General features: G+C 48.9%; 204 protein-coding genes, 1 other RNA gene, 5 pseudogenes, 3 riboswitches and 2 other annotated features (2 of these 215 cut by a window edge). Of the genes and pseudogenes, 141 read left to right on the top strand and 69 right to left on the bottom strand.

Translation table 11 applies throughout. From position 1 onward, the window contains the following. The 3 genes from zwf to C8J48_RS11405 all read left to right on the top strand — a co-directional run. Positions 1 to 156 carry the final stretch of a glucose-6-phosphate dehydrogenase gene (gene zwf / locus C8J48_RS11415; RefSeq protein ID WP_342748246.1) on the top strand. It extends 1,389 nt beyond the left edge of the window, so 156 of the gene's 1,545 nt are visible here — the last part of the coding sequence; the start codon falls outside the window, past its left edge; it ends in the stop codon at positions 154 to 156. A 17-nt stretch (positions 157 to 173) separates the two neighbouring features. Beyond that, positions 174 to 806, top strand: a complete 633-nt coding sequence (locus C8J48_RS11410) for a cyclase family protein (RefSeq protein ID WP_107726894.1) — start codon at positions 174 to 176, stop codon at positions 804 to 806. Positions 807 to 1,048: 242 nt separating this feature from the next. Next, positions 1,049 to 1,390: a hypothetical protein gene (locus tag C8J48_RS11405; protein WP_107726892.1), complete on the top strand. Its 342-nt coding sequence runs from the start codon at positions 1,049 to 1,051 to the stop codon at positions 1,388 to 1,390. A gap of 47 nt (positions 1,391 to 1,437) precedes the next feature. On the opposite strand, the gene C8J48_RS18755 is transcribed toward C8J48_RS11405, so the two are convergent. Then, positions 1,438 to 1,770, bottom strand: a complete 333-nt coding sequence (locus tag C8J48_RS18755) for a hypothetical protein (RefSeq protein ID WP_170105399.1) — start codon at positions 1,768 to 1,770, stop codon at positions 1,438 to 1,440. Between the two features lie 284 nt (positions 1,771 to 2,054). Here C8J48_RS18755 and C8J48_RS11395 point away from each other — a divergent pair, with 284 nt between their 5' ends. Continuing rightward, on the top strand, positions 2,055 to 3,185 hold the full coding sequence (locus tag C8J48_RS11395) for a S8 family peptidase (protein WP_107726889.1): 1,131 nt from the start codon (positions 2,055 to 2,057) through the stop codon (positions 3,183 to 3,185). Here the strand turns inward: C8J48_RS11395 and C8J48_RS11390 are convergent. Further along, positions 3,175 to 4,473: a S8 family peptidase gene (locus C8J48_RS11390; RefSeq protein ID WP_107726887.1), complete on the bottom strand. Its 1,299-nt coding sequence runs from the start codon at positions 4,471 to 4,473 to the stop codon at positions 3,175 to 3,177. The two genes, C8J48_RS11395 and C8J48_RS11390, sit on opposite strands and share 11 nt — an antisense overlap. A 179-nt stretch (positions 4,474 to 4,652) precedes the next feature. Between C8J48_RS11390 and C8J48_RS11385 the strand changes: the two genes are divergently transcribed. Further along, positions 4,653 to 6,635 carry a peptidoglycan D,D-transpeptidase FtsI family protein gene (locus tag C8J48_RS11385; protein WP_170105397.1) on the top strand — a complete coding sequence of 661 codons (1,983 nt, stop codon included), beginning with the start codon at positions 4,653 to 4,655 and terminating at the stop codon, positions 6,633 to 6,635. A gap of 58 nt (positions 6,636 to 6,693) precedes the next feature. Here the strand turns inward: C8J48_RS11385 and C8J48_RS11380 are convergent, their stop codons facing one another. Continuing rightward, entirely contained in the window at positions 6,694 to 6,987 is a 294-nt protein-coding gene (locus C8J48_RS11380) for a gamma-type small acid-soluble spore protein (protein ID WP_107726883.1), read from the bottom strand. Between the two features lie 91 nt (positions 6,988 to 7,078). Between C8J48_RS11380 and asd the strand changes: the two genes are divergently transcribed. The 6 genes from asd (at position 7,079) to C8J48_RS11350 (ending at position 15,055) form a co-directional block, all read left to right on the top strand. Then, positions 7,079 to 7,930 (top strand): archaetidylserine decarboxylase, encoded by an 852-nt coding sequence (gene asd, locus C8J48_RS11375; RefSeq protein WP_107726881.1) that lies wholly within the window; start codon positions 7,079 to 7,081, stop codon positions 7,928 to 7,930. Between the two features lie 12 nt (positions 7,931 to 7,942). After that, positions 7,943 to 8,542, top strand: coding sequence for a rhomboid family intramembrane serine protease (locus C8J48_RS11370; protein ID WP_107726879.1), 600 nt, complete (start codon positions 7,943 to 7,945; stop codon positions 8,540 to 8,542). A 55-nt stretch (positions 8,543 to 8,597) separates the two neighbouring features. Further along, complete coding sequence (locus tag C8J48_RS11365; RefSeq protein WP_170105396.1) at positions 8,598 to 9,812, top strand: MFS transporter; 1,215 nt, start codon at positions 8,598 to 8,600, stop codon at positions 9,810 to 9,812. Between the two features lie 530 nt (positions 9,813 to 10,342). Further along, positions 10,343 to 10,822 carry a transcription elongation factor GreA gene (greA, locus tag C8J48_RS11360; protein WP_107726875.1) on the top strand — a complete coding sequence of 160 codons (480 nt, stop codon included), beginning with the start codon at positions 10,343 to 10,345 and terminating at the stop codon, positions 10,820 to 10,822. Positions 10,823 to 10,991: 169 nt separating this feature from the next. Further along, entirely contained in the window at positions 10,992 to 12,128 is a 1,137-nt protein-coding gene (locus C8J48_RS11355; RefSeq protein WP_107726873.1) for a metallophosphoesterase family protein, read from the top strand. After that, entirely contained in the window at positions 12,125 to 15,055 is a 2,931-nt protein-coding gene (locus C8J48_RS11350; RefSeq protein WP_107726871.1) for an AAA family ATPase, read from the top strand. The genes C8J48_RS11355 and C8J48_RS11350 overlap by 4 nt, the downstream gene beginning before the upstream one ends. Positions 15,056 to 15,312: 257 nt before the next feature. Here the strand turns inward: C8J48_RS11350 and C8J48_RS11345 are convergent, their stop codons facing one another. Then, the gene (locus tag C8J48_RS11345) at positions 15,313 to 15,678 is read right to left on the bottom strand and encodes a group I truncated hemoglobin (RefSeq protein WP_170105394.1); all 366 of its coding nucleotides are present in this window, start codon (positions 15,676 to 15,678) and stop codon (positions 15,313 to 15,315) included. 171 nt (positions 15,679 to 15,849) lie between these two features. Continuing rightward, a complete protein-coding gene (locus tag C8J48_RS11340; RefSeq protein WP_146160483.1) occupies positions 15,850 to 16,029 on the bottom strand; it encodes a hypothetical protein in 180 nt (59 codons plus the stop codon). A 127-nt stretch (positions 16,030 to 16,156) separates the two neighbouring features. Here C8J48_RS11340 and C8J48_RS11335 point away from each other — a divergent pair, with 127 nt between their 5' ends. The 7 genes from C8J48_RS11335 to C8J48_RS11305 all read left to right on the top strand — a co-directional run bounded on the left by C8J48_RS11335 (position 16,157) and on the right by C8J48_RS11305 (position 29,494). Further along, positions 16,157 to 19,378 carry a PD-(D/E)XK nuclease family protein gene (locus C8J48_RS11335; protein ID WP_107726865.1) on the top strand — a complete coding sequence of 1,074 codons (3,222 nt, stop codon included), beginning with the start codon at positions 16,157 to 16,159 and terminating at the stop codon, positions 19,376 to 19,378. Continuing rightward, the gene (locus C8J48_RS11330) at positions 19,344 to 22,811 is read left to right on the top strand and encodes a UvrD-helicase domain-containing protein (RefSeq protein ID WP_107726863.1); all 3,468 of its coding nucleotides are present in this window, start codon (positions 19,344 to 19,346) and stop codon (positions 22,809 to 22,811) included. Before C8J48_RS11335 ends, C8J48_RS11330 begins: the two co-directional genes overlap by 35 nt. 159 nt (positions 22,812 to 22,970) lie before the next feature. After that, the gene (locus C8J48_RS11325) at positions 22,971 to 23,339 is read left to right on the top strand and encodes a hypothetical protein (RefSeq protein ID WP_107726861.1); all 369 of its coding nucleotides are present in this window, start codon (positions 22,971 to 22,973) and stop codon (positions 23,337 to 23,339) included. Between the two features lie 171 nt (positions 23,340 to 23,510). Beyond that, complete coding sequence (locus tag C8J48_RS11320; RefSeq protein ID WP_107726859.1) at positions 23,511 to 25,667, top strand: RelA/SpoT family protein; 2,157 nt, start codon at positions 23,511 to 23,513, stop codon at positions 25,665 to 25,667. 24 nt (positions 25,668 to 25,691) lie between these two features. After that, complete coding sequence (gene dtd / locus C8J48_RS11315) at positions 25,692 to 26,129, top strand: D-aminoacyl-tRNA deacylase (protein WP_107726857.1); 438 nt, start codon at positions 25,692 to 25,694, stop codon at positions 26,127 to 26,129. A gap of 105 nt (positions 26,130 to 26,234) precedes the next feature. Further along, positions 26,235 to 28,253, top strand: a complete 2,019-nt coding sequence (gene tkt / locus C8J48_RS11310; RefSeq protein ID WP_107726855.1) for a transketolase — start codon at positions 26,235 to 26,237, stop codon at positions 28,251 to 28,253. A 515-nt stretch (positions 28,254 to 28,768) separates the two neighbouring features. Then, the gene (locus C8J48_RS11305; protein WP_107726853.1) at positions 28,769 to 29,494 is read left to right on the top strand and encodes a YqcI/YcgG family protein; all 726 of its coding nucleotides are present in this window, start codon (positions 28,769 to 28,771) and stop codon (positions 29,492 to 29,494) included. Between the two features lie 52 nt (positions 29,495 to 29,546). Here the strand turns inward: C8J48_RS11305 and C8J48_RS11300 are convergent, their stop codons facing one another. Beyond that, entirely contained in the window at positions 29,547 to 30,818 is a 1,272-nt protein-coding gene (locus C8J48_RS11300) for a YjiH family protein (RefSeq protein ID WP_107727721.1), read from the bottom strand. A gap of 289 nt (positions 30,819 to 31,107) precedes the next feature. Beyond that, positions 31,108 to 31,851 (bottom strand): class I SAM-dependent DNA methyltransferase, encoded by a 744-nt coding sequence (locus C8J48_RS11295; protein WP_107726851.1) that lies wholly within the window; start codon positions 31,849 to 31,851, stop codon positions 31,108 to 31,110. A 234-nt stretch (positions 31,852 to 32,085) separates the two neighbouring features. On the opposite strand from C8J48_RS11295, the gene C8J48_RS11290 reads away from it, so the two are divergent. Then, positions 32,086 to 33,597 (top strand): coproporphyrinogen III oxidase, encoded by a 1,512-nt coding sequence (locus C8J48_RS11290; protein ID WP_107726849.1) that lies wholly within the window; start codon positions 32,086 to 32,088, stop codon positions 33,595 to 33,597. Between the two features lie 367 nt (positions 33,598 to 33,964). Then, positions 33,965 to 35,134 (top strand): cation:proton antiporter, encoded by a 1,170-nt coding sequence (locus tag C8J48_RS11285; protein ID WP_107726847.1) that lies wholly within the window; start codon positions 33,965 to 33,967, stop codon positions 35,132 to 35,134. Positions 35,135 to 35,408: 274 nt separating this feature from the next. On the opposite strand, the gene C8J48_RS11280 is transcribed toward C8J48_RS11285, so the two are convergent. Beyond that, positions 35,409 to 36,242 carry a glycerophosphodiester phosphodiesterase gene (locus C8J48_RS11280; RefSeq protein ID WP_107726846.1) on the bottom strand — a complete coding sequence of 278 codons (834 nt, stop codon included), beginning with the start codon at positions 36,240 to 36,242 and terminating at the stop codon, positions 35,409 to 35,411. Positions 36,243 to 36,435: 193 nt separating this feature from the next. Between C8J48_RS11280 and C8J48_RS11275 the strand changes: the two genes are divergently transcribed. Continuing rightward, a complete protein-coding gene (locus tag C8J48_RS11275) occupies positions 36,436 to 37,221 on the top strand; it encodes a hypothetical protein (RefSeq protein ID WP_107726844.1) in 786 nt (261 codons plus the stop codon). Between the two features lie 26 nt (positions 37,222 to 37,247). Here the strand turns inward: C8J48_RS11275 and C8J48_RS19220 are convergent, their stop codons facing one another. Beyond that, positions 37,248 to 37,382, bottom strand: a complete 135-nt coding sequence (locus tag C8J48_RS19220) for a hypothetical protein (protein WP_281261207.1) — start codon at positions 37,380 to 37,382, stop codon at positions 37,248 to 37,250. Positions 37,383 to 37,884: 502 nt separating this feature from the next. Here C8J48_RS19220 and hisS point away from each other — a divergent pair. The 4 genes from hisS (at position 37,885) to C8J48_RS11255 (ending at position 41,983) form a co-directional block, all read left to right on the top strand. Further along, positions 37,885 to 39,147 carry a histidine--tRNA ligase gene (hisS, locus tag C8J48_RS11270; RefSeq protein ID WP_107726842.1) on the top strand — a complete coding sequence of 421 codons (1,263 nt, stop codon included), beginning with the start codon at positions 37,885 to 37,887 and terminating at the stop codon, positions 39,145 to 39,147. Between the two features lie 23 nt (positions 39,148 to 39,170). Further along, complete coding sequence (gene aspS, locus C8J48_RS11265; RefSeq protein WP_425430479.1) at positions 39,171 to 40,946, top strand: aspartate--tRNA ligase; 1,776 nt, start codon at positions 39,171 to 39,173, stop codon at positions 40,944 to 40,946. A gap of 122 nt (positions 40,947 to 41,068) precedes the next feature. After that, a non-coding RNA gene (ssrS, locus tag C8J48_RS11260) (6S RNA) lies at positions 41,069 to 41,244 on the top strand. 154 nt (positions 41,245 to 41,398) lie between these two features. Further along, positions 41,399 to 41,983 carry a 5' nucleotidase, NT5C type gene (locus C8J48_RS11255; protein ID WP_107726838.1) on the top strand — a complete coding sequence of 195 codons (585 nt, stop codon included), beginning with the start codon at positions 41,399 to 41,401 and terminating at the stop codon, positions 41,981 to 41,983. Here the strand turns inward: C8J48_RS11255 and C8J48_RS11250 are convergent. Next, entirely contained in the window at positions 41,975 to 42,253 is a 279-nt protein-coding gene (locus tag C8J48_RS11250; protein ID WP_107726836.1) for a hypothetical protein, read from the bottom strand. The two genes, C8J48_RS11255 and C8J48_RS11250, sit on opposite strands and share 9 nt — an antisense overlap. A 300-nt stretch (positions 42,254 to 42,553) precedes the next feature. Between C8J48_RS11250 and C8J48_RS11245 the strand changes: the two genes are divergently transcribed. The 7 genes and pseudogenes from C8J48_RS11245 to C8J48_RS19110 form a co-directional block, all read left to right on the top strand. Continuing rightward, a complete protein-coding gene (locus tag C8J48_RS11245) occupies positions 42,554 to 43,072 on the top strand; it encodes a DUF2269 family protein (RefSeq protein ID WP_107726834.1) in 519 nt (172 codons plus the stop codon). A 405-nt stretch (positions 43,073 to 43,477) separates the two neighbouring features. Further along, positions 43,478 to 44,368, top strand: a complete 891-nt coding sequence (locus C8J48_RS11240; RefSeq protein ID WP_107726832.1) for a hypothetical protein — start codon at positions 43,478 to 43,480, stop codon at positions 44,366 to 44,368. A 272-nt stretch (positions 44,369 to 44,640) separates the two neighbouring features. After that, positions 44,641 to 45,402: an ABC transporter ATP-binding protein gene (locus C8J48_RS11235; protein ID WP_107726830.1), complete on the top strand. Its 762-nt coding sequence runs from the start codon at positions 44,641 to 44,643 to the stop codon at positions 45,400 to 45,402. Next, the gene (locus C8J48_RS11230) at positions 45,371 to 46,120 is read left to right on the top strand and encodes an ABC transporter permease (protein ID WP_107726828.1); all 750 of its coding nucleotides are present in this window, start codon (positions 45,371 to 45,373) and stop codon (positions 46,118 to 46,120) included. Before C8J48_RS11235 ends, C8J48_RS11230 begins: the two co-directional genes overlap by 32 nt. A 20-nt stretch (positions 46,121 to 46,140) precedes the next feature. Continuing rightward, positions 46,141 to 47,628 carry a sensor histidine kinase gene (locus C8J48_RS11225; protein ID WP_107726826.1) on the top strand — a complete coding sequence of 496 codons (1,488 nt, stop codon included), beginning with the start codon at positions 46,141 to 46,143 and terminating at the stop codon, positions 47,626 to 47,628. After that, entirely contained in the window at positions 47,628 to 48,317 is a 690-nt protein-coding gene (locus C8J48_RS11220; RefSeq protein WP_107726824.1) for a response regulator transcription factor, read from the top strand. The genes C8J48_RS11225 and C8J48_RS11220 overlap by 1 nt, the downstream gene beginning before the upstream one ends. Before the next feature lie 98 nt (positions 48,318 to 48,415). Continuing rightward, positions 48,416 to 48,553: pseudogene (locus C8J48_RS19110) on the top strand (cobalamin/Fe(3+)-siderophore ABC transporter ATP-binding protein); the annotation flags it as partial. 1 nt (position 48,554) lies between these two features. Here C8J48_RS19110 and C8J48_RS11215 read toward each other — a convergent pair. Continuing rightward, positions 48,555 to 49,232 (bottom strand): lysoplasmalogenase, encoded by a 678-nt coding sequence (locus C8J48_RS11215; protein WP_107726821.1) that lies wholly within the window; start codon positions 49,230 to 49,232, stop codon positions 48,555 to 48,557. A 467-nt stretch (positions 49,233 to 49,699) separates the two neighbouring features. Here C8J48_RS11215 and C8J48_RS11210 point away from each other — a divergent pair, with 467 nt between their 5' ends. From C8J48_RS11210 to C8J48_RS11195, 4 genes are all read left to right on the top strand, one after another. Beyond that, entirely contained in the window at positions 49,700 to 50,053 is a 354-nt protein-coding gene (locus C8J48_RS11210; RefSeq protein ID WP_107726819.1) for a DUF485 domain-containing protein, read from the top strand. Further along, complete coding sequence (locus tag C8J48_RS11205) at positions 50,050 to 51,582, top strand: solute symporter family protein (protein ID WP_107726817.1); 1,533 nt, start codon at positions 50,050 to 50,052, stop codon at positions 51,580 to 51,582. The genes C8J48_RS11210 and C8J48_RS11205 overlap by 4 nt, the downstream gene beginning before the upstream one ends. A 223-nt stretch (positions 51,583 to 51,805) precedes the next feature. Beyond that, positions 51,806 to 53,131 (top strand): phytoene desaturase family protein, encoded by a 1,326-nt coding sequence (locus tag C8J48_RS11200; RefSeq protein WP_245891134.1) that lies wholly within the window; start codon positions 51,806 to 51,808, stop codon positions 53,129 to 53,131. Further along, the gene (locus tag C8J48_RS11195; RefSeq protein ID WP_211316618.1) at positions 53,100 to 53,960 is read left to right on the top strand and encodes an RNA polymerase sigma-70 factor; all 861 of its coding nucleotides are present in this window, start codon (positions 53,100 to 53,102) and stop codon (positions 53,958 to 53,960) included. Before C8J48_RS11200 ends, C8J48_RS11195 begins: the two co-directional genes overlap by 32 nt. Positions 53,961 to 54,116: 156 nt before the next feature. Here the strand turns inward: C8J48_RS11195 and C8J48_RS11190 are convergent, their stop codons facing one another. Continuing rightward, positions 54,117 to 55,454 (bottom strand): AAA family ATPase, encoded by a 1,338-nt coding sequence (locus C8J48_RS11190; protein ID WP_107726810.1) that lies wholly within the window; start codon positions 55,452 to 55,454, stop codon positions 54,117 to 54,119. 235 nt (positions 55,455 to 55,689) lie between these two features. Here C8J48_RS11190 and C8J48_RS11185 point away from each other — a divergent pair, with 235 nt between their 5' ends. From C8J48_RS11185 to C8J48_RS11175, 3 genes are read left to right on the top strand one after another with little or no spacing between them, the layout of a single operon-like run. Next, positions 55,690 to 56,346 carry a YczE/YyaS/YitT family protein gene (locus C8J48_RS11185; RefSeq protein ID WP_107726808.1) on the top strand — a complete coding sequence of 219 codons (657 nt, stop codon included), beginning with the start codon at positions 55,690 to 55,692 and terminating at the stop codon, positions 56,344 to 56,346. Continuing rightward, positions 56,330 to 56,749 carry a cysteine metabolism transcriptional regulator CymR gene (gene cymR, locus C8J48_RS11180; protein WP_107726806.1) on the top strand — a complete coding sequence of 140 codons (420 nt, stop codon included), beginning with the start codon at positions 56,330 to 56,332 and terminating at the stop codon, positions 56,747 to 56,749. The genes C8J48_RS11185 and cymR overlap by 17 nt, the downstream gene beginning before the upstream one ends. Before the next feature lie 23 nt (positions 56,750 to 56,772). Next, entirely contained in the window at positions 56,773 to 57,912 is a 1,140-nt protein-coding gene (locus tag C8J48_RS11175) for a cysteine desulfurase family protein (protein ID WP_107726804.1), read from the top strand. Positions 57,913 to 58,101: 189 nt separating this feature from the next. Here C8J48_RS11175 and C8J48_RS11170 read toward each other — a convergent pair whose 3' ends face one another. The 6 genes from C8J48_RS11170 to maa all read right to left on the bottom strand — a co-directional run bounded on the left by C8J48_RS11170 (position 58,102) and on the right by maa (position 62,769). After that, positions 58,102 to 58,596, bottom strand: a complete 495-nt coding sequence (locus tag C8J48_RS11170; protein WP_107726802.1) for a DinB family protein — start codon at positions 58,594 to 58,596, stop codon at positions 58,102 to 58,104. 27 nt (positions 58,597 to 58,623) lie between these two features. Continuing rightward, positions 58,624 to 60,027 carry an MFS transporter gene (locus tag C8J48_RS11165; RefSeq protein ID WP_107727720.1) on the bottom strand — a complete coding sequence of 468 codons (1,404 nt, stop codon included), beginning with the start codon at positions 60,025 to 60,027 and terminating at the stop codon, positions 58,624 to 58,626. Between the two features lie 110 nt (positions 60,028 to 60,137). Continuing rightward, entirely contained in the window at positions 60,138 to 60,554 is a 417-nt protein-coding gene (locus tag C8J48_RS11160) for a VOC family protein (RefSeq protein WP_107726800.1), read from the bottom strand. Positions 60,555 to 60,584: 30 nt separating this feature from the next. Further along, positions 60,585 to 60,998: a VOC family protein gene (locus C8J48_RS11155; protein WP_107726798.1), complete on the bottom strand. Its 414-nt coding sequence runs from the start codon at positions 60,996 to 60,998 to the stop codon at positions 60,585 to 60,587. Between the two features lie 108 nt (positions 60,999 to 61,106). Beyond that, entirely contained in the window at positions 61,107 to 61,937 is an 831-nt protein-coding gene (locus C8J48_RS11150; protein WP_107726796.1) for a helix-turn-helix domain-containing protein, read from the bottom strand. A 271-nt stretch (positions 61,938 to 62,208) separates the two neighbouring features. Continuing rightward, positions 62,209 to 62,769 carry a maltose O-acetyltransferase gene (maa, locus tag C8J48_RS11145; protein WP_107726794.1) on the bottom strand — a complete coding sequence of 187 codons (561 nt, stop codon included), beginning with the start codon at positions 62,767 to 62,769 and terminating at the stop codon, positions 62,209 to 62,211. A gap of 378 nt (positions 62,770 to 63,147) precedes the next feature. Here maa and C8J48_RS11140 point away from each other — a divergent pair, with 378 nt between their 5' ends. The 7 genes from C8J48_RS11140 to C8J48_RS11110 all read left to right on the top strand — a co-directional run bounded on the left by C8J48_RS11140 (position 63,148) and on the right by C8J48_RS11110 (position 71,876). Further along, on the top strand, positions 63,148 to 64,149 hold the full coding sequence (locus C8J48_RS11140; RefSeq protein ID WP_107726792.1) for a LacI family DNA-binding transcriptional regulator: 1,002 nt from the start codon (positions 63,148 to 63,150) through the stop codon (positions 64,147 to 64,149). Between the two features lie 14 nt (positions 64,150 to 64,163). Next, positions 64,164 to 65,501, top strand: coding sequence for an extracellular solute-binding protein (locus tag C8J48_RS11135; protein WP_107726790.1), 1,338 nt, complete (start codon positions 64,164 to 64,166; stop codon positions 65,499 to 65,501). A 193-nt stretch (positions 65,502 to 65,694) separates the two neighbouring features. Continuing rightward, positions 65,695 to 66,594: a carbohydrate ABC transporter permease gene (locus tag C8J48_RS11130; protein ID WP_107726788.1), complete on the top strand. Its 900-nt coding sequence runs from the start codon at positions 65,695 to 65,697 to the stop codon at positions 66,592 to 66,594. A gap of 5 nt (positions 66,595 to 66,599) precedes the next feature. Continuing rightward, a complete protein-coding gene (locus C8J48_RS11125; protein WP_211316617.1) occupies positions 66,600 to 67,445 on the top strand; it encodes a carbohydrate ABC transporter permease in 846 nt (281 codons plus the stop codon). A 16-nt stretch (positions 67,446 to 67,461) separates the two neighbouring features. Continuing rightward, entirely contained in the window at positions 67,462 to 67,995 is a 534-nt protein-coding gene (locus C8J48_RS11120; RefSeq protein ID WP_107726786.1) for a hypothetical protein, read from the top strand. A 24-nt stretch (positions 67,996 to 68,019) separates the two neighbouring features. Then, positions 68,020 to 70,395, top strand: coding sequence for a beta-galactosidase (locus C8J48_RS11115; RefSeq protein ID WP_245891217.1), 2,376 nt, complete (start codon positions 68,020 to 68,022; stop codon positions 70,393 to 70,395). 131 nt (positions 70,396 to 70,526) lie between these two features. After that, a complete protein-coding gene (locus tag C8J48_RS11110; RefSeq protein WP_245891133.1) occupies positions 70,527 to 71,876 on the top strand; it encodes a glucoamylase family protein in 1,350 nt (449 codons plus the stop codon). Between the two features lie 84 nt (positions 71,877 to 71,960). On the opposite strand, the gene C8J48_RS11105 is transcribed toward C8J48_RS11110, so the two are convergent. The 4 genes from C8J48_RS11105 to C8J48_RS11090 form a co-directional block, all read right to left on the bottom strand. Beyond that, the gene (locus C8J48_RS11105) at positions 71,961 to 72,950 is read right to left on the bottom strand and encodes a Rossmann-fold NAD(P)-binding domain-containing protein (protein WP_245891216.1); all 990 of its coding nucleotides are present in this window, start codon (positions 72,948 to 72,950) and stop codon (positions 71,961 to 71,963) included. A 372-nt stretch (positions 72,951 to 73,322) separates the two neighbouring features. Next, the gene (clpP, locus tag C8J48_RS11100; RefSeq protein WP_107726781.1) at positions 73,323 to 73,910 is read right to left on the bottom strand and encodes an ATP-dependent Clp endopeptidase proteolytic subunit ClpP; all 588 of its coding nucleotides are present in this window, start codon (positions 73,908 to 73,910) and stop codon (positions 73,323 to 73,325) included. 28 nt (positions 73,911 to 73,938) lie between these two features. Then, positions 73,939 to 74,178, bottom strand: a complete 240-nt coding sequence (locus C8J48_RS11095; RefSeq protein WP_107726779.1) for a hypothetical protein — start codon at positions 74,176 to 74,178, stop codon at positions 73,939 to 73,941. Then, entirely contained in the window at positions 74,165 to 74,764 is a 600-nt protein-coding gene (locus tag C8J48_RS11090) for a winged helix-turn-helix domain-containing protein (RefSeq protein ID WP_245891132.1), read from the bottom strand. Before C8J48_RS11090 ends, C8J48_RS11095 begins: the two co-directional genes overlap by 14 nt. Before the next feature lie 275 nt (positions 74,765 to 75,039). Here C8J48_RS11090 and recD2 point away from each other — a divergent pair, with 275 nt between their 5' ends. From recD2 to mltG (C8J48_RS11030), 13 genes are all read left to right on the top strand, one after another. Continuing rightward, complete coding sequence (gene recD2 / locus C8J48_RS11085; protein ID WP_107726777.1) at positions 75,040 to 77,295, top strand: SF1B family DNA helicase RecD2; 2,256 nt, start codon at positions 75,040 to 75,042, stop codon at positions 77,293 to 77,295. Positions 77,296 to 77,361: 66 nt separating this feature from the next. After that, on the top strand, positions 77,362 to 77,853 hold the full coding sequence (locus tag C8J48_RS11080) for a PRC-barrel domain-containing protein (protein ID WP_107726775.1): 492 nt from the start codon (positions 77,362 to 77,364) through the stop codon (positions 77,851 to 77,853). A gap of 15 nt (positions 77,854 to 77,868) precedes the next feature. Further along, positions 77,869 to 78,066, top strand: a complete 198-nt coding sequence (locus tag C8J48_RS19105; RefSeq protein WP_107726773.1) for a hypothetical protein — start codon at positions 77,869 to 77,871, stop codon at positions 78,064 to 78,066. 28 nt (positions 78,067 to 78,094) lie between these two features. Then, positions 78,095 to 78,301 carry a hypothetical protein gene (locus C8J48_RS11070; protein ID WP_107726771.1) on the top strand — a complete coding sequence of 69 codons (207 nt, stop codon included), beginning with the start codon at positions 78,095 to 78,097 and terminating at the stop codon, positions 78,299 to 78,301. 142 nt (positions 78,302 to 78,443) lie between these two features. Next, entirely contained in the window at positions 78,444 to 79,535 is a 1,092-nt protein-coding gene (locus tag C8J48_RS11065; protein WP_107726769.1) for an AI-2E family transporter, read from the top strand. 151 nt (positions 79,536 to 79,686) lie between these two features. Beyond that, positions 79,687 to 79,845: a hypothetical protein gene (locus tag C8J48_RS18750; RefSeq protein ID WP_170105392.1), complete on the top strand. Its 159-nt coding sequence runs from the start codon at positions 79,687 to 79,689 to the stop codon at positions 79,843 to 79,845. A gap of 18 nt (positions 79,846 to 79,863) precedes the next feature. Further along, complete coding sequence (alaS, locus tag C8J48_RS11060) at positions 79,864 to 82,491, top strand: alanine--tRNA ligase (RefSeq protein ID WP_107726767.1); 2,628 nt, start codon at positions 79,864 to 79,866, stop codon at positions 82,489 to 82,491. Between the two features lie 106 nt (positions 82,492 to 82,597). Continuing rightward, a complete protein-coding gene (locus tag C8J48_RS11055) occupies positions 82,598 to 82,852 on the top strand; it encodes an IreB family regulatory phosphoprotein (protein ID WP_107727715.1) in 255 nt (84 codons plus the stop codon). A gap of 242 nt (positions 82,853 to 83,094) precedes the next feature. Next, complete coding sequence (ruvX, locus tag C8J48_RS11050) at positions 83,095 to 83,526, top strand: Holliday junction resolvase RuvX (protein ID WP_281261206.1); 432 nt, start codon at positions 83,095 to 83,097, stop codon at positions 83,524 to 83,526. Then, positions 83,519 to 83,839, top strand: coding sequence for a DUF1292 domain-containing protein (locus C8J48_RS11045; RefSeq protein WP_107726763.1), 321 nt, complete (start codon positions 83,519 to 83,521; stop codon positions 83,837 to 83,839). The genes ruvX and C8J48_RS11045 overlap by 8 nt, the downstream gene beginning before the upstream one ends. 25 nt (positions 83,840 to 83,864) lie before the next feature. Further along, a complete protein-coding gene (locus C8J48_RS11040; protein WP_107726761.1) occupies positions 83,865 to 84,173 on the top strand; it encodes a DUF1292 domain-containing protein in 309 nt (102 codons plus the stop codon). A 91-nt stretch (positions 84,174 to 84,264) separates the two neighbouring features. Then, complete coding sequence (gene mltG / locus C8J48_RS11035) at positions 84,265 to 85,305, top strand: endolytic transglycosylase MltG (RefSeq protein ID WP_107726758.1); 1,041 nt, start codon at positions 84,265 to 84,267, stop codon at positions 85,303 to 85,305. A 278-nt stretch (positions 85,306 to 85,583) separates the two neighbouring features. Continuing rightward, positions 85,584 to 86,606 carry an endolytic transglycosylase MltG gene (gene mltG, locus C8J48_RS11030; protein ID WP_107726755.1) on the top strand — a complete coding sequence of 341 codons (1,023 nt, stop codon included), beginning with the start codon at positions 85,584 to 85,586 and terminating at the stop codon, positions 86,604 to 86,606. 198 nt (positions 86,607 to 86,804) lie between these two features. Here mltG (C8J48_RS11030) and C8J48_RS11025 read toward each other — a convergent pair whose 3' ends face one another. Next, the gene (locus tag C8J48_RS11025; RefSeq protein WP_245891131.1) at positions 86,805 to 87,551 is read right to left on the bottom strand and encodes a pyridoxamine 5'-phosphate oxidase family protein; all 747 of its coding nucleotides are present in this window, start codon (positions 87,549 to 87,551) and stop codon (positions 86,805 to 86,807) included. A 218-nt stretch (positions 87,552 to 87,769) separates the two neighbouring features. On the opposite strand from C8J48_RS11025, the gene C8J48_RS11020 reads away from it, so the two are divergent. Both C8J48_RS11020 and C8J48_RS11015 read left to right on the top strand, forming a co-directional pair. Continuing rightward, positions 87,770 to 89,572: a peptidoglycan D,D-transpeptidase FtsI family protein gene (locus C8J48_RS11020; protein ID WP_107726753.1), complete on the top strand. Its 1,803-nt coding sequence runs from the start codon at positions 87,770 to 87,772 to the stop codon at positions 89,570 to 89,572. Positions 89,573 to 89,710: 138 nt separating this feature from the next. Then, positions 89,711 to 89,850, top strand: a riboswitch (FMN riboswitch). Positions 89,851 to 90,010: 160 nt separating this feature from the next. Then, positions 90,011 to 90,595, top strand: a complete 585-nt coding sequence (locus C8J48_RS11015) for an ECF transporter S component (protein ID WP_107726750.1) — start codon at positions 90,011 to 90,013, stop codon at positions 90,593 to 90,595. 55 nt (positions 90,596 to 90,650) lie between these two features. Here the strand turns inward: C8J48_RS11015 and C8J48_RS11010 are convergent, their stop codons facing one another. The 3 genes from C8J48_RS11010 to ectA are packed head-to-tail and all read right to left on the bottom strand — an operon-like array spanning position 90,651 to position 93,001. Then, complete coding sequence (locus tag C8J48_RS11010; RefSeq protein WP_107726748.1) at positions 90,651 to 91,037, bottom strand: ectoine synthase; 387 nt, start codon at positions 91,035 to 91,037, stop codon at positions 90,651 to 90,653. Between the two features lie 52 nt (positions 91,038 to 91,089). Next, positions 91,090 to 92,370 carry a diaminobutyrate--2-oxoglutarate transaminase gene (gene ectB / locus C8J48_RS11005; RefSeq protein WP_425430459.1) on the bottom strand — a complete coding sequence of 427 codons (1,281 nt, stop codon included), beginning with the start codon at positions 92,368 to 92,370 and terminating at the stop codon, positions 91,090 to 91,092. A gap of 4 nt (positions 92,371 to 92,374) precedes the next feature. Then, on the bottom strand, positions 92,375 to 93,001 hold the full coding sequence (gene ectA / locus C8J48_RS11000; RefSeq protein ID WP_245891130.1) for a diaminobutyrate acetyltransferase: 627 nt from the start codon (positions 92,999 to 93,001) through the stop codon (positions 92,375 to 92,377). A gap of 270 nt (positions 93,002 to 93,271) precedes the next feature. Between ectA and C8J48_RS10995 the strand changes: the two genes are divergently transcribed. Together C8J48_RS10995 and C8J48_RS10990 are read left to right on the top strand one after the other, a co-directional pair. Further along, entirely contained in the window at positions 93,272 to 94,495 is a 1,224-nt protein-coding gene (locus C8J48_RS10995; protein ID WP_245891129.1) for a M20 metallopeptidase family protein, read from the top strand. 71 nt (positions 94,496 to 94,566) lie between these two features. Beyond that, positions 94,567 to 94,752 carry a hypothetical protein gene (locus tag C8J48_RS10990; protein ID WP_107726744.1) on the top strand — a complete coding sequence of 62 codons (186 nt, stop codon included), beginning with the start codon at positions 94,567 to 94,569 and terminating at the stop codon, positions 94,750 to 94,752. Between the two features lie 139 nt (positions 94,753 to 94,891). Here the strand turns inward: C8J48_RS10990 and C8J48_RS10985 are convergent, their stop codons facing one another. Continuing rightward, positions 94,892 to 95,773 carry an ion transporter gene (locus C8J48_RS10985; RefSeq protein ID WP_107726742.1) on the bottom strand — a complete coding sequence of 294 codons (882 nt, stop codon included), beginning with the start codon at positions 95,771 to 95,773 and terminating at the stop codon, positions 94,892 to 94,894. A 258-nt stretch (positions 95,774 to 96,031) separates the two neighbouring features. Between C8J48_RS10985 and C8J48_RS10980 the strand changes: the two genes are divergently transcribed. The 4 genes from C8J48_RS10980 (at position 96,032) to C8J48_RS10965 (ending at position 102,707) form a co-directional block, all read left to right on the top strand. Beyond that, positions 96,032 to 96,484 (top strand): PTS sugar transporter subunit IIA, encoded by a 453-nt coding sequence (locus C8J48_RS10980; RefSeq protein WP_107726740.1) that lies wholly within the window; start codon positions 96,032 to 96,034, stop codon positions 96,482 to 96,484. 158 nt (positions 96,485 to 96,642) lie between these two features. After that, positions 96,643 to 98,133, top strand: a complete 1,491-nt coding sequence (locus C8J48_RS10975) for a type I restriction-modification system subunit M (protein WP_107726738.1) — start codon at positions 96,643 to 96,645, stop codon at positions 98,131 to 98,133. After that, the gene (locus tag C8J48_RS10970; RefSeq protein ID WP_107726736.1) at positions 98,126 to 99,415 is read left to right on the top strand and encodes a restriction endonuclease subunit S; all 1,290 of its coding nucleotides are present in this window, start codon (positions 98,126 to 98,128) and stop codon (positions 99,413 to 99,415) included. Before C8J48_RS10975 ends, C8J48_RS10970 begins: the two co-directional genes overlap by 8 nt. Beyond that, the gene (locus C8J48_RS10965; RefSeq protein WP_107726734.1) at positions 99,360 to 102,707 is read left to right on the top strand and encodes a DEAD/DEAH box helicase family protein; all 3,348 of its coding nucleotides are present in this window, start codon (positions 99,360 to 99,362) and stop codon (positions 102,705 to 102,707) included. The genes C8J48_RS10970 and C8J48_RS10965 overlap by 56 nt, the downstream gene beginning before the upstream one ends. A gap of 139 nt (positions 102,708 to 102,846) precedes the next feature. On the opposite strand, the gene C8J48_RS10960 is transcribed toward C8J48_RS10965, so the two are convergent. Continuing rightward, positions 102,847 to 103,476 carry a cadmium resistance transporter gene (locus C8J48_RS10960; RefSeq protein ID WP_107726732.1) on the bottom strand — a complete coding sequence of 210 codons (630 nt, stop codon included), beginning with the start codon at positions 103,474 to 103,476 and terminating at the stop codon, positions 102,847 to 102,849. Between the two features lie 84 nt (positions 103,477 to 103,560). On the opposite strand from C8J48_RS10960, the gene C8J48_RS10955 reads away from it, so the two are divergent. Continuing rightward, positions 103,561 to 104,148 (top strand): manganese efflux pump, encoded by a 588-nt coding sequence (locus C8J48_RS10955; protein WP_107726730.1) that lies wholly within the window; start codon positions 103,561 to 103,563, stop codon positions 104,146 to 104,148. 205 nt (positions 104,149 to 104,353) lie between these two features. On the opposite strand, the gene C8J48_RS10950 is transcribed toward C8J48_RS10955, so the two are convergent. Together C8J48_RS10950 and C8J48_RS10945 are read right to left on the bottom strand one after the other, a co-directional pair. Beyond that, the gene (locus C8J48_RS10950) at positions 104,354 to 105,532 is read right to left on the bottom strand and encodes an LL-diaminopimelate aminotransferase (protein WP_107726729.1); all 1,179 of its coding nucleotides are present in this window, start codon (positions 105,530 to 105,532) and stop codon (positions 104,354 to 104,356) included. 123 nt (positions 105,533 to 105,655) lie between these two features. Further along, the gene (locus C8J48_RS10945) at positions 105,656 to 107,122 is read right to left on the bottom strand and encodes a lipopolysaccharide biosynthesis protein (RefSeq protein WP_170105388.1); all 1,467 of its coding nucleotides are present in this window, start codon (positions 107,120 to 107,122) and stop codon (positions 105,656 to 105,658) included. Positions 107,123 to 107,504: 382 nt separating this feature from the next. Here C8J48_RS10945 and C8J48_RS10940 point away from each other — a divergent pair, with 382 nt between their 5' ends. Further along, positions 107,505 to 107,924, top strand: a complete 420-nt coding sequence (locus tag C8J48_RS10940; protein ID WP_107726725.1) for a NucA/NucB deoxyribonuclease domain-containing protein — start codon at positions 107,505 to 107,507, stop codon at positions 107,922 to 107,924. A 302-nt stretch (positions 107,925 to 108,226) separates the two neighbouring features. Here the strand turns inward: C8J48_RS10940 and C8J48_RS10935 are convergent, their stop codons facing one another. Then, positions 108,227 to 108,736: an SgrR family transcriptional regulator gene (locus C8J48_RS10935; RefSeq protein WP_107726723.1), complete on the bottom strand. Its 510-nt coding sequence runs from the start codon at positions 108,734 to 108,736 to the stop codon at positions 108,227 to 108,229. 170 nt (positions 108,737 to 108,906) lie between these two features. Between C8J48_RS10935 and C8J48_RS10930 the strand changes: the two genes are divergently transcribed. Beyond that, positions 108,907 to 109,827: an ABC transporter ATP-binding protein gene (locus C8J48_RS10930; RefSeq protein ID WP_107726721.1), complete on the top strand. Its 921-nt coding sequence runs from the start codon at positions 108,907 to 108,909 to the stop codon at positions 109,825 to 109,827. Next, positions 109,820 to 110,599 (top strand): ABC transporter permease, encoded by a 780-nt coding sequence (locus tag C8J48_RS10925; RefSeq protein ID WP_107726719.1) that lies wholly within the window; start codon positions 109,820 to 109,822, stop codon positions 110,597 to 110,599. Before C8J48_RS10930 ends, C8J48_RS10925 begins: the two co-directional genes overlap by 8 nt. Positions 110,600 to 111,041: 442 nt before the next feature. Here C8J48_RS10925 and metE read toward each other — a convergent pair whose 3' ends face one another. The 4 genes from metE to C8J48_RS10905 form a co-directional block, all read right to left on the bottom strand. After that, positions 111,042 to 113,345, bottom strand: a complete 2,304-nt coding sequence (metE, locus tag C8J48_RS10920; protein WP_107726717.1) for a 5-methyltetrahydropteroyltriglutamate--homocysteine S-methyltransferase — start codon at positions 113,343 to 113,345, stop codon at positions 111,042 to 111,044. A 154-nt stretch (positions 113,346 to 113,499) separates the two neighbouring features. Beyond that, positions 113,500 to 113,701, bottom strand: a riboswitch (cobalamin riboswitch). Between the two features lie 131 nt (positions 113,702 to 113,832). Further along, positions 113,833 to 115,095, bottom strand: a complete 1,263-nt coding sequence (locus tag C8J48_RS10915) for an Nramp family divalent metal transporter (protein ID WP_107726715.1) — start codon at positions 115,093 to 115,095, stop codon at positions 113,833 to 113,835. Positions 115,096 to 115,921: 826 nt separating this feature from the next. Further along, positions 115,922 to 116,707 carry an SDR family oxidoreductase gene (locus C8J48_RS10910; protein WP_107726713.1) on the bottom strand — a complete coding sequence of 262 codons (786 nt, stop codon included), beginning with the start codon at positions 116,705 to 116,707 and terminating at the stop codon, positions 115,922 to 115,924. Positions 116,708 to 116,723: 16 nt separating this feature from the next. Continuing rightward, the gene (locus C8J48_RS10905) at positions 116,724 to 117,605 is read right to left on the bottom strand and encodes a fumarylacetoacetate hydrolase family protein (protein WP_107727711.1); all 882 of its coding nucleotides are present in this window, start codon (positions 117,603 to 117,605) and stop codon (positions 116,724 to 116,726) included. Positions 117,606 to 117,926: 321 nt separating this feature from the next. On the opposite strand from C8J48_RS10905, the gene C8J48_RS10900 reads away from it, so the two are divergent. The 3 genes from C8J48_RS10900 (at position 117,927) to C8J48_RS10890 (ending at position 119,689) form a co-directional block, all read left to right on the top strand. After that, entirely contained in the window at positions 117,927 to 118,199 is a 273-nt protein-coding gene (locus C8J48_RS10900) for a hypothetical protein (protein ID WP_107726710.1), read from the top strand. Between the two features lie 43 nt (positions 118,200 to 118,242). After that, positions 118,243 to 119,013, top strand: a complete 771-nt coding sequence (locus C8J48_RS10895; RefSeq protein ID WP_107726708.1) for a nucleotidyltransferase domain-containing protein — start codon at positions 118,243 to 118,245, stop codon at positions 119,011 to 119,013. Positions 119,014 to 119,137: 124 nt separating this feature from the next. After that, a complete protein-coding gene (locus tag C8J48_RS10890) occupies positions 119,138 to 119,689 on the top strand; it encodes a GNAT family N-acetyltransferase (protein ID WP_107727710.1) in 552 nt (183 codons plus the stop codon). Positions 119,690 to 119,757: 68 nt separating this feature from the next. On the opposite strand, the gene C8J48_RS10885 is transcribed toward C8J48_RS10890, so the two are convergent. Further along, on the bottom strand, positions 119,758 to 120,387 hold the full coding sequence (locus C8J48_RS10885) for a TetR/AcrR family transcriptional regulator (RefSeq protein WP_170105386.1): 630 nt from the start codon (positions 120,385 to 120,387) through the stop codon (positions 119,758 to 119,760). A 266-nt stretch (positions 120,388 to 120,653) separates the two neighbouring features. On the opposite strand from C8J48_RS10885, the gene C8J48_RS10880 reads away from it, so the two are divergent. Together C8J48_RS10880 and C8J48_RS10875 are read left to right on the top strand one after the other, a co-directional pair. Further along, entirely contained in the window at positions 120,654 to 123,278 is a 2,625-nt protein-coding gene (locus tag C8J48_RS10880; protein ID WP_107726704.1) for a phosphoenolpyruvate synthase, read from the top strand. 535 nt (positions 123,279 to 123,813) lie between these two features. Continuing rightward, positions 123,814 to 123,942 (top strand): annotated as a pseudogene (locus C8J48_RS10875) (NPP1 family protein); the annotation flags it as partial. 84 nt (positions 123,943 to 124,026) lie between these two features. On the opposite strand, the gene C8J48_RS10870 reads toward C8J48_RS10875, so the two are convergent. The 3 genes from C8J48_RS10870 to C8J48_RS10860 form a co-directional block, all read right to left on the bottom strand. Beyond that, positions 124,027 to 125,154: a Gfo/Idh/MocA family protein gene (locus C8J48_RS10870; RefSeq protein ID WP_107726702.1), complete on the bottom strand. Its 1,128-nt coding sequence runs from the start codon at positions 125,152 to 125,154 to the stop codon at positions 124,027 to 124,029. A gap of 102 nt (positions 125,155 to 125,256) precedes the next feature. Further along, the gene (locus tag C8J48_RS10865) at positions 125,257 to 125,673 is read right to left on the bottom strand and encodes a MarR family winged helix-turn-helix transcriptional regulator (RefSeq protein ID WP_342748245.1); all 417 of its coding nucleotides are present in this window, start codon (positions 125,671 to 125,673) and stop codon (positions 125,257 to 125,259) included. A 179-nt stretch (positions 125,674 to 125,852) separates the two neighbouring features. Beyond that, the gene (locus C8J48_RS10860) at positions 125,853 to 126,209 is read right to left on the bottom strand and encodes a winged helix-turn-helix transcriptional regulator (RefSeq protein WP_107726700.1); all 357 of its coding nucleotides are present in this window, start codon (positions 126,207 to 126,209) and stop codon (positions 125,853 to 125,855) included. Between the two features lie 205 nt (positions 126,210 to 126,414). Between C8J48_RS10860 and C8J48_RS10855 the strand changes: the two genes are divergently transcribed. Both C8J48_RS10855 and C8J48_RS10850 read left to right on the top strand, forming a co-directional pair. Further along, complete coding sequence (locus C8J48_RS10855; protein WP_107726698.1) at positions 126,415 to 127,089, top strand: nitroreductase; 675 nt, start codon at positions 126,415 to 126,417, stop codon at positions 127,087 to 127,089. Between the two features lie 406 nt (positions 127,090 to 127,495). Next, positions 127,496 to 127,900 (top strand): annotated as a pseudogene (locus C8J48_RS10850) (sigma-70 family RNA polymerase sigma factor); the annotation flags it as partial. 26 nt (positions 127,901 to 127,926) lie between these two features. Here C8J48_RS10850 and C8J48_RS10845 read toward each other — a convergent pair. Then, positions 127,927 to 129,471, bottom strand: a complete 1,545-nt coding sequence (locus tag C8J48_RS10845) for a recombinase family protein (RefSeq protein WP_107726693.1) — start codon at positions 129,469 to 129,471, stop codon at positions 127,927 to 127,929. A gap of 74 nt (positions 129,472 to 129,545) precedes the next feature. On the opposite strand from C8J48_RS10845, the gene C8J48_RS18745 reads away from it, so the two are divergent. After that, complete coding sequence (locus C8J48_RS18745; protein WP_170105384.1) at positions 129,546 to 129,692, top strand: hypothetical protein; 147 nt, start codon at positions 129,546 to 129,548, stop codon at positions 129,690 to 129,692. A gap of 178 nt (positions 129,693 to 129,870) precedes the next feature. On the opposite strand, the gene C8J48_RS10835 is transcribed toward C8J48_RS18745, so the two are convergent. The 3 genes from C8J48_RS10835 to C8J48_RS10825 all read right to left on the bottom strand — a co-directional run bounded on the left by C8J48_RS10835 (position 129,871) and on the right by C8J48_RS10825 (position 131,145). Further along, positions 129,871 to 130,308 carry an ImmA/IrrE family metallo-endopeptidase gene (locus C8J48_RS10835; protein ID WP_146160481.1) on the bottom strand — a complete coding sequence of 146 codons (438 nt, stop codon included), beginning with the start codon at positions 130,306 to 130,308 and terminating at the stop codon, positions 129,871 to 129,873. Between the two features lie 191 nt (positions 130,309 to 130,499). After that, positions 130,500 to 130,688 (bottom strand): hypothetical protein, encoded by a 189-nt coding sequence (locus tag C8J48_RS10830; RefSeq protein ID WP_146160480.1) that lies wholly within the window; start codon positions 130,686 to 130,688, stop codon positions 130,500 to 130,502. Between the two features lie 16 nt (positions 130,689 to 130,704). After that, positions 130,705 to 131,145: a helix-turn-helix domain-containing protein gene (locus tag C8J48_RS10825; protein ID WP_107726685.1), complete on the bottom strand. Its 441-nt coding sequence runs from the start codon at positions 131,143 to 131,145 to the stop codon at positions 130,705 to 130,707. Positions 131,146 to 131,291: 146 nt separating this feature from the next. Between C8J48_RS10825 and C8J48_RS10820 the strand changes: the two genes are divergently transcribed. The 7 genes from C8J48_RS10820 (at position 131,292) to C8J48_RS10790 (ending at position 136,688) form a co-directional block, all read left to right on the top strand. Next, positions 131,292 to 131,474 carry a helix-turn-helix transcriptional regulator gene (locus C8J48_RS10820; RefSeq protein ID WP_245891128.1) on the top strand — a complete coding sequence of 61 codons (183 nt, stop codon included), beginning with the start codon at positions 131,292 to 131,294 and terminating at the stop codon, positions 131,472 to 131,474. Between the two features lie 63 nt (positions 131,475 to 131,537). Beyond that, a complete protein-coding gene (locus tag C8J48_RS10815) occupies positions 131,538 to 131,744 on the top strand; it encodes a hypothetical protein (protein WP_107726683.1) in 207 nt (68 codons plus the stop codon). Between the two features lie 106 nt (positions 131,745 to 131,850). Then, positions 131,851 to 132,489 (top strand): BRO-N domain-containing protein, encoded by a 639-nt coding sequence (locus C8J48_RS10810; protein WP_245891127.1) that lies wholly within the window; start codon positions 131,851 to 131,853, stop codon positions 132,487 to 132,489. A 187-nt stretch (positions 132,490 to 132,676) separates the two neighbouring features. Next, complete coding sequence (locus tag C8J48_RS19215; RefSeq protein ID WP_281261203.1) at positions 132,677 to 132,808, top strand: hypothetical protein; 132 nt, start codon at positions 132,677 to 132,679, stop codon at positions 132,806 to 132,808. A 72-nt stretch (positions 132,809 to 132,880) separates the two neighbouring features. Beyond that, positions 132,881 to 134,986 carry a PGAP1-like alpha/beta domain-containing protein gene (locus tag C8J48_RS10805; protein WP_107726680.1) on the top strand — a complete coding sequence of 702 codons (2,106 nt, stop codon included), beginning with the start codon at positions 132,881 to 132,883 and terminating at the stop codon, positions 134,984 to 134,986. A gap of 114 nt (positions 134,987 to 135,100) precedes the next feature. Then, positions 135,101 to 135,358: a hypothetical protein gene (locus C8J48_RS10800; RefSeq protein ID WP_107726678.1), complete on the top strand. Its 258-nt coding sequence runs from the start codon at positions 135,101 to 135,103 to the stop codon at positions 135,356 to 135,358. Between the two features lie 856 nt (positions 135,359 to 136,214). Continuing rightward, the gene (locus C8J48_RS10790; protein WP_107726674.1) at positions 136,215 to 136,688 is read left to right on the top strand and encodes a hypothetical protein; all 474 of its coding nucleotides are present in this window, start codon (positions 136,215 to 136,217) and stop codon (positions 136,686 to 136,688) included. 381 nt (positions 136,689 to 137,069) lie between these two features. On the opposite strand, the gene C8J48_RS10785 is transcribed toward C8J48_RS10790, so the two are convergent. Beyond that, positions 137,070 to 137,252: a helix-turn-helix domain-containing protein gene (locus C8J48_RS10785; protein WP_107726672.1), complete on the bottom strand. Its 183-nt coding sequence runs from the start codon at positions 137,250 to 137,252 to the stop codon at positions 137,070 to 137,072. A gap of 244 nt (positions 137,253 to 137,496) precedes the next feature. On the opposite strand from C8J48_RS10785, the pseudogene C8J48_RS10780 reads away from it, so the two are divergent. Then, positions 137,497 to 137,778, top strand: a pseudogene (locus C8J48_RS10780) (sigma-70 family RNA polymerase sigma factor); the annotation flags it as partial. A 328-nt stretch (positions 137,779 to 138,106) separates the two neighbouring features. Here C8J48_RS10780 and C8J48_RS10775 read toward each other — a convergent pair. After that, entirely contained in the window at positions 138,107 to 138,466 is a 360-nt protein-coding gene (locus tag C8J48_RS10775; RefSeq protein WP_107726670.1) for a hypothetical protein, read from the bottom strand. A 112-nt stretch (positions 138,467 to 138,578) separates the two neighbouring features. Between C8J48_RS10775 and C8J48_RS10770 the strand changes: the two genes are divergently transcribed. Beyond that, positions 138,579 to 139,106: a PH domain-containing protein gene (locus C8J48_RS10770; RefSeq protein ID WP_107727705.1), complete on the top strand. Its 528-nt coding sequence runs from the start codon at positions 138,579 to 138,581 to the stop codon at positions 139,104 to 139,106. 144 nt (positions 139,107 to 139,250) lie between these two features. Next, positions 139,251 to 139,385, top strand: coding sequence for a hypothetical protein (locus C8J48_RS19210; RefSeq protein ID WP_281261202.1), 135 nt, complete (start codon positions 139,251 to 139,253; stop codon positions 139,383 to 139,385). A 122-nt stretch (positions 139,386 to 139,507) separates the two neighbouring features. Here the strand turns inward: C8J48_RS19210 and C8J48_RS10765 are convergent, their stop codons facing one another. From C8J48_RS10765 to C8J48_RS10755, 3 genes are read right to left on the bottom strand one after another with little or no spacing between them, the layout of a single operon-like run. Next, complete coding sequence (locus C8J48_RS10765) at positions 139,508 to 140,674, bottom strand: Ger(x)C family spore germination protein (protein ID WP_170105382.1); 1,167 nt, start codon at positions 140,672 to 140,674, stop codon at positions 139,508 to 139,510. After that, positions 140,671 to 142,197: a spore germination protein gene (locus C8J48_RS10760; RefSeq protein ID WP_107726666.1), complete on the bottom strand. Its 1,527-nt coding sequence runs from the start codon at positions 142,195 to 142,197 to the stop codon at positions 140,671 to 140,673. The genes C8J48_RS10765 and C8J48_RS10760 overlap by 4 nt, the downstream gene beginning before the upstream one ends. Next, positions 142,194 to 143,306, bottom strand: coding sequence for an endospore germination permease (locus tag C8J48_RS10755; RefSeq protein WP_107726665.1), 1,113 nt, complete (start codon positions 143,304 to 143,306; stop codon positions 142,194 to 142,196). The genes C8J48_RS10760 and C8J48_RS10755 overlap by 4 nt, the downstream gene beginning before the upstream one ends. Before the next feature lie 483 nt (positions 143,307 to 143,789). On the opposite strand from C8J48_RS10755, the gene C8J48_RS10750 reads away from it, so the two are divergent. Further along, positions 143,790 to 144,920, top strand: a complete 1,131-nt coding sequence (locus tag C8J48_RS10750) for a hypothetical protein (protein WP_107727704.1) — start codon at positions 143,790 to 143,792, stop codon at positions 144,918 to 144,920. A 466-nt stretch (positions 144,921 to 145,386) separates the two neighbouring features. Here the strand turns inward: C8J48_RS10750 and C8J48_RS10745 are convergent, their stop codons facing one another. Then, positions 145,387 to 146,049 (bottom strand): LysE family translocator, encoded by a 663-nt coding sequence (locus C8J48_RS10745; protein ID WP_107726663.1) that lies wholly within the window; start codon positions 146,047 to 146,049, stop codon positions 145,387 to 145,389. 178 nt (positions 146,050 to 146,227) lie between these two features. Between C8J48_RS10745 and C8J48_RS10740 the strand changes: the two genes are divergently transcribed. Then, entirely contained in the window at positions 146,228 to 146,500 is a 273-nt protein-coding gene (locus tag C8J48_RS10740; RefSeq protein WP_107726661.1) for a winged-helix domain-containing protein, read from the top strand. A 602-nt stretch (positions 146,501 to 147,102) separates the two neighbouring features. Here C8J48_RS10740 and C8J48_RS10735 read toward each other — a convergent pair. Next, the gene (locus C8J48_RS10735; RefSeq protein ID WP_170105380.1) at positions 147,103 to 147,882 is read right to left on the bottom strand and encodes a YheC/YheD family protein; all 780 of its coding nucleotides are present in this window, start codon (positions 147,880 to 147,882) and stop codon (positions 147,103 to 147,105) included. 185 nt (positions 147,883 to 148,067) lie between these two features. On the opposite strand from C8J48_RS10735, the gene C8J48_RS10730 reads away from it, so the two are divergent. The 3 genes from C8J48_RS10730 to C8J48_RS10720 all read left to right on the top strand — a co-directional run bounded on the left by C8J48_RS10730 (position 148,068) and on the right by C8J48_RS10720 (position 150,717). Then, positions 148,068 to 149,039: an arsenic resistance protein gene (locus tag C8J48_RS10730; RefSeq protein WP_107727703.1), complete on the top strand. Its 972-nt coding sequence runs from the start codon at positions 148,068 to 148,070 to the stop codon at positions 149,037 to 149,039. Between the two features lie 132 nt (positions 149,040 to 149,171). Then, positions 149,172 to 149,933, top strand: coding sequence for a DeoR/GlpR family DNA-binding transcription regulator (locus C8J48_RS10725; protein ID WP_107726656.1), 762 nt, complete (start codon positions 149,172 to 149,174; stop codon positions 149,931 to 149,933). Next, entirely contained in the window at positions 149,926 to 150,717 is a 792-nt protein-coding gene (locus C8J48_RS10720; RefSeq protein ID WP_107726655.1) for an HAD family hydrolase, read from the top strand. Before C8J48_RS10725 ends, C8J48_RS10720 begins: the two co-directional genes overlap by 8 nt. A gap of 271 nt (positions 150,718 to 150,988) precedes the next feature. Here C8J48_RS10720 and C8J48_RS10710 read toward each other — a convergent pair whose 3' ends face one another. Further along, positions 150,989 to 152,113, bottom strand: coding sequence for a S8 family peptidase (locus tag C8J48_RS10710; protein ID WP_107726653.1), 1,125 nt, complete (start codon positions 152,111 to 152,113; stop codon positions 150,989 to 150,991). A gap of 416 nt (positions 152,114 to 152,529) precedes the next feature. Between C8J48_RS10710 and C8J48_RS10705 the strand changes: the two genes are divergently transcribed. Then, positions 152,530 to 154,251, top strand: coding sequence for a serine hydrolase domain-containing protein (locus C8J48_RS10705; RefSeq protein ID WP_107726651.1), 1,722 nt, complete (start codon positions 152,530 to 152,532; stop codon positions 154,249 to 154,251). A 243-nt stretch (positions 154,252 to 154,494) separates the two neighbouring features. Here the strand turns inward: C8J48_RS10705 and C8J48_RS10700 are convergent, their stop codons facing one another. Beyond that, positions 154,495 to 155,655, bottom strand: coding sequence for an ROK family transcriptional regulator (locus tag C8J48_RS10700; RefSeq protein WP_107726649.1), 1,161 nt, complete (start codon positions 155,653 to 155,655; stop codon positions 154,495 to 154,497). 127 nt (positions 155,656 to 155,782) lie between these two features. Here C8J48_RS10700 and C8J48_RS10695 point away from each other — a divergent pair, with 127 nt between their 5' ends. From C8J48_RS10695 to rsfS, 11 genes are all read left to right on the top strand, one after another. Next, complete coding sequence (locus C8J48_RS10695; protein WP_170105378.1) at positions 155,783 to 156,793, top strand: TRAP transporter substrate-binding protein; 1,011 nt, start codon at positions 155,783 to 155,785, stop codon at positions 156,791 to 156,793. Then, on the top strand, positions 156,790 to 157,263 hold the full coding sequence (locus C8J48_RS10690; RefSeq protein WP_107726645.1) for a TRAP transporter small permease: 474 nt from the start codon (positions 156,790 to 156,792) through the stop codon (positions 157,261 to 157,263). Before C8J48_RS10695 ends, C8J48_RS10690 begins: the two co-directional genes overlap by 4 nt. A gap of 18 nt (positions 157,264 to 157,281) precedes the next feature. Then, entirely contained in the window at positions 157,282 to 158,586 is a 1,305-nt protein-coding gene (locus tag C8J48_RS10685; RefSeq protein ID WP_107726643.1) for a TRAP transporter large permease, read from the top strand. Between the two features lie 15 nt (positions 158,587 to 158,601). Next, positions 158,602 to 161,001: a glycoside hydrolase family 31 protein gene (locus C8J48_RS10680; protein WP_107726640.1), complete on the top strand. Its 2,400-nt coding sequence runs from the start codon at positions 158,602 to 158,604 to the stop codon at positions 160,999 to 161,001. Positions 161,002 to 161,004: 3 nt separating this feature from the next. Further along, the gene (gene uxaC / locus C8J48_RS10675) at positions 161,005 to 162,426 is read left to right on the top strand and encodes a glucuronate isomerase (protein WP_107726638.1); all 1,422 of its coding nucleotides are present in this window, start codon (positions 161,005 to 161,007) and stop codon (positions 162,424 to 162,426) included. A 294-nt stretch (positions 162,427 to 162,720) separates the two neighbouring features. Then, entirely contained in the window at positions 162,721 to 163,242 is a 522-nt protein-coding gene (locus tag C8J48_RS10670) for a YqeG family HAD IIIA-type phosphatase (RefSeq protein ID WP_245891126.1), read from the top strand. After that, complete coding sequence (gene yqeH / locus C8J48_RS10665; RefSeq protein WP_245891125.1) at positions 163,239 to 164,354, top strand: ribosome biogenesis GTPase YqeH; 1,116 nt, start codon at positions 163,239 to 163,241, stop codon at positions 164,352 to 164,354. Before C8J48_RS10670 ends, yqeH begins: the two co-directional genes overlap by 4 nt. A gap of 98 nt (positions 164,355 to 164,452) precedes the next feature. Further along, on the top strand, positions 164,453 to 165,328 hold the full coding sequence (gene aroE / locus C8J48_RS10660; RefSeq protein WP_107726634.1) for a shikimate dehydrogenase: 876 nt from the start codon (positions 164,453 to 164,455) through the stop codon (positions 165,326 to 165,328). Between the two features lie 12 nt (positions 165,329 to 165,340). Further along, positions 165,341 to 165,931: a nicotinate-nucleotide adenylyltransferase gene (locus tag C8J48_RS10655; protein WP_107726632.1), complete on the top strand. Its 591-nt coding sequence runs from the start codon at positions 165,341 to 165,343 to the stop codon at positions 165,929 to 165,931. Next, positions 165,918 to 166,511 (top strand): bis(5'-nucleosyl)-tetraphosphatase (symmetrical) YqeK, encoded by a 594-nt coding sequence (gene yqeK / locus C8J48_RS10650; RefSeq protein WP_107726630.1) that lies wholly within the window; start codon positions 165,918 to 165,920, stop codon positions 166,509 to 166,511. Before C8J48_RS10655 ends, yqeK begins: the two co-directional genes overlap by 14 nt. Further along, positions 166,502 to 166,849 (top strand): ribosome silencing factor, encoded by a 348-nt coding sequence (gene rsfS / locus C8J48_RS10645; RefSeq protein ID WP_107726627.1) that lies wholly within the window; start codon positions 166,502 to 166,504, stop codon positions 166,847 to 166,849. Before yqeK ends, rsfS begins: the two co-directional genes overlap by 10 nt. A gap of 68 nt (positions 166,850 to 166,917) precedes the next feature. On the opposite strand, the gene C8J48_RS19200 is transcribed toward rsfS, so the two are convergent. Then, positions 166,918 to 167,052, bottom strand: coding sequence for a hypothetical protein (locus C8J48_RS19200; protein WP_281261201.1), 135 nt, complete (start codon positions 167,050 to 167,052; stop codon positions 166,918 to 166,920). A gap of 108 nt (positions 167,053 to 167,160) precedes the next feature. Then, positions 167,161 to 167,395: a binding site (T-box leader), on the top strand. A gap of 124 nt (positions 167,396 to 167,519) precedes the next feature. Between C8J48_RS19200 and leuS the strand changes: the two genes are divergently transcribed. Beyond that, a complete protein-coding gene (gene leuS, locus C8J48_RS10635) occupies positions 167,520 to 169,976 on the top strand; it encodes a leucine--tRNA ligase (RefSeq protein WP_107726624.1) in 2,457 nt (818 codons plus the stop codon). 259 nt (positions 169,977 to 170,235) lie between these two features. Here leuS and comER read toward each other — a convergent pair whose 3' ends face one another. Then, positions 170,236 to 171,063 (bottom strand): late competence protein ComER, encoded by an 828-nt coding sequence (comER, locus tag C8J48_RS10630; protein ID WP_107726622.1) that lies wholly within the window; start codon positions 171,061 to 171,063, stop codon positions 170,236 to 170,238. Positions 171,064 to 171,168: 105 nt separating this feature from the next. Here comER and C8J48_RS10625 point away from each other — a divergent pair, with 105 nt between their 5' ends. After that, positions 171,169 to 171,813, top strand: coding sequence for a helix-hairpin-helix domain-containing protein (locus tag C8J48_RS10625; protein ID WP_170105376.1), 645 nt, complete (start codon positions 171,169 to 171,171; stop codon positions 171,811 to 171,813). A gap of 60 nt (positions 171,814 to 171,873) precedes the next feature. On the opposite strand, the gene C8J48_RS10620 is transcribed toward C8J48_RS10625, so the two are convergent. After that, the gene (locus tag C8J48_RS10620) at positions 171,874 to 172,965 is read right to left on the bottom strand and encodes an LCP family glycopolymer transferase (RefSeq protein WP_107726618.1); all 1,092 of its coding nucleotides are present in this window, start codon (positions 172,963 to 172,965) and stop codon (positions 171,874 to 171,876) included. Positions 172,966 to 173,361: 396 nt separating this feature from the next. Next, positions 173,362 to 174,549 (bottom strand): ornithine--oxo-acid transaminase, encoded by a 1,188-nt coding sequence (locus C8J48_RS10615; protein ID WP_107726616.1) that lies wholly within the window; start codon positions 174,547 to 174,549, stop codon positions 173,362 to 173,364. A gap of 253 nt (positions 174,550 to 174,802) precedes the next feature. Continuing rightward, a riboswitch (SAM riboswitch) is annotated at positions 174,803 to 174,914 on the top strand. Between the two features lie 76 nt (positions 174,915 to 174,990). On the opposite strand from C8J48_RS10615, the gene C8J48_RS10610 reads away from it, so the two are divergent. The 4 genes from C8J48_RS10610 (at position 174,991) to C8J48_RS10595 (ending at position 178,642) form a co-directional block, all read left to right on the top strand. Further along, the gene (locus tag C8J48_RS10610; protein ID WP_107726614.1) at positions 174,991 to 176,193 is read left to right on the top strand and encodes an aminotransferase class I/II-fold pyridoxal phosphate-dependent enzyme; all 1,203 of its coding nucleotides are present in this window, start codon (positions 174,991 to 174,993) and stop codon (positions 176,191 to 176,193) included. Positions 176,194 to 176,197: 4 nt separating this feature from the next. After that, entirely contained in the window at positions 176,198 to 177,379 is a 1,182-nt protein-coding gene (locus tag C8J48_RS10605) for an aminotransferase class I/II-fold pyridoxal phosphate-dependent enzyme (RefSeq protein ID WP_107726612.1), read from the top strand. 245 nt (positions 177,380 to 177,624) lie between these two features. Further along, the gene (dcd, locus tag C8J48_RS10600; RefSeq protein ID WP_107726610.1) at positions 177,625 to 178,182 is read left to right on the top strand and encodes a dCTP deaminase; all 558 of its coding nucleotides are present in this window, start codon (positions 177,625 to 177,627) and stop codon (positions 178,180 to 178,182) included. Between the two features lie 196 nt (positions 178,183 to 178,378). Next, on the top strand, positions 178,379 to 178,642 hold the full coding sequence (locus C8J48_RS10595) for a hypothetical protein (protein WP_107726608.1): 264 nt from the start codon (positions 178,379 to 178,381) through the stop codon (positions 178,640 to 178,642). Between the two features lie 70 nt (positions 178,643 to 178,712). Here C8J48_RS10595 and C8J48_RS10590 read toward each other — a convergent pair whose 3' ends face one another. Further along, positions 178,713 to 178,967, bottom strand: a complete 255-nt coding sequence (locus C8J48_RS10590; protein WP_107726606.1) for a YciI family protein — start codon at positions 178,965 to 178,967, stop codon at positions 178,713 to 178,715. 16 nt (positions 178,968 to 178,983) lie between these two features. Continuing rightward, positions 178,984 to 179,805 (bottom strand): YitT family protein, encoded by an 822-nt coding sequence (locus C8J48_RS10585; RefSeq protein WP_281261200.1) that lies wholly within the window; start codon positions 179,803 to 179,805, stop codon positions 178,984 to 178,986. Between the two features lie 347 nt (positions 179,806 to 180,152). On the opposite strand from C8J48_RS10585, the gene C8J48_RS10580 reads away from it, so the two are divergent. Continuing rightward, positions 180,153 to 182,480 (top strand): transglycosylase domain-containing protein, encoded by a 2,328-nt coding sequence (locus C8J48_RS10580; RefSeq protein WP_170105374.1) that lies wholly within the window; start codon positions 180,153 to 180,155, stop codon positions 182,478 to 182,480. Positions 182,481 to 182,680: 200 nt separating this feature from the next. Here the strand turns inward: C8J48_RS10580 and C8J48_RS10575 are convergent, their stop codons facing one another. Then, positions 182,681 to 183,493 (bottom strand): M23 family metallopeptidase, encoded by an 813-nt coding sequence (locus tag C8J48_RS10575; protein ID WP_245891124.1) that lies wholly within the window; start codon positions 183,491 to 183,493, stop codon positions 182,681 to 182,683. Between the two features lie 235 nt (positions 183,494 to 183,728). On the opposite strand from C8J48_RS10575, the gene C8J48_RS10570 reads away from it, so the two are divergent. Next, on the top strand, positions 183,729 to 186,131 hold the full coding sequence (locus C8J48_RS10570; protein ID WP_170105372.1) for a DNA internalization-related competence protein ComEC/Rec2: 2,403 nt from the start codon (positions 183,729 to 183,731) through the stop codon (positions 186,129 to 186,131). A gap of 101 nt (positions 186,132 to 186,232) precedes the next feature. On the opposite strand, the gene erm is transcribed toward C8J48_RS10570, so the two are convergent. After that, positions 186,233 to 187,090 carry a 23S ribosomal RNA methyltransferase Erm gene (gene erm, locus C8J48_RS10565; protein ID WP_107726600.1) on the bottom strand — a complete coding sequence of 286 codons (858 nt, stop codon included), beginning with the start codon at positions 187,088 to 187,090 and terminating at the stop codon, positions 186,233 to 186,235. 674 nt (positions 187,091 to 187,764) lie between these two features. Between erm and C8J48_RS10560 the strand changes: the two genes are divergently transcribed. The 6 genes from C8J48_RS10560 (at position 187,765) to C8J48_RS10535 (ending at position 194,090) form a co-directional block, all read left to right on the top strand. Next, the gene (locus tag C8J48_RS10560) at positions 187,765 to 188,301 is read left to right on the top strand and encodes an RNA polymerase sigma factor (protein WP_107726598.1); all 537 of its coding nucleotides are present in this window, start codon (positions 187,765 to 187,767) and stop codon (positions 188,299 to 188,301) included. Beyond that, a complete protein-coding gene (locus C8J48_RS10555; RefSeq protein ID WP_107726596.1) occupies positions 188,291 to 188,995 on the top strand; it encodes an anti-sigma factor family protein in 705 nt (234 codons plus the stop codon). Before C8J48_RS10560 ends, C8J48_RS10555 begins: the two co-directional genes overlap by 11 nt. A 1-nt stretch (position 188,996) precedes the next feature. After that, positions 188,997 to 190,043, top strand: a complete 1,047-nt coding sequence (gene holA, locus C8J48_RS10550) for a DNA polymerase III subunit delta (RefSeq protein WP_107726595.1) — start codon at positions 188,997 to 188,999, stop codon at positions 190,041 to 190,043. Positions 190,044 to 190,238: 195 nt separating this feature from the next. Next, positions 190,239 to 192,374, top strand: a complete 2,136-nt coding sequence (locus C8J48_RS10545; RefSeq protein ID WP_107726593.1) for a BglG family transcription antiterminator — start codon at positions 190,239 to 190,241, stop codon at positions 192,372 to 192,374. Between the two features lie 15 nt (positions 192,375 to 192,389). After that, positions 192,390 to 192,662, top strand: coding sequence for a PTS sugar transporter subunit IIB (locus tag C8J48_RS10540; protein WP_170105370.1), 273 nt, complete (start codon positions 192,390 to 192,392; stop codon positions 192,660 to 192,662). A 162-nt stretch (positions 192,663 to 192,824) separates the two neighbouring features. After that, a complete protein-coding gene (locus C8J48_RS10535; protein ID WP_107726589.1) occupies positions 192,825 to 194,090 on the top strand; it encodes a PTS ascorbate transporter subunit IIC in 1,266 nt (421 codons plus the stop codon). A 119-nt stretch (positions 194,091 to 194,209) separates the two neighbouring features. On the opposite strand, the gene C8J48_RS10530 is transcribed toward C8J48_RS10535, so the two are convergent. From C8J48_RS10530 to C8J48_RS10515, 4 genes are all read right to left on the bottom strand, one after another. Further along, positions 194,210 to 195,082 (bottom strand): tagatose bisphosphate family class II aldolase, encoded by an 873-nt coding sequence (locus C8J48_RS10530; protein WP_107726588.1) that lies wholly within the window; start codon positions 195,080 to 195,082, stop codon positions 194,210 to 194,212. A gap of 24 nt (positions 195,083 to 195,106) precedes the next feature. Next, complete coding sequence (locus C8J48_RS10525; protein ID WP_107726586.1) at positions 195,107 to 196,534, bottom strand: PTS fructose transporter subunit IIC; 1,428 nt, start codon at positions 196,532 to 196,534, stop codon at positions 195,107 to 195,109. Continuing rightward, positions 196,531 to 197,466 (bottom strand): 1-phosphofructokinase, encoded by a 936-nt coding sequence (gene pfkB, locus C8J48_RS10520; RefSeq protein WP_107726584.1) that lies wholly within the window; start codon positions 197,464 to 197,466, stop codon positions 196,531 to 196,533. Before pfkB ends, C8J48_RS10525 begins: the two co-directional genes overlap by 4 nt. Before the next feature lie 88 nt (positions 197,467 to 197,554). Then, positions 197,555 to 198,349 carry a MurR/RpiR family transcriptional regulator gene (locus C8J48_RS10515; RefSeq protein WP_107726582.1) on the bottom strand — a complete coding sequence of 265 codons (795 nt, stop codon included), beginning with the start codon at positions 198,347 to 198,349 and terminating at the stop codon, positions 197,555 to 197,557. A 297-nt stretch (positions 198,350 to 198,646) separates the two neighbouring features. Here C8J48_RS10515 and C8J48_RS10510 point away from each other — a divergent pair, with 297 nt between their 5' ends. Continuing rightward, positions 198,647 to 199,114, top strand: coding sequence for a 2-thiouracil desulfurase family protein (locus C8J48_RS10510; protein ID WP_107727700.1), 468 nt, complete (start codon positions 198,647 to 198,649; stop codon positions 199,112 to 199,114). 279 nt (positions 199,115 to 199,393) lie between these two features. On the opposite strand, the gene C8J48_RS10505 is transcribed toward C8J48_RS10510, so the two are convergent. Then, on the bottom strand, positions 199,394 to 199,897 hold the full coding sequence (locus C8J48_RS10505) for a CcdC family protein (protein ID WP_107726581.1): 504 nt from the start codon (positions 199,895 to 199,897) through the stop codon (positions 199,394 to 199,396). Positions 199,898 to 200,036: 139 nt separating this feature from the next. Then, positions 200,037 to 200,266, top strand: a binding site (T-box leader). A gap of 46 nt (positions 200,267 to 200,312) precedes the next feature. Between C8J48_RS10505 and trpS the strand changes: the two genes are divergently transcribed. Then, entirely contained in the window at positions 200,313 to 201,293 is a 981-nt protein-coding gene (gene trpS, locus C8J48_RS10500; protein WP_107727699.1) for a tryptophan--tRNA ligase, read from the top strand. A gap of 180 nt (positions 201,294 to 201,473) precedes the next feature. Here trpS and C8J48_RS10495 read toward each other — a convergent pair whose 3' ends face one another. Beyond that, entirely contained in the window at positions 201,474 to 202,661 is a 1,188-nt protein-coding gene (locus C8J48_RS10495; RefSeq protein WP_107726579.1) for a MalY/PatB family protein, read from the bottom strand. Between the two features lie 142 nt (positions 202,662 to 202,803). After that, the gene (gene rpsT / locus C8J48_RS10490) at positions 202,804 to 203,070 is read right to left on the bottom strand and encodes a 30S ribosomal protein S20 (RefSeq protein WP_107726576.1); all 267 of its coding nucleotides are present in this window, start codon (positions 203,068 to 203,070) and stop codon (positions 202,804 to 202,806) included. A 364-nt stretch (positions 203,071 to 203,434) separates the two neighbouring features. Here rpsT and gpr point away from each other — a divergent pair, with 364 nt between their 5' ends. From gpr to C8J48_RS10475, 3 genes are all read left to right on the top strand, one after another. Next, positions 203,435 to 204,559: a GPR endopeptidase gene (gpr, locus tag C8J48_RS10485; protein ID WP_107726574.1), complete on the top strand. Its 1,125-nt coding sequence runs from the start codon at positions 203,435 to 203,437 to the stop codon at positions 204,557 to 204,559. 286 nt (positions 204,560 to 204,845) lie between these two features. Then, positions 204,846 to 205,988, top strand: coding sequence for a stage II sporulation protein P (gene spoIIP / locus C8J48_RS10480; RefSeq protein WP_170105368.1), 1,143 nt, complete (start codon positions 204,846 to 204,848; stop codon positions 205,986 to 205,988). A gap of 23 nt (positions 205,989 to 206,011) precedes the next feature. After that, positions 206,012 to 206,386, top strand: a complete 375-nt coding sequence (locus C8J48_RS10475; RefSeq protein WP_107726570.1) for a DUF3679 domain-containing protein — start codon at positions 206,012 to 206,014, stop codon at positions 206,384 to 206,386. Between the two features lie 148 nt (positions 206,387 to 206,534). On the opposite strand, the pseudogene C8J48_RS10470 reads toward C8J48_RS10475, so the two are convergent. Next, positions 206,535 to 206,693 (bottom strand): annotated as a pseudogene (locus C8J48_RS10470) (phosphotransferase enzyme family protein); the annotation flags it as partial. A 31-nt stretch (positions 206,694 to 206,724) separates the two neighbouring features. Beyond that, positions 206,725 to 207,669 carry a type I pantothenate kinase gene (gene coaA / locus C8J48_RS10465; RefSeq protein WP_107726565.1) on the bottom strand — a complete coding sequence of 315 codons (945 nt, stop codon included), beginning with the start codon at positions 207,667 to 207,669 and terminating at the stop codon, positions 206,725 to 206,727. 127 nt (positions 207,670 to 207,796) lie between these two features. On the opposite strand from coaA, the gene C8J48_RS18740 reads away from it, so the two are divergent. The 16 genes from C8J48_RS18740 to dnaJ all read left to right on the top strand — a co-directional run. Beyond that, a complete protein-coding gene (locus C8J48_RS18740) occupies positions 207,797 to 207,946 on the top strand; it encodes a hypothetical protein (RefSeq protein WP_170105366.1) in 150 nt (49 codons plus the stop codon). A gap of 167 nt (positions 207,947 to 208,113) precedes the next feature. Continuing rightward, the gene (locus tag C8J48_RS10455; RefSeq protein WP_107726561.1) at positions 208,114 to 209,904 is read left to right on the top strand and encodes a sensor histidine kinase; all 1,791 of its coding nucleotides are present in this window, start codon (positions 208,114 to 208,116) and stop codon (positions 209,902 to 209,904) included. Further along, positions 209,889 to 211,442, top strand: a complete 1,554-nt coding sequence (locus C8J48_RS10450; RefSeq protein ID WP_107726559.1) for a response regulator — start codon at positions 209,889 to 209,891, stop codon at positions 211,440 to 211,442. Before C8J48_RS10455 ends, C8J48_RS10450 begins: the two co-directional genes overlap by 16 nt. Before the next feature lie 12 nt (positions 211,443 to 211,454). Continuing rightward, positions 211,455 to 213,149 (top strand): glycoside hydrolase family 2 protein, encoded by a 1,695-nt coding sequence (locus C8J48_RS10445; RefSeq protein WP_107726557.1) that lies wholly within the window; start codon positions 211,455 to 211,457, stop codon positions 213,147 to 213,149. A 148-nt stretch (positions 213,150 to 213,297) separates the two neighbouring features. After that, positions 213,298 to 214,275 (top strand): ABC transporter permease, encoded by a 978-nt coding sequence (locus C8J48_RS10440; RefSeq protein ID WP_107726555.1) that lies wholly within the window; start codon positions 213,298 to 213,300, stop codon positions 214,273 to 214,275. A 14-nt stretch (positions 214,276 to 214,289) separates the two neighbouring features. Then, entirely contained in the window at positions 214,290 to 215,195 is a 906-nt protein-coding gene (locus tag C8J48_RS10435; protein WP_107726553.1) for a carbohydrate ABC transporter permease, read from the top strand. A 16-nt stretch (positions 215,196 to 215,211) separates the two neighbouring features. Further along, on the top strand, positions 215,212 to 216,888 hold the full coding sequence (locus C8J48_RS10430) for an ABC transporter substrate-binding protein (protein ID WP_425430458.1): 1,677 nt from the start codon (positions 215,212 to 215,214) through the stop codon (positions 216,886 to 216,888). 65 nt (positions 216,889 to 216,953) lie between these two features. Beyond that, positions 216,954 to 218,624: a cellulase family glycosylhydrolase gene (locus tag C8J48_RS10425; RefSeq protein WP_245891123.1), complete on the top strand. Its 1,671-nt coding sequence runs from the start codon at positions 216,954 to 216,956 to the stop codon at positions 218,622 to 218,624. Positions 218,625 to 218,649: 25 nt separating this feature from the next. Then, positions 218,650 to 220,965, top strand: coding sequence for an alpha-xylosidase (yicI, locus tag C8J48_RS10420; RefSeq protein ID WP_107726549.1), 2,316 nt, complete (start codon positions 218,650 to 218,652; stop codon positions 220,963 to 220,965). Between the two features lie 241 nt (positions 220,966 to 221,206). After that, entirely contained in the window at positions 221,207 to 223,030 is a 1,824-nt protein-coding gene (gene lepA / locus C8J48_RS10415; protein WP_107726547.1) for a translation elongation factor 4, read from the top strand. Between the two features lie 202 nt (positions 223,031 to 223,232). Then, complete coding sequence (gene hemW / locus C8J48_RS10410) at positions 223,233 to 224,378, top strand: radical SAM family heme chaperone HemW (RefSeq protein WP_107726545.1); 1,146 nt, start codon at positions 223,233 to 223,235, stop codon at positions 224,376 to 224,378. A 97-nt stretch (positions 224,379 to 224,475) separates the two neighbouring features. Further along, the gene (gene hrcA / locus C8J48_RS10405; protein ID WP_107726543.1) at positions 224,476 to 225,501 is read left to right on the top strand and encodes a heat-inducible transcriptional repressor HrcA; all 1,026 of its coding nucleotides are present in this window, start codon (positions 224,476 to 224,478) and stop codon (positions 225,499 to 225,501) included. A gap of 70 nt (positions 225,502 to 225,571) precedes the next feature. Then, positions 225,572 to 227,113 carry a TCP-1/cpn60 chaperonin family protein gene (locus C8J48_RS10400; protein ID WP_107726540.1) on the top strand — a complete coding sequence of 514 codons (1,542 nt, stop codon included), beginning with the start codon at positions 225,572 to 225,574 and terminating at the stop codon, positions 227,111 to 227,113. Between the two features lie 15 nt (positions 227,114 to 227,128). Then, positions 227,129 to 227,848 (top strand): nucleotide exchange factor GrpE, encoded by a 720-nt coding sequence (grpE, locus tag C8J48_RS10395; protein ID WP_107726539.1) that lies wholly within the window; start codon positions 227,129 to 227,131, stop codon positions 227,846 to 227,848. Positions 227,849 to 227,897: 49 nt separating this feature from the next. After that, positions 227,898 to 229,751, top strand: a complete 1,854-nt coding sequence (gene dnaK, locus C8J48_RS10390) for a molecular chaperone DnaK (protein ID WP_107726538.1) — start codon at positions 227,898 to 227,900, stop codon at positions 229,749 to 229,751. A gap of 90 nt (positions 229,752 to 229,841) precedes the next feature. Beyond that, on the top strand, positions 229,842 to 230,686 hold the 5' portion of the coding sequence (gene dnaJ, locus C8J48_RS10385; protein WP_107726537.1) for a molecular chaperone DnaJ. It continues 289 nt past the right edge of the window; the window shows 845 of its 1,134 coding nt (coding positions 1-845); its start codon is at positions 229,842 to 229,844; the stop codon falls past the right edge of the window.

The raw sequence follows: 230,686 nt of genomic DNA, 5'->3' as shown, positions 1-230,686 counted from the left end.
CAAAACGATGATAGCCTTTGCTTTTATGAGGCGGGTAAATCCGGTCCACAGGAAGCGGATGACCTTCTTTTCAAAGATGGATTCAGCTGGAATACCCCCCAGCGTTTGCGTAGTCATTCGGTTGTACAAGGTAGTGAGATCAATTCAAAACCGTGACAAGGGAGAGGGTTTTCATGTATCAGGTTTATGATGTATCGATGACGATCGAGGGAAACATGGCTGTCTATAAAAATAAAGAGGAGAAAAAACCGCAGATTCGGGTGGTGCAGGATTTTGATACCAGTCCGACGCGTGAATCCCGTGTCGATATGGATGTTCATACCGGCACTCATGTCGATTCCCCCTTACATATGTTGCCGGACGGGGGAACGATGGAGACGATTTCGGTGGAGAAATTGGTCGGCCCTTGTCGTGTGTTGGATCTTACCACAGTAGAAGGTGGAATCAGTCGCTCCGATCTGGAACGCTTTGATATTGGTGCTGGGGAGTTTCTCCTGTTAAAAACACGTAACTCCTTCCGTGAGGATTTTGACTTTGAATTTGTATTTCTGGCGGAAGACGGGGCTTCATACTTAGCCTCAATCGGTGTTCAAGGAGTGGGTATCGACGGTCTGGGAGTGGAACGAAGCCAGCCGGGTCACCCTACGCATAAAACCTTGTTCCGTGCTGGGGTAATCATTATGGAAGGGTTACGCCTGCGGGAAGTGGAGCAAGGGTCATACTTTATGGTGGCGGCTCCAATCAAACTGCGTGAGACCGAGGCTGCTCCCGCCCGCGTTTTGCTATTTTCAGGCTTATCCTATTAAAAGCGAGAAATACCCGTCTGAATAGACGGGGAGGCTGCGACAAACCTTGATAACGAAAATCGGGACCCGGACCTGCTTTGTCATCAATCTGACCTGTCTACTAGACGGGTATTTTTTTGCCCTTTTTCAAGTGGGTATTGGCCTTTTTTTCGGGCTCTGGGTGGGTGACATGTGCATTCCCCCAAGGCTCTCATACAGTGTTGGTGTGAGGGACGAGAGTTTTTTAACAAGGGGGAGACATCATGTCCCAATCGGGGCCATCTAAAAAGGATTTTGCTGATTTAATCAACCAAGTGCTGGGGCGCAATGTGATGAATGAGCAAGTGATGGATCGCTTATTGCAAAATGCCCGCAAAAATTATCAGCAACAGGGGATGAATGGCATTTTTGAGATGGTGCGACAAATGACACAAGCCCCTATCGACAACAAAGAGATGAAAGCAATGATGGATACAATCCTGGGTTCATCATCACCTGGTGATGCTTTGGATCGTCTCGGTGGGCAGAATTGGCTTTCAGAGGGAAAAGCGCGCCAATTGAAACGCCATCTGGAAACACCGACGAAAAGGAAAAAAGGCGGTTGAAGAATGGGCTCAACGAAAATGGGCTACTGAGTAGCCCATTTTGCAGATTATTTTTTCTTTCCCCGTCTGCTTTGACGATTTTTCATCACATGATCCACGATTTTATTCATTCCTGGAGCGTTGATCAAATCGTAGAGGCTATCGCCGTCGTTGGAATGCGGTTTGGGAAATGCGGATGATCCTTTGTCATCGTTGTTGTCATTGTTTACAAAGACCGTGGAGCCAGGCGAGTCGGAAATGGATTTCCCGCTGCTTCCTCCCGTTGAACGGGAAGATGAATTGTTTTTCTTTTGGGAGAGGGCAGCGATCAAGTCATTTAACGCTTTTCGGTCTTGGGTGGCGTGGGAGAGATGGGCGAAAGAGTTTAACCATTTCTCCATCTGAGAAGTCACTTTTGTGAGTTGTTGGGACAGATTCTGGACTTGATCCATGCGGCTGAACTGGGCGCTTTCATTTGTTAGCCAGGGATGGGAGGATAACGATTTCTGGTCAGAAGGCGGTGGGGAAGGGCGTGACTGTCTTGATGGAGGGGACGATTTTACGGTGGGGGGACGTGATGTGTAGAGTTTGGGTTTCTTCAAGATAAATCCTCCTTTTACTGTTTTAAATTCCTTTCCAATCTATTCAGTCACGGGTGAACAGTGAGAACAAGGAGTTGAAAGCGATGCTACCGGACTGGTTTCCTGTGCCTCCCATGTACAATCGCCGTCCCAAGGTGCGTAAGATTATCCACCTTCGCCAAAAAAGAAATCCTCAAGATTGCATCCAGCAGATCAGTCGGTGGGGGGGACGGCCGTTACGCATACTCCCTCACCTGGGGGTGGTGATCGGGGAGTTTATGCAGTCGGGAAATTCCTACAGTTTGGATGGCCATCCCGATATAGCCCATTGGGAGCCAGATATTCAAGTAACACTTTCATACCCGTATGTCGGTGAGATCTCTCAATCGAACGCTTCGATTCCTTGGGGGATCCAAACGGTGGAGGCTCCTAAGGCATGGCGATATACAAAAGGACGTGGGGTAAAAGTGGCGGTCATCGATACGGGGATTGCCAATGACCATGCGGCTGTTCAGCGTAACTACAAAGGGGGAGTCAACATCATCTCCCCGATGTTTACTCCCTATGACTATAATGGACACGGTACCCATGTCGCCGGGATCATTGCCGGACGGAGCCAGGAACTGGGTATTATCGGTGTTGCACCGCGGGTGCATCTATATGCGGTGAAGGCTTTTAATCGACGAGGGAGTGCAAGTTTATCCGATCTATTAAGCGCCATCAACTGGTGTATTGAAAACCGCATGGATATGATCAATATGAGCTTTGGCATGGTGAAAGTGAGCGATTCCCTGCAACAGGCCATTCAGACCGCTCATCGCAGGAAGATTGTGATGGTGGCGGCGTCCGGCAATCAAGGGTCCAATGGGAGCGTCGATTTTCCTGCCCGTTTCAATGAAACGATCGGAGTGACGGCTACAGGGAAGGACGGTAAGTTAGCCAGTTTTAGCAATACTGGTCAAGGGGTCGATTTGGCGGCACCGGGGGATAAAATTAAATCGGCTTGGCTCAATGGAGCGACACGGGAGATGAGCGGTACTTCAATGGCAGTTCCTCATGTGACGGGTACGGCTGCACTTCTTTTTTATCTGCGACAGGATCTCTCACCCGATCAAATAAGGCAATTGCTGGTTCAAAGCGGGATGACGGTCAACGGTAATGATCAGTACCGCCGTCTAAACTCTTATCGATCGGTTCAGATGTTGGCCCGTTATATGGGACGCTTTATTCCTTGAACCATTTCTGTAAGACCTGAACTTGGCCTGCCCCCTGATCGTTTGGCGGCGAGTTCAGGCTTTCAGCGGATTGGACGAGCGTTTCTTTTACCTGGTCGGGTGTCCAGTCGGGTTGCTCTGTCAATAACACAGCGGCGATTCCGGCTACAATCGGAGTAGCCATGGAGGTGCCGGATAGGGTGCTGTAGTCTTGGCTGACACGGGTGTCAGGAGATAATTTATCAATATAGGAGCGTTTCACTCGTAGTGAAGTGATTCCTGTTCCCGGTGCAACGAGGTCGGGCTTGGTCACGTGGCTGGCAGTAGGTCCACGGCTGGAAAAGGAGGCGATTTCATCGTCTGAACGATCCAGGGTACCCATGTCATCGGTTGCTCCCACTGTAATGATGCTGGGATGAATACCGGGTGAGGAAATCGTGCCGGATTCTGGCCCGTCGTTGCCCGCCGCCGCGACGACCACAAGTCCCTTTTTCCACGCTTGTGCGGCTGCTTGGGCGACAGGGTCATTTTGATGGGGAGAGGTACTACGGCTTCCCAGGGAGAGGGACAATACACGAATGTTGTATTTTTCTCGATTGGCGATGCACCATTCGATTCCCGCAATCACATTGGACAGTTTACCGGAGCCCCATTTGTCCAGCACTTTTACTCCAATCAAAGGGGCTGCCGGTGCCGGTCCGACATAGGTTCCTTCCGACGCAAACCCGTTGCCGGCGGCATCTCCGGCACAGTGTGTGCCGTGGCCGTTATCGTCGTATGGGTTTGTTTTTCCTTTGACAAAATCCTTAAAGGCGATAATGCGGTTTTCCGGTTTTGTCAGATCGGCATGGGGATGAATACCAGTGTCAAGTACAGCGATGGTGGCTTTTTCCCCGCGATTATTTGCTTCCCAGGCGAGGGGAGCACGGGTGACTGCTGTGGCGATATCCAGACAAGTCGTAACCTGCCGATCCAGGATGACGCGTTTCACTTCTGCGCGTTCCATGATGGAGCGCAGCTCATGGAGGGATAGTTTGGTATGGCAGGTGTGGATGGTGGGATAATAATCCATTCTCTTTTTACTCTTGCTCACAATGCCTTGCATCGCTTGGCTGCTAAAAACAAGTTCAGGCTCCAACTGGATCAATACGGGAACACGGGTGAAGCGCTGTAAAAAAAATAAAACGAATCGATGTAAAAAACATGGAATCCAACGGAGCAAGTGAAGCCGTTTAATCAACACCTTGCGCAAATCGGAGTCCATCCGTTGACCGTGGTTACGAATCCATTGATAATTCGCTTGAAACATCATTTTCTCTCCTATCAATGAATCTTGTGGTTTCTGGTAATCTATGAATATGACAGGAGAGCGGTTGCGGTCACGTCACTAACCTATGATGATAGCGATCGGGCATTTTTTATAAAGAGAACTGTGGTACACTGTAGATGATAGAACGGTACTTGAGGAGAGAGGTTGAAACATTCGGCATGTTTAAATCAAAAAAACCATCTCCAGCAACATCAGACGAGATGATCTTCCATCGATTTCATTTGTTGTGGCTGATCGTCTTTTTATTGTTTGTCGCCTTAATTCTGCGTTTGAGCTGGGTGCAACTGGGTGGAGGAGAAAAGTATCAACAGTTGGCTGCTGAAAATAATTTTAAGCAGATTCCTGTTGTAGCCCCTCGTGGCAAAATCTTTGATGCCGGTGGGGAGTTGGTCGTGGATAACGAATCCCTATTTGCAGCGATGTATTTGGAAACGGATCAATCAAAAGAGGAAAAGTTGGAAACGGCCCGAAATGTGGCTAAAGCGTTGGATCTTTCCGTTGCCGATGTTTTAAAAAGCATGGATGTTGGTTTGGATCAAGAGGGCAATACGGTTCCGCGTAAACAGCCTCCGTACTATCCTAAAAAAATCAAAGATCGTCTGACGGAAGCAGAGGTGGTGCAACTGTCGGAACACCCCTCCGACTATCAGGGGGTTAATGTATTCCTGGAACCGTTACGCCAATATCGGGACGATACTTTTGCTGTTCAGACCCTGGGTTACGTCCGTCCTTTTGCCGGTGCCAAATCTTCCATGCAAAAATACATACAAGCGGCGGAAGAGGATAACGAAGGCGGTTATCTTGATTGGGAACAGGTGGGCATGGATGGTGTGGAATACAGCTACCAAGATGAACTGAGAGGAAAACACGGCTATCGGCTGGTGCGGGTCAATTCCAGTGGAAGAGTCGAGGATGTGATCAAAGAAGTAAAACCGGAGCCGGGGAACGATCTTACCCTCACACTGGACGAAACGATGCAATTGGAGACGGAAGCCTTTGCCGAAAAACAACTGAAGTGGTTACAGACAGAGGCTCCCGGACGCAATCGTGCACCAGACGCCAAAAATGTTTATGCGGTCGCGATGGAAGTAAAAACGGGAAAAGTACGAACAATGGTAAGCCTTCCCGATTACGACCCGAATATTTGGAACGGTCCTGTCACCGCTGAGGATTATCAAGATCTCACCTATACCCTAAGAAACGGCACGATTATAGAAGCTCCCTATGATGCCAGAGATGCAGACGATCCGGAGCAGGAATATCAACGGCATCCAATGTCGATCCTACCTCCGGGGTCCACTTTTAAACCTTTGACTACCCTGGTCGGTTTAAATGAAGGTCTGATCAGTCCCTATACCACCTTCCGCGATCCCGGCACTTTTTACTATGCACCGGCCACGCCGCCTGTGGGCAATTCCGGCGGCAATAACTACGGTGTGTTAAATGCCAAAAAAGCCCTTGCCAAATCGGCCAATACGTATTATGCTTGGATGTTTAGCCGTTGGTACCGCAGTGAAGGAAAAGAGAGCATTGATCGGTTCAATGAATATACTCATCAATTCGGCTTAGGTGTTCCAACCGGTATTCCGCTAAAAGGAGAACAGACGGGCACCGAGGATTATCTGGTCATCGCTGAGCGCAACTCCGGCTTGGGAGCGATGGTGTTGGCTTCCTTTGGTCAGGCACAACGTTATTCCACCATGCAGTTGGCGCAATTTACCGCGACATTGGCCAACGACGGAAAACGGATGCGCCCACAATTGGTAGAAAAAATCACCGCTCCCGATGGTAAATTGATAAAAACGATCCAACCAGAAGCTTTAAATGAGACGGATATTGATCCAAAGCATTTTCAAACGGTAAAAGAAGGTATGACGGCCGTGACACAACCCGGAGGAACCGCATCCCATCTTTTTCAGGATCTCCCCTTCTCCGTAGCCGCCAAAACAGGGACTTCGGAACAGGATATACCAAAGCGCGGACGAGTGCAAAATTCCGTCTTTATCGCCTATGCACCCGCCGACGACCCGGAGATCGCAGTCGCTGTGGTCGTACCGGAAGGTGGATATGGTGGAATTGCAGCCGGCCCTATCGCTGAAAAAATGATTACCACATACTATGAACGGTATATGCAAGAGTAAGATCACCCGAGAAAAGATCCCATCCTGCATAGCAGGATGGGATCGATTATAATGGAGATTACTGTTGGTTTTGGCCTTTCTTAGCTTGAGATTGTTGGTTTTTTTGACGAATCTGTTGCGCGTTCGTCTCGGCAGCAAACTCGCTTTGGTACTGTTGCTGAGCTCCCTGCTGGTATTGTTGCTGAGCACCTTTTGCAGACTGTTGGTTTTGCTGACGAATTTGTTGTGCATTCGTCTCAGTAGCAAATTCAGCTTGGTACTGAGCACCTTGTTGTTGCTTTCCAGCAGCTTGCTGATTCTGTTGACGGACTTGTTGGGCGTTGGTTTTCGCCCCTTTAGGTTGGAATGCCATTTTTGTATCACCTCCGTTATGAAGTATTGTGTCCGGATATGGATCTTTCACTCGTTGGATTTAGAACTATTTATTGCCTGAGGAGGCACCTATGAAAGAGAAATTGTTACTGTCAGGTCTTTATTTATTACCAACACGTCTGCTCTCCCGCTGGGTGGGACGATTTGCACGAACTCCTTTTAGCCGACGTGTCATCCCGTATTTTATTCGCCGTTTTGATGTGGATTTAGCCCAAGTGGAAAAACCGGTTACACAATATGAAACGTTAATGGATTTTTTTGTTCGAGGATTAAAGGAAGGCTCACGCCCGGTTGATCGTGATCCCGTTTCCGTAGTATGTCCAGTGGATGGAACGGTATCCCAGGTGGGTACGATACAAGGGGATAACCTGATACAAGCCAAAGGGGTTGATTATTCGCTGGAAGCGTTACTGGGTGGCGACAAAAACGATGTCAATGCTTTCCGGGGCGGTACGTTTCTGACGCTTTATCTCAGTCCGCGGGATTATCACCGCATTCATACGCCAGTGGCGGGTCGTGTCACCCATTTGACCTGGATTCCTGGAACCCTTTTTCCCGTCAATCAGCTTGGGGTAAAACGGATTCCTGGGTTGTTTACCAAAAACGAGCGTTTAATTACGTATATGGAAACCACGGCGGGAAGGATGGCACTAATCAAGGTGGGGGCCACCAATGTCGGCAGTATTCGCGTTACGTATGATGCCGAGATCGGTACCAACCGATCGGGACAAAAAAGAATGCTCCGACGGGAATACAAAGTGCCGCCAAAGGAAAAAGGAGAAGAGATCGGCCGCTTTGAATTTGGCTCGACTGTGATCCTGTTATTTCCGGCTCAGCGAGTGGAATGGCTGGATGAAATAAAGCCGGGCAGTAACGTTTTGATGGGACAGCGGATAGGACGGTTACAGGTATCCCAAGTTTAAGGGGTGAGTCGATTGTTTAACCATACACAATTGCCCTTTCGCCGGTTTCGCTCTTATTTTCCGGTTGTGACGGGTATTTTGTTCTTACAAACCTTGTTGTTTTTATTGATGACGCTTAGCGGTGGGTCTACCAATACCGCCGTTCTGCTTCGGTTTGGAGCATTGGAGGAGACGTTGTTAACACAGGGTGAATGGTGGCGCTTGATCACCCCAATTTTTTTGCATATCGGGTTGATGCATTTTTTGTTTAACAGCTTTGCCCTGTATTTGTTGGGCCCACAGCTGGAATGGTTGTTTGGCCGCCTTTATTTTATGGCACTGTATCTGTTAACGGGAATCATGGGGAATTTGGCCACAGTTTATGTGGGCGATTCTTACATCAGTGCTGGGGCTTCTGGGTCGATTTACGGCTTATTCGGTGTCTATCTGTATCTTTTTCTGTTTCGCCGCGGATCGATGGATCCCGACACAGGCAAAGGATTGTTGGCTTTGGTGGGGATCAATATCTTATTTAGTCTGATTGTGCCCAATATTAACTTGGTAGCCCATCTGGGCGGCTTATTCGCCGGTATGATGCTGGCGGGTCCATTGTTGAGGATGAAACAACGCTGATTGATTTTTCCTCATGTTTCTCGCGCCAATGGGCAAGATAGGCGTGGTGAGGGCGATGAGTTTATTAGGAAAAACGGATCAATTGGACCGTTCGGCATGGTTATTGCTCATAATTAGCGGGCTCTTTGCCATATCAACGGCTTTGTCCAATACATTTGTCAATGTTTATCTGTGGAAAATAAAAGAAGACTACATGATGATCGGCCGATACAACTTAGCGAGCTATCTCGCAATGGCCGTCACTTTTATTTTTGCCGGACGTCTGGCTAAACAGGTGGATCGGGTAATCGCCATCCGCATCGGAGTAGCATTGCAGGCAATTTTTTATTTGGCTGTATTGGCGTTAGGCAAAAATACGGTTCAGTATGTCGATTGGCTCGGTTTGTTTTTGGGTTTGGGATTGGGCTTTTTTTGGTTATCGTTTAATGTGTTGTACTTTGAAATCACCGAGCGGCACAATCGTGATATCTTTAACGGTGTTAACGGGTTGCTCACCTCGGCGGCGGGTATTATGGCCCCGTTGATTTCTGGCTTTATTATCACCCGTATCGATCAATTTACCGGTTATCGCATTATTTTTTCATTGTCCTTAGCCATCTTTGTCGTGGCGGTGATCATCAGCTTTTTGCTGAAGCGGCGCAGTGCCCACGGTGTGTTTCGGCTAAAGGAGACCTTGGAAGAGTCGTTACAAAGAGGCCGTCACTGGTTTTGGGTTAACTTGGCGATGGTGGCCCAAGGGGTGCGTGAAGGATTATTCTCTTTTTTGCTCAGCCTTTTGATTTTTGTCGCTACCAAAAATGAGATGGCCTTGGGGTGGTATCTAACAACCACATCGGCAGTGTCATTGCTCTCTTATTTTTTGGTGGGAAGGTACTTACGACGCCGATGGCGCGATGAGGGAATGTTGTTGGGAACAGCGATGATGGGAATCATGGCTCTTCCTCTCCTTTGGGAAGTGAATGCCTTTACCCTGTATTTGCTGGGGGTGGGGGCCTCCCTCTTTTTCCCCATCTATATGGTCCCGCTTACATCTGCGGTGTTTGATGTGATCGGTGAGAACAATAACACCGCCAAGCGACGGGTGGAGTATGTGGTGGCGCGGGAGTTAGCTTTAAATGTAGGCCGTATTCTCAGTGTGGCTGTATTTTTATGGTGGGCCAGTACCGAACCGGACCTGATACAGATCAAATGGTTACTCATACCGGTCGCATTTGTGCAGTTGTTTTCCTGGTTAACCATCCGGCAAGTTCCCTTATTGGAGCAGCCATGAAAGGCGACTCCTCCCGGCTTTTTGATGCCTAATATTCCGAATATTATTGAGGGAGGGGGGTGGGAGGAGGAGAGACGGGACTTTCCGGCGAATGCTTCGTATCAGGAAAAAATTCCGCTCATGAGAATGCCTCCTTTAGGGGTATCCTGTTTTTGGACGGATTCCGGGAGTATACAAAAGTGGTTTGCCGTCTCTCTTTTCCGGTGGAAGTTTTTGTGATAAGATATCACTCTGAAACCAAGATGAAGTCAAATTCGGTTTCAGAGGATGGGCACTTCCTTTTTTCTTCCCTTCCCCATCCCGGCAGAAACAAGAGTGGGATGCAGGGATGGGAGATGGCATACACTCCATTGAGTGGAGCAAGATTGTTCATACCCTATAACGGCTAAACAGGGAGGGTGGTGGAGCGAATCAGATCCTTTGCTTGCAAGAGATCGAAGATGCTCTACCATCCCGACCATCTGTGATGGGGTTTATCAACAATGATGGAAAGCAGCACGCTTATTGGTTCTTGCGAAGGAGGAATCGGTATGTCGCAACAAAATAAAGAAGTTCTATTGACAGAAGAGGGTTTGGCTAAGGTTAAAGAGGAGCTGGAACTGTTTCGTACGAAAAAACGGCAAGAAGTGGCACAACGGCTAAAAGAAGCCATTGCTCAGGGAGATCTGAGTGAGAACGCCGAATACGATGCAGCGAAGGAAGAGCAGGCGTTTATAGAATCGCGGATTGTCACATTGGCCAATATGATTCGCAATGCCAAAATCATTAATCAAGATGCCCAAAATAAAAACTTTGTCAGCGTCGGGGCTAAAGTGACGATCCAGGAAGTTCCCGACGGTGAGCAGGAGACTTACACGATTGTCGGAAGTGCGGAATCAGATCCGGTGTCCGGAAAGATCTCCAATGAATCCCCCATCGGAGCGGAATTGATCGGCAAGCGGGAAGGAGAAATGATTAAGGTTCCCGCCCCTTCCGGTACGATTGAATTTAAAATTGTATCCATCCATTGATGGCTCCAGTGAGACATTTGATAAACCCCGTTCCCCACATAGTTGGGGAGCGGGCTTTTTTTGGCTTATAAAATGTTAACTCAATGAGATTCTTTCAATCGGTATACGGATAACGGTATAATATGGTACAGAGTAGGATTAAAGTATTTTTAGTAAAGGTGATAAACTGATGAAGCCTTTTACCTTTATACATACGGCAGATCTCCATCTGGATCTTCCCTTTCAAGGCTGGCGTGGAAGCGATGAAGTAATGTTGCAGTGGCGGGATGAACATCGCCGCACCTTTGCCGCCATTATTGATACCGTAATCGAAAAGCAAGTTGACTTTCTTCTGATTGCTGGAGATTGGCTGGAATACGATACAGCCAGCCGTTCGACGGCACAGTGGCTGATGGAGCAGTTGGAGCGCATTCCCAATACGATTGTGTTGATCGCTCCCGGCAACCATGATCCCTATCGTTTGGATTCTTATTATCATTCGTTGGACTGGCCGAAGCATGTATGGATCTTTGCGGAGGATTGGCAGGAGTACCAATTCCCACAATACGGTTTAACCGTAGTTGGACGGGGTTTTCGTCAGTTTGAGGAACCGAATGGCAGCTTGCCGTCCGTCTCCGTACAGGAAGGAGAGCGTTTGATCCTTTTGTTTCACGGCACCTTGCTAAATGGAGTAAGCAGCTCCCCTTATTTCCCTGTGACAAAAGAGGAGCTGGCAGCGCTTGAGGCGGATTATATTGCGATGGGACATATCCATCAGCCGTTTTCGTTGCGTCTCAACAACCGCAAACAAACCTGGGTCCGTTATCCCGGCTCTCCCCATGCGCTTCGGTGGCGGGAGACGGGAGAACGAACGGTAACTTGGGGGCGAATAGATGGCGAGGGTTGTCATTGGGAAACCGTCCCGGTACAGACCCGCCGCTTTGAAGTGGATACAATTGCGGTGGATGGGTGTCAAACCGATGGAGAAGCGCTGGCACGCATCCAGGTGGCGGTGCCGGAGGGAGAAGAGCGAAACGTTTGCCGCCGGTTGGTGTTAACAGGACGAAAAGAGTCCGAGTGGCGCTTACAACCGGACTGGTTAAGCTTACAACTGAAGCAATCCGGTTTTCATTATGTGGAGATCGTGGATGAAACGGTTCCCGATTATGACCTCGAACACCTCCGCAACCGCGAGGGGCTTGTGGGTACGTTTGTGCGAAAGATGGAACAACGAATCGAACAAGCGGCGGATGAGGAACGAGAGCATTGGCATAAAGCACTCTTAAAAGGTTTGGATGCCCTGCTGACGCCGGAGGTGAAAAAATGAAGTTCCAACGCTTGACATTTCACGGTTTTGGCCGTTGGGTTGATCGCTCTTTCTCCTTCCAGCCTGGTATCAACTTAATTGAGGCTCCCAATGAAGCCGGTAAATCAACCTTGATCAATGGGTTGCTAGCGATGATGTACGGCGGCAAGCGGGAAGGGGTGGCCCGACGGCAGCGAACAGAGTGGTTAGAAGCGTATGAACCATGGCAAAGCAGCCGCTATGGGGGTGAGCTTGATTTTATCCTCCAAGGAAAATCGTACCGGTTGATTCGCTCCCTGCACTGGGAAGAAGAGCGAGAGCAATTGATCGATCTGGCCACCGGACGCGACTTGACCGATACATTTCCAATGGATCGACGCAAAGATCACAATATCCTGGAGCAGATGGCGGGTGTTCCGAGGAGTTTATTTACGCAAGTATCAATGATGACCGCACAAACCTTAGCCGGGGATCAACAAGTGGTGGAACGAATCCGGCAATTGGTCAGCCAGGGCGAAGAGCTTAATTTAAAGCCCGCCTTGGAACAGTTGGAACGGGAACTAGCGGAAATCGGAAAAACATCACTAGCCCGAACCCGTCCGTATGGAGCCGCTTGTCAGCTAGCTGAGAAGCTGGAACAGGAAGTGATCGAACTGCGGGCACAAACCCGTAGCCTGCGGGAAGGACAAGCCCGTTTGACCCGTATGCGCTCGGAGGGTGAAGCGCTTAGAGAGAAGCTGGAGCGAATGCACCAGGAAGCGGAGCAATGGAAATTACGCCTTCAGCGGGAAGAGTATCGAAAAAGAATGGCTGAAAAAGAAAAGAATCTCAGCTACAAAATGGATCGCTGGCGCTCCCTCCGCGATAAACGGGACCGACTAGAAAGGGAGCGCGTGCAAGCGATGCCTGCCACCCTGCTCACTCCCGCTGAGGCGGATCAGCTTAGAGCGGTGTTGGCAGAGCGCAATTTCCCCCAAAGCCGTGTCAAAGAGATTGAAGAGCGGTTGGAACAGTTGGGAAGAGAATTGGTAGCATGGGAAGCGGAAAAAGCGGAATGGCTCTCCATAGATGATGGAGAGGTGCAGCGCCATCTTCACCGTTTGGAGGAATATCAACGGCTGGAAGGCCAGTTGCTCCCTGCGGATACCAAGGGCACAATGGATGATCGCATCAAAGGTATTGAATTACAAAAAGATCATCAGCGCCTGCTGGAGTTGCGGGAACAGGAAGAACGTTGTCGCGATCGTCGGCGTGAGTTGGAGGACCGTTTGTCATCCTTACACAGACGGGTGGATCGGTTGGAGCGGGAACAATTTTTGGCCAGAGTCGTCGACTCACAAATTCCGCCCTCGCGCTCCAGTTCTTCCTGGCTGTGGTTGGGGGTGGCGGGAGGAATACTGTCGTTGTTGGCCCTCTCTTCTCCTTTCCCCGGCATTGGATTGCTGCCGTTTTTCTTTAGCGTGTTCGCCTTTTTTCGTTTCTCCCGCCTGCGCAGTGTCGATCGTCAAGTAAGACGGGAGTGGGAAGAGCGCCAACGTAAACTGTATGAAGATTGGCAGGCGCTAAAACAGGAGCGAGAAGAGGCGGAAGCAAAAGGGGAGCCGATGTTGACGCTTACCGATTTACAGCGGCAGATCAAGGAGCAGAAAAGCGAATTGCAGACTGTCTATAATGAATTGGCATCCCTCATGCAAGAACAGGAGACGATTTTGGACCGTTGGCAGGTGGGAGCCGCTTCTGAACTGCAACGGTTGGCGGATCAACAAAGCCAGCGGATTCAAGAAAGGGAAGGGGCCCGCTTGCAAGATCGGCAAAATCGTGAACGGATGAAGCAGATTCAGCAGGAAATGGAAAGTTGGGCAACCGTAAAAAATCAAAACCTGGGGGTTTTCGATGGGGAGTTATGGAGAGAAAAACTGGAGGAAATGGCTGAGGAAGCCCGTCGGGCCAGGGATACACAGCAACGTCTGCGGCTGGAGATCGCCTCGTTGGAAAAAGAGTTGGTTCGCTCTCGTGAACGGTTAAATCGGATACAAGAACAGACGACCTACTGGCGTTCACGCTTGGGAGTGGAAGATCCTGAGAGTTGGTCGGAGACCATCCTCATGAGTGATCATGTTCGCCGTTTGGATGAGCAGTTGGCTGAGGTGAGAGAAGAACTGTCTGAACAGGAGGCATTAAAGCAAGAAGAGCAGTGGGAGGAAGAGCTGAAAGAGATTCAGGAGTCACTCAAACAGACGGTGGATTGGCCAGAAGAGACGCTGGATCTTTATTTACTCCAACAAAGGTTGAAAGAAGCGGAATTGGCTTGCTCAAAAGCAGAGTGGGCGAGTCAGCAACAGGATACAGAAACGTTGAAATTGGAAGAGCGCTTGCAAACGCAATCCGACCAATTGCCGTCCCTGTCGGAGCGGGAAGCGTTATGGCGTCGCGCCCGTGAAAAGGTGAAGGAGTTGGAAGGAGAGAAACGGGTGATCCAAGCGGCGTTGGATGTGTTGGAGGAAGCAGCGAGAGAAGTACAGGAGGATATTGTTCCCCGCATTCGACCCCATGCCACCAATTGGGTGGAAGAGGTGACGGGGGGGCGTTACCGCGATCTTCTAATCGATCCCACTGATGGAATTCAGATCAGCGTCTTTGTCCCGGAAACAAGAGAGCGTCAACCGGTGGAACAGCTGAGTCAAGGAACGATCGATCAGATGTATTTCGGACTTCGTCTGGCGTTGGTGCAGTTCTTTTCGCAAAATGGGAAGAGCCCCCTTCCCATTTTGTTGGATGACAGCTTGGTTCACTTTGACGGTGAACGGCTGCGGGAAGCGATTCGCATCTTAGGCAAGGTAGCGGAGCAACACCAAATCATTCTCTGTACTTGTCATGGCCGGGAGCGTCAAGTCTTGGAACAAGAAGGCATTCCCTTTACGGATCATTCCTTGGGCTCGGTCCAATAATGATGATCTCTCAAAAAAGGCGGGGCTTCTACCGTAACGACAGTGCCCTCGCCTGTTTAGGGGATTGGAAGGGATTTTTGAAAGCGAAGTGCCTTTGCTCCACTCAGCGAAAGACGCCGAGAGTGGGAAAAAGCGGGTTACTTGTTTAAGCGACAACGAGTTTTGCCCGCTCCCGCTCTCGGTGGCTGGAGCGGACATTTACCTTTTTCTTTGCAAACAGCAAGAGCACGCAGATTCAAAAATCCCTCCCACTTCGTTCACTTTTCAATAATGTGGGGTTTAACGGTGCGCAGAAACGCCTCAATCTGGATGCGAATATCAATGGGAACATCATACTTGCGCAGAGCAGCATTAAAGTGATGAATGGCGATTTCATAATCCTCCGATGAAATATTGAGTCCTTTGTGAACCATGCTTAAGGCGCTTCCTTTGTAATCGTCGCTGCCTCCCAGAACATACCGGAGGAAAAAATTGAGTTGGTGGGTGCGAAGCGAATCAACATCGGCCTCTCGGAAGTAATGGTTGACACGGTCATCGATGATCATACGATCGTAAAAGTCGTTTACTACTGCGGCGACTGCTTCTTTGCCGCCCAGTTTTTCATAAAGATTTTCGCTAGTCATACGTGCCTCCTGTTTCTTATGAAAAAAATTGATCGATCTTGTGAAAGATGGATACATACCATTCTACGTAAACGAAAGAGCCTTTCTTATTGTAACGTCTCCTCGTATCTAAGGACAAAAGTATTGATCAATCAGAAACCGCCCCCTGGCGAGGACGGTTTCTGATTGATTTTATCGGCGCGGTTTGCGGAGTTCTGCATTCCGGTCCGATTCTTCATCGTACGGGGTGGGTCCCCACATCTCCTGGATCGATTGCAACACGTTCGTTCCTGGGTCATCTTCATCAGGAAAGTCGATCAGCTTTTTTGGATCCATCTCCGGATTCAACCACGGATCCTCAGGATAACTCAAGATGGTTCCCCCTTTCACGATGAAGTCCCTCCGCTGTTGCGGGGGATGAACATGGTTTAACCCGAGGTCTCAATCCTCATGCACCATATGGCAGGGAATCGTTTCCGCCGAAAAGGAGGAGTGCAACATGGCCGGATGGCTGGTGCTTCATCCCGTATCACAGGCACATCTGGGAATGGGATTGTTTAACATTCGTCCACATGATCAAAAGAAGACGGTTTATCTTATCCCCTCCGGTGATATGGTAGGGGAAGTCCATCGCCAGTTGGAACGAGCGGGAATGGATCAACAGGCGGTTTCCGTCCATACTTTTGACCGCTTTGTTCGACTAATGGCCTCTGCTCATCCCCGAACGCTGATGACGCCGGTGGAACAAGAGTGGTTGGTCCGTCAAGCTGTCTCCCGCGTGGAAGCGGATGGAAAGCTGCACCATCACCGGCATATGGTCAATAAGAGCGGTTGGCTGACCAAAGTGGAAGGGCGCATCGGTGAAGTGAAACGAACGGGAATTCGGCCAGGGCGGTTGTTGCAGATCTGGAATCAGCGCGGCTTGCATCTGATGGAGTTGGGGTTGATTTATCAAGCTTATCAAGAGTTGTTGCAAGAACGGCGGTTATGGGATCATGAGGAACCTTACCTGGAAGGGATGGAACGGATGCGGCGGGGGGAAGCGCCGTTGCCGCAGCGAATTGTGGTGGAACATGTGCCGGATTTGTCGGTACTACAGGAACAATGGTTGATCCAGGCGGTTACCCAAGGAGTGGAAGTATCCCTTCATCTGCCGTGGGATCATCGGCGTCTGCGGTTGTTTCGCGAAACGGCGCGAACGGTGGAGCGATTTCGTCGCCGCGGTTTTCGTGTAATAAAGCAACAGGACGCGATGTCGGCTTCGGCTAAAACCCCACTCCTTCATCATGTGGAAGAGCAATTGTTTTTAGAGCGGCCGCAAATCCAGGAAGGAGATCCGTCGATCCAGGTGGTGGCTGCTGCTGGAGTGGAAGAAGAAGTGGATCGAATGGTGGCACGGCTAAAGGAATGGTTGTATCATTCCAATCGCCCCCTGTCTGAGGTAGCGATTTTGACGCAGCAACCGGAGCGGTACCATCCGCTCTTATTCCCGCGTTTGCAAAGAGCGGGCCTTCCCATCCATACATCTTATCGTATGCCACTCGCTTCCCATCCCATGGCCAAAACGGTTGCGCTGGCTCTTCGTTTAAAAGGTGGATACAAAGATGCCTGGCGTCATTTGCTGGATTCTCCCTATCTGCCGGGAAGTCCGAGTTATCGGATGCGTGCACAATGGAGACGCCTTTTTCTCGATGGGGAGGTTCCTTCAAAGTGGGAGGATCAGTTGGAGGACGCGGAGCACCCGAACGGGGTTGAGTCCTTTCGTGCTTTCTTGTCGTGGTTGCAATCCGCTCCGGTAGAACAGACATGGGCGGGATGGCTTCACTGGTTTGAGGAATGGCTTCGCCCTTTGCGACCACAAGCGAAAACGGGCACTTTCCCGATGGAGGAGTGGCAAGCGATGGCCGCCGACTGCCGGGCGTGGGAAGGGTTGATGGAGATCCGGTCCGAGTGGGGGCGGATTTTTGAGCATGGAAGATGGGGCACACTTTCCTGTGATTGGACTTCGTTTGTGGCTGCCTTGGAGGGGGCGCTGGAGAAAAGCCCGCTGACGGTAACACCGGGTAGGCGCGGCGGGATTCGCATATTGGAACCCAATCAGGTGAGAGGACGCCGATTTGCCGCCGTCTTTCTGTTAGGATGCGCGGAAGGGTGCTGGCCTCGTCCGATTGCGCCGGATTGGCTTGTGCCCGATGAGGAGCGGCTGCGATTGCGGGGGGAAGGAGTGGAGTTGGCTACAGCGGAGGAGCAGCGCAACCGGCAATGGGTTCCTTTTTTTCAATCGATGCAAGCGGCGGAGGAAACCCTTATCCTCTCTTTTCCTGCCGCTGACGAAGCTGCCAATCCGATCTTGCCGTCGCCGTTTCTGCAGGAATTGACCCGGGTAGTGCCATCTTTGCAGAAGCAACTGGACCCCGCTCCCATGACATGGCGGGATTGTGCCACCGCTGAACAGGGGCTGTCTCAGGCCTTGTCCCAAGTGAATAGGGAGGCGTTGCACTTATCCCCGAATTGGGAGGGATGGCGGCAGGTGCTGCCGTGGAATTCGAATGCTGCAAAGGTAAGGATATGGGCGGCGCGGGTACAGACGGAGCAATTCCGGTGGGGACCGTTATACACCGCTTTTGACGGCGTATTGGCATCCTCTATCCAAGCGAAAGCAATTCGGTCGGAAATGGAAGATACCGTCTGGAGTGCTACTTCCCTCAACCAGGCGATGCAATGCCCTTTTCACTATTTTGCCGCTCGTCTGTTACGGCTCACTCCTGTCGAAGGGCGCCAAACGGGGTTAACCCCGATGGAACGGGGAGAGATCATGCACCGGATCTTGTGCCGCTTTTGGGATCGGTATCGGGATCAACCGGACAAGCTTTTGCAGAAAGAAGAGCCGATGAGCCATCTCAAACGAGTATCGGAGCAAGTATGGCGGGAGGAAGCGGAGCGTAAGGGTTGGGCGCATATGCCGGTATGGGTTCGATTGGAAGCGCGCCGTTTGTTGCTGCGGTTGGAGGCGATGGTAGAGCATGAGCAACTGTGGCGTGGGAAGGAAGGAGCAACGGCTTCTTTCCGCCCGCGGTGGCTGGAATGGGGATTTGGTCTCGGGCGGGATGAGGCGGCACTACGTCGGGGCGAAGCGGACCCGGACAGCTTGACCTCTCCCGTTGCGTTGAGGCTGAACGAAGCCGTTTCCATCCGGATACGGGGAAAGGTGGACCGAGTAGATATGGATGAAGCGGGCCGTTATATCTTGTACGATTATAAATCAGGCGCTGCTCCCTCGGCCCGAGACGTGATCGCAGGCTATCATCTCCAACTTCCGCTCTATCTGTGGATATTGGAACAGGAGCAAGGATTAAACCCAGAACAAGCGGTTGGAGCCGCTTTTTATACATCAGGCACTCGCAAGGGGGACGGGCTGCCGGGGGATAACCGCAACCAGGGGTTATGGCGGAAAGAGGAGGCACAACAAGTCGGTATTTCCTCCCGGGTAGGAGGATTGCTGGAAAAGGACGCATGGGAACAGGTACAGCAAGCGTTGCGGCAAAAAATTCTGCAGCGGTTGCAGGAGTTAAAAAGCGGCCGATTTGCAGTCGCGCCTATGCGCGCCTGCCCCTCAACCTGCCCCCATCGTACCATCTGTCGGATCGATCGCCTGCGCATGTCCGGCAAAGAAGGAGGGAAGTCGGATGAAACTGACGTTGGATCAACGGGCGGCTGTTGAAAGCCTCGATCAAAACTGTGTAGTTTCAGCAGGAGCCGGTTCCGGTAAGACACGAGTATTGGTGGAGCGGTACTTGCGGATTTTGGAACGGGAAAGAGAGGTTGTAAACCCATTTCCTTGCGTATTGGCGATTACCTTTACAGATAAGGCTGCGGCTGAGATGAAGGATCGCATTCGCCAGGGCATCCGTAAACGGGCAGAGCGGCAACAGGGGTCCCGTTCAGACTTGGAACCGCCTTGGAGCGAGTGGTTGGTACAGGTGGAAGGAGCGCAGGTGATGACTTTTCACGCTTTCTGCGCTGCTTTGTTGCGGGAATTTCCGGTGGAAGCGGATGTGGATCCTCAGTTTGCGGTTGCCGATGAACAAGAGTGCGGGGAGTGGCTGACACAGGTGGTGGAAGAAGGGTTAACTCGTGCCCTTGAAAAGAAGAATACAGCCCTGGAATCGTTGTTGCTCGCCTGGGGATTCCATGGTGCGGTGACAGGACTGGAACGTTTATACGGACAGATGGTTGCCCTCGGCTGGAGCGCAGAGGAGCTGGCTGACCGTACCCACACACACTTGCAAGAGATGACGAGTACACGGGAACGAGAAGAGCAGAAACACCGTTTGCAATTTCGTGTTGCTGCTGAAGCGCTGGTTTCACTGAAAGGCGGAAAACTGCTGCAACGCTTTCAACAAGCATGGCCGAATCTGGTAGCGCGCCTTCACTCTCAGGATCATAGGGAGCGCTTGTGGGTGGCACAAACTAGCCTATCTTTGTTAAAAGGAAATTGGGGTCGGGATTCCACCTTGTTGCAGTGGCGGGAGCAGGCGCGCACAGCGGTTCAATCCTGGGCGATGGTGTTAAAGGGAATGATCGCGGCTCCACAAGAAGTGGAGCTGGCCGCGATAGTCTCTGATTTGTTGCGGGATGTAGAAAAGGCGTATCAGCAGCGAAAAAGCGAGCGGCAAGCACTGGACTTTGACGATTTGCAGATGCGGGCGATCCGGTTGTTGCAGGAGCATACACCAGTGGCGGAAACGTTACGCCGCCGTATCCGTTATGTGATGGTGGATGAATTTCAAGACACCAACCCGGTGCAAAAGGAACTCTTCCAACTGTTATTGCCAGGGCCGGCGGGTGAACAGGTGCCGGGCAAAGGTTTTGTAGTGGGCGATCCCAAACAATCGATCTATCGCTTTCGGGGGGCGGATGTTGGGCTGTTTGCCCAGACACGGGAAGAATTTTTAGCAGTGGGTGGGAGTGAGGTACTTCTGCTGGATAATTTCCGCTCCGGCAAAGGGGTGATAGCGGCGATTGACCGCTTGTTTACCCCTCTTTTTTCCGATTACCGCCATGCTCGTTCCTATCATGAGGACGGGGAGGATGCGCCGGTAGAGGTGTTGCTTGATCGAGGGGAGGAGAAGACCGACCCCCTGGAAGCGGAAGCAAATGCAGTGTCGAAACGGATTGAAGCCCTGTTGCAACAGGGGACACAACCGGGGGAGATCGCGGTTTTGTTTCAGGCGATGACCCATGTGAAGGTGTTTGCAGAAGCACTGACGAAATTGGCGATCCCTTTTCATGTGGTAAAGGGAAGAGGTTTTTTCCAACAGCAAGAGGTATGGGATCTTATCCATATTCTGCGCCTGTTGGCGGACCCGGAGGATCGGCTGTCATTGGTGGGGTGCCTACGTTCTCCCCTGTGCGGGGTGTCTGATGAGACACTCTATCGTCTCTCGCGAAGGGAGGAGTGGTATCGACAGCCACAACATTGGGCCGCTTGGATCGAGGATCTCCCTTATGAACAGCTGAAACTGTCCCGGTTTGTAGCCGATTGGAATCGCTGGCGTCGGTGGGTGGGTAGAATTCCGGTTGCCGATTTGTTGGAGCGAATCATTCGTGAGACGGAGCTGAGGGAGATTTGGGCAACGACTCCCCACGGCAAGCAGGCGATCGCCAATGTGAATAAGTTGGTGCGGATGGCCCGGCAATGGGGGGAAGGGATGACATACTCCCTCTCCGCTTGGTTGGAGCGCTTGCAAGGGACCCTAGCCCGGCAAATCCCGGAAACGGAAGCGCCTCTCGCTCCTTCTGAACAAAACAGGGTCGCTTTAATGACGATCCATCAATCCAAGGGCTTAGAGTTTCCAGTGGTATTTGTGCCGGAATTGGCGAAAAAGCCACAAGTGAAGTGGGGGGAGATGCAGCTGGATCGCCAATGGGGGCTGGTGATGAAAATACCGGACGCTGTTGGTGGCTGGGAGGAAACGGATCGGTGGGTCCAGTGGCGTGAACGGGAAACGGAACGGGCGCGGGAGGAGTCGGTTCGACTTTTTTATGTGGCCGCTACCCGGGCGATTCGCAAGCTGATTCTGTCCGGTGCTCCTCAGGAACATAAAGGAGCGGCCACCGGTAAACCGCTGCTGTCGGCGGATACGTGGGCCAAGTGGCTGGATGGCATTCTCGGCTATGATCGTATTGATTGGGAGCGAGGGAGGTGGACATTTCCAGGTGAGGAAGATGGGCCGACTTTAACGGTACGCACCTTTACCGGTGAAGCGGAGAGCGAAGGTGATGTTAAAAAGAAATCCGCACGGATGTCAAACTCTCTTTCCACTCCCATCGATACCGCTTGGCGCTGGTGGGAACCCCGTGGATGGACGGCTGTGGATCGCTTAGAAGTGAGCGTGACGGATCTAACCGTCTTAGCCAACTGTCCCCGACGCTATTTTTTTGCTGAGATCTTACAAATGCCGGAGTGGGAAGGGGAAACAAAGTTCGGGAGTCACTCTTCCACTGGACCGCTTGCACCGCGGGTACGGGGGGAGCTGATCCACCGCCTGTTGGAAACGATGGATGATATTCCACAATCGGATGCGGATTGGATGCCCACCGTTCAACGCTTGCTGGCAGAATCGGAGATCCACCCCGCCAACCATGAGCGGGCCTTGCGTCAATTTCAACCGCTGGTGCGCGCCTATGTACAGAGTCGCTATTGTCAGGAGATGCACACCATGGCTGGTCAGCTGCGGGAAGCCCCTTTTACATTGGAAAGAGATGGGTTGCGTGTGACTGGAACCATCGATCGCCTTCATTGTACCCGGGACGGGCATTGGGAATTGGTCGATTGGAAAACAAACGATGTGGAAGCGGATGAGGTGGAGGAACTGGCACAAGAGTACCTGCCGCAATTACAACTGTATAGCTTGGCCATCCGCCAGGTGTGGGGAATTGAGCTGGATCGGGCGGTGCTGTATTTTTTAAAGCCTAATCGTGAAATCGCTTTTACGGTCGATCACCGCTGGATGAATGCGGCTGAAGAAACATTAACGCGCTGGACCGACCGGTTGCAGGGGGAGGATTCCTCTTCTTTTCCACCGCAGCCGGGAAAACGATGCCAGTATTGCCCCTATGCCGCTTGGTGTGATGCTGTGCAGATGAGTTAAATGCTGATCGGTTGATTCTCTCAGCTAAATAAATTTTTTAATCGAAAAGGGGCAAACACCATCCTTTTGACGCGGACCATTCACTCCATATCTGTGGTATTATAAGATCGATTGACACGTGATCATGGAATGGAATGAAGAAGGAGAGGTTTGTCAAAAATGCTTGACTTTATTCAAACCTTTTTTAGAGAATTGGTTGCCGCTTTTGCTTTATTAGTGGTATCTGGATTTGTCTTATGGATGGTGTTTGTCGTTATCGCCCTTTTCCGGGAATTGTTTAACCCTGGCGATATCCAGATTCGATCTTATCTGTACCGCATTTGGCGGTTGCTTTTGCTCTCATTTGAATTGGTAGCCTATGGCGGAATTTTTGTTGCGATGTTTTTGCTGAAGTCGGCGGAGGAAGAAAAACTGCGTTTCACACTGATGATGATCCAAGCGATTCTGTTTTCTGTCCTGTTCCTCTATATTCGTTGGAAAACTGGCGGTTTCTTTTTTCAGCAAAAACAGAGCCGTCGTTCACGGTGATAGGCAGTACAACCCGGCTATGCCGGGTTTTTTGGTTGGAGTACAGCGATGGATGATGCGGCAGTTTGGGCGGATGCCGGTAGTGTTATACCTTCCTCTTTACTTACTCGCTGATTTTATAGATAATATAAGGAAAAACTCTTTTCAAATAAGCATCTAGGTGAGTGGGATATGTCCATAGAGGAATTGCTGAAGTTAGCGGAACGCTATCTAAAAAAAGAAGAGTTGGCCCAAGTGAAGGAAGCGTATCTCTTTGCTGAGAAAGCCCACGAAGGCCAGGTTCGCAAATCCGGGGAGGAGTATATCCGTCATCCGGTGGCAGTGGCGGGGATCCTGGCCAACCTGCAGATGGACGCCACCACTTTGACTGCTGCCATTCTGCACGATGTGGTAGAGGATACCGGAGTTACCCTGGAAATGGTGGAGGAAACCTTTGGTGAGACGGTCGCCCAGATCGTAGACGGGCTAACCAAGCTGAAAAAAAGGATGAAGTATAAATCCAACGCGGAACATCAAGCGGAAAACCACCGCAAGATGTTTGTGGCGATGGCCCAAGATATACGCGTCATCCTCATCAAGCTGGCGGACCGCCTCCATAACATGCGCACCTTGAAATATTTGCCGGAAGCCAAACGGCGACGGATCGCTCAGGAAACCCTGGAGATCTTTGCCCCGCTGGCCCACCGCCTGGGTATATCCACGATCAAATGGGAGTTGGAGGATAGTGCCCTTCGTACCATTAACCCGCAGCAGTATTACCGCATTGTGAATCTGATGAAGAAAAAGCGGGCGGAGCGGGAGCAGTATCTGGATGAAGTGATCGCCACGTTGCTGGAGCGATTGCAACAGATGATCATCACTGCGGACATCTCGGGACGGCCCAAGCACATTTACAGCATTTATCGCAAAATGGTAAAAGACCACAAACAATTCAATGAAATCTACGACCTGCTGGCGGTGCGGGTGATTGTCGATTCTGTGCGGGACTGTTATGCGGTTCTGGGGATTATCCACACGATCTGGAAGCCGATGCCGGGGCGGTTTAAAGATTATATCGCCATGCCCAAGGCCAATTTATATCAATCGCTACACACGACGGTGATCGGCCCTAAGGGAGAACCGATCGAAGTGCAGATCCGGACAAAAGAGATGCATCGCATCGCCGAATACGGGATCGCTGCTCACTGGGCTTATAAGGAAGGCAACCAAAACGACGGCAGCACCTTCAATGAAAAACTGAAGTTTTTCCGCGAGATCCTGGAGTTGCAACAGGAGACCAACGATGCGCAGGAATTCGTGGAAAACCTGAAGATGGATTGGTTTTCGGACGCTGTCTTTGTATTTACCCCCAAAGGGGATGTGTTGGAGCTACCGGTGGGTTCCGTCCCGATCGACTTTGCCTATCGCATTCATACCGAGGTCGGTAACCGCTGTATCGGCGCCAAGGTGAATAATAAAATCGTTCCCCTTGATCACCAGTTAAAAACCGGCGATATCGTCGAAATTCTCACTTCCAAACACAGTTATGGACCCAGCCGCGATTGGTTGAAACTGGTTAAATCATCCCAAGCCCGCAATAAGATCCGCAATTGGTTTAAAAAAGAGCGGCGGGAAGAGAGTGTAGCCAAGGGGCAGGAGATGTTGGATGCTGCCTTGAAAAAGCAAGACGTCGACGGAGCCGGTTTGTTGAGCGGGGAGCGGGCGAAAGAAGTAGCCCAACAGTTTAACTTCCCGGAAGTGGAGGATATGTTTGCTGCTGTCGGTTATGGCGGCATTTCCCCGGCACAGGTGGTCAACCGGCTGACGGAAGGGTTACAGACGGAAGAGGAGAAGCCGTTTGTACTCCCAGATGTAAAGGCGATGCCTTCCCGTCATCGCAATCGGAATGGGTTTGGTGTCAAGGTAAAAGGCGTGGATAACCTGTTGGTGCGCCTTTCCCGCTGCTGTAATCCGGTACCGGGAGACGATATTCAAGGTTTCGTCACACAGGGGCGAGGGGTATCGGTTCATCGAGTGGGTTGTCCCAACTTAACACAAGTGGAGGAAGCCCGGATGGTCCCGGTGGAATGGGAAGGGTTGGCCGATTACTTTTACAATGTGGATTTGGAAGCGACAGGACTGGATCGGCAAGGGCTGCTCAATGAGGTGCTGCAAGCGGTTTCAGGAACCGGCGTCAACCTGACCGCTGTTAGCGGCCGCGCGGATCGCCGTGGGATGGCCACGATCAATCTCTCTATCTCCATTCACAATCTGGGACACTTACGGTCAGTGGTAGAAAAAATCAAACGGGTGCGCGATATTTATAGTGTGCAACGCATTATGCAATGACGAAAGCGTCGAAGGAGGATGGGTGTGCGTATCGTTGTCCAGCGGGCAAAAGATGCCCATGTCTCGGTGGATGGGAAAACAACGGGAGCGATCGCACACGGGCTGGTCTGTCTGGTCGGCTTTAGCGACGGTGACGGAGAAGCAGAAATCGGCTGGTGTGCGGAAAAGCTCGTCCACTTACGTATTTTTGAAGATGAAGCAGGAAAGATGAACCGCTCGCTACTGGATGTGGGGGGCAGCATATTATCTGTCTCCCAGTTTACGCTGTACGGGGACTGTCGCAAAGGAAGACGCCCCAACTTTATGGCAGCCGCCCACCCGGATGAGGCGACACGCTTGTATGACCGTTTCAACGAACGGCTGCGTCAATGGGGTGTTCCGGTGGAGACCGGGGTATTTGGAGCGATGATGCAGGTATCTCTTACCAATGACGGCCCGGTCACCTTGATTTTGGAAAAGTAAACAAACAGCAACAACACCTGGACATTAAAATCTCACTCGCCTTAAAATATAGCGAAGCAACAAGCTTAAACGATTGTCGAATTTAACAAGGAGGCGTTTAACTCCATGCCACAAAATCACCGATCAACGGAGCAACTCGCTGTCAACACCATTCGTATCCTCTCCATCGATGGGGTGGAAAAAGCCAATTCCGGTCATCCTGGTATGCCCATGGGAGCGGCACCGATGGCATACACATTGTGGGCACGTCATATGAGACACAATCCGGTCAATCCGGACTGGTTCAACCGCGACCGCTTTATTTTGTCGGCGGGACATGGCTCGATGTTGCTCTACAGTTTACTACATTTGTTTGGCTATGATTTGTCCTTGGATGAACTAAAAAACTTTCGCCAATGGGGCAGTAAAACCCCAGGTCACCCAGAAGCCAACCACGGTACGCCTGGAGTGGAAGCGACCACGGGTCCGCTGGGGCAAGGAATCTCCAACGCCGTCGGTATGGCGATGGCGGAAGCCCATCTAGCCGCCACATACAACCGCGAAGGGTTTCCTGTGATCGATCATTTTACGTATTCCATCTGTTCCGATGGCGACTTGATGGAAGGGATTGCCGCAGAAGCCGCTTCTTTGGCCGGTCACTTAAAGCTGGGTAAATTAATTGCCCTCTACGATTCCAACGATATCTCCCTGGACGGGCAGACGGCTCACGCCTTTACGGAAGATGTGCAACAGCGTTTTGAGGCATATGGTTGGCAAGTGGTACGGGTGGAGGATGAAAACGACCTCGATGCCATCAGTCGAGCGATTGAGCAAGCGCAAGCGGAAACGACTAAACCTACGCTGATCGAGGTGAAAACAACGATCGGCTTTGGCAGCCCCAGCTTAGCGGGAACACATAAAATCCACGGTGCCCCAATCGGTGCGGAAGAAGCGGCCAAAGTGCGGGAAGCCTACGGTTGGGAGTGGGATGAGCCTTTCTTTGTTCCGGAGGAGGCACAGCAACACTTCGCCGCGTTACAGGAAAAAGGCGCCGGATTTGAACAGGAGTGGCAAACGCTGCTGCAATCCTACCGCCAAAAATATCCGGAACTGGCCCAGCAGCTGGAGCGTGTGATCGAGGGAGAGCTTCCCGCTGATTGGGATGCAGAGCTGCCGACCTATTCACCGGATGCGAAGGGAATGGCGACCCGTGCCGCTTCCGGAGAAGCGTTGAATGCTTTGGCCCGGCGAGTACCGGAACTGTTTGGGGGATCGGCAGATCTGGCCTCTTCCAACAAAACCGATCTAAAAGGGGAAGCCGTTTATCACGTTGATGATTACTCTGGGCGCAATGTATGGTTTGGCGTACGAGAACACGCCATGGGTGCCGCCCTCAACGGAATGGCCCTCCACGGTGGGGTGCGTCCCTTTGGCGCTACCTTCCTGGTCTTCTCCGATTACCTGCGCCCTTCTGTCCGCTTGGCGGCATTGAGCAAGCTGCCGGTGCTGTATGTATTTACTCATGACAGCATCTCCGTCGGTGAAGATGGTCCTACCCATGAGCCGGTAGAGCAGTTGCCGTCCTTGCGCCTGATCCCTAACTTAACATCCTTCCGCCCTGCCGATGGCAATGAAACGGTAGCGGCTTATCGCTTTGCCATGGAACACCGGGAGGGGCCTGTCGCCCTCGCCCTGTCCCGCCAAGGACTTCCCATCCTGGAAGGGTCGGCGGAAAAAGCGACCGCCGGCGTGGCCAAAGGTGGATATATCTTAGCCGATGCTGAACACGGCCAACCCGATGTGATTCTGGTGGCGACGGGCTCTGAGGTTAGCCTAGCGGTACAGGCACGCTTACGCTTGGCTGAACGGGGTGTGCAAGCACGGGTGGTCAGCATGCCCAGCCGTGAGCTGTTCTTTAAACAGGATGAGGCTTACCGCGAAACCGTTCTACCTGCCGCTATTAAAGCTCGTGTTGTCGTCGAAGCGGCTCATCCCTCCGGCTGGGATAGAGTAGCTGGCGATGGTGGCAGTATTATCGGCATTGACACCTTCGGTGCTTCCGCTCCTGGTGGGGTGGTGCTGGAACGATACGGCTTTACCGTAGATAATGTAATCGCACATGTGGAGCGGGTACTTCAGTCTTAATAAAACAGATTGGAACGTTGTAAAAAAAGAAACCCAACAGAGATATAGAGCTCTCTGTTGGGTTTCTTTTTTTGCGGCCTATGTGTTTCTTTTTTTGTCAGAGGAAGTTTGCTCGGTAGGATCGTTTCCCTGTTTCGACTTTGTCTCATAAGGTGAGAGGTTGGATTCGGATTGGTTACCGATTGGCTTTTCCACGGTTCGGTCCCCTTTTTTCGGCATATGCATACCCTCCATCAATCGTTTCTATTTATCATGCTCCATCTTTCTGTGATTACCCTTTTCAAATGGAACGGTATCATCATTTTTTGCTTTCATTGTCGTAACTCTTCCCATAAGATAGAAGTTGGAAAATGGATGATGATAATCCATAAAGAATCAACAGGAAAGGGTTGATCGAAAAGCGGAGACGTTTCGCGATATATTTTTGTGGAATCAGATAAAACAATAAAAGTCAAAAGGGAAGAATCATTATTGAATTTTTGGATTATATGAAATTATAGTGGGAGGAGTTAAAAATGCATTTGCTCTCACCGCAGGATTTTGATCAAAACGCCGACACAACTCCAAATTGGGTGAAACGATCATACCAACAATTTACCGCCAAAGTATCAAGGCCGGATTTTCCTTGTTACTTTGGCACTCAAGCCTTGAGTAAAAACGAAGTGTTATTCGCTTATGCCGATCACCATCGAAGTGAAGATATGGTATCAGCATTGGCTACCTTTGTTGAGCGAACGCGTCAGGCGAACGGATTGCTAACGCTGGCCATCTTGATCGCACCACCAGAACAGCAATTGAACCATGACGAATACCGGCAAATGTTTTGGGACAGCTTACATTTTCTCCACGAACAAGATGAGGAACCGTGGCCCTCGGATAAGCCACTATCACCGCAAGAACCGGAGTGGAATTTTTGCTTTCACGGTGAGCAAATGTTTGTGTTTGGCTGTGCACCTTCCTATCAATTAAAAAAGAGCCGCAACTTAGGGGATGGACTGGTTTTGATGTTTCAGTCTATCACCATCTTTGATGGCTTGAAGCCGGGAGAGAAAGGCGGTGTAAACGCTCGTAAAACGATCCGCAAACGACTTGAAGCCTTTGATGCAATCGGCCCGCATCCTGACCTCGGCCCGATCACCAGCAGCGAGCTTATACCGTGGAAGATGTACTTCTTCCCGGACGATAATACCCCCCAGAAAGAGGGAGAATGTCCGTTTCACGCTTCTAAGGTTAGCCGTTAAATGCCAATAAACGATAAAAAGCCCTGGATCAGATTCCAGGGCTTTTTCATTGTCAAAAGATGAGATGAGCCATTAATACGATAACCGGCAATGTGATCAGGGTACGCAGGAGGAAGATTAACACCAAGTCGATAAAATTGACGGGAACCTTGGAGCCGAGCAGCAACCCTCCGACTTCCGATAGATAGATCAACTGCGTCACTGAGACACAGGCAATCACAAAGCGAGTAAACTCGCTTTCAATGCCGCTGCCGATGATGGCGGGTAGGAGCATATCGGCAAAGCCGATCACCATCGTTTGCGCCGCTTGGGCCGCTTCCGGCACCTGCAACAGCGTCAAGATCGGGACAAACGGAGCCCCCAGCCATTGAAAAAGCGGGGTGTATTCGGCGATGATGAGGGCGATAGTGCCGATGCACATCACGATCGGGATAACACCTACCCACATATCGAGCACATTTTTTAAACCGTTTACGATAACGGATGAAAACTGCTTTGTACTTGCGCGACGGGCGGCTAGCTCCACTCCCCATGAAAACGGGTTTCGATGGGCGGGAATCGATTGATCCGGTCGAGGATCCGCACTGGGTGCATAGTCGTCCTTTTTACGGGAGAGCGGAGGGATGCGCGGCATCACCACCGCGGCGACAAGACCGGCCAGCACGATTGTCAGGTAGTAGGGCAGGAACAGATGAGTTAAATTCAGTTGATCCAAAACCACAATGGTAAAAGTGATCGAAACGACAGAAAAAGTGGTACCGATGACGGCAGCTTCCCGCTTGGTGTAATATCCTTCTGTATACTGTTTGTTGGTGAGCAACACCCCGATCGTCCCGTCTCCCATCCAGGAAGCGACACAATCGATCGAAGAACGACCGGGCAAAGTAAAGATGGGACGCATGATTTTGGTCAACAGCGCACCACACAACTCCAACAGCCCAAAGTCAAGCAGCAGTGGCAGCAGCAATCCCGCAAACAGAAAGACGGACAACAAAACCGCTACCAGATCAAATAGAATTAGGCCTCCAGTATCCTCTGAGGTGATAAAGGCGGGACCTGCCTGAAAAAAGACCATGACGGCAAAAGCACAAGCGAGCAGACGGGCGATTAACCACAACGGTGATACATGGAGCAAAGCGGTTAAAAAGGGAGAACGTCGAATAAAACCGGGCTGGAGCCATTTGGTTACAAGCGATCCGATTGCGGTTAAAAATAAAATCATCGTCGCCACAGCCGGCAGCCACTGCTCAAACTGCTCTTGCACCCATCCAGCCAACAGGGCGACAGGAATGGTGGCTTCCCCATCAACAGAGATTGGAATCATAAACAGAAAGATACCGAGCAAAGAAGGGATAATAAATTTGACATAATCCTGAAGGGATAAGGTTGATGTTTTCAAAACGATTGTCACCTCAAATATGGGATGAAAAGGAGTAGAGGATTTCCTTATATGTGTGTTTTGCCGGCAGGTAAACTTTACCTACCCAAGAATCCCACTGCTTTAGCCATGTGGAGTGGTCAAAGGGCTGTCTTTTTTGTACCAGTCTCCACGCTTTTTCATCCGACCATCTTTTCCATCATAGCGATGAATAATAAATAGATCAAATGCATTATTATCCACTTACTCCTTCCGATGATTTGCGAGCATAGAAAAAGGAACGACCAGTTTGATCCCAACCAAAAAGGGCGGCATCATGTACCTTTACATCGGAGAAGCCGGCTTCCTGCAATTCGCGGGTTACTTCCTCTTCCTCATAACAACGCTGTGTCAAGGTGAAATTAGTGCGATGCCAGTCATCTTGTTCCAAGGTAAACAGTGTAAAATCCATCTCAGCCAGGCGTTGCTCGTCGTAGCGGGATGTAACCATCACTGCGTGGTTCGTATGCACAATATGAAATTGACCCTGCCAGCGACGGTGGTATCCTTCCTGCATATTGAGATCAAAAAAGAAGACTCCTCCGGGCAATAGAGTGTGGTAAACATTCGTAAATGTTTGTTTTAATCCCTCCCACTCTAGGATGTGGTTTAAGCTGTCAAAAGTGGAGAGAGCGGCATGAAATTTCGTTTCCAAGTGAAACTCCCGTGCATCGGAGTGGAGGAAGTGGGCATGTGGTGCTTCCCGGCGGGCGATTTCCAGCATTGAAACGGATCCGTCCACCCCGGTTACATCCCACCCGGCTTCTGTCAGCTTTTTAGCCAATCCACCAGTGCCACAACACAAATCGAGGATGGAGGCGTCTGCTGGAAGATGACTTAGAATACGCTCTTCCAGGATGGGCCAGAATCGATCGGGAAAATAGCCCCAATGTTGATGATAGATTACGGCGAAGGGATCATATGCGTCAGGTTGACTCATACTTTTTCCTCCTTTTGGATGAGGGTTGAAAATATCTCTTCTACAAGACAGGAAAAGATCCTTTTCATTTGACAGATCCTGTTGAAAGAAACTGCGTCTCTACTAGGGGAAGAATTTATCCTTTACCGCTCCCGCGTTGATTTCCCGCTGCCGGTGGGATAGACTGGGGAAAGGTGAATTCGGGTTATCAAAGGGGGAAGACACCTTGCACCGGATGGGTGTCAGGTGAGACGGATGAAGCGATTACATGTATCCGGCATTGCTACGGCTTTTTATCGTGATCTGGAACTGATCGCCGGGTTGTTTTTTCCTGGAGTAAAAGTGGTGGAAAACCAAGAGGGGACGGATGCCATCGTCCATTTTACCGTGGATGAAGGCGATGAGGTAAAAGTGGCTGTCACCTTGAGCGATCCTGCCCACGATCAAGCTTGGCATGGCTCCCATCGTCGGGAGCATGTGTCGGCACAGGATGAACGGACCCGGCGCAAACGGGTAAAACAAGTGGTGAATCACGCCTTTCTGCAAGTATTGGAAGAAGCGTGTGGAATGCGGCAACCCTGGGGAATTCTAACCGGTGTGCGCCCGACCAAGTTGTTGCACAATCTGTTACTGGAAGGGATGTCCACAGCTGAGGCGAGGGCGATTCTGGAGCGGGATTACCGTTTGGCACCGAATAAGCTAGATCTATTGGATGAGATTGTGGAGCGGCAGACAACGGTGTTACCCGATCTGTATCGATTAGACCGGGAAGTTAGTTTATATGTCGGTATTCCCTTTTGTCCGACCAAATGCGCTTACTGTACGTTTCCCGCTTATGCCATCCAAGGGCGGAACGGATCAGTAGAAGATTTTCTGGAAGGGCTTCACTGGGAGATTGAAGCGACGGGAGAGTGGCTAAAAAATCGCGGCCTTCCGGTTACGACCATCTATTTTGGCGGAGGGACGCCCACCTCGATTACGGCGGAACAGTTGGAAGCTTTGTTTGAACGGATGAAAGCGTGTATTCCCAATTTTGATCGTGTACGGGAGTTGACGGTGGAGGCAGGTCGTCCCGATACGCTGGAGCGAGAAAAGTTGGATTTGTTGAAGCGATGGCAGGTGGATCGGATCAGTATCAATCCTCAAAGCTTCAAGGAGGATACGCTTAAACTGATCGGTCGCCACCACACGGTGAAAGAAACACTGGAAAAGTACGCGCTTGCCCGGGAAATGGGCTTAAACAATATCAATATGGATTTGATCATCGGTTTGCCTGGGGAAGGATTGGATACGTTTCGGCAGTCGCTGACAATGATGGAAGAGCTGATGCCGGAATCGCTAACGGTTCACACCCTTTCTTTTAAACGAGGGTCGCATATGACGCGAAACCCGGAAAAATATCCAGTGGCTCCCGGAGAAGTGATTGCGCGCATGGTGGCGGAGGCACGGGATTGGACGGGCAAACACGGCTATGTTCCCTACTACCTATACCGGCAAAAAAATATTCTCGGCAACCAGGAAAACGTCGGCTATGCACTTCCCGGTGAGGAGAGTCTCTACAACATCATCATCATGGAAGAGCGACAAACCATTATCGGTTTAGGATGTGGAGCGGTCAGTAAGATCATTTCCCCCACTAGCGGAAAAATCAATCGCTGGCCCAATCCCAAGGAACCTCAAGCTTATATCGATACTTACCGGACGCAGACGGAAAAAAAGCTGAAGACGTTAGATCAAGCTTATTGGGAATCAACCAAGGGGATATAAACGACAAATGCAAAGACGGCAAACAACTCGTCTGTAATGGACGGGTTGTTTTTTATTGCGCAAGTGAAAGCGATTGACGGGAATTCTTATGAAAATCGGTTTTTTCTTTTGCTTGAAAGGGTAACAGATAAAGGGTGACTGATTTTTGGGTCTCCTCTTTTTATGCTTCCATATCGAGGACAGCCTATAAATTGGGATATGTATAGGATGTGGAAGGTTGAGGAAACTGATGGAAGAGCTTTCTTTAACAAAATCCTCACTTATGGCAGAAACATTTAATGGTATCATGAACGGAGCTGAACCTAAGCCAAAGGTCCGTTCTTAAGGTTAAAAGTATGACAAAATTCTTATGACTGGTGGTGTTGTGATGCTATTTATAGCCACAATTTTAATCATCATTCTCAGCACAAAACTGGCCGGTGATCTCAGTGTAAGATTAGGCCAACCGTCGGTGCTGGGCAAGTTGCTCGTTGGAATTATCATCGGCCCTGCAGTGCTGGGTTGGGTTGATAATGATAATCTGATTGAGACGATGGCCGAGATCGGTGTGCTTCTGCTGATGTTTATCGCCGGTTTGGAAACGGATATCAAAGAGCTGAACCGGACTCGCAATTCCTCTGTTGCTGTGGGGGTAGGCGGAATTATTCTGCCATTGTTGGGTGGGTACTTCGCTGGTTTGGCATTTGGCTTGGATTCTCAACAATCCCTGTTTATCGGTCTGTTGTTGTCTGCCACTTCAGTCAGCATCACGGTGCAAACCTTAAAAGATCTCGGGCGTTTAGGTTCCCGCGAAAGTACTACCATCCTGGGTGCTGCGGTAGTAGATGATGTGTTGGTTGTGATTATGCTGGCGTTTATGATGAGTTTTGCCGGTGGGGAGGATGCGATCGCTTTGGTGATCGGCAAGAAATTCCTCTTCTTTGCAGCGATCGCTCTCTTGGGATGGAAAGTGGTTCCTTGGGTGATGAAGAAGCTGTCTCCTCTGAAAGTGAGCGAATCCCTCATCAGTGCAGCACTGATCGTTTGTTTCTTTTTCTCTTACCTGGCTGAAGAAATGGGAGTTGCCGGCATTATTGGAGCGTTTGCTGCCGGTGTAGCACTGTCTACCACTAAATACAAAGAAGAAGTGGAGCATAAGGTGGAACCGATTGCATATGCCATCTTTGTGCCTGTCTTTTTCGTCAGCATCGGTTTAAATGTCTCCTTTGCTGGACTTGCCGATCAAATCTGGTTGATCGTTGTGATGACGGTAATCGCTGTAATCACCAAATTGGTGGGCGGCACTGTCGGAGCGCGCTTAACCGGATTTGATAAAAAAAGTGCCCTTGGAATCGGTTCTGGGATGGTATCCCGGGGGGAAGTGGCGCTGATTATCGCGAGCACGGGTCTCACCGCAGAGCTTTTGAGTCAAGAGTATTTTACCGCGATGGTCTTGGTTATCATCTTGACCACTCTGATTGCACCGGTTCTCTTAAAGGTCTTCTTTGGAGATGCCAACGCGGAGTCAGAGAAAAAGGAAGAGACCGCTTCTTCTTGATCGATTCTTCGGTAAAAAATGCTCAGATACATGAAAAACGTCGGTATTTATGCCGACGTTTTTTAATGGATGGATTTTATAGTGACAATGATTGGTGTTCAATCATGTTCCAGCCCATTCTTTCGAGGCGTCGGGTAAAAATCCCCTTTTTTTCGATCGATTCAAGAAGTTCCTATCTCCTCTGTTGGAGGCTGATCAACAAACGACTATTTTTATCATAGGAAAACAAAAAAGAAAATCCTGGTATTCACCAGGATCAGGATTAGTGTTTTCTTCAGCGCAATCGGCCTAATTCGGGGAAATCCGTAATGACGCCGTCAACGCCGGCGGCCATCATTTGCCGGGCTTCGCTTTCGGCGCGGATGGTGTAGGGAGTGATTTTCATGCCGTTCGCATGGACGCGTTGCACCAGATCGTGATTCACCAAGCGTTGATTGGGATTGACATAGTCGGCATAGGTTGAAAACTGCCGCAGTTGCTCATCAGAGACGCCTTCAGGGGTGTAGCTGACCAAAACACCGACGGGGATGGTGGGTTGCAACCGATGGTAGTTTTTCATCACATCATGGTTGAACGATTGAACGATAATCTTGTCCGTCCGTTTATCCAGTTTTTTTTGTGCCAGAAGGAGGGCGACTTCCGCCTCAATGCCGGGATACAGTTCAGGGCTTTTTAACTCGATCAAAATGCCGATGTTTTTGCTGCGATAGCGATCCAGCACTTCGTTTAAGGTGGGAATCGGCTCCCCAGCAAATTCTTCTCCAAACCAACTGCCTGCATCCAGTTGTTTGATTTCCTCCAATGTAAGGTCGCCGATATACCCGGTTCCATCAGTAGTTCGATCAACCGTATTGTCGTGAAGAATGACAAGATGACCGTCTTTACTGCGTTGCACATCCACTTCAAAATAATCGGCTTTCATCGTTACGGCCTTGTCAAAAGCGGCGATGGTGTTTTCCGGCGCATAACCAGATGCTCCCCGGTGGGCGATGTTTAAAAATTGGGATTTAGTAGCGGTTGTTTCCGCTCCTGCTCCATGGGGCAGCAAAATTCCGCTGAATAAAAGGACACCCGCTATCCCAGCCAACAATGTTTTGATCTTGGGCATGAGTCACACTCCTTAGTGGATAAGTCGTGCACTAGTATAGTTATTATTTGTAAAAGCACTTTAAAAGAAGTGAAAAAATTGGATAAATGTTGTTGGCTGATTATTAAGTTTGATTGTGACAAATGGATTGGACAAAAAGTCGTCATTGTCCAACAATAGAAAGGGAGAACGAAAATGGAAAGGGTGAGGGCATATGGGAGCACCGTTAGAGGATTTTGGACCGGATTGGTTGGTAAAACGGCTGCAGAAGGAGAGCGGAAAGGATTATATGTTGCTTCTTCCATTTAGTCTTGCTTATCAGGATGGATCGTATTATATAACAATCGTTCCCAACACCGATCACGTAGGCATTGACCGTAGGGGGGGAGGTGATCAACCTCAGGCCCGTGTAGACCAAGAGTCGGGAAAAGCGATTCCACAGAAAATCCGGCGTGAGCTTTTGCGAGAGGCGATGAAATTAGAGTGGTGGGAGCATTTTTTGCTTGAATACAATGATTTGGAGGAGACATCCTTGGTCGGGGAGTGGAAGGAGGTTGGTAATGCGTTAAAAGGATTGGAAAAGTCAGCTGATCGTCTAACCCCTGCACAGCGGAAAACGCTTGCTTCGCTGATCAATGGATTTGATGCGTTGGCAGAGAAAGATCCGACACAACAGGTTGGAAAATTGATTCAGGAACATGAGGAATATATCACCCGTCTGGTTGGAAATCACGCGGAGGAAAAAGAATGGCAGCGGTTGCTCAATGGTTATGATAAAGCCTGTAAGATTCTAACAGAGCATCAACGTGAGGCGGAGCCGGTGCTACAAGCGTGTCAGGAGTGGTTGGGCGAGGTAAAGGATCATTTTCCCGCCCGTCGCTGGTGGTCTTTTTTGCGCTATCAACGTTGTGTAAAAGAAGTGGAGAGTTCCGCAAATTGGCTTTCCTTCACATTGGAGCAACTGTTGTTTGAGGAGCTGTATACGCTGGTTGAAAAATAAAAAAAGCCCCAAGGGGCGGAAGGGGATTAAAAATAGCAGTTATCGATTTGCTGTTTAATCCATTGGTCGGAGCAGCATTCCTTGAGAACGGATTCGCGATTTTTCTCAATCTTCTTGCCGCAGACGGGACATATTTCCTCTTGGACCGGCTTGGTTTGCATCGGGCTTTCCTCCCGTTCCAGGTTGAAGTAATTATACTATAACAGTTTATGAATATCAATAACTGTTACGCAACAATAAATACAGATTTAGGCAGCCTTGTTTTTGGGGGTACGATCAAACTTTTTCCCCCAATGTCTTGACTTTTTCCCTCCCTTCCCGTAGACTTCTGTATCAACAGCATTTTACTTCAATCGACAGATCAACGCTGATGATGGGAGAGTAACCGTGCCATGGGCAACCAGAGAGGAGGCGCCATCAGGCTGCAAGCGCCACTATGCCACACCACGGCGAAAGACACCCGGAGGTTTCGGAGCGAACCCCTTCTATGGGGGCAGTAGACCCGAACGTTTGCCGGACGATACCCGGCCTGAAAGTGGGAGGCGTAGGATGCGTCTTCAACCAAGGGTGGTACCGCGGGAGCTAATCTCTCGTCCCTGACAACAAGGTCAGTGGCGGGGGATTTTTTAATACAGAAAAACAAGGAAAAAGGAGGCGAAAGGGATGAATTTTCGCGTACCGCGCGGCACGGTTGACCTGATGCCCGGCGAAGTGGAGAAATGGCAGTATATCGAGGAAAAAGCCCGAGAATGGTGTCGGCGCTATCATTTCTCTGAGGTGCGGACGCCGCTGTTTGAACAGACAGAGCTGTTCCGCCGGGGTGTGGGCGAGACGACGGACATTGTGGAGAAGGAGATGTATACGTTTGAAGACCGAGGTGGGCGCAGTTTGACACTGCGGCCGGAGGGAACGGCTGGGGTGGTTCGCTCCTTTGTGGAGAAAAAAGTATATGGCGATCCCCAACCCACCAAATGGTACTACATCGGGCCAATGTACCGCTATGAACGGCCACAAGCGGGCAGACAACGACAGTTCCACCAATTTGGCGTCGAAGTGTTTGGAACGGAGGACCCGTTGACGGATGCGGAAGTAATCGATCTTGGGTTTCAATTTTACCGTTCCCTCGGATTGGATGGGGTGCAGGTAGAGTTGAATAGTGTCGGTTGCCACCGTTGTCGCCCGCTGTTTCGGGAAAAGCTGGTTGCCTACCTTACGCCTCGCCGGGAGGAATTGTGTAAAGATTGTCAGTCTCGCATGGAACGGAATCCGATGCGCATCCTGGATTGTAAAAATGAGACCTGCCAAGCGATCACTGCGGAAGCGCCACGGATGGTGGATCATCTTTGTGATGATTGTGAGTCCCATTTTGCTGCGGTTAAAAAAGGATTGGATGAACTTCAGGTGCCGTTTGTTCTTAATACACGGCTGGTACGCGGCTTGGATTATTACACCCAAACCGCTTTTGAATATATCGTCGAGGGGGTTTCCGGCTCTCTCGGTGGCGGCGGTCGCTATAACGGTCTCGTGCAGGACGTGGGCGGACCCGATATGCCGGGCATCGGGTTTGGGATCGGGTTAGAGCGGGTGCTGCTCGCTTTGGAGCTCCAAGAAGTGGAGCTGCCGCTCTCGATAGAAGTGGACTGCTTTTTGGCCACCATCGGTGAGGAGGCACAGCAGCGGTCGTTATCGTTATTACAAGCCCTACGTCAAGCCGGTTGCTCGGTGGAACGGGATGCGTTGGGGCGCAAAATGAAGGGACAGCTAAAAGCGGCGGATCGGATGAATGCCCGTTTGGTGGCGATTCTGGGAGATGAGGAGCTTCAGAATAACCAAGTTGTCGTCAAGGAATTGGCCACCGGTGTCCAGGAGACGATCCAACTGGATAAGCTGGTGGAATATGTACGGGATAAACGGATGCATGGATAAGGGAGGAAACGCTGTTGGAATCGATTTATCGGACCCATCCTTGTGGCGAGCTTACCACTGCTGAAGTGGGGCAGGGAGTGATTTTAAATGGATGGGTACAGAAGCGACGTAACTTCGGGGATTTAATCTTTATCGATCTGCGTGATCGCTCTGGAACGGTACAAGTGGTGTGCAATCAAGCGGTTTCGGAGGAAGCGGCCCATGTGGCGGATCAAGTGCGTGGTCAATATGTGCTGGCGGTGCGGGGGGAAGTGATTGCCCGCTCAGAGGAGACCATCAACCCCAAAATGAAGACGGGGAGAATCGAGGTGCAGGCAGAAGAAATCACGATTCTCAACGCCTCCAAAACACCGCCGTTTGCGGTGGAGGATGAGGTGGAGGTAGATGAGTCCATCCGGCTCAAATACCGTTACCTCGATCTAAGACGGCCAATGATGCAACAAACGCTACTGTTGCGTCATCAAGCGATGCAAGCGACTCGCCGCTTTTTATCGGAAAAGGGCTTTATCGAAGTAGAAACGCCGATGCTGACCAAAAGCACACCGGAAGGGGCTCGGGACTACTTGGTACCCAGCCGTGTGCATGAAGGCCAGTTTTATGCTTTGCCGCAGTCGCCGCAAATTTTTAAGCAATTGTTGATGATCTCGGGGATGGAACGCTACTTTCAGATTGTACGTTGTTTTCGGGATGAGGATTTACGGGCAGACCGGCAACCGGAATTTACCCAGATCGATATTGAAGCTTCTTTTCTAGATCCGGATGTGTTCCAATCCATGATGGAAGAGCTGGTCGCCTCCATTTTCCGTGAAACGATCGCAGTAGAAGTGCCGCGGCCGTTTCCCCGCCTCACCTATCAGGAAGCGATGGAGCGGTTTGGTTCCGACCGCCCGGATTTGCGATTTGGAATGGAGTTGGTTGATCTCTCCCCCATTTTGAAGGAGACTTCCTTTAAAGTGTTTGCATCCACCATCGCCGCCGGTGGCGCGGTGAAGGCGATCAATGTAAAAGGGCAAGGCGGATGGAGCCGTAAGGAGATCGATCAGTGGGGGGCAGTCGCTCAGGAATTGGGTGCCAAAGGCTTGGCGTGGGTGGCGTTAAAAGCGGAAGGGCCCAAAGGGCCGGTAGCTAAGTTCCTGTCGGAGCAGGAGTTGGCGGATGTGATGGAAGCGGCACAAGCGGAATCTGGCGACCTCTTATTCTTTATGGCCGACACGCGCAAGGTGACGGCAGAGGTGCTGGGGGAATTACGGGTACGCTTGGCCAAAGCATTGGACCTGATTCCAGAAGGAGAATTCCGGTTTACCTGGGTGACGGACTTTCCGCTCCTCTCCTACGATGAGGAGGAGGGACGCTGGTATGCGGAACATCATCCCTTCACCAACCCACGGGAAGAGGATATTCCGTTGTTAAAAACCGATCCCGGCAAAGTGCGGGCCAAGGCGTACGATATGGTGCTAAACGGCTTTGAAATCGGAGGCGGGAGTCAGCGCATCCATCGCCGCGAAGTGCAGGAAGCGATGTTTGAAGCACTCGGCTTTACCATGGATGAGGCGAGAGAACAATTTGGGTTCTTGATGGAGGCATTTGAATATGGGGCTCCCCCTCATGGCGGAATCGCCTTTGGTTTTGACCGGATTGTGATGTTGTTGGCGGGCCGGTCCAATCTGCGGGAAACAATTGCTTTCCCCAAGACCGCCAGCGCCAGCTGTTTGATGACACAAGCCCCTGCCCCGGTGGATGATCGTCAGTTGCAGGAATTGCATATTATGCGACGTAAGCAAAGCTCAACCGAGGAGTAAAATCCGTTCACACTATCCTTAAACTCGACTGTGTTGAAGAGTGAGGATGCCACTAGACGGAATCCTGAAGACACGTTTTCCGGTTGCTAAAGGAAATTGGCTGTGTTAACATAGGAATACAAAGAGCCCTGCGATGTCCGTGGTTGGCCGACAGTTTTGAGCCAACACCTTACCAACGGGAGCCTGAAGTCAACCATGCGCGCGAATGCCCTAGACGGGACTCGTAACCATGGTTGCAGGGCACCCACCTGCCGAGAGCAGGTTCAAAACTCAGGTGACACGGCATAATGGGGCTCGCATTTTTTGATCTTTAAATGATAAAACAAGTAAGTCCGCCAGATGGCGGGCTTTTCTTTTTATGTGCTTGTTTTGATAATGCTTCTTCAGCGTGAGATAATAAAGAGGGTCGATTCTGTGGTTAGAATTTTGCAAGGGATGAAAGGGGTTTGTCCATGATCATCGGAGTGGATATTGATGGAACGATTAAAAATACGCATCAAGCCGCCGTACATATCTTCAATGAAGAATTAAACCGCTCAGTCAAAGAAGAAGAGGTAACGGACTTTTATCTGGATAAAGCTTACGGATTGAGCAAACGGGAGAGCACCCGCCTGTGGCGCAAGCTGGAAGCGCGCATCTATTCCCTGGGAGTTCCCTTGCCCCATGCATCGCAAACACTCAGCCGCCTCGCGCAGGAAGGTCACCGCATCTACTTTATCACGGCGCGTCCCGGGATGAAAAAAGTGGTGCAGGTAACGGAAAAGTGGCTGACGGAGCACGGCTTCCCCTTCGATGGAAACAATCTGAAGATGGGGTGCCAAGACAAAGCGGCAGTGGCTCGGGATTTAGGCGTTGAACTCTTTTTTGAAGATGCGCCCCATCATCTAGATAAGTTGGTGGCAGCCAGGGTGCCCACCGTGATTGTCGATGCCGTCTACAATCGGGATTATCCCCACAACCTGCCGCGCATCGAAAGCTGGGATGAAGCGGAGGCGTGGGTGAAGAATCCGCCACAGATGAATAAAATCTTAAAATAGATCCATTGATTGTATCGATTGTTTTCGCAATGGGGTGGGTGGGTTATAACGGATCAACTGCGCTTCTTTTTCCACTTGGCTTTCATATTCGGGCCGAATGCGAGACGCCCTCCAATAATGGGTGTGGTAAGGACCGTGGATGGAGCAAACAATCCATAGACCCGTTTGGGCTTCAGCAAACCTTTCCACATCCTGCTGATAGGTGAAAATAAAGCTGTGACGAGAATCCGTATACTTCTTCCAACGATTTTGCGGATCACGTAATAACACCGAATCCCTCCAAAAAGAGTGCCTTTATCTTCTTTATTCGAATGGTAAATTGATTTTTTGTCCACAAAAGGTGGATACATGAAAAAAATATTTGCTTCACCTTTGAAAAACCTTTTTGTTGTGCAGGCGACGGTATTTGCATGACTAACAAGGTTTTATTTTGTTTGGCCTTTGTTTTATCCTTTTTTAATTATTGTTTTGGAGTTATTTGAGAAAGTGAGGATACCATACTGTCTGTAGCGGTGGTGCGAGGGAAGAGTGAAGCTGATAGGCCGATCGGATGAAGGGAGTGAAAATCAAATGGGGAAATTAACGGTAAAGCAACGAAAGTGGCTATTATCGCTTCATCTTTTATTTGCTGCCATTCTGTTTGGAGTGACAGTCGCTTTTCTCATTTTAACTTTGACAGCTGCCAATACTCGTGATCCTGAAGTGTTACAAGCGTGCTATACCAGCATGCATATTCTGGCCAAGACAAGTGTGCGCGCTTCTACCATCGGTACGGTTGTAACCGGAATCTTACTCTCCGTTTTAACCCGTTGGGGATTGTTTCGATTTTATTGGATTATCGCCAAAGAAGTGTTGACGCTATTTTCGATTGGTTTAGGCGTTGTTGGTATGGTTGTTTGGACCTTGCAGGGGATTACCATGACGACGGCCACCGACTTTCATGCATCCAACCCGGCTTTTATCGTTAATCAACAACAGCTACTAGTGGGAATTATCCTGCAAATCATCTTTTTGATAGCGATGTTTCTGTTGTCCGTTTTTAAACCCTGTGGGAAACGAAAACGCTCCATCAAAACGACAACGGCTTAAGCAAGAATGCGGATCGGATCCAAGGACTATTTCAGGAGAGGGTAAAAAGCAGGATGGGGCCGACATTGACGGTTCTGTTCTGCTGTTTTTAAATCAGCACAACGGAAACCATCCATCCTGCGCGCTCACTACGACCTCTCTTTCAATCCCGTCTTTGCAATTACCCTTGTGATTGGGTTATTCATAACGTCCGAAGAGATCGACGCAAACACAGAGTAGGGCCAATATCGACGGCCGCTGCTCTGTTTTTTTATGAATCCTTCGTTTTATTCTTTTTTAAGATTTCCTTTAGAGTCGATAGAGAGACAGTGGCTATGATGAAAATCGAAAGCACCACCCCATGTAAATAGGGAGAAGGAATCTGCCAAGGGTGGGCTTCATTTTAAATCGATGGGGGAGAAGATGATGAGGAAAAAGTGGATCACGATGGGGGTTTGTGCGGGGATCGGTGCCGTGCTGTTGATTGGTAGCGGTTTTGCCAATGCAGCGAACACTTCCGGCTATGATGCGTACAAATCTGCACTAAAAAACACCAAAGCGGTCAACAGCGTGACTGGTGAGTTTACCGTCGCTGTTTCGGATCAAGAGAAGAAAATCTTTGCGGTGGATGCGACCGTTAAAAAGAATCAAACAGAGCAAACGGCAAGCTCTGCTGTAACCCTCGACAACGGAACAAAAACCCATTCTTTCAATGTCTTTCATCAAGATGAGAAAACAATTATCAAACGAGAGGATCGCGATGGTTATCAGGTGATTCAAACTGAAGGGGGCAAAAGGGAGCATCAGCGTGAAAACGCGGAAATCGCCCCTGAGATGGAAAATGTAGTGGATGCCTTGGTTGGCAATCTGCGCCAACAGATGGCATTGGAGGAGCGAGCGAACGGTAGTCGACAAGTATCGATGCAGCTGAGCGGAAGCCAGGTGCCTGCCGTTGCTGATGCAGTGGGGGCAATGGTAATCAAGAATGCCGCCAACCATCACGGATCAGGGAAGCAGCAGGATAAAAATCCGTTTGTTCCTGCTGATGTCAAACCGCAACTTCCACCATTGACGAAAAATATCAAGGTAGAGGGTATCAACCTGGATGCGACGATTAACCCGAAGGATACTCTTGAACGGCAAACCGTGACACTCAATATTAGCGGTAAAGATGACGCCGGAAGAGATCATCACGTGACAATCAAAATCGACGCTGTCTTCTCTGATTTTAACCAAACCACCGCTGACTCGGTCAATTTAAAGGGAAAGAAAGTGGAAACAGTAAAGCGCGACGAATGGAAACACCGTTCCCATTGATCGACTACTCAGCGGAGTCTCCAAAGACCCCAACCGTCTAGCGGCCACACATGTTTTTCTTTTGGTCGCTGGTGGGGGGTGGAGAAGACGGAGTGGTCATCCTTTCATCGTTGAAAGGGAAAGAGGCGTGAAGACGGAGATCGGGACCCGGGCTCACTTTGTCATCAAGCTGGCAAGACTTGTATCTTAACTGTTCTGTAACGGAGAGGTCTCAACCGGACAGAGATGAGTGCTGTCCGGTTGAACCAATCCAAAGAAAGGAGTGATCACCGATGGAAAAAGTATTACACGTACAAGCATTAACCAAACAATATCGTAACGGGCGCGGGGTTGAGGATGTCTGTTTCGATGTTTATAAAGGGGATGTATATGGGCTTTTCGGTCCCAATGGAGCGGGAAAAACGACGGTTTTAAAAGTGATTACGGGTTTATGTATCGCTGATAAAGGAACGGTTCAGCTATTTGGACACCGAATCCGTGATCAGTTTGAGACGGCGATGGAGCGGGTTAGTGCGGTGATTGAGACAGCGATTGCCTATGATTATATGAGCGGTGCGGAAAATTTACGATTGGTTAGTCGTTTTTATCCGGATCTGCCGAAGGGGCGGATCGATGAAGTGTTGGAGCAGGTAGGGCTTACTTCTTATCAATACGAAAAAGTGAGCCAGTATTCTTTAGGAATGAAACAACGGCTGGCACTGGCAGCTTCTCTTTTATCCCATCCGCGGTTGTTGATCTGGGATGAACCCACCAACGGTCTGGATATTGAGGGTATGGTGGAGGTGCGAAGGCTGATTCAGCGTCTGGCCAGGGAGCAAGAAATTACCTTTTTAATCTCGAGTCACATGATTCATGAGATGGAGCAAATATGCAATCGCGTCGGTTTCATCTACAAGGGCAAGCTGTTTCGCCAGGGGAATCTTAAAGAACTGTTAAATGATCACCAAACGCTAGAACAGATTTATCTAAACGAGATTCAAGGGATCAAGGAGGGGAATCCCGATGCATCGTATTTACGCCAATCTGTTGAATGAGGTGCAAAAGCTGTGGCTACAGCGAAGAACAAAACTGTTTTTGGTACTGACTGCCTTTATTCCTATTGTGACGGCAATTGTATTGACCGCTTTTCAGAGCAGTACTAGTTTCTCCATCGGTCTTGGTTCTGATTTTCCACTGTTGATGCTGGGTTTGTTTACTTCTGTCTTTTTGCCGCTGTTTATTTTTATGGCCGCAGCCGATTCCTTTTCCGGTGAAGAGGAGGCAGGCACTCTTAAAATCGTACTGGTTCGTCCCATTGCCCGCTCTAAAATATTTGCATCCAAAATATTGGCGATTGCTGTTGCGATCGTGGTATATCTGACAACTCTATGGTTGATGTCCACTTTTACAGGACTTTTCCTAGGTGGTGGCGAATGGTTTTCCGGATTGATTGACAGTGTGAAAGCTTATCTAGCTACAGGTGTCTCGATGATGGCGGTGGCGTTGGTGGCTGTCGCAATTGCCCAATGGGTAAAAAGCAGTACCACGACACTAGTTTTGACTATTTTCATCTATGCGATTGCGAAGTTGCTCCCGTTTTTATTTCCACAAGCTGATCATTGGTCCGTTTTTGCCTATACGGATTGGTATACGCTCTGGATAGGGAGCACCGCTGCTTGGGGTACACTAATCAATGGATTTTTGTTTTTACTTTCCAGCAGTATGCTGCTATACACGCTCGGATGGTACCGGTTTGAGCAGAAACAATTTTAGGGAAGTTAGGAGATCCACCGATGTCGATCCGGATGAAATTGTTGTTTTCGTTTATCGCGATGATTTTAATCCCGTTGGTTTTGTTTTGTCTGGTGGTGACTGTGCTGTTAGCTGTTTTTTCGCAGGAGATTGTCGATGTTAACGAATACTACGGTGTAGGTGATGGCAGGGAGTCGGTTCAAAACGTCAAACAGTTCTTTGATCAACGGAATGATCTGTTTGCTGGAATCAAATTTATCTCCCGCTATGAACCGGATCGATTAGTCGATGCAGCGTTTTTAAAAGAAGTGGATGGTCAATTTCGGCAGGTGCGGTCGGGATTGGTGATTCAAACAGACAATCAGATCCTATATCAGTCCCCCTTTCTAGAGGAGAGCAATATTCTCGCTCAATTACAGAGGCCAGGGGCTCATCAGAAAGGCAATCATATGGTAAAATCCGATGGTCGTCTGTTTGTGGTGGAAAAGCATTCATTTACATTTGCGGATGGCCGGACAGGCACGATGATTCTCGTTAGCGATTCAAGCCAGTTGATTGAGTTTGTGCGTAAGTTTTTACCGCTGTTGATTCTCTCCTTGTTACTGGTGATCGGCTTAACCAATGGTGTGTTAACCTTTTTGCTTTCCCGCAGTATCATTAAACCTCTCTTTACGCTGAAACATGCGGCGGAGCATATCAAAGAGGGCAACCTCGACCATGAGGTACGCCTAAACAGAAAAGATGAGATTGGGCAATTGGGAGCCACCTTTGAGGAGATGCGCTCCCGTTTAAAAGAATCGATCCAGACTCAGCTCCAATATGAAGAGAACCGCAAAGAACTGATCTCCAATATCTCACACGACTTAAAAACGCCGATTACCGCGATCAAGGGGTGTGCCGAAGGCATTCGTGACGGAATCGCCGACACTGATGAAAAGCGAGATAAATATATCGATATGATCTATAAAAAAGCGGTCGATATGGACCACTTAATCGATGAGTTGTTTTTGTTTTCCAAACTGGATCTAAAGCGAGTGCCCTTTCACTTTGAGCATGTGGATATCGTCGCCTTTTTGCAGGAATATGTAGAGGAACTTCATCATAGTCCGCAAATGAACGGAATCCAGGTTGAATTTCAAGCTGCCAACCATAGGATTGATGTGATTGCCGACCGCGAAAAGCTAGGACGGGTCATTTCAAACATTGTCGATAACAGTGTCAAGTATATGGACAAAGCGGAAAAACAGATTCGCTTTGGATTAGTTGAAGCCGAAGACAAGGTAACGGTTACGATTGAGGATAATGGACAGGGGATTGCGCCGGAGGCTTTGCCGCATATTTTTGATCGGTTTTACCGAGCGGAAGAATCACGAAATACATCCACCGGTGGCAGCGGTCTCGGACTGGCAATCGTCAAGCATATTGTAAATGAACACGGTGGTCACATTTGGGCGGAAAGCGAACTGGGAGTGGGAACACACATCTATTTTGCATTGCCAAAACCGAATGGAATAAGTGGTGACGAGTGATGAAAAGGATCTTAATCATTGAAGACGAAACGGTGATTGCCGAAGTGGAGAAGGATTATCTGGAGGCGAATGGATTTGCGGTGGAGGTCGCAGCGAGTGGTGACATCGGTTTGCAAAAGGCGATGGATGAACCCTACGATCTGATTATTCTCGATTTGATGTTGCCCAAAGTAGACGGCTTTGAAATTTGCAAACAGCTGCGTCAATCGAAAGAGATCCCGATTTTGATGGTTTCCGCCAAAAAAGAAGACATCGATAAAATTAGAGGTCTGGGGTTAGGGGCAGACGACTATATCATCAAGCCATTTAGTTTAAGCGAACTGACTGCCCGGGTAAAGGCTCATCTCGCCCGTTATGATCGCTTGATCGGAAGCCGCGAACAAAAACAAAACGAAATTCGCATCCGTGGCATTCGTATCGACCAGTTATCCCGAAGAGTGTTTGTCAATGAACGAGAAGTTTTTTTTACCTCCAAGGAATACGATCTGTTACAGTTTTTGATGACACGTCCCAACCAGGTATTTAGCAAGGATCATCTGTTTGAACGGATTTGGGGATTGGATTCCCTTGGTGATACCGCAGCGGTTACCGTCTATATCAGCAAACTGCGGGAAAAAATCGAACTCAACCCATCCAAGCCGCAGTATATTGAAACAATCTGGGGTGTGGGGTACCGGTTTAATTTATAACGGGGAACTGATTATGTAGCAGTTTTCGGATACACTCAGAAAATAGGTCAAACCTTCCCACTTCGGTGCTTATAGCACCGGGGTCCACGGCCGGACATGTGATTAATTGCGTATTGGTAAAAATGTATTTGTGCATAAACTGTGAAGTCACGATTGATCCATTATTCGGCACGCCGCAGTGTAATCCATACGGTGAAGGAAGATGCATGATGAAAGGGAAGGGGATGCCAAGATGATTCAGCTTATTGAGGATGATATTTGTTCATTTTTATTTGTTTCATAATCGGTTGATTCAGATTTTTTCAGACTGTAAGCGATTAAAAATTGCGCGTTATAATAGGTGATCATAATTAACTCCCCGGCAAAAGGCAGACTCGCGACAAATTTATTCCAAGCGAGAATCGAGTCTGAAATGACAAATAACCCGCTTCCAAACATGGCGGCAATCTTCCCGCTCATGATCGCTGTCCAAAACATGATCGAGATTACACATACATAAGCAATGATAGGAATGATTAAGCTTGTTTGTCCGCTCGACTGTAGCGCTTTCACTAATTCTCCAGCTATAATATAGCTATATAAGCCAATCGGTAAAGCCATTGATGCCCGCAGCCACGAAAAATGCCGGCTAGTCAGGAAGCTTGCAGTATAAAATAGATGGCCAATTAAAAATGCGGTTAAACCAACAACAAACCAAATTAATAATCCATCTCCAAGCATACAAAAAAACAAACCGATAAGGAGCAAGATTGACTGTTTATTATCGGTTTGTTTAATAACAAAAGCAAAATAAATGATTAGTAGCATCGGAATGATTTTGAAAAATATTTTTACTCCTTGAGGCTCTGCGGGTATGAAAAAAATATAAAGAATTGCCATGAATAAAACGAGATAAGGTATCACTTTTACTTTCATTCACTGTCAACTCCTTTTTCAATAATATTAACGTTTACTCTTGACGATTCCTACAATGGCTTTTACTTTTTTTGTGATCAGTTGAAACGATCTGGTGTGTGGGATACCGGTTTAATTTATAATGGGGAACTGATTCTTTAGCAGTTTTCGGATACACCCTGCAAATAGATCGGACCTTCCCCTTGATCGTCGTGAATACAGCGGATACCGCCGGCATCATCAAACAATCATTTCCCACTTTGAGCCGTAGGAGGGCGTAATATTTCGATATCGGCATCAGATTCCTCCTTAATCCGGTTGTATATCCATATTCACTTCTCGTTGCGCAGCTCCTATCTAAAATATAGCAACTTAATCAATCGAATTACCTTTACTTTATTCTTTATTATCGGTATAATTCAGAAAAAGAAGTACATCTTTTGGTGTATTTCTAATTATGAGCATGCATTTGTGAGGAGTGAGTAAAAATGCAAACGCTTTCGAAGGAAGAAGAGGGAAAAAACGGTCATTCTCTTGATTATGAAGCTGTTGCAGGAAGCAATAAATTTAAGAGTCTTATGAAAGATAAAAAGAAATTTTTGATTTCACTCACAGTTTTTTTCCTAGTGATTTATTTTTCTCTTCCGGTCCTAAGTGCCTATTCCACCGTTTTGAACCAACCGTTTATCGGTGATATCACCTGGGCATGGGTGTTGGCTTTTGTACAATTTGTTATGACATGGGCGCTTTGCACGATCTATGTACGAAAAGCGGCTCATTTCGATGGAGCAGCGGATGAGATTTTGGCGGAGCATTTGAACGAAAGTGGGAAGAATCAATGAATATGACCGTCATCGTATTATTTTTAGCCATTGTAATCAGCACCCTTGTGATTACGTATTTTGCTGCCAAAAAAACCCGTACCGCCAGTGAGTTTTATACGGCGGGAGGCGGATTGACCGGATGGCAAAATGGCTTGGCCATCGCTGGTGACTATTTGTCCGCTGCCTCCTTTCTCGGTATTGCAGGCGCTATCGCATTAAATGGGTTTGATGGCTTCCTCTACAGCATCGGTTATCTAGTCGCTTATCTGGTTGTATTGTTTATTGTGGCGGAACCACTGCGAAACCTTGGAAAATATACCTTGGCTGATATGGTAAGTGCCCGCTTTGACGCTAAAAAGGTGCGTGGGGTTGCCGCTTTTAGTACCATTACGATTGTGATCTTTTATATGATCGCACAATTGGTGGGCGCCGGTGCCCTGATTCAACTTCTCTTTGGAATCGAATACTGGTTGGCTGTTCTTCTGGTTGGGGTGATGATGACCACCTATGTTTTATTTGGTGGCATGACCGCAACCAGCTGGGTTCAGATCATCAAAGCGGTATTGTTAATGGTGGGAACGTTGCTCATTTCCTTGATTGTGTTGTTCAAATTTAACTTTAACATCATGCAGATGTTTACCGAAGTAAAAACGGCAACTCCCCATGGTGCGGATTATTTAAATCCGGGCATTCAATCCAAATTGCCTCTCGACTCCATCTCTTTAATGCTGGCACTGGTGTTGGGAACAGCTGGATTGCCGCATATTTTAATGCGCTTTTTTACGGTGAAGGACGCCAAAACTGCACGTAGCTCCGTAGTAACAGCCACCTGGATTGTGGGTATCTTCTACATTTTAACGATTTTCCTTGGGTTTGGAGCCGCCATCTTTGTGGGATATGATCGGATCATTGAAGCCAATCCGGCAGGTAATATGGCCGCTCCACTGTTGGCGGATGCACTTGGTGGCGATCTTCTGATGTCGTTTGTCGCTGCCGTCGCGTTTGCTACGATTTTGGCGGTGGTAGCCGGTCTCGTTTTATCGGGTGCTTCTGCGTTTGCCCATGATATCTACGGCCAGATCATCAAAAAAGGGAAAGTCACTGAAAAAGAGCAAGTTTTGGCCGCTCGCTTCGCTTCGATCGGTGTTGCCTTTTTCTCGATTGTACTCGCCTTATTTGCGCAAAACTTAAATGTCGCGTTTTTGGTGGCACTTGCCTTTTGTGTCGCTGCCAGTGCTAACTTGCCTATCATTGTCTACACGATCTATTGGAAGCGCTTTAATACAACAGGAGCGATCACGGGTGTATTGTCCGGTTTACTGTCGGCAATTATCTTAGTTGTAGTCAGCCCCAACGTATTGTCGCCGGAAGGGACGGCCATTTTCGTTGGTGAGCCGTTGTTCCCCCTCTCAAACCCCGCGATTGTTTCCGTCCCGCTCGGGTTTATCGGAGGCTATCTGGGAACGATTTTCTCACGGGAACGGGATTTGAAACGATATACCGAGGTGAAAGTGAAGGCCAATACGGGTTACCGTGAATCGAATTAAATGATGTAAAGGTACAAAAAGGCTTGGAATGCTTTGTATTAGTGCTGGAATGGGGATGGCTACATCACTCTACCCGGCCGATATATGATTGTACAAAAATGCCTGAAATAAGGTCCTTTTGATCGGTGATCAAGGGGCCCTTTTTTATCCTACTGCTGTCAGTTTTGTCACAAATCGTTGTCCCTCTTCGTCTTAGGAGTAAACAGACGAAGGGGGATTGAAGATGCAAACGAGTGATGTGGCGATCATCGGTGGCGGGCTTTCCGGGTTGACGGCGGCGGTCTATCTGGCACAAGCGGGTTTCAAAGTAACGGTGTTGGAAAAGTCAAAGCAATGGGGAGGGCGCGCTCAGACTGTGGTAAAACAAGGAGCGATGTTAAACCTGGGCGGGCATGCGTTGTATCGAGGAGGGGAGGCGGATACGATTTTAACGGAACTGGGGGTGGAGCTACAAGGAGGGAGTCCGCTTGCAAAGGGTTTCTCGATGGTATGGAAAAACGAACTTTTTTCTTTTTCCACCAATCCGATTGGGTTGATTTCATCCAAGCTCCTGTCCGCATCCGGTAAAATCGATTTCATCAAGCTTATGATAAAGTTGATGAAGGCCGATTTGAATGCTTTCGCTACTCTTTCTTTGCGTGAGTGGGCAGAACAGGAAATTGGCGATCCCATGGTCCGTCACATCTTTTATGCCTTTTGCCGCACAGCCACCTTTATGCATGATCCAGACCGACAATCGGCGCAATCCGCGATATCACAACTTCGACTTGGGATGAAAAAGGGAGTTCTCTACATTGACGGCGGTTGGCAAACCATCGTCGATCAATTGCGCGAAAAGGCGATCCATGCCGGTGCCACCGTTATTAACAATAAAACGGTGACCAAAGTGGAACCGCGTGACCGCATCCATCGCCTTCACTTTGCTGATGATGAATATTTGGATTGCGCTTTTGCCATTATGGCGACTAGCCCAACAGCAGCGTATCGTCTTCTGCAAAATGCTGAACAAACTTCGCTGCATCGCTGGCAGGAAAAAGCCCACCCCGTACGCGTCGCCTGTCTGGATCTAGCGCTAAAGCGCTTGCCTCATTCGAAACGCCATACTGCGTTGTGGTTGGATCAACCCCTCTTCTTCACCCACCACTCCCGTGTGTCCCAATTGAGCCGACATGGGGATCATGTGGTACATCTGTTCAAATATATCGGTCCCCATGGCAGTTCTCCGGAAGAGGATGAGAGACAGCTGGAGCAGGCTGTGGATCTCCTTCACCCTGGCTGGCGCAGGGAAGTGGTGGTAAGACAGTATCTACCCAATATGGCAGTGGTTTATGATGCACCTACCATAGATAAAAAGGGAATCAATCCTGGGCCCGCTATACCGGAGATTGCCGGTCTGTATGTCGCTGGTGATTGGGCAGGACACGGGGAACAATTGGCCAATGCCGCATTTGCCAGTGCCAAACGGGCGGCGCAAGCAGTGATTGGCGACTATAAAAAAAGGCGGGAGGAGGATGAGGTTGGAAATCGAAAGTTATTATCAGTCTTATAAACCCCTGCTCTTTTCACTGGCTTATCGGATGTTAGGCAGTGTATCCGATGCTGAGGATATCGTCCAAGATGTGTTTCTTACCCTTGATGGGTTGGCGGAAGAAGAAATCCGCCAGCCTAAATCTTATCTGTGTAAAATGGTGACCAACCGTTGCATCGACCACTTACGCTCAGCTGCCAACCAACGCGAGACGTATATGGGGACATGGTTGCCGGAGCCGTATGTCACCGCTAGCGATGATCATAACGATCCCATTCAGCGCTATCTCCGAAAAGAAGAGATTTCCACCGCCTATCTGTTTTTGATGGAACAGTTGACTTGGGTGGAACGGGTCGTGTTTTTGTTGCGGGAAGTATTGCAGTATGATTACGAAGTGATTGCGGAGATTGTGGGCAAAAGTCGTGTCAACTGCCGTCAGATCTATCATCGTGCCAAAAAGAGTGTTGGTGATCTCCGTGATAAAAAGGTGATCCCAGAAGAAGAAACAGCGGAACTGGTCACGAAGTTTGCTGAGTCCCTCCTCACTGGAAATGTGCAACAATTGCTGGGGATCCTATCAGAAGACGCCATTCTTTATTCGGATGGGGGCGGAAAAGTGCAAGCCGCTCTTCGTCCCATCCAGGGATTGGAACGAATTTCCAGCTTCTTTCAGTTTACGTTGCCTAAACTGCCCGCCGATTTTTCGATCCGATTTTATCGGGTCAACGGCCAAATGGGTTTGGTGACAACATACAATGGAGCGACAGCTGTGATCTCCTTTGAAATCCAGGATAATCAGATTCAATCGATCTATGGGGTGGCCAATCCAGACAAAGTGAAGCTTCCATAGTAACGAGTTCACGTTGATTGGGGACGGAGGAGACGGAGGGGATACCTCATCATCGTTTTTGAAAGGGAAAGAGGCGTGGAGACAGATATTGTAAACGAAAGACCCACTTTATCGTCAATAACTCCCGTGCACAAACGCGCGGGAGTTATTGATGGTTTACGACTTCTCTCGGGCGGAGGGGTCCTTTACCCACTTTAGAAATTCCGTCAGTTTTCCTTCGTATCCACGGTCGGTGGGATGGTAGAAGGTGCGTCCGATGTGTTCTTCGGGGAGATACTGCTGTTCCACATAGCCGCGAGGGTAATTGTGGGGATAGCGATAGCCGTTGCCCCGGCCTTGTTGTTTGGCACCGGGATAGTGGGTGTCGTGAAGATGAAGGGGCACTTCGCCGCGAGATTCGTTTTTTACCGTTGCCATCGCCTCTCCGATGCCTTGGACAACGGCATTGCTCTTTGGGGCGGTAGCAATGTAAATCACCGCTTGTGCCAGTGGGATCTGTGCTTCCGGCAACCCGATGTGCTCCACTGCTTGAGCGGCGGCAGAAGCGACCAGCAGGGCACGGGGGTCGGCCATCCCCACATCTTCCGCGGCATGGATAAAGACACGGCGGGCGATAAAGCGTGGATCTTCACCAGCGTGGATCATCTTGGCCAAGTAGTAGAGGGCGGCATCGGGATCGGAGCCGCGCATGCTTTTGATAAAAGCAGAGATGGTGTCATAGTGATTGTCACCGCTTTTATCATAGCGGATCAATTTGCGCTGAATCGACTCTTCCGCGACCGCCAACGTGATACGACGAATGCCGTCTTTGTCCGGCGGTGTGGTGACGACCGCCAATTCAAGGGCGTTTAGCACATGGCGGGCATCACCCCCGGCCATCGTCACCAGATGGGCTAACGCCTCCTTATCCACTTCAGCGCGGTAATTTCCCAAGCCGCGCTCTTCATCGGTCAATGCCCGTTGGGCGAGGGTGGTTAGCTCTTCTTCTGTCAACGGTTGTAATTGAAACAGGCGCGAACGGGATAATAGGGCGGAGTTCACCTCAAAAGACGGGTTTTCGGTCGTCGCCCCAATCAGGATAATGGTTCCGTCTTCAACAAATGGAAGCAACGCATCTTGTTGCGATTTGTTGAAACGATGGATTTCATCGATAAAGAGAAGCGTACGCCGACCGTACATTCCCAGGCGTTCCTTCGCTTCGGCGGTGATGCGGCGGATGTCCGCCACACCGGCGGTGACGGCGTTCAATTGATCAAAGTGGGCTTCCGTTGTATTGGCAATCACTTTGGCTAAGGTGGTTTTGCCTGTGCCGGGCGGTCCGTACAAAATGATGGAAGAGAGCTGATCCGCTTCAATCGAGCGGCGGAGCAGCTTTCCTTCCCCCAGGATATGCGATTGTCCCACCACCTCTACCAAGGTGCGGGGGCGCATCCGTGCCGCTAAGGGTGCTTGTTTTTCCTTTTCTTGTTCGTGTCCATAGTCAAACAGATTCATATCGCGATTCCTTTCCAACTGTCGTCCTTTCATTCCATGCATATCACAAACAAAAGAGAGAGGCAAGGGAGGAGAGCGTTATCTTTTGGGTAACGAAAATTCCTCTTCTTTCTGCTATTCGCAGCGGAATACCTGTGTTAAACTAACAATTGTTGTTAGTTGCAGGAAAAGCATCTTGGAAAAAAGAAGGGTTGTTCGATTGAAGACAGTAGACGGTTGGAACAGGAAAGCATGGATGATGCTCAAAGAAATCCACTGGTATGCGTTTTCGATCCGCTGGGGATCGTTTTTGATCGGTTTATGGATGATGTCTCTGGGAATTGCCATGATGATTCGGGCCAACTTAGGAGTGGCTCCTTGGGATGTGCTTCATATTGGACTTTCCATGGTGACTCCGCTTACCATCGGGACATGGGTGCAGCTGGTCGGCTTTTTCTTTATCGCGCTGGCCGCCATCCTCGATAAAAAGTGGCCGGGTCCGGGAGCACTTTTAAATATGTTGTTGATTGGCTTTTTTGTGGATCTATTTTTGGCGATGCCTTGGTTTGTTACACCGGAACAGCTGTGGGCCCGATGGATCCTGATGATTGTCGCCATCATCATCATGGGATTCGGTTGTGGTTTGTACATTGCGCCACAGTTGGGGGCGGGCCCCCGTGACGGCGTGGTGCTGGCTCTTTCACGGCGCTACGGCTGGTCTGTCGGCCGAGTGCGCTTAGGAATGGAAGTGACTGTGATGGGGTTGGGTTGGTTGTTGGGTGGCCCTGTATTTGTGGGTACGCTATTATTTTCGGTGATGATTGGACCCATGATGCAATTTTGGATACAATTTTGGGAGAAAATGATTGAACAGTGGTTGAAAAGAGGTGTTCAGATTGAAGGTATCCACTAAAGGACGGTACGGTCTTACCATCATGATGGATTTGGCGGCTAGGTATGGCGAAAAGCCGACTTCTCTCAAAAGTGTGGCAGAGCGGCATAACTTGTCGGAACATTACTTGGAACAGTTGATCGCCCCCCTGCGCAATGCCGGTCTGGTCCGCAGTGTTCGCGGAGCCTATGGCGGGTATAAGCTCTCTCGTACTCCGGAAGAAATCACCGCTGGTGATGTGATTCGGGTCTTGGAAGGACCCATTAGCCCGGTGGAGTTTACCGAGGAAGAAAATCCGGGCCGACGGGAGTTGTGGCGCCGGATCCGTGATGCGATTGCTGAAGTGTTGGACAACACTACTTTGTCCGATCTCAATCAACATACTTCTGATGGGGATCAAGATTCGTATATGTTTTATATCTGATGGCAATAAGCAGGTGAACGAAAATGGCCGTTTATTTGGATCATGCGGCGACTACGCCCATCCATCCGCTGGTGAGAGAGGCGATGGTGCCGTTTTTAGAAGAGAAGTTCGGCAATCCCTCTAGCATTCACGGTTTTGGACGTGCGATCCGCAATGCTGTCGACCGTGCGCGAGATCAAGTGGCACGAGGACTCAATGCCGATCCCAGCCGGTTGGTGTTTACCAGCGGTGGTACAGAAGCGGATAATCTCGCATTGGCTGGAGTCGCATGGGCGAGGCGGGAACAGGGAAAAGATCATATTATCACTTCCCAGGTGGAACACCATGCCGTGTTGGACATCTGTCAACACATGGAGCGGCTGGGGTTTCAAGTGACGTTTCTGCCTGTGGATCAAACCGGACAAGTGAATCCCGCCGCTGTAGAGGAGGCGTTGGATGATCGCACTGCCATCGTGAGCATCATGTATGGTAACAATGAAGTGGGGACCCTGCAACCGATTACTGCGATCGGAGAGATGTGCCGGGATCGAGGGGTGCCTTTTCATACGGATGCGGTACAGGCTTACGGGATGGAGGAATTGGATGTCAAAAGCCTTCCCGTCGATCTGGTGACGGTATCCGCTCACAAGATCAACGGTCCCAAAGGGGCAGGGGCTTTGTATATCGGACCGGAAATCCCTCTCTGGCCAAACCAATACGGAGGCATGCAAGAGCGGCGACGACGAGCGGGAACGGAAAATGTGCCCGGCATCGTCGGTTTTGGCGCCGCGGCAGAGATTGCCGTGTCTCACCGCCAGGAACATCGGGAACATGCCCTCCTTTGTCGCCAGGCGATGTTGGATGAATGGGAGCGGGCGGAGATTACCTTTCAGGTCAACGGTCATCAACACCAACATCTTCCCCATATTCTCAATGTCAGTTTTCCCGGTGCGGATACGGAAATGATGTTGATGAACCTGGATATGGAAGGAGTCGCCGTTGCCAGCGGCTCCGCCTGTACCTCAGGGACGCTGGAGTTATCCCATGTATTACAGGCGATGCACTTGCATGACACAGTAACCCGCTCCGCCATTCGTTTCAGCTTTGGACGTGGCAATGATGAGGAACAGGTACGACAAGCGGCTCGTACAGTGGCAACGGTGGTGCGCCGCATCACAAAGTGAGTGGCAGATGGAAGATGCAGCCCGCAAGGTACAGCCCGCACTAAATGATTAAGCTCCCTTCCGTATAGAGGAGGGAGCTTTTTGGACTACAGATTTTTTATAACCGCAACAATCTCGGACAAATCATGTTGCTCGAACAACCATCTGTGGCAATTTTTTGCAGATAGTGCCAGGTTGCCCTATCAGTCCTCAAAAAGGATTTTCATCAGCACTTGAACCGTATACTGCTGGCACGGGTACATCAAGCAGTCGTAGATAGACCAGGATTTGTCCGCGATGGTGATACCAGTGGTTGAATAGAATGGATCGCATCATCACGATTCGAGGTACTGCTATGATGGTTTGATCCCCCTGTACCATCTTCCATTCAGCCATGAGATCATCTTCTCCCCAGGCGGACAGTTGTGCCGTTGCGGTGGCTTCACTCCGATCGAGGGCCGAAAGGAGCTCAGAAAGTGAGGTTGCTTCGGGAAACGGTACCGATGGAACTTCCCGGGTCAGCTCACTGAGGAACATAGCCAACTCCCCGGGGATGACGGCGACATGGTACGCAAGCTGCCCCAATGACAGTGATTTGGGATGTGGTGTCCATGAAAGCTTTTCTTCCGGTATACATTGGAGCACGCGGCGTGTGGTTTTCACTTCTTCCGTGAACTCCCTGAGCAAGAGATCGGTGCTTAGCATCATCGTATCCTCCTTTAACGTGCCCTCTTAGATCGGTTCTTTTACCGGCTGGGGCGCTTTTTTACCGAAAGTGAAGAAATACATCAGCGCGCTTGCTACCACAACCATGCTTAATAGCAGAATGAGATTACCGTACAAGAACGTATGCGAGCTTGTGAGTAAGGGATGGAAGGGGAAAGCGAGCAGTTTTTGCTCGATCGCTTTAGCGACGAGTGCCGTTACGACTGCCCCAGAGAGGGTTGAGGTCATATTGAAAAGCCCCATTCCGACGCCGATGCGGTCAACCGGCAAGATTTGCGTCATACTCTCCGCCAATGCTGTCTGCATAAAGGAAAAGCCGATATACATCAGGACGAGGGCAACACCGATATACCATACCCACATCCCGATGACGGAAGACTGAAACAGCAAGCTTACTGCAATCAAGGTTAACCCGGTGTACACAACAAAGTGGCTCCCTCGTTTGACGGTGAGATGACCGGCCACTCTTCCAAAAATAACCGCGCTCATGGCTCCCGGAAACATCAGGAGACCGATCGCTTTCGGGTTAAGATGATAGATGTGATGAAACATCAGCGGGATGACAAAAACGATAGACATCACCGTTCCAAAAATGAAAAAGCCAATGATCAATCCAATTCGATACAACGGATCGACAAAAAGGGCAGGATCCACAAAAGGATCCTTCGCTCGGCGGATGTGCACGATAAATAGGAGCAGAGCCAAAACAGCGATAAATAAGTAAAGCCATTGCACCTCAGTTGTAAATAGAATGATCATGGAGATGGCCAAGCCGAGGAGCACTGCCCCCACGATATCCATTTTGCCTGCTCGACGCGGTTCCTCCGGCAGGAACTTTTGGAAAAAAGGGATTGCGATCAGTACCGGGAGAGAGACAAGGAATAAATAGGACCAATGGAACGTACTGGCAATATAACCGCCGAGCAAGGGACCGATGCCAATCGCGAATGAGACGGTTGAGGTTATAATGCCAAATAGTTTCCCCCGTTCTGCCGCTGTAAAAAAGCGGGCGACCATGACAAAGACCAAAGCTGGGATGGCGGATCCACCTGCCCCTTGAATCGCTCGGGACAAAATAACAGCGGGGTACCAGGATTGTAGGACAAACCCCAGCACGGACCCTATGCTGTAGAGAACGATACCGATGGTGATCAGTTTTTTTACGCTGTACATATCGGAAAGCTTGCCGAAGATTACCATCCCCATCCCAAAAACGATAAAAAAGATGGTAACCACCCAACTGACTCCAGAGGCATCTAGATCAAACTGCCGGGCGATATCCGGGGTGGAGACGTTAAAGACTGATTCGTTCAGTACGGCAAAAAAAATAACATAATAGATCCACGGAACGCTTTTTTTCACTTCGGAATTGTTGGATGCATGGTTGGCGGTGTCGTCCGTCCTTTTCATCTCTGGTGTGTCCTTTCGTTTTAGCTTCTGAAACAAAGTTCTCCCAAAGTGGGAGAACTTTGATGACAATACTGTTATCTTAACGAGGTTGACGCTGTCTATACGTTGGTTTAGCCCTCGGTTACAATTTGGAAAGTGACGCCGAACTTGTCCGTTACAGTACCGAAACCAGGGCTAAAAAACGTTTTTTCAAATGGATGGTTTACTTGGCCGCCTTGCTGCAAAGCATGAAATAGCTTTTTGGCTTTTTCTACATCGTCAGTCGCGATACAGATTGTGACGCGATTCCCCGCTTGGTTGGATTCGTCGGTTGAGTCGGAAAGCATCAGTTCCGATTCCCCAATTTTTAAGTGAGCATGACCTACATAATCGTTTAATTGTGCCGGCAGAGGCGAATCGGGATTTTGTGGCATCTCTCCATAGGTTTGAAGAGCGAGAACTTTTGCATCCAATGCCTGTTCATAAAATCGGACTACTTCCTGTCCATTGCCCGGCATCATCAGATAAGGGATTAAATGGATTGACATGATTGAACATCTCCTTCAGATTGGAATCGTTTATTTATCGTGCATTTTACTTTCATCCATATAGATGAATGCCCAAAAGTGTCCGTCGATATCCTGAAAACTGGATTCATACATAAAGCCATGGTCAAATTCATATCCAGGCTTTCCACCGGCGGCTAACCCCCGGTTTACAATTTCATCCACTTGTTCTCGGCTTTCTGCTGACAATGTCACAATAATCTCAGCACTTTTACGGGTATCGGTAAGTTCTTTTTTAGTAAACGATTGAAAGAAATCTTCCACTAGCAACATGGCATAAATATTTTCGCTGATTACCATACACGTCGCTTTGTCACCGCTGAATTGGTCATTAAATTCAAAACCGAGTTTTGTAAAAAAATCGACGGATCTCTTCAGATCTTTGACCGGCAAATTCACAAAAATCTTTTCCGCTTGAAGTCCCATATTTTATCACTCCTTCGTTGAGCTAACCACTGTTATAAGCAAGGCACAGCAAAGGCAGCGGATATAGCGAGAACCTCCCATTTTATCAATTGTTTAACAATCACATTCTCATTTTAGCATGGGCGATATGTGATGATTTCTTATCGATTGCTCTGTTTGTGATATCCGTTGCAGGAAAATATTCATCAACAGCGGAAGGGAGATCAAGATGGGAGGATCGTCTAAGCGTGGCGGGTAGAGTGTTACTTGCTGATGGGGAACGGGGGAATCAGGTTTGACGATGATTGGCTCTTTTGAGCGAAAGCGCAAGGTGGAATAGGGAACGAGAAAGTCCATTGCCTGCATTCCCCAGGAGACCGATGTTGCCATCAGATAGTAGGTGCCCGGTTTGACGTCGGTAAAACAAAACTCTCCGAGAGAGGAAAGCAGTGTTCCATATAAGGGGAGGCCTTCCGGGATCGGTTTGGCAAACAGTCCGATCAGAATGACACCTGAAAACGGAACTTCTGCCTGGACGGTTCCTTTCATGCGCCCATGTTGTTTGGATGTAGAAGAAAAAGCAGGCCAGTCTCGAAGCTGCTGCAAGGCATAAAAGAGGTGATCGGCTTGAGGAGTTGAGTTTCGAAATTGGGATGGCGTCAGGCCGACACGTTTGGTAAAACGGGTGGTAAAGGTGCCGAGGCTTTGTTGTCCGATCTCCAGCCCAATATCGCGGACAGTCAAATTGGTACGCAACAACAGATCCTTTGCTTTTTGCAACCGGAGGGAAGAGATGTAATACTGAGGGGAGAGGCCGGTTCGCTCTTTAAAAATACGCGTAAAATGGTAGGGGCTGTAGGCGGCATATTTCGCTAAGTGGGAGAGCGAAAGCGGTTCATGGAGATGGTGATGAATATACGCGATTACCTCATCGATCTCGGTATACCGATCCGTTAACATTCCAACACCCACCCTCTTTCTCAGGTTATATCTATAAAAGAAAGTTATTTTATAGATCGGGTACAGCTGGAAGCCAGAACGATTGTTCGTGTATATATTATCACATATTCCGTTTCTATAGCAAATTTAGCACATTTTTTTCAAGAAAAGAGAGCAAACGAAAAGGAAAGGGACGGAAATTTTTTCATGCGTATATTGCTGTCCCATCAATCAAAAATGGGACCTCCATATGCGGAAGTCCCACGGTAATTCCTCTATCGAATTGGAAATCTCAACCGTCCAGTCGTTTGATCACTCTTGCTGGGTTTCCACCGACAACGATATTATCTGGTACATCTTTTGTCACAACTGCACCGGAGGCGATGACAACATTATTTCCGATCGTAACTCCGGGATTAATGACGGCTCGACCACCAATCCATACATTGTGACCGATGGTGACCGGTTTTCCGTATTCGATCCCCGAGTTGCGCTCATCTGGATTTAAGGGATGTGTGGCTGTATAGATATGTACGCCTGGGGCCATCATGCAGTTGTCACCGATTCGCACTTCACACGCATCTAAGATAAGACAATCAAAATTGGCATAAAAGCTTTCACCGACGTAAATGTTGTAGCCGTAATCGCATTGAAAGCGGGGTTCGATAAATAAATGATCGCCAGTGGAACCGAAAAGCTCTTTTAATAATTCCGTCCGTTTGTCCGCTTCTGTTTCCAAGGTTTGATTGTACAATCGAGTCAACCTGCGTGCATGATTACGATCTTGTCGCAATTCGGCGTCAGCGGGATTATACATCTCGCCCTTTACCATTTTTTCTTTTTCGGTAATCATAATGAAACCGCTCCTTCGGATGATCTCGTCGATCACACATGAATAGCCAGCCGAGCTACCAATAAAAGGTTCAGCCTTCACTTTTATTTTTGGCATAAACGGCGGAAAAGCTCAAGCTAAACATTATGATTAAATTCCATAACAGGCAATATTAACAGGATCAAATCACTGAATCATAGAAATAGGGAGTAATCGGTCGTATTTTATCGATAGAAGCGAAAATATGGTTAAAACAACCGGTTTATCGCATTTGAAAAGAAGAGAGATTTTTTGCTACATTGTTTTCGAAACGTTTTAAGTAATGGCATGAAAAGGGATCGAAATTTTTTTACACTCATCTCGAAACGTTTCGATTTTAGTCGGTGAAAGAGTGATGGAATGGCGACGATTAAAGATGTGGCGAAGTTAGCGGGGGTATCGATTTCCACTGTGTCCTTAGCCTTAAACAATCAACCCCATGTGCGTGCAGAAACGAAAGAAAAAGTGCTTGCAGCCGCCCGCCGGTTAAATTATCAACCTAACGGCATCGCACGGGATTTAAAGCTGAGTAAGACGGAAACCATCGGGTTGATTTTGCCTGATCTAGCAGGGCCGTTTTACTCTGAATTGATTCGCGGCATCCAAGACTTTACCACCGCCAATCATTATGATGTGGTTGCCATGAGTGCAATCGGGGAGCGGCCGAAGTCGATTCGATATATCCAGGAAAAACGAACCGACGGTATGATCATCATGTCGCAACAGATCGATGCCACTTTGATACGTCAGGCGGCCCGCCCTGATTTTCCGATCGTTCTGCTCAATCGAGAGGTGTCATCCAACCATGTGACCAGTGTGATGATTGATAACCGCAAAGCCGCGTATGAAGCGGTTCAGTTGATGATCCGGCAGGGTTATTCGGAAATCGCTTACTTAGGCGGTCCTGAAGATGCAAGCGATAACCGCAATCGTTTTTACGGTTATCAAGCATCTCTCCATGAGGCGGGCAGGACTGTGGAACCCAAGTGGTGTCTCCAAGGCGATTTTACAAAGGAGGGTGGTTACGGAGCGGCAAAGCGATTGCTGGCGGAAGGAATGCTGCCACAAGCGATTTTTGCAGCAAACGATGAAATGGCCATCGGTTTGATCGAAGGGTTGCAACAAGGCGGAATCGGCATTCCAGAAGAGATGGCGGTGGTCGGTTTTGACGATATTCAGTTGGCTTCGTATATACGGCCGACGCTGACGACAGTACGCCAACCGATGTATCAGTTGGGAAGTACCGCGGCTAAGTTGTTGTTCCGGTTGTTAGACGGGGAGTCCAATCTTGATGCAGTTGTGCTGGATACCCATCTGATTGAACGGGATTCTTGCCCGCCTAAAGCAGTAACTCAATCATAGAGGAGGGATTGTTTATGCAAAAAATGAAAGCGCTTACGATTTTGCTGTGTACGCTGTTGGCATGCACGGGGTTTCTAGCGGGATGCAGTACCGTCTCACCGGATACCGCTATTCAGGAGAAAGAGAAGCAAGCGGCAGATCCGACCGAACTGAAAGCGAACCTGTCTGTGGTTGTTCCACAAGGGGATTATCTGGACTTTATGAAAAAAGAAGTGCTCCCCGGATTTCAAAAGCAATATCCAGGTGTGAAAATCAACGTCCAGCCTGAGCCGGATGGAGGACAGATGGATGCCCGCATCGCAGCCGGTGATGCGCCCAATGTGTGGATGGGGGTGTTTGGCTATCAGCCTGCCAAATATGCGAAAGCGGGGAAGTTGGTAAAGTTAGATGAGCTGCCAGGGGCGGATGAGCTAAAGAGTCAACTCGATGAGACTTTTATTCATGAAGATTACGGCGGGTGGTATTACGTTCCTTGGAACGCGACGACCCAGATGTTGATCTACAATAAGCAATTGTTTGAGGAGGCTGGTTTAGATCCGGATAATCCACCCTCCACCTTTGATGAGTATGTGCAGGCGGCCAAAAAAATTAACGAATTGCCCTCCCGCAACGGCAACAAGGTATACGGCAATGTATTTTGGAATGAACAGCTTTCCAGCGGTGGCTGGTATTGGACGATGTTGGCCCAAATCTATTACAACATGAACGACGGCAAACACCAGCTGTTTAACCAATATGGAAGCGATATCGTCTTTGATCAAAAGGATGCCGGCATGAAGGAGTTTCTAGCGTTTGCCCGGGAGGCGCAAGCTTATGCGCCTAAAACAATGGAGCAAGACTTCTTTAATCGCAATATCGGCATGTGGATTCAATACGGTTACGGTTGGAAGACCAACTTAAAAGAGGCCAAAGGAAAGCCGATGGAAATCGGCAAGGACGTCGGCATCGCACCGTTACCCACACCGAAAGAGGGACAGACGCCCTGGTCCACCTTGGACGGTCGTTCGTTGATGATTTTTAAAGCCAAAGAGGCGGAAGAACAAGCGTCATGGGCGTTTGTCAAGTATTTGATGGATGAGGAGATCAACCTGAAGGCCTGTAAAGAATTGGGACAATTACCCACCCTGACGGCGTTAAAAGACGACCCCTACTTCCAGCGGGAAGATACGAAGCCGTTTGTGGATCAACTGGAACATACGCTTCCCAATGAACCATATGCCGTGATGGATCAAGTATCCAATGAGCTGTTACAAGTGTATCAGCAAGTGGTGATCGACCGTTCGCTCACACCGGAAGAAGGGGTGAAAAAAGCGGCCGCTCGCGCCCGTGAAGTATTGAAGAAAGAGCAGTGAGGGAGTCTGCTGACAACACTGATAATGGGAAGAGGGGAGCGATTTCCGGCGGAGCGGACAGTTCTTCATCCTTGAAAGGGAAAGAGGCGTGAAGACGGAAATCGGGACCCGGGGCCCACTAATCTCATCCAGCGCCGGTCCACTCACAGGAACGGAGTGGATCGGCATTTTCCAGGGAAAGAAGTGATCCCGCATGTTTAGTCGAAAACTTCGTTCTACCGATACGATGTGGGGATATCTCTTCTCCGCGCCCTTTATTCTCACCTTTTTGATCTTTATCAGTTATCCACTGCTGTTGTCTCTAAAACTGAGTTTCCTCGACATTAATATATTACAGCCGGAACGGGCCAAATTCGTCGGTATCGGCAATTATGTCGCCGCAGTTAAAGATCCGTTGTTCTGGCAGTCCATTTTTAACGTGGGCTACAACCAAGTGATCTTTATCGCTACTTCCTTTGCCGTCGCGTTTATGCTGGCGGTTCTATTGAAGGAGATTACGGTCGGCGGTTCCTTTTTTCGCACGGTTTACTTTTTACCGGTGATCACTTCGATAACTGTTGCGATGATCCTGTTACAGTATTTGGCCAATCCGGCGGGACCGATCCAATCGTTGTTGATGCAGTGGGGATGGTTGGATGAGGGAGTATTTTGGACGTTTTCTCGCTGGCTGCCGATGCCGGTGTTGGCTATCTTTAACTCTTGGAAGTGGTTTGGTATCCAGCTGGTGATTTTTCTTGGGGGTATGTACGCCATCAACCCGGAGCTATATGAGGCGGCGGAGATGGATGGGGCCGGTTGGTGGAGGCGTCTCGTCTCGATTACGGTTCCCTTGTTAAAACCGCAAATTCTGTTTGTATTAACCGTCAATCTGATCAATGGCATGCAGATGTTTACCGAAGTGTTTATGAATTTCGATCTGTATGGCGGACCGTATCATTCTGCATTGACCCCAGTTCTCTACCTGTACGGCCAAGGATTTGATCGGATGGACCTGGGTTATGCCGCCACCTTAGGGTTGATGCTGGCGATTGTGATCTCAATTCTGACGTTTTTGCAATGGAAGTTATTGAACCGTCAAGGAAGCGGGAGGTGAGGGTTATGAACGGATTGCGGCTGGGGATGAAAAATCGACGACGCTGGTCGTTGGCACTCATTTATACGCTTTTGACCATCGGTGCCGCCGTCGTAATCTATCCCTTTTTCTTTATGGTGATGAATTCGGTAAAGCCGGGGCCGGAGATTTTGCACGACCCGCTTTCCTTGCCGACCCATATCACTTGGAACGGCTATGTGGAAGTATTTCGCAGCCTGGATATCCTCAACCTATTTAAGAATTCTCTCATCATTTCCGGCAGTGTTACCATCCTCAATGTATTGTTGAGTGCCATGGTCGCTTTTGCTCTGGCTAAAATCGATTTTCCGGGGCGCAATCTGTTGTTTCTAATGGTGTTGGGAACGATGATGGTGCCGGCGATTCTGCTGTTGATTCCAAAGTATACGATGCTGTTTAACTGGGGATGGGTGAATACGTATAAGGCGCTGATTCTGCCGGTGGCGGTTCAGCCTTATAACATCTTTTTGATTCGACAGTTCTATAAACAGATTCCCGATGATTTTCTCGATGCTGCCAAAGTGGACGGATGTAACTTATGGGGAGTATTCTGGCGGATTTTGTTGCCTATGTCTGCGCCGGTGCTGGTTACCGTCGCTGTTCTCAGCTTTATGGGTGCATGGAACGATCTGCTGGAGGCGCTGTTGTATTTGCGTGATGACAGCCTATATACCGTGCAGCTTGGGTTATACAGTTTCCAGTCGGAGATTCCGGGTAAAAACGCGGAACAGCTGTGGGCGGCGACGACATTGGTTACGCTGCCGGTGGTCCTGCTTTTCTTCTGGCTGCAACGTTATTTTATTCGGGCCTTTTCCGGCGTCGGCCTGAAGTGACGGGAGGGGAGCAACATTGAAAAAAGGACTGCTGTTTACCGCTGCGGTGATCGGGTTGGTTGGATTGATTTACGCCTGGGTGTGGGTGGAAGTGTATCAGACGTCTCAATTTTATTATGAGATGGCGACGGACAACTATCGCAAAGGGGATTACGGTGCCGCTCTCAAAGGGGTGGAAACGGAAAACGCCAACGGGGAAACGGCTTTCCTAGGCGGATATCAGCAAGTGATTGACGCTTGGGATCAGCCTTATGCCTGGCCCCGACCCTCTTTTGTGGAAGATGCTCGCGGGATGGTGGATCAGATTATCAACGAGAAGTTGACGATTGCAGAAGGGGAGGCGCTGTTTCAAGCCTACTTTAACCGGGATAACCGCTACTTAGGCCGTATCATGCTGCGAGTGGGAGAGTTATATGAACAGCAGCAGGATGTTGACGCTGCGATCGAGACATATGAAGTGGTTAGGCAAGCGTTTGCGAACGATGACGGTCTTATCAAAACTGCATCCCAGCGTTTGTCCGCCTTAAAAAAACAAGAAGAGAACAGGTAAAAGTGAGGAGATGGTCGGGTGGAGATGAAACAAGGGCAGTTTATCATCGACGGAAAGCCGCGCTTTTTGTACGGAGGGGAGTTTCACTATTTTCGCTGTCCGCGGGAGGAGTGGAGCCAACGTTTGGATCTTCTCCTTGAGGCGGGTTGCAATTTGGTTAGCACATATGTCCCCTGGGCTTGGCATGAGCCGAAGGAAGGAGAGGTGGATCTGACGGGGAAACGCCGCCCCGAGACGGATTTACGCGCCTTTTTACAATTGGTTGCGGATAAAGGATTGTATTGCATTGTCCGCCCCGGCCCCTATGTGATGGCGGAAGTAAAAAAGGAAGGGATTCCGCAATGGGTGCACCAACAATATCCTGAAGTGATCGCTCGTACCAAAAACGGGGAGCTTCACCCAAACCAAGTCGTCTCCTATCTGCATCCGCTTTTCCTAGAAAAAGTGGAGCGATGGTATGCCCATGTGTGTTCCTTGTTGGCTCCGTTCCAACGGGATCGCGGCGGCCCCGTCATCATGTTTCAGTTGTGCAATGAAATCGGGATGTTGCACTGGGTCAGCAATACCTCCGATTACCATCTCCATGTGTTGGAGCGGTTTCAACGTTATCTCGAACGGCAATACGGAAATCTGGAAGGATTGAATCAAGCTTATGGGACCGACGTGAAAGCGTGGGATACGTTTGTGGAGCGCTTTTTGTCGGGAGAGGAACAAGCGGTGGAAGGGTTGCACTGGGAGTGGGGGCGTTTTTGGCGAGAATTGATCAAGGAATATGTGGCTCAGTTAAAGCAGATGGCGGAGAATCACGGGATTACGGTTCCGTATCTGATCAATATTCACGGATTTAAAGATTTCTCCGTCTACAGCCGTGGAACCGATTACCCGATCGGGTTATCCCAGCTCTATCGGACGGCGGAGGTGGATAACACCGTATTAGCGGGTGATTTTTACCCTGGACATATCGGCTATGATACGTATCATGATCTGGTGTTGAGCTGTGCCTTGACGCAAGCGATATCCGCACCGGAGCAGCCCTTGTTCTCGGCGGAATTTCAGTCCGGCCGTCTGGCGGATCGCCCCCGCGTCTATCCGCAGGATTTGGATTTAAACGCACGCACCTGTATCGCCCATGGAATGAACGCCCTTAACTACTACATGTTTGTCGGCGGCGAAAATCGGGACGGAATCGGCTTGTTTGGCCGTCGCCACGAATGGCAGGCCCCTGTCGACTCCGAGGGAAGATTGCGCCCTTCCTATCAAAAAGCGAGCCATATCGGGAAAATCTTGCAAGCCGCAGGAGAGCATCTGCTACCTTGCCGTAAGAGAAGTGTGACGCATCTCGCCTTTTATCCCGATTACTATATGACGGAAACGATTGCGGAGGGGGCGGGAACGCAGCAAATGGCAGAAGCTATCGCCGGGGAGCGGGAGCGCTATTTCTTTGACGGTGTGGGGCGGCTTTTGACAGCGGCCAATCTTCCCTATGAGGCGGTAGATGTACTGCGGGAACAACAGCTGGAACCCCAGCGGATTCCTACGCTATGGATGTTTAGCGGAGAAAGGATGGATCAGGCACTACAACAAAAGCTGGTCCACTATGTTCATGCTGGCGGCAAGTTGGTCCTTTTTCCCCGCCCTCCGGTTAAAAATTTGGACGGTTCCGCTTGCACCGTCCTCATTGATGAATTGGAGATCCCTTCCTTTACAGCAGTTCCTGGGATCGGCCTCACTCAGGTGATGGAGATGGACTCGGTTAAAGTCGATTTCCGCCTGCTGTTTGAAACAGCACCGGGTGAACCTGTTGCCTGGGATGAAGAGAGTGGAAAAGTGACAGCGTATCTTCAAAATCACGGCAAAGGGAGTCTGTTGATGCTGGGGCTTGGTTTGGCCCATGACTACGGTTATCAATTGGACGTGATCCGTCAACTGGCCAAGAGAATCGGTGTTAACCCCATCCTCACCAGCGACAACCCCGAGTGGTCCCTAGTAGAACGATCGGATGGAAAAACAAGCTTCTGCTTTATTCACAATTACGACGAAATCGTTCACAGCGGTAAGGTTTTTCGAGAGGGACAAGCACTGTTCGACGGTGAGCGGTTGACGGTGGCCCCTCGTTCCGGTGTGATGCTACCGCTCAATCTGTCGCTGCAAGCAGGAGTAGCCATCCGGTACAGCACGATGGAGTTGATGAAGCTGGAGCGCCGGGAAAGCGGTTGGCAGTTTCAATGGTGCTTACCTGCGAGTGGCGAGGGGATCGTGGCATTTGTAGCGGACAGGGGGTGGTCGGTAAAGGGGGAAATCAACTTTAGGGAAAAGGATGACGGTAACATACGGGCGGTACGAGTAAAGGGTAGACCAGATGAAACGGTAGCGATGGAGTTATACAGAGAGACCGATTGATAAAAAAGCTCGATTGAAAACAATTTTGCGGTTCTGCAACAAGGTGGTGTCTGGCAGATCCCTTTGACTCATTCCCTGGAGTGGGACAATTGTAGCTTTAACCATTTTTATGAATTAAGGAGGGGAGCAACGTGAAAAAAGGGCTGACAGTTTTTACGGTGCTGTTGTTGATTTTCGGGATGGGATCGTCTTCGTTGGCGTTGGCTCAGACTGGCAAGTTGAGTAAAGGAGATCAGAAACAATTGCGTCAAATTGCTCAAAAAACATGGAAGTTTTTTGACGAGCAGACAGATCCACGTACCCAGTTGCCGTTGGATGAAATCCGCTTGCAAGATGATGGTATTAAAAAAGCGGAGCACACATCTCCCACCAATATCGGAATGTATATGATGAGTGTGGTGGCGGCGGAAGAGTTGGGGTTCATCAAGCGCGAGGAGGCGGTAAAGCGAATCAGAGGAACGCTTTCGACGGTAAAAGAGATGGAAAAATGGAACGGATTTTTATACAACTGGTACTACACCGCTGATGGTTCGTTGAAAACCGATTGGGGACAGTTTATCTCGTCCGTTGACAATGGTTGGTATGCAGCTGGATTGGTGGTGGTGCGGCAAGCGTACCCGGAATTGTCCGCTGATGCCACACTGCTGTTGGATGCAATGGATTTTGCTGATCTCTACAACCCAGATGAGGGGCAATTGTACGGCGGATTTGATGTAGTGACAGGCAAATATACGGCCCATACTTACGGCATGTTTAATACGGAACCCCGCGTCGCCAGTTATATCGGCATCGGCAAAGGGGATTTACCCACAGAGCATTGGTGGAAGATGTTTCGCACGTTTTCCCCTGAGTGGGAGCAGCAACAGACCCCCCAAGGCACAACAAGGGTATACGATGGGATTGAACTCTTCCAGGGACATTATGAATATCAGGGGATTAAGTTTGTACCCAGCTGGGGCGGAAGTATGTTTGAAGCGTTAATGCCGACAATCGTGATGAAAGAACAAGATTTGGCTCCCAAGGGCCTTGGGCTGAACGGATTGCGATACGCTCAAGTTCAGGTGGCTTTTGCCGACGAAAAAGGGTATCCGGCATGGGGCTTCTCCCCCTGTGCGATCCCCGACGGGTATACCGAGTATGGAGTGGCCGCAGCGGGAACATGGAGCGATGGGTATAAGGATGATGGGACAGTTACTCCCCATGCCAGCTTATTGGCGCTAGATTTTATTCCAAACGAAGTGATGGATAACATCAAAGCGCTAAAACAGTTGAACACCTACGAAAAATATGGATTTTTAGATTCCGTTAATGTTCGCACCGGGGAAGTGACTCCTGCGTATCTGGCACTGGATCAAGGGATGATTCTAATCGCCATTGCCAACCATCTACAGGATGGCGTTATTCGCGAGTATTTCCATCAAGACCCCGTTGGTTCCACTCCGGAACGATTGTTGACGGAAGAAGATTTTTTGATTGATTAATCACTTCTTGAACTAAAATTAACCGGGCAACGAACCCTCTCGTTGCCCGGTTAATCGTTTTGTACATCGAAAATATCACTGCCTTTACTTTGTAGACCACTGTTGCAATAACTCTTGCTCCTTCTCCGCTGCCATACCTGCTTTCCACTCATGATCCGCCGACGGTTTCCGTATCCATGCCAGGGTATCGCGCACGGTTTCTTCCACAGAACGGCAAGAGAGACCGGCAGCGATCGCTTTTTTGTTGGAGAGGGTGAGCTTCAATTGGTGATTCTCGTAATTTTTATCCACGGGAATCCATAAAGGAAGCTCAGTCCAGGGTTGGACCCCTTGTTCCATCAGAAAAGCATCCTCCACCCAAGTGATCGTGGTGTCGTTCCCTGCTTCATCGGCACAAGCGTGGAGCAGATCGGCCATGGTGGTACGGGGAGGCGTGACGGCGTTAAAAGTCCCCGTGTGTTTGTTTTCCACCATTTTTAGTGTCCATTCCGCCAGGTCGCGCACATCGATCCATTGAACAGGCCGGTCGGGACGACCGGGAGCTAATACAGTACCCCCGCGATCAAAGCGCCATGGCCAGTAAGTAAAGCGATCGGTGGGATCGTGAGGGCCAACGATCAAGCCGGGACGTACGATGAGATTTCGTCCAGGCATGGCAAGCGCTACCTCCTGCTCACATCGGACTTTGAGCGGTCCGTAAGTATCCCCGTTCACTTCCTCGGTATCCGTTTGCAGTTGCCCTAACGGACCAGATTCATCCTGTCCTTCTTTCAGATAAGAAGCATAGACAGAGATAGTGGAGATAAATGCGTAATGATCAGCCACATCAGCTGCTAAGCGGGCGGCGTCCCGAACCAATCGCGGCACATAACCACAAGTATCGATAACAGCGTCCCAGCGACGTCCACGGAGGATATCCAATCCTCCGTCTCGATCGCCGTGGATCCGTTCCACTTCCGGAAACAGATCGACACCGGTCTGACCCCAGTGAAACAAGGTTACCTGATGTCCCCGCTTGAGCGCCGCTTCCGTCAGATGACGCCCGACAAACTTCGTTCCTCCTAAAATTAGCACATCCAAGCGGCTTCCCTCCATTCATTGTCTTGTGAATTATATAGAAAGTGCTTCCCTCCTTCACATGTCTAGGGAAACACTAACCTTAAACAAGTGCGCCATCGGAAACGGCTGCTCTTTTTATCTTTGTTAGATGGTAGGGCGTGAGTAGAAGTACCAATGAAGTCTTGCCTGGTTACCTTCTATCATACACACACCAGTGCAAGCTTTGTCCTCGGCGGCTTCTTTCCGCATAGCTTTGTTTGTAGAATCTCTCATTCGGATTAACTGGAATCAACCAATTTGTGAGGTTTCCCCACAGATGGTTTGTAACGACGAGGGGCTTGCCTCCGCCGGCGTATTCATCCTGTGTAGGGATTGATGCAATATCATTCAAGCAGCCCCCGGCTGGATCACACGATCAATCAAACCGTACTCTTTTGCTTCATCCGCTGATAAAAAGTAATCGCGGTCCGTATCCCGTGCCACTTTTTCCAACGGTTGCCCCGATCGTTCCGCCAGGATGCGGTTAATCGTCTCTTTGGTTTTTAGCATCCAGCGTGTGCGGATGGCGATATCGGATGCTTGCCCCTGTGTACCGCCCCAGGGTTGGTGGATCATCACTTCTGCATTGGGGAGGGCTAAACGTTTGCCGGGAGCGCCGGAGGCGAGTAACACCGCACCGTAGGAAGCGGCTAAACCGACACAAATGGTGGAGACAGCCGGCTTGATGTGTTGCATGGTGTCATAGATGGCGGCACCAGCAGTGGTGGAACCACCAGGGCAGTTGATATAGAGATGGATATCTTTATCTGGATTGTCGGAAGCGAGAAACAACAGCTGGGCGATAATCCCATTTGCGACCGGATCGTCGATCGCTTGGCCTAGAAAAATGATACGATCCTTTAGCAAGCGGGAGTAGATATCGTAGGAGCGTTCACCGCGATGGGTTTGTTCGATCACCGTAGGGACTAAGTTCATGGTTTCTTTCCTCCTGATCAGTTGATGTTTAAGCAGCAACCCGACAACGGACGCCAAGGCTGGCACGGGACGTAGGATTGCCGAATCCGGAGGAGACTTGGGTAATCCTTAGAGGGCGGCCTCCAGGAATCGGTTCAAACACCCGCACAAATTGATCGCTGTTCTCCCGTTTGCTGGGGAAGGGGATGACGGTTTCATCCTTTTTCGCTTGTTCCGGCTTCGTGCTCTCCCATACGACGATGGGCTCGACGCGCTCATGCTTCGCCATCGGAATCGCGCTCCTTTCCGGGTTGAGGATAAACGGCCAATGTCAGCTGATAAGGGTTGCCGTCATCATGCTGGTATTTGGCGGCCAACTGTTGGACCAGTTCCACATAGTCCTGTAAAAACTGCTCTCGTTCCGCTTCATCGCGCAGATAGAGAGGAGCTTCCAATGTGGCGCTGGGGATTTCCTGGCGCTCTTCCGTCTGATCCAACAAACGGAGGGCATCGGCTTTAATCCGTTCCGATACCTGTATCAAATGGGTAAGGGACCGTTGCTCTTGTAGTCGTTTTTGTTCCGCTTCTCCTAATCCCAGGGTATCGGCCAAAATGTAAGTGCGGGCGACGGCTTGAAATAATACTTCCACTAAATTTTTTACTTGTCGAGTGCCGGCACGACGGATCAGGCCCACTTTTTCCAATGCTTTCATGTGGTAATTGATTCGCTGTGGCGGTTGGCCCAATGCCCGTGCCACCTCCGCGGCGGAAGCCGGTTGCATCAGACGAGAAAGGATCTCCCCGCGCAACGGATGTAACAACTGCGCCGCCTGGTCAACATTTTCGATGCGATACGTTTCCAAAATATCAGGCACAATGGTCACTCCATGAAGAATGTTTGTTTCGTAAAAATATTTTATTACGTAAATGATGTGTTGTCAATATCCGTGCTCTGTACAATAAATGGCATCAAGCCTGCTTAGATGGCGAGGGACACCACCATCATTCCTTTCATGATCGAGTATGACCATCATGCTGGATCGGTTCGATTTTTTTTATTTACCGATCATTTCTGTTGTAAGATAAGGATTTTCCGTTGAAAATCCTCTATACTGGATGAGAGAACACCAGATCGGCAGGGGGATGTACGATGGAACAACCCGGTTTGGACCTGTTCCAAGAACGGTGGATCAAAGGGTCTTTGGTGCAGGAGTTTTTTTATAACGAAGAGAACCAATACGGGGTTTTTTTGATGCAGGTGACGGAAGCCGCTGAGGAATTGGACAGTGATGAAGTGGTGGTAGTGGGCAATATGATCCGTCCCCACCCGGATGAAACGGTGATCGTCCATGGGGAGTGGAGAGAACACCCCCGCTATGGTCGGCAGTATCAGGTTCAACATATGAAAAAAGAACTGCCGCGTACCAAAGAAGCGGTGGCCAAATATTTATGTAGTGGTCTTTTTCCCGGTGTGGGTAGGAAAACAGCGGAAAAGATCGTGGAGCATCTGGGTGCTGACGCCTTAGAAAAAGCTGCCGCCCGGCCGGAGGTATTAGCCGAGGTGCCGGGGGTGACGGCAGCACGAGCGGAAACGATCGCCGAAAGCTTGCGTGAACATCACGCGTTAGAGCAAGCGTTGGTGTATCTGTATCAGTTTGGGATGGGGCCGGCGATTGCCCTTAAAGTGGTACAAACCTACAAAGAGACTACCATTGCTGTGATAAAAGAGAATCCCTATCGCATGATCGAAGAGGTGGAAGGTGTCGGTTTTCGCCGGGCGGATGAGATTGCGCGACAGACGGGGTTAGCGCTCGATGCGCCGGAGCGGTTTCAGGCGGCGGTTATTTTTGCGTTAAAGGAAGCGTCTCTCTCCAATGGCCATGTTTTTGTAAGCGAGGAAGAGCTGTATGCGGAAGTGGATCGGCTGTTGCAGCCGCGGGCGCAGGAGCTGTTTCCACCGCAGGAGCGGGAGCGTCTGTTGGATGTGATGGTGGAGGAAGAGCGTCTGCTCGATGATCACGGTAAATTTTATCTACCGTCACTCTTTTTTGCGGAGCATGGGGTGGCGATGCGGGTGCGGGAATGGTTGGAGCGACCACTAGAACCGACGGCCGCCAAAGAGTTGTATCAAGCGGTGGGAGAGGTGGAGGAAGAGCTGGGCGTCGCTTACGCCGATAAACAGCGGGAAGCGATGACCACTGCTGTCGATTCTCCCATGATGATTTTAACCGGTGGTCCCGGTACCGGAAAAACGACGGTGATTCGGGGGATTTGTCATCTGTTTGCCCGTTTGCATGAGTGTTCCTTGGATCCGGCGGATTATGAGAATTCGGAGAAGCCGTATCCGATCCGCTTGGTGGCACCCACCGGCCGCGCGGCCAAACGGATGTCGGAAGCGACGGGAATGCCGGCGATGACGATTCATCGCTTGTTGGGATGGAAAGGGGACTTTTTTGAACGGGATCAGGATCATCCCATCGAAGGCAGCCTCTTGATCATAGACGAGGTGTCGATGCTGGATATCTGGTTGGCCAATCAGCTGTTTCGCGCAGTGTCCAAGGGGATGCAAGTGATTTTGGTGGGAGACGATGATCAACTGCCGTCGGTAGGGCCTGGCAAAGTGTTGCAAAATTTGCTGGAAGTAGAGGCGGTTCCACGGGTGGAGCTGACGGAAATCTACCGGCAGGAAGAAGGATCTTCCATCATTCAACTGGCCCATGAACTAAAACGGGGGGAAGTGCCGAACAATTTGTTGGAGCGTCTGCCGGATCGTCGCTTTTTTCCCTGTAAACGGGATCAGACAATTGATGTAATACTGCAAACCTATACTGAAGCGATCAACCGCGGCTATACCCTGTTTGACGTTCAGGTACTGGCTCCCATCTATAAAGGGCCTGCTGGTGTCAATCGCATCAATGAAGCGATTCAGGCTGCGATCAATCCACCGGGGGAAGGGAAAAAGGAGATCGCCTGGGGAGAGACAGTATTCCGAGGCGGCGACAAGGTACTGCAACTGGTCAATCACAGCGAACATCCCGTCTATAACGGCGATATGGGATTAATTTCAGCGATTGATGAACGAGCCACCAACGATGAACCGGTGTTATGGGTACAGTTTGACCGGCAAGAAGTGCCTTATAAACGCAGTCAGCTCAATCAAATTGGATTGGCATACGCCTGTTCCGTCCATAAAGCGCAGGGGTCGGAATTTGCGATTGTGATTATGCCGTTATTGATGGCGTATCGACGTATGTTGCAACGAAATTTGATTTATACCGGCGTCACCCGCAGCAAATCCTACCTGATTTTATGCGGAGAAAAGGAGGCGCTGCAATACGGGATCCAACAAAGAGAGCGGACACGGCGCAACAGCCAATTAGTGGAATTGCTAAGGCGGGAATGGTAAGGATCCCCCAGCATGAGGTGACCCGCTTTTTTCCTATACTAAGGACAGCGGAAGGAGTGATGTTCCTTGCGCAAATCACAGGATATTATCGGTTTGCCGATCATCCATGTGAGTACGGGAAAACAGTTGGGCGCTGTTCGTGATCTGTTGTTTGATCGAAAGCAACAATTTCGCGGGTTGTTGGTAGAGCTGAAGGGATGGATGAAGTCGGGGAAATACCTTCCCGCAGACGGCATTCGCTCGTTGGGAAATGATGCGGTGATTGTGGATCGTGAGGAGAATATCCGTCCGTTGGATCCGGCAGCAGACAAATGGGTTGGTTTGTTGACGGGAGAGACCAAATTAAAGGGACGCACCGTCCTGATGGCGGATGGAAGTCAGTTGGGCATGGTAGAAGAAGTCTATTTAGGACAAGATTTGGGAACCCTGTGGGGGTACGAGCTGTCTGAAGGCTTTTTTAACGACATCATGGAAGGGCGAAAAGTGATTCACCCTCATTCTCCCTTAACCTGGGGAGAAGATGTGTTGATTGCCACCGACAGTTCCAGCCTGATGTGAAAGTAGGGTTATTCCATGCTTCGCTGTCCCAACTGCAACACCCACGATCTGGGCCGGATCGGTACCCATCAGTATTATTGCTGGGGTTGTTTTATCGAATGCCATGTGGTTGACGGAACGATCACTTCCGTTTATCAAGTGGAGGAAGATGGGAGTTTGAGCTCCTTAAACGACCTGTTCTTAGAATCGGGTCAGGATACAGTTTCCATGTAAAATCCAACCTTCCGCAAGGAGGATGGCCATGAAACGATCCATTCTTTCCACCTTGTTGATCGGTTCCGCCATCGCCCTGATGTGGGGCAATCGTCAAAAAGGGAATCGTTTTTTTGGCGAAATGATGGACGGCAACCAGCCTCACTGGTTAAAACGCCTATTGATAAACATGGGCATTGTACGGATTGCCTCGATGGCATATGGGCGTAGCTTGATTCGCCGTTTTGCACGTTAAGAGTAACACACAGAATAAGCGCCTTTAACTTGCTGTTTTCCCGTCATCGCCCCCTGAGAAAGCTCAGGGGGTGTTTGTATTGGACACATAAAAAGGGGGGAGCCCGTACTATACTGTTGTTGAAGGGGAGGGAGGTGGGCGTGTGGAGCGGATCAGTCAAAGTCGTCTGTTGAGCGGATCGTTACTGGTGCTGGTATTATTGGGTATTTTATTTCTGTTGGTACAGATCCAACCGTTGCTACAAGGTATCTTTTTCTTTTTAAAAGCGGTATTGGGTCCCTTTTTAGTGGCATTGATCATTTCATACCTGCTCAACCCGATTGTCAATATGTTGGCGAGCAGAGGGTTTCCCCGCTCCTTGTCGGTCCTGTTTATCTATTCGTTGTTTATTACGGCGATTACCATCATTATCATCAATTTAGTTCCCCTCTTCAACCTACAGCTGCAGGAACTGAGCGAGCATTTTCCGGAGTGGAACCGACAGGTTCAATCCTGGATCGAGCAGTATAACCACAGCAAAGACTCGCTGCCGGAGAGTGTGCGACAAGGCATTGAAAAATCGCTGGATCGCTTGGAAGCCTTTGTCACAGACGGGGTTGGGAATGTGATGGCCTCTCTCGGCTCCACCGTCAACTCCTTGTTTGTGATTGTAATCGTGCCGTTTTTGGCTTTTTATATGTTAAAAGATGTCGACGTGATTGAAAAAACCTTGATCACACTGCTGCCGGTACGCCGTCGCAAAGAAGTGCTTCACCTGTTCCGGGATGTGGATGACGCCCTCGGCAATTATATTCGCGGACAGTTATTAGTCTGTCTCGTTGTCGGCTTATTGGCTTATATCGGCTATTTGATCATCGGTTTGCCTTATGCCCTGCTGTTGGCAGCATTGGTAGGTATCTTTAATGTGATTCCCTATCTGGGTCCGTTTTTTGGAGCGATTCCGGCGATCTTTGTCGCCTTTACCGTATCGACGGAAATGGTGATCACCGTCATCATCGTCAATCTGGTGGTGCAAGTGTTGGAAGGGAATGTACTCTCCCCGCAAATTGTGGGACGAACTTTACACTTGCATCCTTTGTTCATTATTTTTGCGCTGTTGGTAGGAGGAGAGTTAGGTGGGATTTTGGGACTGATCCTGGCGGTTCCCCTATTCGCCGTAGGAAAAGTGGTGGTGGAACACGCTGTCGATCACTTGGCCCATCGGACAAACGGAGGTGGACCTGGTTTAAAGTGATGTCCAAACGTTGTATAATAGAACATAACAATACCGGTGCGTAAAAAGATGCAATCGCGATGAGAGAGCAGAAGTAGGTGGATCGCCGCCAGAGAGGAGAGTCCATGGCTGAGAGACTTTCCCGGATTCCGATCCAACCGAAGGCCGGCTCTTGAGTGCGGGTGAGGAGCCCGCCGGTTTTTCCGCCGTTATCGGAAATCGAGCGATCCTGTGTCTACAGCATGGGATAATTCGGGGTGGTACCGCGGGAGTAAAGCCTTCTCGTCCCTGTCAGGGATGGGAAGGCTATTTGTTACGCGCCATGGATTGATTGAGGAGGAGATTGCAGATGAAAGGACATGAGATTCGACAGAAGTATCTCGATTTTTTCCAGGAAAAAGGGCATCGGGTGGAGCCCAGCGCTTCGTTGGTGCCGGTGGAGGACCCATCCTTGTTGTGGATCAACAGTGGGGTGGCCACGGTGAAAAAATATTTTGACGGGCGTGTGATTCCAGATAATCCCCGTATCGTGAACGCACAAAAGTCGATCCGTACCGATGATATTGAAAATGTGGGTTATACCGCTCGTCATCATACTTTTTTTGAGATGCTGGGCAACTTCTCCGTGGGCGATTATTTCAAGGAAGAAGCGATTGAGTGGGCGTGGGAGTTTTTGACGGATTCCCGCTGGCTCGGTTTAGATCCGGAGCGGTTGTCGATAACGATCCATCCGGAAGATGATGACGCTTATCGCATCTGGAACGAACAAATCGGCGTCCCGGCTGCACGGATTGTTAGGTTAAAAGAAAATTTTTGGGATATCGGGGAAGGTCCCTGTGGCCCTAACTCTGAGATTTTCTATGACCGGGGGGAAGCGTTTGGGGACCCATCCGATCCGGAATGTTACCCCGGGGGGGAGAACGCCCGCTATCTTGAGGTTTGGAACTTGGTCTTTTCCCAATACAACCACAATCCTGACGGCAGCTATACGCCTTTGCCCAAGAAAAACATCGATACCGGCATGGGTTTGGAGCGAATGGCATCCGTAATGCAAGGGGTTCCGACCAACTTTGACACGGATTTGTTTCAGCCTATTATCCAAGCTGCAGCAAAAGGTGCCGGTGTCAACTATGGGAAGGATGAAGCGGTCGACATCGCCCTCAAGGTGATCGCCGACCATGTGCGTACATTGGTGTTTGCCATTGCGGACGGACCGATTCCTTCCAACGAGGGACGGGGATATGTGCTGCGCCGGTTATTGCGACGGGCGGTCCGTTATGCGCGTAAACTGGGAGTGGAGCATGCTTTCCTCTATCGTCTCACCGATGTGGTGGCCGACACGATGAAGGCCTTTTATCCGGAACCGGACCAAAAGCGGGCGTTTATCCAAAAAGTGATTCGGGGGGAGGAAGAACGCTTCCTTGAAACCTTGTCCGAAGGGCTTTCTATCCTTGAAAATGTGGTGGCGGAACGGAAAGAGCAGGGAGAGAGCGAGATCTCTGGACAAGAGGTATTTAAACTGTATGACACCTACGGTTTTCCGGTAGATCTAACCGAGGATTTTGCACGGGAACACGGATTATCCGTGGATAAGGAAGGCTTTGAAGCTGCCATGGCGAAGCAGCGGGAGCGGGCACGGGGAGCACGGCAGGAAACCGGCAGTATGCAAGTGCAGGGAGGGGTATTGTCAGAGCTAAAGGTGAACACCTCCTTTGTTGGCTATGAAAAAGGGAATGTCTCCACCCGCATCACCGCCGCTATTGTTGCTGATCAGTTTGTCGATGTGGTAGGCGCGGGCGAAAACGCGCTCGTCGTCCTGGAAGAAACGCCTTTTTATGCCGAAAGCGGCGGCCAGGTGGGGGATCATGGTGAAATCCGTACCGCAAGGGCTCGTCTGCGTGTCGAGAATGTAAAAAAAGGACCGCATGGGGAACATATTCACCATTGTGCCGTGCTGGAAGGGACCTTGGCTGTGGGAGAGGAAGCCCAAGCGGAGATCGATCACGCTTATCGTCAGGATGTGGTGAAGAATCACACGGCTACCCATCTGCTGCACAAAGCGTTAAAAGAAGTGCTGGGAACCCATGTCAATCAAGCGGGTTCTTTAGTGTCCCCGGATCGACTCCGCTTTGACTTTACCCATATCGAGGGAATGACGGAAGCGCAGAAGCGCGAGGTGGAAGAGCGGGTTAACCGGCAAATCTGGGCCAATACCCCCGTGGAGATCTTTATCAAATCGCTGCCGGAAGCAAAAGCGATGGGTGCGATGGCGCTATTTGGGGAAAAGTATGGAGACGAGGTGCGTGTGGTCCAGGTAGGGGATTACAGCCTGGAGTTATGTGGTGGCACCCATGTGAGCCAGACTGGGGAAATTGGGTTATTTAAACTAGTGAGCGAGAGTGGGATCGGCTCCGGTACCCGCCGGGTAGAAGCGGTAACAGGACGCCATGCCTACCGTCATATGGAGGAGCAGTTGGGGCTTTTACACCAGGCGGCCGATCTCCTTAAAACCCAACCGACGGAAGTGGTGGAGCGTATCGACGGGTTGCAAGGGCGGTTGAAGGGGCTGCAACGGGAACATGAATCCCTGCGCGCTAAATTGAATCACATGGAAGGAGCCAATCTCGCCGCTTCTATAAAAGATGTAGCCGGGGTCCCCTTGTTAACGGCTCAGGTGGATGCACCGGATATGGATCACTTGCGCCGGATGATGGATGATTTAAAAGAGCGCATCGGTGAGGGGGTCATCGTGTTAGGGGCCGTCAATAACGGCAAGGTGCAATTGGTGGCCTGGGTTTCAGAAAGCTATATCAAAAAGGGATTGCACGCGGGAAAACTGGTAAAAGTTGCAGCGTCACACTGCGGCGGTGGCGGTGGCGGACGCCCGGATATGGCCCAAGCGGGCGGAAAGCAGCCGGAGCGCTTAGGCGAGGCCCTTGACATCGTTGTCGACACGGTTGCACAACAAGCCCAATGATGGTTTGAATCGACCAGATAAAAGGAAAAAGAGGAAATACCAACTTTTGAAGCGAATGGTTTGAAGAAAGGTGGTCAATAGATAGAGAGAGGTGTTGAGAGTGTCCATGGATAAAACGATGAAATTCGATTTCCGTGGAGAGGAGCAAGAAGCAAATCCTCGTGAAATCTTATTGACGGTATACGAGGTATTGAGCGAAAAAGGTTACAACCCGATCAATCAAATGGTGGGTTATCTGCTGTCGGGGGATCCCGCCTATATCCCCCGGCATCATAACGCCCGTTCCTTAATCCGCAAGGTGGAACGAGACGAACTGCTGGAGGAATTAGTCAAGTTTTACTTGACTCAGGGGAAGGGCTGATTCTCATTATCGTGATGGAAGGGATTTTTGAAAGCGAAGTGCCTTTGCTGTGCCACTTAGCGGAAGTCACCGAAGCGGAAAAAAGCGGGCTATAGGTTTGAGCGATAGCGAGTTTTGCCCGCTCCCGTCGTAGGGGATTGAAGCGGACAGTTCCTACTTCTCTGTAAACAGCAAGTGCACGCAGACTCAAAAATCCCTGCTTTGTCTGGAGAATACAGAGAAAACAGCAGGAGATGGAGCAATTGTTTGAACGTGTGATAGGGTTAGATATCGGGGGAAAACGGATCGGAGTCGCTGTCAGCGATCCGATGGGATGGACGGCTCAAGGGGTAGAGATGATTCAGCGAACGGATGATTCCCGTTGGTTGGAACGGTTACAACAATTGATCGAGGAGTATGAAGCTCGTACAATTGTAGTGGGGTTTCCCCGAAACATGGATGGAACGATTGGAGAACGGGGGCGCGCCTGCCAAAGCTTAGCGGCAGAATTGGAAGAGCGCTTCTCCCTTCCGGTACAGTTGTGGGATGAACGATTATCGACAGCTGCGGTGGAACGAACCTTGATTGATGCAGATATGAGCAGACGAAAGCGAAAAAAAGTGGTGGATCAAATGGCCGCATCGTGGATTTTACAAGGCTATTTGGATGCACAGAGGAGGAATAACGATGGATGACAACGGACAATATGAAGATGTGACAGAAACGGTTTTGATCAGCAATGAGGAGGGGGAGCAGGAAACCTTTGAGGTACTGTTTCGCTTTGAACAGGAGGACGGCAATAAATATATCCTGCTTACCCCGATGGACGAAGGGGAGGAAGGAGCCGGAAACGAGGATGAACCGGAGGAGCAGGAAGTGTACGCCTTTCGATATGAAGGGGACGGAGAAGATATCAACCTGATTCCGATTGAAGACGATCGCGAGTGGGATATGGTTGAAGAAGTATTGCGCACATTGGAGAATGAATTTGAAAACGAATCAAATTAACGACCAGCGAGTCAGGTGATGACAGATGAACGGACGGGAAGAAGAACGGATGGCCAAAAGCTTAAACGTATTGGAGTCCATCTGGGGGCGAGAATTAGTCCTCGGCGACGAAGAAGGGGCCGATACGGATTCCCGTTTTCACTTGCTGCGCGAACTGGATATTAACGGGCGCCATTATGCTCTCTTACGCAAGAGTGAGGGGATGGATTCGGATGCTTATCTTTTTCGAGTCACCCCTGAGGGCGATTCACACCGAATCGTACATGTGGAAGATGAGTATGAGTGGGAAGAAGTAGCGGATGCAATAGACGAAATGCTCTATTTTGGCGAATGATGACGAATTACGGGGGAGACCCCGTTTTTTTTTTGGAGACATGTGATAACATAAAAACAGCCGATACCCTGCAAGAGAAGGAGCACATCCGATGGAGTGGCTGAAGCGATTATTCTATACCCTAGCCTTATTTGCCGCCTGGTCGGTGTTGGCTTATTTTTATGTCGATTACACATTGGACTCCCCACCGCGGAAAGAAGCCGTACAGTTGGAAATCGAACCCGGTACTTCTGGGGCTGATATCGGACGATTGTTGAAGGAAAAGCATTTGATTCGCTACGATTGGTTTTTCAATACATATCTTTTTACGACAGGAAACCGTAATCTACAAGCAGGTGTTTATGAAGTATCCCCGGAGATGGATATCAACGATATGTTGGAGATGTTTTCAAAGGGCCGGCAAAATACGTATACCGTCACGATTCCAGAAGGCTTTACCATTAATCAAATCAGCGACGCAGTCGCAAAAAATGGAAATGTGAGCAAAGAAGAGTTTTTAAAAGCCGTCGATGAAGGAGAATACGATTATGATTTTCTCCAAAATATCCCCCCTAACGAGAATCGACGCCATAAGCTTGAGGGGTATCTCTTCCCTAGCACTTATAACATCCCCAAGACCGCAAATGCCGAAGATATCGTCAACCTGATGTTGGGGCAGTTTGCAAATCAAATGGAGAAGATGGGTGCACCCGGGCAGTTGCAGAAGCGCAATCTAACCGTGGACGAGTGGGTAACGTTTGCTTCGATTGTAGAGAGGGAAGGACAGGCGAAGAGTGAATTTGCAAAAATCGCAGGTGTGATCGAAAATCGGCTGCAGCAAAATATGCGTTTACAGGTGGACGCCACGATTCAATATGCGTTAGGTGAACAGAAAGAACGGCTGTATTATAAAGATCTTAAACTAGATAGCCCTTATAACACATATAAAATAGAGGGTTTACCTCCCGGCCCCATCGCCAGTCCAGGGGAGCGAGCATTGACGGCCACCTTGGAACCAGATCAACACACCTATCTGTACTATGTTACCAAAAAGGATGGGACCGGAGAGCATTATTTTGCGGAAACCTATCAACAACACCAGCAGTATATCGAGCAAAGCAAGAAAACACAGACACAAAACAGCAGCCAATGAAACTAGTGCCCCATCAACAAAAGATGTTCGGACGGTCGGGAGTGGATTTCCGCCTTCGCTCCATGCGTGGCAGAGTTACTCATTTGGAAATCCCTCCCTAAACACAATCAAAGATACCAGATGGGGCAAGAGCGAAAAAGGGTTTGCCGACAGAGCAGAGGCAACCCTCTTTTTCCTTCATTCTTAAACTCCTATATCCCTCTCGGGGTTGCTGTACTTAAACGGAGTGTGTACAATCCAGAGAGACTCTAAAATCAACAAGAGAGGAACACAGGAACATGAAATGGATCTGGCGCATCCTGTTGACCTTGATCTTAACAGCTGCACTTGCCGTAGGAGGGTATTGGTATGTGCAACAGTCGTTACAATTAAAGTCGATCGAAGAACCGGTGGAGGTAGAAGTGCCACAAGGGGCTTCGATATTAGACCTGGGTCAGACGTTGGAGCGGGAGCAGCTGATTCGTCACGGTTGGATTTTTGCCGCTTACGCATGGTTAGAAGGGGAGTCGAAGGGTTTGAAGGCGGGTTTGTACGAACTTCCTCCCAATTCCACGGCCAAAGAGATGTTGAACATCTTTACAGATAGCACAAAAAATGCAATGAGCTTAACAGTTCCAGAGGGGTTTACTGCCGAACAGATCGCCGACCGACTGGTTAAACGGGGAATGGATCGAACTGCTTTTCTCAAGGCTGTGGATGAAGCGGATTATCCCTATGATTTTGTTAAACAGATTCCGATGGATGATAAGCGAACTCATCGTCTAGAGGGATACTTGTATCCGATCACGTACAATCTGCCCCGGGAAGCCGATCCGGAAGCGTTGGTGGATAAGATGTTGCGCCAGTTTCAGCAGGAACTGGAACGGGATGGTGTCAAGCAACAACTGCAACAACAAGGGCTTACCGTGGATGAATGGGTGACGATCGCATCCATCCTGGAGCGGGAAGGGCAAGTGAAGGAAGAGCTTCCACGCATAGCCGGGGTCATCTATAATCGACTTGACAAGGGGCAAAAACTGCAGGTGGATGCTACCGTCCAGTATGCACTGGGAAATCAGAAGGAACGGCTTTACTTTAAAGATCTGAAGATTGACAGCCCTTATAATACCTATCAAATTGATGGACTCCCTCCAGGCCCCATCGCCAATCCTGGTCCCGATGCTTTACAGGCGGCCTTGGCACCGGAGAAGCACAACTACTTTTTTTATGTAACCCGTAAAGATGGGACGGGTAAACATTACTTCGCCCGCACAGAGGAAGAACATGAAGCAAATATTGAACGAAGCAAACAAAATCAGTAACCGTACCCTCAGGCTCCCGTACAAGGGAGTCTGTTGTTTTTGCCGTTTTTAGGCGGTGTAGATAGAAAAACCCCGCTGTTTTAGGCGGGGTAATGAAGTGTGATTAATAATAAACAATATTTGGTGAAATCCCAGCTGCCGAGATTTGGTCGATCCTTTATTATTATTAGAATGATATCCACGGTGGGATCGTTTGTTTTATTGCGGTATTTTCTTCCAGGGACGGTGTTCACTTTTCACCTGAAAGTGATCGCCGCCTTTTTTTACAAAATCGTCCGTTCCCCAGTCAATCTCTCGTTCTCGCTTTCGCAACAGGGGGATGTGCTTGGAACAGTGAATATATGCTTCCTCCACATCGACCAAAACCCAGCGTTCCGGTTTTTTTCCATCCGCCGTCAAAATATCTTCACGGATGACATCGGGTAAATCGGGTTGAAGCAATAGATCGGCATTTTCCACGATGCTGGCTTTCCCGTTTACATGGAGTCCGACGGCGGTATTGAAGAAATCGACAAATAAGATACCGATATGGGGATTTTCCACGATATTGCCTAAGCTGGCCATGACACCGTTTCCTCTGTATTCGGGATAGATCAACTGTCGCCGGTTTAAGATACGGACAAAACCAGGCGGCCCCGCTCGAAAAGAAGCGTCGCACTCACCATTACCGTCGGCAGTAGAGATAAAGGCCATTTCCTGTTGAGCGATATAAGCGATCATATGATCATTTAAACGATCCATCATTTGATTGTTGTAGAAAGCCAATGCACGCTTGTCCGTTCCATATTGCCTTTGTAGAAGATGTTCTCCGGTAGAGCCAGGAAGAGGCGTTTGCAGTTCCTCTTGCTCTGTGGGAGGGGAATCGGGTTTGATCCGGTTGGACACTTTTCGTTTTAGGCGCCGCAAGCCGCCGAGTAACCGTTGCGGCGAGTTGTTCCACTGCACGTTTTCACTCCTTTGTATAAATAGACGGAATAATCGTGAATAAACAGGGTCGATATTCTATTATAGGTGACTCTCATCTGCCGCTGTCAAGAATAAAAGCAAAAGATCCGGCGATGGTATGGGTGGATACGTATTAATGCATATTTTTTGTTCAAAAAGCTTGGTGGTATATCAGAAGGTGGGCTTGCCCAAGCTGGAGATTGATAGGAGGGCGAGCGATGGAGGGGCAAACGAGGCGACTAAAAAGCTTGAAAAGCCGCCGGATGTGGCTGGTTTCAATCGTACTGATTATCGGTTTTTCGGCGTTGCTGTGGCGGCTGTACTGGATACAGCTGGGTTCGGTGCGCTCTTTTTCCCATGAGGAAATGGATTTAATCGCCCGCGCGGAGGAACAACAGAGTCGAGTGGTGGTGGTGGACAGCGGTCGCGGCAGTATTTTAGATCGGCAGGGACAGGCTTTGACTGGGAAAAAGGGGTGGCGTTTGTTTGCCTCCCCTTTTTCCCAAGCACAAATCGAGGCGAATCGCGTTAAATTGGGGAAGTTGGCTTCACAGCTGGGATGGACGGAAAAGCAACTGGTTCATCAACTGCAGTCCTTGGATACGCCCGGTTCGCTTTCTCGACCGGATGGAAGCGAGTTGGTGTTAAAAGAACGGGAAGCAAAAGCGATCAGGGATCTTCATATCCCAGGGATCGATGCATTGGAATCTGATGATCGCTGGCGGGATCGGGGGGGCCGCCAGGTGATCGGCCGAGTGGAACGGAATCCTTTTTTGATTCAGCGACGTTTTCCGGATGAATGGGAGCAAGGGTTGTACGACAGCCATTCCCGTATTGGGGTATCGGGACTGGAAGCGGCATTTGAACCGTTTTTGCGTGCCGACGGTTCCACCTTGCTCACCTATACCACAGACGGGCAAGGGCGCTCATTAAACGGGTTGGAGATGAAAGTGGAAGGTTCTTCGGTTGGCGAGCCCTACCGTTTATTGACCACCTTGGATCAACGGATTCAGTCTGTGGCGGAACGAGCCTTAAATGATGCGGCAGTACAGGAGGGAGCCGTCGTGGTGCAGGATATCGCCAGCGGGGATTTGTTGGCGATGGCAAGCCGTCCTCTTGAAAACGATCCCCAACACGATTGGAATGCATGGGACAATCGTGCGCTGATGGAGACCACTCCTGGCTCCATCTTTAAAACCGTCGTGGCTATCGCCGCTTTGGACACGGGAAAAGTGAAGCCTTCCGATCAATTTCACTGTAATGGTCATTTGGGCCGTTACGGCCTACGCGATTCCAAACCCGACGGTCATGGAACACAGACGCTGGAGCAAGCTTACGCCAACTCCTGCAATATTGCCTTCGCTCAGGTAGCGGAAAAGGTGGGCGGCAAAACGATCGAAGAGTATGCCAATCGCTTAGGGTTAGGAAGCCGTATCCTGTGGTCGGGAAAGGTATGGAAGGAGAAGAATTTTCGTCAGCTTCCTCAGGAGCAGCGAGGGTTGATCTTTTCCGATGAAATGACGCGCCGAGATCAGGGGGCGGTTGCCCAGACAGGGATTGGTCAGCGGGATGTTCGCGTCACACCATTACAAGCGGCCAATATGGTGACGGCGCTGTTTCACGACGGAAAAGCGCTCAACCCCCGGATTGTGCAGGAGATTCAGCAACGAGACGGGGAGACGCTTTTTACCTTTCAACCCCATGCGCTGGCAGTGGAGAAAAGGATCAAACCGGAAACCTTGCAAGCGCTGCGAAAAATGATGCAGACAACTGTCAGCGACGGCACGGCTCAATCGTTAAAGGATTCCGCTGTGTCGATGGGAGCCAAAACCGGGACCGCCCAAGTGGGGCAAAGCAATGAACGCTTCAATAAATGGATGATCGGTTTTGCTCCGACAGATCAGCCTCGTTACGCTGTCTCGGTGGTCATTCGCTCGGTGGAGGATAGCAAGGACAATCGTTCCCACCGCGTATTTCGCCAGGTGATGGAACAGGTGGTGCAGGGGGAAGCAAGGGATTAAGATGGATGTTGAATGATGATTTTTGAGTTTACCCCACACGCAAGGAATCGTTTGACATGGTGGCTAACAACGGGAAGGATTTTCGTTCGCATTGCTAAATGAAACAATTTCCGTTACAATAAGGCTAATTGGATAGCAAGTATCCTTCGGGGCAGGGTGAAATTCCCGACCGGCGGTGATGGCACAAATTGCCTCAGTCCGTGACCCGTTCCGTCAGGAGCGGTGGACCCGGTGCAATTCCGGGACCGACAGTATAGTCTGGATGGGAGAAGGATGACACGTACACGTTTGTTCGAGTGGGGAAGGTCTGTCCAATGATGGACCTCTATTTCAATCTGCACTCACATCCAAGCCCGAAGAAGGTGATCGTTCACCGCTCTTGGGGCTTTTTGCTGTACGGTTGTCATCAGAACCACATATAAAAGGGAGAGTGTTCTGGTGGCGAAACGGTTTACAACTGCCAAATTGACGATGGTATCTTTGTTGTCTTGCTTTGCTTTTTTAATGCAATATCTCGATTTTCCCCTGCCGCCGTTTCCCGCTTTTTTGCGGGTGGATTTCAGCGAAGTTCCCGCTTTGGTGGCTGGACTGCTGTTTGGCCCGTGGATGGGGGTGCTGGTGGAGTTTATCAAAAACCTGCTTCACTTTATTTTTACCGGTAGTGAGGCGGGATTGCCCATTGGTGAAATGTCTAACTTTGTAGCTGGAAGCATCTTTGTGGTGTTGACGGTCTGGATTGCCCGTCGCATTTCCGGTCTCAAAGGATTGATCAGCGGACTTATCGTTGCTACAGCTGTTATGGCAGTGGTGATGAGTATCGCCAATTACTGGGTGGTCTTACCCGCATATGCCTTTCTGATCAACTGGACGGTAGAAGGGCCGGAGAAGACGGCATTGGTTCTATATGGTATCGGTCCCTTCAATCTGATAAAAGGACTATTGATCGCACTCGTGTTCCTCCCGCTCTATCTGCGGCTGAAGCCCCGGCTGCAGCAGATGTCCGGGGTGGAACGGGTATTATGATTGGTTTAGCCAACCAAAAAAGCCCCATTACTGGGGCTTTTTTGGTTGGCTTTTATCAATCTTCTTCCAAAGGATAAGCTCCATCCTTATCATGGGTTTCATTCCCGGTTACCGGAGGATTAAAGACACACACCATGCGCATTTGTGTCTTGGCGCGGAGTTGGTGTTTTTCATGGCCATCAAGGGTGTAGAGGGAACCGGCCTTGAGTGGATATACCTTGCCGTTATCGACGGTTTCTACTTCCCCTTCCCCTTCGATGCAGTAGACCGCTTCAATGTGGTTTTTGTACCACATATCGGTGACGGTGCCCGCTTTGATAATGGTGTCGTGAAGGGAAAAGCCGCAACCGTCCTTTTTTAACAGCAGGCGTCGACTGGTCCAGGTCTCCCCGGAGACTTCTCCGTCTGTTCCTACGATTTCGTCTAGGTGGCGTACAATCATGGTATCGTTCCTTTCCGCTTCGTCTCTTATTGTATTTGTTGAGAAACCTCCATCACGCCTTTGCAGCCTTGATGCTCTCCTCCAGAATGGCGAGACCGCGATCCAATCCCTCGTCGTCAATGATGAGTGGAGGGAGTAACTTGGCCACTTCATCATCGGGGCCGGATGTTTCGATGATCAACTGGCGGGTGAAGGCCTCTTTACATACCTTACTGGCGAAGTCCGTCTCACCGAAGGCGATTCCCGCCATCAGTCCGCGTCCGCGCACTTCCGCTTCCAGCTCAGGATGATCATCTGCCATTCGTTGCAGTGCCAGTTTCACCTTCTCTCCTTTGCGTAAGGTCTCTTTGGTAAAGGTGTCTGTCTCCCAGAAGGAGAGAGCCTCAGTGGCCGCTACAAACGCCAGGTTGTGTCCGCGGAAGGTTCCGTTGTGCTCACCGGGTGCCCATTTATCAAACTCCGGCTTGATCAGGGTAAGAGCCATCGGCAGGCCATAACCGCCGATCGACTTCGACAGACAGATGATATCCGGTTCGATTCCTGCCGCTTCAAAGCTGAAGAACGGACCGGTACGCCCGCATCCCGCCTGCACATCGTCCACAATCAGTAAAATATCCCACCGGCGGCAGAGTTGCTCCACCTGCTTCAACCATTGGGAGCTGGCGACGTTTATTCCTCCTTCCCCTTGGACCGTTTCCAAGATAATGGCCGCAGGAAGGTCAATGCCGCTGCCTTTGTCTTCCAAATAACGCTCAAGCAGGGTGAGTGAATCTACAGCATCACCTAGATAATTTTCATAGGGCATAGAGACTGCGTGGTTCAAAGGAACGCCAGCTCCATGTCGCTTAAAGGAGTTAGCCGTGATGGAGAGCGCGCCTAAGGTCATGCCGTGGAAAGCGTGGGTAAAGCTGATGACCGTTTCCCGTCCGGTTACCTTGCGCGCCAGTTTTAGGGCACTTTCGACGGTGTTGGCGCCGGTGGGTCCGGGGAACATCACTTTATAATCCAGCTGTCGCGGCTGTAAAATAACCTCGTCAAAGCGTTTTAAAAACTCTTCTTTTGCTTTGGTCGCCATGTCGAGGCTGTGGACGATGTTGCCGCTCGTCAGGTAATCCACCAGTTTTTTCGTCATCGCAGGGTGATTGTGTCCGTAATTGAGCGCACCCGCTCCGGCGAAAAAGTCGATAAATTCACGTCCTTGTGTGTCCCACAGCTTATAGCCTTGCGCTTTCTCGAACACCGTCGGGAAGCTGCGGCAATAACTGCGTACCTCCGATTCCAATTGTTCAAAAACTCGCATGTCCGGGGACGCTTTTTCCGTAGTGGGTATCAAGGGTTTATAGTACCTCCTTGGTGGATTCCGTTTTATTTAGCGGACCGATACGAAAGGTCCATTCCGCTTCATGGCCATTTCCAGGAAACAACTCTTCTCCGTACCGCTTGCGGGTGCGGCAGTTGGTCTTTTTCTCCCGTGCCAAGCTGCGAAATAACGACTGCGAGGGAATGTTGGAGGGAGAGACGGTCGCTTCCAGGAAGCGGACGCCGGCACACGCTTTACGTCTGAGTACTTCGCGTAAGAGACGTTTACCCAGACCTTTTCCGCGTTGGGACTGAGCGACGCCCACCTGCCATATGAATATGGTATCAGGGGAGTCAGGCGACAAAAAAGCGGAGACAAAACCGACGATTTTGCCTTTTTCTTCGGCGATTACACAGGTATCGGAGAATAGATCGCACAACATCAGATAGCTGTATGGTGAATTAAGATCCAACGTTCCTGCTTCTTTGATCAATCGCCAGACGTCAAGTCCGTCTTCTTTGCGGGGAGCGCGGAAGCGGGTGATATCTGCCGACAGGACCGGATCTTTCGTAGAGGTGATTGAGGCGGGCGAACCCTTGGCAGGATCCGCGGGGTCTTGGACAGTCATTGTGGAATTACGGATGGAACACCACCACCAATTCAAATGATTTTTTAAATCCTGCAATTCGCTTTTTTATCGTAACGTCAATATGCGCTGTCGTCCAAAGTACTCTACTCGTGTTATTTAGCTTTAAACGCCATGAGAGAGGATGGCGAAAAAGAAGGTGGGAAATTCAGACATATACACGAGGAAGGTGCTTTTTTCGATATCGTTGAAAAAAAGCCCAGAAGAACGGACAAACGATTCAAGACTTTTCCCATGGCATGATGAAGGGTATGATGGGATTTGAAAAGTAATTTCGGTGGCGGTTTTGTGTCAGGAAGGAGCGGTGAAAAATTGCTGCGCGGAACAGGAGAAACAGCAAAGCAGGCGATGGATCTACTGCCGCAGTTGGTGGCTTGGCGTCGTCAAATTCACGCCTATCCGGAGCTTAGCTTCCGTGAATTTGAAACAGCGCGGCTGGTATCCGAGGTACTGGCTCGTATTCCCGGTATGACGGTGGAGACAGAGGTAGGAGTAACGGGTGTTGTCGGCCGACTGGGAAACGGTGACGGACCGACTGTCGCCTTACGGGCAGATATGGACGCCTTGCCGATTCAGGAAGTGACCGATCGCAGTTATCGCTCACAAAATCCGGGGGTGATGCACGCTTGCGGGCATGATGCACATATCGCCATTTTATTGGGGGTCGCTCGGATTTTGGGGGAGATGTTTGAGGGAGGGCGCTGTCCTGGAAACATCAAGTTCATCTTTCAGCCTGCGGAGGAATATACAGGGGCGGATGGCAAGAGCGGCGCGGTTCATATGGTAGAAGCGGGCGTACTAGAAGATGTGGATATGGCGTTAGCCCTTCATATGGCGCCAGAGTGGCCGGTCGGCACGATTCAGATCCATGACGGATATAGTATGGCTAGTGTAGATACCTTCCACGGGACGATTTATGGAACGGGAGGACATGGCGCTTATCCCCATCGGGGTACTGATCCGACGTTTCTGATGGTGCCGGTTTTACAGGCACTACATGGGATTGTGTCCCGTCGCGTCTCCCCGTTGCAGCCGGCGGCGGTCAGTGTAGGACAGATTCATGCGGGTACAGCCAGCAATGTGATTCCGTCTGAGGTTTTTTTGCAGGGAACCATCCGCAGTTATCATCCCCAGATACGGGAGCAGTTGATCGAAGAGGTGGAACGGGCCTTTACCCTCGCTCGACAGCTGGGGGGAGAGATTCACTTTCAAGTGGATCGGGGAGAGCCCGTCTTATACAATGAACCCCAAGTAAATCAACGGATTCTGGAAACCGTTCGCACCATCTATCCAGATTTTCATGTGGTGAAAGAACCCTTTGGCATGGCGGGAGAAGATTTTAGCTATATGACGGACAAAGTGGCAGGCGCCATGTTTTTTCTGGGGTGTGCCTTGCCGGACGGCGTTTCCCGGGAGTTGCATACACCAATTTTTGATGTGGATGAACGTTGTCTGCCAGTAGGAGCTGCCATTATGGCGGAGACGGCCATCCGTTATCTGAAAAACGGTTAAAAAGTGGACACAAACAGGCAGGCGCTTACGAATAATTGTTATGAGCGCTGATTTTAAGGCAGGGGATGGCCGTGTCCACATTCAAATTAAAAATCTTATCCTTTACAATCGCCCTCGCCCTCTTTTTCTGTCATTACTACATGGATGGAGATGGGCAGGTGGAAGCATACCACGAGGTCGATCAGAGGAAAGCGGTAAAGGAAACGATGGATACGGTCAAAAAGGTGGCACGCACCTTGTTTGATCACCGCGGATGAATACCACGATATGTACCTTTCTCAAGGGGTTCATATAAAAAGCAAGCCCGGCAATCGATCGATGCCGGGTTTGTTGTGTGTTTTTTTGTGGATCGCGACTGCTAGCTTATAGGGAGATCGGCAAGTTGCTGCACATACTTCATTCGTCTTTTTGATCAGAGCTGTTCTTTTCTTCTGGTGGTGTTTGCTGCTGTTGTGCCACCATTGTTTTTAGGGACAAAATTTCATCCCGCAAGTGACGAACCTCATCTTGCAGTTTCGCTTCCTCTCGCAGTTGCTCCAGTTCTTCCTCTTCCGCCGCTATTTTTTCCACTTTATTGACGATAACCCCAATAAACAGATTGAGGACGACAAAGGTGCCGACCAAGACAAAACTGACAAAATAGATCCACGCCCACGGTTTTTCTGCCTGGATTGGCCACATAATGCCACTGGCCCAGGATTCCAAGGTGACGATTTGAAAGAGGGAGAGGAGGGACAGATGAAGGGACCCAAAATATTGGGGAGCGACATCCCGGAATAAAATGGTACCCATGACACCAAAAATATAAAAGATAATCCCGAGCAGGATGCCGATGTTTCCAAGAGATGGAATCGTGGCCAGCAATGTTTTTACTAGACGGCGCAGGGCGGGCAGAACGGAGACCGTTCGCAATATGCGCAATACGCGCAGAATCCGCAGGACAACGACAAACTGCGCATCCGCCAACAGGTGGCTGCTCGTGATGATGAGCAGATCGAACAGATTCCAAGGATCACGGAAAAATTGGTACCACCGGCGCACCGCTATCATTTTTAGGATGATTTCCAAGGTAAAAATCCACAAGAGTAACTGATCGACTCCGTGGAACAGCGCTTGGTACGGTTGATATATGGCTGGGTAGGTTTCCAATCCCAACAGAACGGCATTGAGCAGGATCAAGCTCAGGATTGTCGTTGTAAATCGGGGATGGGATACAAACCGGTTAATCCGATCGGTGAAGGGTTGTGTGGTGGTTTCCGCTGTGTGTTGTGGTTCCAAATCGCTTCCAAATCCTCCTTTGGTAGTAATGCTCCTCTTCTATTGTAAACGAAGGATTTATCTTGAGAACCCTTGTTTTATGTGGATTAAGTTAAAACCTGCGTAAATAGCGGGAGAATGAGGGGAAGTAGTCATAGGAATGCGACTCGGCTTGACGGAAGGGGCAAATAGACGTAGGGTTTCATCTGTAGTCCGTCAATCGGTATAATAGAGAAAGTGTTTTTCTTTGAAAATGAATTGTTGAGAGGATGTTGATCGATGAAATTATCCGATCTGCTGACGGAAGATCTGATGGTGCTGGAATTGGAAGGGAAATCCCGTGATACGGTGATGGAGGAGCTTCTCTCTAAATTGGATGCTTCGGGCGTTCTTTCCGATAAAGAACAGTTTCACCGTGACTTGTACGCACGGGAGGAACACGGCAGTACCGGTATCGGCTTTGGGATTGCCATCCCCCATGGGAAATCGGTGGGTGTCTCGGAGGCGCGGGTCGCCTTCGGTCGGAGTAGCGCCGGGGTTGATTGGGACAGCATTGACGGGGAACCGGCCAAGCTGGTCTTTATGATTGCGGTACCGGCGGAACAAGCGGGAGATGAACATCTCAAAATCTTACAAGCGCTGTCGCGCAAATTGATGGATGAATCCTTCCGCCAATCGTTGTTAGAAGCAAAGAATAAGGAGTCACTTCGCGCTTTAATCGAGGAAATGTAAATCAAAATAAAACCGGGAATCGATCCAAGTCGATTCCCGGTTTTTTTGTCGGACAAAGTGTTGTCAACGAAAAGTTTACCCATTTTGGACGTACCTGATTTGGTATAATATTTTTATCCGCAATCGTTGAATTTGAAACACGAAACAGGAGGACAGCCATGATCACTGGAGAGGCCAGAAACCGTGTGGACAAGATTTGGGAGATGTTTTGGACCGGGGGGATTACCAACCCGCTGTCTGTGATTGAGCAATTTACATATCTGTTGTTTATGAAACAGCTGGATGAACGGCAAAACACGATGGAGAGAAAAGCCCGCCTAGATGATAAACCTGTGGAAGATCCGATCTTCGAATCTAATCAGGAGCACATTCGCTGGTCCCGATTTCGCAACCGGAGGGCTGAGGAAATGTTCCGAATCGTGAAGGATGAAGCATTTCCGCACATGAAGTCGCTGGGCGGGGAGAATTTTACGCGCCACCTAGAGAGCGCCGTGTTCATTATTCCTACCTCTCAGTTGCTGCAACGGGTGGTGACAGCGATCGATCAGATACTGGCGGAGCTCCCGGCGCAGAACAAGGATACAATGGGGGATTTGTACGAGTATCTGCTGTCCAAAATTTCTACATCCGGAACCAACGGCCAATTCCGTACGCCACGTCATATTATCCGCATGATGGTGGAATTGATGAAACCCACTCCGCAGGACATCATCGCCGATCCTGCCGCAGGTACGGCCGGTTTTTTGGTGGAGTCCGCTCATTATATCTATGATCGTTACCAGGAAGAGCTGTTTATCCGAGCCGAGGGACGTGAACGACGAGAACACTTCAACAAAACGATGTTTTACGGCTTTGACACCGACCAGACGATGCTTCGGATCGCTTCCATGAACCTGATGATGCATGGGATCGAAGACCCGAATATCCTCTATCGCGATTCGTTGTCCAAAGAGAATGAGGAAGAGGAGAAATATACGCTGGTGCTGGCCAATCCGCCGTTTAAAGGTTCCCTCGACCAAAGCGGGGTAGCGGATAACCTGCTGAAAAAGGTAAAGACAAAGAAGACGGAGCTCCTATTCCTCGCTTTGATGCTTCGACTGCTGAAAACGGGTGGGCGCTGTGCGGTGATTGTTCCGGACGGAGTGCTGTTCGGCTCATCAAAAGCCCATATGGACATCCGCAAGGAAGTCGTAGACAATCACAAGCTGGAAGCGGTTATTTCTATGCCCTCCGGTGTGTTTAAGCCGTATGCAGGGGTTTCCACTGCCGTCCTGATTTTCACTAAGACGGGAATCGGAGGAACCGATCGGGTCTGGTTTTATGATATGCAGGCCGACGGCTACTCACTGGACGATAACCGGCGCCCACTCGACCACAACAAGCATGAGGAGAACAACATCCCGGACATCATCACTCGCTTCCACAACCTGGAGGCGGAAAAATCCCGCGCTCGCACCGAGCAGTCGTTTCTAGTGGTGGCCGATGAGATCCGGGCAAACAAGTACGATCTGTCGATCAACCGATACAAAGAGCAAGTATACGAAGAGATCGAGTACGCCCCGCCGAAGGAGATTTTAGGGGAGATCGCGCAGCTGGAAGAGGAGATTCAGCAGGGAATGAAGCGGTTGGAGGTACTGATTTATGATTAAAACAGTTTATACTTGGGCGAGACTTATCGATATAGCAGCAAACAAGAAAAATGCTATTGTTGATGGGCCATTTGGTTCTAGTTTAAAAGTATCTGACTATGTAGATAGTGGTATCCCTGTGCTACAGGGAAAGAATATAACAAGCAACAAATTTGCATGGGATTATATACGTTTTATATCCAAAGAAAAGGCTGAAGAATTAAAACGAAGCAAGGTAATTGTTGGAGACATTTTGGTGGTGAAAATTGGGTCTGTAGGTTATTCTGCAGAAATTACCGATCTTAATGGATATCCATTTGCTATTATTCCTGCAAACTTAGCAAAGGTAACGGTCGATGAAACAAAGGTATCAAAAAAGTACTTATTACACTGGTTGAACTCTCCAATTATGACAAATCATCTTAAAAGTATAGCGTCTAAAACAGCTCAGCCAGCTTTGAGTCTTTCCAAAATCAAAGAAATACCAATCCCCCTCCCCCCTCTCCACATCCAAAAGCAAATCGTCCAGGTACTGGATGAGGCGGATGCGCTGATCCAGAAGCGGAAACAGGCTATTGCCAAGCTGGATGAGTTGGTACAGTCCGTGTTTTTGGAGATGTTTGGGGATCCTGTTAAAAACCATTTCAGATGGCATTTAGTCGAATTTAAGGAACTTGGGGCATGGAAGAGCGGAGGAACACCGAGTCGAAAACAAAACCACTTTTTCAAGGGTGATATCGATTGGTATACCGCTGGCGAATTAAATGAAATGTTTTTAAAAGGCTCAAAAGAAAAAATCAGTCTTGAGGCAATAAATCATAGTTCTGCAAAGTTATTTGAACCAGGTTCATTACTTATAGGTATGTATGATACAGCAGCGTTTAAACTTGGTATTTTGGAAAAAGTATCTTCAGCGAATCAAGCTTGTGCAAATCTGACCCCTGATACAAGTTTGTTAAATGTGATATGGGCCTATACAAACTTTAAAATAATGAGACCTTATTATTTGTCTCAACGACGAGGGGTACGTCAGAAAAACTTGACTCTAGGGATGATTCAATCATTCAAAACTCCTCTTCCTCCGATTCATCTTCAAAATCAGTATGCAAAGCTTTTGATGGAGATCCAATCTCAAAAATCCCTTAAGCAAAAACAACTCGACAAACTCGAAGAAAACTTCCAATCCCTCCTGCAGCGCGCGTATAGAGGGGAGCTTTCATTTTCAACAGATCAGGAGGGTGACGGGGATGCCGCTCAACGTGGAATTTCTGGCGAAGTTTCCGCAGTGGAAGTCGGTTCATGAGGCCGCCGTCGAAGCTGAATCCAATGTTTATGTGAAGCCGCGTACGTCGCTATTTTACAGCCGGGTGACGCTGGAGCGGGTGGTGAAGTGGTTGTATAAAAACGACGATTACCTCCGCTATCCGCCCAAGGAAAAGCCGATGCTAGGCGATCTGATCCATGAGCGCACCTTTCGGGAAAATTTGTCGCCTGGGATGTTTGGGCCATTGAAGGTGATCGTGAAACTGGGGAACCTGGCTGTACATGAAGATACGCCGATCCCAGTGAAAGATGCGCGGCTCACCTTCGATCATCTTTTTCTGTTCCTCAGCTGGCTGGCCCGCTACTATGCACAGCCTCCGGTGAAGAACCTTAAGCTGGATGAGTCGCTGATCCCTCGGACGGGTGCGGCGCCGCTGCCGGAGTCGAGGGAAGAGCTAGTCAAACTGGAGAAGCAGATCGCCGAAAAAGATACTAAGTTGCTGGAGATTACCGAGGAGAACCGGCGGCTCCGGGAACAGCTGCGTGCCAAGGAGAAAGAACGGGCGCTAAAGCCGAAGGTAGAGATATTACCAGAGAACGAGGCACGCACGCGCCAACTTCTGATCGACGTCATGCTGCGGGAGGCCCGCTGGGACCCCGAGAGGGAAAACGTCCAGGAATTTGCGGTGGAGGGGATGCCGAACAAAAGCGGGCAGGGTTATTGCGATTATGTGTTGTGGGGGGATGATGGTCTGCCTTTAGCCGTGATCGAAGCGAAAAGCACCGTTCGCAAGCCTGAGGAAGGCAAACAAAAGGCCGTACTATATGCCGATCTGCTGCAAAAAAAGGGCCGGCGACCGCTGATCTTCTACACCAATGGATACGAGACTTGGTTTTGGGATGATCGGGATGGCCCGCCGCGGAGGGTGGCTTCCTTCTTCCGCAAGGACGAATTGGAGTGGATTTTGCAGCGCAAGGAGACGCGGAAACCGCTGAAGGACCGAGTGATCAACATGGAGATCGCCGGGCGGCCGTACCAAACCGAGGCGATACGGCGAACGGCGGAGGCACTGGAGGCGGGGAAGCGTCACGCACTGCTGGTGATGGCTACCGGAACCGGCAAGACACGGACAGCGATTGCCCTGGTCGATTTTCTGAAACAGGCGGGTTGGGTGCGTAATGTACTCTTTCTTGCCGACCGAAGGGTGCTGGTGAATCAGGCGTCCGGAGAGTTTAAGAAGCATCTGCCCAATGAGACGGTATGCAACCTATTGGAAGAGAAGGGGGACACTTCGGCGCGGCTTTATTTCTCCACCTACCAGACCATGCTGAATCTGGTGGAACCGCGGCCGGGTGATCCGATTCCGTTTGGGTCGGGGCACTTCGACTTGATCATTATTGATGAGGCACACCGCTCCATCTACAATGAATTCGGCCTGATTTTCCAGTATTTTGACGCCCTGCTGGTCGGCCTGACAGCCACCCCCAAGGTGGAAGTGCACCGGGATACTTACAAGTTTTTCGGGTTGGAAAAAGGCGTGCCTACCTTTGCTTACGAATATGCACAGGCAGTGGCGGAAGGGTATCTGGTCCCGGTAAAGCCGGTCGAGGCTTCGCTTAAATTTCTGAAAGAGGGCATCAAGCGGGGGGAGCTCGTCAAGGATGAGCAGGGTGAATACGACACCAAGGTGAAAAACGTCACCGGAAAAGACATCGTGGAGAACTCCGCACTGAATGCTTGGGTCTTCAACTGGGATACGGTACGCAAGGCGTTGCGGCTCCTGATGGAAAAAGGCATCAAGGTGCAGGGCGGAGATGTGCTTGCCAAGACGATTATTTTTGCCCGAACACAAGAACATGCCAGGATCATTGTAGAAGTGTTTGACGAAATGTACCCACATTACCAGGGACATTTTGCTGCGGCAGTCCACAACAACGTGGATTATGTAGATCGGCTGATCGAAAAATTTAAAGACCGGGAGAAATGGCCACAGATCGCCGTGTCGGTCGACATGCTGGACACCGGGGTGGATATACCAGAAGTAGCCAATCTGGTGATGTTCCGCCCATTGGATTCATTTTCGAAATTTTGGCAGATGATCGGCCGGGGGACACGCCAGTGTGATGACCTGTTCGGTCCGAATCAGTCGAAAACACATGCACTTCTGTTCGATTTCTGCGGCAATGTGGAAAAATTCCGCTTTCAGGAAGAAACCGAGACCGGCCATAGGGTGGAGTCGATCACGGCAAAGTTGTTTAAACAACGGGTGGATCTGATCCGTGCCTTGCGGGAGAAGCCGGAGCTGGAAGATTTGCGTCAATCTCTCATCCGGACGGTCACCTTGCAACTGGAGAATCTGGATGAACACCATTTCGCTGTTCGGCCTCATCTTCAGTTGGTGCTGAAATATCGGAGTCCGTACAGTTGGGCCTATATTCCGGATGAAGATCTGAAGAATCTCAACTTCTCACTGGCCAGGCTGGTGATTGACGACAGTTCCGAGGAGAAGAAACGATTTGACCTTCTAATGCTCCGACTGCAGGGAGCCAAGCTGGGAATCGGGGAGCCGAGGCAGGTAACATCCGGCTGGAACCGGCTGAAAAAAGTGGGCGAACGCCTGCTTCAAAAACAAAACATCCACGAAGTGAAAAAGCATGCGGAGCTGATTCAGCGCGTGGTTGGCGAAGGGTTTGCCGAGGCGGCGAAGATTCAGGAGCTGGAGAGAATTCGCGTAACCTTGCGGGAACTCCTTTCCCTGTTGGACCGAGTGCAGCGGGTGATTCTCTATACCGATTTCACCGATTCGCTGGGCGTAATCACCGAGGACGGAGTACTGCCCAAAACGCACGACCTCTCCCTATACCAGGAAAAGGTGAGCAAGTTTATCCGCAAGCACCAAGATCATATCGCCATTCAGAAGCTGCGTAAGAACAAATCGATCACGGCGTTGGATGTCCAAGCGTTCGAAGAGATTCTGTTTGCCGAGCAGGTGGGAACCCGGGAAGAATTTGAAGCGTTGTTCGGCGAAGGGGGTTTTTCTTTTGGTACGTTTGTGCGCAGCCTGCTGGGCTTGGAGCTGGAAGCAGCCCGTGAGGCGTTTGCTGATCTGCTCGGAAAAACGACGCTAAATGCGAATCAAATCCATTTCATCCAGCTGATCATCGATTATTTGACCAAGAACGGTACGCTAGATCCTGGACAGCTGATGGACGAACCGTTTGTGGCGTTGCACCGGGAAGGGGTTTACGGACTGTTTGACGAGGAGTTGGTAGAGGAAATCGTTCGGGTGGTGCGGTTTGTGCAGAAGCGGGCAAATGTGGATGCCGGATGAAGTTTAATCATTGTAGGTCATTTTGAACCGTTTTGTAAACGTTCCACAAATTCTTCTATTTTTCCGCTTATACACGCTTATAGTATCTGCTCCTGATGGCAAGAAACCCCCGCCTCTTAGCATTAGAGGCGGGGGAGACTTATAGATACCGGAAAAGACTAAACGTATCGTTCTCCAAGAAGATATAAAAGCCCAGTCCAACCAAAATAAAGGGAATGATCAGATGGCCGTAGCGCTGGATGACTTTGGCGATCAGGGGGTGGTGGACCAGCTTATAACCTGCATAACACCATAGTGCGATCATGCTGTAAAAAACCAGTAGGATCATCACGATCTGCCATCCGCTGTGGCTGCTGAAAAAAGGGATATATACGCCGATGTTATCGCCGCCATTGGCAAACGTAACAGCCGCCACTTGGTAAGTGTAAGGGCTGAGAAATCCGATCGAACGGTTTGTTTTTGGATGATGTAACCGTTGATTGGTTTGTTCATTTTTTGCTTTCATTTCGCGAATAAACATGCGAATGCCGAGGTAGATAGGAACTGCCCCCAACAATCCCACCCATGCCGATGGAATGATTAATGCCCCCATCGATCCGATCAGGCTGAGTGCCAATAAAAGAGAAAATCCCACCACTTGCCCCAATACGATCTGTTTGGTTTTTAGTTTAGGACTTTTCTGAGAAAACCAGGCGATCAACAAAAAGAGATCATCGATATTGGTAGCGGCAAAAAAGAGGACAGCCAACCATAAAAAGGTCATCGTCATCAATCCTCTCCACTGTTTGTTTCATCGAGTCTATTATTGGCCAATTTCCATCTAATAGGAATATGCCCTTTCTACGAACCAACGATGCAAATGGAACATACCATGCAATATACAAAAAAGAAGGGGATAACGATGGAGATCCATTCTATCATTGCTTTGGTGCTTATCTCTTTCGCTTCCAATGTGGATAACCTCGGAGTAGGAGTGGCTTATGGATTAAGAGGCCGCGTCATCCCACCAGCCGCTTTAGGGATCATCGGGCTGATCGGAGGTGTAATTGCCGGAATTGCCGCCGAAGGCGGGATGTGGCTCAAACAGTGGTTTCCGCTGTACCTTAGTGATTGGATTGCCGGTGGAATCTTGGTCCTGATCGGACTTTACGCCTGGGTCTCCTCGCACAAGCGGGCGACGTATTATCATACCTTGGTTGATAAAGAGTGGTGGTTTCTCGCTATCGGATTATCCATCAATAATTTTGCGATGGGCTTAAGCGGCGGATTGCTCGGATTTCATTCCGTAATTTTTGGTCTCTGTATGGGAGTGGTAAGTAGCTTAATGTTATGGCTGGGTGATCGTCTCGGCCAAAGTCTCGGTTTAAAATTGGCCCATCCATGGGTGAATCAAGCGGGAGCACTATTGCTTATCTTGATTGGGGTTATGCAGTTGTTTTAGTAGGTCTGATCGAAATCTCACCCTATCTTTATGCAGAAAAAATGGTTCGGGTACAACGTTGATCGGGATGAAAAAAAGACCGGCCGATGAGGCGGTCTTTTTTGGCCTTTCAATTGTAAAATAGGGGATCACTGCCTTTGAAAGATTATGACCAGTCCATTCGCGATCACGGGGAAAGTAGGGCGCCGCTGGTCGAAGTTTCATCTTATCGTATATGAGCGGTCTTTAGAAATGTACAAATGCGCTTCGCAGCTTCGCGCAGGGTCTCTTCCGTTTGTACCAACGTGATACGGACATAGCCTTCCCCTTCCCGTCCAAAGGCATTGCCGGGAGTGACGATAACGCCGGTTTGTTCCATTAAACGGAAGGTAAAATCAACGGAGCTCCAACCTGGGGGGAGGGGAGCCCATACATACATCGTCGCAGGCGGTTTGGTGATGTTCCATCCCGCATCTGCCAACGCTGTCACCAAGGCATCACGGCGGGATTGGTAACGTGCTCGTTGTTGCGCGATAAACGAGCTTCCATCGATTAGTATTTTTTCCGCTGCCTTTTGAATGGGGAGAAAGATGCCGTACTGTGTATGAGACATCATGGTCGCCATAATCTTGATTACATGGGCATTGCCTGCCATATAACCGATGCGGCAGCCCGCCATGTTAAAGGTTTTGGACAAGGAGTTAAATTCGACTGCCACCTCTTTGGCACCAGGGACGGATAAGAGGCTTACCGCTTGTTTGCCGTCAAACACCAACTCAGAATACGTAAAATCCTGTACCAACAAGATGTTGTGGCGACGGGCGAATCGGACCGCTTCTTCTAAAAATGTTTGATCGGCAGTCGCTGTAACCGGGTTGGCAGGATAATTGAGCACCATCATCTTGGCGCGATCTGCGATTTCAGTTGGGATTTCATCCAATCGGGGGAGGAATCCATTTTCTTTTCGCAGCGGCATCGCATAAGGCTCGCCACCAGCGATATGGACCCCCACTTCAAAGATGGGATATCCGGGATCGGGAACTAAGACAATATCACCGGGATTGATCAGTGCGGTCGCCAAATGGGCCAGCCCATCCTGGGATCCAATCAGTTGTAATACTTCGGTATCAAGGTTGAGGGAAACCCCGTGTCGTTCGCGATAAAAGGTTGCTACGGCTTGATTAAATGAAGGGAGGGCACCCATCGTATACCCATAGGCATCATCGCGGGCGGAATAATGTTGGATAATCTCCTTGACGAAGTCAGGCGGCGGTTGATCCGGACTGCCGACGCTCAGATCAATCAAAGCATGCCCCTGAGCCGCCAGTCCCCGCTTTTTGTCCAACAGATCGTGAAACACGCCCCGTCGTAAGCGTTGAATATGGTTGGATGCGGTTATTTTCATAGAATAGCCTCCCCGTCTGTGAGAGATTATTCATACCTTATCACGATCGCGTCGGTGCCGTCTACTGAGGCGAGCGGTAATGCTTGTCGTGGTGAATAGACTGGTCGCCGCTGTTTTTCATGATCACATCCCCCGCCGAACAAACTGAGGTAGGCGATGAAGAAAGAAAGGGACTGTTTTCCACTGTAGGACACCGGTCATAAACACGGCGATCACCATGATGGTGAAAGAGAGCGGACCCAACAGCCACCAATGCTCCCATTCCTGTAACTGTCCCAAGGTGAGGAGGGAGTAACAACCGATACAGATCGATAGATACCACAGCAATGAGGGCATACGAAAATTGACCAGGTACATGCGCTGTGCTTTGCGATAAATGGAGAGGACGGCAAAGCCATAAGCAACACCAGTCATAATCGTCGGTGCCCACAACCCCCACCAGGGAATTAGCAGGATGGTTCCGGTGACGAAAAGACATGCAGCCATCATAAACGTGTAAGAGATTGCTTTTGTCCGTTTGTGGATCAATAAGCCAACTCCGACGATACCCGTCATTCCATTTAGAATGGTACCAAGGGCCAGCAGCCACACATAGGGATAAGCAGAAAGATATTCGGCGTCACCGGTTAGGATCTGGATCACCGGTTGAATCGACCATGTGAGGGCCAGCAGGAAAAAGGTAGCTCCTACCAAATATCCCCGTCCCACCATACTATAGATACGGGGAGCATCCACCTGTTCTTTGATGGATAAGGCAAAAGGACGCCATGCCAGCTGAAAGGCGGAGGTAAACAGGACGATGATGCTGGCGATACGAGCCGCAGCTCCAAACAGACCCGCCGCTTCAGCGGAAATCCAATGATAAATCATGGGTCGACTAAGAGCGTTCATCACCCAGAATGCAAGCAATGCCGGCAGAAGGGGAGCACCATAACGGAGCAGGCGTTGAAGGTAGTCCCATTGGACTGAACGGGTTAACTGTTTTCGAAATAGCCACAGCAAAACCAGTGCCACTGACCACTGGCCCACGATTTGCCCGAGGAAGATACCGACCACACCCATATCGGCGATGACGACAAAGCCGATGCTCCAGAGAGACGAGCCGATTACATAGGCGGCGGTTCCCAGGTTAAAGGTCCATACCCGCCGCGTAAAACGGGCATAAGCTAGAATTTGGTGGATGATGATATTGGCCAGGATCATCACCATGGCATAAAGGAACAAGTGGGAGTAACCAGAGTTGTTTTGATAGAGAACAGAGGAGAGTGGGTTACTGACAAACAGAGCGGCAATCACCAAGCCCGTACCCAACATCACTGGAAAGAGAAGTGCGGCTGTAAAGTACCGTTTTCGTTCCACCTCCTCTTTGTCGTCAAAATGATAAAACGCGAGAGCGCTATCGGTTCCCAGGATACAGAGGTAGGTTAACACCATGGCGATACTGTTGGTCATATCCCAGTCACCGTATTGGGCGGTGTCAAGGGAGCGAGCAAAGACAGGGAAAAGCAGCATCCCCACCAATTTATTTCCCATCAGGGCGATAGAAAAAGCGAATGAATCCGACAGGAGCTGCTTTAACTTACCCAGCATCCAATCCCTCCCTTCATGGCTGAAGGTTTTTTCCATTATATCGATGAAGCGTGTGCACTTACCATAATGAGAAGGATCTAGGTTTCGGAGGAAGAGAGTGTATAGAAATAGGGTGAAATGATGATCGAGGAGTATTCAGTTGGATTTCCACGATTAAAGAATGGTTCGCCGGTTATTAGTTAATCATTTTATTTTTGTTTTTTAAGTATATCTATGTAAACTGTATATTTTTTGATCATTAACCTAAAAATTATCAAAAAAATGCACCAACAAAGCCATTTAAAATATCCTAACGATTTTTAACAAAAAAATAATTAAATTTTACAAGGAAACCCCTTATAATAGATTTGTCTCAAATTTACGACAAAAGGGGTAGTTCTTCATGCTTAAAAAGCGTATTACTCTGTTTTTGGCCGTTCTATTTCTCGTCTCTTCCATGGTGATCGGTTTTCAGACACAGTCCAGCGATGCTGCCAGCTATGACTATGTCCTTTACTTCCCTAGTGATCGTTATCCAGAAACAGGAGCCCACATCCGTGATGCCATCCGCGCTGGTCACCCTGATATCTGTACCATTGACCGTCCGGGTGCTGATCAGCGCCGTAAAGAATCCCTAGCCGGTATACCGACCAAAGAAGGATATGACCGTGACGAATATCCGATGGCAATGTGTCTAGAGGGCGGCAAAGGTGCCAGTGTACGCTACATATCTCCCTCCGACAATCGCGGTGCAGGGGCTTGGGTGGGGAATCAAGTCAGCAGCTATCCTGACGGTACCAAGGTGAGATTTGTCGTTCAGTGATTGACATGTCAACGCCGCATATGCTGATATGCGGCGTTTTTTTGTTTGCGGAGTAAGTTCAGTTTTTGGTATAAGAAAGAGGTGTGTCAGGCAGACCGGGAATTTATTTTGACCTTCAAACCAAAAAGCGGATTTGTTAGCGGCCATCCGTCTTTCAAATAAGAATCGGTAGACAAGCCCCCATTCAAATACCCCGACCGCAAATCAAAGCCCCCGCTTGAACGGGGGCTTAAAGAGTTGAGCGATTATCACACTTAAACCAACCGTGCGGAATCAAGAAAACCTCGATTGGGCATTTCACGTTATCCCGTTTCCTGTTCTCTTTGTTGCTGGCGTCCTCCGTCTACCAATAGCCATCTTCCCGTGACGGTGGAAACGATGGCGGGGGATAGGGTAGATCGGCTTGGATCGGCTGTATTCCATCCATTTTCATCTAATTCAACCCGTGGGAAGCTCAATTCCCTCATCAAATGTTTGTAGCATTCTTCCCGGATCTCGACGGGGACGCCGTTTTGTTTAAGGGTGCGAATCGCTTCTTTGAACTTTCCACGGCCGACCAAGTGTTTAAAATACAACAGAAACACATCCGATAGAGAACGCTTAAATTGAAATTTTGATCGTCTCCCGCGGCCGCCTCCCGGCTTCCAGTAAAGAAATCCTTCATCGTCCAGTGCGTTCATAATCCGTTTTACATTGCGTGGAGAGCAGTAGAGCACGTTTGATAATTCTTTTAAACTAACTTCCAGTGTACAGTGATTTTCCACTGTCATATAGTTTAGACGCAATTCCAAGTAATGCTCTACAATTTTCATTGAATCACCTTGTTCTCCTTCAAGTTTCTACCGTTATTATAGCGGATGGAAGCAGGGAATACGGGGACATTTTCTAAAATGATTACCCCTTTTTTGATGTTCGTTTCTTTTACAATGACACTAAGGCCCAAATCGTTTATCACTTGATCTAAAAAGAAGGGAAGTAGCCGATGGAACCAACTCCTGTGATAGAGGTTAGCAACGTGAGTAAAGTGATCAATGGCAAAAAAATTGTCGATCAGCTGTCGTTTGAGGTGTTTCCAGGGGAGATTGTAGGCCTTCTTGGGCCGAACGGAGCTGGAAAGACAACCGTGATTAGAATGATGGTGGGTCTCATGGCGATGACGGCAGGGGACATCCTTATTCATAGCCATAGCATTCGAACACAGTTTGAAGAAGCGATTCGCCATGTGGGTGCCATTGTAGAAAATCCGGAGCTTTACCCCTTTTTGTCAGGGTATAAAAATTTGCTTCATTATTCCTGCATGGTACCGGGTATCACGAAGGAAAGAATGAATAAGGTTGTTTCAATTGTAAAACTGGATTCAAGCATCCATGATCCCGTTAGGACGTACTCTCTCGGGATGCGCCAGCGCTTAGGCGTAGCACAAGCAATCCTGCACGAGCCATCAATTCTTATCCTGGATGAACCAACCAACGGGCTTGATCCTGCGGGAATCCGCGAGTTACGAGATTACCTTCATTATTTGGCAAAGGAAAAAGGAACCGCAGTGGTGGTATCGAGTCACTTACTGTCGGAAATGGAATTGATGTGTGATCGAGTCGTGATTATGCAACAGGGGCGATTGGTGAAGCAAGTGAATGAAATGGAGCCGGATGGCGAAAGCATGCTTGTTCAATTTGAGGTGGATCAACTGGACCAAATTTCCGACATTTTAAAGGAGTTGAATTGGAATATAGCGTTTAAGCAGGGTTCAAAGGGGTTTGAGATTACATTGAAAAAAGCGGAGATCGCCGTTCTAAACACTCGATTGGCTTATAGGGGTATTCAAGTGTACGAAATTAAGAGGATGGAAAAAACACTGGAAGATCGGTTTTTGGAAATGACAGAAGGTGATTACAATGACTAGTCGGTACCGTTTGTTGCGGATTGAGCTTATGAAAATCATGGAGCGATTGCGAACGACTGTGTTTATTGGACTGATGATTCTTCTACATTTTTGCATGGCACTCTTCATGAAATATCTAGAACATTCATCAGGGGTTCAGTATGACTGGTGGTCTTTTGCTGCGGATAGTACTCATCTGTTGTTTTTCGTTCAAATCTGGACCATTGTGATCGCGGGGGATATCATATCCAGTGAATTTAACTGGGGAACGGTGAAACTGCTGTTAATCCGTCCGGCCAATCGGACCAAAATCCTACAATCTAAATATTTGGCTGTTTTGCTGTTTGCCGTCCTTTGCATGATTATTTTCTGGATCAGTACATTGGTGTTTGGGTTGATCTTTTTCGGTCAGCCTTCATTAGAGGGAAACCCCATTCAGCAGCTATTAAACCTTGGAATCGATTGTGGTTTGTATCTAGTGGAAGTAATCATGATGGCTACACTCGCTTTTCTGCTTTCCACAGTTTCCCGCAGTAGTTCCCTTTCCATTGGATTGACCATTTTTTTACTGTTTGTAGGTTCGTTTTTGACAGAGTTACTCGCTTATGTGAGTTGGGAAGGAGGAAAGTTTCTCCTGTTCGCCAATTTGGATCTGAGTCCATATGTACAAGGTGGCGATCCTGTGTTCAAAGGGATGACACTGGAATTTTCCCTTGGTGTGTTAATCGTTCATTTTTTATTATTTCATGTAATTGCATGGTTCATTTTTAAAAAGCGGGATGTGGTTGTTTGAGACTCCACACGACTGAAGCCGCAGGATTCTTAGGTAGTTAGCGCACTCAATTCATTTCTGCTTCGTGCAACTCCTAAGTTCAGGGCTGTCTCATCAGCCCGTCCCATGCAGTTCTACAGCTTAAGCTGTATGTACCCGCATGGGCGGAACGCCTGTTACCAGCGTTCTAGTTCCTTTTTGTTCACTCTTATGGTTTTACCCAGCGGAAGGGATTTTCGCCGCTAGAACCCCATACCATAACGTTTTCAAGGAACAAACCCACTATCAGTGGGATGGGCACCGCTCATACGTTCGATTATACAACAAACGGATTGCTCTTACCATCCCCAATAAAGGATACCGAGTAACGCGGCCTTTCATCCCACCCCTAAAGGAGTTGGTCTTTAGTCGGCAAAAATCTGTAAACCGCCTTGCTTCCATAAAGGGGCAAGGCGGAATCCCTTTAAGAAGTAATCGTCTTCTGCCACTGCTGGCGAATCGCTTGTGCCACCTGCACCATCTTTTGCAGGGAGGCTACTACTTCCTCTTCTCGTCGCGTTTTTAAGCCGCAGTCGGGATTGATCCAAAAAAGAGTAGGGGGCAGAACGCGCAATGCCCGCTCAACCGTCTGTAACATTTCCGCTTCTGTGGGGATGCGGGGGCTATGGATATCGTAGACGCCCAGTCCAATCCCTAAGGGATACGTTTTTTCCTCAAAGGCATGGATCAGCTCCCCGTGACTGCGCGAGGATTCAATGGAAATGACGTCGGCATCCAGCGTTTGAATCGCATCGATGATATCATGAAACTCGCTATAACACATATGAGTGTGGATTTGTGTTTGCGGTTGAACAGAAGAGGTGGCCAGACGGAATGCGCGTACCGCTTGATCCAGGTATGCCTTCCACTTGTGTTTCTTTAGGGGCAACCCTTCGCGCAATGCCGGTTCGTCCACCTGGATGATGGCGATCCCGCTGGACTCCAGTGCATCCACTTCCTGTCGCAAGGCATACCCGATTTGAAGAGCGACTTCGCTTTCCGGGAGATCATCACGCACAAAGGACCAACGGATCATGGTGGTGGGGCCGGTCAACATGCCTTTTACCTTTTTTTCTGTCAGCGATTGCGCATAGCTGCTCATCTCCGCCGTCATCGGTGCATGGAAAGCGACATCGCCGTGGATGATGGGTGGTTTAACACAACGGGAACCGTAGGATTGGACCCAACCGTGTTTCGTAAAGGAGAAGCCGGTCAATTTATCGCTAAAATACTCTACCATATCGGTTCGTTCAAATTCACCGTGAACCAGTACATCCAAGCCGATCTCTTCCTGAATGCCGATCCAACGAGCGGTCTCTTTTTGTACAAATTCACGGTAACGTTCCTCGGACCATTCGCCCGTTCGCCATTTTTTACGGGCGCGTCGCACCTCCGGGCTTTGCGGAAAACTGCCGATGGTTGTGGTGGGAAACAGCGGGAAGGAGTAGAATTTTTCCTGCTGTTCTTGTCGTTCGGCAAAGGGATGGCTGCGGGTAAAGGCTGTGGAAGTAAGGTTGGCGATCTCCTTCCGTATCTCAGGAATCCGGCGAAAAGAAGCCTGATCAAACGTTTCAATCGCAGCAGCGTTTTCTTGCAATACTTCGGCAACAACCGCTTGCCCGTGGAGGAATCCTTCTTTTAAAATGCTCAATTCATCCAATTTTTCATGGGCAAAGGCGATTACCCCGGCTAACTCTGATGGTAGCTCCTGCTCTTCTGCCGCATCTACCGGTACATGCAACAGGCTGCAAGAGGGTTGTAACATCCATGCGGCCGGAGAGACGATCTCCCGAATCTCCTCCAGCAGGTTGAGCTGTTTTTGCAAGGGTGTTTTCCAGATGTTACGGCCGTCGATCAAACCTAGCGCAAGTACTTTATCCTCGGGAAATCCATGCTTTTGGAGCGATGCCAGGTTTTCTTCCCGGCCGTACACCAGATCCAGCCCGATTCCGTGTACTGGTAAACGGATTAGATCGGAGTAAGCGGAGACGGAGTCAAAATAAGTTTGCACCAACAGGCGCAGCCCAGGAGCGGCATCCGCCAGTCGACTGTATGCGGTGTGTAACCATTCCATTTCAGCGGCGGTGACATCCGTTACGAAGGCGGGTTCATCCAGTTGAATCCAATCGGCGCCTGCTGCCTCTAATTCTTGCAGCACTTGGGCATACAGCGGAGTGAGGGTGTCCAAGAGCAAGCGGGAAAACTGATCAGGATGAAATCCCTTGGCCAGTTTTAAAAATGTAAACGGGCCTAGAATCACCGGTTTGGCGTTGATTCCCCAGCGTTTGGCTTCACGGAAAGCACGAAGCGGACGGTTTTCCAGCAAAGTGGGTACCATTTCCTCTTCCCATTCCGGAACGATGTAATGGTAGTTGGTATCAAACCATTTGGTCATTTCACATGCGACCGCTTTTTGATTCCCTCGGGCCATTGCAAAATAGGTGTCCAGGGAAACTGGACCTCCATCATGGCCAAAGCGCTTGGGGATCAGTCCAAACATGACCGCCGTATCCAACACATGGTCATAGTAGGTGAAGTCACCCACGGGTGGGAGATCAACCCCTTTTTCCACCTGTGTATGCAAGTATTCATGCCGGAGCGTTTTTATCCGCTCCTCCAACTCCGCTTGCTCGATTTTGCCGGACCAATGAGATTCCAGCGCTTTTTTCCATTCTCGCCGTTTTCCGATTCGCGGGTATCCGAGGTTACTGGTGTATACGTTTACCACAATCCATCGCCCCTTTCATCATTAAAAAAGCCATCTCCCAAGTACACACGCGGAGATGGCTGGATGCTTCTGTTCATGTGATTACTTCCCATGACAAATTCAAATGGGTTCAATCCCGTTCATCCAAACACCTCCCTATCAACCGTAGGTACCACTGGTGTTGTTGGGATAGGCAGGTCTCCTGGCTCCAGGTTCATCATCGGACGGCGCCTTCCCCATTCGTGATCCATGCAAATGAATGAGTGGCTGATATGCCGTCGGTTCCCCTGTTACAGTGGCGGGACCGCATCGGATTTTCACCGATTTCCCTTTTAAACGTTGGACTAATCCAACATACCTATCCCCGTGATATGAAATTATTTTAAAAGCTTACTATAAAGCGGAGGCGTGGTCAATTAGAATGTTTTCCAGAAACACTCGCGTCTGTTCCGACCGACGTAAGTTGTAGTCGCTGGATGGCGGCGATGGGTTCTCTTTAGCGCTTCACCTAAATGACATGGAATAACTCAAGAAAGACACGCAGCGCCAGAAAGGTAACCAGTAGCATAATCAAACCGTAGATGATATTTTGTCTGGAGTTGTTGACGGAATCCCCTAAGAAATCTTTCTTATTGCTGAGAAGCCAGATCAAGGCTGCCACCAGCGGTAACGCCAACCCGTTTAAGGCTTGTGCGGTGACGATGACGGCAATCGGCATCTCGTCAAACAGGGCGATAATCCCGACCGGTACCAAACTGGTCACCACCATGATGATACGACTGCGGAGTGCGGTGGCATCTTCCGGCCACCCAAATGCCTGGTTCATCAAAATGTAGGCCAAAGAGGCTTGATACAGACCGGAAGAAAAACCGGCCGCCCACAATCCCAAGGCAAACGATACCCCAGCAAACCGCCCCAAAAGCGGAGTTAGTTGCATCGCCATATCCTCGGCTCCGGTTATCTCAATCCCTTGTGGATGAATGACGGCACCGGCACAGATGATGATCGATCCGGTGATAAACGCAGTAATTACCATGTTAAAGCGGAGATCGAAGCGGGAGAGGGCAATTTCCCGAGAGGGGATGCGATCGGCTACGGTTGCGTATTTCTTTTTAAGAAAGGCGGATAGGCCCAATACAGTATTAGGGGGCAATGTGGTCGCCAACAGCGCGAGCACCATCCAGTAGTCTCCTCCCGGTATACGGAAGGAAAAGCCTTTGCTTACCAGATCACCGAGGCTGGGGCCGGATACAAAGCCGGTAATGACAAAAGCCACAACCATCAGGCCGATCAAAACCTTATTGATGTTTTCTAACAAGGTGTAAACTCCGAGCCAAGCGATAACCAATGCCGAAATCGCCATGGTCAAGGCCCATGCGGTGATCGTTATTTCTGGTATAAAATAATTGAGGGCCATAGCCGCGCCGGTAAAATTACCCGCTTGAAAAGCGACAGCTCCCGTGATTAGAGCGACCAATAAAAAACCGGAGGCCGGTTTTCCGACATGTTGACGCACTCCTTCCATTAAAGATGTACTTTTACGCAATGTGATGCGAATGGCGGGCTCCTGATAAAAATAGGAGACCACACATGCCAGAATCACAATCCAGAGCGCTTCATACCCATAAGTGGCTCCTGCCACCGAGGTGGTTGTAACGGTTCCCGGTCCAATGATGGCCGCAGCGATAATCACGCCTGGGCCAATCGCTTTTACATAGTCTTTAAATGTAAGTGTGGAAGAGGGCGTAATACGATCCTCTTTTGACGTCATGGCAAAATCCTCCTTTTGTCAGTAATCAATGAATCGAACAATAAACAGACCTGTACACCTATATTTTGGACAATAAAGAAGGATCACTTCCTTTGTTTTAAAAAATATGGAAAAAGAAATTGAGGGAAATGAACAGCTGTCGGTTAATGGCCGATTTTTTTCGGAATGGGACGCATACCGTCCACAATCGGATCTTTAAAACGTACGGCGGGAACAAGGGAGATTTGAGATATACATCGGCACCGCTGTTCCTGCTCAGTAATGGGGAAGCGAGATGCCGTTGGTTAATAACGCTTTTTCAAAGGTATAGCTGCATTCCAGCAGAAAGCCTACCATATCCTCATCCCATACGACAATAGATTAGTCATCTGTACAATCAACTCACCATTTTAGATGCGGTACTGGCCGACATCCGCCCATAATAGGCGGAATATTCATACTTTCAATTCATGAGACTCTGCAAAATATCGCCGCGACACTTCCTGGGACTGAACTTTGGAGATCAACTATTATGAAATCGGCTTAATGTGTGCAGAACGGATCGTATGGGTAGCTTTACGAGAAAATGTGAAAAGCGATGTCTACACCAGCTCCGCTGATCGCTTTTGACCAGTCTTTGCCGTTTGGGTGAAGAACATCGCTTCCTACCTGCAATATCGGTATTACTTTTCTTTATGGTTAAACATCTTTAAACTGTTGAGGTCAAACCAATACTTCCGCCACCGCCCCGCTCCAGTGCAACTACAAGCCTTTGTAACAGCTTATGCGGAAAAGGATGAAGCGAAGCTGAGAGAGTTGTTTACCGCTTTATCGCGTATCCAATGATTTATATCGACTTGATCATGCCGCCATCGACGAGAATGGAGCTTCCGGTCATATACGAGTTAGCATCGGACACTAGGAAAGTAACCACATTGGCAAACTCTTCCGGTGTCCCGTATCGTTTTAACGGGATCGCTTGCCGCGATTGTTTCTCGATCTGTTCGCGGTTGACACCGAGGCGATCGGCTTTCATCTGATCGAGAAAAGCGACGCGGTCGGTAGCGATCCGGCCGGGAGCGACGGTGTTGATCGTAATCCCGTATGGAGCCAGTTCTTCGGCCAGGGTTTTGGTTAATCCGACGATGCCTAAGCGAAAGGTATTGGATAACAGTAACCCCGGGATCGGCTGCTTGATCGAGGAGGAGGCGATATTGATAACTCGTCCGCCTTCTCGCTTTAAATCGGGGAGAACTTCACGAATGATACGAATATAGCTGAGTAAGTTTAACTCAAATGCTTTTTGCCAATCGTCATCGGAAAACTGATCAAAGGAACCGCCAGGAGGACCACCGGCATTATTGATTAAAATGTCGATTTTACCGAAGGTATCCCGTGTTTGTTGCACCAGGGATCGAATGTCATCCACTTTGGTAATATCGGCGGCATGATAAGCTACTTTTCCCGTGCCCATCGGTTGCAACTCAGCTTTCACAGACGCTAACTTTTCCTCGTTGCGGCTGGTCAACATCACATGGGCCCCTTCTCTTACCAATTGAGCGGCGATTGCTTTGCCCAATCCCTGACTGGATGCAACCACCAGAGCAACTTTATTTTGCAGATGAAGTTCCATCACACAAAACCTCCTCTTATCCGGAAATTTTCATGTCCTTTACATGATTGACCAGCTTCTCAAATCCGTCAATCTGACATTCCACAATATCGCCGTCACGAATCACCACTGCGCCTGGAGTTCCGGTAGAAATAATATCACCCGGCAGCAAGGTCATCACCTTGGAGTGAAAGGAGACGAGGGACCAAAGGCGAAAAGTCATGTTGGAGACGACGTTTTTACGGTGGAGGGCTCCATTGATCATGGTTGCCACTTCAAGTTTAAGAACATCGTCCACCTCATCGGGCGTAATCAGATGGGGACCAAAACTAAAAAAAGTATCAAAGCTTTTGGAACGGGTTAAGTAGCGCGGATTTTTCTGCAAAATATCTTCCGCCGTCATATCGATTATCGTCGTAAAGCCGGCGATCACGTCAGGAGCCTCTTCCTCGGATACATTTTTACACGCTTTGCCGATGATCAAGCCCAATTCCGCTTCCGCCGTCGTCCGTTCCGATTGCACTGGAATTTGAATCGTGTCATTAGGGCCGATGATGGCAGTGTCGGGCTTCATAAAGCTAGCTGGTTCCGTATTCGGTGCTTTTTCGCTTAGATCAGTCGCATGTTCCACATAATTGAGCCCGATTCCCCATATTTTGCGGGGATGACGGTAGAGAGGAGCGTATACCACTTGCGATAAAGGGATGATTCGATTGCGCAAGGGATGCATTAGGGATTCCCATTCTTGCTGAAACCATGTTTTTAATGACGGTAATTGCTCGAGGCGGATGATTTCAAATAAGGATGAAGGCCATGTGGTTCCCAGCTCTTCGTTTACAGCGGAAAGGGGGATGACACCTTCCGACAATACGATCGCCGCTAGTTCTTGCCCGTCTTTTTTAATGGTTGCAAGACGCATGCTTTCACGCTCCCACTTTTTCATAATAAGTTATAATGGTCAGATCTCCATAAGATAAATTGTATAACAATTTATCATAAAGTAATAGTTTCTGTAAATGGAATCGCGAATTGATGTCAAGTAAGATGACTTAAAAATTAGGGAGAACGTGTTTCACAGTCTTATCAAGAACGTGTTGACACTTTGCAGGCAGAAGGAATAAGATTTATCTAGAATTGCGTTTATTATCCAATTTTGAAGACGGATCATTGTTTGAAAGAAAATAAAACAGATCAGAAAAAGAGGGTAAGACGAATCAGCTAAAATGGGGGAGTTGACTGGATGTATGGGGAAGGGGTTTGGATTCTTTTAGCCTTGTACTGTGTCATTGGTGTAATTTATTGGAAAAAACAAGGGGAACCGACGTTGTTTGCGGCGATGGAAGAAGAGGAAGATCCTGAAGTTGAGAAATTGAGAGAGCAAGCCAAAATATTGGCCAGAACACGTGGGGAAAGATTTGTTTACATGGTTCTGGCGATCGGGTTCGTCTTGTTGTGGCCGCTTTTTCTGTATCAGGATGTGCAAGCCAAAATTCGCGAGTTGGTGAAGAAATAGCCGCCGTGAGGCGGTTTTTTATTGTAACCATTCATCGATTGAGGTGATCAAGATAAAACAACAAATCGTGGATGCTTTGACCCGAATGGAGAATGAAGAGGGTGTAACCATCCTATATGCGGCGGAATCGGGCAGTCGGGCGTGGGGGTTTGCTTCCGCAGACAGTGATTATGATGTTCGTTTTATATACAAACGACCGGTTCGGGATTATGTGCGCCTATCGGTGTCACGTGATGTGATTGAACGACCGATCGTCGATGATTTGGATGTGAACGGCTGGGATATAGTTAAAGCGTTACGGCTGTTTCGTAAATCCAATCCCTCCTTGATGGAATGGTTGTTTTCGCCGATCGTTTATGTGGAACGAGAAAATTTTGCGGATCAGTTGCGGCAGTGGACGAAAGAACATTATTCCCTTCATCGCCTTGCCCACCATTACCTCAATATGGCCAAAGGGAATTATCGTACCCACTTGGAGGGAAGAGCGGAAATCCAGCTGAAAAAATATCTGTATGTTTTGCGGCCGCTGCTGTGTATCCAGTGGGTGGAGCAGCGGGAAAGCGTACCTCCGACATCCATGTGGAAGGTGATGGAGGGGGTTGATCTACAACCTAAGGTATCCAGCAGTATTGTGGAACTGATTAACCGGAAACAACAAACGGGCGAAATGGGACAAAGTCCCCCGCAGCCTGTATTGGAACAATTTATCCAACAAGAAATAGAGAGAATATCCGGTGTTGTGGCCGATATACCAGACCGAAACCCATCAGATTTAGCCATTGACAACATGATCTGGAGGGAGCTAGGAGTATAAGTTTTTTATGATATAATAATGGTAGATTTCGTTAGAAGGGGTGTGATGCTAATGGTGCATACAAATCGTGTTAACAAATGCTACAAAACTTGTGAAAAACAAACGAAAGGTTGGGATCACACCCTTGATTACCGGGAAAAAAGTCCAATTGCGGCCGGTGTCGCTCGAAGATTATAAAAGAACGTATGACTGGAACAACGATGAGGAAACGGCGAAAATGGGAGTAGGAGATAGCTTATTTCGTCTTAGCCATGTTTCCTTAGAACAGCTTGAAGACGCTTATGAACAAGCGATTCTGAAACTGGATAAACGTGATACAGGGAGTTTTTCTATTTATACGCTTGGGGAAAAGGCGGAACATATCGGTGTAATCGGGTACCGTGAACTACACATTGTCTCACGACGTTGTACAGTTGGGATCGGGATTGGCGAAAAAGCGTACTGGGGCAAAGGCTATGGAACGGATGCCTTGAAAGCGCTCGTCCATTATTTGTTTCAGACGATGAATCTAAACCGTGTGCAGCTTGATACGTGGAGTGGAAACGTGCGAGCGATTCGCTCCTATGAAAAATGCGGGTTTGTTATTGAAGGACGATTGAGAAACGATGTCTATATCGACGGTCAGTATTATGATACCGTTGTAATGGGACTATTAAAAGAAGAGTTTCAATACTGATCAATGGGGCACCTTGAAAAAGGTGCTCTTTTTTATTCTACTATGCGAAATCCTATACGCACCCGTTATTAATCGACCGGCCTGTGTACAGGGCCCTCTTTCAACCCTAATGTAGCCAGTGGTCCGCGACCGGCGATCCGTGTCATAATGGTGGCGATTTCTTCAGGGGTGTGTTGCAGCCCGGTCTCGATCCAGTGCTGAATGATACCCAATTGGGTGGAGATGACAATCGTAATCAGATATTCACGCGGAACCAACATTCTCTCCTCCTCAGGCTGTGAGATTTCTAGTTTTTCTGTGACTCGTTCTCTCATAAACTGTTTCCATTTCAGCAGAAATGATGGGTCACCTTTTGGTCCGAAAAGCACTTTTAGAAAATCGGCTTGTTCCGCGATAAACTCCAGGATGGAAATCAATACGGGATAAGGTTTGTCCTTGGCACTAAAACGAATAAAATCATATAGGTTGATCTCCTGTGTTCGACTCCTTAAGGCGGTAAACAACTCTTCTTGCCATTGTTTCATCAAATCATCTACATCCCGATAATGTAAATAAAACGTCCCTCGGTTGATATCCGCGTGGTTGGTAAGATTACTGACTGTAACCCCCTTTACCCCTTTTTCTTCAATCAATTCCAGCAAGGCTTGGCGTAACAACTTTTTCGTTCTGATTTTTCTGCGATCTATTTTTTTCGACATGGAGATACGCCTCCCTATAACAATAACAGTGAAAAATTTCTTCGATATTGGACATTTGGGGTGTGATTGTTGATTAATCGGCAACATATGGGTTTTTGCTCATTGTTAAACCACTTGCCATTATTATAATGAACATAGAGACCATTAATCAACATGATGTATATTAAAATTGGTTTAAGAGATCTTTTTCGAAAACGGGTATTCATCTAAAAAAATACGGCGGTTCGGTCTCTTTAGAGTGAATATTTAAATTAGGAGGGCGCAAAATGAATGCTCATGTTTTGTTTTTTGATGAAGTGGATCGTTCCCGTCTGCTTGATGTCGGCGGGAAAGGTGCCAACCTGGGTGAACTGAGCAAAGCCGGTTTTTCTGTGCCCGAGGGATTTTGTGTAACGACAGCGGCGTATAAAGATTTTATCGCTACCAGTTCCGACATGGATGGTCTGTTGGATGAACTGTATACGTTGGATCGAAATGATTTGGAACGCTTGCGCAAGTTGGGAGAATGGATTCGTACCCATTTGCTGCAATTGGAGATCCCTACCCCGATAAAAAATGAGATCATTAAAGCTTGGAAAGCAATCGGTACCCATTATGCATATGCTGTCCGTTCCAGTGCGACGGCTGAGGATCTACCGACGGCATCCTTTGCCGGTCAGCAGGATACCTACTTAAATATCCGGGGAGAAAAAGAACTGCTGCGCCATATCCATCATTGTTGGGCTTCGTTATTTACGGATCGCGCCATCGCTTACCGGGGTAAAAACGGATTCGACCATCGTCAGGTTTATCTGTCAGTCGTTGTGCAGCGGATGGTCCAGCCGGAAATTGCCGGGATTATGTTTACGGCCGATCCCGCTAATGGCAATCGGAAGGTGGTATCCATCGATGCCAGTTATGGATTGGGGGAAGCGATTGTTTCCGGAATCGTATCGGCAGATCTATACAAAGTGAAAACAGGAGAAATCATCCAGAAAAATGTCTCCGAGAAGAAAAAAGGGATCTACGCTTTACCCGAAGGAGGCACAATTACGAAAGATTTGCCAAAAGAGCAGCAAAAACAGCAAACATTAACCGATGAGCAAATTCGAAACATCGCCCGTCTGGGGAAACAGATTGAGGATCACTTTGGTTCTCCCCAGGATGTTGAGTTTTGTGTGGAAAAAGGGAAGGTGTATGTCGTCCAAAGCCGCCCGATTACATCCTTGTATCCGCTGCCAGACATTCGGCAGGAACCGCTTCAAGTTCTGTTCTCTTTTGGTCATTTTCAAATGATGACCGATGCGATCAAGCCACTGGGCATCTCTGTCATCAAAACCTTCGTCCCGTTTCCAAAACAATACATCCAAGAAGCGGGGGGACGCTTATATGTAGATCTGTCGGAAATCTTACGGCATAAAATAGGCCGTAAAATCTTTCCCAAAATCATGATCAATATGGATGAAGCAGCTAGTCGAGCGATTGGCGAAGTGATACAACGGCCGGAATTTTTAGCGATTCCATCCAAACTGTCATTGCAAACGGTCCGTCCCTTCTTGTCGTTTCTCATGAAAGAAGTTTGGAAAAATCTTTTCAAGCGAGATCCGGCAGCAGCGAGAGGTAAGGTAGAAGCATATATGCAACAAACCTGGACAGACCTGCGTGAATCGCTACTAAACGTAAGCGGGGCGAAACGTTTGGAAGTGGTTCAATCTGAATTACTACGCTTTTTTAAAGGATTGATTCCAAATGTAGGGCCGAATATCCTATCCTTTTTCTTATCCGCCATGTTACTGAAGAAACTCCTCATTCGTTGGTTGGGAGACGACAAAGAACTTCATCAGTTAAATAAATCGTTGTCTGGAAATATAACCAGTGAAATGGGACTGCAAATTGGTGATTTAGCCGATTTGCTACGTGAGTTTCCCGAAGTGGAAGCGTATGTAAAGACTGCGGATGACCGGAACTTTTATCACGGATTGGCTGATGTTCCCGACGGAGAGCAGTTTCAACGAGCTTTTGCGAATTTTATCAGCACATACGGATCGCGATGTCCTGGTGAAATCGACCTGACCCGACCGCGTTGGCGTGAAGCTCCTACCCAGCTAATACCGGCCATCTTGGGACATATGCGTAGTGTAGAACCCGGTGAGCATCGCCAAAAGTTTATCCAAGGTGAGCAGGAGGCAAAAGCGGCTGAGCAACGCATTTTGGAGCGGCTCCAAGGCAACCGGTTTAAATACAAGGTAATGAAACGTTTAATCAAGGTTTACCGTTATTATGGCGGACTACGGGAACATCACAAATATTTGCTGACCTTGATTTTGGATGAATGTAAACAAGCGATTCTCACGGAAGCGGAAGACCTGGTCCAGAAAGGGATTCTGCCGGAAGTGGAGGATGCGTATTACCTAACGCTGGAGGAAATGATCCAATTGGCCAAAGGGCAGTTGATCGAAGAGATGCCCCGTTTGCTTGCCGAGCGAAAAGAAAAACATGAATGGCATCAAACCTTGCGACCTCCGAGAGTGATGACGAGTGAAGGGGAAAGTGTGACGGTGTCCAGAACCGGGGAGTTCCCGGCAGGGGCTCTTGTTGGCAGTCCGGTGTCAGCAGGCGTTGTTGAGGGAAAGGCACGGATTGTTCTGAAACCGGAAGAAGCCCAACTTCATCAAGGGGAGATTTTGGTCGCTCCCCATACCGACCCCGGCTGGACGCCTTTGTTTCAATCAGCCCAAGCTCTGGTGACAGAGGTAGGTGGCTTGATGACCCACGGTTCAGTAGTGGCACGTGAGTATGGAATTCCCGCTGTGGTAGGCGTCGATGATGCAACGAAGATGATTCGGCAGGGACAGCGGATTCGGGTGGATGGAAATCAGGGATATGTGGAGGTTTTAAGCGATGGAGAATAGGCTCGGATCGTGAGATGGACGATGCTTCGACAACCTGATGGAGACGATTTGAAAAAGGAGAGTGTACCAATCCGTTTGCGTAAAATCGGGCAGGTGGAAAACAACGATCGGTGTAATCGATCAAAACCGTAAAATACATTAAAATTGTCCTTGTCTACGGTTTCAATTTTTATTCCTCTGCATACTGTGCAAGTATAAAGTCCCGATAGGACGTGAGCAAATGAATCCCTATCGATTTAATATGTCATCGTGTGCCTGTCCGCCGTACTGGTATCCGTTTATCATGCCGCCGCCTTTGATTCCTTGGTGGATGTACCACTGGAATAATCCTCAATACCCACACATTCCGGAAGGGCCGTTACGACCACCCCGTCGCTTTGTTTAACCGACGGTAGTTGCCTCATTGAAAATACAAAACTATTTGCCTACCCTACTCGCTGTACGGAAAACGGGATATGCATTTCAAAAGAGGTGTTTATTATACACTTCAAAAAAATCGGCCTCCTGTGCGTAAAGGAGCCGGGTTTTTGTGCGCGTAATCGGATGGGATGATTTAAATCCTACCGCAAGGAACGCATTAAATACAACCGATTTTGGTGCGGCAAATGTTCCTTTTAATGATGGCAACTTTCGGAACAATTTAGATAAAGCTTGGTTTAGATAAAAACAATTGATTTTGTCACTAAAAAGACAGAAAAAACTACCCAATGTTACATGGGTAGTTTCTATATCTAACATTCTATTTCTATCAATTTATTTTTTGTTCCGTTCCTGTTCGTGAAGATGTTTCAAGTGTATCAAGAAGCTTGTGGCGAGCCAGAGCATGCGCAAAATCAGGGGTAAAGTGTGTGCCTTCACGAATATCCTTCGCAAATTGCGCATACAGTCTTCCCGTATTGCTCGCTAAACCAGCTGGTACATTTTGAGCCAGTTCATAATAAGAAGAGGGAATGACCATCTCACTGACCGTTTTATCTTCCTCACGTCCACCTTCGAGTTTTAAATCAGTTAACTGAAGGTGTCCAGTTGGAGCTGTTAAAATCAAGTCTCCTTTACTTCCATTAATTTCCCAACGCATATTCTCTCCACGAGAGCTACCTCCTCGGTAAAATACAGAGATAGCGGCGCCACTCGTTACTGTACCCATGATAGAAGCATGTTTCGGTGAAGTAAAAGGTATCATTTTATTTTCTTCCAGCAACAGAACTTCTGATTGATTTGCCACAAGGTTTGCTGAAACACTTTTAAAATCACCAATCATGTAAGATAGAGCATCTAAAGCATGAAGAACTGGAACGGATAGAACCGTTACGCCGTTAGTTGCGTCATATACATACGCATAGTTACGGTCTGTTACGTTTCCCCATCCAAAGCCTGATCCCACAAGCGTAGATCCTTGTACATCGCCAATATAACCGTCCGCAATTAAATCACGAATATAACGAATAGCAGGGTGGAAACGGGCTTGTAAGCCTACAGCAGTATGAACACCAGCTTTTTCAGCACGTTTAGCAAGATCTTCTGCTTCTGCAAGACCATTACCAAGTGGCCATTCTGAAAACACCATTTTACCTGCATCTAGCGCAGCAGCGATTAGTTCATGATGATAAGGGACCTTTACTGTTACGACGACTAAATCCACATCAGGGTGATTAACCAAATTCTGATGATGATCAAAAGCTGGTACTCCAAATTCTTTTTCAGCTGCTTCTGCAGATTCACGGCGACTCGTACTTACTGCTCGTAGTTCATAATAATCAGATAGAGCCTTAATGGCTGGGATATGTGCGTTTACTGCCCAACCAGGATTTAACGGGCTTGCTCCAATAATTCCTACACCAATTTTCTTTTTACTCACTTGTTTTTCAGTTGCCATGTTAACACTCCTTTTAAAATCATTTACAATCTCGTTTATAATTAATTTTTCATAAACTATCATTTGATTAGCTTGCTAATTAAATGATTAAAAAGGAGAAAGTTAAAAAAGGTTCTTCTCCATCTGTTTCATGAATCTTCTTAACAGCAAACGTTCCTCAGGTGCAAACCCAGCTAACAACTTCTCTTGTTGTTTTCTCCATCTATCGTAAACGGGTCCCTCAAGATTTCGACCTTCGGGGGTTAAATAAACCCTGCTAACTCTTCCATCTTTTTCATCACGTTGACGATAAACTAGACCTTTTTGTTCAAGAGCTTTCACCATGTTTGTAACAGTAGGTGGTTCACACTTTAGGTGTTCACATAATTGAACTTGAGTAAGTCCATCCTTTGTCCATAGTTTACATAACAAATTATCCTGACCAACATGAAGATTTACATCGTGTAACAATTGGTTGTAGTTTCGGCGCATTTGAGCAGATATTTTATCAAGAAGCTCTCGAATTTCATCTTCAATCATATCGATGATTCCTTGTGGTATTTTAATTAGCAACCTAACTATATCACTCGCTTGTTTTTTGAGTCAACTAAATGAAAAAGAATGTAAACATAGTATGTGCAAACGAATGACTTCTTTTTCTTTCGCAAATATTATAAAGCTCCAAAGATACTATAGTAGTTACACGATTTTTTTTATTTTTATCCTTTTTCTCCAAATTCAATTCCGAATTCCCCCATTAAATCAATAATAGGAATCAATGCCTCCCCTTTTGATGTTAAAGAATATTCAACTCGTGGAGGAATGTTTGGATAAACTTTACGCTTAATTATACCATCTGCTTCTAGCCCTCGAAGTTGTTTTGTAAGCGAGCCTTGAGAGATATTACCCAAAAAGGCTTTAATTTCACTGTAGCGACGTTTCTTAGTTTTTAAAAACCAAAGGATTAAATATTTCCAACGCCCAGAAAGTATATTTTGTGTATAAGCAATACCATACATTTTCGGTTTTTCTTGTATGAATTCTCTATTGAATCCATCTTTGCAAATTCTCGTCATCCTTACACCTCTCTTATCTACCTATAAGTGTGCAAAAAAATGTACTAGGGCCATTTAAATTGCCCTCTTTCAAAAGAGGAACAACGGTTTTATTCTAGTGATGTAACAAAAATACTTAATACGATTCAACCATATCAAATGAGATTGTATTTATCAAAAATCAGTATTTGGAGAAAATCAAAACACAAGAGGAGGTCATTTACTAATGCCTACTAAATCTTTTCAAGAAGTTATACGCTCTCGACAATCTGTGCGTCAATTTCTCTCTACACCTGTTAAGGAAGAAGTAATTCGTGATGTTCTCAAAGATGCTCAGTGTACACCATCGAATTGTAATACCCAGCCTTGGAATGTTCATATTGTTTCAGGTGTAAAGAAAGAGGAGCTGAGCAAAGCTTTAATGCGCGCGAATGAAGAAGGAAATCATACACCAGATTTTACATTTGATATGAATGCCTTTTACGGACGATATGCTGAACGCAAGAACGAGCATGGAAAAACGATTTATGAAGCACAAGGAATAGCTCGGAAAGATTACGAGGGTCGCCAGCAGGTAGCAGCACAAAATTATAACTTTTTTAATGCACCTCATGCTGCTTTCTTATTCATGCCTTCATTTGGAGATAATGTGCGTGTTGCATCTGATATTGGGATGTATGGTCAATCATTTCTTCTAGCGCTCGAGGCACGTGGAATAGGGGGGATTCCCCAGACAGCACTAGGCTTTTTCGCTGACACTGTACGAGACGTTCTTGGAGTATCTGATGACCTCAAGTTATTATTTGGAATATCTTTTGGTTATCCAGATAAACAGGCAGCAATAAATGGTTTTCGGATGGGGCGCGATCCAATTGAGAAGAGCGTGACCTTTCACTGTTAAAACAATATCAATGGAACCTAAAGAAAAAATATATTGCATGGACAGAGAGGCCGAAATGGGTAGCGCATGGATTGAGTATGAAGAAAGAATATTTTAAATAAAAATTATCTAGGAGAGATTTAAAAAGCTTAGAAATATTAGGTTTCAATTTACAGTGATTTACAAAGAAGAATATGAAACTCACAAAATCCCTGGAATGAACTATAAAAAACTTAGAAAGTAATTAGATTTTACTTAATTATGGCTGGTATAGCCAAATGTTAAGGCAAAGGTCTGCAAAAGGGAACTTTAATTTCTTCGTACAGGCACATGCCTAACCGGACACTCATAACCTGATAACACCTGTTTTTGGCAACTTGAGTGGAGGTGATGGGGCGTGCCTGGTTTATTCGCTTCCTTGGCTGTGATGATCCGCGAAGTGATGGTGTTTGTCGCCTACATTAAAAACAATGCTTTTCCCCAGCCGCTAAATGAAAAAGAGGAGGAAAAGTGTCTAAAGTTAATGGCCCAAGGTGACTCGCAAGCCCGCAATACCCTGATCGAACACAACCTTCGCCTAGTCGCACACATCACCAAAAAATTTGAGAATACCAACGAAGACACCGAAGACCTCATCTCCATCGGAACGATCGGCCTAATCAAGGCAATTGAATCCTATCAGCCCAACAAAGGGACCAAATTGGCTACCTATGCTGCTCGTTGTATAGAAAATGAAATCTTGATGCATCTTCGTTCCCTAAAAAAAGCACGTAAGGATGTTTCCCTTCACGATCCGATCGGTACAGATAAGGAGGGGAATGAAATTACCCTTACTCTTTATCTGTATAATGCAGAATACTACAACTTCGGGTAAACAACCAGTGTAAATTGTTCACCGCGTTGATATCGTTCTTTCCGATAGGTAGCCTTCTCCAAGATGTTTTTTAGGAGGAGGTTTTTTTGTTCCGGATTATCTGATTTGGGATAGATATCGAGAACATGTTTCACCTTGGGGATGATATTGACCTGTGCCTCTTGGCGTTCTTCTTCTTGCTTTAAACTCTCGATCGTCTCTTCCAGGACTTTACGCCGATCTTCGATCCGTTCGGCCAGATTCTTTGATCGCTCCAGGTAGGTTTCTTCATCATAGATTCCGCGTTCCAACAGGTCGTGTAAACGGCCTTTTTGTGTTTTTAGGTTCTCCAGTTCCTGTTTGATGTTCTGAATGGAGACCCGTTTCACTTCAATGAGTTGGCTTGAATCATTCGGTAGGGGGTCATTCTGGTCAAATTTCAATTGATAATCATGTAGCCACTCCCGCAGGGTTCTCAATAATTTTTCTTCTACATAAGTGAAGCGAGTGCTTTTGTTATTGCAGTGTCGATTGTAACAGCGTAAGTGACCAGGTTGTTTGGTGTATGGGCGGTATACCATTGAGGCGCCACAAATGTCACAACGGATTAAACCAGCGAGGGGATTTGTGATGCCATTGATGAGTTGGTACGGGACATGATAGCGACGCTTGAGAATATCTTGGGCTTTTTGATAGGTCGCCATTGGGACCAGGGGGGCGTGCTTTCCTTGCACATCGATCCACTCATCTTGTGGACGTGTCTTGGTTTCCCGCCGTTTACTGGGATCTGCGGGCTTCTTATACTCTTTTTTCTTCCATTGGATTCGTCCGGCGTAGACCGCATTTTTGATAATGGCTAAAACAGAGGAGCCTTTCCATTTGCCTCCGTCGTATGCGGTACGTCCCATGCGGTTCAGTTCGTTGGCGATCTTGTTGGAGCCCATTCGCTTGGTGGAATTGTCGTTGGTATACCATTCAAAGATCATTTTAACAATGGGCGCTTGATCTGGATCGGGAGCCAGGTAACGGCCTTTTTCATCCTCCTGTATCTGATATCCATAAGGTGGCCGTGTGCCGATGTAGTTCCCTTCCTCGACGGAGCGGATTCGGCCACCTTGTAGCCGACGCGTGATCACCTTTAATTCCTTTCGGGCCATAAATGCCTCAAACTCAGAGTATTCCTCATCCCACTCATCTTGTAGGTTGTATGTTTTGCGGGGGGTGATGATCTTGGTTCCGCTCTTTTGAAACGTCTCCAGAATAATCCCTTGCTCCCGCATGTTTCCCCGTCCCAAACGATCCATGTCCATCACAAGTACACCATCATAAAATCCGTTCTCTACTTCTTTTAGCAGCTCCATCATCTCTAAACGGTGGATCAGGCTTTCACCGGATACGATCTCTTGACGGATGCGGACAATGTTTAAGTTTTGTTGTTTGGCAATGGTCATTAGGGCTTTTTTATGTTTGGCCAGTGTTTCCCCTTCACCCCTGGCCTCCGCTTCTAAGTCTGCACGGCTCTTTCGAAGGTAAATCGCTACACGTTCCATTGGTTTGTCACCCTCACAAAATTCTATTGTTGTCCGAGTGTCCACATTGCATAGGCTCCACCGAGGTGAGGCTCATGCAGAAATATGATGCCACATATCAAATGGGCGGGACCACTATTCATATTGTGGCCCCACGGATTACGGAGGAAGAAAGGCAGCGACGTCTGAATGAGGTACAACGGGTGATCAGGTTGATCTGGATTGAGATTCATCAAAAGTAATCCTATGCGATTCGCTTTGGTTTTTTCGCATGCTTCTTCCTAAATACAGCTAAACATTCCCAAGAGCAAAAGTGTAGTTCGATCGTACGTTCGGGTTGATGGATAAAAAAAGGAACCCAAAATTGAGGGAACTCATTTCCACCATCTTCATTTTTACAATTATCGCAGATGTGTTTAATCATGATGCCATCCCCACTTTAAGCATTTTTAAACGAAATCGGATCATTTCCTCTGTGACCCTGAAATACTCAGCCAACTCCCACAGATGACGGATTCCCTTCCGAAATGCCCGTAAGAGTTTATCCAATGGAAGAAGGTATTCTGCCGCCCATCGTTTTGCCCGATGTTCATCTTGCGTCAGTTTGTTTCGATCTCGGTACAGTGTGTGAGTAACAGGCACGCCTATTCCGACTGATGTATAGTGATGGCCCAATTCTTCAGCCAATACACATCGGAGGATGGCGGTGTCTTTTTTCAGGGATTCCGATAAGACGATGAAAGCTTGACCAGCATCAACGGCGTAGTAGGCAAGAATCCGACCTTCCAATTTGCTAAACATGACATGGATTCCCTCATAGGCGGCTTGATTGATCAATACTTGAGGTATGATAACCACCTCCAAAACCTATCCCAAAATTCCTTGAAATAAGGAAGCCTGCCTCAAAGTGAAGCAGGTTTTTTGTCTCTATATTGTTATTCGTACGGGAACTCGTGTTTGTGTCCACTTCAAAAGGATTTTTTCAAAAGTTTTACGTCAGTTTCCAGATCATCCACACTCTTCCGCGAAGAACCTACGGGAACTGTAGCTCAACTTGCGACGGCTGTTTGTTCTGCGATGTTATCCACCCGTTCTTCAATCCGGTCAAGTCTTTGGTTAATTTGAACAAACCCTTGGTTCATCTGCTGTTCCATCCTATCAAAACGCTTGTCGATCTGGTCAAATCTTTGATCCATGCCGTTCAGCTTATCAAGAATCAGATCAATTTTGTCATTCATAAACTCCCCCCCGCTCTTATTCTTTTCGCTCATGTTCCTCGCTTTTCCTTCGATCTTCCGCTTCCATCCGTAACCGCTCTTTTCTCACTTCCAAAAGGGACATAATCAGTTCATCCACCTCTTTACTGGTGAGATCGTCGAAGTAATCACCCGATCGATGGAAAAACAAATCCTTGAACTCGTTTTCTTTAATGAACTGTCCAAGTCGTTCCATCGGAGGGAGGTCTTTAAGGTGGGAGGGGTATCCGGTGGGATTATCGGTTCGGCCAGTTAGATAGTCAAGGGTGACATTGAAGAAATCAGCAATACGTTGAGCGGTTTCAAACCCAGGTTCCCGTTTCCCGGTTTCGTACATTGCAAGGGTACTTTTAGCAATACTCAATCGGGTCGCCAACTCAGATTGGGACAAACCCGACTTATTTCTTAAGCTTTTTAGTCGTTCACTAAATGTGTTCATATTTATCACCTAGTCAAAGAATATATCACATTTCGTGATAATTAAACTACGTTCGCAAAAAGTGATTTTTGTTATTGGTTGTTCACGTTTTGTGATCTAAAATTAATTTGTACTGATCACGAATTGTGAACAGGAGGTGTACCCCTGTGAAAAACAAAAAAATGATGGCTCTTCGTGGTGATCGCTCCCAAAAAACTGTCGCCAAAGAACTCGGTATGCCACAAAGTACGTATGCAATGATTGAAGCCGGTCATCGTTTCCCAAGAAGGGATCTTCAATTTCGAATGGCGCGGTATTTTAGAACAACAGTAGATGAACTTTTTTTTTAGTCAATTCGATCACGTAACGAGAACTGGAAGTGAAGCAGGATAAGACAGAAGGGAGCTGATCCAATGCAAACAAAACCAGCACAAAAGTATGACGCTACGTTTCAAATTGGAGGAACCACCATCCATATTGTGGCCCCACAGATAACAGAGGATGAGAGACATCGACGTTTGGATGATGTTCAACGGGTCATCTGGGCAATCTGGCGTTCCATTGAGACTGAAAAAATCCAAAGGGAACCTGGTTCCACAAAACAGCCTCTAAAGCCATAACCGATTGTCAGCGGATTAATTGCCCATGAAGTAAGGACAAGCCTATAAACCATTTTAAATGGAAATGCACATTGAGTCATCAAAAAAATGTGAGGGGTGGGTAAAATTGAAAACCGAGCAATGGAGCGACCACGAAATTCGGTTTGTGGAAGTGAACGGTGAGTGGTGGGCGGTTGCTAAGGATGTTGCAGTGGCATTGGGATACAGTCGATCGAGGGATATGGTTCGAATGCTACGAGAGGATCAAAAGGGGGCGCACTTAATGCGCACCCCTGGAGGAGAACAAGAAGTTACCGTTATCTCCGAAACCGGAATTTATAAAGCCATCATGCGATCAAAACGACCGGAGGCGGAAGAGTTTGAACAGTGGGTTTACAAAGTCATTAAAGAACTTCGCTATCAGAGCGGCTTAGAGGGATTTCAGGTTTTCCGTATGATGGACAAAGACCACCAGAAAAATGCGATGGGCGTTATCAAAGAAACACTGGGCATTCGGGCAGAGAAACAGCATTACATTAAGGCTAATACCGTCGCGAACAAAGCGATTTCTAACAAGCACGGGCATCCGAAAATGGTCAAAAAAGACCACATGACACCGGAAATGTTGAAAGATCGACAGCCCGTTTTAGAAGAGGCAGCGCAACTAACCGCCATCAAGGAAGCATATGAGCTGGATTTCTCCGTATCGGAGGCGATCTATAAGAAATGGAATAAGCAAAAGCAACGGAAGGGGGAGGAATCGTGATAATCAAGGTTTCACTCTGGAGGAGACTGAGGCCAAAACAACGGTTACAACTGCTGGAACGCGTTGCAAGTGCTTATTGGTTACAAAAACAAAAAGAGCTTGCCGCAAGAGCAAGCCACTAAAAAATACAACCTTACTCCCAGCTTACCGTATTGCTAGGCCGGGGGCAACCCAGGGAGAGATCGGGATGGAACTACTGGAGCACAGGAAAGAGTGCACAGATTGGAACTACCTTCACACCGCAAAGGTAAAGATCAGCGGCAAATTGATGACCGACTTTAAACCAGATGTAAAAAACCTTGAATGGAGAAGTCGTTAATGATAATATTGTTTTGCAAAAAAATGAAAATAAAAGGGTGATATCCGTGAAAAAGGTATCAATCATAGTAGCTTGCTTACTGTTTTAAGTACTTTGATTCCTATGACTTCCGTATCTGCATCAGATGTAAACAATCTAACAAAAGAGGATTTAGCAAAAAATCCGGATTTGATTAAGGAATTTCAACAAAAGAAAAGCGAAGAAAGAAAAAAGATGAAACAAAAGGATTCTGACGGTGATGGGTTAACTGATTTTTATGAAAAATGGTCAGCCTTGAATCCTAAATCAAAAGATACAGATAATAATGGTATTCCTGATGGACAAGAAGATACGGACAATGATGGTTTAACAAATTTGGAGGAACAAAAACTAAATACAAATCCTTCAGACCCTGACAGCGATGGTGATGGTATTAATGACAAAGATGAAATTGAAAAGTATGGTACTGATCCTACAAAGAAAGATACAGATCAAGATGGGCTTTCCGATTATTTTGAGATTGAAGTTACTAAAACTGATCCTCTAAATAAGGATTCAAATAATAATGGAATCCTTGATGGAGATGAAGAAAGAGAGTATGAAATTAAGGACAATGAGTGGGGGATAAAAGGATTTGCGATAGGAAAAGGGCATGTTCCAGAGAAATATACAATTCGCCAAACCCCAATATTAATAATGCAAGAAGCTGACTATCAACTAATCTTCGATATTAACTCTACAGATCCATCAATAACCTTTGATCTTCGTATTCCTTTAAAAAGCGCCAATAACAATCCTATTTTGTATAGATACCAATATCGAGATAAAAATAATGTAGGATTGGTGGAAGTTCCAAATCAAAAAATTAATAAACAAGAAAAGTATCTAGAAGTTGAAGTGCAGGGTAGTGATACCTTCGTCGTTGTAGAAAAACCAATCTTCAATTCTTCTATTCCTAAAACAGATAACATAAGAAAATTTAAGCATGATCAGCTTAACGATAATGCTAAGGTCAAGGGTTTGCCTGGGGTAAAAATAAGTGCAGATAAGGTTAGTAAAGATGGCACCATGAAAATAACACAAAAAGCAAAACATGATCTCCCTGATAATAAAACGAAGGACTCAACATATACTGCTGAGTATAAAGTAGTTAATATAATAGATGAAGGAAATGAACAGTTTGCCGAGCTTCAACCAATAACAAATCAATCAGGTTTACCATATGTGATTCTTCTGCATGGCTACGGAGCCTCAGGTATATCTGGAGGGACAAGTGAGTCTATTGGTTTTACCAACGCATGGTCTAATAGCGCACTTTGGAATAGTGATCCTAATTTTGCAGAAGCTGAGCGGGATATTGCAGCATATGAAACTTTTAGTGGAGAATCGTACAATGAAGGCGAGCAACTTTCATATGGTCAACCAGATGTTCACTATATTACTGGGGTATCCGATAGTGAGAATATAGGTCCATTTCTTACCAATGTACCATACCCTGATTGGAATCCTAGTTATACTGAAAATGTTGATTTGTTCATTTTTGAATATGACAACGATGCTCAAGATATCTACCTAAATTCATACCATTTACAGAATTACATCGGGAACATGAAAGCAATGGGAATTATTCCAGGGAATGAAAGGGTCAAATTAGTCGCTCATAGTATGGGAGGACTTGTATCAAGATATATGATTGAGAATATAGATAGTGCGCATGTAGATGAGCTAATGACTATTGGTTCACCTCACTTTGGAAGTGATCTAGTAGATTGGTTAATCTCTGATATGAATCGAAATACAAGTTGTCTATGGAATGAGCCGAAGGATGGATGTTTTCCTTTATCAGGTAATAATTCTGATACCGAATACTCCCTTTTTTTTGCAGGGTATATAAATAATAATTTAGCTAATCTTTCCCATTGGGTAACACCACTGGATAATAGACCGACGGGTATGTCATATGGTGACTGGTACCGGGATGTTTACTTTAAGGGTGATGTATCTGGCGATATAGATGATTATATTGTCAATGTTGACTCAGCTTTCGGAAGTGATTTGGAGTTTTCTAACCCGTTGCCATCCTTAGATGTAACTCAACCTCTTTTAATATATGGTGATTCTAAACATGCGGGTCATAGTGAGATGTTAAAAAATGAAGACTGGGTTCAGTTTAATATTTATATTTACTTACTAACATAAAGAAAATTAATTTTGTCGACAAGCTAAGATGTTGAGACTCGATAGAGTCTCAACATCTTATTCTTAGTATTAAGGAATAAAGGTATAATTATGATAAAAGAGGTGAATGGGGATATGAGAAAAATATCGATTCTAGCTTTAATATGCTATTCAATATTTGTGATTTTGATTATTATCGCCGTAGTTTTGGCTTGGATAGGTACTGTCATTTCTCATGGAACGATAATAAGCAATCTCATAGATGGTTTTAAAGGTGCTTTTCGTGCTCGGAAAGATATATTAGTTTTTATTATTCTTTTACCAATTGTAGGATATCTCTTTCAGAAAAGATACAACAAAATAAGAAATGAAGCGGCTAATAAAGAGAAGTAGGGTAAATGAATTTGTATTTGATTTATAATGATAATTGTGGCCATCCTAATTATCTATCCACGGGATGCAACTGGAGCAGTAGGTCAATGGTTTGGGGCAATAGCAATTGTAGCGGTTATTGTTGCTATATATACAGCTAATCTCGTCAAGAAAACAGCTGAAGACACAACTAAGAGAGAAGAATTGGTTAATCAGTGAGGAAGAGTACAGCGTATTGGTTAACTTGGTACCCCTGTAAACGGTTAACAAGAAAAAAACTTACACCTTTTGTTTTTCGGTAGATCACGTTATAATAGTACGGAAAAATAGGAAAGGGTGAAATATTTTGTAAAATAGGAAGATAAAATCCGTTATCGTGTCGCTTTTAGGGATGGTCATGGTTGTGGGATTGTCTTTTCCAGGAGGGTCGGTACAAGCTCAAGCTCAAGACTCTGTTCGGGAATTTGAACTGAACAAACAGAAGGGGCAACCAGAAGTCCACCAGGGCGAATATGTTTTCCTCCACAATAAAGGGAACTCCTTTCAAGCCGATCAAATTAACGACAAGATTCCTGGTTCCCTCAAGATTGAGGAGCAGAAAGGACATCAATCCAATCTCGTCGGTGTAGGGCTTTATAAGAGAAACGGGAAAGTGCATACCGACTTTTTTTGACAAACAAGAGTAAAGTGACTCTTCAGGCTTTAGAGAAGTGGGCCCAAAAAAAGTCGGTTCAGCGAAAACAAAGCATGGGTACGATGGAGGAGGATGATGCACCTACCTATGTGGATAATTACGAATGGTACTTTTATCATGGTGGTGAGTTAGTCGGCATTTGCAAGCAATGTAACCTACACACGGCACGGGAAGGCCATAGATATGGATGGGGAAGAAGTTTCTGTTTGGGATGTAAAATACTTTAACCAGGTTGTACCGAGGGCATCGTGGCAAACGGGGGTGGTAACTTCGTATTCCAGCACGGAGGAAATTTGGGAGCGCCCAGAGATCATTTCTTATGCTCCGAATACCACTCCTGAAGAGTCATCATTCGATGTCAGTTTATCTGGTTTAGTCCCTTCTGTCACTTGGACGATTAACACGAGAGAGTCTAGGATTCGTGATTGTTCAGATCTGAGTGTTGAAGATATCGCTTGTTGGGCAAATATAATCACATTAAATACAGAAACTGCAAAAGGCCCTCATGTCATGGAGCCAGGCATTCGAGTTACCAACAAAGGGTTTCTAATTGGCTTCCAACACAGTCATCTGCTTAATTTTCGTGATGGGTTGTTTGGAGACAGTACGTATGGTTTTACGGGTCTCACCACCCGGTACTTGAGCGATCTTGATTGACCGATCATTCAACAGGGTCTGGGGATTTGCCCGGCCCTTTTTTTATAGACAATACGAAGGCGCAAAAAAGAAGGCCGTCATCATCGGTCCCTAATCTCATTTGATCCTTTCACCTACATTATTGGAGAAGTCACATGGCGATGGTGGACCGACTGTCGCCGTCAACATCCATAAGCGCCTAGCTGTTCTTAAATCTTTTTGGGCGTTCCTTCAGGACAAGGGCTATACCCAAGTAGACCCAACCAAAAAGGTGAGACTTCGGCGTTCTTCCATCTTAGAACCGGTTTAGCCCCTCAACCACAATAGAAAAAACAGTAGTATCAACGGTGATAACAAAAATAAAGTCCATCCCCAATTTTTCACGTATCCAACTACTTTCTTTTATCTTCCGTCTTGAATGATCTTTTCAATGTCCGAATCACGAACACGCCATACCCGTTTCAGTTTTACACCTTCAAGTTGACCAGTACGCAACCACTTCCGAACTGTATCCGGTTTGAGCGACAATCGTTCAGCCGCTTCGTTTACCGTGATCAAACGGCTTGTCTCTTGATCAACTACCACCTCGCTTCGCTCCTTTCTGTGCGTCTGACGAGTTGAATAATAATATGTTTAGATTTGAGATGTCAATTATTGTTAAATACGCCTGGATACGTATCAATAAGTACCAATGTGGATGAATGTGGAAAATTATTTTTTCCTCCTTTCTGTAAAATGGTAAAATAGAGACAGAGACCAAGACCTTATATATACATAGAGAGGGGCCGGGGGGAACACCCCGGCTTTCACATACAGATAAAGGGTGAGGGGGAACGAAATCACTCTGATTGACATTCTGGGAACCGATCGCGATGAGATCGTGGAAGAGGTACAGCTTAAAATTGAGAAGAAGAAAATATACAACCATCTGTATATTTTGGATGAACGAGAGCAGGAAGTGATACGGAATCGCTTTGGCTTGGATGGATTGGAGGAGAAGACGCAGCGGGAAATTGCGAAGGCCTTAGGTATCTCTCGTTCCTATGTTTCCCGTATCGAAAAGCGTGCGTTGATTAAGCTTTTTCATGAATTTTATCGCGTGGGATCTTAGTGACTCTTCCCCCCCTATTCAACTACATAAAGAGAAGCGGAGGATTTCATATAACGGACCTTCCCGAGGCTGTTGACAAAGGTCAGCAGCCCTTTTTTTTACGTCGATTTAAAAGATGAATTTGGATGGGGTAACTCCGCGCCGATTGTTACGGTCTGGATAGCAGGCGATTTTAAAATGGAGTTGCTCTCGAAAAAAGGAACAGGGGATCACAAAACGGGCCATTTTCCCTTTCCTCACTCATTTTCGTGGATAAAAAAAGCCTTGTCGCTTTTCGACGCAAGACTTTGTCATTAATCATAATCGACCATAAAAATGCCGGTTTTTATTATGCTTTGATGAATCTTTTTGCCATTTGATCAATAAACCAAAACAACAAGGCAAAAAAGACAAAAGGATGAATTTCTGGTCTTAATAAGATTGATAATCGGAGATCGCCGCTTAATGTTAAAATAACAATTGGAAATATAAAACCAGCTATAGCATGGTATAAAAGTGATAACCATATGTTTCCCTTGGCAAATTTATCAGCTAAAAAAGATGTTAGTATTCCATAGGTAAATATAAATAACGCTGAAAACAACACAAATACCCAGAAATAATGGTAGTTTGATCCTAATCCGAAAAAGAAGAAGAACGTTGTTAATAAAAGAAGTATTGAGGCTGATGCAATTTTTCTAAGAAGCAATTAAGAGGTCTCCTTGTCAATTATTAATTGGATATTCTCTAACCCTCTCCATTTGTTTGCAAATTACGACAGGAAAAAACATTTCGATTGCGAATATTAGAGAAGGGAGGAGATGAAAGTGTCAAATCAGAAGCTGGAAGAGGCTATAAAAAATCTCGATTTCAAGTGGTTGGTTCGGAAAGAGATTAAAGAATTGCCGGGGATTCTTTGGGAAAACGAGATTCCCGAAAAAGCAGTTCAAGGTGTTTATCAACACAAGCAAGGAATACTAGTCGCTACCAACAAACGTCTTATTTTTATTGACAAGGGCTTTTTTTCGTTGACGGTGGAGGATTTCCCATATGATAAGATTTCTTCTATCCAGTATACGACGGGAATTATCTTCGGTGAATTGACCTTTTATGCAAGCGGGAATAAGGGGAAAATAGGGCAAGTGGACAAAATGGCCGTCCGCTCATTCGCCGAGTGGGTACGGAATCACATTGAACAGGCGAAAGAGAACGAAACAACTAATCCTCAACCATCGGGGGGGTATTCTAGTCCGGTGGAACAACTCAAACAACTGGCTGAGTTAAAAAATCAAGGGATCTTGACGGAAGAAGAGTTTCAGGATCAGAAGAAGAAAATTCTTGGGTCTTAATTTATAGGGCATCATTCGATAGGCACCCACCCGGGTGCTTTTTCATGGGTGCAACAATATTATTACATAATTGAGTAATCCGACACAGAAAGACTTGGCCGAGCGGCTAGGGACTACACAAAGCGTTATCAGTCGGATAAAAATATGGAAAATATATCAGCTGAATACCTAAATAAGATTGCGCGAACGTTTGGCAAACAGTTAAAGATCGAGATGGTAGACGATGAGGCAGCGGCGGTGGCAGCAGACTCACTAGAGGGAAAACCCTCCCGATTTTGAGGGGTCTAACTTAGCTTTTTCGAAAATCTTTCGCTTCATTTGCCGCATAATTGTCTGGACTTATAGGTGGCATTAAGTACACAGGAGCTTTCTTTACGTTTTCCGTTTTACACCACGCATAATTATTTCTTGCTCATCGTGTGAATCTTAGACTTACCACTTGTTGTGATCTTGACTTCTACCTTAATCTTCCCTAGAGAATTGGTACGGAGGATCATCTTCCCTTTCTTGTTTAATTGATTCCAGGCTTTGGGGTTTTGATAAAAAAAGTGATAAGACAAGTTATAAACATCGCATCGTTTGGATAAAGCCTGCCGTTGAGTGAAATGAATTTGATCGGCAATCGTTTGCTGGGATAGCCTCTTTATCTTTTCCAGACTGAGTGGTTTTTTTAAACTAATGATCGTCGCCTCCGCGTCTACATCAATATCATATCGAGGATAACCGTTTTTTCCTACATATGGAGTGATCTGCACTTTTGGATTTTTCACGATTAGGTCGGCGACGGATTGACCGTCTTTCTGAAGGTTAAGATGAGACTGGATCATTTGCGGAGTTATCCAGCGCATTCCCATCAGATCGGATGCTTCCATCTTCGCCAACATATGGTGTTTGTGGGTGTTGTAAATATGATCAATTTCTAGCATCGTTGCCCGTTTTCCTTTGTGGGTCATCCATTCCCCCACCATTCGAAGCCCGGGGATATTTTGAGTTCTGCCAGGTTCTCGAATGTTTCGGACCCATTCGAAATAGCGTACAGGTGGAATGTACGATCGCTGCTGATACTCGGAGTAAGGATTCTGCAATTGCATGTTGAGTGGCGAATCAAAAACGACAGGAGGATTGGTTAATATTTTGGTCAGGGATTCGTCTGTTGCAAAAACCCAGGGGGTATAACGATTTTCATAAAAGCGATTCCATAGATCGATTATATCCCTGAAGCCGTGTTTTAGAACCCGTTCTGAAAGTAGGATCACTGTAACATGTCCCCAGCGTATATAGCCGTCAACGTGGGCATATAAGTCATGAGCCGCTGCATCCAACGTGATTCCACGTCCATGCACGGTCCAAAAACGTTTTGTTGAATCGCCGTTACCTTCTCCTTCCGGTCCTGCGACAGTGCTAAAATCACTAATCTGAGCGTATATATCGTAAGCCCCTCGGTTCCAATCGATGCCGACTGCAGTGATGTAATACAGATTCGACATCTCTTTGTAGTTCCAACACCCGGACGCCACTAGCAGCGATGTGATGCCCATCAGAACCAGCAATACACGTAGTATTTTCATCTTTGGTTGCCCCTTTCTCTCGCCCGGGTTGTGTCTCTGGGTTTTAATATCGAAGGACGCCTGGACAGCATTCGGTGTCCGAAACACCCCTGAAGAAGATCTTTCCATGACAGAGGAGAGATCGGGGCGAGATAAGGAAGACCGAAGGGTTTTAACCAGGACAGATAAAGAGTGATCGTGAACAAAATGACAAAAAAACCCAATAAACCAAAGAGAGACGAGAATAAAAGAACGCCCATTCGTAGTAAACTGACTGCTCCGTTTAGATTAAGATTATCGAGGGTGAAGCTGGCCACGACAGCAATGGCTATCGCTACCACTGTACTGGGGCTAGTCAAACCGGAGCGGATCGACGCATCTCCGATTATCAAGCCTCCCACCACGGATAAAGTCTGTCCGATCGGACTGGGCAGCCGTAATCCGGCCTCTTTGAACAACTCAAAGAGCACGAGCATGATAAATACTTCCAGTGGAGTGGGGAATGGAACGCCCTGAGTAGATTGGACAAAAGTAGACAGAAGGGGAAATGGGATTTGATCCTGATGAAAGGAGGTCAAAGCAACATAAAATCCCGGCAGAAATACGGCGATAAATAAACCGATCCACCGAAGGGCAAATTGGAAAGGGATAAATATCGAAGAAAACTGATTATCCTCCCCGCTTTTCAATAACTCCATTAACTGGATTGGGGCGATCAGCACCGAGGGGGAGCCGTCTACCACTAAACAGGCACGCCCGCGCAACAAGGCAGCAGTTACAAAGTCTGGGCGGGCAGTGTAGTCTAACACGGGAAAAAAATTCATAGAGGGCTGGATCAGCCATTTTTCTAGTGAAGCGCTGGAATCAAGATCGTCCAACTCCAATTCCTTTATCCGCGAACGAAGAGCTTCTATCACATCGGGACGGATTACGTCCCTTATATACATCAAAGCCACGGAAGTATGACTTCGCTTGCCCACCGTCAACTGTTCCATACAAAGGGAAGGTCCACGCAATCGTTTTCGGATCAGTGAAACATTGGTGACGACCGATTCGGTAAACGCGTCTCGTGCTCCGCGCACAGTTGGCTCTATAGGGCTTTCCTCTGTCTGGCGTTGTGGTGGATCTGCTACATCCAGACTAAGAGCACGATCCCACCCATCGATGAAAACGACCAGCTCTCCTTGAAAGATGCGGTCCACTGCGGCTTCGATGGATCCCAGTGTATGCACGGGTTCGAAACCTAATCCCTTCCCACTTGGATTTGCCCCTTGTTCAAACCAGCGGATTAAGGCTGGGATTGCCTCGCGGTTAACCTTTTCCTGACTACTCATTCCTTGGCAATAAACAAGCAGGACAGCCGCCTTTTCCCTTAAATTCGGCCATTCCCGGCGTTGAAAATGGACATCATCGTGGGAATTTAACTGCTCCTTCAGCCAAATCTCCACTGCATCTAAATCGGCAGCAATGGTCGATGGATCAGCTGATTTCGGGAAAGTCTTTGTTTTCGGCCGCTTGTCGCGGTAGAGCCGACGTCGTTTCATGTCACTATTTTCTCCTTATGGTTCGATGACCTTCTTTTTCCGATTGCGAGAAATACAAGGCTGAGCAACGTCAACAACACTAATGCGGCGAAGGAAAGCGGGGACCACACATTGACGACTTGATTCCAAAAAGTAATATCGCTGGAAGGATAACGGCATAAAATCAACAGAATTATCATTAATCCTCCCAATGATCCGATGCGTGCACGGCGTTTTCTTATTCCCCATATATCCACTAACAACCACAACCCGAAGGAAATACGGATTAATGAACCGGTAAGCCATTGATAAATGGATAGAAAATCGACGTGTTCTACATATCCCCCGAGGGAAAACATCTGCCATTGTTCAAAGGCAGGATAACGTTGTTCGGCCGCCGTCTCTGGTCCAAAAATTGCAATCGATCCTGTCAAAGGCCCAAAAGTAAGCATAACGAGAATAACACCCGTAATCACGAGTTGTAGACGTTTCATCGGACCACTAAAATAGTGGCGAATAAACAGGATATAAATAACTTCCGCCAATCCGATACCTGAATACAGCATCCCTTTCAGAATCGGCATGGGACCGTGTTGAAGAACGGGCCACAGCAGGGAATAATCCTTTTTAGGGAAATTACCTGACGCCACAAAGATGCCAAATAAAATCACAAAAGGCAGGAGTATTCCATTGGCAATGGCAATCGACTCCAAACCCAACGCAGCTGCGACCAAGCAGAGAGAGGCGAATAGGATCAGAATGACGCTGGTGGGCGTTTCTACGAGGTACGAGACCTGCGTCCACGTTACAGTGTCTTTTAACGTAATATACGTGTTAAGAAACAAAATCCCACTCAGCAAAAGACGTATTAGGAGCGCAGGTAATCGACCAATCCCGTCTTCAATATGCTTAATGACGGGAATATTATCCGTTTTGGATAGTTCCCGACCGAGAAGTAAGAGCCACAGAACATAAAGAATGCCCGTTAGCAAAACAGATATCCAGGCATCTCGTCCGGCTTTTTCCAGGATAGATGGTAAAAGGATAACGTGATTAAAGACTCCGATTGAAGCAATGAACAGGAGCGATACTGGCAGGATCCCGATTCGTGTAGATATAGATATAACCATTTCCTCCTTTGAAGAATGACAAAAATGATTGTTATTTTCTTTATCATGAGCATCTCTGGATGATTATATATCTCCAGACAGAGATAAAACCTGGCCATTTTTTTATGAAAAGAAAAGGCGATAAGGTGTGTCGTGTAGAATTAATTTTGTAATGATATTTGATTGTATTTTCAGTCAATTAAAAAAGGAAGCACTCTCCTTTGTTTTTGAGTGTGGGCCTGTTGTTGTCAATTTTTCATCGGTTGCTTTCTCATGCCCAAACAGGTTCATAAACGAGGGAGATTGCTTGTACGAGTGAGAGCTGACATATTTAACAGGATGTGAACAAAACGACAGAAAATAGTTGGTAAAACACGAGTAATCCCACGTATGGCGGAGATGGCCTACCGCCATTGATGCACCAGACCAATAAGGAGGTTAGTTAAGAACATGTGGAAAGCGGATGTATCTCGATGGCGTCGATGTTTGAAAGGTGTCGTAGGCATGACGATTATTGCGCTGATCGTTTCGATGATCTTAGTGGGCTATGAGCAACCCGCTTTTGCCGCTTGCGGCGACCGCCCCTCTTATAACGCGGAAGTAACCAACAGCGGCAGCACCTGGACCGCACGTAACGGTAGTAGAACCGTATACAGCGGCAGTGATATGGTGGCGGCGGTACAAGCTGCAATCGACAGTCTCTCCTCGGGACGAACTTCCAAAGAGTGGGTACTGGTGCGCGGTGATGGTTCCATGAGTGCCAATTCACGAATCTCGTTGCGCAGCTACACGGGAATCGATGTTTGCGGGACCATTCATGTAAGCGGTTCCGGCTCTGGTGATAACGCTCCCATTTATGCCCGGGGTGTACGGGATATTGAGGTACGCTATCTAAACATAACCGGCGGTCCCTTATATGGGATCTTTATGCGTAACGTTGAAAATGTCGTTCTCGGGGATATCGGAATCCGCGTCTCCAGCGGTCTGGGTGTCCGTATCGACAATCATGGTGACCGCAGCGTCCGTTCGCGCAACATCCATATCGATCAGGTGTATGTTTCTGGAACAGGTTCACACGGAGTGGAAACGTATGGGGTGGACGGTCTAACCATCAATAGAGTGACAGCGCGCAACACAGGTGGTTCAGGATTGCTTCTAAACGACACCATCAATGCCACCGTGGACAGGATCGACGCTGACGGTGCTGGTACCGGCACGGGTTACGCTGCGTTGCGATTTGCAAATCGTAATGGCCGTGTGGGAGACAGCTATCCCACCAACATCCGCATCGGTAGCGTCAAAGCCGTCGGCGGCGGTCGAGGAATTTTCTGCGTTTCCGAAAGCGGAGGTGTTGAGATCAATCAGGTGGATATCCAGCGTACCGGCGGCAACGCCATTTTGATTGAGAACTGTTACAACGTAAACATTGCTCGTCAGTCCGGCACTGTGGATGGTGGCGGTGAAATCCGAATCGCCGCCCGGGACGAATTTCCACCGTCACGGGACATCACCCTACAAAACTTGACCGTACGAAATACTGACATCCGTTGGAGCCCTTGCGTCGGTTCGAACATCGCCAATCGCAATATCACACGGGAAAACTCCAATCTCCACTGGTGTTCAAGTGCACGATAAATGGCACAAAAAAACCGGGAGGGAAGTATGATATTATCCCCTTTAGGTAGACAGTAAAAAGCAAGCCGGATACTGTTAACCTGGAGGGGATTTTCTCATGGGAAAAATACGAAAGACCTATACAATGGAAATAAACCATATTGGCAGTGAAAGAATAGTCTGAAAGGAAACAGTTATTGTGCCATTGCAAGAAGACCTTTCATGCGACAAGATTGTGAGATGAGGGTTGGGTAGGTCTGGAGGAAAAGCGTGGAAAAGAAATGGGAGTAGGAAGAGGACGACCACGAAAGCAGCCTTTAAGCCTGGAAGAGGAAGTGATTCGTCTGAATGTTGCTTTTATTTCCTTTCTTGGAATCGCCTAAAGGTTATGCAAAAGGGGATCTGACTGCGGAAAACGATGTATGGATTTAAGTAACCCGCGGTCTCCCTACGCATAAGGAGATCTCGTATCTCGGGAAAACTCTCTTTAAGTTGAAATCCTGAAAATATAATGATTAGTGGATTCCAATAGTTTATCTTTCGCTTTTGTAATCTCTTCGCTGATCATAGATAACCCAACAAGCACAAAAAAGACTCCAAATGCGAGATCCAATGTTCGTTGGAACCGGGTGAGGGCTTGTCGTACCTTGTTGAAGCCGATCATAAAGATGACAGGAACATACCAACAACAATTTCCCAAGAAGAAGATGGTGGCCACCCACATGGGGTGATCGGTCAGGTACTCGGTGTTGGTGAATTGAGGGAATATACTAAGGAAAAAGAGGCTTACTTTTGGATTGAGAAAATTGCTTAAAAAGCCGCTTTGAAACGCTTTTAACGGAGTCAGTTCGTGTTTGTCGGAACGAATTTGAATCTTTTTATGACGAAAGTTAATCAGGCTCATGAGACCCAGGTAAATCAGATACAAAGCTCCAAGGGTTTTTATGATCGAGAACAATACGGCTGATTGTTGCAGGATTACGGACAAGCCCATCAGGGCAAAGGCGATATGGAGAGTAAAACTGAGTCGATTGCCGGCTAATGTGAGAAACCCATAACGTCGACCGTGTGTAAGTGTGTGTTTTGCCATCAACAAAAAATCGGGTCCAGGGGAAGCGGCAAGCGCAAACCCCAAGAAAAAAAGATGCATATTGGTTCCCTCCGCTAAGAACGATTGAAGCTATTCTACGCTTTTCACCCAGATGATTCAATAACCGGTCGTATGATCATCTGCCAAGGCCCAACTAAATTGAGCAATTTTAAATTTCTATGTATAGACCCCCTGTAGATATCCAGACTAAGGCGTGGAAAAATAAGGAGGGATCTTGATGCACGCTGGTTTTCAAAATCCATTTATTCGCATCCACTTGTTGTATCATGCCAATCAACAAGGGATCACCGCTCAACGTATGCAGTCGGAATTGGGACGGCATGGGTATCAAGTGGATGAGCAAATCGTTCAGCAGCATCTGCAACATTTGCAGCAGGAGCATTTTTTATCCGCGCAGGGGCAGGATTATCAGATTACCCCAGAGGGTAAGCAAGAGTTAAACGAAGTACAGCAAAAATTGCAACCGCTATACCATGAAGTTGTACAGTGATTGTAAAGTCCCTCGTCGTCGACGGGGGATTTTACAATAGAAAACGAATCCTGGCACAGTGATTTCCGGCTCGGTTACCCGGTGGCGTCTGCCTGAGTAAGCGTAGCTACAGATTGCCGCCGGTAAGGAGTAAGGCGCTTAACAATTTTTATGGATAGTACAATGTAATTATAACTGTAAAAGTGGTCGGCCAAAATGAGATTAAATTGTATAAACGTTGATATAGCAGGGATTTGCCGAGTCAAATCGGAGCGCTGGCGGAGGCTTTTAAAAAAATGGGGTGAGGGACGGGTATGATGATCATTGCATATAACCTAACTTTTGTGCTAAAAGGAAAATAAGGATTTTAGATGATTTCCCATGTGTGTGGAGAGAGGTAGAATAATAGTGGACCAGGACCTTTATATAGATCCCTTCATAAAAAGAGGCCGGGAAAGGGGAGATCCCACCCGGTCTCTTTTTTTTGCAAAAAAACCTTCACCCTCTCCCGAGGTGAAGGCACCAAAGAACAAGAGGTTAAATGCTCTCCCCTCTAATTCTTAGGATAGCGAAGGTTTTTCAGGTGGTCATTATATAATTCCACCCTCGATATACAATTTTTTCTATGCTGATTTAGCTTTCGTTTTTGTGTTATATTTGATTGCTCGTTTACGCAATTTGAGAATCCGTCGATATATTTTGGGATCTGCTTTGCGAAAGGTATTGATGGCTGGCTTCATATAGTTGACCTCATAGATCCAAATATTTTTATCCTGATCCAACCCCAAATCAATCGCAAACTCTTTTTTAGCTGGGTATCGGTCATTGACTACCTTTGCAATCGTTAGAACCAATTTTTTTATTTTTTTTCTCACTTTCTGATCGCTCTTTTGATCGTATTTGAGAGTTTCAAATAAGTGATTAAGCCGGGTAGAAGTTCCACCGTGTCGATATGAGGTGACAATTCCCTCTGGAGGAGCGATCCTGCCTGCGACTCCACAAACGATCCATTTTTTGGCGACTTTGAGCACATGGGCCCGAATATCAAAAGGGTCTCCAGATGGCGTGATACTATGGATCCCTTGTTGAATGATATATTTTTTTTGTTTGATCCAGTGGTTCAATTGTTGATAAAGTTCCTCTTCTGTGGGGAGGATTTGCTTACGTTTGCCGGTGATCGCGGTAAACCCGCTCTGAGGGTTAGAGGTGATACGGATGATATTTTTTGATTGACAGCCGTTTATCGGCTTTAAATAAAGCATGCTAAATTTCTTTGTCATCTCTTGCAGGTTTTCGCGATTATACGATACCGTCTTAGGGTGGGACGCTTTTGTCAACGAATTTTTTTTAAGTAGCTTTGCCATTCGCAGTTTATCTTGTACAACTGGTTGCTTCACTCCCATCATGATCATCTCCATTTTACACAGGACTTCAAAGACAGCTCTCGCGAAAAATGAAATGATCAGACACGGCCTGGAGATCTCTCTTTTTTGTCGAGTTATACTATGTACAAGGGAGGGTGCCCGTGAAAGGGAAAGAGAAATTGGGTAATTTGACGATAAGGATGTGGTGATCCAATTTGACGAATTTGGGAGTGTTTGAACGGGCACAGCCGCTGCTTATTCTCGGTGCTGTTTTGTTGGGGTTGTTGATGGGTCAGGATGACAGTTTCTCCCTGTGGATGGAGTGGATGATTCTGCCCTTTCTCATGGTGATGTTGGTGGGTGTGTTCTTACAGGTTCCATTGAAGGTGTTACGGAATGCCTTTGGGAATGTGACCTTCACGCTAGCCAGTGTGGTGATCAACTTTGTGATTACTCCGCTAGTGGCAGGAGGGCTGGGATTTTTATTTCTACGGGATACTCCAGAATTATGGATCGGGTTTACCATGTTGATGGTGACGCCCTGCACAGACTGGTACTTGGTTTTTACCTCCATCTCAAAGGGAAACGTGGCGCTGTCGACAACACTGTTGCCTTTGAACTTGATTTTGCAATTGCTGCTTCTGCCTTTCTATTTATGGCTGTTGACAGGAAGATTGCATCAACTGAACTTAGGATTGCTGTTTGAAAGTGTAATCTTGGTTCTGGTTGTCCCCTGGATCGCAGCTATGCTGATCCGGTGGATGGTTCATCGTTACAGAGGGGAACAGTGGTTTCAGGAGCAGGTTCTCTCCTCCATGGGCACGGTGCAATTGCTTTTTCTCAACTTGGCGATTGTTGCGATGTTTGCCTCCCAGGGGAGTGTGTTGCTGCAAAATCCGGGAGTGTTGCTCGGTTTAATCCTGCCGGTGTTGCTGTACTTTTTACTTATCTTTTTGTTGGGGTATGGGGTGGCTCGCAGTCTTCGCCTTTCTTATGCGGATCAAGCCAGTCTCCAACTTACTACATTGGCACGTAACTCTCCCATCGCCCTGGCGATTGCGTTAACCGCTTTTCCCGATCAACCTTTGATCGCACTCGCTCTGGTTATTGGGCCGTTGATTGAGTTGCCTGTACTTATCTTGATTTCCCGGATCTTGTTGGGGATGAGGAGGAAAAGAGAGAAATCGTTTGCCTGATCAGCTGCCACATCGAGTGTGGCGGTTTTTTTGTAAAGGTTTTGTGCATATTATTGCAGCATCACTTACAATCACTTATAATTTATAAGTGATTGTAAGTGATGCTACTTCGACGGAAAGGAGGCGGATGGGGTGTATCAAGAGGAACGTTTGCGGGCGATTGTGGATTATCTGAAGCAGCATAATCGGATCAGTGTACAGGAGATCTGTGACCAGTTTGGGGTGTCCCGGGATACGGCCAGGCGAGATTTGGTCAAGCTGGATGAACAGGGAGCAATTCTACGGACGCGCGGCGGAGCACTCTCCCTTGATAAAGAAGTAAAAGGATATCGCGAACGGTTACAAGCGGCGGCAGGGGAGAAAGAGGCGATTGGACAGAAGGCGGCAAGTCTGGTACGGGATGGGGATCATTTGATATTGGATGCTTCCACCACGGTACAGGCGGTCGCCGCTGCTCTTACCGCGAAGGATGTGACAGTCGTGACCAACTCCATCGATATCGCGTCTGTATTGGCCGATTGTCCCAGTGTCTCGGTTCATCTGTTGGGGGGAAAGCTACACCCCAAGCATCGCTATGTATATGGAGTGGCGACGATGGCGATGTTGGCGGATTATCGGGTGGATAAGGCGTTTTTGGGTGCAAGCGGAATTACGCCGGAAGGGGTGTTTTATCCCGATGAAGAGGATGGGCAAATAATCCGGGAATCGATTCGCTGTGCTGGTCAGGTGATTGTGTTGGCAGATGCGACAAAATTTAACCGTCGCTTTTTTTATCGGGTGTGCGATTGGGGAGCGATCGATCGAATGGTGACCGACCAGCCACCTCCAGCGGATCTGCGGCAAGTGCTGGAGGAACAGGAAGTGGAGATTATGGAGGTAGCATGGCATGATTGAATTGATTGTGACCGATTTGGATGGAACCTTGTTGGACGAGGGAAAACGGGTGCGTCAAGCGGATCGAAAGATGCTGAAAGAGGCAGTTCAAAACGGAAGTCAGCTCTGTCTGGCCTCGGGCCGAATGCAGCGGGAATTGGAACAAGTGATGGACAGCATTGGGATTGCTGCTCATGGAGTAAGCCAAAACGGCGCTTTTGTCCGCACTCGGGATGGAGAGTTACTGGCTGAGCATCTGTTTTCACCGGATCTGGCAGTCGCTTTATTTGAAGAGATACAAAGGGAAGAGTTGTTTCAATTGGTCTGTCTGGAACATGAACTGTTGACCCATCGTCGCATCGGCATGGCTGCGGCGGTAGAATCTCGCTTATTTGCTCCGATACGGTTGGTGCCGGAGTTGGGCTCTGCCCTATTACGGCAGGAAGTGACACCGTGTAAGTTTAGTTTTTTTGGTGAGCTGAAGAGATTGCAGCCGCTGAAACATCGCTTGGAAAGCCGTTTTAGAGAGGAAGTGGATCTATTTATTTCCGACCGGGACTGTCTGGATGTGATGCCGAGGGGTATATCCAAAGGACGAGGTCTTCAGATATTGGCGGAGCATTTGCATATTTCTCCTGAGAACATCCTTACCGTCGGCGATGCTTTTAATGATGTTTCCATGTTTGAGTCGTTTCCTCGCCTTAGCTTTGCCATGTCTCATGCTCCGGAGGGGGTGCGTGCTAAAGCGGCCCAAACCGCTGAGTCCGTGGAAAGTGCGGTGAAACAGGCGATGGTGCATTTTTAGGATAACCAAACAACCGTTTTCCAAAAGAGGGAAACGGTTGTTTTCGGTTGGGGCGGTGGCACTGGGAGAAAAGGCGGACTGTTCCACTTCGGCAAAGAAGTTTTTCGGGTTGCAATTTAGGGTCATCCGTCCCACTGGGAAGAGCGGATAACATCCTCCAGCCAAACTTTTTGAGAAATCGTCGGGACCGATCAAAAAGATGGAGTTGCTTTATCTGTATTAAAAAACCGGCTGGATCAGAATCCAGCCGGTTTTTCATTGCAAGGGTTGGTTACCGTGCGGCGTTAACCGCTGCAGCGGCATCGACCAAACCGTTGCCGTATTGATTTTGGGCACCCAAGGGAACAGCTGTCGTGTTTAAGATATTGCGAATTTGTACATTGGACAAAGAGGGGTTGGCACTTTTGACCAAGGCGGCTACACCAGCGACATGCGGAGAGGCCATCGAGGTTCCGCTGTAGCTGGAAGAGTAACGGCTTCCTGGAATGGTGCTGTTTACATTGACACCCGGTGCGGACAATTCAACAGACGGGCCTGTGCTGGAGAAGCTGGCGCGCTGGTTGCTGGAATTGACTGCTGCAACGGCAATCGCTTCCGGATATTTGGCAGGGTAGCCGACGGTATCTGTACCTGAACCGGAGTTCCCGGCTGCCGCTACCACAACAACCCCACTGTTGTAGGCACGCTCCACGGCACTTTGCAGGACTGCGGAGCTAGCGGATCCACCCAAGCTCATATTGATGATATCCATCCCGTTATTGATTGCCCATTCAATCCCTTGGGCAATGCCGCTATAAGAGCCGGAACCGGAATCGTCCAGCACCTTGACGGCGTACAGTTCAGCATCGGGAGCAACACCAATCACACCGATGGTATTATCCACAGCAGCAATCGTTCCGGCTACATGGGTGCCGTGTCCGTTGCGATCGATGTAATCGCCACCGACAAAAGAAGCACCACCGCGTACGTTTAAGTCTTCGTGGTTGTAGTCAATACCGGTATCCAAAACAGCCACTTTAACACCTTGTCCCCGAACACCCGCCGCTTGGGCTTGGTCCGCTTTTACCTGGGGAATCCCATACGGTACGGTCTGAAGAGCGTGGGCGGTATGATTTTTTTCCACCGCTTCAACAGAGGGATCATTTTTTAGCTTGGCAACTTCTTTTGCCGTCAGTTCGGCTTCCACTGCAGCAATATGTTTAAATTGATGCTCAACCTCTCCGCCTGCTTTTTCAACAGTGGCAACGCCATCACTTAACGTTCCCACCTCGTTTTCCTTAAACAGAATGAGATAGCTGTCACTGCTGTTGCTTTCAGGTGCGGCCATCGCCGGTAGAGCCAGTGCAAACATCAGCACAAAGCTGAGAAAAAGATTAAAAGCTGTCTTTTTGTACATTCCTCTGCCCCCTAACGGAATTTTTCTAAGTGCTTTATTATTTGAATTCTACTTCTATTTTCGATACTCCTGCCGAAATAAAAAATTATTTTACGTCGAATAAAATAAGTCTGCATATTTATGGGAGGGAATGGAGTGGTAATGGGTTAAAATACCTACATATAAAATGAATGGTCAGGTTTTGAGCGTTGTATGGTTTTAAAAAGAATATTTATTCCATTAATAAAACAAAGTGAAAATAAACCAGATTGTTGGATAACATAAAAAAGTATAAGTTACACCCGTGGTCCCTTTGTTCTCAGCTATAAAGTAACGAATGGGGCACGCACTTTTATCATTTCTTTTCTTGTAATTGTATTAAAAGAGAATGCAAATTCTGATAATATTAAAAGAGAGTCAAGCAAGGGAGGGATTTGATGCGATTTAATACGATGTGGAAGTCGATCGGCATACTGTTTTTAGCGATTGTACTGATGTTGCCGAATTCCGCTTGGGCGCAAGATTCAACAACGACGATTGAACTGCGGGAGACAAAGGAGACACCGACAGCCTCGGGGTTACTACATGTTGATCAGGGGAGGATGTCCTGGGGGCAGCCGGGTCGAATTAGCCCTATACTTCATCCGGGAACGCCGGAATCGGCGGGAATGAAACGGGAACCGATCCAAGCGATCGACCCCTATATGGAAGAAGTGGTCCAAAGCGGTCAGTCACCGGGAGCAGTGGTATTGGTGGCACGTCGGGGACATGTGGTAAAGATTGACTCATATGGCGATGCCCTTCGTTACCGTGATGACACAGGTACACCGGTGGATGATCCGATTCCGATGAGAACGAATACCATCTTTGACGTTGCCTCCATCAGTAAGATTTTTACGACAGTGGCGGTGATGAAGCTATTTGAAGAGGGAAAGTTTGATCTCGATGATCCCGTCGCCAAACATCTCCCGGAATTTGCGCAAAACGGGAAGGAAAAAGTGACAATCCGCCAGTTGATGACCCATACATCCGGTTATGCTGCCAGCATTCCCTTACACCGGCAGGGGACTGATCGGGAAGATCGCATTCAGATTGTGCTGACTCATCCACTCTTACATGAGCCGGGAACCACTTATATATACAGCGATCTCAACATGATTGCCCTGGGTGCGCTGGTGGAGCGCTTATCCGGTCAACGGTTGGACGTTTTTGTGCGGGAACGGATTACGGAGCCGCTGGGGATGAAGGATACGATGTACAATCCACCCGCATCTTTAAAGCCGCGCATCGCTGCGACAGAGTATCAACGGGATGTGGACCGGGGTATGGTCTGGGGTGAGGTGCACGATGAAAAGGCTTGGTCCCTGGATGGGGTAGCCGGTCACGCCGGTGTGTTCTCCAGTGCTTATGACTTGGCTATTTTTGCTCATACGCTGTTGCAAAAAGGGAAATACGGCAATGTTCGCATTTTAGAAGAAGAAACGGTAGAACAGATGGAGGAGAATCAGAACGAAGCTTTCCCCGGCGATGAACACGGCCTTGGGTGGGAATTGGCGCAAGGCTGGTTTATGGATGCCCTCGCCGATATTCGGACGATGGGACATACCGGCTTTACCGGTACTTCCCTGGTGCTTAATCGCGATCAGGCAACGATTGCGATCACCTTGACAAACCGCGTCCATCCGACGCGCAATACACCGACTATCAACCCGATTCGGCGCCAGGTGGCCCGCTACGCTGCTGATGCGATCCCGGTACAGATGCCGACAACAGGAGCCGCTTGGTTTGCCGGTTACGGCGATAATCTGGACCGCACCCTTGAGGCGGGGTACCTCCCACAGGCTGAGGCTGCTCGCACACTTACCTTTGATACGTGGCACCGCCTTGAACCCGTCGTTGATTATGGCGTGGTGGAAGGATCCAGTGACGGTCGTGAATGGGTTTCGCTTACCCGCACCTTTACCGGCTACCGGGACTGGCAGCGTGTTCGTGTGGAGATCCCGGTCGATATCCGTTATCTCCGCTTCCGCTACCATACCGACGATACCGTCAATGGTCGCGGATGGTATGTCAAGGAGCCCGTTCTGCGTGACAATGAGGGCAGAACAATCAAACTGAAGTGGAAGAGTGAAGACGGGTGGGAGCAGCGGGAGTGGTAGGTTGTGACGTTTCATAGATAAAGTGAAGTTGCGATTGGATCGTAATGAGGTGGCGGGCCAAACCATCCCTGTATGTAAATGTGATCGTTCTGCAATGGTTGGACTGAGATGCGAAAAGCAAACTTCTCCAGGTTTGAGTAAAGCAAAGAGCTTGATTCAACCGTAGGTTTACAGGATAGGCTTCGGTAGTCTTCGAGTAACTGAGGATTACCGAAGGACTTTTCCCTTTCGACAGAAAAGCGATTAAGAAGCTGGGTCGTTTTTCATAAAATCTAGCCGTTCCACCCCAAGAAACTGACGGATTGCCAAAGCCGCTCCTCCTAAAGCACAGGCATTTTTTCCAAGGGTAGATGTGGCGAGTACACGGCAATGGGTCATCCGGGATTGAAGACGGGTTTTGATTTGTGTTACAAACTCGGGAAATACCCGTGCTAAGGAGCTGTTTAAGATGAGAATTTCAGGGTTGAAGATATTGATGACATTGTTTAAACCGACGACCCAATACATCAAAAGTTGATTCATCTCCTGTTCAATCGGGGCCCCTCGGTTAATTCCGCGTTTCACTTCTTCCCATGTAAGAGAATCCACACCTAAGGTATCCGCTAAAAACAGCAAAGCATGTTGGTCCGAGGCATAACGCTCCCAACATCCGTGATTGCCACAAGGACAAGGTTTTCCTTGAGGAACGACGATCATATGTCCAACCTCCCCGGCAAAACCGTCCATCCCGCGATAGATTTGATCATTGATGATCATTCCTAAACCGATGCCGGAATAAGCACTAATACTGATCAAGTTATGGACGGGGTAGCAATATACCCGCTCTGCATAAGCGCTTAGATTGGCATTGTTGTCCACAAAGACGGGAACCTGGTGTTTTTGTTGGAGGCGTTGTTTTACATCTGCGATGGTCCATTCCAAGCGAGGGATAAAAATTACTTGTTCATCGTGATCAACGATTCCATGTATCCCTAAGCCGATTCCAACCAATGGTCCAATGGAGCCGGATGAAAAAGCATGGATGGTTTGATGCAACTCTTCTATGATAGTTTCAGGTTTTCGATCGGAGAATTGAACGGTTTTTTGTTGTAATCTCTTTCCGGACAGATCAGTGAGGAGAAGATTGGCATGATCACTGTCTAGGTCAATGCCAAGAGCGCACCCGGCATTTTTATTTAAAGTTAGGGGAATCGGTTTCCGGCCGACAAACGAGTGGGAGGGAGTACCCGATTCTAGTAGTAGCCCTTCCTCTAACAACGTTGAGATTTGAGAAGTGATCGTCGCTTTGTTCAATCCCGTTATTTTAGCCAATTCGGCACGGGAAAGTCCTGGAGAAGCAACGATATGCTCCAAGATAATCCGTCGATTTAAATTTTTTAGATAGGTGGCATCACCGGTTATCATCTATATTCCTCCTCTACAGCAAGTGTAGCAGAACAGAGAAAAGAAAAAACTATTGATTTGTTGACTCAACAAATCAATTATACGTTATAATGAAAGGGCTTACAAATTCTCGGTGAGGGGGATGATTATGCGAAGGCTTGGTTTCCTCGCTCTGATCACGATGTTAATCATCAGCGGTTGTGGCGCACAAGGCGTTGCTACTTCAACGACAAAAAAGACAATCACAATCGCTCACAATTTGAACGATCAGCATCCCGTGCATAAGGGTTTAGAGCGTTTTTCTGAAGAGGTGGAAAAACGGACGAACGGTTCACTCTCGGTTAAAATTTACGCCAATGGCGTGCTGGGTTCTGAAAGGGATGCATTGGAACAGTTGAAACGAGGCGGCATCGATATGACCAAAGTGAGTGCTGGTCAGTTGGAAAGCTTCTCCCCCTCGTATCGGGTGTTTAGCCTTCCCTATCTTTTTGAAAATCAAGAACATTTTTACCGCGCTATGCAGCTTCCAGAAATCCAGCAACTGTATCAGTCCACTGAAGACCAAGGGTATATCGCTTTAACGTTTTACGATGCCGGAGCTCGTAGTTTTTACTCCAATCGACCGATTCAGACTCCTGATGATTTAAAGGGAATGAAAATTCGGATTCAAGAAAGCTTGGCTGCAGCGGAGCTGATTAAACAGTTGGGGGCTTCCCCTACTCCAATGGCTTTTGGCGAGACTTATACTGGGTTGCAACAAGGGGTGATCGACGGTGCTGAAAATAATGAAACCGCTCTCACTTCAAGCAAGCATGGTGAGGTATCCAAAATATTTGCAGTGACGGAACATACACGAATTCCCGATATGCTCCTTATCTCGACAAAGACTTGGAATGAGTTATCCGATGATCAAAAAGAGGCTGTCAGTCAAGCTGCCAAGATTTCCACCGAATATCAGAAAGAGCTTTGGCAAGAGGCGATCCAACTGTCGATTCAAGAAGCGGAAAAGTCGATGGACGTTCGTTTTATCAATGTAGATAAAGAGCCCTTTCGACAAAAACTGGAGCCAATGGTGGAGAGGTATCGCCAAAGTGATCCCCTCGCAAGGGATGTGATTGATGCTGTGGAGAACTTAAAAGGGGAGGAGAATTCCGAATGATGCAAATAAGGAGATGGTTGGATCGGGGCTTATTGGGGATTACATCCACGTTAATGGTATTGATGGTATTGGGTGTAGTCTGGCAGGTATTTAGTCGGTATGTTTTAAACGCTCCCAGCACGTTTATGGAAGAATTGATGCGTATTTGCCTGATTTGGATCGCCATGTTAGGGGCTGGCTATGCATTCGGTACCAACCAACATCTTTCCTTTTCCTTTTTTCAAGAGAAGATGACCGATAAAAATCGAAAACGCTTACAGCTCATTAATATGGTGCTCATCGTTGGATTTGCCCTGGTGGTATTGATAAAAGGCGGCATTGATTTGTTCTTTGTAACCTTGGATGAAACGACGGCGATCTTGTTATTGCCGCGAGGAGTGGTCAATGTCGCGTTACCGATTTCCGGTCTGATCATCTTGGTGTATCAAGTGTTTCATGTGGTTGATTTATATCGTTCGTCATCCCAGTAGTGATAAGGGGGTATCCACGTGGATGTAACCATCGTAGCGGGATTGATTTTGCTCATCAGTTTTGTGGTGCTCTTGGTGATTGGTGTTCCCATCTCTGTCAGTATTGGGATTGCGGCGACCTTGTCAGCGTTTGTCTTGGTGCCTTGGGATATTGCGGTTTTTACAGCTGCGCAAAAATTGACCAGCGGTATTGACAGCTTTGCGCTACTGGCGATTCCGTTTTTTATATTGGCTGGGAGCATTATGAATAACGGTGGAATCGCCCTGCGGCTGATTAACCTGGCTAAGTTGATCAGTGGCCGTCTACCGGGTTCCCTGGCCCAAACAACTGTTGTGGGAAACCTATTTTTCGGATCGGTATCCGGTTCGGGGGTAGCAGCGGCAGCGACGATCGGGGGCATCATGCATCCACTGCAAAAGAAAGAAGGATATGATCCTGCCCTTTCCGCTACCGTCAATATTGCCTCTTCCCCAACAGGACTGTTAATTCCCCCGAGCAATGCATTTATCGTGTATGCCCTGGTGAGTGGAAGTGCCAGTATTTCCGCGTTGTTTATGGCAGGAGTAATTCCCGGCATACTCATGGGGCTGACCGTTATGATCGTGACTCACTTTTTGTTTCACCGGCAAAACCTTCCTAGTCATGAGCGTCTTTCTTGGACTCAAGTCGGTAAAATCCTAATTCAGTCTATTCCCAGTCTGTTGCTGATCGTGGTTGTGATCGGAGGGATCTCCTTTGGCGTTTTCACCGCAACGGAAGGAGCGGCGGTTGCTGTTTTATACTCGTTGATCCTTTCCCTGATCTATCGTTCGATCCATTGGGAGCACATTCCAAAAATCTTGAAGGAGACGGTGGTTCTCAGTAGCATTGTGTTGTTTCTGATCGGAGCTTCTTCCATCCTATCATGGGTGATGGCGTTTACCGGCCTTCCCAGCTTGATCAGTGAGGGGATGCTGGGAATGACGGATAACCCGTTTATCATTTTACTCATCATGATTATGATCTTGTTACTGGTGGGAACCGTGTTGGATATGACACCCGCCATTCTGATATTTACCCCGATGTTTTTGCCGATTGCCAACGGACTGGGGGTGGATCCGGTCCATTTTGGAATTATTCTCGTTTTTGCCCTCTGTATCGGCATTATGACACCACCTGTGGGCAGTTGCTTATTTGTCGGATGCAGTGTTGCCAACGTGCGGATTGAACAAGTGTTTCGTCCATTGTCCCGGATGGTGGTAGCACTTGTAATTACCCTGTTGTTGGTGGCATATATCCCTGAAATCAGTTTGACCTTGCCACGTTGGTTTGGCTTTTTATAAGGAGGAAGCTCATTGATGCAGGAATCTCTCTTTTCACCGTATGAGATAAAACCATATGGCCTTCATTTTCAGCAGGAGGATGGACCGGCTGTTGTGCGGTTGTTTGTGCTGGAGGAGAATCTATTTCGCGTGCTGATCACGGAGGGAGAACACCTCCAAGAGCCAAAAACATGGACAGTGGCACCTGGATTGGAAGATATCCCTTATGAAGGGCGGGATCGGCTAGACCTTTCTCCGTTTTCGTTACCTGACTTTCGCTATTGGCGGGAGAAAGTTACAGTGACGGTGGAAACGGACCAACTCCGAGCCGTCGTCAACCTGAAAGGGTTTCGCATCACTTGGTTTGAAAACCACCGCGGTCGTTGGACTCCAATCGCCTGTGATCGTCAAACCCAAAGCTACAATTGGAACCGTTCCCTGGGAAGCGGTCTCTTTCATTATCTGGAGCGGGACCGTAAGGATCATTATTACGGTCTGGGGAAAAAGACGGGAAAGTTAAATCGGCATGGTCGCCGTTATCGCATGAACAACTTGGATGCGATGGGTTATGATGCGGAAACGACCGATCCACTTTATAAACACATCCCCTTCTATATTACATACCATCCTGAAAAACAGATGGCTTACGGCCTTTTTTACGATAATCTATCCCCTTCCGTTTTTGACATGGGTGCAGAATTGGACAACTATCACGGGTTTTATCGCTACTTTCAGGCGGAGGCTGGTGATTTGGATTATTATTTCATCGGCGGTCCACGTGTACGGGATGTGGTAAAGCGGTATACGTGGCTGACGGGCAAGACAGCGTTTCCTCCACGGTGGAGTCTGGGTTATTCCGGCTCAACGATGCATTACACAGATGCCCCCGATGCTCAGGAGCAGTTGCAACAATTTATCCAGGACTGCAAAACACACCAGATTCCCTGTAGTTCCTTTCAACTCTCCTCCGGTTATACCAGTATCGATGCCAAACGGTATGTCTTTCACTGGAATCGGGATAAGATTCCAGAGCCCGAGAAATTGGTACAGACATTTGCAGAAAATGGGATGAAGCTTTGTGCCAACATTAAACCTTGTCTCTTACAGGATCATCCTCGATTTCAGGAACTAAAAGAGAAGGGCTTGTTGGTTCAAAACCGCTGGAGAGAAAAGCCGGAGATCGTTCAGTTCTGGGATGACACGGGAGCCTACCTTGACTTTACTCACCCGGAAACCATTCGCTGGTGGAAAGATCAGATCCAGGAGCAACTGTTGCAGGTGGGCATCGCGTCTACCTGGAACGACAACAATGAATACGAAATATGGGATTCTGAGGCACAGGTCCACGGTTTTGGGAGCCCCCGTTCCATTCAAGGACTCCGTCCTGTGATGCCGTTGCTGATGACCCAAGCTTCGTATCACAGCCAAAGGGAAAACGCTCCCACCGAGCGCCCCTATCTCATCACCCGTTCCGGCTGCTCTGGAATGCAACGTTATGCTCAGACCTGGACCGGGGACAATTACACAAGCTGGAAGACGTTGAAATTTAACATTCCGATGGGGATCGGGCTAAGCCTCTCAGGCATCTACAATTTCGGCCATGATATCGGTGGTTTTTCAGGGCCCGCCCCGGAGCCGGAACTGCTGATCCGCTGGGTGCAAAATGGGGCGTTGCTCCCTCGTTTCACCATCCATTCCTGGAATGACGACGGGACGGTAAACGAGCCGTGGATGTATCCAGAGGCGACAACACTCATAAGGCAATCGCTTCAACTCCGGTACCGGTTTCTCCCGTATCTCTATCACCTTTTTTACCAAGCCCACGCATACGATCAGCCGATTGTGCGTCCCGCTTTTTACGACTATGGTCACGATCCGCACAGTTTTAAGGAATCCGATGACTTTTTCGTAGGTTCTCTGCTACTGGTGGCTTCTGTAGTGGAGAAAGGCGCTCGGGAGCGAAAGGTATATTTGCCTCGGCACTCCGCCGGTTGGTTTGATTATCACACGGGGCAGTGGTACGAAGGGGGGCAGAAGATTCACCTGGACGCACCGTTGGACCGACTCCCGCTCCTTTTCCGTGGGAATTCGATCATCCCGGTGACGACAGGGAAGGGAAATGCCGACAATGAGGAACAAAGAGGGCTATTGCTGTATCCGTCCCCTGAAGGAGGAGAGGCTGAGCTTCGCTTGTTGGAGGATGATGGCATTTCATATGGATATCAAACGGGCGATTGCGCATGGTTGACGGTTCATCTGGAGGCGACGAGGGAGGAGATCCGGGTTACCTTAGGGAGCGAGGGAAAGAAACCCCTGCCGTATCAAGCGATCCAACTTCTCTTACCGCCAGGGGAAAATCGACGGGTACGAGTGGGGGATAAGAGTTGGCATCCGCTTGATCACAACGGCAAGATCAATGTAAAGGTAGGAGGGTGATCGATGGAATTTTTGGATAAGAATTATCTGCTGTCCACTGAAACGGCGCAGGAACTCTATCATCGATACGCAAAGGACTTGCCCATCATCGACTATCACTGTCATCTGGACCCCAAGGAAATCTGGGAGGACCGTTCCTTTTTCAATCTGACCGACATCTGGCTGGGAGGAGACCATTATAAATGGCGGGTGATGAGGGCCAACGGCGTCCCGGAGCGTCTTATCACCGGAGATGCTGACGATCGGGAAAAATTTCGAGCATGGGCGCGCACGGTCCCCTATCTGATCGGCAATCCGCTGTATGTATGGACACACCTGGAGCTAAAGCGTTATTTTGGGATTGATCAACTGCTAAATGAGGAGACGGCTGACGGAATCTGGGAAGAGGCCAATCGGCTGTTGGCTACGCCCGAGTTTACGGCCCGTTCCTTTCTGCAGCGCTTCAAGGTGGAGATGGTGGGGACGACGGATGATCCCACGGATTCCTTGGCGTATCATCGGAAATTGCGGGAGTCTGAAGCGGTGGAGACCTGGGTGCTTCCCACCTATCGCCCTGACAAAGGTTTAAAGATCCGGATGCCCGGATTTCAAGAATGGGTGCGGAAATTGGAGGAAGCTACGGGTGAGACGGCTCAAACTTATGACGATTTCCTGCACTTACTGGAGGACCGCGCTCGCTTTTTCCATCAAGAAGGATGCCGTCTGTCCGATCACGGATTGGATCGGCTTCCCTGGGCGGAATCGACCATGGAGGAAGTGGCTGTGATCTATCAAAAAGCTCTTTCCGGCGAGATGGTCACCGCGGAGGAAGAAGAGAAGTTTCAGACGCGGACGCTGTTCTTTTTAGGGCAATTGTACGCATCCCTCGGATGGACGATGCAGCTGCACCTTGGAGCCCTGCGCAACGCTAACACTCAGGGCTTTCAGCGGTTGGGTCCGGACACGGGATACGACTCCATGGACGATCTGCGATTGGCCCGTCCGCTGGCGACGTTTCTCAATCGCTTGGAGCAAAACGGCACGCTACCCAAAACGATTCTTTATTCCTTGAATCCCAAGGATTATCCCGTCTTGGCTTCTATGGCTGGCAACTATCAGAGTGAGGAAGTTCCCGGTAAAATCCAATTTGGTTCCGCTTGGTGGTTTAACGACCACACCGAGGGGATAAGACGGCAGATGACCGACTTAGCGACGATGGGAGTGTTGCGCCGATTTGTGGGGATGCTGACGGATTCCCGCAGTTTTCTCTCCTATCCCCGTCATGAATATTTCCGCCGCATTTTGTGTGACTTGATCGGTGGCTGGGTGGAGAGGGGTGAAGCCCCCAGTGACCTGGAGTTGCTCGGATCTATGGTGCGGGAGATCTCCTACTTTAACGCAAAGGGTTATTTCGCTTTTGAGCGAGTGGCTCAGGTAAGCGAGTAGGTAGATAGGAAACCACTCACTGTCTCGCTGAATTGCACCCCTTAAGGTGACACGGGAAAAATCTCCTGTGAACGGATCTACTTTTAAGGGGTGTTTTTCATGGCCTGCTACTGATCCTCGATGAGGATTTTGCGGGCAGTGAAATGGAGATAACAATAAAATGCGATGAGGACGGCTTTTTTCTAGGAGGTGGGAGAACCGTCTTTTTTCCAATGTAAAGGACGGTTTCTTTTGCTTCGTCCTTCCACGATGTGGTATAGTAAGTGCCGATCAAACAAGCGGCGAGGTGGGGCTGTGTTTAAGCGGATTATTCCTGACGAATTTGTGGAATCCATTTATGAAATTGATTATAACGCACTTCAGCGCAATGGCATTAAAACGATTATAGTCGATTTGGACAATACGTTGGTGGAATCTGACCGCCTTGACGCAACGCCGGAATTGATTAGTTGGTTGGATCAACTACGAGGCATGGGCTTTAAGGTGATGATTGTCTCCAACAATACCCGGACACGGGTGTCGCGATTTGCCACTCCGTTGCGCGTACCGTGGATTCATTCGGCCAGAAAACCGTTGTCGTTGGCATTTAAGCAGGCATTAAATCGTTTGGAGACCTCTCCGCAGGAAACGGTGATGGTGGGAGATCAACTGTTTACCGATATCCTGGGAGGGAACCGGTTGGGGTTGCATACGATTTTGGTGGCACCGGTTTCAAAGGTGGAAGGGGTTTTTACCAAGGTGAACCGCTTAATGGAACGAGTCGTTTTCCGCTGGATGAAACAGCGGGGTATGTTGGGATGGGAGGAGAAGAAGTGAGCGAATGGCAACAGGAAAAAGCACAATGCGAGGGTTGTGGCGTTTCTCTACAGACAGAGGACCCAAAGGGTAGCGGCTATGTTCCTCCTTCTGCGCTAACGCGGGAACGCATCATCTGCCAGCGCTGTTTTCGGATTCGCCATTACAATGATGTTGCACCGGTAGAGCATCATGCTGACGCTTATATGAATCGGTTGACTGAAATCGGCGGGAAAAAAGCGCTAGTGGTGCAGGTGGTGGATCTGTTTGACTTTGCTGGCAGTTGGATTCCAGGTATCCAACGCCATACAGGGGGAAACCCGATCCTGATCTTAGCCAACAAAGTGGATCTGTTTCCCCGTTCGATCAAACGCCAAAAATTGAAGGAGTGGGTATACCGCGTAGCCAAGGAGCTGGGGGTAAAACCGGTCGATGTCGTCTTGATCAGTGCTGAAAAAGGGGAGCGCATCCCGGAGGCGGCACAGGTGATTGAAGAGCGGCGGCGCGGTCAGGATGTGTATGTCGTCGGGACGGCCAATGCAGGCAAATCCACTTTTATCAATGCATTGCTACGGGAATATGGAGCAGAAGGGGAAGAGGCGGTGACTACTTCTCCCTACCCCGGCACCACTTTGGATGCGGTGCGCATTCCCATAGGAGAAGGTAAGCATATTGTGGACATGCCGGGGATTGTACGCCAGGATCGCATGAGCGAGTGGGTAGCGCCTGCGGAGTTGAAGGCGGTTACACCACAGAAGGAAATGAAACCGAAAGGATATCAGCTAAACGAGGGGCAAACGCTCTTTTTTGGGGGGCTGGTTCGATTCGATTTTCGGGAGGGATCGCGTCAACCCTTTGTCTGTTATGTGGCCAATTCGCTCTATATCCACCGCACCAAGCTGGAGAAAGCGGACGAGCTGTGGGAAAAGCAGCGTGGTGAGCTACTGGTGCCGCCGGCAGACCCGTCGCAGCTACCGCCATTGAAGCGGCATCGGTTTTCATTGTCGGGAAGGGAAAAAGAAGATGTGGTCATTCCCGGATTGGGATGGGTCTCCTGTGGAACGGCTCCGGCCCACCTGGATGTATGGGTACCGGAGGGGATATCGGTGCAAATTCGTCCCGCAGTTATTTAAAATGCAGGTTTCATTGATGATCATGATGATGGAAGGGATTTTTACTCAAAAATCCCTCCCCCTCCAACTGACATATGCAAATCAAGGGGGAGCGTAAGATGGAAATTACTAGTCAAGTGAGACCGGTCGGTTTATTGGGGCGACCGGTGGCTCACTCCAAGTCGCCACAAATGATGAACGCCGCCTTTCAGCACAGGAACCTCCCTTATGTGTATCTGGCCTTTGATGTGGAAAAGGAACGTATGGCTGATGCAGTCGTCGGTATGGCTTCCCTCGGTTTTCAAGGATTTAATGTGACCATTCCCTATAAGGTGGCGGTGATGGATTATCTGGATGAAGTGGAAGAGGCGGCACAAGCGATTGGAGCGGTGAACACCGTGGTGCGGCAGGAAAATCGCTGGGTTGGGACCAACACCGATGGAGAAGGTTATCTACGTTCGCTCTCGGATGAAACTGGATTTAACCCCCGTGGCGAAGCGGTTACCATCGTGGGTGCGGGCGGGGCGGCTCGCGCAGTGGGTTATGCTTTGGCTCGTGCGGGAGCCGCTTCCATCGCCATCGTCAACCGTACCCCGGCCAAAGCGGATGAATTGGCCCACCGTCTCTCCCGCTGGACAAAGGCGGAAGGGATAGCGCCTGCTCGCCTGGGAGAAGCGATTGCACGCTCCTCTTTGGTAGTGCAAACCACCTCGATCGGTATGCATCCTCATGTGGATGATACACCGATCAAGAAAGAACTCTTACATGCTGGCCTATTGGTTAGCGATCTGATTTATCACCCGCGGGAAACCCGGCTGTTGCGGGAGGCGAAAGAGGCGGGAATTTTGATTCACGAGGGATTGGGGATGTTGGTGCACCAAGCGGCACTGGCGTTTGAGCGTTGGACCGGCAGAGAGGCTCCGGTGGAATCGATGCGTCAGCGGTTGGAAGAATCGCTGGATACCGATGCGACCATTGGCAATTATAAAAAATAAGGGAGAAAGCATGTGAAGACGGGAATATTTGGAGGGACCTTTGATCCGATTCATATCGGACATCTGATGATAGCGGAACAAGCACGGGAAGCGGCGGGATTGGACGAAGTTTGGTTTGTTCCCGCTGCCCGGCCCCCTCATAAACCTACCCATATTCCTGCGACAGCGGAGCATCGCTTTCAAATGGTACAATTGGCTGTACAGGAGGTTACCGGTTTTTCCGTTTCCCGGATTGAGCTGGAGCGACCCGGCGTCTCCTACACGGTTGATACGGTTCAAACCCTGGTCAGCCGCTACCCAGACCGAGAATTTTTCTTTATTCTGGGGGGAGATATGGTGCTGGATTTGCCGCGATGGTATAAAATAAAAGAAATCCTGCACGCGGTAAAAATGATTGGGCTGGTTCGTCCTCATTACCACTTGGGGGATCACCTGCCGGAATGGATACAAAAACGATTGCTCCTGGTGCGGGAAGGCATACAGGTGGACCTTTCCTCCACTAATATCCGTGAACGCGTGCAAACAGGACGATCGATCCGTTTTCTGGTGCCGGAATCAGTCCGCCGTTATATTGAGGAGAATCATTTGTATGAATCGAGCTGATTGGGTAGAAGTGACGCAAGCACAGATGCCCCGCGCGCGTTGGGAGCACACCTTAAGGGTGGTTGAGACGGCCCGAGAATTAGCCGATCGGTTTGGAGCCGATATGGAAAAAACGGAAATCGCGGCGACCCTTCATGATTATTGCAAGTTTTGGCCGGTGGAGAAAATGGATCAAATCATCCGTGCCAAAGGGTTACCCGCCGATTTGTTGGCGCATAGCAAGGAGCTGTGGCACGCGTTTGTCGGGGCAGAGGTGGTTCGGGAGGAACTGGGGGTCGATGATGACGAAATATTAAATGCGATTCGTTATCATACATCCGGCCGTCCGCATATGTCTCAATTAGAACAAGTGATTTTTGTGGCTGACGCGATTGAACCGGGACGGCGTTATCCGGGGGTGGATGGAATCCGCAAACGAGCGCAGACCAATCTGGAAGAGGCGCTCTTACAATCCTTGGATAACACCATCCGCTTTTTGATCGAGCGACGGCAAAAGGTGTACCCCTTGACCCTCGCTGCCCGCAATGATCTCATCGATCGGATTGGATCGAAGCAAATTTTGAAGGAGGAATCTCTTTGAACCTAGTGGAACTGGCTCAACTGGCGGCCTCAGCCGCCGAGGAAAAAAAGGCCCAGCGCGTTACCATCCTGGATATTCGGGGTTTATCCGTTATCGCCGATTATTTTGTCATCTGTCATGGAAATTCTCAAACCCAGGTTAAGGCGATTGTGGATGCCGTTAGGAAAAAAATGCAGGAAGCCGATATTCCTGTTAAAGGAATTGAAGGGTTATCCGAATCTCGTTGGGTGCTGGTTGATCTCGGTGATGTGGTCGTTCATGTCTTCCACAAGGACGAGCGGGATTTCTACGACCTGGAGCGTCTATGGGGCGATGCCGCCCTCGTGGGTGTACAGTAAGCATCAGGTCTGTGGTTATATGAATGATAGAAGGGATTTTTGAAAGCGAAGTGCCTTTGCTGTGCTACTCAGCGGAAGTTGCCGAGGGCGGGAAAAAGCGGGCTACCTGTATGAGCGACAGCGAGTTTAGCCCGCTCCCAACCTCGGCAGCTGGAGCGGACATCACCCTCTTCTTTGCAAACAGCAAGAGCACGCAGACTCAAAAACCCTTCCCCGTTTGCTGAAACAAAAAATCAGTAAAAACCGTTGACACTGAACCAAGCTATTGCATATAATGTTGATTAAATAATTTCAAGCCAATGTGAATCACGTTCTCGGCTAGGATGGGGAGCAGTAATTTAGGAGAGGCCCGCTTAGAGAGTCGGTGTATGGTGCAAGCCGATCGGGATGACCAGATGAACTCGCCTCATCGCCTCAAAGGGGAACCAACCTAGTACCCTTTGACGATTGATCTTCGTTAATGGATCCAAAGCGGGCACGGCTTTCTCAGCTGGGCCAATCAGGGTGGTACCGCGGGAGATGTGAAACCAACCTCTCGTCCCTAGCAACTTGTGCTGGGGGCGGGAGGTTTTAATTATGAGCAAACGACAAAGAATGGGGGATAACGCCCTCACTCATATTTCCTCCCCATGTCAAAGGACAAGGGTTTTCATATGGAGGTAGTTGCGCGATGAAACGATATGAACCACAAATATTGGAGCCGCGATGGCAAAAACAATGGGAACAAACTGCTGCCCATCAAACGGAGGAGACTACGGAAAAACCGAAGTTTTACGCTTTGGAGATGTTTCCCTACCCTTCGGGAGAAGGGTTGCATATGGGCCATGTCCGAAACTATTCCATCGGTGACGTGGTGGCCCGCTTTAAACGGATGAACGGATATCGAGTCATCCACCCCATGGGAGCGGATGCCTTTGGCTTACCAGCGGAAAACGCCGCCATTCATCGCGGGGTCAACCCCCGGGAGTGGACGGAGTCCAATATGGAACGAATCCGAGAAGAGCAGGCGCGCTTAGGGATTTCCTATGACTGGGATCGCTATGTTGGAACCTGTCTGCCGGATTATTACCACTTTACGCAATGGCTGTTCCTTCTCTTTTATGAACGGGGGCTGGCCTACCGCAAAAAAGCGGCGGTCAACTGGTGTCCCGATTGTGCCACCGTCTTGGCCAATGAACAGGTGGAAGACGGCCAGTGTTGGCGTTGTGGCAGCGAAGTGGAAAAAAAGGAGCTAGAACAGTGGTTCCTGCGTATCACCGATTACGCGGATGCGTTGTTGGAGGGATTGGAACAGCTGCCGCAATGGCCGGAAAAAGTGAAGGCGATGCAGCGAAACTGGATCGGCCGCAGTCAAGGGGCAGCGATTACGTTTACCATCCCAGAGTTAAACGATGAACCGGTATCGGTCTTTACCACTCGTCCTGACACCTTATACGGGGTAACCTATCTGGTGTTGGCGCCGGAGCATCCACTGGTGTCAAAGCTGATTCAAGGCAAAGAAAGCGAAGGAGCGATCCAGGCGTTTACCGAAGCGATGGCAAAAGAATCGGAATTGTCCCGGACGGGTTCCGATGTAGAGAAAGTGGGCCACTTTACCGGCGCTTACGCCAAACATCCCTTAACGGGGGAATCGATCCCGATCTGGGTGGCCAATTATGTGTTGATGGATTATGGTACCGGTGCGGTGATGGGTGTTCCTGCCCACGATGAGCGCGATTTTATCTTTGCTCACAAATACGACCTCCCCATTCGACAGGTGATTCAATCGCAGGAAGGGGAAGAAGATGACGGGCAAGGAGCCTTTGTAGATGATGGTCTTTTGATTAACTCGGGTCCCTTCGATGGGATGGGCAATCGCGAGGCGATTCAAGCGATTGCTGCCCACCTGGAATCCCAGGAAAAAGGAGGCGCCACCGTCTCTTACCGGTTGCGGGATTGGTTATTCTCCCGCCAACGCTACTGGGGTTGTCCGATTCCGATTCTGTATTGTGACGATTGTGGTGTGGTGCCGGTACCGAAAGAAGATCTACCGGTACGGTTGCCGGAGGATGTGGTGTTTGACGGGAAGAGTAATCCCTTGACGACATCGGACAGCTTTGCCACTACCACCTGTCCATCTTGTGGGGGTAGTGCTCGCCGTGAAACGGATACCATGGACACGTTTATCGACTCGTCTTGGTACTTTCTGCGCTATGTCGACCCACACAATCAAACTGTTCCTTTTGCCAAGGAAAAGGCGGATCGTTGGATGCCGGTCGATTTTTATATCGGCGGCGTCGAGCATGCCGTCCTTCATCTGTTGTACTCCCGCTTTGTCACCAAAGTATTACACGATGCCGATATGTTGGAGGCGGAGGAACCCTTCCGGCACTATTTTCCCCAGGGGATGGTCTTAAAAGATGGCTCCAAGATGTCCAAATCAAAGGGGAATGTGGTTTCTCCACGGGAAATTATCGACCGCTACGGGGCAGATACCGCCCGTCTGTTTATCCTGTTCGCTGCTCCCCCGGATCGGGAGCTGGAATGGAGCGACTCTGGTGTAGAGGGAAGCTATCGCTTTTTGACACGGGTATGGCGGATGGTGCAGAATCATAATTCCTTGTTTGAAAACCAGCCCTTGCCACAACAATCGGATGCCGCCGCCAAGGAGCTGAACCGTCTAGTACATCAGACAGTGAAAAAAGCGACGGTGGACATGGATGAACGCTATCAGTTTAATACCGCCATCAGCGGCATTATGGAACTGGTCAACGGCATCTATGCATACCCTGAGGAGGCGGATCGAGGAACACTGGCGCAAGCGATTGAAACGGTGATCGTGTTACTGGCGCCCTTTGCCCCTCATATCAGCGCAGAGCTGTGGCAGGATATTGGGAAATCCGATAGTGTACACGACCAGCCCTGGCCTGCCTATGACGAAGCCGCGTTGGTTCTGGATGAAGTGGAAATCGCCGTCCAAATTAACGGCAAAGTACGCCACAAAGCGACCGTACCGACCGGTGCGGATCGAGAGGCGATTGAAGCCCAAGTGATGGCGGAAGAAAAAGTGCGTCAGCTGGTAGACGGTAAAACCGTGCGCAAGGTGATTGTCATCCCCGGCAAACTGGTGAATATCGTTGCAAAATAACGGATGATACCCGCGTCGACCCGATGGGTCGGCGTTTTTTATGGGGCTAAAAAGCCGATCCGACTAAGGATTTCTTTCTACCCTGCGTAGCACGATCGAAGCAAACATTATATGTCAGGTACTTTATACTAAAAAAAACAGAACGGATCAAAGCCGATCCGCTCTGTTTTTTTGTGGCAGTATTCGCTGTAAATCTGCAACAAAAGTATTTTATAGTATAATAAGAATGGATATTGATGGGTTTGATTCAATCATTTTGCTATTTTTCCGTCTGAAAGGAGCTTTTTACTTGTTGGATATCCGCAGCGTATTTGGTGTGGGTCAGGCGGATTAAGTCGTGGAAAACAGGACCGATCTCCGCATCTAACAAATCGAGCCCTTTGCGGGTGATCCCTCCAGGCACCGCTACCCGCTCCTGTAAGCTTTGTAGGGTAAAGCCGCCCACACTCAACAATCCCCCTAGGCCCTCCGTCATTTGTGTGACCAATGAGAGTGCCTGTTCTCGTGGGAGCTGAGTTTCTTCCACAGCGGCATCGGCCAGCTTTTCCAACAGATTAGCCATAAAAGCGGGGCCACAACAGGCCAAATCAGAGGCGATCCGTACATGATTCTCCTCAATAAGCAACGGGCGGCTGATGGCGGCAAACAAGTTCCACAAGGTGTTACGGTCAGTCTCGCTAAGACGCGTACCAGGGATAACGAGTGAATTACCGGAGAGAACCGCTTGGGTGATACTAGGGATAATCTTGGCGATCTTAGCTGGCAGCCATTCTTCTAGATCGCGAATCATCACCGGACTGGTGATAGAGACCGCGATCTGGTCGTCATGTACATGATCCTTGATTTCATCCAATACGGTCCGAAATTCATGGGGCTTGATACATAGGAAGAAGATAGGGGTTTGTTGAACCAACTCCCGATTGTTCGCTGCGATACGAAGTCCCGGATACTGTTTCTGTAACTTTTCCGCTTTGCTGCGGGTACGGTTGTAGACGACGATCTCCTCAGGCGCCAAGCGTTTGGCGTCTATAAAGGCCTGGATCAGGGTACTTCCCATGCTTCCCGTTCCGATAAAGCCGATGGTCAAGGGATTTCCTCCTTTTTAATGGGTGGAAGGAATGGTTTCATTTCAGACTATGCGCAGTGTTGACGGTTGATGAGAAGAGAATATGAAGAATGGAGGGTGAGACTGATGTGGGTGGATGCTTGGAGTTCGAGGGAGAAAAAGTTGGCGATTACCGCGGGAGCTTTAGGGCTGGCTGTGGTGGGAATGACACTTTTTTGGTGGTGGGGTGGGAATGAAGGAAAAAAAGGCGATACCGAATTGCAAGCGGACTCTTATCAACCCTTGCAATCCCAGGAGGAACAGAAAAGCGAGCAAGTAGAGGATGCCGTTGAATTGGTGGTCGATGTAAAAGGGGCGATAAAAGAGCCGGGGGTATATCGCTTAGAAGCGGGATCTCGAGTAAAAGACGCGATCAAACAGGCTGGAGGACCCACCAAAGAGGCGGATATGAATGTAGTAAATTTGGCCCAACCGCTTACAGATGGCATGGCGCTATATATTCCGGTTGAAGGGGAAGAGCCGACTGGAGTTATGATGCAGGAGGATTCTCCTGCCTCTGCGGGATCGGGACAGACAGGTCCGATCAATCTAAATACGGCGACTCAAGAACAGTTGGAATCGCTGAACGGGATTGGGCCCGCCAAAGCGGAGGCCATCCTGCGTCATCGGGAAGAACATGGCCCTTTTTCCAGTGTGGATGAGCTTGTGCAGGTGTCTGGGATTGGCGAGAAAACAGTTGAACAGCTGCGGGATCAGGTTGCTGTACACTGATCGATTCAACAAAAGCCCACATCCTTTTCTAAAGGGATGTGGGCTTTTTCATGAGGTACATTATGGAGTGGTTTGGTTATCGATATTTCCCTCTTCTGGGGCAACTTCCAGCTGGGGGCTTCCCTCGTTTTCAGCAGGGGTGTTTTCCCCTTGATCAGCGGGACTTTGCCCCATAAATTCTTGACCGTCGAGGGTTTGAAGAGGCAGATCCAGTTGCCTTTGCAAAATGTGGCTCAGACGCAGCCGCTCCTCGTCGCTGATATAGTGATACCAGATTCCCTGTGGATTATCCTTGGAATCATAGCCGTTATCTTGTAAGGTTTCCACCTGGTCTTTGGGGACATTGCGATAAAGGGATTGCATTTTGTACATCTCATTTACTTGCATATTGTGTCCTAAATTGTTGCCGACCGCTTGAAGCACATCATTGATTTTGTTTACGGAGTTAAAGCTGACTCCCTGACTTAACAGGTTCTGTACAACTTCCCGTTGTCGATCGTTGCGACCGGCATCCCCACGAGGATCCGATTTTCGCATCCGTACATAAGCAAGGGCTTCATGTCCATCCAAGTGGGCGGGCCCTTCTTGGAACGAGTACCATTTATTAAACAGACGCATGTCAAAACTGAAAGGAACGTCTACTTCTACTCCTCCGATGGCGTCGACCACATCGATAAAGCCTTGGAAGTTCAATTTAACAAAGTAATCCACCGGAACATTCAAATAATCTTCTACGGTTTCCACCAGATTGGTTTCCGGATCGACTCCCGCACGAACACCATAATAGGGAGCGGCGTTAATCTTTGTTTTAACCCCGTTGGAGTTGGCCATTTCCGCATAGCTGTCCCTGGGGATACTGTACATAAACATCGTATTTTCCTTTGGGTTGATGGCGGCCAGCATCAAGGTGTCAGCGCGCCAATTCTGATCGTCTCCATCGGCGCCGATCAGCAAGACGGTAAAGGGTTCATCCATGGTCGCAACTTGTTCCCGTTTAGTGGACTTATCCCGCTCCAAAGGATCAAAGGATTGATCGAATGCTCCCCAGAGTTGATAGACGATACAACCGGAACCGATCAGTATAATGGTGAAACAGATTAACAACACCCGAAGCCATGGTTTTTTCTTCTTATGTTTTTGCACCCGGCTCATTTCGGTTTGGATAAGTCATCCCCCGCTTTCGTATCCAGCTTACTTTTTAGAAAATCCCCCTTTTTTAAGCTATCTGTAGGTATGAAGTAAAAGAATGGTCAATAAAATACATGAATACCAAAACAGCACGTACAGGTTGTACGGGCTGAAAATCGTATTGGGTAGCAATCCCTCTTTTATATTAATACATGATGTGAGGAGATTTGACAATCGGTATGAAGGCTGATTGTCTGCTCATACTTTTGATTAAGGGCGTATAGATACCCTATTTTAGGTATAAAGGATATATTTCGGAATTTGACATCCTTTCCCCTTCATTGGATTAAAAAGGGGCTGTATCAAAAGGAAAATGAATCCTTTTTGGTACAGTCCCAGATCGGTTTATGACGATCATATTTAGAGAATGGTACGCACTTTTTCCAGCGCCCAATCCAATTCTTCTCGAGTGATGGTTAGCGGTGGGGCGAAGCGGATGGTATTTTCATGAGTTTCTTTACATAACAGTCCACCGTCCGCTAACTGTTCACAATAGGAGCGGGCGGGGACGTGCAGTTCCACACCGATAAAGAGCCCTTTTCCGCGCACTTCTTTGATCACGGAGTTATCAATCGTTCTCAGTTCGTGTAAAAAATACTCTCCTAGCTCACGGGAGCGCTGCGGTAGATCGTCCTCCACCATGACATCCAAAGCTGCGATTGAAACAGCACAAGCCAGCGGGTTCCCACCAAAGGTAGATCCATGGGAACCAGGTTCAAAAACACCGAGAATCTCCTCGTCGGCGGCAACGGCGGAGATGGGTAGAATCCCACCGCCAAGGGCTTTTCCCATGATAATTAAATCCGGTTTTACTTCTTCCCAATCACAGGCAAACAGTTGACCGGTCCGTCCAAACCCGGTCTGGATTTCATCAGCGGCAAACAGTACACGGTTTTCGCGGCAGATGGCGGCAGCATTTTTAAGGGATCCTGGTGGGGGTACGATCACACCCGCCTCTCCCTGGATCGGCTCCACCAAAAAAGCGGCGGTATTTGGAGTGATGGCTCGGCGCAGGGCTTCTTCATCTCCGTAGGGGATCACCTTGATTCCAGGAAGCAGGGGACCGAAACCGCGTTTGTATTCATCGTTGGAAGAGAGGGAGACGGCAGCCAGGGTGCGACCATGGAAGTTCTCTTCACAGACGATGATTTCCGCCTGGTCCGCGGGGACTCCTTTTGCATCGTAGGCCCAGCGGCGCACCGCTTTGATGGCGGTTTCAACCGCTTCCGCCCCGGTGTTCATCGGCAATACCATCGATTTACCTGTCAATTGGGACACCCGTTGGTAAAAAAGTCCCAGTTGGTCATTGTGAAATGCGCGGGAAGTGAGGGTTACTTTATCCGCCTGCTCTTTTAAGGCTTGGATCAGTCGCGGATGGCGGTGGCCGTGGTTGAGGGCGGAATATGCGCTCAACATATCCATATATCGGTTGCCGTCTGCATCTTCCACCCACACCCCTTCCGCCTTTGCGATGACGATCGGCAGCGGGTGGTAGTTGTGGGCGCCATATTTTTCCGTCAATTGGATCATGGTTTGATTTTGTGACATTCGGATTCCTCCTTGCGACGCGGGATAGCCGCTCTGCTCGATGGGGCTCACTTTTTTAGTGTATACCAGCAAGCCCCATCTAGAGAAGGTTTTGCAGTGAAATGAATAATATTACGGTCAGCTGTATAGTATTGTGTTGCATTTGCTAAATCATGATCCCTTTTTTGTAATCTGCTCTTGACGATGCACCTGGACCTCGATATAATGAAACACAAGTTTTATGCATTGTGCGACAATTTTATAGGTAAACTGTCTCTTATCAAGAGCGGCGGAGGGAACGAGCCCGATGAAGCCCGGCAACCCCGACAGATGTGTCGGAAGGTGCCAATTCTCGCAGGTCCGGTTAGGGATCTGACAGATAAGGGGGGAGAATCCCTGAAACCATCCCTTCCTTATCGGAAGGGTTTTTAATTTGGAGGATAAAGCAAGGGAGAGAGAACGATGGATCGAGATCGATGTCATCATAACCAGGAACGTTTACACCGGGAGACACTGTTGGCCCAGATTGGAAACGGTCGGGAGGAGCGAACAGGGGCAGTCAGCTTTCCCGTTTATCACTCTACTGCTTACCAACATCCGGCGTTAGGTGAATCGACGGGGTATGATTATACCCGTACCGCCAACCCCACCCGCACAATCTTGGAAGATGCGATTGCTGAATTGGAAGGCGGCGATGCCGGTTTTGCGACCAGCTCCGGCATGGCGGCGATTCAAACGGTGATGGGCCTTTTTTCGCAGGGGGATCACCTCATTGTTTCGTTGGATTTGTACGGCGGAACCTATCGTTTATTTGAAGAGGTGTTAAGCCGATACGGTTTATCTTTCAGTTATGTTGACCTTAGGGATGTAGAAGCGGTAAAGGCGGCGGCTACTCCTCATACCAGGGGGATTTTTGTCGAATCACCCACCAATCCCTTGATGCGGGTGACGAATATTAAGGCCATCTGCGATATCGCCAATAAGTGGGGTTGGCTTTCTATCGTCGATAACACCTTTATGACACCCTATTGTCAGCGTCCGTTGGCGCTGGGAGCGGATGTGGTCCTACACAGTGGTACCAAATACTTAGGCGGTCACAATGATGTGCTAGCGGGGTTGATTGTCACTAAGGGAGAGGAATTATCCGCTAAAGTGGCTGCCTTACACAACGGAATTGGAGCGGTCCTCTCCCCCCAGGACTCGTGGTTGTTGATGCGCGGGATGAAGACATTGGCCCTGCGGATGGAAAAACATCAGGAAAATGCGATGGCATTGGCACAGTTTTTGCAGAACCATCCCGCAGTGGATGAGGTGTTTTATCCCTCCCTCGACCCTGAGGAACGAAAGATACAGGAAGCACAGAGCGACGGATTTGGCGGAATGCTCTCCTTCCGCATCCGCGAGGCGGAGTGGGTACCGGAATTTCTACGCTACCTGCGTTTGATCTCCTTCGCCGAAAGTTTAGGGGGAGTGGAAAGCTTGGTTACTTATCCCGCCACCCAGACCCACGCCGACATTCCTGAACCGATACGGCGTAAAGTGGGTGTTTGTGATCGGTTGTTGCGCCTGTCAGTGGGAATTGAGCATTTGAACGATCTGACCGCCGACCTGTCTTATGCTTTGGACCAAGCCCGCTCGACGGTTACCACGGGAAAGGGTGTGTAAAGCGATGAAGTTTGAAACACGGTTACTGCACAACGGCAACGAAATTGATCCGATTACTGGGGCGGCCAGTATCCCGTTGTATCAGGCCTCCACTTTTCACCAAGCGGATGTGGACCAGCCCGGTGTCTATGATTATGCCCGCTCCGGCAACCCTACCCGCCACGCGTTGGAAGAGACGATTGCTCAGTTGGAAGGTGGGTGTCGCGGGTTTGCCTTCGCTTCCGGAATGGCGGCGATCTCCAGTACTTTGTTTCTCTTTTCCACCGGGGATCATTTGGTTGTCTCCAACGATCTGTACGGGGGAACCTTTCGCGTTCTGACCGAAGTGTTGCCGCGGATGGGGATTGAGGCCGATTTTGTGGATACGACTGATCTGGCGGCGGTAGAGGCAGCGGTCAAACCTCATACTCGAGCCATTTATGTGGAAACCCCTTCTAATCCTACGCTTAAAGTGACCGATTTACGGGGGATCGCCGAGATTGCCCAGCGCCATGGTCTGCTCACTGTTGTTGATAATACCTTTCTCACCCCGTATTTTCAGCGTCCCTTGGAGCTGGGGGCAGATATTGTCATTCACAGCGCAACCAAATTTATCGGTGGCCACAGCGATGTCGTCTCCGGATTGGTAGCGGTAAAAGATGTGGATGTGGCAAACCGCCTCTATGGATTGCAAAATGCCTTGGGTGCGGTGTTGGGTGTGCAGGATTCTTGGCTGACGATGCGGGGGTTAAAAACCTTGGCCACCCGGATGGAAGCGGCTACTGCTTCTGCTGAACGTATTGCAAAAGCCCTTTCCCGCCATCCACAAGTTAAACACGTCTACTACACCGGCTTGCCCGATCACCCCGGTCATCAGCTACAAGCGTCACAGGCGAGTGGCCATGGCGCGGTTCTCTCCTTTGATCTGGGAAGCGGGGAAAAGGTGAGGGAAGTGTTGTCACAAGTGAAACTTCCTCTCGTCGCCGTCAGTTTAGGGGCGGTGGAAAGCATTCTCTCGTACCCCGCCCGTATGTCTCATGCCGCTATGCCGCGGTCGGAACGGGAAGTCAGAGGCGTGACCGAGGGCTTATTGCGCCTCTCCGTCGGCTTGGAGGATGCCGGCGATCTCTTGGAAGATCTGGAACAGGCTATCGACGGCCGTCGCTTTGTTTCCATCGCCTCCGAATGGCGGGCCTCCATCGTATAACGACAACGTATAGCCGTTATAGGCGGTTCAGATTGATGACAAACTACTGGAATGGTTAGAAAACAGAGGGAGGGGTAGTTATCCGGCGAGCGACTCTGCCACGCATGGAGCGAAGACGGATAACCACCCCGACCATCCCGCGACCAGTTTGTTAGCATCCTCAACCGCCGTTGCTGGCGGTTTTTCCTTTGGAAGGATTGTTGTACAATGGGATGGACTAGAAAAACAAAGGAGTATGGACGGTTATGACGATTAAATCGGATAAATGGATTCGACAAATGGCGACTGAACACGGCATGATCGACTCTTTTATCGATCGAAACGTAGGTAAAGGGGAAGCGATCAGCTTCGGTTTATCCAGCTATGGCTATGATCTACGGGTAGGGGATGAATTTAAGATCTTTCATAATGCCTTGATGCCGGTAATCGATCCCAAAGCGATCAGCGAAGATTCATTTTTGGATTTTAAGGGGGATGTTTGTATTATTCCACCTAATTCTTTTGCTTTAGCTACATCGGTGGAGTATTTTCGCATTCCGGAAAATGTGCTGGCGGTCTGTGTCGGAAAATCGACCTACGCCCGTTGCGGCATTATTACAAACGTGACTCCCTTTGAGCCGGGATGGGAAGGGCATGTGACTCTGGAAATCTCCAATACAACCCCTTTGCCGGCTAAAATTTATGCCAATGAGGGATTGTGTCAGGTGTTGTTTTTGGAAAGCGATGAGGTGTGCGAAGTATCGTACCGTACAAAACAGGGAAAATATCAAAACCAGCGTGGGATCACCTTGCCGCGCATTTGATTTTATCGCCCGCTCCGTTAAGGTGTGGGCGGATTTTTTGAGATTTTGACACAAAATAGTTCAAAAATTGTACATACACTGAACACCAATTCTTGATAAAGTAAGGGTAGAATAAAAGAAAACCATTTCATATCAAAAAGATGCTTGTCTACCGGCATCGTTTAATATTAAGAATATTTAAATGGGAGGGCTTACAATGGCAAAAGTACGGGGAAAGTTTGTTATGGGAGGCGTTCAAGCCGGCCCGGTGTTAAATCAATTGGAAGTGGGAGATCAGCTTTCTCTCATCGGCGCTTTTGGCAAGGTGACCGATGTCGATATTTTGGAGAGCTACAAGTATGACGGGCGTAAGGTGTATATCACCGATAAGTTGGGATTGATCTATGCCGATGAAGTGATGGCTGTCTCCATGCCCGCTTGGCGAAAGGCGCTTGCCAAAAAAGATGCGCGTGTAGGCTGAGTCTAAAAATGAAACCCCTTCCGTAATTTCGGAAGGGGTTTTTGTTGTGATCGGGTTTGACGAATATGTATCATATTTTCCATTCATGCAGTTCCAGTCGGCGGACGCCTTCTAGCACATAGGGATCCTTTTCAGCCAATTCCTTTGCCTCAGCAAACGAATCGGCGATATAGATGACCAACCCTCCGGTTCCATCGGTAAAAGGTCCTTTCGCAAAAATCTTGCCTGCTTGCTCAAGCGTATGTAAATAGTCCAGATGTTGTGGTCGAAACTGTTGATTCAGTTCCGGTTTTTCCATGTAGAGAATGGCGGCAAAATGGGCCATTATTTTCAACTCCTTTTTAGCTTCGTCTGAAATACCCCATGATATCCACTGTTTCGGTGATATTGACAAAGGCGTGGGGATCGGCGGAGGTGACCCAGCGCTTGACGTCAGGCAGCTCGTAGCGGGAAATGACGGTGATTAGAATACTGCGCTGCTCTCGCGTATAAGCACCTTCCCCATCTAACACGGTGATGCCGCGCACAAGGTTGGTAAGAAGCTTTTTTTTGACGGCATCCCCTTTTTTGGTGATAATCATCAGCGTCAACTTCACATGACGGGTATGGATGGAGTCGATCACTTTTCCGGTGACAAAGATGGACGCCATCGTGTATAAGGCGAGATCCCAGTTGAAGATAAATCCGGAAATAAAGACCACGCCAGCATTAAGTGCAAAAATCAGCACTCCCAGCGGTCGCTCTTTTTTCAGGGTGAGCACCATTCCGATGATGTCAAATCCTCCTGTGGAGCCGCCGGAGCGAAAGATTAAGCCGGTGGCGATCCCCACAATCGCGCCGCCGAAGATAGCGGACATGATGGGATCATTGGAAATGGGCGTCTGCGGAATCCATTGCATGCTGAGCGATGTAACCATGATGGAGAGGAGGCTGTAGAGGATAAAGCGGTGTCCCAGTTTTAGGTATCCCAGTATGATGATCGGTACATTTAATAAAAAGATGATTAAGCCGGTGTTGGCGGAAGTAACCAATCCGATGATCATGGCGACACCGGTGATTCCGCCGCTTAAGATTTTTTGCGGCAGAAGAAACATGTTGAAGGCAAAGCCGACTAGAACCGATGAAAGTATGATAGTAAACAGATGCAGGCTGCGGGCGAACAATCCGGATTCCCCTCCCACCAGGTGCTGATTGATCGGTCAGGCTAAGGATCCGATGACTCCCCTGCCTGCTCACGATGCCTTGATCGTACCACGGTGTGCGTGTCAGGAGCAAGGATTGAATCGATGGCGGCGGTTTAAACGATATGAACGGTATAACGACAGGGGTTTAACGGTTGTAAAGGTAAATATTATTATTTTCGCCGTTAGAACGGATGGTGAACGCACATATATTGTGACTATGCGGAGGTGTTCACATTTTTGTTAATCCAGGATAGGTAATTTAGGGTATCACCGGATTTTCCATCATATGATACAATGTTTTTCGGGAAGCAAGGAGGGTGTCAATGGTGGCAGACCAACATTCATATAACCCGGATGTTTCGAAGAAAGCAAAGAAAAAAGGCAAGAAAAAGGGTCGTTGGATTCGATCACTATTATTTTCATTATTGGTTATTTTCACCATAGTGATTATGGGCAGCATGGCCACAGTGGGTGCCGCCGCTGGCTATGTCGCCTCACTGGTTAACGAGGAACCCATCAGAGAGAAAAAAGAGCTGGAAGCGAAGATTACGGGTTGGTCGCAAACCAGTTACGCTTATTTTAGAGACGGCAAGGCGATCGGCCGTCTACGGGTACAAGACGGGGACCGGAAAGTGGTCACCCATAAAGAGGTTAGTCCCCATTTGATTGATGCCTTGATTTCCACAGAGGATCGCGAGTTTTACCAACATCAGGGCGTAGTGCCCAAATCCATCTTACGAGCGTCAATGCAACAGGCGATGGGCAGTTCGGTCCAGACTGGTGGAAGTACCATTACCCAACAGTTGGTAAAAAATATGATCTTAGAAAATCAGGCGCAATCGATGGACCGTAAAGCGAAGGAAATTTTCTTGGCCTTGCGAATGGAGAATTTTTTTAGTAAAGAGCAAATCATGGACGCTTATCTGAACTCCCTGTATTTCGGTAAAGATATCAATGGGCGTCATATGTTGGGGATTCAAGCGGCCGCTCAGGGGATGTTCGGGGTGGACGCCAAGGATTTGAATTTGTCTCAAGCAGCATACATTGCGGGCATGGTACAACGGCCCAATGCATATAACCCGTTCCGGGGAGAAGAGAACCTAAAATATGGAACCAAGCGGATGCAGTGGGTACTGCAAAAGATGGAGGAGAATGGCACCATTACCGCAGCGGAACGCAAGCAAGCGGCTTCCTTTGAGATTGCAGGATCTCTGGCGGAAAAAGAGAGCCAACCCACCACAGCCCATATCAAATATCCCTACATCACGATGACAGTGGAACTGGAAGCGGCCAAGATCTTGATGCAACAGGATGGGCTGGATGCCCAAGAGTTGAGCGAACAAGGCAAATACGGGGAAACCCTACAACAATACAAAAACAAAGTGTGGGGCGGCGGTTATCAGATCTATACGACGGTTGACCAGGATCTATATGACGCGATGAATGAAGCTGCGATGAAAGATTCCCTGTACGCCAGCCCTACCACCTTCACTTTAAACGGCAAAACCTATGAAAACGCCAAGGAAAAAGTAGGTGCCAGCCTATTGGACACTCGCACCGGAGCAACTTTGGCCTTTGTCGGTGGTAGGGATTTTGAAGAAGATCAAAATAATTATGCGTTTGATACATCCCGGCAGCCGGGTTCGACCATTAAGCCTTTGCTGGATTTTGGCCCTGGCTTGGATAAAGGGGTGATCTCGCCGGATTCGGTTATTGTCGATGAACCTTTAAAAGCGCAATACGGCGACCATGTATACAAAAACTATACACAAAGATACGATGGTCCGATGAGCGCTCGCGACGCGTTGAAGTGGTCGATTAACATTCCAGCCATTAAAGTATTTCGGGCCGTTGGGGCGGAGAAAGCCTTTGAATATCTGCGCAAGATGAACTTCCCTGTCCATGAAAATGACGGCGAAGCCTCCGCCATTGGCGGTTTTACCCGTGGGTTTGATGTACAGCGGATGACAGCGGGCTATGCCATGCTGGGGAATGAAGGGAACTTTAACGAACCGTACATCATTGATCGAATCGAAGATTCCGCCGGCAATGTCGTTTATCAACATGAGCCGGATCCGGTGCAGGTAATGTCTTCACAAGCGGCGTACTGGACCACAGATATGCTGCGAGACGTGGTTAAATCGGGAACAGGGACATATGTGGGTCCTTACACGTCGGGATATGATCTGGCGGCAAAGACAGGAACCACCAACAATACCACTGATATTTGGTTTGTCGGCTATACGCCGGATATCGCCTTGGGTATCTGGACGGGTTATGGCGTCAACAAGCGCTTGCCGAGTGATCAGACAGCACGGATTGTCTGGGCCGAAATCTTCAAGGCGGTGACAGAAGTCGATCCGGAATTGGCCAAAAAAGAGAGTCGCTTTCAATCTGAGCCTCCTTATGACTCTAAGTGTTTTGAATGTAAAAAAGCTGAGAAGAAGGAGAAAGAAAAGAAGAAACAAGAAAAAGAGAATGAGAATCGGCAGTCGCCACAACCACCTTCTTCTCCTCCGGTTGACATTAATCCACCCCCAAATAACGACAATCCTCCGGAAAATGAAAATCCCGCCGATCCCCCCGACGATGGCGAAAATGATGGAGGAGAATTTCCGTTTCCTCCGGGGAACCCACCCGATTCCTCCGGTTAACGGTCATACGAGCTTGATGTTTCCTCAACTTGACCGTCCATCGATGAGCGCGCGATCGCTCCACACCGTTTTCCATAAAGGAAAGCGGTGTTTTTTATAAGCAATTCCCACTTCATCGAAAACAAGGTGTTAGTTTCCTGTTAAAAAACCCGCTATTCCTTATAAAAAAGGATGGCGGGTTTTTATGGTGTGTGGCTAGATTAATATGCGTTTACAATTACATGGCCAACCGCTGTAAATGGAGCCCGAATATCTAGATTGTAGGTTGCGGGTTTCATGTTGGTAAAATAGGTATTAAAACGATTGTTGCTTTGAACCGGCCCACCAAAATATTGATACTCTGTACAGTTTCCCGTACTAGTTGAACAAAGGCGTACTCTCATCTGTTCTGCTTCATTTGCTGAAAAATCACCTTGATCCAGTGTAATATCGACATTTGATTTGGAGCTTGTCGTCGTGATCCTTCCGTCCCACGCTGTATCACCAGTAGAAAACCACTGTCTGCCGCCGTTATTGTTCTCCAGATAAGGGAGGGGATCTAAACTATCTGATTTGCTTATATTCCAGGCCGGTGAGTGGAGTTCAAAGTGAAGGTGCTGGCCGGTAGAGTCACCTGTACTACCCATGTAGCCAAGTAATTGCCCCTGTGCAACAGGATCTCCAACGTTAACTGTCCGACTGCCGCTTCTCATATGGGCATACACCGTTTCATAACTGATTCCGTTGATTGTGTGTTTAATAAATACAACCTCGCCGTACGAATCCGAATAATAGGATCTGGATACAGTGCCGGCGGCGGTTGCGTTGATCGCTACCGTGCCACCTCTAGCAAGGTCGATTCCATAGTGATTTCCACCGTAATATTGCGTGATATCACTGGCAGAACAAGCTTCACAGGGCCAGATAAAGTCACTAGCGGCAGATACTTTTTCTGCACTACTACCGGCAAATAACCCGGTTAACAATAGCGACAATACAAACATGATCCGGAAGACTCTATTCGCCTTTCCCATCCTTTTCATCCTCCATTAATCAAAGATACAAAAAAGTTTAATAACCATCGTAAAAAACTATATCAATTTGATTGTAAATAGTCAATTAATTCCGCTATTTCGGCAATCGATTTTTCATTTGTAGGTTGGGCGATAGCTTCGCATCGTTTTTCTTTATGGAAAACGGTCTTTTTTATGGTGATGAAGGAAATATGAACCATTTCGTCGAAAGAGGTCGATGGAAAGGAGGGGGGATATGCTGCAAGGGCGTCCCTTTGTGGCGATGGGGGTGGGGTGGATCGCTGGAATTCTTATCGCCACTCAAACCACTGTGGATGCAAGGTGGTGGTTGGTTGCCACTGTGGTGTGTCTGTTGGTGGGAGTCGGATGGATTTACTATACAGGACGGGGTTGGGCCGCTGTATTGCTCATGATTGGACTCTGTATGGGTGCCGCTCATTTGATGTGGACAGAAGCACGCAATTATACGGATATACCGAGCGGATCGGTGCAGGGGGGAGAGACATGGAGGCTGGAGGGAATAGTAGTGTCTCCACCGGAAGTGGACGGGGATCGCGGACGGTGGATAGTACAGGTGAAACAGATCGAGGATACAGCTGGCCGTACCATTGACGTGGATGAGCGGCTGTTGGTACAAAAACAGTTTTATCAACACGAACAGAAACAAGCGACGATTAAGTTAAAACGGGGTCAGATTCTCCGTTTCTCCGCTCGTCTACAATCTCCGGAACCCGCCCGTAATCCGGGGGCTTTTGATTATCGTACTTATCTTTATCATCGTGGGATTCATTGGATTGCTGAAGTGGATGCGATGGAGGTGGTGGATGATTCCACCTCCTGGCGCAGCGGGGTAGATTCATTGCGCTCGTTTTTGGGAGAGCGGTTGGAGGTGATCTATCCAGAGACGACGGCGGGGATGATACGAGGGATGTTGCTGGGGGAAAGAAAAGAAGTGCCACCACAGGTGGAAGAGGATTTTGCTCTACTAGGGTTGATCCATCTGTTGGCGATCTCCGGTTTACATGTGGGTATTTTTGTCGGATGTTTATTTGGTGGATTACAGTGGAGTGGGATGAGACGGGAACGTGCGGCAGCGGTAACCATGCTGGCTATCCCGATCTATGTGTTGCTGACCGGGGCCGGAGTGCCAGTGGTACGGGCGGGAATGATGGGGATACTCGCTTTGTTGGCGTTGATGTTGCGCCGCTTTTCGGATAGCCTTTCCTTTTTGGCGGTGGCATTGGTGGCGATGCTGATATGGAACCCATATGCGTTGTTTGAGGTTGGGTTTCAGCTCTCCTTTACCGTAACAGCAGCGTTGTTGATTGCCGTGCGCCCGTTGGCCCACGTTTTTCCGTTTCCGTGGCCGCGATTTAACCAATTGCTCGCTGTTACTCTCACGGCCCAATGGGCTTCGCTCCCCCTCATATTGCACCATTTTCGTGAAATTTCCCTACTGTCGGGACTGCTTAATCTAGCGGTCGTACCGGTGGTTTCCATCGCCGTGATTCCGGTGGCTTTTTTGGCGCTTCTACTCTCACTGGTCCATGAGGGGTTGGCATGGTTGCCGGCACTATTTTCTTCTTGGGTATTGGAACAGGTGGTTGCTGTGGTTCATCACATAGCCGCTTGGAACGTCGGACGGTTGATTGTCTCTCCGCCCTCCTGGGGCTGGATTGCCGCTTATGCTGTTACCGGTGCCGGGTTGCTCATGGGATTTACCGGGGGGCCGCTTCTGCGACGCAGGCTGTTGCCGGGAGCGTTGGTGATGTCGTTGGTGCTCGCTTGGTGGGCATGGTTACCGGCAGGATGGGCAAATGCAGAATTGCGTATCACGTTTCTCGATGTGGGCCAGGGGGATTGCGTTGTGATTGAAACCCCGGCAAATCGCGTGCTGGTGGTGGATGGCGGAGGAAACCTTCCTTTTTTCCAGGAAGAATGGCAGCAGCCCCGACGGGATTATGAAGTGGGGCGGGATGTGGTGGTTCGCTATCTGCAGTATCGCGGCATTCGCCGTATTGACGAGATGGTTCTGTCCCACGGTGACGCCGATCATATCGGCGGCTTGCGCGCGGTGGCCCGTCGTTATCCGGTAGAACGGGTGATTCGTAATCATCATCCGCCACAGAGTGATATGGAAGCAGAGTTGATGGAGCTGTTGTATGCCCGCGGTGCCGAGGTATTGGTACCGCAAACGGGAGCAGAATGGGAGCTGGAGCCGGGAATCCGTTGGCAATTTCTACACCCGGGGGAAACATTGGGAACGGAACCAAACAATGATTCCGTTGTGTTTTTGTTGACGGCGTTTCAGCAGCGGATTCTACTGACTGGTGATATTGAAGAGGAGGCGGAGCGCCAGCTATTACGCCAATGGGATCTGCCGCCCCTGGATCTGATGAAAGTGGCACACCATGGCAGCCGCACCTCAACAGCGGAGGAATGGCTGGAACAAACCCGTCCTCAGATGGCCGTCATCTCCGCCGGTCGCAACAATCGGTACGGCCATCCATCCCCGGAAGTAGTGGAGCGTCTGGGAAATCACGGTGTACAACTTTGGCGGACCGACCGTGATGGAGCCGTTACTTTTATTTTGGATGAAACGGGTTGGCGGGTGGAAACGATGGTGGAATACGAATAAATGATGGGTTTTTAGGCGACAACTTCTACACGTTTATAAGAAAAAACCCACGAAATCCCCTTCAAGGATTTCGCGGGTTTTTGTTGTTTCGGCTTAATGATTTAACTATCCTTCCTCTTGTATCGCGGCCAACGAAATGAAGGCACATGCTGGAGCATGGTATGAAAAACAAGTCCCCACTGCTCCTCATTCAAGCGACCGATCTGCGTATCCCGGTTTAATCCCAGCTCTTTGGCCAGATGGTTGATTTGCGGTGGAGTAAAAATGTCTCGCAAACCGACGGAAATGGGAGATTGCGCATGCCTTAGTCCCTGGGAGGCTAGAGCTATAAAGCGGGAATGATGTCGAGGGGAAACCAGCGGCTTCTTTTTTCGACACACGGTTAATACGGCTGAATCAACCCGAGGTGGCGGTGAAAATTGATCAGGGGATATCGTCTGCCCCATCTTTAAATCAAACCACATACGCCACTTCAATATGCGTGGGTTTGTAATTGCAACGGTGGTAAAGCGTTTGGCCGCTCCTTTTTCCATGACGATCACCGCCCGTTGAAAGGGGCTTGTAGGTAGATCCAGCAGTTTTCCCAGGATCGGAGTGGTGATGGAATACGGAATATTGGCGACCACACAATAGGGAGACTGTGGAAGATGGATTTGTAAAAAATCTCGCTGGATGATTTTGATATTGGTTTTGGAGTCCTGTTTCACTTTCTGTTGTAGCTTTTCTGCCAATATGGGATCGTTCTCCACGGCGAGGACGCGCTCTGCGATGTCTGCCAGCGGCAAGGTCAATGCTCCCATGCCTGCTCCGATATCGACGACAGTCTCATCCGGTTGAATTTGGGCCATTTCCACCAATTGATTGAGCAAACGTTTGTTGTGCATCAGATGCTGGCCGGGAAAGTTGGTTCCCTGTCGAAATTTCCGTATCCGCCGATGGCGTTTATCCTGTTTGTTCATTATTTATCCTCCGGTACTCATTGATTAAGTTGAAATGCAAAAAACCACAGGCATCTGCCTGTGGCTGAGTAAACGGATGAGGGATAAACAAACCACCACTCGAATGTTTGTTCTTGTTTATGCCGACAAACAAACAAGATGTCTTTTCGCCCGACGAATTCAGATAAATCCCTTATCTCCAGCACAAATCCAGCCTTAGATATTTCCACAGCAAAAAGAGGGCAGATTTGCCCCCTGTTCCACTGCAAGTGTTGTATCAGGGTTTTCCTGTAAATAGGCAGACCAATCCCGTTTACTCTGCACACAGGCAGAGCCTTAAAGCGCTATTTAGTTAGCGGCTCAAAGCAAAACGGAAACGTAGGCGAATAAAGTACGCCATGGCTGCCATCCAAAACATACAGGAAAACTCCTCCCATTTATAGATAACACCATCGTAGCAAAGGTGCGGATTAATTGCAAACGGAATCAAAAAACCATTTTACAACGATGTATGGGTAAGTAATCAACAGGATAGCGAGCCAAAGAGGGGGATCACATTCATTCGATCCAATAATCCCTATCTGAGCTTTTCAAAAGACACGCAGCCCTCAGTCTTCATGTTACAATCAAGACAAACGAGGATCGACTGCAACTTTGCCGGTTTGCGATGCGTCCAATATACAGGAGGGATGGGTGTGGTCGACAGAGAGTGCGTCCGGCGCGCTCAAGCGGGGGATCGGGAAGCGGTGGTGGCACTGCTGAGGGAATTGGAAACCCCCATTTACCGGACGGCTTACTATACTTTAGGCCATGAACAAGATGCGATGGATGCAGCACAAGAGGCGTTATTACGTATTTACCGCAAGCTTAATACCTTTCGCGGAGATGCGGATATCCGTACCTGGGCCCAGCGAATTGCCGTCAATACGGCGATTGATGCCGCTAGGCGCAGAAAAGACGTTTTATCGCTGCAAGAGGATCGCATCAATGGCGGCAGTCCGGTCGAGCGATCCGCGATCTACACGGATGTTCGTGAAGCGATCCGACGATTGCCGGAACCGCAGCGCTCTGTCGTTTTGTTGCGTCATATACAGGATTTTTCTTATCAGGAGATTGCGGATACATTGGAGTTACCGGTTAATACGGTGAAATCCCATCTGTTCCGAGGGCGGAAAAAATTGATGGAATGGCTGTCCGATTATCGGGAAGGAGGGGTGTCCCATGAGGTGTAAACAAGCGGAAGAATGGATGCAGCGTGATCTGGACGGCGATTTGCAACCGGAACAGCAACAAGCGTTACAGCGACATATTGCGGGATGTGCCGTTTGTGCGCGTCGGTGGGCAGAGTGGAAATCGTTGCAACAGCGGCTAACATCGCTTCCACCGGTATCCCCTCCTGTCTCCTTAGTCGAGCGGTTGGAAGAAGAATGGAGCCGGGAAGCGGCCTCCCCGCGACCACGCGTACCATGGATTCGGCACTTTTCCTGGGGAATGGGTGGTTTGGCGGCAGCCCTGCTCCTGGTCTGGTGGTGGGGACCGGGTGGTACCCCTTCCACCACTTCTACCAGTAGACCTGTTCAGCAGGAGCAGAAGGAGGAAATTGCTCCACCTGCGGATGAAAAGAGCGGGATTGGCATCCTGAGCAGGGAGCAGGAAAGAGAGCGGGAACAAGAATTACCGTCCCCTGAGGGCTCCTGGATTGCCAACCAAGAGGGTGAACAGATCCGAATCACCGACAAAAAAGGGAACGAAGTGTATGAAAGCAAGCCTTGGCAGGCTAATGCCCAGGTGAGTTTTACCTGGGAGGAAGACGATATCCTCTATCTCCAGCTGGAGTGGCAGGGGCGGGAAGAACAGCGATGGATTGATGTGAAGAAACGAAGGGAGAGCGATCAGCCCCTTTCAACGGAAAAGGAGAGGGATTGAGATGGATCAACAGTTGGCGCAGGAATTAAAGCAAGGAACGATCGCACCTCTCTATCTCTTTTATGGGAAGGAGTCTTATCTGATTGAGGAAACCTGTCGCTGGATACAAGAACGGATCTCCTCCGGTGATGGGAATGAGTGGAGCCACACGGTAATGGATCTGGAGGAAACCGCGATACAAGATGTGGTCCGAGAAGTGGAAACCGCTTCTTTTTTTGCGGAGGCGCGTGTGGTTGTTGCCAAACACGCCTGGTTTTTAACCGGTGCCACCAATAAGGGTAAAGTGGATCACCAGGTGGAAGAGCTTTTGCGGTATACACAAGCGCCGGTGGAGGAAAATGTCCTGATCCTGACGGTGGAAGCGGAAAAGCTGGATAGTCGCAAAAAGCTGGTAAAAGAGTTAAAAAAAACGGCTCGAATCGCTGCCTTTCCCCCATTGGAGGCTAAAGATTTGGAGCGATGGGTGAATAAGCGGATCCGCCAGGCAGATTTGCTCCCCCATCCGCAAGCGGCACACACCTTAATCCAACATGTGGGTTCTGATCTGCGTTTGCTTGATGCGGAGATTCGTAAGCTCTCCACCTATGTAGGAGCTGGGGGGACACTCACACCTTCCGGAGTGAAAGAGTTGGTTCCACGCACGTTGGAACAGGATGTGTTTCAACTGACCAATCGTGTGGCCCAGCGTCGAACGGGAGAGGCTTTGGCCATTTTCTACGATCTTCTGGCCAACCGCGAGGAGCCGATTCGCATCCTGGCTTTGGTCATCCGCCAGTTTCGTCTCCTCTTACAGGTAAAAGTGCTGGCAAGTCAAGGAAAAGGGGAGCGAGAGATCGCTTCTCTGCTCGGGGCTCACCCCTATCCCGTAAAATTGGCGTTGCAACAAGGGCGCTCCTTTTCCGAAGAAGCCTTACGCACTTTGTTGGAACGGTCGATTGCGGCAGACCATGATATTAAATCCGGCCGCATCGATAAGGTGCTGGCGGTTGAGCGACTTCTTCTCTCCTTGGAAATAGCGGGAACACCGGCTTCCAACAAGAGTCTTTAAAATTGCTGCGATAGAATAAGGAGTGCTATCCGTGCATAAATAGGTATCACGTTACGACCGGGCATAACGCTCGGTCTTTTATTCATACAAAACTGCCACATTGAAAGCGGAATCAATTTGCAAATGACGTTTGAGTTGTAGGGAGATAAACTGAAGAGGAAAGAAGAACATCCCATTTTGCAGGAGTAGTGGCCTATGGTTGCCTCGTTAACTTCCAGACAACGTTTTCTTGCGCTCCATTTGTTGGCGCGGGAGGAATTTGAGACGGTGGCAGCGCTCTCAGCTGGATTTCGCGTCAGCCCGCGGACGATTCGTTATGATCTGAAATTGTTGGAGGGTTGGTTTGGGGAATGGGGGTTGGAGTTGGAACGCAGACCGCGGCGAGGGGTGATTCTGCGTGGGGGACGTTCGGAAAGGGAGCGGGCGGAAATTCATTTGGATACTCCCGAGCCACGGATCGTGCCCCTCACAAAAGAAGAGCGGATTCGATCGATAACCTTGTTCCTGCTGGTCCAATCCGACGGATTGACCGTGGATCAATTAGCCCGAGAGTTGGATATCTCCAGGGGGACGGTTCTAAGGGATCTGGATGTGGTACAGAAACAGCTCGTCGTCCACGGGGTGGTGGTAGAACGAATTCCGGGTCGGGGTTTATACACTCGGTCAAGTGAGTTTCATTGGCGGCAGGCTGCGGCTGTTTTATTGACTGATATGCGACAGGATGGTGAATATCGGTCCCTCCCTCTCCAGTCTGGCTCCGATCCATTCTCAGGTTGGCCGACGGAGGCGATGATGAGGGAGTTTGAAGAGACCCTCTCCCGCTGGGGAAGTCCGCTGGTGCAAGCGTTGTCAGGGAGTGCGCTTCAAGTTCTGGCGGTTTACCTTGCCCTTATGGTCGTCCGGTTGAAGGCGGGCAAATGGATAGAGAAAGCGAAAAAGGAACCGGATGATGTAAAACCGTTGCCTGAGTATGCGGAGGCCTTGCGACTTTCCCATCATCTAGAGGAACGATTCTGCATCGATGTTCCCGAATCTGAAACGGTTCACCTCACTCTTCGTCTGTTGGGTGCCCAACGATTTCAGGTATTGCGGACGGAGATCGGGGAGAATGACCCATCGGTTGGACGGGTGGTGGATGGGATTATTCGTGTCGTGAGCGACATGTTGCAAATGCCGTTGGAACGGGATAAGGAATTGCAGGAGGGTCTGTCAGTCCATTTGAAACCAGCCCTGATCCGTCTTCGCTTTGGCTTCTTCATCAAGAACCCGCTTTTAAAGGAGGTTCGCTCCCGCTATCCACGTATATACGCGGCGTCGCAAAAAGCGGCCTTTTGGGTAGAGCGGGTGACCGGCCATTCTGTACCACCGAGTGAAATCGGATATATCGCCATGCATATAGGGGCGGCTGTCTGGCGTTTTACCGCGACGAAACCGACGGTGCGGAGGGTCCTGTTGGTCTGTGCCTCCGGGGTGGGTACCGCCAAATTGCTGGAATCCCATCTGCGTCGCGAACTCTCCGGGGTAGTATGGACAGGCGTTTCAACAGCAGCAAAGGCGAAAGAGGAGGCAGAGCGACACCAAGTCGATTTTGTAATTAGTACCTTACCGTTGGATGACAGCTTCCCGGATCTTCCTGTTCACTTTATTTCGCCGGTTCCCACCTGGGAAGAGATCCAGATTTTGCGGGAGAAGCTGCTTTTCGTACGCCGTCCGGAACGCGTTCCCCCCATTTCCCGTCTTATGGCGTTAATCGACGAGCATGCCCACATCCGGAACCGGAAGGGTTTAGAAAAGAGGCTCACCGAGTGGATGGGAAACCATTTTTCGATGCCGTCTCCCGAAGTTTCCTCATTTTCAACAGGAAGGATGGATTGCGACCCGATGTTGGACCAGTTGTTAAAGTCTGAACACCTCTGTTTGCAGCAGTCTTGCAGTGATTGGAAAGAGGCGGTGAACACCGGTGCCCGGCCATTACTGGAGCGGGGGATGATTGAACGCTCCTATGTGGAACAAATTGTACGCAATATGATCGAACACGGTGCCTATATGGTGATCGCACCTGGTATCGCCCTCTTGCACGCGCGTCCCGAGGACGGGGTGAATGCGGTCTGTATGAGCCTTCTAACTTTGGATGAAGGGGTATCTTTCGGCCATGAGGCGAATGACCCGGTCGATGTCGTGATCACGTTTGCCACCCTGGATAACAACATGCATTTGACGGCATTGTCGCAGTTGATGGAGCTGCTGTCAGATGAACAACGTTTAGAACGATTGCGTGAAGCGAAAACGTCCCCAGAAGCACAAAGGGTGATCCAACCCTTTTTACCTTAAGGAGGAATGTTGATCATGAAAAAAATTCTTGTCGTTTGCAGCAACGGTCTGGGAAGTAGTCTCATGTTAAAGTCCAATATCCAAAAAGTGTTGCAGGAAAAGAAGGTCGAAGCGGAAGTGGAAAACTGCGACCTTGGATCCGCCGGTTCCTTGAGCAAAGGTATGGATTTGGTGGTTACCTCCCAAGGCCTAGCTGGAGAGTTGGAGGGTTTGGGTATTCCGGTGGTGACGATCACCAATTTTATCAGTAAGCAGGAAGTTGAAGAAAAAGTCCTATCCCGCTTTTAGAGAAGAGAAAGGGGACTGTATGGTCGGGTGAAAGGTTTTTCACTCCAAGTCTCACCTTGATCGCTTCACTTCCGGTCTCGTTGGGCGCCTTTTTTGCAACGGAATGATGACGATCATACAGTCCCGACAAGCCTGAATACGCAACCAAAGGAGCTTGTACCAATGGAGGGTTTTCTGGGATTTATCGTCAATGAAATCCTGAGTCAACCGGCGATAATCGCCGGTATGATGGCCATGATTGGGTTGGTTTTACTCAAAAAACCCCTACGTTCCATCCTGAACGGCACACTTAAAACGATTATTGGCTTCCTCCTCCTAGGGGTGGGAGCTGATGTGGTGGTTCAGTCACTCGGCCCGTTGGGAACGATCTTGAACCAAGGGTTCGGAATTCGGGGATTAATCCCCAATAATGAAGCGATCGTGGGGGTGGCGGTTCAAACCCTAGGGCAGCAAACGGCCATCATCATGAGTCTGGGTTTTGTTTTCAATTTATTGTTTGCGCGGTTTACACCGTTCAAATATATCTTCCTCACCGGTCATCACGCTTTTTTTATGGCGTGTCTGCTGTCCGCAGTTTTGACGGCTGCTGGAATCCAAGGCTTTTCTGCCATCTTGATCGCTTCTGTGATCCTCGGGTTGCTGATGGTCGTGCTTCCAGCGTTGGCCCAACCCTTTGTTCGTCGGATTACCGGGGATGATAGTTTGGCAATTGGTCATTTTGGTACCTTTGGCTATATATCAGCGGGTCTGGTAGGAAAATGGTTAGGAAACCCAGACAAGTCGACGGAGGATTTAAAACTGCCCCAGGGGTTGAGTTTTCTTCGTGACACCACCATTTCCACCGCTGTTACCATGGTCGTCTTATATGTTGGGATAACATTGGCGGCTGGTCCTGAAGCGGCAGCAGGTGTTGCAAAAGACCAGAATTATGTGATGTTTGCGATTATGCAAGGGTTGTTGTTTGCCGTCGGCCTGTATGTTATCCTGGCGGGCGTTCGTATGATGCTGGCTGAGATTGTTCCCGCTTTCCAAGGGATTGCGGAAAAGTTGGTCCCCGACGCAAAACCGGCTCTAGATTGTCCAGTGATGTTCAATTTTGCTCCTACCGCCGTTATACTGGGTTTTCTCGCTAGTTTTCTCGGCGGTTTGATCGGCCTGAGCATCCTGGTTGTTGTGGGCTTGCCGGTGATTATTCCCGGTCTCGTCCCCCATTTTTTTACCGGAGCGACTGCCGGTGTTTTTGGAAATGCCACAGGGGGAAGAAGGGGAGCCTTTCTTGGAGCGCTGACCAACGGTCTTTTGATCAGCTTTCTGCCTGCGCTATTGGTGCCGGTCCTGGGAGATCTCGGCTTTGAAAATACCACCTTTGGCGACACGGACTTCAGTGTTGTCGGATTGATCATCGGATACATGGTCCGACTGTTTTAGGAAAATGGAGATAAAAGAACATCAATCCCCCTCGGCGGCGACCAAGGGGGATTGATGTTTGGATTAGGAAATGGAAAAAATCGAAAGCGGTCGTTGACGAACCGGTAATGGAAGCAGACTCATGAAATTTGGGCCTCAACCGGAATACGCCCATCGCTTTTGCACATGCGGATTTTTTCCGCGACGATAGCGGCCATTGCTTGTTTGGCGGGCTCCATATATTTGCGCGGATCGCTAGCTTCTGGATGCTCTCGGAAGTAGCTTTTTAGCGCATCGGCAAAGGGGATTTTTAGGTCGGTGGCGATATTCACCTTGCAACATCCCAGTTGGATGCATTTTTGTACCTCTGCGGGAGAGATGCCGGATGCGCCGTGTAGGACGAGGGGAACATCGACCCGGTCGTGAATCTCCGCCAGCCGATCCAGGTCGAGCCGGGGTTCTGCTTGATAAAGTCCGTGGGCGGTACCGATCGCGACGGCAAGGGAGTCGATGCCGGTACGCTCCACGAATTCCTGTGCAGCCGCCGGATCCGTGTAATAGGAGTCGGCTTCATCGACGACCAGATCGTCCTCCTGTCCACCCAACCGGCCTAATTCCGCCTCTACTGTGGCCCCGTAGGCATGGGCGCATTCTACCACTTCCCGTACAATGTCCACGTTTTGTGCAAAGGGGTGATGGGAAGCGTCGATCATCACTGATTTCGTACCGAGCCGGAGGGATTCCTGGATGTCTTTCAGCCGTTCATGATGATCCAAATGAAGCGCGATGGGAACGGCATACCGGGTGGCGGCCGTTTCGGCAAGAGACTGGATAAAATCCCGGCCCGCATAATGAAAGGTTCCAGGAGTGGCGGCCAGGATGACCGGTGAACCGAGCGCGTTGGCCGTTTCCGTGATTACCTGAACCGTTTCCAGGTTGTGGACGTTAAAAGCGGGGACGGCGTATCCGTTTTTTTGTGCATCTTTTAGCATTTCTTTTGTGTTTACCAGCATGTTTGACCCCCTATAAAAAAGTGTTTATGCAGCTGCGCCGTTGGAATCATCGGCTTGATTGACCGGTGTTTTCTTTCCCGCCCGGGACCATCCGTATAAAACGGCTCCGATCAAAGAACCGGCCAGGATGGAGAGTACCCAGACTAGAGCACCGGTCACCACCGGCAGCACCAGGAAACCGCCGTGAGGAGCGGGAACCTGTACCTGTGCCAAATAGGTAAGAACGGCAGATACAGAGGAAGCCACCATCAGGATGGGTAGAACGACCATCGGGTTTTTAGCTGCAAACGGAATCGCCCCTTCTGTGATGTGGGTGGAACCCAGGATAAAGTTGACCAGTCCGGCGTTACGCTCCTCTTTATCAAACCGCTTCGGGAAAAATACGGTGGCAAAAGCGATGACCAGGGGTGGAGTGATACAGGCGGCAGAAACACCAGCCATAAAGTAAAAGTTCCCTTCCCCCAGCAGGGCTGTTCCTGTCACATAAGCCGCTTTGTTGACAGGGCCGCCCATATCGAACGCGCACATGGAACCGATAATGATACCGAGCAAAATAGGGTTGGCTCCTTGGAAATTGCTCAGGAACGATTTCATCCCTTCATTAATGGCGGTCATTGGTTCCACCAATAGTGTCATCACCCCGCCGATCAGTAGAATGCCCAGAACAGGATAGAGGAAGATTGCTTTTAGTCCATCCAACGACTGGGGCAGACTACGGAAAAGTCTTTGCAGTAGCAGGACCAGTCCACCGGCAGCAAAACCGGCCACAATTCCGCCGAGGAATCCTGCACCACCAGTACTGGCGATCATACCGCCGATAAAGCCGACGACCATCCCCGGTCGTTTGGCCATCGATTCCGCGATAAAGGCGGCCAGAATGGGCACCATCAGTTGGAATCCGATGGAACCGGTTTGATTGAGGAATGCAGCGAGAGGATGGTAGGATTCGTGTTCAGGATCGGCGGAATGGATTCCAAACAGGAAGGAGACTGCGATCAGCACCCCGCCCCCTACGACAAAGGGAAGCATATGGGAGACACCGTTCATCAGGTGCTTGTAGATGGCGTGGCGCCATTTACGATTTTCCGGGGTTGTCTCCTCCTGTTGAGACGGGGACGGTTTACTCCCCTGATAAGGCTTGGCTTTTCCATCCAAAATCGTTTGAATCAATTGTTCCGCTTCGCGAATCCCCCGTGTGACCGAGACCTCGATCGTCGGTTTTCCATAGAAGCGATCAGCATTTACATTTTTATCGGCGGCGATGATTACACCGTCGGCTTCCTGGATATCCGCTGGGGATAACTCATTCTCCACACCGATCTGGCCGTGGGTCTCCACTTTGATGTCGACATTCAGTTTGGCGGCAGCTTTTTTTAGCGCTTCCTCCGCCATAAAAGTGTGGGCGATCCCGGTGGGACAACCGGTAGCGGCCACGATTTTCACTTTTTTCATGATAATTTCACCTCCGATTGGCTGTGAACCGAAACTTGAACCTGTTGACGCAGATTTTCCACATCAGATAAATCGCTGAGCCCCTTTGAGAAGGCGGTAGACGCTCCCGCTGCTGAGGCGTAGGTTAAGGCATCGATCAGAGAATCCCCCTTCATGCGGCGTCCGAGAAACGATGCCAGCAGGGCGTCACCAGAACAGGCGGTATTAACCACGTTTCCTTGAGGGGATGTAACCCGGATCGACGTTTCCGGCGAGAGATACAACGATCCCCGCTCTCCCAGGGAGACCAATACCTGTTGCGCTCCCCGTTCAAGGAGCTCCCGCCCTTTCTCCTGGATGCCCGCTTCATTTAAGGAAGGAAGACCAAAAAATTGAGCCAGTTCGTCTTCATTGGGTTTCACCAGATACGGTTGATAAGGAAGGCAGTCCAGCAAGCGGGGAGAGCTGATATCCAACACGAGCCGGATTGACCGTTGGCGGGCGATGGATGCGATTTGTTCATAGATGCTTTCGTCCATGCCCGGCGGGAGGCTGCCGGAGACCACCAGTGTGGCCTTTTTGGGGAGGGAGCGGATTTTATCCAACATTTTTTCCGCATCTGCTTTTGCGATGGTGGGTCCTTTGTTGACGATTTTGTATTCTTCTTCTGCGTTGATAAAGATGTTGATACGGGTGATGCCGTCAATTGGGATAAAATTCGTCGCGATTCCGGCCAGCTGCAATTGCTGGTCGATATACTCCCCGGTAAAACCGCCGAGAAAGCCCATAGCCGTATTGTTGAAACCCATCCGATTAAGAATGAAGGAGACATTGATTCCTTTGCCGTTGGCTTGGTAATCTTCTTCCACCGTCCGGTTGACAGTGTGGGGACGGAAGGTTTCCATGGAAACAAACAGATCGATCGCAGGGTTTAATGTGCAGGTGTAGATCACGCTCTCCCTCCTTTTTGTCTAATGTTTTTGCCTATCTTTATTATCCGACAGGAAGAGCCGGCTGTGTTTACCGTTTGTGAAAAGGTTTTCATGAAGGGGTTGATTCATCCGACATGCGGATGACGTAGGCATCCAGCAAAATGCGGGAAAGAACATGCAACGGGAGGCGAGAGCGGACTTCATAGTTGGGAAAAAAGGATTGTTCTCCTTTGTACCCAAACAAACAGATATCGGACAAACGGGCCAGTCTGGAGGTGGTTTTGGTGGTTAAAGACAGGGTGGTGATGCCTTTTACTTTTAGGGCACCCGCCGCCTCAACCAACTCCTCCGTTTCGCCGCTGAGGGAGATGAAGACGACGAGATCCCCTTCCGCCAGTTTTCGCGCTTTTACTTTGATGATGTTGGGATCATTGTGGATTTCACAGTTTTTTCCGAGAAGCTGTAGCTTAACCGTCATTTCTGTGGCGATCATTTCTGAAAAACCACGGGCAAAGACATAGATTTTCTCGGCTTTCCGCAGTTGTCGGATTGCCTCTTCCACCGTGCGGATATCGATCATCTGGATGGTGCGGACCACTTCCTGCTCATTTTTATGAACGGCCTCTTTGATCTGGGTGTCGATATCGGCGGTGATGGTGACGGATTGCCGTTCCTTCAGGTTTTCGCGGACATGATGCTTAAATTCGGTATAACCCTCATAACCGATTTTTTTCATCAAGCGGACAATCGTGGCGGTGGAAACAGCGGCTTCTTCACTTAACGTGACAATGGACAGGCGGGGGATGCGTTCAATGTTGGCCACAATATAATCCAGCAGATGCCGTTCGGTATCGCTCATCTGTAAAAGTGATTCGGAAAGTTGTCGGATCAAGGCGTCTTTCATCAGTATCCATCCTTTTTGTTCACCGTAAATGTTTTTTATAGTGTACCCTCTCGCACGGGAGGGACAAAAGTACCTTCTAAACAGAGGGGACTCCAGATTTGGATGCTGACTATCCTTGGCAGGCCTAATACGGGGATACCCCCCTTTTTCGCCGGGGAATATGGAAATCGGGACCCGGCTCCACGTGGCCAACAATTTGGAGTCCTTCTTCCTTTGCGTTAAACTGAGTAAAACAGTGGAGATTCAAACATCGTTGAGGGGGTGAAAGTAGGAATGGAACGATCAGAAGGGAACAAGGTGAAGATTGTGAGCGGCTGTTTTGCCGGTATCGCTTGCCGGTATGATCAAAAGCATTGGCGGGTGGAGGAGATCCAACGGCTGGTGCGGGAAGGGAAGGCGATTCCGGTCTGTCCCGAGCAGATGGGGGGACTGCCTACCCCTCGCAATCCAGCGGAGATTGTTGGCGGGGATGGGGAGGATGTCCTTGACGGGAAGGCGCGTGTGATTGATAACCAAGGCAATGATGTCACGGAGCAATACATAGCCGGTGCACGGGAAGCGTTGGCTATGGCCGAAGCCGTCGGAGCCGAAGAAGCGATTCTCAAGGAGAGAAGCCCTTCCTGCGGTAGTTGTATGATTTATAACGGTACTTTCAGCGGGACGAAAAAAGAAGGGATCGGTGTTACCACCGCCCTTCTCCGCCGTCACGGTATTCGGGTGATATCGGAAGAAACATGGGAGAGTGAGGGGGAAAATCAAACCTGATCGTGCATGCCAACCCGATGCACGATTACGTAACAATCCATTGTGGAGCACCCGTAGCCCATGTGCAGACATATTCAAGTTCTTAACAAAAAATAGTCAGACTTGCGAAAGGGGAAAAACCATATTTTTCCTACTCTGGATGCTCAACTAACCTGCATATTCGCATAACGGAGACTTTTCCCGTCCACAATATCATATTTCTCATAAAACCCAAATCATTAGAATAACCCTTGACGGAATTTCATCAAGGGTTGACTTCGATCATATCGTTAAACCCGTCTACTCCACTTCAGCCGTCTTTTGCACCATCTCCCGTTTGAGGCGGATAAAGTTGCGATACATAGCTAAGCGCCAGGGGAGCAACATCCCAAAGGCCAGTACAAAAAAGATACCAGCGGTCTGTTCCAGGGAGATCAATTGGTTCACGTATTCGTGGGCCAGCATCCGGATCGCCAACAGGATGAAAAGAATCCAGATAAATGCTTTGGATCGCTTTAGATAAATTTGTTGTCCCACTACTTCAAACCGTGAGCTATATATCAGCGGCAAGGAGAAGAAAAGCGCTCCCGCCAAAAAAGCGATCAATCCCCATAGAAGCGGAATGTGAGCAGGCGGATATAAAAACATCAGAAAACCGGTACTCATCCCCAAAGGCGGCATCAAAATTTTGATGGCGTTGGTGGGACGTTGGGCGGAGCGTACCCGTACGAGCAGGAATAATCCGGCCATAAACAAGGTGCCTAATGTGATTAGATGAGGGTTTAAGCTAAAAGGAATGCCCATATCCGTTATCCTTTCATCACTTGTCTTCTTTTATCAGTATAGCATGGTGTACAGGAATATAACCGATTGACGGGATTGCTTTCACGAAATAGACGAGGTATGATGGAGAATGAAAATGTCAGGAAAACATCTGACTATAGCTGAAGCGATGATGAAGAAGAGTAGTGCGGACGGACTGTTCAGAGAGTTGGTGGAAGCTGCGAGCCAATCAGTCCCCTGTGTGAATGGGCTTCGGAGCTGTCCCTCCAAAAGGCGTCGGCGGTGGTGGACGTCAAGGAACGGACCGGCCGAATATGGCCGTTATCTAGGAGTGTGCCGTCAGCAAACGGCGAAGCAGGGTGGTACCGCGAGCAAAGTCTCGTCCCTAATTGGGGACGGGCTTTTATTTTTTATTGAGGATAAGGATGTGAAAAAGGTGACACGTGTATTTTCTGGGATGCAACCGACCGGTGTGCTCCATCTGGGAAACTATTTGGGAGCGATGAAGCAATTTATTGCCTTGCAGGAGGAGGGAGAATGTTATTACTGTATTGTTGATCTGCATGCGTTAACCATCCCCCGCGATCCGGCCGAACTGCGGCGGCGGACACGGGAGTTAGCGGGTCTCTATGTGGCGGCGGGGCTAGATCCCGCGAAGGCGACTATCTTTGTCCAATCCCATAACCCCGATCACGCGGAAGCGGCATGGTTGTTGCAGTGTGTGGCTCGCATCGGGGAGTTGAGCCGTATGACCCAGTTTAAGGATAAGGGGAAGGATTCCGAGAGCGCCACTTCAGGCTTGTTCACATATCCGGTTCTAATGGCGGCGGACATCTTGCTTTACCAAACCGAGGTGGTGCCGGTTGGGGAGGATCAGCGGCAACATATGGAGTTAACGCGGGATCTGGCGGAGCGGTTCAACCGCCAGTACGGGGAAGTGTTCACTGTTCCTGACGTGAGGATCCAGAAAGCGACCGCCCGCATTATGGGATTGGACAATCCTGAGAAAAAAATGAGTAAAAGCGCTCCCAGTGAAGCCAATTATATCGCTTTGCTGGAGGAGCCGAAGTCGATTTTGAAAAAGTTTAAGCGAGCGGTGACGGATTCCGGGACAGAGATTCGATTCGATCCTGAACAAAAAGCGGGAGTGAGCAACTTACTGTCCATCTACAGTGCCGTCAGTGGTCAATCGATTGATACATTGGTAGAACAGTATCAAGGAAAGGGTTACGGCCATCTCAAGGTGGATACCGCCGAAGCGGTAATTGCCGAATTGGAGCCGTTGCAGGCGCGTTATCATCAATTGATGGAAAGCGGGGAGATCGACGATATCTTAGCAAAAGGAGCCAAACAAGCCCGGGCTGCCACAGCAGAAACGTTGGCTAAGATGAAGGAAGCGATGGGACTTATCCTGTGAGCAAAAAGCGAGCCGAATTCGCCTTACCGAAGAAAAAATCAAATGCCGTCTTCATAGGCGGCATTTGATTTTGATTAATTAATAGACTGAACCGTTAGGAATCATGAGTGGCTTGTGCAAGGTGAATGATTAATTCGCTTTTCTAATTATGAGGGAGGAATCATCAAAAACCATTTGTTATCATCCTTTCCCCGCTCGATAAACGTTGATCGCTTTTTCGATCCGTTGCAACCCTTCCTGCAACAATGCACGCGGGGTAGCGAGATTGAGCCGCATAAACCCTTCCCCTTCCAGTCCAAATGTATCTCCTGTCAGCAAGGCTACTTTGGCTTGTTCCAGCATGAACGACTTTAACGCTTTGGCATCCATACCGAGATCACGCCAATCCATCCAAACCAAGTAGGTTCCTTCTGGTTGGATTACTTTGATCTCTGGAATCTGTTTTTCGCGATACGCAGTCAAGAAATGGAGGTTTTGTTCAACATATGTGAGACACTGATCCAGCCATTCTGCACCGTTTCGATATGCGCTCTCCGTTGCCACCATGCCAAAGGTGTTGCTAAATTGCACAAAGTGATCGTCAACTGCTGCTTTAAATTTTTCTCGTAACTGTGGATTAGGAATGATGATGTTTGCCGTCTGTATCCCCGCTAAGTTGAAGGTTTTAGTGGGGGATGTACACACGATGGAATGCTGCGCCAATTCCTCTGATACGGCGGAAAAAGGGGTATGGGAGGACTGATGATAAACAAGATCGGCGTGAATTTCATCAGCAACGACAAGAACATTTCGCTCTCGACACATCTGTCCTAACTGTGTCAATTCTTCCTGGGTCCAAACACGTCCGACCGGATTGTGCGGACTGCAGAGAAGAAGTATTTTTACACCACTGTCCAATTTTCTCTCTAGGTCATCAAAATCGATTTGATACCGTCCATTGGTATATCGCAGTGGATTGGTAACCAGCTTACGCCCGTGTCGGGTTACCACTTGCGAAAAGGGCGGATATACCGGGGGCTGAATCAAGACGGAATCACCCGGTTCAGAAAAATGAGCGATAATAAAGCTAATGGCTGGCATGACACCGGGACTGTAACAGATCCAGTCTCTCTGAATGTTCCATTGGTGTCTGGTTGCCATCCAATCGATAATGGCTTCATAATAGGAGTCGGGTCTGAGGTTATAGCCAAAAATTCCATGTTCAACCCGCTGTTTCATCGCTTCGATGACCGGTTGGGGTGAGCGAAAATCCATATCGGCTACCCACATTGGATGAAGATTTGGAGCACCAAATATCTTTTCTATTCCATCCCATTTTTCGGAAGCCGTTTGTTTACGATTGACGATTTGGTCAAAGTCGTATCGCATTAGAAATTCTCCTTTTTATAGAGATAGCGAATCGTTTTGCTTCCCTTATAGTACTTATTTGCTGTATAAAAAAACAAACCCGACCAAGGATGGGGTTTGTTTTCCTGTTACGACCGCAAAAGGGTCGTTTTTATGGATTGATTCAGCCGTTCAAGGCGATGAATTTTTGTTCCAGACGGGATTTTTGCCGGGCGGCGGCATTTTTATGGATGAGGCCTTTGGATACGCCTTTATCCAGTTTCCGTTTGGCTTCCCGCAGTAGGATTCCAGCTTGCTCTTTCTCTTGCTGTTCTACGGCGGTCAAGAATTTCTTGACGGAGGTGCGCATTGCGGATTTTTGGGTCATCCGATGCTGGCGCCGTTTTTCGTTGGTTTTGGTCCGTTTGATGGCGGATTTGATATTGGGCATTCGATTCACCTCCCAGATCGGGTATTTCGGTCATTCCAACGTGCAACATGCTAAATTCTATCATGCGGGAAAGCAAAAAGCAAGATGGATTGACCACACCCTATACATAAACGCAGGGGATTGACCACAGGCACTTTCTACGGTCCTTGGGTAATCTCCAGTAACCTGTAGAAAAAAACCTAAGCGAACCCCGTGAGCCCTACGGTTAAAAAGAGTTTCGTTGCCATGTCTCAGGCTGGAATGACTGCTTGGTTTTCGCCTTTCATCCCCATAGCTGAAGCCAGGGGTTTTCCCGCTCGCAAAGAATAAAGCAGGCTCTGCTTTGGGGAGAATGGTAGCAAAAGTGCAAAGAGGTGGGATATCGATGCCCAGAGAAGACCAGCAAGCAGAAGGGGAACACTTTTTGGATTTGGGTCCGTTTCAGGTGCGGACGGACTTGGCCCGGGAAGCGCATGATATGGCCCTGGCTGAGCGGGATGAGGATGAGAGCGGCATTCCTGGCGTTGATGTGGATGAAACAGAAAAAAACGGAATCCTAACCAGCTGGATTCGCATCAAAGATGAGCAGGGTGCCAAAGCGATGAGAAAGGTGCCGGGAGTATATTTAACTTTAGAAGTACCGGCCTTGCGCAGTCAGGATTCGAAGTTGCAACAGCGCGTCTCCGCCCACTTTGCCCAGATGTTTTCTCGCTTTTTGCAAGAAGTGGGGATTGGCCCGGATGCCAACATTTTAATCGTGGGGTTGGGCAATTGGAATGTGACCGCCGATGCATTGGGTCCATTTGTTGTGAAGCACACCATGGTGACACGCCATCTGTTTGAATTGATGCCGGAGCGTGTGGAACAGGGTTATCGTCCGGTTGCCGCTATCTCTCCCGGTGTACTGGGCACAACCGGAATGGAGACGAGCGAGATTATATTCGGGGTTGCCAAGCAGACCAAACCGGATGCGATCATCGCTGTTGACGCTCTCGCTTCCAGGGCGTTGAGCCGGGTGAATACCACCATTCAGGTAGCGGATAACGGTATCCATCCCGGATCAGGGATCGGCAATAAGCGAAAAGCGATCGATAAAGAGACGCTGGGGATTCCGGTGATTGCCATCGGTATTCCTACCGTGGTGGATGCTACCACCATTGCCCACGATACCGTCGATTTTGTCTTGGCTCATTTGAAGCGGGAGATGGGCCAGAAGAAACCCACCAATCCGTTGGACCCGATGAACCGGGCCAGTGTAAAGGAGTTGCGGTCTCAGGAGATCCTTCCCGAGGAAAGGCAACAGATGTTGGGGATGGTGGGAGGGTTGGCTTCTGAGGAGAAACGGCAGTTGATTCACGAGGTACTGGAACCCCTCGGACAAAATTTGATTGTTACACCAAAAGAAGTAGACAGTTTTGTCGGAGATATGGGCAAATTGGTGGCGGATGGACTCAATATCGCGCTCCATGAAGCGGTTACACCGGAAAATGTCTCCGCCCATGTGAATTGAGGACAACACTTTAGATATTGAGTTGTCCCACATGTAGCAACCGGGACGAGATTGGTGCAAAGCCGTGTAAGGAACGAAGTCGAAACGGACTTTAGTGACCTATCATCAACCGTTAGCGGATGAGGCGCTAGATTGCTACAAACAAGCCGGTGGAGTGCCGTGAATAACAAGGGATCGATCCATTTCGGTTTCTAGTTGCCGCCGCTTTATTTTTCCATAGAGTTTCGTTCTAGCGTTGATCTTTCTTCCATATGATGAAGTAGACAAGCATATGGGAGGAAGAATGATGCGATATCGCCAGCACGGCTTTACTACCGTCAATATGTCCGACTCCCGGGTACGTCAGCTGTTTGTGTTTTTAATCCTAGGGACAGCCGTTATTTTCATTTTGACAGGTCTGTTTGCGATGTTGCAGGCAGAGAGAAGCGCCCATACATCGGATCTGGGAAAAGTGATGTCTCATTTCTCCACTGAAACTTTGCTCTATCTCATGGGAGGGGAGCTGCCCTATCTGACGAGCATGCCCGAAGTGGCGGATAAAGAACCCCCATTCTCACGGATCTTTTTTGAACTGGTGACCAGCGTCAATCCGGAAGATCCCCGCAGCTTTCTCGGAAGTGAATTGCCGGGATTTGCGCTTTTTGATACGGAGATCGTGGTAGCAGGGGAAGGGGTGGATTATACATCGGTTCCGATTGAATCCCCACCACCTCCCGACTTGGAAGAAAAATTAAATGATGATGCGGAGGAACCTTCCAAAGAAGAAAAACAACCGCCTGCCGCTTCCGGTGAGAAAAAGGTGTTTATCTACCACACCCATTTTACAGAATCGTATTTGCCGGAATTGTCGGGGACCAATGAGCCAAACCGCGCTTTTGACAAGGAAAAAAATATTACCCAAGTAGGGACCCGTCTCGGTCAAATGCTGGAGCGACACGGCTTGGGAGCGGATGTATCCACCCGGGGCTATAACGCGGATTGGAATCAACTATACAAGGCTTCCAGGGAAACCGTGGTGCAGGCGATGAAACAACATGACGATCTTCAGTACATCCTGGATCTTCATCGGGATTCTCAACGCCGAAAAGCGACCACAAAAGAAATCGAGGGGGAGTCCTATGCCCAGATTGCCTTTGTTATCGGGACGGGGCATAAGGACTGGGAAAAGAATGAGCGCTTTGCGATGAAACTGCATAACAAATTGGATGAGCTGTATCCCGGACTGTCCAAAGGGGTATTTCGCAAAACGCCAATGATGGGCAATGGCGAATACAATCAATCCCTCGCCCCTAACAGTGTGTTGGTGGAAGTAGGGGGAGTGGACAATACCTTTGCAGAGGCATACCGATCGGCAGATGCGCTGGCGCAAGCCTTGGCAGAGATTCACTTTGATGCTGTTCCGGTAGATGCCCAGCCCGATGGAGAATAAATGAGGAAAGGCAGGGAAAGGACATGCGATTGATGGTGCAGGTGATGGCGTTAATGCTGGTACTGATGTTTGGTATCTTTCTCGGTATCGATACCGCTGAAAGGAATATCCAGAAGATCCAGGGAAGCGAAGGCGCTCCCCGTGCCGTCCAGATCACGCCGGAAAACGGTAGGATCGAAATCGCTGTCCTCGGCAATGTTTATGAAACAGAGGTTTCAGATGAGGTGGTAGAAGAAACAGAAGAAAAAAAAGAAGCGGTGCAGGAAGGTAAAGCGGTCGTCAACCAGCAAGGAAGCTGGTTGGCCAAAACCGGCAACCACACCGGTCAACAGGTGAGGAAAGCGGCACGCAAGGTGTTGGAGTCGCTGGTGGCGATGGTGGAGGGCGAGAGTGAGTAGATGAGTTGATTCGATACGGCCGCTAGGCGGTCTTTTTTATTGCTGTCTGCTCATATGGAATCAAATAAATCAAAGTATAGACATATTCACACAAGTTGTAAGCATAATCGTGCTATTTCATTTGAATCCGTTAATCTTGCATCCCTATAATCTTTAAGATATAAGATTTATTGTCTTTTACAAACTGGTACACATAGTTTTCTGCATCAGCTAAAAACTGCACTCGATCTTTCTTAAATCCATAGATAACGGCTGCCTCTGCCAGAACCTTTTCTTCATTGAATATTGCGTTAATCATTTTATGCATACTGATCCTGCTCATGAGATTTTCTCATGGTTCAAAACCGGCGCAGCTGAATTTGGCGAATGGCGTGATCCGAATCCTTTTCCAGAATCAGGCGGGCTCGTGCGCGGGTAGGGGCGATATTTTCCGCTAAATTGCGGGCGTTGATTTCCTTCCAGATGGATCGAGCGGTTTTTTCCGCTTCTTCCACTGTTAGATCGGCATAGCGGCGAAAGTAGGATTCGGGTTGGCGAAAGGCGGTTTTCCGCAACAATTGGAAGCGTTCCACATACCAACGGGCTAGATCCTCTTCGCACGCATCCACATAGAAGGAAAAGTCGAGAAAATCGGAGACCGTCAGATGGGGAGCTTTTTCGCCGGGAGGGGGAGATTGTAGGATATTGAGCCCCTCCAGGATCAACAGGTCAGGTTGACGGATCACTTGTCGCTCTTCCGGCACGATATCATATGTGAGATGCGAATAGACCGGCGCTTCTACTGTGGGTTTCCCCGTTTTAATTTCGGCTAAAAAGCGAAGCAGCCTACGGATATCATAACTCTCAGGAAAGCCTTTTCGCTTCATCAATCCCCGTTCTTCCAAGACTGCTTTGGGATAGAGAAATCCGTCGGTCGTGACCAAGTCAACACGGGGACGGTGGGGAAGTCGGCCTAATAAAATTTGCAATAGGCGTGCCGCTGTGCTTTTGCCCGCGGCGACGCTACCGGCGATGCCGATGATAAAAGGTACTTTGGGCGGAATCTTGCCGAGAAACAGATGGGTTGCTTTTTGTCCTGCGTGGTTGCGATCCGCCAGAAAGTAGATCAATTTAGCCAATGGCAGATAAATCTCCGATACTTCGGCCAATGTGATGGGGTCGTTACGTCCGCGCACTCGTTCCAGTTCACCCGCGGACATGGAGAGGGGGATGCCACCTCCCAGACGGCTCCATTCGATTCGATCAAAAGTATGATAGGGAGAAAATGATGAGGGTTGTGTCATAGGATCACCTGATTGTTTGGATGTTGTATCATTATCAATGGATGACGTTTTCGTTTCTGTGCAACAATGGCACGGTTCGCTTTCAAAAATTCCACTCATCATCAACAGAACGGAGGATGAGGATGGTTTGAGGGGTGGAAAGCGCTTCCCCTATCCATTGGAGTATACACCCCGTTTGCCAGTGGAAGCAATCCGTATTTGGAAACCGTGGTTGCATGACGGGTCGAACAATCCCCGCGGTGAGCCTGCCATCCCACGCGGAGTCGGGGCGGGTTAAGAGCGGAATTTAGGGTGATCAGTACGGTACGTAAAATGGAAGAGCAGTCTTGTCGTATGGTACACTTAAAATAATCTGAATAGTAATATTTCCGAACTTGATACAGAGTTAGTGGCCAACATGGATTCACTTTTTGCCACTTTACACCAAAAGGAGCCGGATTGGAGATGAGGGGCTTTGGGTCGTTTCATAACGTAAAGATCAGGCATAAGTTGGTGCTCTCCTTTATTTTGGTCGTGTTTGTGCCCATGTTGGTCATCGGTCCGATCCTTGCCTTTGAATTGCGGCAGATGGCACTGGATAACGCGATTGAACAGGCGAACACCAATGTGGAGAGGGTGCAGAAGCGAACGGCGGAAGTGTTGAAAGTTCCCAGTGATATCTCTAGCCATTTTCTATTTGATAAACGGTTTGCAACACTGGTAAATACCCGTTATCAATCGACTTACGATGTGGTTCACGCGTATCGGGAGTATACCTCTTTTGATCATTATGTGCGCATTTATCCTGAGATTTCCGGTATTCGTTTTTATATCGCTAACCCTACCCTGATGGAAAACGGGAGGATCTTTCAAATCGACACCCACGTGGAGAATTCCTTCTGGTATCAATCGGCATTGGAGGGAAGGGGGAAGATCGGATGGTACTATCTTGAGGATAAGACCAAGAATCAAAGCCAACTCAGTTTGATCCGGATGGTGCCCTTTTCCGAATTTCAACGTCACGGTGTGTTGGTGATCGCGGTCAACCAAGATTATCTCCATTGGATTCTCGATCAGGAATCGTTTTTAACGATGATCGTGGATGAAAACAATACCATCGTTGCTATTAATCGCCCGGATTGGCTCGGAAAAAACCTGGGTGAGATCGATGGGGATATCAACCTTTATACTGAGACGCCAGGGATGAAGGAAGGAGAGGTCGACGGAGAACGTTCCACCATCATCGTAGCGGATTTGCAACCGGATGGAAATGCCAACGGTGTCAAGGTCGTCTCTGTTTTTGCCATCGACGAGATTGTCCGTGAAGCGAATCGGATTAGCTTAATGAGTTTTAGTGTCGTGTTGGTGGGGGGCATCATTGTCGGTGTGCTGATCTACAATTTTTCCAATCTGTTGTCACAACGGTTGTTAAAATTGGAACGACATATGCGCGTAGTTGCCGCCGGTAATCTGGAGACGGCGATCAAGATCGATGGAAATGATGAAATCGGAATATTGTCGAAACGGTTTAACACGATGGTACATAATCTCAAATCGCTCATATCGGAAGTTAAACGCTCCCATGAGCAGAAAAATCAATTGCAGAAAAAGCAAAACGAGATCAAATTAAAAATGATGGCGAGTCAGATTCATCCCCATTTTTTGTTTAACGTATTAGAGTCCTTGCGGATGAAGGCCCATATCAACGGCGAGCGGGAGATCGCTTCCGCCATAAAATCCCTTGGGAAGCTGATGCGTAAAAAAATCGAGATTCAGGGAGGGACCGTCACATTGAAAGACGAGATGGAGATGGTTCGCTCCTATCTGGAAATCCAGCAATTTCGGCATAAAGAGCGTCTGCGCTATGAATTGCACATGGATCAACAGGCGGCCGTCATCAGGATTCCCGCCTTGGTTATTCAGCCGCTTGTTGAAAACGCTGTCATCCACGGTATCGAGAAAAATGAAAAAGGAGGGAGGGTGAAGGTACAGGCGCAATGCGTCGATGGTAGCCTTCAGATTGAAGTGGAAGACGACGGCATCGGCATCACTTCGGAGAAGTGGAAAACGATCATGGAATCGCTGGATCTCGAACAACCGACGGATAACCACATCGGGTTGCACAATGTTCATTCCCGCTTGCGGCTGACTTACGGAGGTCAGAGTGGATTGTGGATCGAGAGCAGCCCCGGCAAGGGGACGATCGTTCGTTTTATCATTCCGCTGAAGGAGGGAAAATCATGTTCAACGTCTTGATTGTAGACGATGAACCGGTGATACAGGAAGGGTTAAAAACGATTATCCCGTGGAGCGATTACGGTTTTCGTATTGATGATGTAGCGGCCAACGGCAAAGAGGCCTTACAACACTATCAGCGTCTCTCTCCCGATTTGATGATTGTCGATATCCGTATGCCGGTCATGGATGGAGTGGAATTGATTGAAGCGATCCGCCAGCAGGACCCGGATACATCGATATTAGTGTTGAGCGGGTATGCTGACTTTGCTTACGCCCAGCAGATGATTCGTTTTCATGTGGATGGATATTTGTTGAAACCGATCGATGATGAAGAGATGGTGGAGTATATCGCAGGGATTCAAACCAAATTGAGGGAGAAGCAGCAGCGGAGACGTCAGCGGGAGGAAGCGAAGGAATGGCAATGGGAACGGTTGCTTCAGTCTGCTATCGTCGGCGGACAAGTTGACTCTTCCATCGTTTCCGCTATTGATCCAAAGGTGAGGGGCCATCGGGTTTTGCTCGTTTATGTGGAAACAGATAGCGAGATCAACCCCGACCTGCTCGCTGCGGTAAAAGCGGATTTAAGAAAACGGTTAGAGCGATGGAAGCGGGCAACGGTTTTTACCAGTCCAATTGAGCCTTATGTGGGTGTATGGCTGCAGGGTGAAGTGCGGGATAAGGATTTATCCTGGATCCAAGCAGAACTGGAATCGATTGCGCGTACATATGGCTGTGATTTGTATGCGGTGTTAGGGGGAGAAGTGGATCGGTTCCAAGCGATTAAACAATCGTATACACTCGCCTCCGCAGGGTTGAATCAACGATTTGTCCTGACAAAAGGGATCGTCATGCGGGCGGAAAAACCCGCTCTTCCGGTCGACGAGAAGACCACCGACAACAAGAGACGGCGTGATTGGGATGAATGGGTGCAAAGGCTGACATATGCGTTACAGGTAAGTCAGATCGAGTCGGTAGAAACAGTCATTCGGGAGATCGTGGAGCGCATGATACAGGCACATGCGACGGAGAGACAAATTATAAATGATTGGGTCTATATTCTCTCTCAAACGTTAAACAACATTTATCGGGTCAAACCGAGCCTTCCTCACGCCCAACGGTATCACGTACAACTATTAGACATCCATACCCAACCGGACATCGCGGCGCTGGAAGAGTATGTGCGGAGGCTGTTGAACCAGTTTGTACAGGAAGTGATCGGTATCGATGAAGAAACATTGCCCAAGAGAATGCTGCATTTGATCCATCTCCATTACGCCGACAATCTGAAGTTGGAAAAGCTGGCACAAGCACTACACTACAACAGCGCTTATCTTGGGAAACTGTTTAAAAAACATACCGGTCAGCTTTTTAATACGTATGTGGATCGGGTGCGGATCGATAAAGCGAAAGAACTGCTGGCAAAGGGCAAAAAAGTATACGAAGTGGCGGAAGAGGTGGGATATCGCAATGTGGACTACTTTCATAGTAAGTTTAAAAAATATGTCAAGATGTCTCCATCGACTTACCGGAAAACGGTTAACGCCAATCAATCGTGAGGATGTGAAGCAATGATTCGTTTATATTGTAAACATCGGGTTCGCGCTGTAACGGAATTGGAAGGGATGTGGGATTTTGCGCCAGTCGAGGGTCATCCTGCTATTCCCGATTGCTATGACTATCGGCTGCCGGTTCCGGGCTGCTGGGAGTCCCATCCGGAGCTTAATACGTATCGCGGCAGGGGTTGGTACCGGAAGGAGATTCAACTGGAACAACAAACCCCTATTCGTTTGGAGTTTAAAGGGGTGAGCCACACAGCCGACGTTTACTGGGACGGTCATCATATCGCCCATCATTATAATGCATATACCCCTTTTTATGTCGTTGTCCCCGATGTGAGCGCCGGAAATCACGAACTGACCGTGCTTGTCGACAACCGTTTTACACCGGAGTCCGCTCTTCATATTCCCAACGATTATTATACCTACGGCGGATTGATCCGGCCGGTAGCGCTGGAACGCATAGCAGATGTTTTTATTGATCGGGTCCATTTTACGCCCTTTTATCAGGATGGCAACTGGTGGGCCGATATCGAGACGTGGATAACCAATCTGGCCGCCGAATCCAAAACCATCACCCTGCAAGCCGATTTGGCGGGTGAGACCTGTATCGCGCAAACGCTTCACCTTGCTGTACAGTCCACGGTTAAACACCAGAGTACCGTTTGCTTTCCTACGGTTAAACCATGGTCCCATCAAGATCCGCAGCTTTATTATTTATCCGTGCAGCTGTATCGGGCGGAGGAGAAGCATCCGCTCGATGATTGGATTGAGCGTGTCGGTTTTCGTCAAATCGAAGTTGCAGACGGTCAAATCCGAATCAACGGCAAGGCGGTGACATTGAAAGGATTTTGTCGCCATGAAGATCATCCCTTGGTTGGGTCCAGCTTTCCGTTGCAACTGATGGTGCAGGATTTAGACTTGATGGAGCAGATGGGAGCCAATGCGGTGCGAACCGCTCATTATCCCCATGACGAGCGCTTTCTGGATTTATGCGATGAGCGTGGAATCTATGTTTGGGAAGAAAATCATGCACGAGGCTTGGATTTGGAACGGATGCGGCACCCGCTCTTTGCAAATCAGTGTAAAACCTGCAACCGCGAGATGGTGCAACACCATTATAATCACCCCAGCATCATCATCTGGGGCGTATTAAACGAATGTAGCAGCGACACGGAGGAAGGAAGAGTCCATTATAAAACCCAATTGCATCAAATCCGGACAATGGATCGTTCCCGCCCGGTCAGCTTTGCATCGGATAAGCACTTTACAGACCGATGCTTGGATTTGGCGGATATCCTTTCGTTTAATATTTATCCCGGTTGGTATATCGAGGACGAGCCCGGTGACTTGAGCGACCGTTTGTATCAATGGGCGGAGCAAAACGGCGGAAAAGGAAAACCGATGATCATCAGCGAGTTTGGTGGAGATGGTTTTTATGGCTACCGCTCTTTGACAAAAGTAAAAGGAACGGAAGAAAGGCAAGCGGAGATTATCGGTCGCTGCCTGCAGGCGTTTTTGAGCAGAGAAGCGATCGCCGGTGTTTTCATCTGGCAGTTTTGTGATTGCCGTGTCACTGAAGGGGAAGGGTGGCTGTTGACACGAGCGAAAACCATGAACAGCAAAGGAATTGTCGATGAATATCGTCGGCCGAAATTGGCCTATGAAACCGTGCGTCGCTTTTTTTCACCAGAATCCCACACCTGATGTCCATGTCTAATTTTTATATGAAAAGAAGTAAAACCTTTGGGGTATTGGGAGAGGGAAGGTTGATGTATGCTGGGATGGAAGCGCTATCACAATGTTGATATCAGAAAAGTGCGACTGAAAAAAGGCATACTTCAAGCAAGGAGGGATGCGGTTGAGAGGGAATATTGAACCGTTGCCACCCGTAAAAACACCGGGGAGGCAGACAAAAACACAGAAGCGTTTTTGGAAGGTATTTTGGCGGCAGCGCTACTTGTACGCGATGTCCCTTCCCTTTGTTGTGTGGGTGTTTGTATTTCATTATGTACCGGTCTGGGGGTGGACGATGGCCTTTCAGAATTACTCGCCGGGGCTATCGTTCTTTGAACAGGAATGGGTGGGTTTTCAGCACTTTATCGATTTGTTTAGCGATGAGCGGTTTTATCGGGTTCTTCGCAATACCTTTGCTATGGCGGTAATGGGGCTGGTCGCCGGCTTTACCGTGCCGATCGTGTTTGCGCTCTTGTTGAATGAAGTTCGCCAGGAATTGTTTAAACGAACCGTGCAAACCGTTTCCTATCTGCCGCACTTTGTTTCCTGGGTTGTGGTGGCGGGTATTGTGACGAAACTGTTGTCTACCAGTGATGGGATGATCAATGAGGGATTGCTGGCGTTAAACCTCGTCGATCAACCGATCCCCTTTATGGCGAAAGAAACCTGGTTTTGGGGCATTGTGACCCTATCCGACTTATGGAAGGAGATGGGGTGGAATTCGATTATTTTTCTAGCTGCGATGTCAGGGGTGAGCCCGGAGCTATATGAAGCGGCAAAGGCGGATGGAGCAGGACGGTTTCGGCAGATGTGGCATGTGACCCTGCCGGGGATTCGCTCCACCATCATCGTCTTGTTGATTTTGTCTATCGGCAATTTGATGAGCATCGGCTTTGAAAGACAATTGTTGTTGGGCAATCCGCTCGTGGTCGATTATGCCGAAGTGGTGGAGTTGTATGCCCTCAACTACGGAATCGGTCTTAATCGCTTCTCCTTCGGTACAGCCATCAGTATCTTTAATTCTGTGATTGCGATGATCCTGCTATTTACAGCCAACTATCTGTTTAAAAAATACAGCAAAGAAAGCGTTTATTGAGGAGGGCGGCCGGTATGGAGAGAGTTCAACGGTGGACCAAGTCGACCCTCGCGGATCAATGCTTCTATATTTTGAATTACTCGGTTTTGCTGCTGGTGATGGTGGTTACCTTGTTTCCGTTTTTACATGTGTTGGCCATCTCGTTGAACGATTCCACCGATACGGTTCGAGGCGGCATTACCATCTGGCCCCGGGAATTTACGTTGGATAATTATCTGGCGGTATTTAACCACTCCACCCTGTTAACCGGTTTTGTCAATTCCGTTCTGCGTACTGTCATCGGGACGGTCTTGGGCTTGATTAGTGGGACGATGCTGGCGTACACCTTAAGCCGCCGCGATTTTCAAGGGCGCCGATTTGTATCGCTGTTTCTGGTGTTGACGCTCTATTTTTCCGGGGGGATGATTCCGGTCTATATGTTGATCCGGGATCTGGGTTTGATGAATTCCTTTTGGGTGTACGTTTTGCCGGGAATGGTTAACGCTTTCTATGTTTTTATGATTCGTTCCTTTATCGACGCCCTGCCCTATGAATTGCAGGAGTCGGCAAAACTAGACGGGGCCAACGATTTCGTCATCTACTGGCGGGTAATTCTGCCGCTCTGTAAGCCGGTTATCGCCACCATTGCTCTGTTTCTAGCGGTGGGGCAGTGGAATGCCTGGTTTGATACCTATCTTTACAACGGGTCCAGTCCGCATCTGACAACCCTGCAATATGAGCTGATGAAGATATTACAAAGTGCACAAACCGGCAATGAAGCCGCCATGCGTTCTGCCGATCCGGAGCTGGCGGGGCGGGTATCGCCGGATTCGCTCAAGATGGCGATCACAATGGTGACCGTGATCCCGATTCTGTTTGTCTATCCGTTTGTGCAGCGGTATTTCATCAAAGGGATGACCCTAGGCTCGGTTAAACATTGATGCAAAAAGGAGGCGTATGAGCATGGTATGGAAAAAGCGAAGGGAGTTTGCGCTTCTGTCGGCGGTTTTCCTGCTGGTTGCCGGGTGTACCAACGACAAAGCGGATGATGCGACTGGGGAATTGGACCCGGACAACCCGATCACGTTTTCCGCCTTTTTTGCTGATCCCAATCCGGCTTGGAACAAGATGGAAGATGATGTGGGGCAAGCGATAACCAAACGGACAGGTGTGAAGCTAAACGCTGAATTTGCCGTTGGTAATCCTGATGAAAAAATTGCCTTGATCGCAGCCAGCGGGGACTATCCCGACCTTATTTCACCAAAGGGGGCCGCTGAGCTTCTGGTTGACTCCAATGCGATGGTAGATTTGGAACCGTTGATCGAGAAGCACGCACCCAACATCAAAAAAATGATCGGCGACGATATGGGGCGGCTGCGGTACAGCAATGACGACCCCTCCATTTACTTCATCCCGACGATTAATACCGTCGAGCATACTCCGTTTGATGCAGAAGGAACCTTTAATCTGCAACATGCCGTCGTCAAGGAGTTGGGTTATCCAGAGATTCGAACGGTGAAAGATTTTGAAAACGCGATCAAAAAATATATGGAGAAGCATCCGACCATCAACGGACAGAAGACGATCGGCTTGTCTCTTTTAGGGGATGATTGGCGCTTCTTGATCTCCGTTTCCAACCCAGGCTTTAAAACGACGGGGGGTTCCGATGACGGCGAGTTTTATATCGATCCCCAAACGTATGAAGCGACGCTCCATTATCGTCGGCCGGAGGAAAAAGAGTATTTTCGCTGGTTAAATCATATGAACGATATCGGTTTGCTCGATCCGGAAAGCTTTGTCCAGAGCTATGACCAGTATAAATCGAAAATAGCCAGCGGGCGGGTGCTCGCTTTGATCGATGCCCAATGGCAATATCAAGACGGGGAAAAAGCGCTAAAAAAGGCGGGAAAGCAGGAACGGACCTATGGCCACTATCATGTGACACTCTCGGAAAAATATAAGGACCCCGCCTTTCAGGACAACGGCTTTTTGGGCGGGTGGGGAATCGGAATTACTAAGTCTTGCAAAGATCCGGTTCGTGCCATCAAATTCTTGGATTGGATGGCATCAGAAGAAGGCCAGATCCTAAACTATTGGGGGGTGGAAGGAAAGCACTATGAGTACGATGAAGACGGAAAACGGGTAATCCCGAAGGAAGTGCAAGAACGGCGCAACAACGATGCAGCCAATTTTGACCGGGAATCGGGCATCGGAAGTTATCACATTTCGCTCCGGTATGGTGACGGAGTGAAGGATTCCACCGACAACTATATAACGACAAAGCATCCGGATCAGATCGTCAACGATTACTCCGATATTGAAAAAGAAGTGCTGGCGGCGTATGGGGCGAAAACATGGAAGGACCTGTTTCCACAAGCGGACGAGTTTCCGGTAAAACCGTGGGGAGCGGCTTGGGATATCTCGATTCCAAATGAATCGAAACTAAAGGTACAGGAACAACGGGCAAAAGATATCGTCTATAAACGGATTCCAGAAGCCATCTTGGCCGATCCCGATAATTTTGACAAGGTGTGGGATCAGTTTATGAAGGACCTCGATAAAATCGGGGTGGAAGAGATGGAAGCGGAGTATACAAAACTGGTCAAGCAGCGGGTAAAGCTGTGGAGTGAATGAGAAACGCCCCTCATGAAGGTAACTGGGACTGTTGTTCAACATATTGGCCAAAAGGAGTGAGGAAAGTGAAAAAAATCCTCCGATTGTTCGTTATCTTTGCCATAATCGGCATTTTGATGTATGTTCCGGTTGCGATTGCCGCTCCAAATGCAGGAGACGATGCAAAAAAAGCGCAGCAAAAGTTTCAAGCCCTTGATGCAAATGAAGCAGTAGCAGCGATGACACCGGGTTGGAATCTGGGAAACACGCTGGATGCCGTTCCCACGGAAGGGTCCTGGAACAACCCGCCGGTGGAAGAACACACCTTTGACGATATTAAGAATTCCGGCTTTAAAAGTGTCCGCATCCCCGTCACCTGGGATTCCCACATTGGACCGGGGCCGGAATACCGTATTGACGACAGCTGGATGCGTCGGGTGGAGCAAGTGACCGATTGGGCTTTGGAGCGGGATTTTTATGTGGTGTTAAATGTTCACCACGATTCCTGGTTATGGGTGCATGAAATGGAGCGAGATCCCGAGGGCACCCTCGATAAGCTGGAAAAGGTATGGGCGCAGATTGCTCGCCATTTTGGAACGAAAAGCGAAAAGCTGATGTTTGAAGTGATCAATGAACCGACAGGTATGAATGCGGAGCAGATGAACCATTTAAATCGCAGTATCTTGGAGACGATTCGCACATCGGGCGGATACAATGATGAACGGTTGGTAATTGTGGGGGCCCTTCATGATAACGGTGATAATTTGGTTGATGATTCCTTTGAAGTTCCCGACGACGAACATCTCATCCTCACCTTTCACTATTATTCACCCTGGGACTATGTGGCGGGTTGGTGGGGCAACACCACCTGGGGAACGGCCCAAGACCGGCAACAGATGGAAAACGATCTTCGGCCGCTGTATGAGCGATACACTTCCCAGGGTTATCCGATCATTCTCGGTGAATATGGAACCTTAGGCAACAATGAAAAGCATTCCAAATGGCTGTACCACGACCATTTGATCCGTCTCTGTCGACAGTATGGCATCGCTACCATGTGGTGGGACAACGGCAACGACCATTTTGATCGCAGCAAGCGGCAATGGCGCGACCCCGTTGTCAAGGACATCATTGAGGAAGCTTCCGCCGGAAATATCAACGCCTTTATCAAACCGGTAGATCTGTATGTGCGGGCGGATGAGGCGGTAACCGATCAACCGGTGGATCTGTTGCTAAACGGAAATCGATTGACGGGGATCAGCCACGGATCGACCCGATTGGTGGAAGGGACCGATTACACCTATGACGAAACTAACGCCAAGGTTACGTTAAAAGCTGATTTTGTAGCAGGATTGTTAGAGGAGTCAAAGCTGGGGACCAATGCGCAGCTGACCTTCTCCTTTTCTACAGGAGCGGAGCAGGTGATGGATGTAATCCAGTATGACGATCCCACCCCCACCGTCCAGACGATCGTGATCCATCCACAAGATCGGGAAGAAAACATAACGATCCCACTGGAGTGGAACGGAACCAAGCTTCGTACCATCAAAGCCGTTACAGATGCGACTGGTCGTCCCGTCCTAGAAGAGAAATGGGACTGGACGCCGTATATCAACTACGGGGACGATTTTCAGGTGGAGGACGGACAACTTGAATTAACCCCGGCGTTTTTGGAATATGTGAAGGAAAACGCGACACTTACCGTGGAGTTTTATCCGGAAGGGACCGAGACACAAGTGAAGTTGCAGGTCCCGTGAATGAAGCGAAAATAGGAGGGATGATATGAAATTTACAAACGGGCACTGGTTGACACGAGAAGGTTTTACCTTACATCGACCGGCGATGGTGTATGAGACGGAACAAACCGATGATGCGCTTACTCTCTTTCTTCCCTGTAAACAGATTCAACATCGCGGGGATACCTTGGATGGACCGTTGCTTACTGTGCGTCTCACTTCCCCCCGGCCCAATGTGATCCGGGTACAAGTTTGGCATTACAAAGGAGGGGTGAGGCGGCAACCGTCGTTTCCGTTGATCGATACAAAGACTAGCGTCTACCTTCACGATAATGAAGAGGAGATCCGATTTACTAGCGGAGATTTATCAGCTCGAATTAACAAGGAGGAGTGGTCCCTCGCCTTTTTTAACGGTGACGAATGCTTAACGGTGAGCGAGCCGCGCAGCCTCGCATATGTGACGACTGACACTGGAGAGACCTATATACGGGAGCAGCTGTCCATCAGTGTGGGAGAGACGATTTACGGAATGGGGGAGCGGTTTACACCCTTTGTCAAAAACGGGCAGACTGTCGATATCTGGAATGAGGATGGGGGCACCAGCACGGAACAGTCTTATAAAAACATCCCCTTTTATTTGACCAACCGAGGATATGGGGTGTTTGTTAACCATCCGGAACGGGTTTCCTTTGAATTGGCTTCTGAAATCGTCTCCAAAGCCCAGTTTAGCGTTGAAGGGGAGTATCTGGATTACTTTATGATCAACGGCCCTTCGCCCAAGGAGGTTTTAGAGCGCTATACTGATTTGACCGGGAAACCGTCTCTGCCCCCGGCGTGGTCCTTTGGTCTGTGGCTGACTACTTCCTTTACCACCGAGTATGACGAGGAGACGGTTAATCGTTTTGTCGACGGTATGAATGAACGGGATCTGCCCCTCAGTGTGTTCCATTTTGATTGCTTTTGGATGAAAGCGTTTGAGTGGTGCAATTTTGACTGGGATCGACAACAGTTTCCCGATCCGGAAGGGATGCTGAAACGGTTAAAGGAAAAAGGGTTAAAAATCAGTGTTTGGATTAACCCCTATATTGCGCAAAAGTCGCCGTTGTTTGCGGAAGCGGTGGAAAAGGGGTATCTGCTCAAAAAAGCTGACGGCGAGGTGTGGCAGTGGGACCGCTGGCAAGCGGGGATGGGGATCGTCGATTTTACCAATCCCGAAGCTTGTACCTGGTTTAAACAGAAGTTGGCGCGATTGATCGAGATGGGAGTAGACAGTTTTAAGACCGATTTCGGGGAACGGATTCCCACCGATGTCGTCTACTTCGACGGCTCTGATCCCGAAAAAATGCACAATTATTATGCCTTTCTCTACAATCAAATCGTATTTGAACTGCTGGAAGAAAAATTGGGCCGACAGCAGGCGGTAGTTTTCGCCCGCTCCGCTACTGCCGGGGCCCAACGCTTTCCGGTACACTGGGGTGGGGATTGTTTCGCCAACTACGATTCCATGGCGGAAAGCTTGCGTGGTGGGTTGTCACTGGCGTTGTCCGGGTTTGGTTTTTGGAGTCACGATATCGGCGGCTTTGAAAGTACAGCCACGGCGGATCTGTATAAACGTTGGACCGCATTTGGCCTGCTTTCTAGCCATAGTCGCCTTCATGGAAGTGAGTCTTATCGGGTTCCGTGGCTGTTTGGCGAAGAAGCGGTCGAGGTGATGCGTCATTTCTTAAAATGGAAACACCGGCTGATGCCGTATCTGTTTGCCACAGCGGTCAAAGCTGCACAAACGGGGATTCCCATGATGCGGCCGATGGTGCTGGAGTTTCCCGACGATCCGGCATGTGACTATCTGGATCGCCAGTATATGCTGGGGGAATCATTGCTGGTTGCTCCCGTGTTTCGAGAAGATGGGCAGGTCTCCTATTATCTGCCGTCCGGTACATGGACCCACCTTTTTAGCGGGGAAAAGGTGGAGGGCGGCTGTTGGAGAGAAGAGCAGTACGACTATATGAGCTTGCCCCTGTTTGTGCGGGCAAACTGCATACTCCCGCTCGGTCGCGATGATCGGAGCCCTTGTTACGATTATGCCAATGGAGTAACCTTTCATCTGTTTGAACTAGAAGAAGGGAAATGGAGTGACAGCCTCCTCTACGACTCTTCTGGAAATCTGGAATCCAAGGTACGCTTTTATCGCGAAGGGAGGCAAATCACAGTTTTACCGGAAGGGGTGACAAAGCCCTGGAACCTGGTGCTGCACGGATACGATTCCGTCACAGCGGTGCAGAACGGTGAGGGGGAAAAAGGAGAGCAGGGAGTTTGTATCATACCGGAAGATTTTAAAAAAGAGGTAGTGATTACGCTATAGCGGCTTTGGATCGTCTTCGTGTTGATGACAGTGGGGAGAGGCGTGAAAACCGAAATAGTGATATTTAGGATCTAAACCCTCCTTTGCAATGGGGCCAAGGAGGGTTTGTCTATTAACTGTGGGCAGAGCTTTTATCGATTGTGGTTCTCCTCTAGACGCTTCCCATTTGATGAGGCAAATCGGTGCTGATATAATATACAAGATGTAGTTGGCGCGTGTTTTCACGCAGGAGGGAACGAAAATGGTCCAGAAACAACCACAACAAAAGCAGATCCGCAATTTTTCGATTATCGCTCATATCGACCACGGAAAATCCACCCTAGCCGATCGTATCTTGGAATTTACCGGTGCACTGTCTGACCGGGAGATGCAGGATCAGTTCCTGGACTCGATGGAGTTGGAGCGGGAGCGAGGAATCACCATTAAGTTGCAATCCGTTCGTCTGCCATACAAAGCGAAGGACGGAAACGAATATATTCTCAATTTGATCGACACACCTGGACATGTGGACTTTACCTATGAAGTCTCCCGCAGTTTGGCGGCATGTGAGGGAGCGTTGTTGGTGGTAGATGCGGCTCAGGGTGTAGAAGCCCAGACGATGGCCAATGTTTATCTGGCCCTTGACAATGAGCTGGAAATTTTGCCGGTCATCAACAAGATCGATCTCCCTAGCGCCGAACCGGAACGGGTGCGGGAAGAGGTGGAGGAGCTGATCGGCCTCGATGCCTCTGAGGCGGTATTGGCCTCAGCGAAAGCAGGGATCGGTATTGAAGAAATCCTGGAGCAGATTGTGGAGAAGGTGCCGCCTCCTGTCGGCGATCCAAATGCTCCCTTAAAGGCTCTCATCTACGACTCCCTGTTTGATGCCTACAAAGGCGTGATCACCTACATCCGGGTGGTGGACGGTACCATCAAAAAAGGGATGAAGGTACGGATGATGGCGACGGGCAAGGAGTTTGAGGTGACGGAAGTAGGGGTGTTTGCGCCCAAACCGATACTGAAGGACGAACTGTCCGTAGGTGAAGTCGGCTTTATGGTGGCTTCCATCAAAAATGTGAAGGATACCCGCGTCGGGGATACGATTACCGATGCATCCAATCCGGCACCAGCACCTCTGCCCGGATACCGCAAGATCAATCCGATGGTCTTTTGCGGCATGTATCCGGTGGAGTCCTCCGATTATGACGATCTAAGGGAAGCATTGGAAAAATTGGAGCTGAACGACGCTTCCCTGCGCTATGAGCCAGAGACTTCCGGAGCGCTCGGCTTTGGCTTTCGCTGTGGGTTCTTGGGGTTGTTGCATATGGAGATCATCCAGGAGCGGATTGAGCGGGAGTTTAACATTCCGCTGATCACGACGGCGCCAAGCGTCATTTATCGGGTGTTTAAAACCGACGGCGAACGGTTGGATATTGAAAACCCAACCCATATGCCGCCATCCCAGCAGATCGATCATGTGGAAGAGCCATATGTAAAAGCAAATGTGATGGTGCCCAACGATTACGTCGGCGCAGTGATGGAGCTGTGTCAAACAAAGCGGGGCGATTACATCGATATGCAGTATCTGGACGCCAACCGGGTCAGCATTGTGTATGAGTTGCCCCTGGCGGAAATCGTCTTTGACTTCTTTGACCAGTTGAAGTCCAGCACCAAAGGATACGCTTCCTTTGACTATGAGTTGATCGGATACAAGACGTCCAAGCTGGTAAAAATGGATATTCTGTTAAACGGGGAACCGGTCGATGCACTCTCGTTTATCGTTCACCAGGATAAGGCTTACTATCGCGGGCGCCAGTTGGTAGAAAAGCTGAAGGAACTGATTCCGCGGCAAATGTTTGAAGTACCGGTGCAAGCGGCGATCGGCAATAAGATTGTGGCGCGGGAGACGATTCGGGCTCAGCGCAAAAACGTGTTGGCCAAATGCTACGGCGGCGATATCTCGCGTAAGCGGAAGCTGTTGGAGAAGCAGAAGGAAGGTAAAAAGCGAATGAAAGCGGTGGGCAATGTGGAAGTGCCCCAAGAAGCGTTTATGGCCGTGCTGCAGATGGATGATAGCAAAAAATAATCGTTACTACGAAGCAGGCGTTTCATCCAGCACTTAAGCTATGATCGCTTGTTACGGCTGCTGCTCAGGGTAAATGCAAACAGAGCCGGCGAAGTGCGTTCAGACATAAGAGAAAACGGGTCTCCGCGAACAACCTGGTTAAACGATTTCGCCGTCAGCGGCACAGCCGCTGGCGGTTTTGCAAAGAAAGGAGGGTGTCAAGATGAACCCCCGTTCCGTCTACATTCATATCCCTTTTTGCACCCATAAGTGCCATTACTGTGATTTTACCGCCTATGTAGTGGGAGGGCAGCCGGTGGATGAATACCTGCAAGCGCTGGAGCGGGAGATGGCGCGTACGGTGGAGGCTGTTCCGCCGGAGACGATTGATACTATCTTTATCGGCGGCGGGACACCGACGGTGCTGACTCCTCGTCAGATGGCGTTTCTGTTGGAGTCAATTCGACGCTATTTCCCCCGATGGTCCTCTGATTTGGAGTTTACGGTGGAAGCCAATCCGGGTACAACAGGGCCGGATCTGCTGTCGGTGTTACGGGATGGCGGGGTGAATCGGCTCAGTTTTGGCGCACAAACCTTTCGCGCCGATCTGTTGCATCGAATTGGCCGGGTTCACTCCGTGGAGGATATTGAGCGAAGTGTGGAGCAAGCTCGTGCTGTAGGGATCGATAATCTCTCCCTCGATTTGATGTTCGGCCTGCCGGAGCAAACGGTGCAAGATATGGAGGAAGCGTTGGTACGGTCGTTACTTCTGCAACCGGATCATTTTTCCGTCTATAGTCTTAAAGTGGAGGAAGGGACAGTGTTTCACACCCGTCTGTTGCAGGGGAGACTGCCGCTGCCGTCGGAGGACGATGAGTTGGAAATGTATCAGCTGACCCGTCATCGTCTCTCTGAGGCGGGATATCGCCAATATGAGGTATCCAACTTCAGCCGTCCGGGGCGGGAGAGCCGCCACAATTCCACCTATTGGCGCAATCTCCCCTACTATGGATTAGGTACCGGTGCCCATGGGTACACCAATGGCGTACGCCACCACAATGTCAAAGGCGTCAAAGAGTATATTCGGCTCGTACAGGAGGGCCTTCCTGTAGCCGGTGCTCATCCCGTTGAGCGAGGCGAAGCGATGGAAAACCAATTGATTCTCGGTTTGCGCCTAATGGAAGGGGTAAGTCGAAGCCAATTTCGTCGACGCTATGGGGTTGAAATGGAAACGGTGTTTCCTGACGTCATTCCCGACCTTCTCGTCAAAAAGCTGATTGTGCCTGAGGGGGATTGCTATCGCCTTACGGAGCAAGGGTTGTTATTTGGCAATGAAGTCTTTTCTGCCTTTCTGGGGGAAACCGCTTAAACCGGCAATGAGCGTTGACAATGCCTGAGTGGTTTGATACGTTTAATGAAGGAATTAGCACTCGATATACGGGAGTGCTAACAAGGAGGTGGGGCCCATGTTATCACCGCGTCAACACTTGATATTGCGGGCACTCATCGAGGAATATATCCAACAGGCTGAGCCTGTGGGTTCCCGAACCCTGTCTAAAAGGGATGATATTGATTTTAGCGCGGCCACCATCCGTAACGAGTTGGCGGATTTAGAGGACATGGGGTTCCTGGAACAGCCGTATACTTCGGCAGGACGTGTACCCAGCCATTTTGGCTATCGGTTTTATGTTGATCGTCTGATGCAGCCGGGAAGGATCAATCGTACTGATTTGTTGAGTGTCCGTCGGTTGTTTGCGTCTAAGATGGATGCGTTGGAGCAGACGATTGAACAGACGGCTTCTATCCTTTCCCGCATGACCAACTATACCTCGATCATTCTGGGACCTGAGTTGTATGATAATAAATTGAAGCATTTACAAGTCGTCCCGGTAAACGAGCGGATGGCGGTCGCCATTATCGTGACGGATACCGGTCATGTCGATCAACGGCGGATTGTGGTTCCCGATGGAGTCTCCCTTTCGTCGATTGAACAGATGGTTAATCTGTTGAATGCCAAACTGAGCGATATTCCCCTACACCGTCTAAAACAGACGGTTCATCGGGAATTGTCCGCTGAATTGCAACGCCATGTGGAGCAGTATGAATCGCTCTTGGCCGTCATCGATCAGATGTTGGTTTCTGATCTGGAAGGCCAACTGTTTACGAGCGGCGCTACCAATATGTTGGTACAGCCGGAGTTCCAGGACGTGGAGAAAGTGAAAGCGTTGATGGATCTGTTGCAAGAAAACGAAACGCTGACCAAACTGGTATCTGCTTCCCCTGGTGGGTTGCAAGTCAGAATTGGAGAGGAAAATGACATCGAGGCCATGAATAATTGCAGCATTGTAACGGTCTCATTTTCCGTCGGCGGCCGTTCGTTGGGACGAATCGGGGTCCTGGGACCCACCCGTATGGATTACAGCAAAGTGGTCAGTTTGTTGCAACTGTTAGCGAAAGACTTCTCTGATCACTTGCGCCGCACATACGGTTAAACTTCCTCAACCCGATTACAACCGATGAGGAATCATTCCTGTTTACAACTGGAAGCGAGGTTGCATATTCATGGATAGCGGGGATCGGCACCAGTTTCCACCCTCCGATGGCAAACCGCAGACAGGCGCTCTCCGTGCCAACGCCGAGGCTGTGCAACAAATGGCTGCGGCGGTGGCGGGCACCTTAGGGCCAAAAGGGTTGGATACGATGTTGGTTGACGACAAGGGCCATGTGATTATTACCAATGATGGTGTCACCATTCTCAATAAAATGGAAGCCAACCATCCGGCCGCGCGCATGATCGCCAATATTTCCAGAGCTCAGCAGGAGGAAGTGGGCGATGGAACCACGACGGCCACACTGTTGACCGCTGCCTTGGTGGAAGAAGGGGAGAAGCAGGTAAACAAGGGTGTCCCGGTGGCAAAGGTGATCGCGGGAATTCGCAAAGGGGTGCAATTTGCCCTGGAACGGATGCAAGAGATGGCCAACCCGATATGGGATCTGGAAGATGAATGGTTGCAGCGCATTGCCTACACCGCCGGTCGGGAACAGGAAGACATCACCGAGTTGGTGATTGAGGCTGCGATGATGGTGGGACGCGAAAAGCTGCTGGAAAGACACTTTAGACTGTCTGAATCAGTTGTAGCGCACCCGCGGGCAGAAAGTAACATTTTTGCCGGTCTCTTGCCCTCACGTGGGCGTGTCAATCGTACCCGCCCATCTACAGAGGGTTCGCTCCGAGTGTTGGTGATTGCCGACGACTTAAAGCCGGAACCAGTGGTTGAGGGATCATTGGGAACGGAGGCCGGGTTTGCCAAGCAGGAGAAGTTGAAGCAGGAGTTTGAGTCCACCATCCTCTTTTTGGTTGAACAGGCGATCGACCTCATTGTGGTGCAAGGTGAAGTCGACCCCCATGCGGAGGAGCTCTTGACCGACGCAGAGCGCATGGTCATCCAACAGATTGAAGCGAGGGAGATTGCGCGGATTGCGGAGCATACCGGAGCCCGTGCGATTAAACGAACCGGATTAAAAAAGACCGGTGATGAGTTGGACGGGATCCTCGGCGTGTGTGAAGAGGTAGAGGATGATGAATCGTTGCAACGGATTCGTATCCTGGGTGGTCAGGGCAAACCGGTTGCCACGATTTTGGTGGCGGCCCCGACAGAGGAACTGGTGGATGAGCGGGAACGAATTACCAAGGATGCTGCAGCCGCCCTGCAGGCGGCGATCCGAGGAGGCTTTCTGCCGGGCGGAGGTGCGTCTGAGTTGGCGTTGGCCCGTGAAGTGGAGAAATACCGCGACACCGTTCAGGGGATGGAGGCGTTTGGGGTGGCCGCAGTGGCGGAGGCGCTCCATCGTCCCATGGTACAGGTGGTAGCCAATGCCGGTTTTAATCCATTGGAAAAGGTGGAAGAAGTAAAGGTGCTCCAATTGAAGCGCCAATCCTCTTCGCTAGGAATCGATTGTGATCGGGGCGCCGTCTGCGATATGGTGGATATGGGTGTGGTCGATCCGCTACCGGTGAAATACCATGCACTTCAAGCCGCAGGTGAAGTGAGTGCCGCCATTTTACGAATCCACACAGTGGTTCGGATGAAAAAAGCCGATTGAGGTGAAAGATGACCCATGACTGTGGAAGACCAAAATCAAGGGGAGTATCGTCCCCGCACTGCACGAGAATTGCGTAAAATGAAAGAGGCTGAGGAAAAAAAGAAGTCACAAGCTGAAGAGGGTGCCCACGCCGAGGAAACGGCGGAACAGGTCTCCCTACATAATCCGAACGAAGCGACTGCTCCCTCTGTGGAAAGGGTGGAGCCCGTTTCTGTTCCAGCTGATGCGGATGAGCTAAACCAACTCCGGGAGGAGATGGAAGCCCTGCGACGGCAGGCGGAGGAAAGCCAGCAGACAGCGGAGGATTTGCAGCGAAAGCTGAAAGATTCCCAGGAGCAAGTATTGCGTGTTCGTGCCGATCTGGAGAACTTTCGCCGCCGCAGTCGCAAGGATCGAGAAGAAGCGGTCAAGTATGCGGCGCTGCCGATGATTGAATCCTTGCTGCCTGCGCTGGATAATTTGGAACGAGCCCTTGCTGCCGGAGGTTCCGGTGGAGACGATGTCTTGCACCAGGGAGTAAGTATGGTATATCGACAATTGGTGCAATCGCTGGAAAATCACGGTTTATCTGTGATTGAGGCAGAAGGTCTTCCCTTTAATCCGCATGAGCACAATGCCGTGATGGAAGTAGAAGCGGAGGGCGTGGATGCCGGAACGGTCGTAGAAGAGTTGCAAAAAGGATATCGCTACCATGACCGCGTAATCCGGCCTTCCATGGTGAAGGTCAGCTCCTGACCGAATATCAAACCAACGATACAGTTATGTGACAGGGGGTACATCTAGAATGGGTAAAGTGATTGGAATTGATTTGGGGACTACCAACTCTTGCGTAGCGTTTATGGAAGGTAGTGAAGCTACGGTTATTCCCAACGCCGAAGGAGGACGGACTACGCCGTCGGTCGTCGGGTTTTCCAAAAATGATGAGCGGTTGGTCGGCGATGCGGCCAAACGGCAGGCGATCACCAATCCGGATCGCACTGTCAGCTCCATCAAACGGCATATGGGAACCGCCTATAAAGAAGAAATCGGGGATAAAGACTATACACCGCAAGAGATTTCGGCGATGATTCTGCAAAAGTTGAAAGCAGATGCCGAGGCATATCTGGGAGAAACCGTTTCCCAGGCGGTGATCACCGTACCCGCTTACTTTAACGACAGCCAGCGTCAAGCGACCAAAGATGCGGGCAAAATCGCAGGCTTGGAAGTTTTGCGGATCATCAACGAGCCGACAGCCGCCGCACTCGCCTACGGAATCGATCGGAAGGATGAAGAACAAACCATCCTCGTGTTTGACTTAGGCGGGGGTACTTTTGACGTCTCCATCTTGGAGTTGGGAGACGGATTGTTTGAAGTAAAAGCCACCAGTGGGGACAATAAGCTGGGTGGTGACGACTTTGACCAGGTAGTTATCGATTACCTGGTGCAAGAGTTTGAGAAAGAGCATGGGATTGATATCTCCAACGACCGCATGGCGATGCAACGTCTGAAAGATGCTGCGGAAAAAGCGAAAAAAGATCTCTCCGGCGTGTTGACAACCGATATTCACCTGCCTTTTTTGACAGCGGACGCCAGCGGTCCGAAAAACTTGGAAGTGACGTTAACACGGGCTAAGTTTGAAGAACTCTCCGCTGACTTGGTCGAACGTACCATGCGTCCAACCCGTCAAGCATTAAGTGATGCCGGCATGCAGGCTGGAGACATCGATAAAGTAATCTTGGTGGGTGGTTCTACCCGTATTCCGGCTGTGCAGGAAGCAATCAAAAAGCAGACCGGTAAAGACCCGAGCAAAGGGGTAAACCCGGACGAAGTAGTGGCGATGGGGGCAGCTATTCAGGGTGGAGTCCTCTCTGAAGACGTTAAAGATGTGGTGCTGCTCGATGTGACGCCACTTTCTCTTGGAATTGAAACTTTGGGCGGGGTCTTTAATAAGCTGATTGAACGTAATACCACCATTCCTACTGAAAAAACGCAAGTGTATTCGACTGCGGCCGACAACCAGACCGCTGTGGATATTCATGTGTTACAGGGTGAACGGGAAATGGCAGCGGGCAATAAAACCTTGGGCAATTTCCAGTTGACAGGTATCCCACCGGCTCCCCGGGGTGTGCCGCAGATTGAAGTTACCTTTAAGATTGACCGCAACGGGATCGTCAATGTGTCCGCCAAGGACAGAGCGACCGGTAAGAGCCAGGAGATCACCATTAAATCTTCTAGCGGTCTGTCCGATGATGAGATTGATCGGATGGTGCGGGAAGCGGAAGACCATGCTGAAGATGATAAAAAACGCAAGGAACAAGTGGAAATCCGCAACAAAGCGGACCAGTTGGTCTTTACTACTGACAAAACCTTGAAAGACTTGGGCGATAAAGTAGACGCCGCCGATAAGGAAAAAGCCGAAAAGGCTGCGGAAGAGCTGAAAAAAGCGTTGGAAGGCGATGACCTCGACGTCATCAAGCAAAAAACAGAAGAACTGGAAAAAGAAGTACAGGAACTCTCCGTCAAGCTATATCAACAACAAGCGGCTGAGAACCAGGAGCAGGCGGAACCGCAAGCAAACGCTTCGGGGAAAGATAAAGAGAATGTCGTTGACGCTGACTATGAAGTCGTAGATGAAGACGAGAAAAAAGGGGAGAAATAACCTCTTCCCCCGGGTGTAGGGTCAAAGTCGGGGCTTCGCCTTGACTTTGACTTTTTCCCGTTATGGATGTCATAAAAGGGAGGTGATCCGGTGAGCAAGCGAGACTATTACGAAGTACTGGGTGTGAATCGAGAAGCGAGCGCAGACGAAATTCGAAAATCTTACCGAAAGTTAGCGCGTAAATATCACCCGGATGTTAATAAATCACCGGATGCAGAACAAAAATTTAAAGAAGCGACCGAGGCTTACGATGTGTTGCGTGACTCGGAGAAACGGAGCAACTATGACCGCTTCGGCACGGCGGATCCCGGTGCCGCCGGTGGCTTTGGCGGCAACGGATTCGGTGGTGCTGCCGGTGGGGCCGATTTTGGATTTGGCGATATCTTTGACATGTTTTTTGGCGGGCGGCGGGCCAATCCCAATGCGCCACGGCAAGGGGCTGATCTGGAGTACCGTTTGGCGATCAGTTTTAAGGATGCTGTGTTCGGCAAGGAGATGGAACTGACGATTCCACGAACGGAAACCTGTCATACTTGCCACGGCAATGGCGCGAAACCGGGTTCCCAACCGGAAACCTGTACCGAATGCCAGGGAACGGGTCAGGCGGAATCGGTTCAATCCACTCCCTTTGGCCGCATTGTAAACAAACGGATTTGTCAACAATGCGGCGGCACAGGGAAGATGATTCGAGAGAAGTGTGACGATTGTGCCGGTTCCGGCAAGGTGAAGAAACGGAAAAAAATCCATGTCAACATTCCTTCGGGCATCGATGAGGGTAAGCAGTTGCGCATCGCCGGGGAAGGGGAAGCAGGCATCAACGGCGGACCGCCAGGGGACCTGTATATTTTAATCCAGATAAAACCCCATGACTTCTTTAAGCGATCCGGTGATGACATCACCTGTGAACTGCCCATCACCTTTGTTCAGGCCGGTTT

The organism is Desmospora activa DSM 45169, assembly GCF_003046315.1.
GTDB lineage: Bacteria > Bacillota > Bacilli > Thermoactinomycetales > DSM-45169 > Desmospora > Desmospora activa.
The sequence above is the reverse complement of the archived record's forward strand: the minus strand, read 5'-3'. Positions and strand labels throughout refer to the sequence as shown.

Excerpts from the sequence above, each read along its gene's own strand:
- C8J48_RS11410 (WP_107726894.1), top strand. The coding sequence starts at position 174 with ATGTATCAGGTTTATGATGTATCGATGACGATCGAGGGAAACATGGCT.
- C8J48_RS11405 (WP_107726892.1), top strand. The coding sequence starts at position 1,049 with ATGTCCCAATCGGGGCCATCTAAAAAGGATTTTGCTGATTTAATCAAC.
- C8J48_RS18755 (WP_170105399.1), bottom strand. The coding sequence starts at position 1,770 with ATGGAGAAATGGTTAAACTCTTTCGCCCATCTCTCCCACGCCACCCAA.
- C8J48_RS11395 (WP_107726889.1), top strand. The coding sequence starts at position 2,055 with ATGCTACCGGACTGGTTTCCTGTGCCTCCCATGTACAATCGCCGTCCC.
- C8J48_RS11390 (WP_107726887.1), bottom strand. The coding sequence starts at position 4,473 with ATGTTTCAAGCGAATTATCAATGGATTCGTAACCACGGTCAACGGATG.
- C8J48_RS11385 (WP_170105397.1), top strand. The coding sequence starts at position 4,653 with ATGTTTAAATCAAAAAAACCATCTCCAGCAACATCAGACGAGATGATC.
- C8J48_RS11380 (WP_107726883.1), bottom strand. The coding sequence starts at position 6,987 with ATGGCATTCCAACCTAAAGGGGCGAAAACCAACGCCCAACAAGTCCGT.
- asd (WP_107726881.1), top strand. The coding sequence starts at position 7,079 with ATGAAAGAGAAATTGTTACTGTCAGGTCTTTATTTATTACCAACACGT.
- C8J48_RS11365 (WP_170105396.1), top strand. The coding sequence starts at position 8,598 with ATGAGTTTATTAGGAAAAACGGATCAATTGGACCGTTCGGCATGGTTA.
- greA (WP_107726875.1), top strand. The coding sequence starts at position 10,343 with ATGTCGCAACAAAATAAAGAAGTTCTATTGACAGAAGAGGGTTTGGCT.
- C8J48_RS11355 (WP_107726873.1), top strand. The coding sequence starts at position 10,992 with ATGAAGCCTTTTACCTTTATACATACGGCAGATCTCCATCTGGATCTT.
- C8J48_RS11350 (WP_107726871.1), top strand. The coding sequence starts at position 12,125 with ATGAAGTTCCAACGCTTGACATTTCACGGTTTTGGCCGTTGGGTTGAT.
- C8J48_RS11345 (WP_170105394.1), bottom strand. The coding sequence starts at position 15,678 with ATGACTAGCGAAAATCTTTATGAAAAACTGGGCGGCAAAGAAGCAGTC.
- C8J48_RS11335 (WP_107726865.1), top strand. The coding sequence starts at position 16,157 with ATGGCCGGATGGCTGGTGCTTCATCCCGTATCACAGGCACATCTGGGA.
- C8J48_RS11330 (WP_107726863.1), top strand. The coding sequence starts at position 19,344 with ATGAAACTGACGTTGGATCAACGGGCGGCTGTTGAAAGCCTCGATCAA.
- C8J48_RS11325 (WP_107726861.1), top strand. The coding sequence starts at position 22,971 with ATGCTTGACTTTATTCAAACCTTTTTTAGAGAATTGGTTGCCGCTTTT.
- C8J48_RS11320 (WP_107726859.1), top strand. The coding sequence starts at position 23,511 with ATGTCCATAGAGGAATTGCTGAAGTTAGCGGAACGCTATCTAAAAAAA.
- tkt (WP_107726855.1), top strand. The coding sequence starts at position 26,235 with ATGCCACAAAATCACCGATCAACGGAGCAACTCGCTGTCAACACCATT.
- C8J48_RS11305 (WP_107726853.1), top strand. The coding sequence starts at position 28,769 with ATGCATTTGCTCTCACCGCAGGATTTTGATCAAAACGCCGACACAACT.
- C8J48_RS11300 (WP_107727721.1), bottom strand. The coding sequence starts at position 30,818 with ATGATTCCAATCTCTGTTGATGGGGAAGCCACCATTCCTGTCGCCCTG.
- C8J48_RS11295 (WP_107726851.1), bottom strand. The coding sequence starts at position 31,851 with ATGAGTCAACCTGACGCATATGATCCCTTCGCCGTAATCTATCATCAA.
- C8J48_RS11290 (WP_107726849.1), top strand. The coding sequence starts at position 32,086 with ATGAAGCGATTACATGTATCCGGCATTGCTACGGCTTTTTATCGTGAT.
- C8J48_RS11285 (WP_107726847.1), top strand. The coding sequence starts at position 33,965 with ATGCTATTTATAGCCACAATTTTAATCATCATTCTCAGCACAAAACTG.
- C8J48_RS11280 (WP_107726846.1), bottom strand. The coding sequence starts at position 36,242 with ATGCCCAAGATCAAAACATTGTTGGCTGGGATAGCGGGTGTCCTTTTA.
- C8J48_RS11275 (WP_107726844.1), top strand. The coding sequence starts at position 36,436 with ATGGGAGCACCGTTAGAGGATTTTGGACCGGATTGGTTGGTAAAACGG.
- C8J48_RS19220 (WP_281261207.1), bottom strand. The coding sequence starts at position 37,382 with ATGCAAACCAAGCCGGTCCAAGAGGAAATATGTCCCGTCTGCGGCAAG.
- hisS (WP_107726842.1), top strand. The coding sequence starts at position 37,885 with ATGAATTTTCGCGTACCGCGCGGCACGGTTGACCTGATGCCCGGCGAA.
- C8J48_RS11255 (WP_107726838.1), top strand. The coding sequence starts at position 41,399 with ATGATCATCGGAGTGGATATTGATGGAACGATTAAAAATACGCATCAA.
- C8J48_RS11245 (WP_107726834.1), top strand. The coding sequence starts at position 42,554 with ATGGGGAAATTAACGGTAAAGCAACGAAAGTGGCTATTATCGCTTCAT.
- C8J48_RS11240 (WP_107726832.1), top strand. The coding sequence starts at position 43,478 with ATGAGGAAAAAGTGGATCACGATGGGGGTTTGTGCGGGGATCGGTGCC.
- C8J48_RS11235 (WP_107726830.1), top strand. The coding sequence starts at position 44,641 with ATGGAAAAAGTATTACACGTACAAGCATTAACCAAACAATATCGTAAC.
- C8J48_RS11230 (WP_107726828.1), top strand. The coding sequence starts at position 45,371 with ATGCATCGTATTTACGCCAATCTGTTGAATGAGGTGCAAAAGCTGTGG.
- C8J48_RS11225 (WP_107726826.1), top strand. The coding sequence starts at position 46,141 with ATGTCGATCCGGATGAAATTGTTGTTTTCGTTTATCGCGATGATTTTA.
- C8J48_RS11220 (WP_107726824.1), top strand. The coding sequence starts at position 47,628 with ATGAAAAGGATCTTAATCATTGAAGACGAAACGGTGATTGCCGAAGTG.
- C8J48_RS11215 (WP_107726821.1), bottom strand. The coding sequence starts at position 49,232 with ATGAAAGTAAAAGTGATACCTTATCTCGTTTTATTCATGGCAATTCTT.
- C8J48_RS11210 (WP_107726819.1), top strand. The coding sequence starts at position 49,700 with ATGCAAACGCTTTCGAAGGAAGAAGAGGGAAAAAACGGTCATTCTCTT.
- C8J48_RS11205 (WP_107726817.1), top strand. The coding sequence starts at position 50,050 with ATGAATATGACCGTCATCGTATTATTTTTAGCCATTGTAATCAGCACC.
- C8J48_RS11200 (WP_245891134.1), top strand. The coding sequence starts at position 51,806 with ATGCAAACGAGTGATGTGGCGATCATCGGTGGCGGGCTTTCCGGGTTG.
- C8J48_RS11190 (WP_107726810.1), bottom strand. The coding sequence starts at position 55,454 with ATGAATCTGTTTGACTATGGACACGAACAAGAAAAGGAAAAACAAGCA.
- C8J48_RS11185 (WP_107726808.1), top strand. The coding sequence starts at position 55,690 with ATGATGCTCAAAGAAATCCACTGGTATGCGTTTTCGATCCGCTGGGGA.
- C8J48_RS11175 (WP_107726804.1), top strand. The coding sequence starts at position 56,773 with ATGGCCGTTTATTTGGATCATGCGGCGACTACGCCCATCCATCCGCTG.
- C8J48_RS11170 (WP_107726802.1), bottom strand. The coding sequence starts at position 58,596 with ATGCTAAGCACCGATCTCTTGCTCAGGGAGTTCACGGAAGAAGTGAAA.
- C8J48_RS11165 (WP_107727720.1), bottom strand. The coding sequence starts at position 60,027 with ATGAAAAGGACGGACGACACCGCCAACCATGCATCCAACAATTCCGAA.
- C8J48_RS11160 (WP_107726800.1), bottom strand. The coding sequence starts at position 60,554 with ATGTCAATCCATTTAATCCCTTATCTGATGATGCCGGGCAATGGACAG.
- C8J48_RS11155 (WP_107726798.1), bottom strand. The coding sequence starts at position 60,998 with ATGGGACTTCAAGCGGAAAAGATTTTTGTGAATTTGCCGGTCAAAGAT.
- C8J48_RS11150 (WP_107726796.1), bottom strand. The coding sequence starts at position 61,937 with ATGTTAACGGATCGGTATACCGAGATCGATGAGGTAATCGCGTATATT.
- maa (WP_107726794.1), bottom strand. The coding sequence starts at position 62,769 with ATGATTACCGAAAAAGAAAAAATGGTAAAGGGCGAGATGTATAATCCC.
- C8J48_RS11140 (WP_107726792.1), top strand. The coding sequence starts at position 63,148 with ATGGCGACGATTAAAGATGTGGCGAAGTTAGCGGGGGTATCGATTTCC.
- C8J48_RS11135 (WP_107726790.1), top strand. The coding sequence starts at position 64,164 with ATGCAAAAAATGAAAGCGCTTACGATTTTGCTGTGTACGCTGTTGGCA.
- C8J48_RS11130 (WP_107726788.1), top strand. The coding sequence starts at position 65,695 with ATGTTTAGTCGAAAACTTCGTTCTACCGATACGATGTGGGGATATCTC.
- C8J48_RS11125 (WP_211316617.1), top strand. The coding sequence starts at position 66,600 with ATGAACGGATTGCGGCTGGGGATGAAAAATCGACGACGCTGGTCGTTG.
- C8J48_RS11115 (WP_245891217.1), top strand. The coding sequence starts at position 68,020 with ATGAAACAAGGGCAGTTTATCATCGACGGAAAGCCGCGCTTTTTGTAC.
- clpP (WP_107726781.1), bottom strand. The coding sequence starts at position 73,910 with ATGAACTTAGTCCCTACGGTGATCGAACAAACCCATCGCGGTGAACGC.
- C8J48_RS11095 (WP_107726779.1), bottom strand. The coding sequence starts at position 74,178 with ATGGCGAAGCATGAGCGCGTCGAGCCCATCGTCGTATGGGAGAGCACG.
- recD2 (WP_107726777.1), top strand. The coding sequence starts at position 75,040 with ATGGAACAACCCGGTTTGGACCTGTTCCAAGAACGGTGGATCAAAGGG.
- C8J48_RS19105 (WP_107726773.1), top strand. The coding sequence starts at position 77,869 with ATGCTTCGCTGTCCCAACTGCAACACCCACGATCTGGGCCGGATCGGT.
- C8J48_RS11070 (WP_107726771.1), top strand. The coding sequence starts at position 78,095 with ATGAAACGATCCATTCTTTCCACCTTGTTGATCGGTTCCGCCATCGCC.
- alaS (WP_107726767.1), top strand. The coding sequence starts at position 79,864 with ATGAAAGGACATGAGATTCGACAGAAGTATCTCGATTTTTTCCAGGAA.
- C8J48_RS11055 (WP_107727715.1), top strand. The coding sequence starts at position 82,598 with ATGGATAAAACGATGAAATTCGATTTCCGTGGAGAGGAGCAAGAAGCA.
- C8J48_RS11045 (WP_107726763.1), top strand. The coding sequence starts at position 83,519 with ATGGATGACAACGGACAATATGAAGATGTGACAGAAACGGTTTTGATC.
- C8J48_RS11040 (WP_107726761.1), top strand. The coding sequence starts at position 83,865 with ATGAACGGACGGGAAGAAGAACGGATGGCCAAAAGCTTAAACGTATTG.
- mltG (WP_107726758.1), top strand. The coding sequence starts at position 84,265 with ATGGAGTGGCTGAAGCGATTATTCTATACCCTAGCCTTATTTGCCGCC.
- mltG (WP_107726755.1), top strand. The coding sequence starts at position 85,584 with ATGAAATGGATCTGGCGCATCCTGTTGACCTTGATCTTAACAGCTGCA.
- C8J48_RS11020 (WP_107726753.1), top strand. The coding sequence starts at position 87,770 with ATGGAGGGGCAAACGAGGCGACTAAAAAGCTTGAAAAGCCGCCGGATG.
- C8J48_RS11010 (WP_107726748.1), bottom strand. The coding sequence starts at position 91,037 with ATGATTGTACGCCACCTAGACGAAATCGTAGGAACAGACGGAGAAGTC.
- C8J48_RS10980 (WP_107726740.1), top strand. The coding sequence starts at position 96,032 with ATGAAATTATCCGATCTGCTGACGGAAGATCTGATGGTGCTGGAATTG.
- C8J48_RS10975 (WP_107726738.1), top strand. The coding sequence starts at position 96,643 with ATGATCACTGGAGAGGCCAGAAACCGTGTGGACAAGATTTGGGAGATG.
- C8J48_RS10970 (WP_107726736.1), top strand. The coding sequence starts at position 98,126 with ATGATTAAAACAGTTTATACTTGGGCGAGACTTATCGATATAGCAGCA.
- C8J48_RS10965 (WP_107726734.1), top strand. The coding sequence starts at position 99,360 with ATGCCGCTCAACGTGGAATTTCTGGCGAAGTTTCCGCAGTGGAAGTCG.
- C8J48_RS10960 (WP_107726732.1), bottom strand. The coding sequence starts at position 103,476 with ATGACGATGACCTTTTTATGGTTGGCTGTCCTCTTTTTTGCCGCTACC.
- C8J48_RS10955 (WP_107726730.1), top strand. The coding sequence starts at position 103,561 with ATGCAAATGGAACATACCATGCAATATACAAAAAAGAAGGGGATAACG.
- C8J48_RS10950 (WP_107726729.1), bottom strand. The coding sequence starts at position 105,532 with ATGAAAATAACCGCATCCAACCATATTCAACGCTTACGACGGGGCGTG.
- C8J48_RS10945 (WP_170105388.1), bottom strand. The coding sequence starts at position 107,122 with ATGCTGGGTAAGTTAAAGCAGCTCCTGTCGGATTCATTCGCTTTTTCT.
- C8J48_RS10940 (WP_107726725.1), top strand. The coding sequence starts at position 107,505 with ATGCTTAAAAAGCGTATTACTCTGTTTTTGGCCGTTCTATTTCTCGTC.
- C8J48_RS10935 (WP_107726723.1), bottom strand. The coding sequence starts at position 108,736 with ATGAAAATTGTAGAGCATTACTTGGAATTGCGTCTAAACTATATGACA.
- C8J48_RS10930 (WP_107726721.1), top strand. The coding sequence starts at position 108,907 with ATGGAACCAACTCCTGTGATAGAGGTTAGCAACGTGAGTAAAGTGATC.
- C8J48_RS10925 (WP_107726719.1), top strand. The coding sequence starts at position 109,820 with ATGACTAGTCGGTACCGTTTGTTGCGGATTGAGCTTATGAAAATCATG.
- C8J48_RS10915 (WP_107726715.1), bottom strand. The coding sequence starts at position 115,095 with ATGACGTCAAAAGAGGATCGTATTACGCCCTCTTCCACACTTACATTT.
- C8J48_RS10910 (WP_107726713.1), bottom strand. The coding sequence starts at position 116,707 with ATGGAACTTCATCTGCAAAATAAAGTTGCTCTGGTGGTTGCATCCAGT.
- C8J48_RS10905 (WP_107727711.1), bottom strand. The coding sequence starts at position 117,605 with ATGCGTCTTGCAACCATTAAAAAAGACGGGCAAGAACTAGCGGCGATC.
- C8J48_RS10900 (WP_107726710.1), top strand. The coding sequence starts at position 117,927 with ATGTATGGGGAAGGGGTTTGGATTCTTTTAGCCTTGTACTGTGTCATT.
- C8J48_RS10885 (WP_170105386.1), bottom strand. The coding sequence starts at position 120,387 with ATGTCGAAAAAAATAGATCGCAGAAAAATCAGAACGAAAAAGTTGTTA.
- C8J48_RS10880 (WP_107726704.1), top strand. The coding sequence starts at position 120,654 with ATGAATGCTCATGTTTTGTTTTTTGATGAAGTGGATCGTTCCCGTCTG.
- C8J48_RS10870 (WP_107726702.1), bottom strand. The coding sequence starts at position 125,154 with ATGGCAACTGAAAAACAAGTGAGTAAAAAGAAAATTGGTGTAGGAATT.
- C8J48_RS10865 (WP_342748245.1), bottom strand. The coding sequence starts at position 125,673 with ATGATTGAAGATGAAATTCGAGAGCTTCTTGATAAAATATCTGCTCAA.
- C8J48_RS10860 (WP_107726700.1), bottom strand. The coding sequence starts at position 126,209 with ATGACGAGAATTTGCAAAGATGGATTCAATAGAGAATTCATACAAGAA.
- C8J48_RS10855 (WP_107726698.1), top strand. The coding sequence starts at position 126,415 with ATGCCTACTAAATCTTTTCAAGAAGTTATACGCTCTCGACAATCTGTG.
- C8J48_RS10845 (WP_107726693.1), bottom strand. The coding sequence starts at position 129,471 with ATGGAACGTGTAGCGATTTACCTTCGAAAGAGCCGTGCAGACTTAGAA.
- C8J48_RS18745 (WP_170105384.1), top strand. The coding sequence starts at position 129,546 with ATGCAGAAATATGATGCCACATATCAAATGGGCGGGACCACTATTCAT.
- C8J48_RS10830 (WP_146160480.1), bottom strand. The coding sequence starts at position 130,688 with ATGAATGACAAAATTGATCTGATTCTTGATAAGCTGAACGGCATGGAT.
- C8J48_RS10825 (WP_107726685.1), bottom strand. The coding sequence starts at position 131,145 with ATGAACACATTTAGTGAACGACTAAAAAGCTTAAGAAATAAGTCGGGT.
- C8J48_RS10815 (WP_107726683.1), top strand. The coding sequence starts at position 131,538 with ATGCAAACAAAACCAGCACAAAAGTATGACGCTACGTTTCAAATTGGA.
- C8J48_RS19215 (WP_281261203.1), top strand. The coding sequence starts at position 132,677 with ATGGAACTACTGGAGCACAGGAAAGAGTGCACAGATTGGAACTACCTT.
- C8J48_RS10800 (WP_107726678.1), top strand. The coding sequence starts at position 135,101 with ATGAGAAAAATATCGATTCTAGCTTTAATATGCTATTCAATATTTGTG.
- C8J48_RS10790 (WP_107726674.1), top strand. The coding sequence starts at position 136,215 with ATGGATGGGGAAGAAGTTTCTGTTTGGGATGTAAAATACTTTAACCAG.
- C8J48_RS10770 (WP_107727705.1), top strand. The coding sequence starts at position 138,579 with ATGAAAGTGTCAAATCAGAAGCTGGAAGAGGCTATAAAAAATCTCGAT.
- C8J48_RS19210 (WP_281261202.1), top strand. The coding sequence starts at position 139,251 with ATGGAAAATATATCAGCTGAATACCTAAATAAGATTGCGCGAACGTTT.
- C8J48_RS10765 (WP_170105382.1), bottom strand. The coding sequence starts at position 140,674 with ATGAAAATACTACGTGTATTGCTGGTTCTGATGGGCATCACATCGCTG.
- C8J48_RS10760 (WP_107726666.1), bottom strand. The coding sequence starts at position 142,197 with ATGAAACGACGTCGGCTCTACCGCGACAAGCGGCCGAAAACAAAGACT.
- C8J48_RS10755 (WP_107726665.1), bottom strand. The coding sequence starts at position 143,306 with ATGGTTATATCTATATCTACACGAATCGGGATCCTGCCAGTATCGCTC.
- C8J48_RS10750 (WP_107727704.1), top strand. The coding sequence starts at position 143,790 with ATGACGATTATTGCGCTGATCGTTTCGATGATCTTAGTGGGCTATGAG.
- C8J48_RS10745 (WP_107726663.1), bottom strand. The coding sequence starts at position 146,049 with ATGCATCTTTTTTTCTTGGGGTTTGCGCTTGCCGCTTCCCCTGGACCC.
- C8J48_RS10740 (WP_107726661.1), top strand. The coding sequence starts at position 146,228 with ATGCACGCTGGTTTTCAAAATCCATTTATTCGCATCCACTTGTTGTAT.
- C8J48_RS10735 (WP_170105380.1), bottom strand. The coding sequence starts at position 147,882 with ATGGGAGTGAAGCAACCAGTTGTACAAGATAAACTGCGAATGGCAAAG.
- C8J48_RS10720 (WP_107726655.1), top strand. The coding sequence starts at position 149,926 with ATGATTGAATTGATTGTGACCGATTTGGATGGAACCTTGTTGGACGAG.
- C8J48_RS10710 (WP_107726653.1), bottom strand. The coding sequence starts at position 152,113 with ATGTACAAAAAGACAGCTTTTAATCTTTTTCTCAGCTTTGTGCTGATG.
- C8J48_RS10705 (WP_107726651.1), top strand. The coding sequence starts at position 152,530 with ATGCGATTTAATACGATGTGGAAGTCGATCGGCATACTGTTTTTAGCG.
- C8J48_RS10700 (WP_107726649.1), bottom strand. The coding sequence starts at position 155,655 with ATGATAACCGGTGATGCCACCTATCTAAAAAATTTAAATCGACGGATT.
- C8J48_RS10695 (WP_170105378.1), top strand. The coding sequence starts at position 155,783 with ATGCGAAGGCTTGGTTTCCTCGCTCTGATCACGATGTTAATCATCAGC.
- C8J48_RS10690 (WP_107726645.1), top strand. The coding sequence starts at position 156,790 with ATGATGCAAATAAGGAGATGGTTGGATCGGGGCTTATTGGGGATTACA.
- C8J48_RS10680 (WP_107726640.1), top strand. The coding sequence starts at position 158,602 with ATGCAGGAATCTCTCTTTTCACCGTATGAGATAAAACCATATGGCCTT.
- uxaC (WP_107726638.1), top strand. The coding sequence starts at position 161,005 with ATGGAATTTTTGGATAAGAATTATCTGCTGTCCACTGAAACGGCGCAG.
- aroE (WP_107726634.1), top strand. The coding sequence starts at position 164,453 with ATGGAAATTACTAGTCAAGTGAGACCGGTCGGTTTATTGGGGCGACCG.
- yqeK (WP_107726630.1), top strand. The coding sequence starts at position 165,918 with ATGAATCGAGCTGATTGGGTAGAAGTGACGCAAGCACAGATGCCCCGC.
- leuS (WP_107726624.1), top strand. The coding sequence starts at position 167,520 with ATGAAACGATATGAACCACAAATATTGGAGCCGCGATGGCAAAAACAA.
- C8J48_RS10625 (WP_170105376.1), top strand. The coding sequence starts at position 171,169 with ATGTGGGTGGATGCTTGGAGTTCGAGGGAGAAAAAGTTGGCGATTACC.
- C8J48_RS10620 (WP_107726618.1), bottom strand. The coding sequence starts at position 172,965 with ATGAGCCGGGTGCAAAAACATAAGAAGAAAAAACCATGGCTTCGGGTG.
- C8J48_RS10615 (WP_107726616.1), bottom strand. The coding sequence starts at position 174,549 with ATGTCACAAAATCAAACCATGATCCAATTGACGGAAAAATATGGCGCC.
- C8J48_RS10610 (WP_107726614.1), top strand. The coding sequence starts at position 174,991 with ATGGATCGAGATCGATGTCATCATAACCAGGAACGTTTACACCGGGAG.
- C8J48_RS10605 (WP_107726612.1), top strand. The coding sequence starts at position 176,198 with ATGAAGTTTGAAACACGGTTACTGCACAACGGCAACGAAATTGATCCG.
- dcd (WP_107726610.1), top strand. The coding sequence starts at position 177,625 with ATGACGATTAAATCGGATAAATGGATTCGACAAATGGCGACTGAACAC.
- C8J48_RS10595 (WP_107726608.1), top strand. The coding sequence starts at position 178,379 with ATGGCAAAAGTACGGGGAAAGTTTGTTATGGGAGGCGTTCAAGCCGGC.
- C8J48_RS10590 (WP_107726606.1), bottom strand. The coding sequence starts at position 178,967 with ATGGCCCATTTTGCCGCCATTCTCTACATGGAAAAACCGGAACTGAAT.
- C8J48_RS10575 (WP_245891124.1), bottom strand. The coding sequence starts at position 183,493 with ATGGGAAAGGCGAATAGAGTCTTCCGGATCATGTTTGTATTGTCGCTA.
- C8J48_RS10570 (WP_170105372.1), top strand. The coding sequence starts at position 183,729 with ATGCTGCAAGGGCGTCCCTTTGTGGCGATGGGGGTGGGGTGGATCGCT.
- erm (WP_107726600.1), bottom strand. The coding sequence starts at position 187,090 with ATGAACAAACAGGATAAACGCCATCGGCGGATACGGAAATTTCGACAG.
- C8J48_RS10555 (WP_107726596.1), top strand. The coding sequence starts at position 188,291 with ATGAGGTGTAAACAAGCGGAAGAATGGATGCAGCGTGATCTGGACGGC.
- holA (WP_107726595.1), top strand. The coding sequence starts at position 188,997 with ATGGATCAACAGTTGGCGCAGGAATTAAAGCAAGGAACGATCGCACCT.
- C8J48_RS10545 (WP_107726593.1), top strand. The coding sequence starts at position 190,239 with ATGGTTGCCTCGTTAACTTCCAGACAACGTTTTCTTGCGCTCCATTTG.
- C8J48_RS10540 (WP_170105370.1), top strand. The coding sequence starts at position 192,390 with ATGAAAAAAATTCTTGTCGTTTGCAGCAACGGTCTGGGAAGTAGTCTC.
- C8J48_RS10535 (WP_107726589.1), top strand. The coding sequence starts at position 192,825 with ATGGAGGGTTTTCTGGGATTTATCGTCAATGAAATCCTGAGTCAACCG.
- C8J48_RS10530 (WP_107726588.1), bottom strand. The coding sequence starts at position 195,082 with ATGCTGGTAAACACAAAAGAAATGCTAAAAGATGCACAAAAAAACGGA.
- C8J48_RS10525 (WP_107726586.1), bottom strand. The coding sequence starts at position 196,534 with ATGAAAAAAGTGAAAATCGTGGCCGCTACCGGTTGTCCCACCGGGATC.
- C8J48_RS10515 (WP_107726582.1), bottom strand. The coding sequence starts at position 198,349 with ATGAAAGACGCCTTGATCCGACAACTTTCCGAATCACTTTTACAGATG.
- C8J48_RS10505 (WP_107726581.1), bottom strand. The coding sequence starts at position 199,897 with ATGGGCATTCCTTTTAGCTTAAACCCTCATCTAATCACATTAGGCACC.
- C8J48_RS10495 (WP_107726579.1), bottom strand. The coding sequence starts at position 202,661 with ATGCGATACGACTTTGACCAAATCGTCAATCGTAAACAAACGGCTTCC.
- rpsT (WP_107726576.1), bottom strand. The coding sequence starts at position 203,070 with ATGCCCAATATCAAATCCGCCATCAAACGGACCAAAACCAACGAAAAA.
- gpr (WP_107726574.1), top strand. The coding sequence starts at position 203,435 with ATGCCCAGAGAAGACCAGCAAGCAGAAGGGGAACACTTTTTGGATTTG.
- spoIIP (WP_170105368.1), top strand. The coding sequence starts at position 204,846 with ATGCGATATCGCCAGCACGGCTTTACTACCGTCAATATGTCCGACTCC.
- C8J48_RS10475 (WP_107726570.1), top strand. The coding sequence starts at position 206,012 with ATGCGATTGATGGTGCAGGTGATGGCGTTAATGCTGGTACTGATGTTT.
- coaA (WP_107726565.1), bottom strand. The coding sequence starts at position 207,669 with ATGACACAACCCTCATCATTTTCTCCCTATCATACTTTTGATCGAATC.
- C8J48_RS10455 (WP_107726561.1), top strand. The coding sequence starts at position 208,114 with ATGAGGGGCTTTGGGTCGTTTCATAACGTAAAGATCAGGCATAAGTTG.
- C8J48_RS10450 (WP_107726559.1), top strand. The coding sequence starts at position 209,889 with ATGTTCAACGTCTTGATTGTAGACGATGAACCGGTGATACAGGAAGGG.
- C8J48_RS10445 (WP_107726557.1), top strand. The coding sequence starts at position 211,455 with ATGATTCGTTTATATTGTAAACATCGGGTTCGCGCTGTAACGGAATTG.
- C8J48_RS10440 (WP_107726555.1), top strand. The coding sequence starts at position 213,298 with ATGCGGTTGAGAGGGAATATTGAACCGTTGCCACCCGTAAAAACACCG.
- C8J48_RS10435 (WP_107726553.1), top strand. The coding sequence starts at position 214,290 with ATGGAGAGAGTTCAACGGTGGACCAAGTCGACCCTCGCGGATCAATGC.
- C8J48_RS10430 (WP_425430458.1), top strand. The coding sequence starts at position 215,212 with ATGAGCATGGTATGGAAAAAGCGAAGGGAGTTTGCGCTTCTGTCGGCG.
- yicI (WP_107726549.1), top strand. The coding sequence starts at position 218,650 with ATGAAATTTACAAACGGGCACTGGTTGACACGAGAAGGTTTTACCTTA.
- lepA (WP_107726547.1), top strand. The coding sequence starts at position 221,207 with ATGGTCCAGAAACAACCACAACAAAAGCAGATCCGCAATTTTTCGATT.
- hemW (WP_107726545.1), top strand. The coding sequence starts at position 223,233 with ATGAACCCCCGTTCCGTCTACATTCATATCCCTTTTTGCACCCATAAG.
- hrcA (WP_107726543.1), top strand. The coding sequence starts at position 224,476 with ATGTTATCACCGCGTCAACACTTGATATTGCGGGCACTCATCGAGGAA.
- C8J48_RS10400 (WP_107726540.1), top strand. The coding sequence starts at position 225,572 with ATGGATAGCGGGGATCGGCACCAGTTTCCACCCTCCGATGGCAAACCG.
- grpE (WP_107726539.1), top strand. The coding sequence starts at position 227,129 with ATGACTGTGGAAGACCAAAATCAAGGGGAGTATCGTCCCCGCACTGCA.
- dnaK (WP_107726538.1), top strand. The coding sequence starts at position 227,898 with ATGGGTAAAGTGATTGGAATTGATTTGGGGACTACCAACTCTTGCGTA.